Raw genomic sequence first — 230,686 nt, 5'->3', positions numbered from 1 at the left:
CATAGCAATATTTCAAACGCTGCTTAAAAAACTAGAGATTTAATTTACTTGTTTCAATACCCGTTTGCTTTGATAGCGCCTCTAATGTTTTTCCATGTGGGATAGGCTTTCGAGTAACAGGATCAACTTGCACAAAAACAATATCATCGGCTAAACATATAGTTTTTTTAGTCACTTTATTTCGAACGAGACAGGTTACTGTGATTGAGGTAGTACCCACTTTTTTGGTGGCTAAGCCAAACTCAACGACATCCCCTTGCAATGCCGCAGATTCAAAGCTAATTTCACCAATATGTTTGGTTACTAAACAGTTGGTTTCTAGCTGGCAAATAGCATATATAGCGGCTTCTTCATCGATCCATTCTAGCGCACGGCCACCAAATAAAGCGTTAGCATAGTTTAAGTCATTAGGCATGACCAAACGACGTGAGAGAAAGCGCATAAACCACCTTTTCCGTTATTTAAAAAAACAAGATTATAGCGCTTAACCTAACTTACCTCTATCAGGAAAACATCTTTTTAAAGCTGTCAGCCATATCGACAAGCTTTTCTTTCAAAGTACGCTTAATTTCAATATCTAAGCCACTAAAAATAGAAAAGCCTTCAATAATAACCGTTGGGACATCTTGACTGAGGGTGTTATTCGCCGATACAGAGTTATCTATACTACCAAAAATGCAAAATGCTTTTGAAACGACATTAACGTTTTCAGGCACATAAATCGAGTCGCCACTAAACAAGCTAAAGATTTTTATACGTACGGTTTTTTGACAAAATTGTGCATGGGTCAAGTCAACCGTTGTACCGCTAAAAATACTGATATAACGTAATTCTTTAGGGAGTTTTAAAGCGCCGCCGCGTGTACTACCACTAAAAATGTTGATCATATAATCTAGCTCTTCAGTATCACCTGGTACAAAGTTTGGTGCTAAATCTTGTTTTTTATTTTCAACAAACGCTTTATCAACGGTTAGTGGTAAATCTTCAATAAGTGATACCAGTGATTTATTACACTGTAATTCCATAGCTTCATCTAAACGTCGTTCAAAAGCTTGGTAAGATAATTCACCATGACTATAATTCATGATTAATTGATCAATAACTTCACTGCGCACCGTTTCTGTTGGTCTATCTTCTAAAATCACTGGCATTATTATTCCTTGTTTTACACTTTTGTTGTTTATTTAACCTGAGATTTGCATAAGTAATGTGTTTCTAGCGGTTATTTTTACTGTCTTCTTCGTTAAATTTACTTGCAATAGACCAGCTATTCACGCGCAAATTTGCCTTGAATACAGCAAAAATTCCTCTCTAGAAATGCTAAATAATCATAAGCATTTGATTTAATAAGCTTTGCACTATCTCTTATACAAACCTCAGGTTATTTATTTATAAAGACTTTAAAAGCAATTACTAGGCCAAAACAATTATCCCTAAAATACAATAAGTTAAAGAAGAAATAAAATATCAATTGTCATATCTAGACTAGCTATTGGCAAAAATTACTAACTGTTGGCTAATTTAGCCTTTATAGCTTACGTATTTTCACCGCAGGATTACCGGCATAAAAAGCATTGGCATCTAACGATTTTGTGACAACACTACCCGCGCCAACCACACAGTTATCAGCAATGGTTACGTCAGAAAGAACAATCACACCGCCACCAAGCCAAACATTATTGCCAATAACAATATCCTCGGCAAAGTTTTCTTTTGCTAATCGCTCTGCTCCTTCCATGGCATGAGAAACCGCGAACATTTGAACATTTGGCCCAATAAAACAATCACAACCAATAGTGACTTTGCGGTTGGCTTCTTTAGGCGCATCAATAATAGTACAGTTAGCATTGATAAAGGTTCTATCACCAATGCTTAGCGTATCGCCGTAATCTATATGAAAGCCATACTCAATAAAAACGTCTTCGCCACATCGGTGAAATAAGGCTTTTAAACGCTTCAAATTTCCTTTACTAGGGCTACGAGAAAATTGCCGGCACAACTCATGTACGGACTTTCGTTGGCTGTTTAATTCTGTTGTTACACTAGTAAAGGGCGTTTTCATAAACTGAAAGTAAAAGCCTACACCTAGTGTAGTACAGCTTTAATAGGCAGGTTGGCACATATTTCAGCTTCTGCAATTAGAATTTCTTCTAAACGCTCATCCACCTCTTTTTTGTCAAAATATTCGTAGGCAAGCTCAACAAATAAGTTTTTATGCTTTTCTTCAGATTTAGCAATCGCTACATATAACTCTTTATCTTTTCCTTCTGGTAGAGCTTTAGAGACTAACCAGAACTTTTCATAACCTCGGGCCTCAATAACAGCAGCCACTAACAATCTATCCATTAAAAATAAATTAGTGCCATTTCTAAACAGAGCACGAATTTGCGAAATGTATGGATCTTTCTTATCTTGGCCTAAAGTAACATTACGCGCCGTTAATAATTTTAAAACCTGCTTAAAGTGAATTAACTCTTCAATAGCTAAATCAGTCATAGCGCGTACTAATTTGGTTTTATCTGGATAATGAGACAGCATAGACATAGCCATACCTGAAGCTTTTTTTTCAGCGGCGGCATGATCTTGCAAAAATCGAGGAAAGTCAGCTAAAACAGCATCAGTCCATGCTTGGGTAGTTTTATATTTCAATTCAAACATAAGTGATAATTCTAAGAGTAAATAATGGGGTGGATTTTACAGATCAAGTAGTCATTAATAAAGTGTCTTATCAATTCGACCTTTATTGGTTGACTCTATTTTCAAGACATTATTGATCGCTTGCCAAGCTTTTACCTTGCCACCGATATTAATTTTTTCAAAGTCTACTTTCTTAGCTTGTGAAGCGTCTATTCCTAGAAACGTTAATAATTGTTGATAGCTTTCAGGTTGACTGACATCTATGGTTAATAAATCCTCTGGCCGTGTTTTAAAATAATCAATCACCCCTAGTTGATGACGCTGATAACAATTAAGCAAAAATTTATCTTGATCAATATTTTCGGGGGTTAACGGTGAAAACACCTCGTTATAGCAGCGCTTTAAGTGCGGGTTAAAACCACCATCATTGCGTTGTAAATTAACAATCATACGTTGCAATAACTGTTTGATAGAAGGTAACCAGCTCGTAGCATCTCGTGTCAAATATATAAATTTACTGTTGGGAAAATGTTTATCAAGTGCTTGGTAATCACAAAATATTGGCGTATCGGCTAATACTTCTGCGTCATTAAAGCAACGCTCTGTATAAGCATTATGTGCGGTTTTAAAGCCTAAACCGAGCATAGCTAAACAGACGCTGGTGGTGGCTGTTCGTGGTAAACCAATAATAAAAATCTTAGGTGTTGTCACTCTTTTCTCTAGAAAATACAATCAGTAAATGCATTGTAGCATTGACTCTGATCAATAAGTATTTTCATCGCTAAGTCATACTTATGGCTAATAGCTTATGTATCAATAAAGTGCTTTAATTTATATCAAAATATAATTGGCCTCATTGACATAGTATTGTTTCAACAAAAGGCAAATAGGAATTTTTATGTCTACACACTATGAAGAACGTGACAGTATCAATTGGGAAGATTACTTAAAATCGGGTAATCGAATCTTTATCGGCTCTGGTGCTGCAGTACCTAATGCATTAATCGATAATTTAATTGAAAATTCAAAACAGTTACATGATATTGAAGCGGTACATATTTTAACTATTTCAGATAATGTTTGGGCTAAGCCTGAACATAAAGATCTCTTTAAGGTTAATAGTTTATTTATCGGCGGGAAAAATATTCGCGAGGCCATTGCTGAAGGACGCGGAGACTACACCCCTTGTTTTATTTCTGACATTCCACGTCTTTTTAATGAAAATAGCTTACCTCTTGATGTGGCGCTGATCATGGTGAGCCCACCTGATGAATACGGCTACTGCTCTTTAGGGGTTAGTGTAGATATAGTTTCTTCGGCGGTAAAAGCAGCGAAGTATGTTATTGCCCAAATTAACCCCAAAATGCCACGTACCAATGGCCACAGTTTTGTCCATTTGAATCAAATTCATGCATGGATGAATAAAGAGCAGGATTTACCGCAAGTTATATCTCCTGAATTTGATAGACGTACCGAACAGATAGGCCAATATACTTCAATGTTGGTAGAAAATGGCTCTACGCTACAAATTGGTATAGGCAAAATTCCAGAAGCGGTTTTACGTTACCTAGCCAACCATAAAGACTTAGGCATTCATAGTGAAATGATTTCTGATGGTGTCATTGATTTGATGTTAAAAGGCGTTATCAATAATCGCAAAAAAACCTACCACAAAGGTAAAGCTGTCATTACTTATTGTATTGGCAGTCAAAAGGTTTATGACTTTGTTGACGGTAACCCTCATATTGAATTTTACCCCTCTGAGCATGTTAATTCGCCGGTAAAAATTGCCAAAAACGAAAAAATGGTGTCAATAAACAGTGCTATCGAAGTCGATTTAACTGGGCAAGTGGTTTCAGACTCTATCGGCTATCAATTTTATAGCGGTATTGGTGGACAAGTAGATTTTATTCGCGGCGCTTCATTAAGTAAGGGCGGCAAACCAATTATCGCACTTCCCTCCACGACTAAAGACGGAAAAATTTCTCGTATTGTGCCGCATATTACTGAAGGAGGCGGTGTAGTGACTTCCCGTGGTCATGTCGCTTACGTAGTCACAGAGTTTGGTATTGCTTCACTACAAGGAAAAAGTATTAGAGAGCGTGCCTTAGAGCTAATACGCATTGCACACCCTAAATTTAGAGAGCAATTACTCGCCGATGTTCGAAAACATTACTGGGTGCCTGAATATCAAGAAAGCTCCCCTAGTTCAGTCCCTGAATTAGGAGATGTTGAGCTCAAAAAATTCACCTTTGCAAATATTGATTACACTTTACGGCCACTATCCCCAGCTGATGAACGTAAACTACAAGAGTTCTTCTATTCTCATAATAAAGAAACTTTGATCATGCGCTATAACCACCATGTTACACAAATGACTCGTGAAAAATCATGTAATTTGGTGAGCGTCAATCAACACACAGATTTAGCACTATGTTTTACAAGAAAAGATTATTTAGGGGAAGCAATACAAGCAGTTGCACGTTACTATTACATTGAAAGTATCAATTCAGGTGAAGTTGCCTTTGTCATCAAAGAAAGTTTGCGAGGACGTGGTATGGCGAGCACCTTATTAGGTGAAATGATTGCCATTGCCAAAATCAGAAAGCTTGATAGTTTAGTGGCCTGCGTACGTAGAGATAACGCTTCTATGCTCAAAGTTTTTGAAAGAGCAGGTTTTATTCGTCAACCGAGTGAAGATTTTGATGAAATAAGCCTTAAGTTGCCCCTAATTTCAAATGATGAAATTTCAAATAACGAAATCGAGAATGATTAAAGTGAAAAGTGCCAAAAGTTGATCAGGGCATTAAAACCGTCGAGTGTTAACTGACATACAAAAGTATATACGAATAAACGACGAGCAAAATTAGAGAGAGTTATATGACTGTAGGAATAATAGGTCACTACAAGTGTGGTGAACATGATATGGGGGAACATCACCCAGAAAATGGCAAGCGATTAACCGCTATTTCGGATCAATTGATCCGCAGTGGTCTTGATTACGTTGTCAGACAATTTGATGCAAACCCAATAGATAAGTCATTAATTTCTTTGGCGCACGATCAAGACTATATCGACTTCGTTTTTAACAATGCCCCCACTGAAGATGATGAACAATTTTCTGTTGGTGAAGACGCGTTAATGAACTCAAAAACCTTAACCTCAATATTATTATCAGCAGGCGCTGCTATTGACGGTGTTGATTTAGTGATGGATAACATCCTAAGCAGCGCTTTTTGTGCTACCCGCCCTCCAGGGCATCATGCTGAGCATAATAAAGGCATGGGTTTTTGCTTTTTTAATAACGTTGCCATTGCAGCCGCTTATGCAAAACAAAAATACAAACTAAAACGCGTGGCTATTGTTGATTTTGATGTTCACCATGGCAATGGTACAGAAGATATTGTTAGAAACTTTTTTCCAAAAACAGACGACTCTGCCCATACTAGTTATTTATTTTGTTCAAGTTATCAATACCCTTTTTATCCTTTTGATATCCAAGAAAGTAATACTCCACCTGTTATTAATACGCCATTAGCAGCAACCACCAAAGGGGAAGACTTTCGTCAAGCCATTTCAGCGCACTGGCTCCCTGCCCTACAAGCATTTAAACCTGAGATGATTTTTATATCTGCTGGTTTTGATGCTCACATCGAAGATGACATGTCACATGTAAGTTTAACTGAAGCGGATTATCGCTGGGTAACTGAAGAGATAAAAGCTATCGCTGATGAATATTCACAAGGTCGAATCGTGTCAGTACTAGAAGGTGGTTATAATTTAAGTGCCTTAGGCCGAAGTGCTGTTGCGCACATTAACGGCCTAATAGGCAACTAAAAGAAAATAAAAGTAACAAAAATCTAGCTTGTTCTTTTCGCTAAATAGCCCTGATAGTCTGGTATTCTCGCTTGATACACGTCGTTTATATGACTTGAATCTAAAATAAAATCTGCAGTAGCAATATTAGTGGCAACCGGTATATTCCATACCGCCGCTAACCTTAAAAGCGCTTTAACATCTGGATCATGCGGTGCGGCATTCATGGGATCCCAAAAAAAGATAAGAATATCTATTTTTCCTTCCGCAATTTTCGCTCCCAATTGTTGGTCGCCGCCCATAGGTCCTGAAAATAAACTGTTTATTGGTAGTTTTAATTCTTTAGTTAATAAACTACCTGTTGTTCCCGTTGCATAGAGATGATGATGCTTTAATATATCAAACCTAACGCTAGCCCAATTTAATAGCTCACTTTTCATATGGTCATGTGCTACCAGTGCTATACGCTTATGTTGTGCTAACTCTCTAGTAGTGTAGTCCATAACAACTCCTTAACTTGTTTATTAACTTACCGCAATTAAGTTTACTGATATTAACATCGCAAAGCCAAAAGTAACGGTAAAAAGTGATAATAAAGTAGAAACAATAATAATTTTGGCTGCTAAGTCACTATTGCCTTTCATCGATTTAACCATAATAAAGCTTGCAGTAGCGGTTGGTGAAGCCGTTAAAAAAAATAATACCCCCGCCGCTATTGGATCTATAGGCCAAATTAAGATTAACAGTATCAAAATTAATGGACTTAAAATCACTTTCCATAAACTCGCCACCATGGCTGGCTTTATATTTTGTTGAATTTGTAAAAAATTAAGGGAGCCCCCAATAGCTATCAGTGCTAAAGGTAGAGTCATTTTTGCTAAGTAAAGATTAGTATCTATGATGATATCTGGAAGAGATAAACCTACAGCATTCACCAATAAACCAGAGCAGATACCTATGATTAAAGGATTTTTTATAATGTCAGCGACATTTTTTCTCAATGAAAAGCGCTGCTGATGTAAACTAGCATTTAAGGTATAAATTGAAAGTAAATTATAGACAATGATTATTATCGCCGTCGGCAAGGTTGCAATGGCAATTCCCTGATCACCATAAGCATTAGCACACAAAGCTAGACCAATAATAATTAAATTACCCCGAAAAGCCCCTTGGACGAAAACACCTTTATCTTCTTTTGACGCCAAGACACTACCGCTAGTGAAACTACTAAGAAAAAATACAATCAGGGTAGTAGCAAGTAAAACAGCAATATGGGTAAAATTAATCAATTGCTGAAAGTTATGAGTTGCTGTGCTGGTAAAAAGCATAACAGGCAAACCGATATTAAAAATTAATTTTGAAGAGGTTTGAATAAAGTTTTGGTTAATAAAATCTTTATGCTTAAGCCAAACGCCTAACATAATAATGATAAAGATAGGTGCTGTAATACTAAGAGCAACAGATAACAAAGGATAAAAATCTTGTAATAAAGGCATTTAATCGTATTCTATGAGATAAGTTTTCAAGGCGAGTATATCACCCTTTACATTACTTTTTACTGGCAACCATATATTTTAACCAACTGGCACAGCAAATAGAGTAATAAAGGCTAAGATTAAACTTAGTAACAATATCATGCTTTTTTGAACATTGGATTTTGCTACAGACACAGCAACGAAACATTGTAATAAATAATAAAAAGCAAATGAGCGAGAAGCTAAAGCTAATACTTCAAAGGTGTTAACGCTCCACGTTAATGCAATTGCGCCAACACCAACAATAAGATACCCCTTCTTTTCATTCAGTTTTTCTTTACTAACTTCGGATATATTCCCCGCTGCTGCCAACATGTCAGCAACGGCTGCTGAAAACTGACTTAGCGCGGCGGCTAGAATTAACGGGATAATTAACAATGCTGACACACTAGACACTAAGTCAATCAAACTATGGTCATTATATTGACCATTTAGTAAATGCACGGCCGGTAAAGTAAGCATCACAAAAAGTATATAAACAAAGCTAGAGATATATTGCGACCAACGTGACGTATTAACTCTCAATTCACTCGAGTAGGTATGACCTAAATAACGGCTTGTTTCAAAGCCTTGAACAACGATAAGGGTACCGGCAATAACGGTCAACACTTGCCAATGTGAGTATTCTAAACTAGCTGCAGGAATAAACGCTTGCCCAGATTGCCACCACTGAATATCAAAATTAGCAAAGGCGGCGCAAAGAAAAACAATAATAATCAAGGTTACGATCAACGCCCACTTTTCTAAAATTTCAAGTGGCTGTAAACCTTTGAACAAGCCTATAAACGTAATAACGACAATAATTACTGTCGTTAATATATTTTCATTTAAGGGTGTATCTAAGTCTAATCCGGTTAACACAAAGGCTGACAGAATATGTAAATATAAACAGACAGAAATAACGTAAGCAAGGATCAAGGCGAGATCTGATACTTTCTCAATAAAAAGCGTTGATGCTTTAGGCGTAGATTGTAAAGCCGCTTCAACATGCACAATATTAAAGCGAATCACCTCGCCAACCATAAAAGCAAGTAAGCATACGCCTATCATGGCAAATACCGCGTTAGCACCCACAGCGCCAGCGAGAATTGGTACAATAACTAAAAAGCCACTGCCAAATATAGAAGCTAATGGTGTGCTTATCGCATTAATAAATGGTTTCAACGCTATTCCTTTAGGTTAATCTGCCTGAACTATTAAAAACATCAAAACAGGCGATCCGTAAATCAACTACTTGTTTATAGAAAGATTAATTATTATCGCGATAATACACCATTAAGGCACCAGAGACCTGCCCTACCGTAACATCTTGAACGTATTGATAATTAACTTCTTCGAAGAATTTTCTAAATTTGCCTGACGTTGCATACACTGCAACCCCTTCACTTTCACCGTGCTCTTCCAAAACAGTATTAACTGCCGCCATTAAGTATTGTCCAAAGCCATGATGCTGATGCAAAGGGTGAATGGCAATAAATGAAAGCATATGAAATTTTTCTAGTGGTACCGCAGCAATCACTTTTTTCTCTTTTTCAATCATCTGTTTAGTACTGAAGTAGCCTGCACTTAGTAACATTTTTAAACGCCAATGCCAAAAGCGATCAGTAGTGACACTATCATCAGGACTATTTAAACAAGCCACCCCAACCATAGACTCACCTAAATATAGCCCGACCATAGGTTGTTTAGCTTGCCAGAAACTGGTTAATTCCTCTCTAATTGAAGCTCTTAATCTTTGCTCATATCCCTCTTTATCACTGTTAAAGATTTCAAGAAATACAGGATCATCATGATAAGCTTGAAACAGCAGTGAAGCTGCAAGTTTCAACTCTTCTGCACTAAGGTAAGTCGCCCTTATATCAAGGTTACTCTCAGTAATTACAGCATCAGACATATAGCTCTCCAAATTAATTTGAGGAATTTTAATAGTCAGTTACCTTAGCAGTTTTATAAAAACAAGGTCAAACAGAAATATTTATAATCGGTTATAGAGGGATCAAATTGAATTTAAGCCATAAAAAAAGGTTGTATAACTATTTGTTATACAACCTTATTACTAAATAAAACCAGTATTACTCGGCTACTCTCTTCTTATATTCACCACCATTACCTGTTTGTATTAATTCCCCGTTGATAAATTCTAAATAAGTACATTCATCTTTCGTGGTTAAGCCATCTTTATGCTTACGCTGAGTGCGGTAATACAAAACACGTACTGTTTTATCATCCACTGTATACACTTCAGAAAAGTCAGCAACACCCAATTTAGTTTGCATATCAGCGATACTTGCACTTAATTGAATATTATTTATTTTTTTACGATTTTTATAACTTCTGTCTTCATGTCCGTAACCGTGTTCAATACCATCATCATTAATCTTAATAACACAGCCTGATAGACTTAAAGCTAAAGGTGCAGCAACTAATAAAGCAAGTAGGGATTTTTTCATGTTCAACTCCATATGGGTAAATATTTAATAATTTATAGATAACGAAATAGTTAAACCTTAAGTAGCAAAAAACAAACCAGAAAAACAAAACATACTAAGTCATTGAATTTTTAGAATAAAAGAAAAACAATCCATTTTTCTAGAAGACATAATTAGTAATATAGACTAAAATGTAGTTAGTTCTGCAAGGAGTTAATCAAAATGACAATTAATGATGAAATAGTAATCTTAGCTAATAAATTAGCCAATCAAGGCACGAAGCCAACAGTTGCTTTGATCAAAGCCAAATTAAATAAAAGCGCATCGCTACCCACAATAATATCTACATTAAAGGGCTGGCAACATGATCCTGAATTTACTTCGTTACCTAAAGATAACAATGATTTAGAGCAAGAAAATATTGAGACATATTCAGAAGCAGAAACACTACGACTTTTACTGAATGAAGAATTATCTCAAATGAAAGAAGAAATCAGTGAGTTAAAACTATTAATACACAAACTGTTACAGCAACAAAATAAAAATTAAAAAATTATACTGTCGGTGATAATAGACTTATAAACTCTTCTATAGAGTCAGCAAGCTTTTTATGAGGGTTACAACCTACACGTTCAGCCCATACCGTGCCTGTATCATTCACCACAGAAATAATAGTGTCTTCTTCATCCGTAACAGCAAAAAAAATAGTTTCAGCTTGCTTTAAACGTTGCTTCATCAAAATATGACCAATAATGTTTTCTTGTAAACGCTGAAAATCATCACTATTCCAAGCAAATAATAAAGCTAAACCACCTTCACTACAGCTGGCATTAAGTTCGTCACTATAAAGGGTAGTAAAATATGTTTTAATATCTTGATGCAAATTCAAATCTAATGCCGACTCTACATTCTCAAAACTTAACGTTTGCTCTTTGATAATTACAGGTCGCCAAAAAACTAAGCCGTCATTATCTACTTTCGATTGCTCACAATCAGAAAGCCATTGTTCATCATACTCTATTTGAGGTAGCTGCCCATGAGTCTGTTGAAAGTCACTGATATACTGGTTAGCAAATTGTTGTAAGGTATTGCATAAATTATTATTCACGTTAAGAGTATTTGAGGATGTCATCTATTACTAAGATCCTTTAAAATAGCCGCGATAAAATTAACACAGCAAAAGAAAAGTTTATGGCAACTTACCAAAATGCAAAAGCACTATCGACACTTACCTTAGGTAAAACCACTGAATATTGCAGTGAATATAACCCAGAATTACTTCAAGGTGTACCAAGAAGCTTAAATAGAGATGATTTAGCACTAAGCAATGACAATTTACCTTTTATTGGAGAAGATGTTTGGTACGGTTATGAGCTGTCTTGGCTAAATAGTAAAGGCAAGCCTGTTGTTGCTGTAGCTGAATTTCGCTTTGACTGCACTAGCCCTAATATTGTTGAATCAAAATCATTCAAGCTTTATTTAAACAGCTTTAATCAAAGTAAGTTTGACAATGAACAACAAGTTCAAGCCATTCTAACAAAAGATCTCTCTGCCACAGCGGGTACAACAGCAAAGGTTGCGTTATTTAACGTTGAACAGTGCCCTGCTTTAGCCATCAAAAACACCGAGAGCTCAATAACATGCATTGATGATGAAGATATTAGTATTGATAACTACCAGTTTTCTAATCAGCTATTAGTGAATGCACAAATCAATACCCATGAAAGCCAAACCGTCGATGAAAAATTGGTTAGCCACTTATTAAAATCCAACTGTTTGATCACCAACCAACCCGATTGGGCAAGCGTATATATTAATTACAAAGGCTCTAAAATAGATCATAGTGTGCTGTTAGCGTATTTAATTTCATTTCGCCAACATAATGAATTTCATGAACAATGTGTTGAAAGAATCTTTTGTGATTTACAAAAATATTGTCAATTAGACGAGTTAACCGTTTTTGCTAGGTACACACGTCGTGGTGGTTTAGATATTAACCCTTTTAGAAGCACACATATCAGCAATGCGCCATTTGCTAGAACCTTAAGACAATAACTTACAAAAAAATAGCTTATTGAGTTGCCACTAATAAGCTATTTTTAATCATCAAATTTCCTAGTAAAGAATTTCCTAGAAAAGAATGTCTAAAAAAAGGAAGGACTGAGAAAATTAACGAGGAAAAGGAATACCTGTCCATTGTGTAAAAAATGCTTTTTGCTCTTCATTTGCATTTTTCATTGGCGTAATTTTCAAATTGTTTTTAGGCTTTTCTCCCAAGATAACCATACGAGTGACTAACTCGTCACGGCGGAAAAAAGTCACACTCATGCGATGCTTAGGTTTAAAGTTATTTAAACGCGTTGATAAATCTTTATCTTTCATTCTTAACCCATCAACAGCAACAATGACATCATCTACACTCATACCGGCTTTCCATGCTGGGCTGTTTTTTTCTACGGCGGTAATTTGTAAGCCGTTGGTTGCTACCTTAGTTTGAATACCTGACCAAGCTTTTTTCTTAAACGACTCTTCCTCGCCATATGACATAACCAATCCCGCTTTAGCCAGTAATTCCTCAAAGTCTGGCTTAGCATAACCATGTACATTATCTTGCCACCAATCAGTATAGTCCCTACCTGTAACCTTATGTAAAACCTTTAGTAAATCTTCTTCATCAAAGCTTTTAGGTATTTTATATTCTTGATACAAAACACTATGAACATCTCGGTAACTCTTCTCAAGTTCAGTGTTTTCAATAATAGAGAAGTCTAACAACCAAGATATTAAAAAACCTTCAGAATATATATTAACACTGTGGTTTTTATCATAATCACCACCTTCCCCAATCCATTTATCAAAACTACTTTCTGCGATGGTTTGGCTTTCTCTTCCAGGTTTATGCAAATAACCGGTAATACGTTTTGCTAGGTTTTCGAAGAACTCTTTACTCGACATCAATTCTCCTCGCAATAACAAGTGATTTTGCAAGTAACTAGTTGAGCCTTCACTTAACCATAAAAGCGTTGAGTAATTTTCATGTTGATAATCATAGGGAACTAACCCTTTCGGGCGATACTGTTTTACATTCCACGTATGAACAAATTCATGTGCGGCCGTAGAGATAAAGCGTAAATAATCTTTTCTCGCTGAAAAGTTGAAGCGGGACGTTTGAATAATAGTTGAATTTAAGTGTTCAGTTGCCCCTCTTTCACCATTTGTAGCGTGCACCATAAACACATAGCGCTTAAAAGGATAATCGTGCCAGATGTGCTTACTTTGCTGTACTAAAACCGTTAAATCCTTAACTATTTTCTCGCTATCATAATTACCTTTTCCCCAAATAACTAACTCATACGCTAAGCCATCAACCATAAATTGATAATGTTCATTAATACCTGTTTCGATTGGCGAGTCTACTAACACATCATAATCTTGCGCAATAAACTGATGGCTATTATCGCCAGCTTGTAATCCTGAGACACTACGCCACGTAGCCGGCACATTTAAATCAATAATATGTTTATGATCTCGAGTTAAGTCGCTATACATAACTACCGCCGATGCATCAATAAAAGCATGACTATCATCAATATGACGCGTACGTTTACCTAATTGATTAGCATAAACTTGATAACTAACAATTACTTTTTTATTTAGCGTATCTTTGACTTGCCAACTATCTTTATCTATTTTTTGCCAGTTTAACTTCTGACCTTGTCCGTCTGTTACTGAAAACTCTCTAATACCATTGGCAAGGTTTAAAATTTCATAACGTCCAGTTCGCCATGTTGGTAACTTAAAAACCGCCTGGTCACTAGCATAATTATCATTAACTATTGTTATGTGGGCATAGTGATGCTGTGGCTTTTCAATATCAATCGTCACAGATACCTTCGGTTGCCCTTTTGCAAATGCGTTAACAGATAAAATCGAGAGAATACTTAAGATAGGTAAAATAAAACGCGCTATTTTAGTCATTTTTAACTAAACTTCCTTAGATAAAGTAAATTACAGAAAAAATAATTAGTCTAGGTAATTAAATATAAGAATAGCTTTTTCAAACTATGCAAATTGTATACAGTTTACCCTGTGAAATGGATTCAAGTAAAATAATAGTAAAATAATTAAGGTATTTTACAAAACTGACTAACAATACCTTTGATTATGTTGTAAATTTACTCTAGAAGACTACTATCGTCATCGTATCTTCAGGCAAAGATAATTATTGGATAAGGACTTGCTTTTAATATGAATACTAAAACTGTTGCTGTGGATCAAATTAAAGCATTAAAGCTCAAGCTTAATGCAGCAATAGAGTCGAAAACATCTCTTGAAGAAGAATTGCATGCCCAGTCAACTTTGCTCATTCAGTTTATTAATAAACTATCCCATGTATCAAAAGGCTTAAACCTAGAACTCGATAACCGATTAGCTCAGTTAAGAGGCCTATTGGGTAACTCAGCGCCAATGTCTGATGTTGAAATAAAAATAACTGAAATAAACAAGTTATTACAACGTCATACCATAACCAATGAACAAAATATAACCAAGGTTCATCAACAGTTTAATAATTCAGGTATCAACTTACAAAAAGTAAATGGCTTACCTGATAATCTTCGCCGTCAATTACGTGCATTATTAAAAGATACAGAAACGACTAAAGATAGTCTTAATCAATACATCCCTTTATTTTCTCAGCTAATTGAGCTTTATGAACTTTCACTTAAATCAAAGGATGAGATCCCTAAAGGCGGTTTGTTAGGCGCAAATCAAGCGCCAAAAGTCACTGCTACTAATGATATAAGCGATAGTAAAGTCGCTGATGTTAATAGCGACTTGATTGAAAAAATTTCAGCCTGTTTAGGTCAGTTACAACTATCAACTCAACATACAAAAGAATTATTAGCGATTAATAAAAAACTTATTTGTGAAACTTCTAATGAAGATATTTTACATCGTTTCATTGAAATTTTTGATGTTATTGTTGCTGATTTAAAAAATGAGCGTGATAGTGCCAAAACGTTTTTAACGTCATTAAGTGACACACTAACTACCGTTCAAGACGCGGTTAAAAAGACGTTATTAACTTGCAAAAAATCACAAGTTGCAAACGACAAAATCAATACAAAATTACAAGGCCAATTGCTTGACATGACTGACTCAGTCAAAAAAGCGATGTCATTAGAGCAAGTTAAAGTAGATATCAATTCGAAACTGCAAACTATTGCTAACACCATAGAGCAAAAGTCTAAGTTTGAACAACAAAGTCAAAAAGCCCTTGCAAACCAACTTGACGATATGGCTAAAAAGGTTAAAAAACTCGAAATACAAAGTCAGGAGTTTGAAGAAAAACTCGCAGAACAACAACGTAAGAGTATGCAAGACGCATTAACTAAACTAAGTAACAGAGCAGCTTTCGATGATTACTTCACAAAAGCTATGGTGCGATTTCATCATCAACCTTTTGATTTTGCCTTGGTTGTAGCTGACATTGATAATTTTAAAGGTATTAATGATACCTATGGCCATACTGCTGGCGATAAAACTCTGCAAGTTATTGCCAATACCATTCAAAAGAATGTCGGTGACGATGTTTTTGTTGCCCGTTATGGCGGTGAAGAGTTTGTCCTTATTTACTCCAATATTAAAAAAGATGCGCTAATAAAAGAGTTAAATAAATTAAACAACAATATTGCTCGGTTACCGTTTAAATTTAAAGACAACAAAGTGAGTATTACTTTATCAATGGGAGTAACCCACATTAAAAATGATGACAATATTCATCTAGCTTTTGAGCGTTCTGATGAAGCAATGTACAAAGCCAAAGCACAAGGAAAAAATCAAGTAGTATACCTGCAATAAGTTCCCTTAATCACCAACCCATAAGGAAGTCGTTATGCATATTCAGCTTAATCCTGTTGGTTCTATGAATTTACTTTCACAAGCAGAAGTAGATCAACTTCAACAATCTTCCACCAGTGAGCTTTATAATTTATATCGTAATTGCTCATTGGCAGTGCTTAATGCTGGTAGCCATTCTGATGACGCAGAAGTCATTTATCAGCAACATAAAGATTTCAATATTCAAGTACTTCGTATAGAGCGAGGGGTGAAAATTGATCTTGAAAATCCCCCTGAACATGCCTTTGTTGACGGAAAAATCATTCGTGGTATTAGAGAGCATTTATCAGCTGTGCTCCGTGATATTTTATACATTAATAATCGTTACCAAAATAGACAGTGTGCACCCAACACATTAACCGATGCCACCTTTGATATTTTACGCAATGCAAATGTTATTTTGCCTGAAACTGAGCCAAGAATCGTGACTTGTTGGGGCGGTCATTCTATTAAACACAATGAATATAAATACACAAAAGAAGTAGGTTATGAGCTTGGCCTGCGTAGTTTCAATATATGTACAGGTTGTGGTCCTGGTGCAATGAAAGGCCCAATGAAAGGTGCAACTATAGGTCATGCTAAACAGCGCAATAAATCTGGTAGATATATAGGGCTAACAGAGCCCAGTATTATTGCCGCTGAGCCACCTAATGCTATTGTCAATGAATTAGTTATTATGCCTGATATAGAAAAACGCTTGGAGGCCTTTGTACGCATATCTCATGGCTTAATTATTTTTCCAGGTGGCGCAGGAACTGCTGAAGAGCTTCTGTATATTTTAGGTATTTTATTAAACGAAAATAACCAAACGCAAGTTTTACCCATAATTTTAACTGGACCAAGTAGTGCGAGTGAATATTTTTCAGAAATAGATGCATTTATTGGAGCAACTTTAGGCGAGAAGGCTCAACAATTATATAAAATAATTATTGATGATGCGGAGCAAGTAGCTCAAACAATGACAGAAGGTGTTGAGCAAGTTTTAGCGAATCGCAAAACAACGGGTGATGCTTTCCATTTTAATTGGTCATTAGAAATAACCGATGATTTTCAAACCCCTTTTGAGCCAACACATGAAAACATGTCTGCTTTAAGTATTAGTCATGAGCTTTCTACCGCTGAATTGGCGGCAAACTTGCGTCGAGTATTTTCAGGTATAGTTGCGGGTAATGTTAAATCAAATGGCATTAAAGCAATTAGAGAACATGGCCCATTCCAGATTTCAGGCGATCCTAGTATCATGAAATTGATGGATAGGTTACTCTCTTCTTTTGTCAGTCAACAAAGAATGAAATTACCGGGAAGTGAATACATTCCGTGTTATCAAGTCACGCAGGAGTAATCAGTGTCAGCTCATTTAGTTTTGATAGATGCTTTAAATCTAATCCGACGTATTTATGCTGTACAAGAGCGTCCTTTTATTCAAAGTAAAACTCAAATCGAAAATGGGCTCGCTGAAAAAACCCAAAAACAGGTACTGTTTAACACCCAAACTGCCTGCATAAAAGCACTAGAGAATATTTTAGCCATTCAGCAACCAACTCATGCCCTTGTGGTATTTGATAGTCAGTTACCCTGTTGGCGATACAAGCTATATCCTGACTATAAAAAAGGTCGCAAAAAAATGCCCGCACATTTAGCCAACGAACTTGAGAATATTCAAGATGCTTTTATGCAGCACGGTGTTGACTCGTTAGTCTCTGAAGAAGACGAAGCTGACGACTTAATTGCAACCTTGGCAACTAAAATGGCGCTTCACGGCCAACAAGTCACCATAGTATCAACTGATAAAGGCTTTCTTTCTTTACTCAGTAATAATATAGGCGTATATGATTATTTTAATCGCCGCTACTTAGATGAAGAACATGTCAAAAATAAATTTGATGTCAAACCATCACAACTAATCGATTTATGGACACTGACAGGTGATAGTACGAACAAAATACCCGGTGTTGCTGGCATAGGGCAAATAACTGCAGCCAACTTGCTAAACCAATATGGTTCGCTCAGTGCAATCGTTAATAATGAAGAGGTTAAACCCGCCATAAAAGAGAAACTGGCCGACAGTGAAGAGCAAATAACTCTCAGTAGAAAACTCCTCACCTTCAAGCAAAATATTCCTTTAGGCTTTAACTTAAAAGATATACGCTTAACCAAAGTAACTAGTGAAGATCCAAAGGGTGTTGTTGCTAATAATATTTAGCAAAAGCATGATGAATAACTAACAAAAACTTTAAACTATCTCAGTAACTGGTTATCATCTTTATTGCTTAATCAGTATTTAATCATAGAGACTATTAATGAACAAAAAAGTAATAACCCGCATTTTTCTCGCGCTAGCAGCTTATGGTATTTTTGTAATTTTGGTTGTACTTTTTTATGATGACAGCCCTGACAAAATGATGTGGGAAGATAGAGAAGCCTATAACCGTCAGTTTATTGCTAAATTAAAAATAGAAGAGTTTACTTTTGAACAAGCACTTGAACAATTAGGTAGCCCTGATATTACTGAAGCCAAAAAAGTGGCTAACGATAGTTTCCAAGTGATGTTCTACCGCACACAACACGTAAAATCTGACGGTATAACAACGCAAGATGAGTGCACTTTTCTACTTTTTGTTAATGGAATGCTAAAAGAAATTGGTTTAGGTGATAACTATCCATCAAACTGGAAAATCATCGAAGACTACCAAGCAAAACAAACTGTTACTTCATTATAAAACCCTTATAAATATAGACTAAAGTACCCTTGTTTACCTTCAAGATTACCTCTACTATGATGTAAATAGTTTATAAAATGAAACTAAGCTATAAAACTTTAATACTCGAATACATCAAGCGTACATGTTATAAATCATTACAGATCAGCTAAGCAGACCACTTAGCATAAACAGTGTTAATAATTTCTTAATTGCCTGCTACTCTTTTAACATGTCCAAGTAGAAATTTACTGATGAGAATTAACAGGTTTTACTGGTTATACAATATTACAAGGTGAAATAAATGACTCAACAAACCATAACAGTGATCCCAGGAGATGGCATTGGCCCAAGCATCATTGATGCAGCCATCCAGGTGCTAGATAAAGCGGGTTGTAATTTTAAATTTGAATATGCAGATGCAGGTTTAACGGCACTAGAAAACCACGGAGAGTTAGTGCCCCAAGAAACAATGGACCTGATCAAAAAAAATAAAATCACGTTAAAGGGCCCTCTAACCACACCAGTAGGTGAAGGCTTTACGTCTATTAACGTAACATTACGTAAGCAATTTAAACTCTACGCTAATTTACGCCCAGTTTTATCTTTTAAAGGCACCAAAGCCCGCTACGAAAATATAGATATTTTAACTGTCCGTGAAAATACCCAAGGCATGTACTCAGGCGCAGGCCAAGTCACTTCTGATGACGGTACACAAGCTGAAGCAATGAGTATTATTACCCGTGAAGGCGCTGAAAAAATATTAACATTTGCCTATGAAACTGCGCGTAAAGAAGGTAGAAAAAAAGTAACAGCCGTTCATAAAGCGAATATTTTAAAGTCTACTTCAGGTTTATTTTTAAAAGTGGCTCGTGAAGTAGCAGATCGCTATCCAGAAATTGAATCAACAGAAATGATTGTTGATAACTGCTGTATGCAACTTGTTATGAATCCTGAACAATTTGACGTGATTGTAACGACTAATCTATTCGGTGATATTTTATCAGATCTTTGTGCTGGTTTAGTTGGCGGATTAGGGATGGCTCCAGGTGCCAACATTGGTGAAGATTGTGCCATTTTTGAAGCAGTTCACGGTAGCGCACCCGATATTGCAGGTAAAAATCTAGCAAACCCAACTTCGGTGATTCTAGCTTCTTTGCAAATGCTTGAGTATTTAGAAATGAGCGATAAAGCGGAAAAAATTAGAAATGCACTCATTGATGTTATAGCTACTGGCGATCGCACTACACGTGACTTAGGCGGTACACATGGTACAACCGATTTCACTCAAGCCTTACTTGATAGGCTGTAAAAAAGCTATTTTGTAAAAACTTAAAAATGGCAAGTATCAGATGATTGGTTTACTTGCCATTTTTTGTATCTAAAATAGCTTCCTCTATATGAATTTATAGCAAGCTAGTTCAACTAAAATTAACGAAACTGCGCAATTTCTGCTGTTGTTAACTCTCGCCACTCTCCTGCGGGTAAATCAGCTAGCTTAATATCACCTATTTGCTCTCTATGTAAGGCTACAACTTTATTTCCAACGGCCGCAAACATTCGCTTAACTTGATGATACTTGCCTTCAGTAATGGTCAATAACACTTCCTTAACTTCATCTTCACTAACAGTATCAGTTATTACTAACTTTAACTCTGCTGGTCGCGTTAAAGACTTCTCCCCTTGTAGCTGTATACCTTCTTTAAACTGTGTAATTAACCTAGCGGAGTCATTAAAATTAATAGCATCTCTAAGCCAGACTCTATAAATTTTTTGGCACGCTTTTTTAGGTGAAATAACATTATGTGACCATCGTCCATCATCCGTTATCAATACTAAGCCCGTTGTGTCCGCATCAAGACGGCCTGCAATATGGAGATCAAAAGCTTTATCAACTTCGAGAAAATGCAAAACGGACGGATAAACCTCATCAACATTCGAGCAAATAGAATCCACCACCTTGTGTAGCATGTAATAACGAGATGTACGCGCAGTAAGTTTTTGTCCATCAACAGTAATGGCGTTATTTTCATGAACCTGCATGGCTGGGTTTTTAGCCACTTCGCCATTAACTCGAACTTCACCACTTTTCAGTAACTTTTTAGCTTCGTTGCGTGTAAGTTCAGTGCTTTTACAAATAAATTTATCTAAACGCATAATATGACAAGTGATAAAAAATAGATGGCGACATTATGCCTAAGCAAGCTAAACAATCAATGCTTTGACTAGATCTTTTAGGCAAAAAAAATCCTGCTTAATGGCAGGATTTTTATCAAACAATATCTAACAGTAAGTGCTTTTTAATTAAAGCGCCGATGTTATTATTTTGAAAAACGTTTACGACTAACTAAACCAAGTAAACCTAAACCGATTAACGCGATACTTGTAGGCTCTGGAATACTTGAAGCATCAAGGTTAGCAACAGTTAAAGCTAATGTTTGGTTCGCATCGTTTGTAAAACGAATAGCACTTGGTCCATCACAACAGTGTTCAGCCCAGTAAATATCAATCACTTTGTTATCACGTACTAGATCTAAAGAAACAGAAAGTACATCAGAGTGATTCCAGTTACCTGCCCACCATAAATCATCAGTACGGCTTGCTTGTAACACACCATCTAGATATACCGCAGCACCAAAACCAGCATCAAGACCTATATCAAACGTCCAGCTAGCATTGTTACGATCTAAGCTTAAATCAATTTGTAAATGGCTGAAGCTGTCATTACCAGGATTTACACCTGCAAACTCTGTAATTTCAGTTGAAGTAATAGAACCAAATGTTTGATCAGCCCATGATTGTGCGTAATCAGAATTATCAATACCATGTGCTGGTGCGTCATGGTCTAAATCGCGGTTTTCATAGGTCATCAATGTCGCATTTGCACTAGCGCAAATAAAAGTTAATGCAGCAAAGGCTAGTTTAATAGTTCTAGAGGTCATTCTTAAATCCTGTAGTTGTTAAAGATACATCTTACCAGTTAAAAGCACAAATCAAGCCAACATTATAAACAGTTGTTTTTGTTGATTTATTAGCAAATAATCCTCCCCTACTGTAAAGCTTTTTGACATTATGTACAAAAATCATTCAACTTCAGTCCAGAACCAATACCCTTGATCTAATAACTCCACCATTAAGGCAACAAAATCCTTATTATCACGCCAGGCTGCTAATTCATTAGGGCTAATAACAACATTATCACAAAGCAGTTTAATGGCAGGGGCGATAGCAGGATTAAAGCTTATTTGTTGACCATTTATATAACAGATCCCTTTTTCTATAGTATCTTCGAAGTAAAAGGCACGTAATCCACCTAATCGTTTGATGGCATGTATTGACAATAATTCTCTAACTTCTTCTTGCGCAAACGGCTCATCACTTGGCATTAAATCTAATTCATGCTTGGGACTGGTTAAAAAGCTGCCGATAAAGTCATTAAAAACAGTATCATCATCCAGCAAATTTTGTAATTGCTGCTTAATGCTAATGTAATCTGCATGAGATACTTCACCACTATTATTAATAACTTGCCTGTTTGGATCTTCAAGTAATTGCCCGCCGAGGTCATTATCAATAAGGTGATCGGCAAAACCACTTAACAGACTAATTGACGAGTTTGCACGAAAACCAATAGAGAAACTCATTGAAGGCTCTAATGCTACCCCTTCATGAGGATAGCCTGGGGGAATATATAAGATATCTCCCGGCTCTAACTCAACATCGATAATAGCGTCAAAAGGTGCTACATGTAATAAAGCTTCGTGGGCAATAACTTCGGTATGCTCGCCTCTGTTACCTACTCTCCAATGGCGTTTACCTGAGCCTTGGCAAATAAACACGTCGTAGTTATCGACATGTGGGCCAACTCCCCCACCAGCTGTAGCAAAACTTGCCATAAGATCATCTAAACGCCAGTGAGGTAAAAAACGAAAAGGCTCAATAAGCGCTGCCGCTTCTTCTGAAAAATTATCAAGTGCTTGAATAACTAACGACCAATCACGCTCGCCCAAATGTTCATAACTTTCAAATGGGCCAAATTCTGCGTGCCATTGCCCGTCTTTTTTGGAAACTAAGCGAGATTGCACCGTTTCTTCCATCGCAATGCCGGCAAACTCATCGATAGATATTGGGTCGACAAAGTTTTTAAAACCTTGACGAATAACAACAGGCTTTTTTTGCCAATAAGCCGCTAAAAACTCATTGGGGCTCATTTGGTTCAAATCTAAGGTATACATAATGTTCTCTATAGTATTTTACACAGTTTACGCGACTGACATGCCTGCTATTTTATGCCAAAAGCCATTACATTCTTTAACTTCATCTAATGCATATTGTTGCGGCGTAATTAACTGTTGTCTAAATTTATCTAATTGACTAAAAGCCTGCTCATTGTCACTACTAATTCGAGCAATATCGACCCCGATGTCACTTAGCTGGTTCACTTCATTAATTAGATTATACTGGTAAGCAGACATAGTTTGAATGCCATTAAGCACAAATACTTGCTCACCTTCTCGAGAATTCATTTTTCGTCCTTGCGGATACTTGATGCAGCAATACTGACAATGATCTTTTGGTCTATCTTCTGAGCGAGCAGAAAAGCAACGCGCCGAATAAGCTAACGGTAAGTAACCCCATGAAAATACTTCACATTCAAATTGATCACGAATATTTTCATCCTCAGCTTGCAACAAGATAGTCCTTAACCAATCCCCAGAAAGCTCAACAGGCATTAACCAGCGAATCATGCCTTGCTTTAATAATATTTTTAGCGTTGATAGGTTATAACAATTGATGGCTGGGCCTGCGACGAAAGGTAAGTTTAACTCATGCATAATTTGCACGGCACTTAAGTCATTTGCTTCAATTAAAAAATCACCGTTACCACATAACTTTTTTAACGTGACAATTTCAGCTGGTGATTCAAGTAATGTCATCGTTGAGATAACCACTTGTTTATTCGTGTTAGTTGCAATATCACGCCCTAATGCTAACCAATCTTTAGCTTTTAATTCTCGACGCTTTGAACAGACAGTTTCACCTAAGTAAATAATATCTGCGCTAGATTGCATTGCTTGTTGGTAAAATTGCTCAACTTGAGGTTTGGGCCAAAAGAATAAATTTGGGCCTAGAGAGAACTTCATATTTTTCCTACACCTTTCACACGTTAATTTTAATTTTTCGATAGATATTAAGTAATGAACATTACTGCCACTTACGATGATAAGCCCCGAGCGTGGTTTGAGCCCCTTCTGATAGATTCGCCAACGTTTGCATCCAAGCACCTTCTACCGTGAAATTTTCAGGATTTTGTTCGTAGCGATCGATTGCCATTCGCCACGTTTTTGCAACTTGCTCTACATAAGCTGGACTTCGTTGCCTACCTTCAATTTTGACTGAAACTATGCCCATCGCCATTAATTCGGGAATGAGCTCTAGCGTATTTAAACTGGTTGGCTCTTCTAATGCGTGATAAACATCACCATCAACGTCAAACCGGCCTTTACACAAAGTAGGATATCCTGCATTTTCATTTGCTTGGTATCGATCAATCAAAACATTATTCAACCTAGACTCTAATCCTCGCTCAGTTTCTTGCCAACGAACATACTTTGCTGGAGAGCAAGCACCAACTGTATTTGGCGACTCGCCTGTCATGTACGAGGATAAATAACAACGTCCTTCAGCCATAATACACAAGCTGCCAAAAGCAAAAACTTCTAAAGGTACAGGACTATTTTTCGCTAATTGACGCACTTGTTGCACCGATAATACCCGTGGTAAAACAACGCGCTGTACCGCAAAATTGTTTTTAAAAAATTTTATTGCTTCAAGATTTGTAGTCGAAGCTTGCACGGAAACATGACGTTCAACATCAGGATATTTAGTCGCAGCATATTCTAATACGCCTAAATCAGCGATAATTAGCGCATCTGTACCCATGGCAACAGCATTATCTACCGCTTTCTTCCACCGTTCTTCACCATTAGCGTGGGCAAAAGTGTTGATGGCCACATGGAGTTTTTTTCCTCGTTGATGCACATAATCTGCTGCTTTTGCTAATTTACCATCCTTAAAATTAAGACCAGCAAAATGGCGGGCATTGGTATCATCTTTTAATCCTACATAAACCGCATCAGCGCCATTATCTATCGCTGTTTTCAAAGCAGGTAAATTGCCTGCTGGGCACAATAACTCCACAAAAAATTCCTTATGAACAATGCAAGTACTACATGCTGGCTAGTCTATGGTTTTATGAGCTTTAGTTTATTGATATGAATTAAAGAAAACTTGATCTAGCCCAGCGAAGTTTCTCTACTGATTGTTACACTTTGTACTATGTTGAGCAGAAGAGTTAACCAAACCCGTGCTAAATTTACCTTCACTTCCTCAGACGGCTTTTAATGTTAAGCCATTACAAAAACTTCCTTTGTCATTACGGGCAAACTTGCTAGCAGCAATGCCAAAGATATTGAAACCCAGTTTAGGGTTGTTACCTTTTAGAGCCCAAAAAGCAGCGTTATTACCTACATTAAGCTCAGTTTTTGCTGAAGCACTCGCAGAGGGTGACTTTGAATTTTTAACAGGCAAGTGGTTAAAAATTGCCATTAACGATTTAGGGCTAACTTGGTGGTTAAGTGTAAATAACAACAAGCTAATTATGGCATCAAAAGAGGAGATGTTAGCTAGTCAGCACAGTGAAGATGTAAGCTTTAGTGCTAACGGAAATGACCTAATATTGATCGCTGGACGCAAGCAAGATCCAGACACCTTATTTTTTCAACGTCGTTTAAAAATTGAAGGAGATACAGAGCTCGGCTTAGAAGTAAAAAACTTAATTGATGCCATAGATATTGAGCAACTACCAAGTACCGTCCACCACTTAGTGGCATACTGCGCTGATTTTATGCAAACCACCCAAGAAGAATTGGCTCAGCAATAAGTTGTTATTTCACCCTTAGACAAGCTCCTTCGTGCTCAGGTTTACCCGTTCATCCTGAGCACGAAGGAGTCTAAAAATAAGCAAAACAAATTAGCTTTACAGGGTTAATGCATATGAACGTGCTTTTTCAAGATCTTCTGGTGTATCAACGCCTTCAACGGGTACATTGGATTGAGCAACAGCAACATGAATATGTTCGCCTTGATAAAGCACTCTTAATTGTTCCAGCGCTTCAATTTGCTCTAATTGGCTAGTTGGCCAGTTTACATAATCTTTAATAAAACCAGCACGATAAGCATAAATACCAACGTGTCTTAAATAAAACTCACCGATGGTGTCAATATTTTCTTTCCCTAGAAAGCGTTCTCTATCATAAGGAATAGTGGCACGGCTAAAGTAAAGTGCATAACCACTTTTGTCGGTAAGCACTTTAACAGCATTAGCATTAAAGGCTTCTTCAACTGAGTGAATATTGATTGCTAGCGTCGACATTCGAGCAATTTTATTAGTAGTGCTTTGATCTTGCGCTGCTAAATTTTTAGCTACTTGAGCGATATTTTCAGGAGGAATAAATGGCTCATCACCTTGAACATTAACGATTATTTCATCATCAGAAAATTGATACTGCTCCATTACTTCAGCTAAGCGCTCAGTACCTGATTGGTGATCACTACGTGTTTTACACACTTCACCGCCAAAACTTTTCACGACCTGCTCTACTTCATCATTATCGGTGGCAACAATAACTTTTCGTGCACCACTTAACGAGGCTTTTTCAACTACCCATTGGATCATGGGCTTGCCACCTATATCGGCTAAAACCTTTCCCGGCAACCGAGATGACTGAAAACGAGCAGGAATGACAACAATAAAAGCGTGATTATCTGCAGTGCTGGTCATCATTATTTACCCTGTAGCTCACTTGAAGGCTCTACTGGTTCTTCCATCGAGATCTGGCGCGCTTCACTTTCTAACAATACAGGGATATCTTGCTCAATGGCATAAGCTAATTTATCAAACTTACAAATAAGCTCTTGTGCAGCTTTGTCATAGTCAAGCTTGCCTTTACATACTGGGCAAGCCAAAATTTCCATTAATTTAGTATCAAAAGCCATGATTTTATTCTCTATTATATTATCTTCAGTAGTTAAATTGAGTTAAGTTAACTTAAGTTATTTTTTACTTGTGGCGGTTAATGATTGTAAACAAGTCAATAAATCTTGTTCATCTTGCTCAGAAAAAACAGCATCGACAGGTAAATACCACCAGTTATCTTGTGCGAACTCTTTACATTTTACCGCATCTTTCTCAGTCATTAATAGCGGTAATTCATTTTTAAATGACTTGAAGTCTTCTAACGAGTAGTCTTTATGATCAATAAAACCTTTATGCTCTGATAAGTGAAACCCCAAGTTTATGAGGGTATCGAAAAAGCGTTGAGGATCTCCAATACCCGCAGCTGCATCCACTGTATTATTCACGGCTAAAAAGTCACTTAATGATTGCTTTTCACCGCTTTTGATATGAACAAGCTCTTTAGCTTCAAGCATCATTTGCAATGCAGGTTTATCAATTGTTATTGACATTTTCTCAGGCTTTCCACCATTGTATATCAGCACATCACTTTGCTTTAAGCGCCAACGCCCTTCTCTTAATGGCCCTGCAGGTAATAGCCAGCCATTACCAAATAAGCGTTTACCATCAACAACAATAATTTCTTTATCACGCTTTAAACGGTAATGTTGCAGACCATCATCACTAATGATGATATCGCAACCTTGGGCTATTAATTGTTGCGCATTAGCGACACGATCTGAGCCTACCACAACAGGTACACCACAGCGCTCAGCAATTAAAATCGGCTCATCTCCAGCTTCTTTACTATTGCTATTTTCATCGAGTAAATAAGGGTAAGACGGCGCAATACCGCCGTAACCTCGAGAAATAACACCTGGGTTTAAACCTAATTTTTTTGCTTGTGTCACCAGATAAACAACGATAGGTGTTTTACCATTGCCACCAACACCAATATTACCCACAATCACTACGGGCTTAGTTAATTGAATAGACTTGAAAAGTCCCAAACGAAAGGCAAGCCTTCTCAACAGACTGAGTAGAAAAAACACCGCTGTTAGTGGCAATAATATGGGAACTAACCAATATTTAGCGCTGTGATTATCAAACCAAACCTTTTCAATTAAGCGCACATAAACTCCGCATAAGTCTTAGTGTTTATCAGCATATTATTACTACTGCTCAAATTGAAAACGATGAAGTTGTGCATAGGGGCCATTTTTTTCAAGTAAGGTTTTATGATCACCTTGTTCTATAATTTTTCCTTGCTCCATAACAATAATGTTATCGGCATTTTCGATAGTAGAAAGTCTATGAGCAATAACAATAGAGGTACGGTTTTTCTGTAACACTTGTAAAGCCTCTTGAATATGACGCTCAGACTCAGTATCTAACGCACTGGTTGCTTCATCTAAAATTAAAAAAGGCGCATCACATAATAATGCTCTAGCAATAGCCACTCGCTGTCTTTGCCCACCAGACAATAACGCGCCATTTTCACCAATATTGGTATCTAAGCCCTGCTCCATATGCTCTGCAAATTCCATCACATGCGCGCTTTTCGCCGCTGCAACGATATCGTCATAACTTGCCTGAGCATTACCATAGGCGATATTATTAGCTAATGTATCGTTGAAAAGTACCACTTGCTGAGAAACATAAGCAAACTGATGTCGTAAATCTTTTAAATGGTATTGTTCAATTTTGCTACCATCTATCAAAATCTCTCCTTGGCTGGCATCATAAAAGCGCAATAATAATGAGCTAACCGTTGATTTTCCGCTACCAGAGCGTCCTACTAATGCAACCGTTTCACCTGGCTTGATGGCAAAAGAAATATCCTCAAGAGACCATTTATTATCTTTACTATCGGCTTGATAATCATATGAGAAGTTAACGTCTCTAAAAACAACTTCTCCATTCGCCTTGCTAAGCTGTTTGCAGCCGGTATCTTTTTCAGTTTCCTGATCAAGTACAGAAAAAATACTCACACAAGCTGCCATGCCTTTTTGAAACTCACTATTGACATTCGTCAACATTTTCAACGGTCTTAACAGCATAGTCATATAGGTAATAACACTGACAAAACTACCCGCTGATATAGAGTCGCGCAAACTCTCTGTATTCACTGCGTAAAAAACAAAAGCTAAAGCAAACGATGCAATAATTTGAATAATGGGGACACTGCCTGACTTAGTTGCCACTAACTTCATTCGTTGTTGGCGATTATTGTTATTTATCTTTTCAAAACGCTGAAACTCTTTTTTCTGACCACCGAACGTAAGTACCACTTTATGACCATTAAAAGTTTGCTCAGCAGCAGTAGTCACCTCGCCCATTGCCCCTTGAATATTTTTACTGACTTTACGAAAGCGCTTTGAAACAACATTGACAATAATGCCAATAATAGGCGTGATAAGTAAAAAGATAACCGAAAGCTGCCAACTTATATAAAACATTAAGCCAATTAGCCCAAGTACAAAGGCACTTTGCTGCACTATCACTAAAATGGATTTACTTACTGAGTTAAGCACTTGTTCGGTATCATAAGTTAACTTTGAAATTAAAGTACCTGTCGATTCTTTATCATGAAAAGCAACCGGCATGGTCATAATATGCTCAAATAGGTGCTGTTTAAGATCAGTCACCACATGATTACCTACCCAAGCTAAACAGTAGTTGGCAACAAAATGAAAAATTCCTCTAAAGATAAAGGCAATCACAACAAACAAAGGTGCCCATTTCATAAATTCAGGATTTGCTCCTTCAAGGCCTTCATCAATTAATGGTTGTAACTTTGACAAAAAATAAACATCAATGGCGGCATAACCCAACATACCGACTATGGCGACAACAAAGCCTAATTTATAAGGCTTAGCGTAGTGAAGTAGTCGTCTAAAATTTTGCCATGTAGTGGCTGTGGGAGAGTTTGCCATGGGAGAAATAGTCTCACTGCATCTTTAAAATATGATAATAGTTTGATTTTAACGTGATTCTTTTCAACAACCAACTATTTCTATTGGCGAGTTTTATTTAGCAAACCAAAATGGCCAAAGATCATCTCGATAGGTTTGCCGATAAATTCCGTCATCTGAAAAATGCAAAATTACCTGTCCTGCATCTGCGGTATTAATTAATGAAGTATTCTGCTGCTGATAACGATTAACAATAGTTGAAACAGGCATATGCCAGCGATTTAAAAAACCTGCACTTATAATGGCTATTTTAGGATTTAACCGTTGAATAAATTGAACACTTGATGATGTTTTTGAGCCGTGGTGTGGCACGACAAGAACATTAGCCTTAAGCTGAGGATATTGCTGTAACAACTGCTTCTCAACTTTGGTTGAAATGTCACCTGTTAATAACACTTTATGTTTACCATCAGAAATTAGTAACACACAAGAGTCATCATTCTCCTTGCCTAAGGGTTTTTCAGGCCATAACATAGTTAACGTTAATCCATGCCATTGAATGACATCTCCTTGTTGGCATCGGGTGCTAGCACCCTGTTCGACTTGGTTATAAATTAACTCCTCAATGACCATCGATTGCGTTAGTGTAACTAGTCCACCTGCGTGATCATTATCACCATGACTAATAAATACTTTGTCTAATTGTTTAATGCCTGCATATTGCAAATAAGGCAATACCACCGCGTTAATCATATTAAAACCACTCGCATAAGATGCGCCTGTGTCATATAAAATGGCTTTAGTTTGTTTTTTTATTAATACCGACAGTCCTTGACCCACATCGAAAACAACTAACTGCCACTGTCGCGCTTTGTTATTATCTTGATTGTTTACTGACTTTGCTTTCACTAGGTTAGGAAAGTAAAGATGAGAAACAAATAAGCCAGCCATTAATACGCTCAAGCCATAAACTAATACGTTTTTACCTTTCAAGACTCCTATAAATTTAGGCTGACAAAAGAGTACACAAGCAATGAGTACAGTAAGTATCACCACTAGTTGCACCTCTACGCGCGCTAAAGGAATTAACGCCCACGATTGCTCAGCTAAAAAACCTAAATAAATCCAAATTACTTGCAATGTTATTAAACAAAGCGACATTAAGCATTGTGATAAAACATCAGATATCGGCATTAAAATTACCGACAATAAACACAAGGGAATAGTCAAAAAACTCATCCACGGCACAGCAATAATATTAGCCAGTAAAGCAACTGCAGACACTTGCTGAAAAAATACAGCACTCACTGGCAAAAGCATCAAAGTTAAACTGAGCTGAATAACAAGTAACCCTTTAATAAATCGCCAAAATTTATGCCCTGTTGAAATAACATGTTTAAAGCGCCATAAAGATATGAAAATCACAATCACTGCGTAAACTGATAACCAAAAACTTGCGGTAAATAAACTAAATGGTGTTGTTACTGTCAGTATAAATAAGGTAATTAGTAACCAGCGTTTTATCGATAATTTTATGCCTGATAAACGTACAGCCCAATATAGACATAGCATAACTAACGCTCGAACCGTAGGTAAGGAAAAGCCAGCTAAATAGCCATAAAGGAATGCGATAAGTAAACTACCAGCAATCGCTAGATAACGACTATTAAACCTCAATAAATTGTGGTTATTAGTGAGTAACGTCATTAAGAAACAACGAATAAAAAAAATGAACAGGAAATAACTTCCTGTTGCTACAAGCCCAATATGTAGACCAGAAATAGCAATAAGATGCCCTGTGCCAGTTGCTTGGAGTACTTGCCATAACATAGGGTTTAATTCATTACGTGAACCAAAACCTAATGCCAACAATAAAGGCGTTAATTCATGATCAGGCAATAGCGACTGATATGCCATCAAGCTTTGCTGTCTCAGTGTGCTTGTTGGCCTTAACACGGTATTATGTTTACCGTTAATCACATAACCTGTTGCGCTGATTTTTTTACTATTTAACCAACTTTGATAACTAAAACTGCCTAAGTTAGCCAAGCCATGGGCTGGTTTAAACTTAACTTTTAATTGGACAACTTGTCCTTGTAATAATGAGAGTTGAGCATTCTTCCAGCTCAAGCGAATTAATATAGGCTTAACTAACGCTTGGTTATCAATGTAGCTAACATTAAAATTAAAACGTAATGGCTGATTAGAACTTACACGCGTTGAATCTGTATCAACAATTTGCTTCTTTACTGAATATAAACTCATTACTTGACCTTGAAGTAAATGAGGTTTCTCAGCTAACTCAAATGGATCTAGCGAATTGCTTTGCCATACACTTTCAAAAGCTGAGGCATTAAACAATAACCAGCTTATGCCAAACAATACACCAGAGCATAATCGTGTAGGTTTTAACCATAAAAAAATAATTGCCAAGCTTAGAAGCAAAAATAGCGCAAAAAGATCTGGCACTACGGGCAAAAATAGTGACAATATAGCACCAAGAAAAAAACTCGCTAACCACCAATCCATAGTGATGTAATACTTCCTGTATTAAAGTTGGGTTTAAATTTGTTGGGTTAAGTAGTAATTGTAGACCTATATAAGTATTAGTATATGCCAAAAAAGATTATTAAGCGCTTCATGCCAGATCATGAAAGTATTAAAAAGAATAAACACTTAAAGATTTTTGGTGGCTTATTACATAACCCTCACCTGTGGCATATGAACCGTCATTCTGTTGCAAAAGCTTTTGCTGTTGGGTTATTTTTTGCTTTTATTCCAGTTCCTTTTCAAATGATTTTAGCTGCTGGCATCGCTATTTTAGTCCATGCAAATCTGCCATTATCAATCGCCTTAGTTTGGATTACTAACCCCTTAACTATGCCTGCGATATTCTATGCTTGTTATATTGTTGGAACATGGTTAGTGGGTGCACCAGCTCAGGAGTTTAACTTTGAAGCGAGTTGGCAGTGGGTAGTAGAGAGTTTGTCTACTATAGGGCCTGCATTTTTATTAGGCTGTGGTGTGCTAGCAGTCGTTTTTAGTATACTTGGCTACATTGGTATCCAAGCATTATGGCGTTACAGTGTTGCTAAAGCATGGCAATCACGTAAAGAACGCTAATAAAATGTTCTTCGAATACCAAAACAATTAGGTTAAAGACATCTTAACTCGATTTTGGTCTGTCGATAGAAAAGTGTTGATATGCTCTATCGGTCGCAATTCTACCGCGAGGTGTACGTTGTAAAAAGCCCTGCTGTATTAAAAACGGCTCTAAAACATCTTCAATAGTTTCACGCTCTTCACCAATAGCAGCCGCTACATTATCAAGCCCTACTGGCCCACCCATAAATTTATCAATAATAGCATGCAATAATTTTCTATCCATAATATCAAAGCCTTCATTATCAACTTCAAGCATGTCAAGAGCAGCTGCAGCGGTTTCTTGTTTAACGACGCCATGAGTTTTGATATCCGCATAATCGCGAACACGGCGCAGCAACCTATTTGCAATTCGAGGCGTGCCGCGAGAACGTCGAGCCACTTCAAACGCCCCTTTTTCATCAATGTTTAAATTTAAAAAGTGTGCCGAGCGTTTGATAATTGACGTTAAATCTTCAACATTATAAAACTCTAAACGCTGTACAATACCAAACCTGTCACGTAGTGGCGAGGTTAAGGCACCTGCTCGTGTCGTTGCGCCAATCAAGGTAAAAGGCGGTAAGTCTAATTTAATTGAGCGCGCTGCTGGCCCTTCACCGATCATAATATCTAATTGATAATCTTCCATAGCAGGATAAAGCACTTCTTCAACAACTGGGCTTAAGCGGTGAATTTCATCGATAAATAAAATATCATTTTCTTCTAAGTTGGTTAACAAAGCGGCTAAATCGCCTGCTTTTTCTAACACTGGCCCTGAGGTTGTTCGAATATTAACCCCCATTTCATTGGCGACAATGTTGGCTAATGTGGTTTTTCCTAATCCAGGAGGCCCAAAAACAAGCAGATGATCAAGTGGCTCAGCACGTTTTTTTGCTGCTGGAATAAAAATTTCCATCTGCGCTTTAACATGAGCTTGCCCGGTATAGTCAGCTAACATTTTAGGGCGGATAGCACGATCTACACCTTCATCTTCAATCGTTGCTACCGGCTCAATTAACCTATCTGCTTCAATCATTTTTATTCCTATATTTCAAAGCAAACGTGCTTTATCTTTGACTCATATTATTTTTTAACTGCCGTATTATACCAAGTTGATTAAGTTCTTTCCCACTCAGCGAGAATTAAAAGGCTTAGAGGCAAAGCATTGATTGAAGAGAATGGTTATTCCCTTGTCAAAATCAATAACGCAGCATGTAAGCCTTTTAAACCCGCCCTTTGGGAGCTTGCTCGATGCCCACTAACTTCGTGAAATTTATTTGATTTAGAATGACTAAACCTAAACAAATTTGCCTTGTTATTGAACATCGAGCATAGCTCTGAGTAGGGAAGAAATTTAATCAAATTGGTATTACAATGGCAAGCCTACCGTTTACAACATAGATTTAAGTGCTAAACGAATGATATCTTCACTAGACATGCCATCACTATAAACTAACTTAACAGCTTTATCCGCTTGTACTTGCTTATAGCCTAATGACACTAGTGCGTTGATAGCATCACCTTTATGATCATTAAAATTATTAACAAAGGTTTGTTCAGTATTTAATTGTAGCGGCATTGCATCTGTTGCTGGTGTACTAGTTATTTGCCAGTCTTTTAACCGATCGCGCATTTCAATTAACAAACGCTCTGCTGTTTTTTTACCAACCCCAGGGATTTTAACAATACCGGAAACATCATCATGTGCTACGCAACTGACAAATTGATCCGCAGACATAGCCGATAAAACCGCTAACGCTAACTTAGGCCCAACACCGTTAACTTTAATCAATAACCGAAATAACTTTCGTTCTGTAGTATTAGCAAAACCATAAAGTAGTTGTGCATCTTCGCGTACCACAAAGTGTGTGTATATAACCGCTTGCTCGTTCAGCTCAGGTAGTGCATAAATACTTGTCATAGGCATAGTAACTTCATAGCCAACACCAGCGCACTCAATCAGAATTTCAGGAGGGAATTTTTCAACTAAAGTGCCAGATAAACGACCAATCACAACTTATACCCAATAATAATTATTCATTGGCAAAATCATAACACTAGATATTTATACAGTAAATAGTTAAGGAGAATTTTTATCTTAACCGTCGACGTACGGTTTTATTAGCCTGACCTGAAAGTTTTTCAAGACTTTCATAACTATTGGCATGACATAAAGCCACAGCCAACGCATCAGCAGCATCTGCTTGCGGAGTGCCGGGTAATTTAAGAATAGTTTTAACCATGTGTTGGACTTGGGACTTGTCTGCGCCTCCAGTACCCACAACCGCTTGTTTAATTTGCCGAGCAGAATACTCAGCAATAAGTAAATCATTGTTCGTAGCTGCTACTATTGCAGCGCCACGAGCTTGCCCTAACTTAAGAGCTGAGTCAGGATTCTTTGCCATAAACACTTGCTCAATGGCAAACATATCGGGCTTAAACTGTAGAATAATTTCCGAAACACCCGCAAAAATAGTTTGTAAGCGCGAGCCAAGATCTTCACCTTGGCTAAGGGCTTTGATACAGCCACTACCTAGATAAGTAAAAACTCGACCTTGCTGTTGAATGACGCCGTAGCCAGTAAAGCGTGAGCCAGGGTCAATTCCTAAAATTATAGCCATATATAGTCGTCGGGAAGTTATACTACAAAATAGTAGTGAAATGAGAGTACCTCATGTGTACTCTCTTGTTCGCGCTCAAATTAGTCAATCAAAAATAATTAAGCGCAAACAAAGTTGCGCTTATCAGATTTACTCTGCACTCTCTTCTTTAGTGCTTTCATCTTTAACGTTTTCTTCTTTAGCAATCTCCACACCTAACTCAACAAGTTGATCTGGATTTGCATTACCCGGAGCATTGGTTAAGGGACATGCTGCCGTAGTTGTTTTAGGGAAAGCCATTACTTCACGAATTGAGCTTGCGCCTGTCATTAACATAACTAATCGGTCTAAACCAAACGCTAATCCAGCATGTGGTGGCGCACCATATTGAAGCGCTTCAAGTAAGAAGCCGAACTTCTCTTGTGCTTCTTCATCATCAATACCTAAAATTCTAAATGCTGCTGACTGCATTGCTTGATCATGAATACGCACAGAGCCGCCACCTAATTCACAACCATTTAAAACCATATCATAAGCATCTGATAATGCGCCAAGAGGATCAGCTTCAAGCTGTTCTGGCGTTAAATTAGTTGGAGCCGTGAATGGGTGATGCAATGCATGAAAACCGCCATCAATCTCTTCAAACATAGGGAAATCAACAACCCATAGCGGTTTCCAATCCCCTTCAAGTAAATCAAGATCTTCACCAATTTTTAAGCGTAAAGCACCTAATGCTTCAGTAACTACATTATAACTATCTGATCCGAAGAAAATGATATCACCAGTTTGCGCCTTAGTACGTTCAAGTAAAGCATCAACCGCTTGTTCATTTAAGAATTTCAAAATTGGCGATTGTAATCCTTCCATACCTTTGTCTAAGTCATTAACTTTTAACCAAGGCATACCTTTTGCGCCATAAATGCCCACAAATTTAGTTAAATCATCAATTTTCTTACGTGAAAATTGACTCGCACCTTGTGGCACACAAATAACAGATACCCGACCTTTTTCATCATTGGCTGGACCTGAAAAAACTTTAAACTCAACATCTTTTAAGATATCGGCCACATCAACAATTTCAAGCGGATTACGTAAATCAGGCTTATCAGAGCCAAAGCGCGCCATCGCTTCTGAATATGGCATGCGTGGGAATTCACCTAAATCGACATCGAGCATTTCTTTAAATAATTCACGGATCATGGTTTCAGTAACTTCCATCACCTGATCACTAGACATAAACGAGGTTTCAATATCTATTTGGGTAAATTCAGGTTGTCTATCAGCGCGTAGATCTTCATCACGGAAACATTTAACGATTTGGTAATAACGCTCCATACCCGACATCATTAAGAGTTGCTTAAACAATTGAGGTGATTGTGGTAAAGCAAAAAATTTACCTTTATGTGTACGGCTAGGTACTAAGTAATCACGAGCACCTTCTGGAGTTGCAGCAGTTAAGATTGGCGTTTCAATATCTAAGAAGCCTTGTGCTTCAAGAGAGCTTCGAACTTTAGAAGTAACTTTAGCGCGAAAACGCATACGCTCAGTCATTTCACTGCGACGTAAATCAAGGTAGCGATATTTAAGGCGTTGTTCTTCAGAGTTCACTTGATTTGAATCAAGCGGTAGTGGTGCCGATTTATTTAAAATTTTAAGTTCTAAGCCTAATACTTCAATCGCGCCAGTTTTCATGTCTTTGTTAACTTGACCTTCTGGGCGAGCACGTACTTTACCAGTTAGCTGAACACAAAATTCGTTTCTCAAGGTGTTTGCTATCGCAAGAACTTCTGGTAAGTCTGGATCATAAACAACCTGAACAAGACCTTCACGGTCACGAAGATCTAAAAAGATTACCGCACCTAAGTCACGACGACGATTAACCCAACCACAAAGAGTGACTTCTTGACCAATATGAGATTCATTAACCTCACCACAATAAAGACTACGCATAAATTCTGCCTTGATAATAAGATGACTGCTACTTGCTCGTGTTTATGGCAAGCTTTAAATGCCGCATATTATAAAGCAAAGTTTATTAAAGTCACCCTAGGGCACTTTAATAATTTCCATTAAATTGATAGTGGTTTTTACCTTTAGATTTCACTCGATACATTAAGGTATCCGCTGTCTTTAATAACTCTATTTCGGAGTACCCATCTTCAGGGTATAGTGCAATACCAATACTACAGCCAATTTGCACCGTTTGTGTAGATAATTCAAAAGGCGTTTTCAGCAAATCAAGTACCTTTTCTGCAACATAAGCGGCTTCATTAGCGGCGTGTAAGCCTGTTAATAATAAGACAAATTCATCACCGCCAAACCTTACTACCGTATCTGATTTTCGTACACATGACTCTAAACACCTAGCCACATGAATTAACAACTCATCCCCCACATCATGTCCAAAGGAGTCATTGATATCTTTAAAACCATCTAAATCAAGGAACAGCACTGCAATCATCAAGGATTGCCGTTGGTGAAATTCTATAGCGGTATTTAACCTATCTTTAAGTAGTACTCGATTAGCTAACCCCGTTAAGTCATCGTGAGTTGCCATATGCTTCATACTTTGCTCAAGCTCTTCTCGATACTTGATTTCTTTTTTTAGACGACGATTCCAAACAATAATAATGCTTAACACCACCAAAATTAAAATGAAAAACTGGGCTGCGACACGTAAAACAACCGTTTTATCAAGACCAGTATTAATATCTACGTTAAACCACTTATCATGAATATTAACTTTTTCTTCACGACTAATACTCAATAAGCCTTTATTTAGAATACTTTGCAACAGGCTATTATCTTTATTGACCCCAAAATGGCTTCGATCAGGTGGTATATCTTCAATAACAGATATCATCAAATTAACTAGGCTTTCTTGCTTTAATAATTGTGATGCTGAAGATATTGTTTCCAGTAAACCTTCTACTTTACCTTGCTGTAATGCATGCAGCCCTTCCTCTCTGCTGGCAAACGCTTTGATAGTTATTAAAGGATGTTTTTCCCTTAAATAATCAGCAATATAATAGCCATTCACAACCGCTAGTTGTTTACCATAAAAATTACTTAACTTGATTTGTCGCCCTATTGCCTGAGGATGCAAAATAGCCCACGGGGTTTGCCAATAACTTTTAGAAAATAAAAGTCGCTCACTTCTTTCAGGGGTTGGAGTAATACTGGAGATTAAGTCAAGCTCTCCAGCAAGCATACTTTGATAGAGCTCGAACCATGTATCATAGCGGGTAAAATCAAAACTAAGGCCGGTTCTTTCAGCGACTAAGCTCAGCATGTCTTTATCTATACCTGAAAATTCACCACTTTCATTAATAAACTGGATTGGACGTAGAGCATCTAACATGCCAACCTTTAAGGCTTTTTGTTGTTCAACAAATTGCTGTTCTTGCTCAGTCAAGGTGACTTTTTTAAGTAAGTTTTTATAATAATTACTGTCACTTACCAACCATCGCTCTTCAATGCTCAGTAATTCATTTAAGTTAATTTGCTGGAAGCCTTCATTAATAATATGAATTAAACGATCATTACCTTTTTTAACTAACGGAGACACTTTTGAGCTAAATACTGGAGAATCTAATTGGTAAAAAAATGATTGTAAATTAGCTTTTAACAACGCTAATTCCATAAAATCAATATGGGCAATAAATGCCGGTATTTCACCTAGTTCAGCCGCATTTAACAGCTCATTAGTCGTTAAGAATTCTTGTATGTCAATATTAGGATATTGTTTAATTAAAGCTTCTTTAAACGGTGTTTTATGCCATATCCCTACTTTTCCGCGACCATTCGCTCGGTTAAAATAATCTAAAGAGTCAACTTTAGAGATGTTTTTATTGATAAAGACTTTTGCTTTTGAACGATAGACAGGATCAGCTAACGAAAATTTATCACTATCTAACCAAGCTTCTGGATAGCCTAGTAAAATATCAATTTCATTTTTTTCTATCTGAGATAAAAATGGCTCAATTTGTCCCGCAATAAACGTTATTTTGGTGTCTGTTTGTTTTGCCCATAAACGCCACATATCAATAAGTAAACCTTGTGGTTTACCTGTTGGAGATAATGCTGAATAGGGTGAATAATTTATCGGAAAGGCAATACTTAAGCTGTCTTGCTTTTTATCCATCCCTAACCACTTAATTTCAATTTGAGATTTTTCTGCCGAGGTGATTTTTGACATTCCCTCATCAACAAACTTCAATAAAATTTCATTGTTTTGAGCAACAGCGACTCCAAAACCTCCTTTTTGATAACGTAAACGTTTATAAGGCGGATACATACTAATGAGTTGCTGATAAAACTTAAAATTGCTTGATAATTTCTCAAGACCGGTAAAAACAAGGACTTCTTTTTTAAGAGCCGCTTGATAAAGATCATGACGAGTGGGGTATATTTTGTGTTTAAGCTGCGGAAAATGTTTATGTAAAATATCTATATGAGCTGAGCCATTTACTACACCTATAGTATAAGGAGTTAACTCCTCAACAGAAGTAACCTCTGACAAATCTGCATGGACATAAAAATGCGTATAAAGCTGAAATAATGGCTTAGCATAAGCAAGAAAAGACTTTCTTTTTTCCGTAATAGATAAACCGGCATGAATATCAACTCGCCCCTGTTTTACCTGTTCAAGTGTCTCTGACCAAGGCAGTTTTATAAACTCTATGTCTACTTGTTGCTTTTGTGCCCATAATCGCCATAAATCAGGCATCACGCCTGCAGCTTGCCCTTGTTCATCGAGAAAATGATAAGGAAAGGAAGTTTCATTGATCGCTATTGTGAATTTTTGTTTTTTATTATTATTGTTTTGAGCGCTATTGTCCTGCTCCTGCGCAGATAACATAACACTAGTTAGCAAAACAACTAGATACATCAAAACATTCAAACTAACTTTAAAGATTTTTTTTAACAAACTTTTTCTCAAAATAGGGTTATTTATCTATATCAATATCAGTTAAAATAACGCATCACATTTAAATAGCAAATAGCCATGCACAACTCTGATACTGATTTAATCTATTCAAGCCCTAAAGCACAAGTAAAAGATTTTACTTTTGATGCTGAAGTTGTTGAAGTTTTCCCTGATATGATTTCACGCTCTGTGCCTGGTTATAATACTATTATTGACACAATTGGCCATCTTAGCCAAGGATTTGTAGAAAAAAACACCACCGTTTACGATTTAGGCTGCTCATTAGGTGCAGCTACTTTAGCCATGCGAAAGAGTATCAAAGCCACTGGCTGTAATATTATCGCCGTAGACAATTCAAGTGCCATGGTTGAGCGTTGTAAAATGCATATTAACGCCTTTAAAGGCGAAACCCCTGTTGAAGTCATGGAAGCTGATATTGAAGAGGTTCAAATAGAAAATGCCTCTATGGTTGTGCTTAACTTCACGCTACAGTTTATCGATAAAACCAAACGCCAAGCATTAATTAACAAAATTGCTCAGGGAATAAACCCAGGTGGTATTTTAGTTATCTCTGAAAAAATTTCTCATGCTGACAACACAGTGAATGAGCATCTAATTGACTTACATCATAATTTTAAACGTGCCAACGGGTATAGCGAGTTAGAAGTCGCTCAAAAACGTACCGCACTCGAAAATGTAATGCGTACCGATTCAACTGAGCAACACATACAACGTTTAACTCAAGCTGGCTTTAACCATATTTCCCCTTGGTTTCAATGCTTTAACTTTATTTCTTTTATAGCTATAAAATAAAACAGATCACACATGACAAACTTCAATAAATTTTATCAGCTCATTGCCACTAACCGTTTAAGTCATTGGTTAAATACCTTACCAGCGCAACTAGATCACTGGCAGAAAAACGACTTACATGGTGAATTTAAACATTGGCAGAAAACTTTAGCCGCTTTACCTTTGAGCAACAACAGCCAAGTAGACTTGAACAGCAGTGTTACCGTGGGTAGTCAAGGTGACTTGAATGAAGGGGAATACAAACGCTTAGAAAACTTATTGAAAAAGCTCAAACCATGGCGAAAAGGCCCATATCATATTCATGGATTGCATATAGACACAGAGTGGCGAAGTGATTTCAAGTGGGACCGATTGGCTAAGCACATAAGTGATTTATCCAATAAGTATGTTTTAGATATAGGCTGTGGTAGCGGTTATCACTTATGGCGAATGCGTGGAGCAGGAGCAAAGTGTGTTGTTGGTATCGACCCTACACAATTGTTTTTAATGCAGTTCAATGCAATACAGCACTTTATTCAAGATGATGCCGTCAACTTATTACCCCTTGGCGTTGAACAATTACCAGAATTAAATGCTTTCGACACCGTCTTTGCTATGGGGGTGTTATACCACAGGCGCTCCCCCATTGACTTTCTTTATCAACTCAAAGCACAGCTAGTTACAGGCGGTGAGTTAGTATTAGAAACCTTAATTGTTGATGGTGATGAAAATACCGTATTAGTACCAGGTGAGCGTTATGCAAAAATGCGTAATGTTTGGTTCTTACCTAGCGCAAAAGCAATGTGTGCATGGCTTGAAAGATGTGGTTTTAAAAATATTCGAGTTGTAAATACGGATATTACCGCCCTTGATGAGCAACGAAAAACCGATTGGATTGATACAGAATCACTATCAGACTTTTTAGATCCCAATGATAGTACTAGAACGATAGAAGGTTACCCTGCACCTCAACGAGCAATATTTATCGCAAATAAATAACAAAAAATAGTCTTTTTCACATGGCCATTCAGCTTTTAATGAATGATTTATATGCATTTTTTAATTAGCATGTTAATGTAATTTCATAAACGATAGTTTTGCGACATTATTTTTGCACAGGCTCAGGGAATTATGATAGAACTCTGGTTAGCACGACGACTTAATAAAGTATCTCAACGACAACAAGACCATCGCGATCCCTTTCAACGGGACAGGGCTAGAATATTACATTCTGCAGCTTTTAGACGTTTACAATCAAAAACACAGGTGATGGGTAGCGGCCAAAGTGACTTCTATCGAACCCGTTTAACCCATTCTCTTGAAGCCGCTCAGATAGGCTCAGGTATTACCGCTCAGCTACGTTGTAAATACCCTGAACTTTGCCAACAATTATTTCCTGTCACCGACAGTTTAATTGAAGCCATTTGCCTAGCGCACGATATAGGCCACCCTCCCTTCGGGCACGGTGGTGAAGTTGCGCTACATTATATGATGCATAAACACGGCGGCTTTGAAGGTAATGGGCAAACGTTTAGGATTGTTGCCCGTTTAGAGCCGTTTAGTGAGCACCACGGTATGAACTTAACCCGTAGAACCTTACTTGGCTTAATGAAATACCCACAAACCTTGGCAAACTTAGCACAAGAAACTAATACCAAGCCACTTACTAGTCACAGACAACTTAAAGCTCAGGATTGGCATCCACCTAAGGGGTTATATTGTGATGATCAAGATATTATCGACTGGGTACTGTCACCGCTATCAGCAGCTGATCGCGACTTATTTCAGCAGGTAAAGTCAGGCAATGACAAGCACTCTCACCACAAAACTCGCTTTAAATCACTAGACTGCTCTATCATGGAGTTAGCCGATGATATTGCTTACGGCATTCATGATCTAGAAGACGCTATAGTAACAGGTGTCGTTAATCAAAATGACTTTGAACAACATGTCATTGAAAAATTAAAACAGATTGATGACCCCTGGTTACAACAATATACACAAAGTTTAACCAGTAAATTATTTAGTGAGCATCATCACTTACAAAAAGACGCCATTGGCGGTTTAGTTAACTACTTAATAACCGCCATTGAATTAACTAATTTAAATGATAGCTATCACGATATTGATTTTTCTGAGCCCTTATTAAAATACAACGCGACTTTACCTAATACCCCCAAGCAGGTTTTGGCGATATTTAAAGGTTTTGTTTTTAAGTTTGTCATCAAACAAACCAATATTCAGCGTCTTGAATATCGAGGCCAACAAATTGTTATGGAATTATTTGAAGCGCTATCTTCGGATCCATTACGTTTATTACCAAGTAACAGTGCAAAACGTTGGCAACAAGCTAATGATAACGGTGACAATGCTAATAGAGTGATAGCGGATTATATTTCAGGTATGACTGATGGCTATGCAACCAAACTTTATCAAGCCTTGTTTGTCCCTAATTCAAATACAGGCTATCACTTGAGTTAATTCATCTTCAGTTAAAAAATAAATTCAATATTATTTACATTAACAATTGTAACGTCATAAAATTTCAGGATATTATGGCTACTGACCCGCCGTTCAACCAAAAAAAATACAAGGAATTTAAATGGCAAACAAATTTTCAACTCTAGCTATATGTTCACTCATTACCGCGAGCATCTCTTCAACTTCTGTTTTAGCAGAATCTATGGCTGCACAAATCAAAAAGCGTGCCGCTGAAATAGCTGAACTGAAAGCGATGTTAAACGATCCGGAGCAAAGTATTCGCCTTGCTGCACTTGATACCATGTTAAAATCGACTGACACAGCAATGAGAGAGCTTGCCTATAATGTCGGCTTAAATTCAGCCGATGATGCCGTACGCTCAATTACATTACGCAATAAATTTAATGAGCTTTCTACGTTAGCCATTAATACAAAATTACCTGAAAATGCTGATGAAAAAACTAAAGAGTATTTCACTAAATACGCTGAAGGTGGCACTTATATTTTAGCCCTTCAAAGCTATGACGAGACAAAAGGAACTTATACTTTTAAAGCTCCTAATGGTAGTAGTGGCAATAAACATATTGGCAGCATTTCAGGTCTTACTCTTAGCTTCAAAGGCTATAACTGTACCGGTACCTTAGTGTTAAATGAAGAATCAGAGTTTCAAGGTAAATTAAATTGTGAAGGTCGTGCATTCCCTGCAACGGCTACGGTTATTTAAATAGTTTTAAGTATTTAATAAATAACTATTTCAGATAAGCCTACTCCATCCACACTCCCCCAATTTGAGCGAATAATTAATTTTAACCGCTTCGCTTTAATTGGGGCCATATCCACCATAAACTCTGATTGCGTATTAATCCAAGTCCCCGAATAAACACTTGTCCAGCCCCTAGTCCCTTTAGCGCGTCTATTCGATAAAATTTCGATATCCTTGGGAAACTGTGTTTTGTCTGCCAAGACATTCGTTAATTTTAAACCATTAACTTTTTGTATTCCTCCGCTAAAGCCTAGTAGTAATTCAACAGCGCCACCTGAAGGCTTAACAATCCAGGAAGTTTCAAGACTTCCATCATAAAGATGACTCACTTTATAGTTTGGCGAGATGGCAGGGTGACTCCATTCGTTAATATTGTAGGCGATACTGGCTACATCACTAGCGGTTTTACTAGCTGCATTTTCAGCTACTTTAGGTTTTGGCGAGAAATTTGAAGCAAAAAATGGTCTAACGGTTTCAACAGCTCTGTCAATTCTTAATAACTTGGCTTCGCCACTGTCAGCATCAACAGATTGCAATATGCCAATAGGTGTACCGTTAGCAAAAGCAACACTACCACTTAAACCTTTATACAAAGGTAAATCATCTGAGCTAGGTTTTATCGTGATATACACTAAACCCACATCAATAGTCACAACCGGTGTTACTGATTTAGAGCCATCAGCATTAATCGATGAAACCACTAAATTTGAAGATTCTTTTAACAGTTCATCAATACTATTAAAAGCAGATAATTGCGTTTTACACTCTTTTGTCGCAGCCCCAGTAACTAAAGCTATCGCTAAATCATAACCAAAGGTTTGTATGCGCTCAGCTTCCCCTAATGTTCTTAATGAAGTACCAGAAATAACATTAGCAAAAAACTCATCACCTAAGACATGAGCAGGAGTCACTAAATAACATAAATTCAAACGTTTAACTAAAAAACCTTGCCCTACTTCGCCTGAGTTTACATGTACTTGTGTCAATGAGGCAGCAAAACTACTACTTGATAAAATTAACAATGCAGCTCCAAAGTATTGTTTAAAAATTGTGAAACTGTAATAACGGGCTATTATTCCCTTAAAGCTGAACATATTTGTTAGTCTTCCTCAGTGGTACTTTGACGAATAAAAAAACGACTGAATAAATCAAAAAACTCCATTAATAAAAATAAAGTCGCAAAAAGCGTAGTCAACGCTGCTATGATTGGGTCTTTAGTTAGCCTCGGCCATTTAGAGGGGGTAATTTGATAACCCGCACTACCTAACCTTGAAACCGATAACACTTTACCAGCGCCATGAAGGGTAAAGTCAAAGGAATCTTTATCAGAAATTCGTACAAAACCTTTCATCATCACTAGCTCTGATAATTTGTTATCCTTGAATAAGGATAACCTGTCCCCTGCATCTAATGTGTAATCACCTGAAACATATCTTTTGTCACTAAAAAGTTGCTGTTCAATAATACGCACTTCACCTGACAACAATATATTTTCGACTCCTTGGCCAACATCTTCACCTATGTGTATTTCGCCATCAAAAGGCAATAAAAATGCGTGAGAGATTGGCAGTTTAATTTCAACATAATCTGAAAGTGATATTTCACCTGATGGTGTCTCTATGTAACCTACTTTCGCTTCATTATTGGTTAGGGTGATTAACAACTGTTTATCTTGACCAGTAACACCAATCACTGAAATACGTGCAACAGTAGATTTAGTAGGAAAATAATAACTATCTTCGGGTAACTGCTTGGCACCGTTGTTGTCAAAAAAACTATTAATATAGCTGGCACCTGTTAAGTTCCATTGATTTAACGTGTCAGGTGAGAACTTAATCGTTAATACTTCTGTTTCACCGGTTAAGCTAAAGATGTTATCTCTATCTGATAAAATGACATAAGCAATACACACAGACATGACGGCGAGAAAAAGTATCTTACTTTTGGAAAGTTTTTTCTTTTTTAAAATAAAAAATGCTTTAACTGATTTAGAAAGTGACAAAGTTTACCTCATGATTTAGTAAATAAAATATTAAATTTTACTGGCGGTAACATTCGCCCTGACTTTCGCCTCAGCACTGAAACTTCATTTTTCCCTGCATGCAAAGTATCGAGGTTGACCTTACATACAGTATCGTATGCGGTTCTTTTTCCTTGCTCAATTCTGTTGCATTTTTTTGATGTTTTTCGACCATCTTCATTACGAGCATTAAAAAAGACATCACTCCTTCCTGAGCTAACTAGAATCATCACTTCATTTGTTAGCGCCTTACCACGCGATGAAACCAGAACATTTTTCAACTTTCGCTCAGAGCACTTACCTTCAAAGGCTAGAATAGCTAATTCTTCTGAAGAAAATTGATTGATAACATTATGATATTTGGTCGGATATTCAGGTGAAATATTACCTTCAGCGGTATTGGCTACAATTTTATATTGATTGACAGAACGATAAGTCCCGTCTTTAGACTGCACTTTAAAACAAATAGCATCGCTTTCTATGATGGGCAGGTTAATTGTAAAATCACTTCGATCATCACTATTGAGTAATAAGCCAGCTATCACCCTACCACTAACGGGAACATTCGAGTTATAACTCTCAGTAAATGGGCTATCATCTAACACTAATTGATTAACATTTTCAGCATGTGCATAAAGCGCTGTAATTAACAAAAAACAACTGCTAATTAACTTTTTCATCCAATTCCCTTTCCACTTTAACTAAGCCAATTTAATTTTATTATAATTATCAAATAATAGTAATAAAAACAATAATTAAATATTATTTTGGCTTATTCTCCTCATGCTAAGTTAATCAATTCAAAGAATTAAAAGTTACCGTATTGGTAGTGTTTTACACCCTAAAAAACCAACTTTACCACCAGCACTTTCAACCTAACAACAAACATAGCCAATTTAACCACCCGTATAGTCTAATTAACCAATACATAGCCAAACAAACCATAAACCCAGTGCAAACATTAGGTCATCACATTCAACCAAAAACAAAATAATAATTTAAATATCAAATAGTTAGAAATAAAAACAAAAATGGCACAGCACTTGTAATAGTCAAATCACAATAAAGAACACAACGATTAACACAAGCGAAACAATTATTGTTTTGTAAACTACAACATTTGGAGAATACCATGACTACAATTAAAACAACTCTTATCGCATTAGCCGCAGCCCTTCCAGTATTAGCTTTTAGCTTACCAAGTCAGGCTGAGTCAATGACATATACTGAAACAGCATTAGTTGATGTATGTAAAGCAGCTAAAAGTAATAAAGTACTTAAATTGAGAAAAGTGATTGAGTCTTACCACTTAAAGGATAAAACAGTAGCATTAAAAGTTATGTGTAATGGTGATGATATTATCACTTTTGCAGAAAAAAATGGTGCTATAAAAACTGCCAATCAATTACACAATAGCCTTGGTGAGGTTAGTATCACAGATGTAGCCGTTGTTGATAAAGTAGCCGTCAATTTTACTGAATAAAAATTATTTATTCAGATAAAGATGAAGCATTCATTGGGTAACCTCGATAAATGCTTCATCTAATTTATGACAGCATTAAGCTTTCAAAATACCTCTCCTTAAATTTATCCTGAAAAACACCACCACAGTCACAGTCACAGTCACAGTCACAGTCGTTAAAATAAAATTCATTTCGTGTAAAATGACTTAACCATTTAATTTATTTTTTGCAGCATTTAAGCTTGCTGAACACTTTCTAAACCATAAAATTATACAAACTAAATCAACTTTGAATATTCAATGATTAATCCCTATTAACAGCTATGAATTTAAAATTTATAGATAATTTAAACGGCGCTAATGATCTTTCATTGCCATTGGTTGGCTTAATCCAATATTATATCCTGTAAAATCACTTAACTAATATTCAATAAGGTTACATCACCTATTATGCTCGACATTTATGCAGGGAAAACCGCCTTAAAAGCCATTCAAGAACAGGGTTTTAAACAAGAGCTGTTCACCAACTTTTTAGGTGCTAGCGGCGGGCCAAAATGGTTTACTTTATTTGGCTTAGATAAATATCTTTTTGGTGATTTTTTTAAAGGTCGCTCTAGTGAGTTAAACATTATTGGCTCAAGTGCCGGTGCCTTTCGTGCCGCTTGCTTTGCACAAAATGATCCCGTTGCCGCTATTACACGTTTAGCAGATAAGTATGCGCGTATTACCTACAATGAGAAGCCTAAGGCTGAAGAAATATCGCAATCTGCAAGTGATATGCTGGTTCACCTTTTTGGCAAAAACGGTGTCAATGAGGTATTAAATAATACCGTTTTTAAAGCACATTTTATTGTGACTAAGTGCAAAGGCCTCACCTGTGTTGAAAATAAACTTGTTCAAGGTCTTGGGTTACTTACTAGCATATTACTTAATAAAGTCGATCGTAGGTTACTTAGCTTCCAATATGAGCGTTATCTTTATAGGCCGTCATCCAGTACGCTCAGCATAAACGACCCCTATCACTTCACTAGCCATTATATAGATTTTACCAAAGAGAATATTGAAGACTCTCTACTCGCTTCAGGTTCAATTCCTATGGTGATGTCAGGAATAACTAATATTGCTAATTCCCCTAAAGGTACATACCGTGACGGCGGAATTATTGATTACCACTTTGATTTTGCTTTAACAAATAAAGCCAACCCAAATAAGGCTCCGGCATTAACCCTATACCCTCATTTTAATGCTGAGCCCAAAGCTGGCTGGTTTGACAAAAACTCTTCTCGGCAAGTATTAGCAAAAAATTATGATAATACTGTGCTAATAGTACCCTCTGAAAAGTTTATAAACTCATTACCTTATAATAAGATCCCTGATCGTAATGACTTTAAAAACTTAAATGCTGATGAACGTTTAACATATTGGTTAACCGTGTTACGTGAAACCGACAGATTAGCCGATGAATTTAATGAATTTTTAATAAAGCAGGAGATAGAAAAGATCAAAGCCTTCATGCTTTAATACAGACTGGTATAAGAATTTGTTCAATTCAGCGCTGAAACAAGAAAGTTAAACAAGCTAAAAACAAAAAAGGAGCCTAAGGCTCCTTTTAAATATTCATTTTATTTCATTCATTAACTAAATGATTAACGACGTAGACCTAGCTTACCGATTAAAGCAGAGTAACGTTCAGTGTTCTTACCTTTTAAGTAGTCAAGTAACTTACGACGTTGAGCAACCATACGTAATAAACCACGACGTGAGTGGTGATCATGGATGTGTGCTTTGAAGTGACCTTGTAAGTGGTTGATTTGTGAAGTTAACAAAGCAACTTGTACTTCTGGTGAACCTGTGTCACCTTCTTTTTGAGCGTATTCAGCAACAATTGCTGCTTTTTCAGTAGCGTTTAAAGACATTATAAATCCTTAGTGTAAAATACTCTTATCAACATGATAAAGAGTTAAAATAACTACCTAAGCCAAACACTAATTCAGCCGAGGTAACGAAAGAGCGCGTATTCTATCAGCCCGCAGACAAAATGCAACTAAAATACCTTGAAAAGACTAAATAACAACAATACGTTTAGGGGCAACTTGACCATCATCATTGATCACGCCAACACCAATAAACTCAGCAGCTTTGTCAGTTTCATCTTCACCAATATATACTTGAACACTACCTTCGGCTGGTGCTCTATAGGCTTGCACCGGGTTTCCATGACGTAAATAGTTCGCTGACATATCGTCAATATACACAGCCGGCATACCATCCACAGCCGTTTGCATGGGTAATAACAAAGGATCTAAAACGGTTGAAGGAGTTACCTCTTCTGTTTTAGCTTTTTCTAAGAGTGCTTCAAGCTCATCTAGAGTAACCATTTTATCAACAGGATAATTACCTACCGCAGTTCGTCTAAGCATTGCAACATGAGCGCCACAACCCAGTAATTCCCCTAAGTCATCAATAATAGTTCGAATGTACGTACCTTTTGAAACATGAATATTGAGCTCTACTTCATCTTGTTCAAAGCGTAACAAGTCTAAAGAAAACACCGTGATTTCACGTGCTTCACGAGGAACTTCTATCCCTTCTCTAGCATACTTGTATAAAGGCTGACCTTGATACTTTAATGCCGAATACATAGAGGGAACTTGTTTGGTTGTACCTCGAAAGCTATCAAGTGCTGTGGCTAATTGCTCATCAGTAACTGATACTGGCTTTTCGCTAACAATTTCACCGTCGGCATCACTCGTAGTAGTACGAACGCCAAGCTTAGCAATCACTTGGTAGGTTTTATCAGTATCAAGTAAAAACTGAGAGAACTTAGTTCCTTCTCCTAAGCATATAGGTAACATGCCCGTAGCAAGTGGATCTAAAGCACCTGTATGCCCAGCCTTTTGAGCAAAGTAAATTCGCTTTACTGCTTGTAGTGCATGATTAGAGGACATGTCATAAGGTTTATCTAATAATAAAACGCCGTTAATTGCACGACCTTTCCTACGTTTAGCCATGACTTATTCACTCTTCTCGCTATCATTAACATCTGTCTCTGTTTGACTTGGCTTGTCACTAGCAACAGCTTGATCGACTAATGAGCTCATTCGAACCCCTTCAACCATAGATTTATCATACACAAAACGTAAATGCGGTATGATGCGAGCACGTAACTGTTTTCCTAATAAAGAGCGAATATAGCCTTCTGCTTCAGTTAATACTTCTAAAGACGCTTTTATTTCTTCTTCTTTATCACTAAAGAAAGTCACAAATACTTTTGCATAAGCTAAATCTCGTGTGACTTCTACCGCAGAAACTGTTGTCATACTTAAACGCGGATCTTTAATTTCACGCATTAAAATAACTGCGATTTCTTTTTGGATTTGCTGACCTACTCGGTCAGTACGGGCATATTCTCTAGCCATCGTATACTCCTGGAAAACTGTTTTTAAAAACAACAGCTTTCTTTAAAATTATTAATGAATAACGCAAAAGGGGCATAAGCCCCTTTTGTATTTAACTGTTAGCTCGAAGCTAGTCGATTCAAATACAAGTCGGATGCACAAAGTTGACGTTAGTCAATGAGTACATCCAACGCAGTAATTGAGTCTACTAGCAATGAGATGATAGTTATAATGAACGTTTAACTTCTACCGTCTCGAAGACTTCAATTTGGTCGCCAACACGAACATCATTATAGTTCTTAACACCGATACCACACTCAGTACCGTTTCGAACTTCTTGAACATCATCTTTAAAGCGACGTAGTGATTCTAATTCACCTTCGTAAATAACTACGTTATCACGTAGAACACGAATTGGCGCACTACGTTTAATAGTACCTTCAGTAACCATACAACCAGCAATAGCACCAATCTTAGGCGACTTAAATACATCACGAACTTCAGCAAGACCAATGATTTCTTGTTTGAATTCAGGTGCAAGCATACCGCTCATTGCTTGTTTAACTTCATCAATTAACGCATAGATAACGCTGTAATAACGTAAATCAATGCTTTCTGTTTCAATAACTTTACGAGCAGCAGCATCAGCACGAACATTGAAACCAACAACAATAGCATTTGAAGCAGCAGCTAATGTCGCATCTGTTTCAGTGATACCACCTACGCCAGAGCCAACAATTTTCACTTTAACTTCATCAGTTGATAGCTTCAATAATGAGTCAGAGATTGCTTCAAGTGAGCCTTGAACATCTGATTTAAGTACAACATTAACTTCGCTAACTTCACCTTCTGCCATGTTAGAGAACATGTTTTCAAGTTTAGATTTTTGCTGACGAGCAAGTTTCACATCACGGAACTTGCCTTGACGATATAAAGCAACTTCACGTGCTTTCTTCTCATCTTTAACAACAGTCGCTTCATCACCCGACTGTGGCACACCACTTAAGCCTAAAATTTCAACCGGAATTGATGGACCTGCAGATTGCACAGATTTGCCATTTTCATCACGCATCGCACGAACACGACCGTACTCTAAACCACAAAGTACTATATCACCTTGATTTAAGGTACCTTCTTGAACTAATACTGTTGCTACTGGACCACGACCTTTATCAAGTTTTGATTCAACCACAACACCACTTGCCATTTTATCTACAACCGCTGAAAGCTCTAATACTTCAGATTGTAATAAAATTGAATCAAGTAATTCATCAATACCTAAACCAGTTTTTGCTGATACATGACAGAACTGAACATCACCACCCCAGTCTTCTGGGATTACATCGTGTTGAGATAATTCTGTTTTAACACGATCTGGATCAGCCGTTTCTTTATCCATTTTGTTAACAGCGATAATAATAGGCGCATCTGATGCCTTAGCATGCTGAATAGCTTCTATTGTTTGCGGCATAACACCGTCATCAGCTGCAACAACAATAATAACGATATCTGTTGCTTTAGCACCACGTGAACGCATTGCAGTAAACGCTGCGTGACCTGGAGTATCTAAGAATGTGATCATTCCATGGCCAGTTTCTACGTGATATGCGCCAATATGCTGAGTAATACCACCGGCTTCGCCATCGGCCACTTTGGCTTCACGAATGTGATCAAGTAATGATGTTTTACCGTGGTCAACGTGACCCATGATAGTCACTACTGGTGCACGTGTAATAGCATCACCTGCATCACCGCGATCCGCTAATACAGCCTCTTCAAGCGCATTTTCTTTTACCAATACCACATTAAAGCCCATTTCTTCAGCAACTAAAGCTGCAGTTTCTTGGTCTATTACTTGGTTGATAGTTGCCATCGCACCCATTTTAAACATAGCTTTAACAACTTCAGCGCCTTTCTTAGCCATTTTATTCGCTAATTCAGCAACAGAGATGGTTTCACCAATACGAATATCTTGTACTTTAGTTTCGACAGGTTTAGTAAAACCATGCTTTAAACTTTGTGGAGCAGACAGGGTAGCTTTACGACCTTTACCTGGACGAGCACCTTTAGCCGCTTTATCTTGAGCACCTTTTTTCTTACGACGACGTCGACCAGCACCTTCTTCAGCTTCATCAACTTTATCTTCAGCTTCTTGAGCATATTTTGAAGAAGTTACATGTACTACTTCTTTCTCTTTTGCTTTACGCTCTTCTTCTTGTGCTTTCCAGCGTGCTTCATTTTCTTCAGCTAATTTTCTCGCTGCTTCAGCCGCTTCTTTCGCTTCAGCTTCAATTTTTGCTGCTGCTTCTTTCTCTTGTGCTATTCGAAGTTGTTTCGCTTCTTCAGTTTCTTCAATTTTAACAACTGGTGCTTTGTCAGCATTTTTAGCTTTTTCAGCAGCTGCCTGTTTCGCTTTTTCAGCTGCTTCTGCTTTTGCTGCAGCTTTACGCTCTGCTTCAGCTTCTGCTTTTGCTGCGGCTGCAGCACGTGCATTTTCAGCTTCTTTTGCTGCTAATTCAGCTTTAGCTTTTGCTTCAGCTTCTGCTTTTTCTTTTGCTTCAGCTTCTGCTTTGGCAGCGGCTTCAGCAATTTGTTTTTCTTCTAATTCACTACGCTTAACATAAGTACGCTTTTTACGTACTTCAACATTAACAGACTTAGCTTTTGCGCCATGGCCCATGGTTAAGGTTGATTTAGTTTTGCGGTTTAGCGTAAGTTTATTAGGTTTAGCCGCAGAGTCATCGCCATGCTGTTTTTTCAAATATCCCAATAAAGATTCTTTTTCGTCTTGCGAAATAGAATCTGTTGCCGATTTTTTCACGCCTGAATCAGCCAACTGGCTCACTAAACGCTCCACCGGTGTGCCAATTTCTTTGGCAAGTTCTGCTACAGTTATATCTGCCATTTACACTATTCTCCCGGTGTTAATTATTCTTCGTTGAACCAACATATGTTACGTGCAGCCATTATTAGCTCACCCGCTCTGGTTTCATCTAATTCTTCAATATCACTAATTTCATCAATGCCTTGTTCAGCTAAATCTTCTAGTGTACAAACACCACGACTTGCTAAAACAAAGGCTAAGTGACGCTCTAAACCGTCAAGCGCTAATAAATCCTCAGCTGGCTCTGCACCTTCTAAAGTTTCTTCACTTGCTAATGCTTGTGTGGTTAATGCTTCTTTAGCTCGGTCACGTAGTTCTTCAACAATCTCTTCGTTTAAGCCGTCTATTTCTAACATTTCAGCAACTGGGACATAGGCAATTTCTTCTAAAGAAGTAAAGCCTTCTTCAGCTAACAAGGTTGCAAAGTCTTCATCTAAATCTAACTTATCGATAAATAAGTTCAGAACTTTATCATTTTCAGCTTGATGCTTTTCTTTCATGTCAGCGACTGTCATTACGTTTAATTCCCAGCCAGTTAATTGGCTTGCTAAACGTATGTTTTGACCACTGCGACCAATAGCCATTGCTAAGTTACTTTCTTCAACCGCAATATCCATTGTGCCCTTGTCTTCATCAACAATGATTGAAGCAACTTCAGCAGGCGCCATAGCATTGATAACATATTGAGCTACATTGTCATCATATAACACGATATCTACACGTTCACCGCCTAATTCACCTGATACTGCTTGGACACGTGAACCACGCATACCTACGCAAGCACCAACTGGATCTATACGCTTATCATTACTTTTAACTGCAATTTTTGCACGAGAACCAGGATCTCGAGCAGCGCTCTTGATTTCTAGCATTTCTTCGCCAATCTCTGGCACTTCAACACGGAAAAGCTCAACTAACATTTCTGGTTTAGTACGACTAACAAATAATTGTGCGCCACGTGCTTCTGGTTTAATTTCATATAACAAACCACGCACTCTGTCACCTGGGCGGAAACTTTCACGTGGTAGCATGTCATCACGGTAAATAATCGCTTCAGCGTTGTTACCTAAATCTAAAATAACACTTTCGCGGCTGGCTTTTTTCACAACACCAGTAACAAGCTCACCGACTTGCTCTTGATATGCTTCAACAACTAACGCGCGCTCTGCTTCGCGAATTTTTTGTACTATAACTTGCTTGGCCGTTTGTGTAGTTACGCGATCAAATTTCACAGATTCAATTTGATCTTCAACATATTCACCCACTTGAATTTCTGGATTGTCATATTGTGCTGCGGCTAAACCAATTTCAGCATAAGGGTTTTCTATAGTTTCTTCAGTGTCCTCAACAACTAACCAGCGACGGAAAGTATCAAACTCACCTGAAATGCGATCAATGCATACTCGTACAGCAATATCACCTTCATACTTCTTTTTAGTTGCTGTTTCTAAAGCTGTTTCCATTGCTTCAAAAATGTTCTCTCTAGGTAATGCTTTTTCATTCGATACTGCATCAACAACCAGTAATATCTCTTTACTCATGTCTTTTTAGCCCTAATGTTTGGATAACTACATAACGAGTATGTAAAGTTACTTTTATTAAACTTAATTCGTTGTGTTCTACTTACAATGATTTTTAATTTTTTGTTAAAATTTTGCGACAAGGTTTGCTTTGTCGACGTTATTAATAACAAGCTCATAGTCAATGCCATCAACTTCAATAATTAATGTATCTTGCTCTATCGCTGTTAAGGTACCTTTAAATTTTCTACGGCCATTTAATGGCATTGATAATCTTACATTCACTGTTTCACCAATTACTTGCTGAAAATGTGATAATTCAAATAAAGGTCGATCTACACCCGGTGAAGATACTTCTAAATTGTATTCACTGCTGATTGGATCTTCTACATCCAAAATAGCACCTACTTGACGACTTACTTCTGCACAATCATCAACATTAATGCCATCCTCATGATCTATAAACAAACGTAAAATGGAATTATTTCCAGCGCTAATAAATTCAACACCTAATAATTCTTTACCTGTTTCTTCCACAGCTGGACGAAGCATATCAGTTAATTTTTGTTCAAATTTAGCCAATCGTTTTTCCTCTTAATTTAAAATGCAACACGATAGAGTTTGTGTAATTTATTCTGAAAACAAATTTCAGAAACAAAAAAAGGGCATAAAGCCCAGCGTTTTTTTGTTATGTTCATGTATTAAACTTACAGAAAGTTCTGAAGTCTAATAAACAAAAAAGCCCCATAGCGGGGCCTATATCACTGACCCCAATACCTTTAATTAAACTCTAAAAGTATTTATAGTAAGAATAATATTCAACTATCTAGACAGCTGGATATCTCAGTGACATCTTACTATGTTAGCTAAGGACCAAAAAGGTCCGTTAAAGCTGGGCGAATTATATAGCGACAAAGCAGCAAGCGCAAGTTTGTTCTAGAATAAATAATGAAATTTAATTACCAAATGGTGCAAAAAATTAACTTATGCTTTACAATTAGTTAGAATAGCTTAAACAATCGTGCTATAACGCTTATTCATATAACTAACGACTACTTCTAATTATTCAGTTTAGTTAATGTTAACAGCGAGATTTTTTGCGGAGTAATTTAACTTAATTATGTACACTTTTCCCCAACTTTTATTAAGAAATTCAGTGCTGGCGCTGATATTTATAATTACGCTCAGCCTATTTTCTATGTTACTTCTATCTTCACTTTTAGAAGATAAAAGTCTGCAACATAAGCAGGCCATTACTGCATTAACTCAAGAGCTAACCGTTACAAATGAGCAACAAGATGCAAACCTAGTGGCTAACATATTAAAAAAAGCCTCAGTTTATAATTCGTTAATTATTACTAACCAAGCAGGTAAAACGCTTAGTAATTATACAAATAACAATGCTGGTCTATCTGTTCCTTTTACATCACCTTCTCAGAAACAAACTAGCCTCAGTTCGCTAAATCTACAGGTCAGCTACCAACTTAACTTTGCTGGCGAATCCTCATTGTTATTAACCATTATTTTCATTGCCATCCTTTTAGTTTTTGCCTTAGTCTTTTTTGCAGCGGCTATGAGTACCAAGCGACACAAAGCTGTGTTTAATGTCATAAGCCAACAAATAAAGCAAGATTTAGCATTAGTTAATCATACAAATCTTCCCAAAAATGAAGAGCTTGAAAACGATAGCGATATTTTAGAAATTCCTGAATTGAAAAAAGGGATTGCTGATATTAAACAATTAATGACGCAACAGTTAGAAGGTGCTATTCACCTTGAAAAAGAAGCCTATATTGATCATTTAACCCAGTTAGATAATCGTGGTCGTTTTGTGCAGTTTTATGAGAATCAAATAGTACAAGATAGCCCAATAAAATTTGGTGTATTAATTATTACTCGTTGCTCTGAATTACAAACGATTAACCAAATTCACGGCTATAAAGAAGGCGACAACTACATTTCGAAAGTTGCAGACATCATCAGTAAATCTATTAGCACTTATGTTGACGCACGCGTATTTAGATTAAATAGCTCAGACTTTGCTTGCATAATACCCAATGTAAAATTAGCTGAAGCTGAGAAATTTGCTAAAGAGTTGACTTCACAGTTTAATGAGTTTCAGCAAGCGTCTGATTTAGACTCTGTAGCTTACTCTGGCCTAGTCCCCTTTGATAAATCAAATCCACTAGGTGAGTTACTTGCATTAGCAGATACAGGGGTGAGTGTTGCTCAAACGCAAAATACTAATTCATGGTACTCACAAAAAGACACCGATATATTACAAAAAAATAGCGCGGGTTATGGTAACCAAAATTGGCGTCAAGAAATAGATAGCGTGCTTGAAAATCAGCGTGTCACTCTACTTCTACAACCTATTCACCCAAGTGGTAGAAATAGCAAAGTGTATGGTGAAGTATTAGCCCGTTTTCTTAACTCAAATGATGAAATGTTACCAACGGCTTCGTTTATCGCTATGGCTGAAAAGTTAGATAAAATTATTGCTGTTGATAAACTAATTATTGAAACCACGATAAAAGAAATCATTAATAAGAACATGTTAGATCAGAGCTTTGGTATTAATATTAGTGCTCGTAGTATTAGTGATGAACATTTTATGATTTGGTTAGAGCGTAAACTTTTACGTGAGCCTCAAGTAGCACCACGCTTAATTTTTGAAATAACTGAATATGGCTTACAACAAAATATCAAAACCAGTAAACGACTTATTGATATGCTACACCGTGTTGGTTCTCGTGTTACGGTAGAGCGCTTTGGTGTTGGTTTAACCTCATTTAAGTTTTTCAGAGATTTAACTCCTGACTATATCAAAATGGATAGCTCATATACGCGAGATATTGATGATGATAAAAACAATCAATACTTCTTACGCTTAATGGTTGATTTAGCACATAGGCTTAGCATCAATGTGTTAGCAGAAAGTGTTGAAACTCAAGAAGAAAAACACACACTTGAAAAGTTGTTTATTGATGGTTGCCAAGGGTTTTATATCGGAAAACCAATTTCATTCTAATTAAACTTTTTTACTGTATTTTTACTAAAAACCAAGCCTATTTTAATTGCTTGGTTTTTTTTCATCTTAATTTATCCCAAAAACTAATACCCCTACTATTACTAGTATTGTTATATGTAATAAAAAAAAGGATAATACCAACAAGTTCACAATAAATAACATCCTGACTTGCAACGCAAATGACCGATTACATTCTGCTGCTTATTGGCACAGTGCTAGTAAATAACTTTGTCTTAGTACAATTCCTTGGCTTATGTCCATTTATGGGAGTTTCTTCTCGTACTGAAACAGCTATAGGAATGTCATTTGCAACCACGTTTGTCATGACGCTGGCATCCCTGCTAAGTTATTTAGTCACAAACTATATTTTAGCGCCGCTAAACCTTGAATATTTAACAACCATGAGTTTTATTCTGGTAATCGCGGTCGTTGTGCAATTTACAGAAATGGTGGTGCACAAAACCAGTAGCAACCTCTATCGCTTACTCGGCATATTTTTACCTCTCATCACTACCAATTGTGCTGTATTAGGCGTAGCACTACTTAATTTAAGATTACAGCACAACTTTTTTGAATCTATTATTTATGGTTTTGGTGCAGCCGCTGGCTTTTCATTAGTGTTAGTAATGTTTTCTGCTATGCGAGAAAAGCTTGCCAATGCCGATGTTCCGACTCCATTTAAGGGTGCCGCAATAGCAATGATTACCGCGGGTTTAATGTCATTAGCCTTTATGGGCTTTACTGGCTTAATTAAGCTTTAGGTATAACTAACTCTATGATAAATATTTTAATTGCCATCCTTGTTCTAGGTATTATCGCCGCTATTTTCGGCGCCTTGTTAGGTTATGCTTCAGTAAAGTTTCATGTTGATGGTGATCCTATTGTTGAGCAACTTGATGCTTTACTTCCTCAAACTCAGTGTGGTCAATGTGGTTACCCAGGGTGTAAACCCTATGCTGAAGCCGTTGCTAATGGTGAAGCCATCAATAAATGTGCTCCTGGTGGTGAAGATACCATAAAGAAAATTGCTGATTTAATGGGCGTTGAAGTACAACCATTAGATGAAAGTCATGAACATGATGCACAACCCACGGTTGCTTACATCATTGAAGAAGACTGCATTGGCTGTACTAAATGTATTCAAGCCTGTCCTGTAGATGCCATATTAGGCGCAGCAAAACAAATGCACACTGTCATTGTAGATGAATGTACAGGATGTGATTTATGTGTTGCTCCTTGCCCCGTAGACTGCATTGAAATGCGCCCTATTCCTGAAACCATTCAAAATTGGCAGTGGGATTTAAACAAAATTGCTGTTAAGCAGCTAGATTAGAGGGCCCGATGGAATCTATTATTGAACGCTTAACACAAGGCAAAGTCTGGGATTTTCATGGCGGAATACATCCGCCTGAGCAAAAAGCCATCACCAATGATAAACCAATTAGACAACTGCCTATACCAAAGCAGCTCATTCTCCCGTTACAACAGCATATTGGCCGTCAAGGTGATTTACTGGTAAAGGTTGGTGATAAAGTCCTAAAAGGCCAAGCATTAACACAAAGTTCAAATCCTATGGCTGTGCCAGTACATGCACCAACCAGTGGGGTTATCACCGCCATTAAAAAATCTGTTATTGCTCACCCCTCAGGGATGAGTGATTTATGTTTATTCATGGATACTGATGGCGAAGATACATGGCGCCCACGGGAAATTTGTCAAGACTTCACTCAACTTAGCCAACAACAAATTATCAGTAAAGTTGCTAATGCTGGAATCTCTGGTATGGGCGGCGCGGGCTTCCCTACTCATATAAAAATTAACACAAAACCTGATATAAACTTCTTAATCATCAATGCTGCTGAATGTGAACCTTATATAACGTCTGATGATTTATTAATGCGTGAACACAGTACAGCTATTGTTGATGGTATAAAGATACTTGATCATGTACTTAACCCAGCATTTATACTAATTGGTATTGAAGATAATAAACCTGAAGCTATCAAAGCACTTCAACAAGCAACAGCTGAAATTGAAAAAGTTAAAGTTTGTATTATCCCAACCAAATACCCAAGTGGCGGTGAAAAACAATTAATAAAACTGTTAACGGGTAAAGAAGTCAACAGTGGTAGCTTACCTATCAGTGCCGGCATTGTCGTTCAAAATGTTGCGACTTGTTTTGCAATAAGTGACGCTGTAATTAACGACACTCCCTTAATTCGTCGTGTGGTAACACTTACCGGCCAAGCTTTAGCAAAACCGCAAAACGTTTGGGCATTATTAGGCACTCCTGTTAGTTACTTATTAGAGCAAACTGGCTTTAGTTATGATAGCAATGCTCCTTTTGAGCATGACACGAAATTAACTACCCCACCGGTGATCATGGGTGGGCCTATGATGGGCTTTAGTATTTTAAACGAACAAGTTCCCATTGTTAAAACAAGCAACTGTATTTTAGCGCCTAGCATAAAAGAAATGCCAAGCGCTTTTGACAACAACAGTAATGAAGTTGAATGTATTCGCTGTGGTCAATGTGCTGATGTATGCCCAAGTCAATTACTGCCGCAAGAATTACAATGGAGTGCAAAAGCAAAAGATCATCAACAGTTAATGACACTTAATTTATTTGACTGCATCGACTGTGGCGCTTGTGCGTATGTTTGTCCAAGTCAAATCCCATTAGTGCAATATTATCGAGTTGCGAAAGCTGAAATTCGCCAGCAACAGCAAGCAGATATCAAAGCAGAAAAAGCTAAAGAGCGCTTTGAAGCTAGAAAACTACGTTTAGAACGTGAAAAGATAGCGCGTGAAGAAAAGCACAGAAAAGCTGCAGCTGCACGTAAAGCAGCCATGAATAAAAAAACTCCCGAAGCCGGTGCAGCAAAATCTGCTGTGGCTGCCGCTTTAGCACGTGTAAAAGCCAAAAAAGCAGCAAAAAATGCCAACGATGAATCCACATCCATTAATCAAGTAGACGCAACCGCAAGTGCTCAAGATACCGGTACGGATGAAAATAGTGAAAAGTCACAAGTAAAAGCGGCTATTGCCAGAGCAAAAGCAAAACGATTAGCTAAAAATAAAAATACAGCACCTAAAGCAGAACAAAGCAAAGAGATGAGTGCAGACGCAACTGACGAAACGAAGCAAACCACATTAACTCAAGAAAGCGCACCTGATAAAGCGGAAGCACCTCAACTAGCTAAAATTGAAAGCACAGCTGCTGGTGAGAAAAAAGCCAAAATAGCGGCGGCCATCGCCAAGGCTAAAGAAAAAGCACAAGCAAAAAAACAGCAGTCTCAAAAAAAGGCTGATACTGCAGATACAAGTGAAAAAACAACTACAGCGAAATCAGATGAGAAAAAAGCCAAAATAGCTGCAGCAGTTGCCAAAGCTAAGGCCAAGGCAGAAGCCAAAGCGAATGCTAAATTAGCCGAGCAATCGTTAGCTAACACCTCACAGGCATCAACCAAAAACAACAATGAAGAAATAAACTAGTATGGCATTTTGGATAGCAAGTTCACCACATAACCATAACCAAGCAGAAACCTCTGCTTTGATGCGCTTGGTTATTTATGCCCTGATACCTGGAATTTACGCGCAATGGTACTTCTTTGGTTGGGGTAACCTCATTCATATTACATTGGCTATTTTTACGGCTTTAATCAGTGAGTTTTTTGTTTTATCACTGCGCAGTAAACACACCAATAAAACCGAAAAATACCAAGGTTTAAGTAAACAAATTTTTGATGGTAGCGCCATATTAACCGCTGTACTTATTGGTATAAGTTTACCTGCTACTGCCCCTTGGTGGATTACCGTCATTGGTTGTATTTTTGCTATCGTTGTTGTGAAACAGTTATACGGTGGTTTAGGGCAAAACCCCTTTAATCCAGCAATGGCTGCCTATGTTATGCTGCTGATTTCATTTCCAGTACAAATGACTTCATGGCAACCTCCACAAACGCTAATGCCTGTAGAATTAAGTTTCATTAATACCTTCAACACTATATTTACAGGCTTTACTAGCGAAGGTTATTCCGTTGAGCAACTAAGAACAAATATTGACGGATTTACCATGGCAACGCCTTTAGATACATTAAAAACCGATGCCAGTTTAGGTCTAACTGTCTATGAATCTATGGAAAAACAAGTCTTTGGAACGCACTTCTCTCTTGGTTGGGAATGGCTAAACGCTGCGTTTTTATTAGGCGGATTATTCTTAATTACCAAAAAAGCTATAGCATGGCAAACCCCTGTCAGCTTTTTATTTAGCTTATTTATTTGTACCTTGATAGCGTATAGCATTAGCCCTGATAACAGTGCCTCTACGATGTTTCACTGGTTAAGTGGCGGCTGTATGCTTGGCGCATTCTTTATCCTAACCGACCCAGTTACCGGCGCAACAAGTGCCAAAGGTAGAATAGTTATTGGCGCATTAGCCGGTTTATTGGTTTTTGTGATCAGAGACTTTGGAGGTTATCCCGATGGAATAGCCTTTGCTGTGTTACTTTGTAATATGGCAGCTCCTTTAGTCGATCAATACACTCGCCCTCGCACCTACGGTCATCAAGCTCAAATACGTAAGCAAGGAGAAGGTAAATAATGACTGATAAAAACCTTCAAAAGCCGATTGCCAATAACGCTGAAAAGCAAAACTCGTCAGCCTTTCGCTTGCCTATACAAAAAAATAGTCAAATATTAGCGCTCTTTGCTATCGCATGCACTGCCATAGTTGGTTTAGTCAATGAGCTCACCAAAGATAAAATTCAAGAGCAAGCACAACTGCACTTACTGGCAAAGCTCGATAGTATTATAGCGCCAGATCGTTTTGATAATAAAATCACTAAAGACTGCATCAACTTTAGTTTTCCAAATACAGTTAATGGTGCAAATCCACCTCTAGAAACTGCGTATATCGCCCGTAAGTCAGGTACTCCTGTTGCGATAGCTATGACCAATACAGCACCCGATGGCTATAATGGTGATATTGATCTTATTATTGCTGTGAATATGGATAATACCGTAAGTGGCGTTCGCGTAGTAAACCATAAAGAAACACCTGGGTTGGGCGATAAAATAGAAATTCAAAAAAGCGATTGGATAACCAAGTTTTCTGGTAAAGAAGTGTTATCAGATACGGATAGCCGCTGGGCAGTAACTAAAGATAATGGCATGTTCGATCAATTTACGGGAGCAACTATCACCCCGAGAGCTATTGTAAAAACCGTCAAGCAAACCGTATTGTATTTTAAAGAACATAAGCAAACTTTATTAACATTACCCAATGCTTGTGAAATAGACAGCGAACAAAATACAGTAAATAGTGAGGTAGCTAATGAGCAATAAGGATGAGCAAATCACTACAACAGAAACAGACGTTGCTGAAATTGAAAATACCGATATAGAAACAGCTGAGACAGACACCGCCGAAATTGAAGCTGAAAAGTTAGCGCAAGCTCAAAAAAAAGCCGAACTAAAAAAAGAATATAAAGAATTGGCCATACAAGGCTTATGGAAAAATAACCCCGGAATTGTACAACTTTTAGGTCTATGTCCTTTGCTGGCAGTAACTGCCACAATAACGAATGCGTTAGGCTTAGCTTTAGCAACTCTTTTAGTGTTAGTTTGCTCGAATATAACAGTGTCAGCAATCAGACAATGGGTGCCAAAAGAAGTCCGTATTCCAATATTTGTCTTAATTATCGCCGCTTTTGTGACTTGTGTGCAGCTCATTATGAATGCATATACTTTTGGTATATATCAATCCCTTGGTATATTTTTACCACTCATTGTGACGAACTGCGCAATTATTGCTAGAGCTGAGGCTTATGCGTCTAAAAACCCAATAAAACAAGCAGGGTTTGATGGCTTAATGATGGGGCTTGGCTTTGCATTAGTGCTTATTTTATTAGGCGCCGTACGAGAAATATTAGGACAAGGAACCTTATTCGATGGCGCTCATTTATTACTTGGCAGCTGGGCAAGTGTGCTTCGTATTGAAGTCTATCAATTAGATAGTCAATTTTTATTAGCGATTTTACCCCCCGGCGCTTTTATCGCCATGGGATTTATTATCGCCCTTAAAAATGCCATAGACATTCAAATTCAACAACGACAACCCAAAGAGAATGAACAGCAAACTATTGAGCGGGTACGAGTAAATTTTGATTCTTAACCGTTAATATTTAATAATCAAATCACTTGTAGTAAGGCCCTCTATCAATACCAAAACAGTGAACTAGAGTAATGAATAAAAATACCCGAATAGAAATGCTAACTCGGTTACGCGACGACAATCCATCACCAACAACTGAGTTAAATTTCACAACCCCATTTGAACTACTTATAGCGGTATTATTATCAGCTCAAGCAACTGATGTCGGTGTTAATAAAGCTACAGCAAAACTATACCCTGTTGCGAATACTCCACAAGCTATCCTCGACTTAGGCTTAGAAGGTTTGATCTCCTATGTGAAAACCATAGGTTTATTCAATACTAAAGCCAAAAACACACTCAAAACTTGTCAGATGTTAGTTGATTTACATGGCGGCGAAGTACCAGCCGATAGAGCTGCATTAGAAGCATTACCCGGTGTAGGAAGAAAAACAGCAAACGTGGTGCTTAATACCGCTTTTGGCTTATTAAAAGACAATGAAGGTAAATACTTTTTAGCCGTAGACACGCATATTCAGCGTCTTGCTAACCGAACTGGCTACGCAAAAGGTAAAACTGTTGAGCAAACCGAGCAAGCCATCATCAAAAACACACCTAGAAAAAGTGAGTTTATGTACGACTTACACCACTGGTTTATTCTTCATGGCAGATACACTTGTACCGCACGTAAACCAAAATGCGGCTCTTGTATCATTGAGGATTTGTGTGATTTTAAAGAGAAAACAGAATAAAACTATTTTAACAAGCATATCGTTAATTACCCTTTGGAGGGCATATGATTTCACATAATACTACTTTTAAAAAGCTACTGAGCATTGTCCTACTTCCTGCAATTACTGTGTTATTTCATAAAGGTTTGGTCGCTAACCCCGTTCAAACAACACAAATAGATTCAAGCTCAACCGCACCTATATTAGAAGTTCATAAAAGCCCAACTTGCGGCTGTTGTAAAAAATGGATAGCGCACATCAATGATCATGGCTTTCAATCGAAAGTGCATACTAGCGAGAATTTTGCGGTGATAAAAAAAGACAAAGGCATTCAACCTAAATACCGCTCTTGTCATACAGCAGTTTCTAAAGAAGGTTTTATTTTTGAAGGACATGTACCAGCTAAATTCATCCATAAATTTTTAAAAGAACAACATAGTGACAATGTTTTAGGTTTATCTGTGCCTGCCATGCCTGTGGGTACACCCGGTATGGAAGTTGGTGATAGGTTTCAGCCATATAAGGTTTTATTATTAAAGCATGATGGAGATTATGAAATATATGCCACCATTAGCACTTACCAAGAACAGTTTTAATCAACCCCTTTAAGGAATAACCATGAAGTTTTTACACACTATGGTGCGTGTTCATGACGTTGAAGCATCACTTGATTTTTATATCAATCAATTAGGCCTAATTGAAACAAGGCGTCACGATGTCCCAGCGGGTAAATTTACACTCATATTTTTAGCCACTGGCGAAGGTGAACCTGAAATTGAGTTAACTCATAACTGGGGCTCAGAAGATATTTACGATGGTGGTCGCAATTTTGGCCATTTAGCCTTTGAAGTGGATGATATCTATGAAATTTGTCAACACATGCAAGACAATGGTGTTGTAATTAATAGACCACCACGTTGTGGCAGAATGGCGTTTGTTAAATCACCTGATAATATTTCAATCGAGTTATTGCAAAAAGGTGAGCCTTTACCGCCAAAAGAGCCATGGCTAAGTATGGAAAATAGCGGTACTTGGTAGGCTTGCTAAGTCAAAATTGTTAGCACAATAGTTTAGCGGTTAACCTGAATTATTGTGCTAAAGCGTCCTTTAGAGCCGCTAAACAAAGGGCAACATTTTCATTGCGAGCCGCATAGCCCATTAAACCAATCCGCCAAGCTGAGCCTGCAAACTGCCCTAATCCGGCACCAATTTCTAAATTATATTCTTGCAATAAAAATTGACGCACTTGCGCATCATTAATACCTTGTGGAATATGAACGGCATTAAGCTGAGGTAAACGCTCTTCTTTTGGCACAATAAAGTCTATATTTAATTCTGATAAACCTGCAGCCAGTTTATTATGCTGCTCACGATGTCGAGCCCAACTCTGCTCTAAACCTTCATTTTTCAACATCAATAACGACTCATGTAGCGCATATAAAGAATTCACAGGTGCGGTATGGTGATAGGTTCGCTTACCTTGCCCTGACCAATACTCCATAACAAGTGATTGATCTAAAAACCAACTTTGTACTGCAGTTTCTCTTTGTTTGATCACTTGTGCCGCTTGCTCACTAAAACTCACTGGTGATAAGCCTGGAACACAAGATAAACACTTTTGACTACCAGAATAAATAGCATCTATGCCCCATTCATCAACCTTTAATTCAACACCACCCAATGAGGTAACTGCATCAACAATGGTCAAGCAGTTAAAACGACGAGCAATTTCACATAAGGTTTCGGCGTCAGACAACGCCCCTGTCGATGTTTCAGCATGCACAAAAGCAACAAACTTAGCTTGAGGTGTTTGTTTTAACGTATCTTCTAGCGCTTGAGGATCGACAGCTCTCCCCCACTCACCATCAACAATAACTGCCTTAGCACCAATACGTTGAACATTTTCAATCATTCGTGCGCCAAATACACCATTACGGCACACTATCACAGTATCTTCTGGTGTGATCAAGTTTACAAAACACGCTTCCATCCCAGCTGAACCAGGTGCAGAAATAGCTAAAGTATAGGTATTTTGAGTTTGAAAAGCGTATTGAAGCAACACTTTAACTTCATCCATCATACCAATAAACGTAGGATCAAGATGGCCTACTGTTGGCCTAGCTAAGGCTGATAACACTCTAGGGCTAACATCAGAAGGACCCGGTCCCATTAACGTTCGTTGTGGTGGTATAAAAGATTGAATTGTCATAATAGACTCTCAAGTAGAAGCGTATACATTATAAGCAGCATATCACCTGTTGTTATATTAACTTAATTAATAGTTTTTATCCTAGCTATTCATATTGAAAATACAGTACTTAAACTAGCAGTTACTGTTATTATGCAGGAATAACCTTACCCATAATGGCACAGATGTATGGCCCTGAAAGCAACCATTTATAAAGCAAATATCGAGTTAGCAGACATGGATCGTAATTATTACGACTCTTTGCAACTCACCTTAGCGCAACACCCTTCAGAAACGCCGCAAAGGTTAATGCTTCGTATAATATCCTTTGTATTAAATGCCCATCAAGATTTACAATTTGGCAAAGGCATTAGTGACGAAGATGAAGCTGCCCTATGGCAAATTAATTACAGTGATGAAATTGCCCTTTGGATTGAGCTAGGACAAATCGATGAAAAGCGCATAAAAAAAGCCTGCAACAAAGCTCAAAAAGTGAAATTATATTGTTATGGTGCAAGTGTAGAGACTTGGTGGCAACAAAATAAATCAAGCTTAGCTAAATATGACAAATTAATTGTTGAGCAGTTTGATACCGAAACAACCGACTCATTAGTTAAACTTCTTAATAAAACCATGACATTTCAATGCAGTATTCAAGATGGTCAGTTATGGTTAAACTGTGATGAAGAAACAATATTAATCGAAACTAAAAAGTTATCCCCTGTCAATTAGGAACAATGAAGTATGTTTAAAAGCAAAATACTAATAACTCTTATTTCCACAACCCTTTTGTCCACCACTATTCTAGCGCATTCTATTTCTTCAGCCATAACCCTCGAGCAAGTAACTAAAGATGTTAGCTATTTAGCCAGTGATAAGCTTCAAGGGCGAGATAATTTTTCCAATGGCATACATTTAGCTGCTGACTATATTGCAAATCGATTTAACGAAATAGGCCTAATACCACTTACAGGAAATAAAGACTTTTTCCAAACCTATAAGGTTAAAAGAATTATCCCTGAAAACCTTAGCCTACGAATTAATGGTAAAAACATCGCAACAGAGAATTTAACCTTTGCCAGCACCATAGATAAATTCACTTGGGATTTTGATAAACACAAAAGCAATACAGCGTCATTTACGGTTACTCAAATAAGTAAAAATGATGATATGCGCAGCCTATTAAGAAAACTGAATGCTCAAGGAGGCCAGCATTTAGTATTGCTTGATCCTAGTCACCAGCCTTTATTTTCTCGCTATCAAAACTACTTTTCTAAAGGAGTTACTAAGCTTTTAGATGAAAATACCCAGCAAGGCGGTGCAATTGTTATTGCCTTAACAAATATCAATAAAAATCAGCTCAACAGCGTAACAGTTAAAGCTTCAAGCACCACTAACACCAATAAGCTCACTAATATTGTTGCTATGTTGCCAGGAAGAAATAAAGCTGATGAAGTTATCCTATACAGCGCACATTATGATCATCTAGGGATAAATAAACAAAAAGGCAAGCCTGATAGCATATACAATGGCGCTGATGATAATGCTTCAGGAACAACAGCAATCATCAATTTAGCGCAGCACTTTAGTCTTAAAAATAACAATAAAAGAAGTTTAGTGTTTGCTGCCTTTAGCGCTGAAGAAATTGGCGGTTTTGGCTCTAAATATTTTTCAAAACAAGTAGATGCCAACACAATAACAGCCATGATTAACATAGAAATGATAGGTAAGCCGGCAAAATTTGGCGAGGGTACTGTATGGATGACAGGCATGGAGCGTTCAAATTTGGGTGAACAATTAAACTCCTCATTAACTAATACAGGGATGAGAATATATAAAGATCCTTACCCTGAGCAAAATCTATTCTACCGCTCAGACAATGCCACATTAGCTCGACTTGGCGTACCTGCACACAGCTTCAGTAGCAGCCAATTAGATAAAGATCAGCATTACCATCAAGTCAGTGATGATATCAATTCATTAAACTTATCGTCATTGCATCAAGTGATCAATACACTGGCAATAGCAACACAACCTTTAGTTGAAGGTGCAATCACCCCTTCACGGATTGACACAAATTTAGTCAACAAAAAAGGGCTTATTTATTAATTTTCTTAAATTTTCTTGAGTATTAAGACGAATTACAGGTTATCCAAGATAATTTAACTTTAGCGGTTAACGAACGAAGTTTATAATGCTAAGGTTTTCCCTGTATTTGATCCCTGAAAACAAAAACATAACGAAGAGAGCAGAAAAATGAAATTACACTTAACAAAAATAATCACTGCATGTGCACTTATTTTAACTACCAACTTAGCAGCAGCTGACGTAGCTAAATCAGAAAAACATGCAAAAAAAGCCAATAAAATACGTCACTCAGTTTTCACTTTATTAGGTGCTAACATGGGCACTTTAGGCGGAATGGCTAAAGGAAAAATTCCTCTAGATGCAAAAGTTGTTGAAAGAAATGCAACACGCATTAACCAGTTGTCTTACATGATTGATGACTACACAAAAACAGATACGCGTGGCTTTAAGGTGAAAACTGAAGCATTACCCGAAGTTTGGACTAAGCGCGCAGCTTATGAGAAAAGAATTGATGATTTAACATCTGCCTCAGCAAAATTAATCGCAGCCTCTAAATCCGGTGATGAATCTGCAATTAAAGCCGCCATTGGTGGTGTAGGTAAAACATGTGGCGGTTGTCACGATAATTTCAAAAAAGATTAATGCTAAATATAGGTCTGAATAGACTTTTCTCTATTCAGACCTTTTCTAGTACTTTGCTAGTCTTATCTATACTAACCTTTCCTTTACTTAATCTTTCTTTTATTTAACCTTACTAGAGCTTACTTAGCCTCATAAAACTTAAACGGCTAGTAATAAAACTCTTCCTCAACGGGTATATTCAGTACCAGTAACCAATAAAGAAATACGACAACAACGGCAATAATCACTACTGCAAGGAACAATTTAGACGACTTAATTCCCCCTTCACTCTGATTACTGTTTTTAAAACCCGTAAACATGGGTTTAATTAAATTGACTTCCTTAGCAACTAAATAATAAAAAACAGCGCCAATATGCAGTGCAGATACCACTAAAATAATATCGAAAACATTTCGGTGTATCGTCGTCATTGTTTTTTGAATGGCACTACTGACACTTGCATAATAGGGGCCTGTAGTAAAAACATCATCATTCATAAATAAACCACTAATTGCTTGCAACAGCAACAGAGTTAACATAAAAACCACCATCAAAGCACCTAATGGGTTGTGCCCAAGGGTATGGTAACTTTTCTCTTTTTTAAAGTTTTGAAGGTAATCAACAATTGCTGATTTTGACGGCAAAAACTGTGAAAACTTAGCGTACCGAGTACCCAATACTCCCCAGATTACTCGAAAAATAATAAGACCTAAAATAAAATAGCCAATTTGTAAGTGGGTGTTAATTAGGCCTCTTTCACCCTCTGACGTATACCAAGCAGCGATTAGTGAAACGACTAACAACCAGTGAAACAGTCTCACTGGAAGATCCCAAATTAATAATTTATTTTTCATGACAAAACTCAACGAAAAGGATAACGATAAAATAATACTTTATAGAAGAAACTATTATGCGGCAATGACTTCAAGTGGACATCGCATTTGAAATTCAATTTTATTTTTACTTTCTATTTGAAATCCATGACGTAAATAAAGGCCTCTAGCAGGATTTTTCAGCAGAACATTGAGGGTAATAGGTAATTGCAGCTGCAATGCCTTTTTCTTGATAACAGATAACACCTTACTACCAATTCCCTGACCTTGATAGTCAGGTAAAATTTGTAATTGCCTAATATGAAGGCTTTTCGTAGTGCCATTTAGAGCAACTATGCCAAACTTAATAACACCAATAGGCTTTCTGTCACGTAAAATAATCTGTGACTCGTAGTAGTGTTCTTTGATTCGTTCAAGATGCTGTTGATCGGTTAATTTTATTTTCGCTTTTGCTAAATGCGAAGTCATCGTTAACTTGCGCAATTTTAATAAAAAAGCCAAATCATCATCTTTTACATTTCTAAAGCCAATAGTAAATTTCACAACTCGTTTACATCATAAATAAAAACAAAAACATCATAGCAACTTTTAACTCAAATTGAATCTATCAGATACAAGAAATAGATTTATAAAAATTATCCTAAAGAAAAATATAATAATTGTACACTTCATCAATTCGCTAACTCTATCGCCAGCAACTGACTTTGATAGCGATACCAAAAACATCATAAAATTCTGTTTGCATAAGTTGGTATTAGGAAAAAGACTAACTAATAAAAAAAAACTCTCATTAATACTCATAAAGCAAAAGTAGTAAAATACCCCTAGGTAATAAAACACTCACAACCCAATAAATTAAAGAACACGCCTAATAATAAACTTATTCACAAAACTCTTAACAATAAACAATATTCACTCTTATAAAAAATTTACATCTCGTTTATTGCTCAAAATATTTGCCAAAGTAAAAACCCAATGATAATGTTAGCGCTAACAAAGACAAAATAAAAAGCATCATTATGTATTTAGGAATTGATTTAGGCACCTCAGGTGTCAAAGTAATAATACTCAATGAAGAAGATGAATTAATCGCACAAGCATCGTCATCACTTGAAGTCAGTCGCCCTGCTCCACTTTGGTCAGAGCAAGATCCCAATGATTGGTGGCAAGCAACAAATGCCGCCATCAGTGAATTAAAAGAAAAACACTCTGATGCTATGGCCGAGGTAGCTGCAATAGGCTTATCTGGTCAAATGCATGGAGCAACTTTACTTGATGAAGCACAGCAAGTTATTCGCCCAGCTATTTTATGGAATGACGGTAGAAGTGAAGCGCAATGTAAAGCAATTGAAGCAGCTGAACCTGATACACGTAATATAACCGGTAATATCGCCATGCCTGGTTTTACCGCGCCTAAACTAGTGTGGCTAAAAGATAATGAACCAGAAAACTTTAATAAAATAGCAAAAGTATTACTACCGAAAGATTACCTGCGCTTTTTAATGACTGGTGATTTTGCCTCTGACATGTCAGACAGTGCCGGCACTTTATGGCTTGATGTTGAAAAAAGGCAATGGTCACAAAAAATGCTCCAAGCCACTGGTTTGACAGAGCAACACATGCCTCGATTATATGAAGGTACAGAAATCACCGGTTACTTAAACGAAGATATTGCCAAACAATGGGGTATGAGCAAAGTGCCTGTTATTGCTGGTGGCGGCGATAATGCAGCAGGCGCAGCGGGTATTGGTGTTATCAACCCCAATGAAGGCTTTTTGTCACTAGGTACTTCAGGGGTGTATTTTGTTGCTAATGAATCGTACAACCCAAACCCAGATAGCGCTGTACATACGTTTTGTCATTGCATTCCAAATACTTGGCATCAAATGGCGGTTATTTTAAGCGCGGCAAGTTGCCTAACTTGGGTAACAAAGCTAACAGGTTTTGAAGATGAAAAAAGTTTATTAGATGAGGTAGAGAAACTCGATTTTTCTTCGCCTTCACCTGTCAACTTTTTACCCTATTTATCGGGCGAGCGTACTCCACATAACAACCCAAATGCTCAAGGTGTCTTTTTTGGCCTTGGCCTTAATACCAGTGCAGCTGAACTTGGACGTGCGGTATTAGAAGGCATTGCTTTTGCCTTTGCCGATGGTCAGCAAGCACTTATTGCCGCCGGCACAAAAATAGATCAACTTTCAGTCATTGGCGGTGGCTCTCGTAGCAAACTATGGGGACGCATTCTCGCTAGCGTACTGAATAAGCCGCTTACTTACCGTAAAGGTGGCGAAGTAGGTCCTTCGTACGGGGCTGCTCGCTTAGCCAAAATAGCAATACAAGGCATAAGTGCCAGTGATGTCTGTGTTGCTAGTGAAGTAGACCATATTATCGAGCCAGATGAACAAATGACTGACTATTATTTAATTCAGCATAAAAAGTATCAACAGCTTTATCAAAATTTAAAAACACATTTTTAATTTAAACCATTTACAAGTTACTAACCCCTGTTATTTAGGAGTATCACATGAGTGAACAATTTTTCGAAAACGTTAATAAAATTCAATTTGAAGGTGAGAAAAGCACTAACCCACTAGCTTTTCGTTACTACGATGAAAACCAAGTTGTATTAGGTAAAACAATGAAAGAGCACCTTCGCTTTGCCGCGTGTTACTGGCATAACTTTTGTTGGGCTGGATCTGATATTTTTGGTGCTGGTACCTTTGAACGTCCTTGGATACAACCTACAGGCGATCAACTTGTCTTAGCTGAGCAAAAAGCGAAAGTTGCTTTTGAATTCTTCGAAAAACTAGGTGTTCCTTATTTCTGTTTCCATGATGCCGATATCGCCCCTGAAGGAAATTCATTAAAAGAATTCCATTCAAATGTTAACCACATTGCTGACATTTTCGAAAAAGAAATGAGCCGTACTGGTGTTCAATTACTTTGGGGTACAGCTAACTTATTCTCAAATGCACGTTTTTGTGCGGGTGGCTCTACTAACCCAGATCCACAGTTATTTGCTTACGCTGCAGCACAAGTAAAACATGCAATGGACGTTACTCACCGTTTAGGTGGCGAGAACTACGTACTTTGGGGTGGTCGTGAAGGTTATGATTCATTATTAAATACTGACCTTAAACAAGAAGGTGAGCAATATGCACGCTTCTTGAAAATGGTTATTGAACATAAACATAAAATTGGTTTTAAAGGTACTTTATTAATTGAACCTAAGCCACAAGAGCCTACTAAACATCAATACGATTACGATACGGCAACTGTTGCTGGTTTCTTACACAAGCACGGTATTCAAGATGAAGTAAAAGTTAATATTGAAGCAAACCATGCAACATTAGCTGGACATAGCTTCCATCATGAAATTGCAACGGCTTGTGCTGAAGGCATTATGGGCAGTGTAGATGCTAACCGTGGTGATATGCAAAACGGCTGGGATACAGACCAATTCCCCAATGATGTCGCTGAATGTTCATTAGTGATGTATGAAATCCTTAAAGCGGGTGGATTAACCACAGGTGGATTCAACTTTGATACTAAATTACGTCGTCAATCTTGCGATCGTGAAGACTTATTTATTGGTCATATCGGTGGTATGGATACTGTGGCTAAATCGTTACTCAATGCGGCTAAATTAATTAAAGATGCGCCATTATCTGATTTCGTTGCTAACCGTTATGCAGGTTGGAAACTAGAATTAGGTCAAAGCATCCTCTCTGGTGATCATAGTTTAGAAAGCTTATCTAAATTGGTATTAGAAAATGATATCAACCCAAGCCAAGTATCTGGCCGTCAAGAATTGCTAGAAAACATTGTTAACCGTTACGTCTAAGCCACTTAGTTAATTAAACAAAGAGGTATACCAAGGATTTCAACTGATGCAATCCTTGGTATAAATAACCATGAACTTATTAGAACAACTTAAACAAGTTACTCAAGTCGTTGCCGATAGTGGCGATGTTGACTCAATAAAAGCATTAAACCCTGTTGATGCGACAACCAACCCTTCGCTGATATTACAAGCGGCAAAATTACCCCAATACAAACATCTTATTGATGATGCTATCGCAAAAAGTAAAACCGAAGGTAAAGCGGATATTGACGATGTATGTGATCAACTTATTGTAAATTTTGGCTGTGAAATTTTAAAACATGTTCCAGGACGTATTTCATCAGAAGTTGACGCACGTTTATCTTTTGATACGCAAGCAAGTATCGAAAAAGGCCGCAAGCTAATAGCACTTTATGAAAAAGCAGGTATAGACAAATCACGTGTACTCATTAAGCTTGCCTCAACATGGCAAGGCATTAAAGCTGCTGAACAATTAGAAAAAGAAGGTATAGCGTGCAACTTAACGCTGCTATTTAGTATGGCGCAAGCTGTTGCTTGTGCCGAGGCTAATGTAACGCTTATTTCTCCTTTTGTTGGCCGCATCTTAGACTGGTACAAAGCAAAAGAAGGAAAAGACTTTATTGGTGCTGATGATCCTGGTGTTCAGTCAGTCACTCGTATCTATCAATATTATAAAAGCTACGACTACAACACAGTGGTGATGGGTGCTAGCTTTAGAAACACCAGTGAAATTATTGAACTCGCAGGCTGTGATTTATTAACTATTTCGCCAGCATTACTTAATGAATTACAAAATTCTGAAGGTGATTTAATAACTAAACTTGACGCTAAATCCGTAACAGTTAAATCAAGAGAGAATTTAGTTCCTCTTAATGAAAACTCTTTTGCATGGCAACATAATGAAGATGCTATGGCTGTTGAAAAGCTGTCTGAAGGCATTCGTAATTTCGCCAAAGACCAAAACACATTAGAAGCAATGGTTTCAGCACTGCTTTAAATACTGTTTCAATGACTATCACTTTCAAGTAAAGATGGCGTAATCCAATAGCTATTTCTCTCTGAAATAGCTTGGTTTACGTCAACAAACCACTTAACTCAATTTCAAATTAAGGAATATATCATGACGTCGTCAAGACAGCAGCTAGCTAATGCAATTCGCTTATTTAAATAAGGTGAAGTTAAACAAGCGAGTAAATTAAACAGAGTAAACTGTAGTAGAGCCCCTTTCGATGATTTCAAAATCAAGCACATTTCTGAACTCTCGGTTATTCGATTTTGATAAATCAGAAAATTTACCTGAGGCGATAATATCTATCGCTAGCTCAGCCATTTCTTGAATTGGTTGCCTTACCGTAGTTAAATTTGGTGAAACAGAAACCGCTACATGCCCGTCATCAAAGCCAGTTACCGATAATTCTTCTGGTACCATAATTCTGTATAGGTGCGCTGCGGAAATAACGGCAGCAGCCATTTCATCGTTAGCAGCAACAATAGCAGTAGGTCTATTCTCTAGAGATAATATTTTCTTAGCCGCGTCATAACCTGAAGCGTAAGTAAATAATCCTTGTTCAATATATTCAGGTGGCACATTTATTTGATGTGAACGCAAAGCATCTAAATAGCCTTGATAGCGTAAGCGGCTCACACCTTGATTAGTATTACCAATAATATGCCCTATTTTAGTATGGCCTTGCTGAATAAGTCGCTCGGTGATCTCAAAACTGGCTTGATAATCATCCATGCAAATGTACGGAGATAAACTCAGTTGTGTATCAGGCGCAATGCGTACAAAAGTAACATTAGCCTCTTGGAGAGTCGCCAATAGTTTTGGCTCATTACAAATAGGCGGTAATAAAATCACACCATCTACACGTGTTACATCGATAAGATCTTTTACAGAGGCAATTGATTTTTCAATATCATCATCAATTTCATCAACCACTAAATGATGCCCTGTTGAGCGACAACTTTTTAAGCCACGTAGTAAAAATTTACTGACATAAGAAGTGTCTGTATCAACATATAACAAACCGATAAAAAAAGACTTATTACTGGCTAACCTTCGTGCTGCAACATTAGGGCGATAATTTAATTCTTTTACCGCTCGCATTACAATTTGGCGTTTTTCATCACTGACCTTAGCGTCTTGGTTAAGTACGCGAGATACTGTCATACTCGATACGCCAGCCTTCTTAGCGACATCCTGTATCCTTGCTCTTTTTGCTGTTGCCATATTACCTTATCTTTAACCTGTAATTGCTTATATATTAATTGGTATAATAATTATCACTCTACCAAATAATGTTAGCGATATCATTATATTTTCTATACCATGGCTGCTTGATAACAAAGACAAAGATAAAGACAAGTTAAATCTAGTATTCATTAAGCATTGACTGCAGACACATAACATAATGAATAGCTTTGTCTTTAAATGATAAAAAATAATAAATAAAGGTGTATCAATGCATACCATGAAGTGTACCGCAATATTTACCGCTATTGCGCTTGGCATACCCCCAACGGCAAATGCAGCCAATGAAAACTCAATAACATTAGAAAGAATTAGTGTGTACGGACAATTTAATCCTATTGATAAAAACAAAATGACTAGCTCAGTTTTTATTATGAACAAGTCAGATATTACACCGATTGTTGGTACTACAGCGCTCGAGGTTTTAGCACAAGTTCCCGGTATCAGTATTAAAAAATCAGGTAACGTTCAAGACATTTTTTTACGTGGTGCTGAGTCAAATTTTGTCATTATTCAAATTGATGGTGTACAAGTGAACAACCCGCTAGACAGTCGTGGTGGCGGCTTTGATTTAGCCTCTATAGCTAAAGACAACATTTCCCGTGTTGAAGTTATCAAAGGGGCACAATCCTCTATTTATGGCTCTGATGCTATTGCGGGTGTCATTAACTTTATTACGGTAGATAACCAATTAAATGGTATCAAAATGTCTGCTGCCTACTTAGATAAAGGGCAAAAGTCAGCCACCATAAAAGCAGGCTATGAGTCTTTTGGTATTGCATTAAGTGGTTTAAACACCGATGAACAAACCAATGGTGATAGCCAGCAATTAGCTGAAATTTCACTCAATGCTAATCACCAATTTACTGAGCATAGTTCAACACAAATCAATTGGCGTTATTCTGATTACCAACAGCAGGCTTTTCCTGATCAAAGCGGCGGAAATGTTCATGCGCAAGATCCAACCAAAGAACAAAAAGAGGGGCAAGTTTCAAGTGGTAGTATTCGACATCAGCACACTATCACAGATGCCTATCATATGGCGTTGCAGTTAGCGCACTACCAAGCAAAAGATACCGTCAACTCACCCGGCATAGCTCCTTATTTTCTCGCTCCTCCAGCGTTGACTGATAATGATTATGCCATGACAACATTGCGTTGGTTAAATGCTTTTTCTGCTGGTATTTTTTCAGCTACCGCAGGCTTTGATTATAAATATGAAAATGGCGACACTTCTGGGTATTTAGTGATGTTCGGTCAAGAAATACCAACCAACTACCAATTCTCTCGAAATAATGTCGCTGGCTTTATCGATGCAAATATTGATTTTTCTAACACCCAAATATTTTTAGGTGCGCGTAGTGATAAGCCTGAAAATAGAGACAATGAAACTACGTGGAAGTTAGGGTTAAATTACGCATTTAATGATAATTTAAGGCTTTTTACTAATATTGGCGAAGCATTCAAATTACCGAGTTTATATGCTTTAGGCAACAATATGATAGGTAATCCAGACTTACTGCCTGAAACAGCAAATAGTGTTGATTTAGGAGTAGAATGGCAAGATGAGTCAAACAACATCAGTTTGTCTTTTTTTGATTACCAGTATAAAAACCTTATTGATTTTGATGGTGAAACTTTCTCTTTAGTGAATCGCTCTTCCATTAAAACTCAAGGTATTGAATTAGTTTTATCTACGACATTGACCACGGATTTACAATTTAAAGCCAACGTCACCTATGCTGATATAACGTCAGGTGAAGGAGAGCTTTTAACCGGAAGGCCTGAATGGCAAGGTGGTATCAGTTTAAATTGGCAAATTCTGAATAATGTCTCAAGCTATATTGCTGCCAATTATGTTGGAGAATCAACCGCTACAAGCATGTATACCGGTGATTTTAGTATTGAAGAGCTTGCTGCCTATAATAAAATTGATATCAGTGCGAATTGGCGTTTAACCCAAACATTCGATATCGACTTTTATCTCACCAATGCGCTAGATAAAACCTATTATTATGCGGTCGGTTTTACCGGACCAGAAAGAGGCTTAGGAATAAAAGTGAACTTTAACATTTAACACTCAATGTTTAATATTTAAGTAGCTTTCGATAAGCTGTTTGAATTTAATAAAACAGTAATACCAAGTAAAAGAAGTATTTGACTTGGTATTAATTTCGACTGTTTACTTTTTATTCGCACCGCTATTTACAAGCGTATATGCTGCTCAAATAAAGGTAAGTGCTCATCCTTTCTATGGCTAACCAGTAATAAAGTACTGTGTTTTTGCTGTACGAGTATTTCTAAAAAGTTAAGCACTCTATGACGGTTAATTTCATCAAGCCCTTGTGTTGGCTCGTCTAAAATCAATAGGTACGGAGATTTCACTAGCGCTCTGGCTATTAAGGCTAAACGTTGCTCGCCGAAACTAAGTTCATTAAATGAGGTATGTTGATATTTTAATAAACCAACAAGGCTTAACCATTGACGTGCAATGTCAACTTGATAGTTCTCGGGTTGTTGATATAAACCTATTGAGTCAAAAAAACCTGACACAACCACAGTTAACAGTTCACCATTAACGCGATATTGGCGGTGCAACTCAGCGCTTACAATGCCCATTTGTTGCTTTAACTGCCAAATACTTTCACCTGAGCCTCGTTTAAATCCTAACACTTCAATATCATTACTATAACATTGAGTACAATCACCGGTTATAAGCTGCATTAAGGTTGATTTACCACTGCCATTTTCACCCGTAATTAGAGTGTGTTGCAGAGGTTTTATTGCTACATTCAAGTTTTCAAAAACGTTTTGACCACTATAGTGTACAGTGCTGTTATTTAATTTCACTAAATAGGGCTGCTGATAGTCATGAAGTTTATTAATTGTTTTGGGCCACTGAAAATCTTCAAACTTGGCTGTCAGTAATGCGTCAAGCTGACGTTTAGTTTCGTCATTATCAAAATCGCCAATAACCTCTAACTGGCCCCGTTCAATAAATGCAACTTTTTGACACCAACTGGGAATATCTTGACGGTTACTTAAGATCAATAATACCTTAATGTTTTGTTGCGGTAATAATGACAACACTGCCGACAGTGCATGACAAGACTTCTCATCTAAACTGTCAAAAGGATTATCACAAACCAATAACTCAACTCCCGTGAGAATGGCCTGTAAAATAAGTAACTTACGGCCCTCACCAGTACTTAATTGTCTGTAGCCACTGTCTAATTTATCCGCCAAACCAAAGGTTTTAATTAAAGGATCTGTTAATTTATCTTCAGGCAGAAATGCTTTTGCTTGAGTACCTATATCTTGAGCATCTAAATAATCACTCGCATCTAACTTTAACTCTTGCTCATAAATAGCTTGCTGGGTTTCAAAAGATACCATGGCTACTTTATTAGGGTTGGGCAATAACAACTTGTCAGCCGAGCATGAGGATAAATCCCCGGTGAACAATTGATCCAAATACTGCTTACCTGAGCCATTTCTGCCCAGCACACACCAAGTTTCATTATCAGCAATACACCAGTGCTTAATCGTCAATTTAGCGTGTATTAAATTATTAATTTCTATCATGTTTGCTATTTTAGTTATAGGTGAAATCAGGGGTAAATCATCAAAAAATATTAGAGTTTTTTACTAAAAATAATGACCTAACTTTTCATACCCTTGTTTAATATGCTCAATTAATAGTTTCACCTTATGAGGTAAATGTTTGGTATAAGGATATACCGCATATACGCCTAAAGAGCGAGCCTGATAATCAGGCAATAGCTCAATCAAATTTCCTTTTTGAATATCTTCATAAACACTACATTTGGGAATATACGCAATACCATACCCTCCAAGCGCGGCTTTACGCAATGCTTGTGAGTTATTCGTGGCAAAACTACCAGATATTTTAACACTTTGCGCTGTGCTACCTTGGCCAAAGCGCCACTCATAGCCACCTTGCCTTTGATAAGTGTAAGCTAAACAGTTATGTTGCGTTAACTCTTCTGGGGTTTGAGGTTGACCGTGTAAAGCTAAGTATGTTGGCGAGCAGCATATTACCCAATGAGATACGATTAATTGCTGTGCAATTAAGCTAGAGTCCTCTAAAACACCAGTTCTGATCGCAAGATCAATACCTTCACTAACAAGATCAACAAACTCATTTTCTAAATGCACTTCTACTGAGATCTCAGGATGTTGCTGAGTAAATTCAGCAATACTTTCAGCCAGAAATAACTCGCCAGAAATAGTCGGAACAGTCATGCGAATATGACCGGTCATATTCTCAACAAACCCTGAAACTGACTCAACCGCTTCGGAAGTGATTTGATTAACCATTTTGGCATGTTGCAATAACTTATTACCCGCCTCGGTCAATGTTAGGCTTCGCGTGGTTCTATACAATAATTGCACGCCAAGCTCTTTTTCTAAACGCGCTATGTGCTTACTCACCACGGAATTAGTCATATTATTCGCTTCAGCTACTTTACTGAAACTCCCTAAACTTACGACTTGTGAGAATAAAATTAAATCATTTGCCAGCATGATTAACCAATTTTTAGAAACAATGTTTTTCATTATCTCTATTTATCATAAAAACATAAAGGATAAAATAACGTTACTTAGCAAAAACAATATAAAAATCTCTTTTTCAAAACAAAAGGATAAAAAGCATGATCATCTCATCACCATCAGATTACCGAAATTCAGCAAAATCAAAGTTGCCACCTTTTCTATTTCACTATATTGATGGTGGCTCGTATGGTGAACATACACTGAGAAAAAACACCGAAGATTTAGCCGAGCTAGCCCTAAAACAACGCGTTTTAAATAATATGTCAGAGCTTAACCTAGACACTGAAATCTTTGGTGAAAAAATGGCAATGCCTATCGCGCTTGCACCAGTTGGCCTTACTGGCATGTATGCACGTCGTGGCGAAGTACAAGCGGCTAAAGCTGCCGATAACAAAAACTTACCTTTTATCATGTCAACTGTATCTGTTTGTCCTATTGAAGAGGTGGTTCCAGCAATTGAGCGACCAATGTGGTTCCAACTGTATGTACTTAAAGATCGCGGTTTTATGAAAAATGTTCTCGAGCGTGCAAAGGCGGCTGGAGTTACTACCTTAGTCTTTACTGTTGATATGCCAGTGCCGGGCGCTAGATACCGAGATATGCACTCAGGCATGAGTGGTTCAAATGCAGCAATACGTAGAGTTTTTCAAGCAATGCGCCATCCTGATTGGGCATTTAATGTCGGTATTTTTGGAAAGCCTCATGATTTAGGGAATATTTCAACGTATCGAGGTGAACCAACAAAATTAGAAGATTACATCGGTTGGTTGGGCGAAAACTTCGATCCATCTATTTGTTGGAAAGATCTTGAATGGGTAAGAGAGTTCTGGGATGGACCCATGGTTATCAAAGGTATCCTTGATGAGCAAGACGCTAAAGATGCAGTAAGTTTCGGTGCTGATGGTATTGTGGTATCTAATCACGGCGGTCGTCAGCTTGACGGCGTTTTATCTTCGGTAAAAGCTTTACCGAGAATTGCAGATGTTGTTAAAGGTGATTTAAAAATATTTGTTGATTCAGGCATACGCTCAGGTTTGGATGTGGTCAGAATGCTTGCCTTAGGTGCTGATTGTACTTTATTAGGTCGCTCTTATATTTATGCGCTCGCTTCACAAGGCCAAAAAGGAGTTGAAAGCCTGCTTGATTTATATGAAAAAGAAATGCGCGTCGCTATGACCCTAACAGGTGCTAAGTGTATTGACGATTTATCACCGGAATCGTTAGTTAAATTATAGAGATTAATTGCCCTAACTTTTGTGCTTATCACAACGCTTTAAGTTATGAAATTTTAACTAATTTCAAAATGGTTTTAGGGCTTGGGAAGCTACTTAAACAACGTAGCTAACCCAGCCCTACTCTTAAGAGTCATATAAATAAGTTTGTTTGAGCCATCATAATACAACCAATAAACTTATTGCGTTCATTGGTAATAAGTGATTTAAAGCCAATAGGCTGCCTTCAAGATGAGATAGTGTATTCTTAAATACAATACAACCGACACACATTTAATACCATACAGATAAACAGGGAAAGCACATTTAAATCTACTTACGAATAACTACTCACTAAAACCTAGCCGCTAACTGTTAGTGAGAGAAGCTATATACTCTGTAAATTTTATTCGGTTAATTAACTTCCCTAACAATATCAACTTAGTACTATTTTACAAATTACTTTCGTCATTAAGCACAATTATATAGAGAGAAAATTACCTTAAACAAAGATTAAGCTGTACATACTCAGGTGAACATCTGTAAAATTGAGTATAAAAAGCTCTTATTGATATTTATATGCCAAACTATTTATTATCAAGGAATCTGATGTGAGTAATAAAACCTACCTTTTTAAACAATCCATTAATCGAATGCTGCAATTAATTCTTGACCTACCAAAAGGTGAGAATGTCATGGCTAACGATATTGAACTTACTAAGCTTTTGAATATTAGTAGAACGACTGTACGCTCTTGTGTAGAACATATCATTGAGCAGGGTATTGTAAAAAGAGATGGGGCGCATAAAGTTGTATTACGGCAACCTGAACCAGTTGATTTCTTTGATATAAAAGATAAAAATTCAACTAAAGATCTTCAAATAGAAAAATATTTTCTTAACCTAATTAATACTGGGAAACTTTTACCGGGTGATAGATTTTCCGAGCTCAGTTTAGCCAAAAATTCAGGTTGTACCACAATTACGGTTAGAGAGTTTTTAATTAAATTTTCAAATAATGGCCTAATAGAAAAAATACCTCGTGGCCGTTGGAAAATGGTGAAATTTGATGAAGAGTTTGCCCGTGAGTTAGTCGCATTTCGTGAAATGGTTGAAATGCGAGCCATTACTGAATTACTTAAATTTCCTAAAGATCATGAAGTATGGCAAGAATTACAAGAGCTTTTAATTAAACACCAGGAAGTTAGTTCAGATATGGAAAACAGGTATTTAGAGTTTCCAGATCTCGATAGAGCTTTACACTTTATTATTTTAAAAAGTGCCAAGAATCGATTCACCCAACAATTTTTTGATATTGTATCTTTTGTTTGTCACTACCATTACCAATGGGATAAAAAAGGTGAACTTGAGCGTTTCACAGTTGCAATTAATGAGCACATCGACTTATTAACCAACCTTATTACGCATAATAATGCCGGTGCAATTCTGAGTTTAGAAAAGCATTTACAGACCGCTGAAACAACATTATTACGTTGTGCTCATAGTTTAGAGGAGTAGAACACTTAATCTACTTACAAGGATAGGTAGCTATTTAACTTTCCTCCATAACAGCCAAAAAAGTAAGCCAGTAGTGCAGTATCAAATACATTACTGGCTTTATAGATTTTTAGTGTTAAAAATGCTTATTTTTTATCTCGACCAACAGTTTGTTGCTGTACGCCTAAGCCAGAAATACCTAAACGCATAACATCACCTTCTTTAAGGTATTTAGGTGGATTAAAACCTAACCCAACGCCTGGAGGAGTACCTGTGCTGATGATATCACCAGGTTGTAAGCTCATAAATTGACTAATATATGAAACTAAGAAAGGTACTTTATAAACCATGGTACGGGTATTTCCATCTTGTACACGTTCACCATTTAATTCTAACCAAATATCTAGCTGGTTAGAGTCAGTTACTTCATCAACCGTTACTAAATAAGGACCAATTGGACCAAAGGTGTCACAACCTTTACCTTTACACCATTGACCTTCTTTTTCAATTTGAAATTCACGCTCTGATAAATCATTAACCACACAATAACCTGCAACATAATCTAGAGCATCTTCTTCAGAAACGTATTTGGCTTCTTTACCAATAACAACACCCAATTCTACTTCCCAGTCAGATTTTTCTGATTGAGGTGGCATAAGTACATCATCATTTGGTCCCACAATCGATGAAGTAGCTTTCATGAACAAAACTGGCTCAGAAGGCACATCCATACCCGACTCTGCCGCATGATCTGCGTAATTCAAGCCAACACAAATAAACTTACCAACTTTTGAAACCACAGGGCCAACACGTACATCATTAGTCACAGCGGGTAAAGTACTTAAATCTAATGAAGCAATTTTTTGTACTAAATTTTCAGCAAAGAAGTTTCCATCAATATCATCAAAATGAGCAGATAAATCTCTGATTACACCTTCACTGTCTAAAATGGCAGGTTTCTCTAAACCCAATTCGCCAACACGCATTAATTTCATTTTAATATCCTATTTACAACATAAAGCTTTAACTAAGGTTAAAGCGTAAAAATTTTGTCCATCAACATCCATTTTTCGTCACCTTTAGCCCAAGGTAATTTTTGTTGGAATGTCCACATTAAGTTTTCCCACTCAACAACTTTATGATTACTTAAATCAGATGCTTGCTTTGCTTCAAAGGAAAACCCTTCCCCCACTTCCATGATCATAAATAATCGGTTTCCTACCAAAAAGATCTCTAAGTTTTCAATACCAACGTCTTTAATACTATCAATTACTTCAGGCCATACATTGTCACTTTGGTGATATTTTATGTAGGCTTCAATTTGCATTGGGTCATCTTTTAAATCCAATGCGAAACAATGTCTAATTGTCACAATACAACTCTCTTATTTCGGTAAAAGCTTTTGTGAACGCTTACCATAAATAGCAATCACAACAAAACAAATTAACGGTAATACAAACGATGCTTTAGTTGCAGAAAAGCCATCAAATACCATATTCATATCAATAATACTGGCTTGAGCCATTGGTAAGAATGTACCACCAACAATAGCCATGATTAGTCCAGCTGCGCCAAGTTTTGCATCATCTCCTGTTCCTGTTAACGCAATACCATAAATAGTTGGGAACATTAATGACATACAAGCTGAAATACCCACTAAAGCGTAAACCCCTGCAACACCTGTTAAGAAAATAGTGGCTAAAGTAAACAACATACCACCTGCAGCAAGTACCATTAGCAATTTGCCTGGGTTGATATATTTCAATAAGAAAGTACAAATAAAGCGGCTCAAACAGAAAATAATCATGGCGTAGATATTCATCATTTGAGACTTGGCTTCTGCCGCTTGCTCACTCATACCTAATTGAACAAAAACCTCAGTGCCGTAATGAATAATAAAGGTCCAACACATGATTTGTGCACCTACATAAAACATCTGCGCAACGACACCTTCACGGTAATTTTGATTGGCAAACAAACGCTTAAAAGTACCGCCAATATCAAGTGACTCTGACTTTTCTTCAGTACGTGGCATTTTCTTCACTGCAATCACTAAAAGCATGATAAATACGACAATACCAATAGCTAAATAAGGGTTGCGAATTACTTCTAAATCATTCGCAGTTATTGAGGCTAACTGCTCTAACGCTGTGTTTGAACCATCTTCTGCTAATGCTATACGTTCAGCTTCTGTCGCAGGGTTTAGTTTTTGAATGATAAATTGTGTGGCAACAAACATCCCCAAAAGAGAGCCCACGGGATTAAATGCTTGTGCTAAGTTTAGTCGCTGCGTGGCTGTTGATGCTGGCCCCATAGAAAGTACATAAGGGTTGGCACTCGTTTCAAGAAATGAAAGCCCGCAGGTCATGACAAAAAAGGCCAATAAAAATGGCATAAAGGCTTGTGCATCAGCCGCAGGAATAAAGAGTAATGCACCTAAAGCGTAAAAGCCTAAGCCCATCAACAAACCCGCTTTATAAGAGAATTTTTTAATAAAGATAGCTGCAGGAATGGCCATTGCTCCATAACCACCATAAAAAGCGACTTGTACCAAAGTCCCTTCAGATGTGCTCATTTGTAAGACTTTTGAAAAAGCTTTCACTAACGGATTAGTAATATCATTAGCAAATCCCCATAACGGAAAACACAAGGTTACTAAGATAAAAGAAATAAGATACTTTTTAGGAATTAACTCTTCAGAAGAGCTAGCCCTATTTTCTCCAATCAATTCTTCATTGTCATTGGTTGTAGCTAATGGGGTATTCATAAGTAAGCCTTTATAATTATAGTTATGTTAATAAAAAATTAATTGTTTAGCGTGACAAAGCCACCATCTATTGGAACATTAGTCCCTGTAATAAATGCTGCATCATCCGAACATAAATAAGCAATTAATCCCGCAATTTCTTCCACTTTACCCATACGACCTATCGGTTGGCTTTTTGATAATTTATCAAACATTTCATCACGATTATCTGGGTAATTTTTATCTAAAAAGTTATCGACAAAGGGCGTGTGAACTCTACCAGGTGCAATACAATTACATCGAATACCATCATTGATATAATCTCTAGCAACTGAGTAAGTCATAGTCAGTACCGCGCCTTTACTCATGGAATAAGCAAATCGATCAGAAATTCCAACCGAGGAGGCAATAGAGGCTAAATTAAGTATCACACCCTGTTGCCTCTCTTTCATGGAAGGCACAATGGCTTTCATCAGGTTATAACAACCTTTGACATTCACTTGATAGACTCTATCTAAGTCATCTTCTGAGGTGTTCTCGATATCGCCAATATGAGCAATACCTGCATTGTTCACTAAAATATCAATGTTTCTTTCTTGTAATATCGACGCAACAACTTCGTTAACTTGTTGTTGTTCGCCAACATTACATTCATATATAGAAGCTTCTGAGCCAGCAGACTCAATTAATTGTTTGGTCGCTTTGGCACCTGACATATCAAGATCTAAAATAACCACATGAGCGCCTTCACTGGCAAACCTTAATGCTGCTGTTTGCCCTATGCCACTACCACCACCGGTAATAACAACCACTTTTTTGTCAAATTTTTGCTTCATTTCTTTACCTTAAACGTGTTCTGATTAACTGTGCTAAACCCAATGAATCATCTGCCAATTAAATTCCCTGATTTATATCCGATAAAAGTTTTTAGCGGTTCCATACCAAATACTTTCTTGCGCTTGTTTTGATAATCTATTAATAAAGTTTGCAGACATATCAAACCAAGTTGAGTAATCGCTTGTTAGATTCACCACAGGCCAATCACTCCCCCACATAAGCCTTTGTGCACCAAAACATGCAAGTAGGTGGCTCATATAAGGTTCAATATCTTCATAAGAGGCTGTTTCTCCTGCCTCAGTAACCAAGCCAGATAATTTACAAAACACTTGCGTATTGTTAGCTAACTGAGCCATATCTTTTGCCCAATCGCTATTGACTGAGTTAGCAATATCAACCCCTAACGCTTTACCTATTTGTGGCTTAGCTCCGTGATCAATCACGACCCGTAACTTAGGATGTCGCTTTAATAATATTTGTAAATTGGTTAAATGTTGAGGTAATACCAAGGCATCAAAAGTCAGTGAGTGCGTTTCTAAGAACTCAAAAACTTTAGTCAACTGAGGGTTAAGCATCCAGTCAACATCATCAATATCCTGAATCATGGGTCTGATCCCTTTAAAATAAGGGTTTTCCATGAACCAAGTTATTTGTTTTAAAACCTCTGGATGCTCCATATCAACCCAGCCGACAACACCTGCAATAAAGTGTTTAGCATTAGCTTGAGAAAACATGAATTCAGTCTCAGCTAAGGTGTCGGCTGCTTGTACTAAAATGGTTTTTTCAACATTAGCAAACGATAATTCAGCTTTAATATCATCAGGAAGAAAATCGCGATATAAAACGCCTAAATCTTCAGTCAACCATGAATAGTCACCACGCGATAACAGCCAAAAGTGTTGATGAGAGTCTATACGCTTCATAATTACCCTTGAGTACCTGTAGGCACGGGAACATCTGGGTATAGAATGCCCGCATTTTGCAAGGCTTCCCAAAACTCGCTTGGTATTGCCAATTGCATTTGCTCAACGGTAGTTTCAACACGATTCGCTGAGCTTAAGCCAGGGATAACGCTGACGACTGCAGGATGAGCTAAAGGGAATTGCAATGCGGCAGCAGCTAGCGGTACATTAAACTCTTGGCAAATGTCCTCTATCCGTGCAACCGTGTTAATAATGTCTTTTGAAGCAGGCTCATAATTGTAATGCGGTACGACACCTTCTCGGCGAACTCCTGTCGCTAAAATGCCAGAGTTATAAGGCCCTCCTAGAACAATAGAGCTATTTTCTTTAATACATCGAGGTAAAAAAGTCTTATGCGCTCTTTGTTCTAATAAAGTATACCTTCCTGCTAATAAAAAGCAGTCAAAATAGCCATAATCCATCGCTTGTTCGCACACTTCATACTCATTAACACCAAGCCCTATAGCAGAAACCAACCCTTGCGAACGTAACTCATCCATGGCTTTGTAGCCTCCTTCCATGGCAATTTTAAATAATGCATCATGATTCTCACCATGGGTTACACGCCCAATATCATGCATATAAAGAATATCAATTTTAGATAAACCTAAACGTTGAAGGCTGTGCTCAAATGAGCGCATTATACCGTCATAAGAATAGTCATATTTAGGCTCAAAGGGCATGGGGGAGCAAAAGCCATATTTATCTTCAGCTTTAGCACAAGGCGCTAAAATTCGGCCAACTTTTGTCGATAACACGTAGTCTTTACTATCATAATCACGTAAAGCATCACCAACACGGCGCTCACTTAAGCCAAAACCGTAAAAAGGCGCCGTATCAAATTGGTTAAGCCCTAAGGCCATCGCTCTATGAATACTTTCATAAGCATCTTCATCTGTCATAGGTCGATAAAGGTTACCAAACGTGGCCGCGCCAAAACCCAATTCTGTCACTTGAAGCGTAGTGTTACCTATCTGTCTTTTTTTAATCATTATCTCTACTCAACTATCTAACCGTCGGTAAACAAGAAGGTCCTATACCTTCAAACTTCTTATATGTTAAAACAAACTCTTGATGTCCCAACGCTTCTGATTTAGATTTTTTCCCTTGAGCTACTTGAGTTACAAGTTCATAGATTTCATCGCCAACTTGTTTAACATTAGAATCTCCAGTTATGACTTTACCTGCATTTATATCCATATCATCAGCCATATTTTCGTAGGTTTCTGGATTTGCGCATACTTTAATAACTGGTGAAATAGCAGAGCCAACAACAGAGCCTCGACCCGTAGTAAACAAAATAATATGCGAACCTGAAGCGACCATCTCAACAATTTCAGCACTATCTACAATATTCGGAAAACCAAATAAAGGCTCACCATCAGGAACCACATCCATCAAATATAACCCTCCTTGACGCGGTATATCCCCGGGTTTTATCAAACCATGAATTTGAGAGCTACCTGACTTAGCATAAGCTCCCATTGACTTTTCTTCTTGAGTAGTGAGCCCTCCTTCAGCATTACCGGGCGCAAAACTACCGTAGCCCATTTGGGTATAATAATGTTCGGCTTTTTCAACCGATTTCATTATTTCCTCTCCTAATTCAGGTGTTATGGCACGCTCAGCCATAATTTGTTCACAACCAATCAATTCACCAGTTTCTTCAAAAATACAAATAGCATCTTGTTCAACAAGTTTATCAAAACAATGGCCTACCGCTGGGTTAGCACCTATTCCACTAGTACCATCTGAACCACCACAAATTGTGCCGACAACTAACTCATTCATATCCATTGATACTACTTCTGTCTGTAATGCCGTCACTAATAATTCACCAACGCTTTTTAAACCTGCTTCAATCGTTTTTTTAGTGCCGCCTGACTTTTGAATAACTAATGTTTCAACATCTCTACCGCTCGCTTTAACCGTTCGTTGCAGTTGCTCACGATTAAAACCTTCGCAGCCTAATGAAACAATCAGAACACCTGCTACATTAGGATGAGTACAAAGGCCTTCCATTATTTTTAAAGAGTACTCATTAGGATAACAACCCGGAAAACCAATAAGTTGCACATTGTCGCTATAGCTTTCGTTTACTATTGATCTTGCAACATGGTGAGCACATTCAACCAGATACGTTACTAAGACTACATTTCGTATACCTTTACGGCCATCCGCTCTTAAATAACCTTTCATTATTCTTCTCCAACTCTACTTTGGCGAGTATGGCTAGCAATATAGTCGCTTTTCATATTATGCATATGTACATGCTCTCCTAGGGCGATTAAAGTGGTTGCAGAACCAATTGGTGCGGCATACTTAATAATTTTTTCGCCTGGCAAGATCTTTTTTGTCGCTAATTTATGGCCAACATCAATATCGACGTCAACGATGACAACTTGTCCTTCTAGGCACACTTCCATTCCCTTAAGCACTTTTTCACAACAGACATAAACATTATCTGCGGGGTTCAAAAGTACAAATCGTTTATCCAACATTTATGCATCCTCATATATCAAAGATATAAAGTGATCTTATGATATTTAAAAACAATAATTTCATTCTAACTATAATGACTTATTCAGGTCAAGAAATTACTGTATTTTTACAGATAATTAAACACGCTTGTATTTTTAGAAACTAGAAAACACAAGTAAAACAAATAAAAGACACCAACACCAATGCGCAATAATAGGTAATAAAACACTTGCAATGTATTCTAAATGATGTGTGTAAAAATGAAGTTTGAACAACCTATGCTTAAAAATTTTCCTTTAAACGTTAATGATACTAGTGTTGATAATGTAGTTAATAACCTACATTCATGATTACTAACGACCATATTAAAAGGTAAATTTACAGGGATGGCTCTAGGGTATTTAGCTGGAGTATTGTTTGACAGTGGTGAGATGTTGTTTATTTAGGTACTAAAATAAGTCAAATAGCGACATATAAAGTAACTTTTCAATAGTTGATACTTTAAACGGCGAACACTTGGTTAATGTAAAATCAGCAATAATAGCCAACAGGGAAATAGAAAAAAAAGTTAATAAATAGATAAATTGCTTGCGGGAGGGTTGACTTATAAGAAGTGAACCAAAGAGCTTGACAATCATAGAATTGGTTGCGGGAGCTGGATTTGAACCAACGACCTTCGGGTTATGAGCCCGACGAGCTACCAAGCTGCTCCATCCCGCGTCCGAATGAACTCTTTAAGATTTTAAAGAGAAAGCTAATAACTGTTTTAATTCTTGTCATTAAAGAATTGCTTGTAGGAGCACTGACTTATGAAGTGCGAACCAACGACCTTTACAACATTCGAATTGGTTGCGGGAGCTGGATTTGAACCAACGACCTTCGGGTTATGAGCCCGACGAGCTACCAAGCTGCTCCATCCCGCGTCCGAATGAACTTCTACTGAAGTTAAGCTACAACAGATATTATTGTTGTAATTGTCCTCAGAAATCTATTCCCTGAAAACGATGCGTATAGTAAGGATAGCACCGCGATAAAGCAAGTGCTTTTTTAAAATAAATCACTTTTCGCTCAATTGTTCTTCATCACGCTTCAAATATGAACAATTTTAAGAAAAAGTCGTCAAATGAAAGCATTGACAATCAGAAAAATTTGTTTGCATAATGAGTTTTATGAAAGCACTTCTACCTTTAAACATTGCCCTAAGTACTAAGTGGTATAATCAAGACTTCCGCTTAGCGTTTGCTCGTTTTTGTTACTAAGCCCCCTCTTTATTTTTCGTACACGCTGATTTTTGTTCGATGCAATGAGCATAAAATTTCAGCACTATTTCCCAGAAAAAATAATGAGAATTGAAATGAAAACCATCATAGAGCCGTTTCGTATAAAATCGGTAGAGCCACTAAAAATGACCACGGTCAGTGAGCGTGAAGCCTTATTGAAAAAAGCCAATTATAATTTATTCGCACTAAAATCTGATGACGTATTAATTGACCTATTAACTGACTCAGGTACTTCGGCCATGAGTACTAAACAATGGGCAGGTATACAAATGGGTGATGAGAGCTATGCTGGCTCTCCGTCTTTTTATCGATTCGAACAAGCATTGAAAACACTTGCTCCATTTAAACATGTTATTCCTACTCATCAAGGGCGTGCAGCTGAAAAAATCCTATTTTCTATATTGGCAGAGGGAAAAAAATACAGCCCACAAATCATTCCCAATAACACTCATTTTGATACAACTCGAGCAAATATTGAATCAACAGGCAGCCAAGCTTTAGATTTGGTGAAGCAACAAGGGCTAGATCCTCAACTAGATCATCCTTTTAAAGGTGATATGGATTTAATCCGCTTGCGAGCATTGTTAGAAACTCAAGGAGAGCATGTTCCTATTGTTATGTTAACCATCACCAATAACTCAGGTGGCGGTCAACCAGTATCAATGGAAAATATTCGTCAAACCAAAGCATTATGTGATGAATTTAATAAACCTTTATTTCTCGATGCTTGTCGTTTTGCTGAAAATGCTTACTTTATCAAACAAAGAGAAGCAGGTTACCAAGATAAAACGCCCAAAGAGATCGTACAAGAAATTTTTAGTTATGCTGATGGCATGACAATGAGTGCGAAAAAAGATGCCTTAGTTAATATGGGCGGTTGGTTAGCACTGAATGACGACAAGTTAGCCATGAAAGCACGCAATGTACTGATTTTAACCGAAGGCTTTCCAACCTATGGCGGTTTATCTGGCCGTGATTTAGAAGCTATGGCAGTTGGGCTTGAAGAAGTTGTTGAAGAAGACTATTTAAACTATCGCATAAGTTCGACGGCATATTTTGGTAATGCACTGGATAAACTTGGAATTCCTATAGTTAAGCCAGTGGGTGGCCATGCAGTCTATATTGATGCTCGTGCCATGTTGCCACATATTTCGCCGAATGATTACCCAGGGCAAGCATTAGCGATAGAGCTTTACCGTATAGGGGGCATTAGGGGCTGTGAAATTGGCACAGTGATGTTTGGTCAACAAACTGATGGCAGTGAACAGCTAGCCGCTATGGACTTAGTCCGTTTAGCAATTCCAAGGCGTGTATATACACAATCTCATATTGATTATTGTATTGAATGTTTAACTGAAGTACATGCACATAAAGACAAATTACGCGGTGTAAATATTAGCTGGGAACCGCCAATGCTGAGACATTTCACCTGCCACTTCACACCACAATAAAAAATTCACCTGAAGTAAAAAGCCCTGAATAGAGTATATTCAGGGCTTTTGTTTTTTATCGCCGTAGACTATTAGAGTTATCACCTTAGTCTATGCTTTTATTATCTTCATTATCTTCAACAACAGTTACCGTTTTCTGCACTAGCTTAACGCGTCCAGCATCCACGAGCGCTTGTCTTAGCACATACTCGATTTGAGCATTCACGCTACGCAATTCATCATCTGACCAACGTTGCATTGCAGCTAACACATCAGGGCTAATTCGCAGTGGAAAACTTTTTTTAGCTGCCATGGTTTGTCCTAATCTGCATAATTAATAAAGACTACCCGCATTCACAACAGGCTGAGTATTTTGATCGCCACATAACACTACCAATAAATTACTCACCATTGCAGCCTTACGCTCTTCATCTAATTCAACTATATCTTTCTCAGACAATTGAGATAAAGCCATCTCTACCATACCAACAGCACCATCGACAATTTTACTACGTGCCGCAATAATTGCTGATGCTTGTTGTCTTTGTAGCATAGCATTAGCAATTTCAGGCGCATAAGCTAGATGACTGATCCGTGCCTCATGTACTTTCACCCCTGCTTTTCCTAATCTTTCTTGAATCTCAATTTTAAGTGCTTCTGATACTTCTTGAGGGTGGCTTCTAAGTGCAACGCCATCTCCCTCATGTTGATCATAAGGATAACTAATAGCCATATTACGTAATGCAGACTCACTTTGAATATTCACAAAGCTCACATAATCATCAACTTCAAAAACAGCTTCTGCAGTATCTTCAACTGACCAAACTACCACTGTAGCTATTTCAATTGGGTTACCATGATTATCGTTAACTTTCATCTGATTCGATTCAAAGTTACGAATTCTTAATGAGATAGTTCTTTTAGAAAAAAATGGAACTGTCCAACGCAAACCATTGTCCTTCACTGTGCCCACATAACTACCAAAGAAAGTCATTACTTTGCCTTGATTCGGTTGCACCATGAAAAAACCAGGCAAAATAAAAATGATGCTAACTAAAGGCACAAAAAACCAAAAATTTGGCTGTGATGCAACAATTTGACTAATAATGAAGTTTATCAATACGCCAATTAAAGCCACTAAGACTATTAACATTGCGTAACCATTAATTGAAAACCCTTTTTTTTCTTGCATGGGAACTCCTTTTTAATATTTTATTTTAACTCTCTAATAGTGATATCAGAAACAAAAAATGATATCAAAGTGATATCATTTAAATATACCTGCATTTTGCCACTTGTCAAATTTTTAATTCAATAACTTTAAAGCACAAAAAAACCTCAATGTTGATTAACATTGAGGTTTCTTAATTTTTGTATTTTAACGATAACTCAGTCTTGACTATCGCATCAGGCTATTAAATATGATCAACAGCCATAATTTCATATTCAACTAAACCACCTGGCGTAGAAATTTCAATTTCACTATCCACTTCTTTACCAATAAGACCACGAGCTATAGGTGAGTTTATCGAAATACGATTTTGTTTAATGTCTGCTTCATCATCGCCAACAATCTGGTACTTAACTTCCACTTCAGTTTCAATATTAAGCAGGGTTACAGTAACACCAAAAATAACTTTACCTGTGTTAGGAATTTTTGAAACATCAATAATTTGAGCATTACCCAACTTACCTTCAATGTCTTGAATTCTCCCTTCACAGAATCCTTGTTGTTCACGTGCTGCATGATATTCAGCATTTTCTTTTAAATCGCCATGCTCTCTTGCTTCAGCGATAGCCTCAACAATTTCTGGACGCTTAACAGTTTTTAAATGATTTAATTCATCACGCAAAACATCTGCGCCATGAACTGTCATTGGATATTGACTCATAATTTTTATCTTTTAAGTTAACGTGGTTAAAAACCCAACTGAAGTTCATAAGTTACAGCTAGGCATTATTCATACGTTATTAATTTAGCAAAAGCGAGACTAACATCCCGCATAACATTTTTATTTGCAACCCTTTAGTTGCAGCCTTTACTTGCAGCGAAGGTGTAACTCTTGAATTGAAGTTACTGTATTTCTATCATCGGCAGCATGTGCTTGACAGGCCGCAAATGCAGCATTCAACGTTGTTGTATAAGCTACTTTATAGCGTAATGCCCCGCCACGTAAAGCTTTTGAATCTTCAATCGCTTTTCGACCTTCGGTGGTATTAATGATGTAACTATATTCACTATTTTTAATTCTATCAAGAATATGTGGACGACCTTCATGTACCTTATTAACTAAACGTACAGGAATATTAGCTTCACCTAAGATGATCGCTGTACCGTGCGTAGCATCAAGATCATAGCCTAGCTCAACCATACGTTTTGCTAGTTCAACTACACGTACTTTATCTGAATTACGAACAGAAATTAATGCACGACCAGATTTTGGCACTGAAACACCTGCACCTAAATTTGCCTTGGCATAAGCTTCTTCAAATGTGTCACCTACTCCCATAACCTCACCAGTAGAGCGCATTTCAGGCCCTACTAAAGGATCGCTACCATGGAACTTGTTAAAAGGAATAACCACTTCTTTCACTGAGAAAAACGGTGGTATCACCTCAGTAGTAATACCTTGGTCTGCTAATGAACGTCCTGACATTACACGCGCGCCTACTTTTGCTAAAGGTACTGACGTTGCTTTAGATACAAAAGGTACTGTACGCGCTGCACGAGGGTTAACTTCAATTAAATAAACTTTACCGTCTTTCACGGCCATTTGCGTATTCATTAAGCCAACAACACCAAGCTCGAAAGCTAAATCAGAAACTTGCTTACGCATTACATCTTGAATTTCTTGACTTAAGCTATAAGCAGGAAGAGAACAAGCACTATCACCTGAATGAACACCTGCTTGTTCGATATGCTGCATAATACCGCCAACAACAACCGTTTCCCCATCACAAACTACATCAATGTCTACTTCAATAGCATCATCAAGGAAGTGATCTAATAATACAGGAGAGTCGTTTGAAACACTTACCGCTTCATTCATATATCGACGTAAATCAGCTTCGTCATAAACAATTTCCATTGCACGACCACCCAATACATATGAAGGTCGAACAACTAACGGGAAGCCAATTTCTTTTGATTTAGCTACCGCTTCATCAAGTGAAGTTACTGTCGCATTTTCAGGTTGTAATAAACCTAAACGGTCAACGGCTTGTTGGAAACGCTCACGGTCTTCTGCACGGTCAATAGCATCGGGAGAAGTACCAATAATTGGCACACCTGCAGCTTCTAATGCTCGAGCTAATTTAAGTGGTGTTTGGCCACCGTATTGCACAATAACGCCTTTCGGCTTTTCAATACGGACAATCTCTAAAACGTCTTCAAAGGTAATTGACTCAAAGTATAAACGATCTGAGGTGTCATAATCGGTTGACACTGTTTCAGGGTTACAGTTAACCATGATAGTTTCATAACCGTCTTCACGTAGGGCTAACGCGGCATGTACACAACAATAATCAAACTCAATACCCTGACCGATTCGGTTTGGCCCACCACCTAGAATCATAATAGAATCTTTGTTAGTCGGTGCAGCTTCACACTCTTCATCATAGGTTGAATACATATAAGCTGTATCAGAGCTAAATTCTGCCGCACAAGTATCAACACGTTTGTATACAGGGTAAATGTCTGCATTGTGGCGCTTCTTACGTATTTCAGCTTCACTTACACCAATAACATCAGCAAGGCGAGCATCAGAAAAACCTTTACGTTTAAGCTTACGTAAATAATCAGGTGTTAATACTTTTAAACCACCTTCATGAACTTTGGCCTCTTCTAATACAATATCTTCAATTTGCACTAGGAACCAACGGTCAATTTTAGTTAAACGGAAAACATCATCAACCGTTAAGCCTAAACGGAATGCATCAGCAACATACCAAATACGATCGGCACCCGCTTCTTGTAATTCATGCATTATCTCAGTTTTCGCGCCAGGCTGAGTCACATCAACTTTAGGATCAAAACCATTTGCGCCTACTTCTAAACCGCGTAACGCTTTTTGCATTGATTCTTGTTGGTTACGACCAATCGCCATAACTTCACCCACAGACTTCATCTGCGTAGTTAATCTGTCTTCAGAGCCAGCAAACTTTTCAAAGTTAAAGCGAGGAATTTTAGTGACAACATAATCAATAGTCGGTTCGAATGATGCAGGTGTTTTACCACCAGTAATATCATTTGATAGCTCATCAAGGGTATAACCCACAGCTAATTTAGCCGCTATTTTAGCAATTGGGAAACCTGTTGCTTTTGAGGCAAGTGCTGATGAACGAGAAACACGTGGATTCATTTCAATGATAACCATGCGTCCTGTATTTGGACAAACACCAAACTGTACATTTGAACCACCTGTTTCAACACCAATTTCACGTAATACCGCTAATGAAGCGTTACGCATGATTTGGTATTCTTTATCTGTTAAGGTTTGCGCTGGAGCAACTGTGATTGAATCACCCGTATGAATCCCCATAGGATCGAAGTTTTCGATTGAACAGATAATGATACAGTTGTCGTTTTTATCACGAACAACTTCCATCTCGTACTCTTTCCAACCAATTAATGACTCATCAATTAATAATTCAGAGGTTGGTGATAAATCTAATCCGCGAGTACAGATAGTTTCAAATTCTTCTTGGTTATAGGCGATACCACCACCCGTACCACCCATGGTGAATGATGGTCTAATGATACACGGAAAACCAATACGTGTAGCTGTTTCACGGGCTTCTTCAATGGTGTGAACAATTTCTGCACGTGGACACTCTAGACCAATATTTTTCATCGCTTGGTCAAAACGCTCACGGTTTTCAGCTTTATCTATAGCATCAGCCGTTGCGCCAATCATCTCAACGCCAAATTCTTCTAATACGCCTTTAGCTTCTAATTCAAGTGCGCAGTTAAGTGCAGTTTGACCACCCATAGTAGGTAATACAGCACAAGGGCGCTCTTTTTCAATAATTTTACGTACTACTTCCCAGTGAATTGGCTCAATGTAAGTTGCATCGGCCATATCTGGATCTGTCATTATGGTTGCAGGGTTAGAGTTAACTAATATAACTCGATAACCTTCTTCACGTAATGCTTTACAAGCTTGCGCACCTGAGTAATCAAACTCACACGCTTGACCAATTACGATTGGTCCTGCACCTAAGATCAAGATACTTTTTAAATCAGTTCTTTTTGCCATGTCTTTATTCTCTCTTACTTTCTCTCGTCTGGGCGTAGGATTAAACTTGCGTTGCTTTGTATTCGTTAATCAATTCAATAAAGTGATCGAATAACGGTGCAGCATCATGTGGACCAGGGCTTGCTTCTGGGTGACCTTGGAAGCTAAACGCTGGCTTATCAGTACGATGAATCCCTTGTAGTGAGCCATCAAACAAAGATTTATGAGTCGCTCTAAGGTTTTCAGGTAAGTTGGTTTCATCAACAGCAAAGCCATGATTTTGTGAAGTAATCATCACTACATCACGATCAAGATCTTTAACAGGGTGATTGGCGCCATGATGACCAAACTTCATTTTGATAGTTTTTGCGCCACTGGCTAAACCGAGTAGTTGATGACCTAAACAAATACCAAAAATAGGAATATCAGTTGTTAAAAATTCTTGAATAGCTTTAATCGCATAATCACATGGCTCTGGGTCTCCTGGGCCATTTGATAAGAAAATGCCATCAGGATTCATAGCTAAAACATCGCTCGCGGGGGTTTGTGCAGGTACCACTGTAAGTTTACAACCACGATCAACTAACATACGTAAAATATTACTTTTGGCACCAAAATCATAAGCAACTACGTGAAAATCAAAGTTTTCAGGCTGAGAAAAACCTTCTCCCATAGCACTACCTAGTGCCCAACTTCCCGAAGTCCATGCGTATTGTTCTTTAGTTGAGACAACCTTGGCTAAGTCCATACCTTTAAGGCCTGGAAATGCTTTAGCTTGTTCCAAACCTTTATCTATTGCTGCTTGTAGAGTTTCATCACTACTATCTTCTACCGTTAAAATACAGCCGTCTTGCGCGCCTTTTTCACGTAAAACTCTGGTAAGCTTACGTGTATCTATATCTGCTATACCTAAAATATTATTTGCTTTTAAGTACTCGCTTAAAGATTGTTCATTTCTAAAGTTACTTGCTAGTAATGGTAAATCTCGAATTACTAGCCCTTTGGCAACAATAGCATCAGATTCTTTATCTTCACAGTTAGTACCTGTATTACCAATATGTGGGTAAGTTAAGGTGATAATTTGCTCTGCATATGAAGGATCGGTGAGAATTTCTTGATAACCTGTCATCGAAGTATTAAATACAACTTCACCAACAGCCGTTCCCTGTGCACCAATCGCGGTGCCCTTAAATACGGTACCGTCTTGTAGTACCAAAATAGCAGATATAGCCAATGTAACCTCCAAAAAGAAGAAAGAAACGCAAAATTTTTTTTGTAAAACCGCAACAAAATTTGCACATAAAAAATGCCAAAAATTAGCTTTTCGCGAAATTTTTGACAAAATCCACTTATTTTACGCTTGCCTGCCTCTTTCGTCTAGTAAAATTTATAAAAACCTGTCTTTTTATGCGATTTAATTAGTTTTAACTGCCAAACGCTCAAAAGCAGTAGTTATCTAAAATATTTTAATCTTTTAAACCAAGCACATCTTGCATGTCATAAAAGCCATTATCAGCATTACTCAACCAAAAAGCTGCGCGCATAGCACCTAATGCAAAAGTCATTCTAGAACTTGCTTTGTGAGTAATTTCTATACGCTCACCTAAATCAGCAAAGAAAGCCGTGTGCTCACCGACAATATCACCTGCCCTAACAGTGGCAAAACCTATGGTTTCTTTACTTCGTTCATCCGTGATGCCTTCTCGACCATAAACTGCACATTTATTTAGATCACGACCTAGCGTGTCAGCAATGACTTGCCCCATTTTTACAGCTGTACCTGAAGGTGCATCTTTTTTAAATCGGTGATGTGCTTCAAAAATCTCTATATCAGTATAGTCACCAATTGCTTTAGCGGTAACTTCTAAGAGCTTAAACATTAAATTAACGCCAACACTTGTATTAGGTGCTAGTACTACAGGTATATTTTCACCTGATTTTTCAATCAATTTAACTTGCTCATCATTAAAACCAGTTGTACCTATGACTAAAGCTTTTTTATGCTGCTGACACCAGTTTATATTTTCAAGGGTAGTCTCTATTGAAGTAAAATCAATAAAGACATCAGCTGCTGTAAGCGACGATAACTGAGTTACTGCACTTAAGCCAATAGCACCAATACCGGCAAGTTCACCTAAATCAAAACCTGAAAATGATGAGCCTTCACGAACACTACCACCAATAAGCTCAATACTTTCATGTTCATGTGCGGCTTGGATAAGATTGCGGCCCATACGACCACTACAACCTAAGATGGCTACTTTTACTTTCATTTTTTAATCTCTTTTATAACGTTGAAAACTGTCATTCACTTTAAATTGAAAACGGCACCGATAATACTATTGAATTAGATAACTCATGTGAAATTACATTGATAATTTTCAATGATTGTATTTCATCAGCCGCTTGTACTATATGATAATAAGCGCAAAAATCAGCAAAAACATTACCCTGCTGGTCAATAAACTCCCAGTCTACGCAGGCCAGAAAAAGCTTGTCATGGATCGCGGTATAACTTGCTTTTCGCGCAAGAATAGTTGTGGTATTTGCTTGCTTAAGCTGAGTAAAAATATCTATAAACGCTTGACGACACTCTTGTGTTGTAGTGATCAGCAGCACTTTATCTGGCGTGTTCAAAGTACAAGGCAATTGATAACAGCTAATAACCTCATCAACATTGTATGTTTGAAATGCATTAAGGTAATTGTTAAATAATTCTGTAATTGCTGACGTTATCACTTGTTTTCCTGCAAATACTAATCGTGCTATTTTCTACTTAAAAAAAAGCCCTCTAATTGAGGGCTTTTAAAAATATCTACTTAGCTAACAATGCTAAGTAACTCTACATCAAATACTAAGGTAGCGTATGGAGGAATAGCACCTTGTGAGCCTTGCTCACCGTATGCTAAGTTGTAAGGGATAGTTAATTTCCACTTACTGCCTTCAGTCATCAATTGTAATGCTTCAGTCCAACCTGCAATTACACCACCTACAGGGAATTCTGCCGGTTGACCACGCTCAACAGAGCTATCAAATACATCACCATTAGCGAAAGTACCGTGATAGTGAACACGAACTGTGCTAGCAGCAGTTGGCTTTTCACCGTCGCCTGTAGCAATCACTTCATATTGTAAACCTGATTCAGTTACAGTTACTTCATCACGCTTAGCATTTTCAGCTAAAAAGGCTTCGCCTTCAGCCGCTTTTTCTTTTGCGATAGCAAGTTCTTGCTCTTGTAATTTTTTAGATACTACAGAGAAAGCCGCATTTAAATCTTCATCTGACACTTGGCTAGCTGCATTGTCTAATGCATCAGCAATACCTGCTTGAACCGCAGTGATATCAAACTCTTTAAATGGGTTGTTACGTAATTGATCACCTAATTGACGACCTACACCGTAACTTACACGTTGCTCTATTGTTTCAAACTTGTTCTCAGACATATCTATCACTTATATATGGGGGTTAAAAAATTTGCGCAATTCTAGCATAAGTGAATAGCAATATCACCCTGTATTTAGCCATCTAAACATCTACACCATTAATCTGTTATTTCCCTTTATAATGCGGTAGGCTATTTGGAAATATTTACGTCTACTCACTGACTCATAAGTGACAGGAACAATCTAAATGACCAACACTGTTGTGGCTCAACCAATAAAACAAAAAAACTCACTACTAGCCCTACTCCCTTTTGCTGTTTTTCTTGGATTATTTTTAGGTACAGGAATCATTCTTACCTTGCAAGGCACTGATTTTGCTTTTTATCAGTTACCTGCCAGTATCGCGATAATTCCAGCAATTTTTATTGCTATCTATATAGGAAAAGTAATTAATAAAGAGTCGATTAATATTCAAATAGGTCAGTTTATTGCGGGTGCCGGTCACACTAATATCATCACCATGTGCATTATTTACTTACTTGCAGGTGCATTTGCCACGGTTGCAAAAGCCAGTGGTAGTGTTGATGCAAGTGTCCAATTAGGGCTCTCTATTTTTCCTAGTTACTTTTTATTACCTGGCTTATTTTTAGTCGCTGCTTTTTTATCTACCGCCATGGGAACCTCTATGGGCACCATTGCGGCAATTGCACCTATTGCTTTAGGCTTTATTGAATCAGCTAATCTTGATGCTGCACTTGTCGCTGGTTGCATCATTTCTGGTGCTATTTTTGGCGATAATTTATCCATTATCTCTGACACGACCATAGCTTCAACCCGCAGTCAAGGGGCTCATATGCGGGATAAGTTTAAAGTAAACTTCAAATTTGCTGTGCCCGCCGCCATTATTTGCCTGATAATTTTTGCTTTCTTAGGGCAAAGTATCAACTATGACACAAGCAGTGACTTAGCTATTGTTGGCTTAATTCCTTATGTTGTTATTCTTATACTAGCTTTATCTGGTGTGAATGTATTTGTTGTACTTGTTATCGGGATCATATTATCGGCTGTGATTGGCATGCTAAATAATGGCTATCAATTATCAGCATGGATCAGCGATATCAACTCAGGATTTGCCAGCATGCAAGATATTTTCATTTTAGCCATGTTTATAGGCGGCTTAAGTGAGCTTATTCGACATCAAGGTGGCTTAGCAGCATTAACAAAAGCCATTGCATCTCTTGCCAATAAAGTTAGCCCAAACAATAAAAAGCGTGCTGCAGGATTTGGCATCGCAGGTCTTACTTTTTGCTGTAATTTTTTCACAGCGAATAATACCGTATCTATTATTGTTACCGGCGAAACAGCTAAAGAATTAGCTGATAATGGTGAGTTAACGCCAGCGCAATCAGCTAGCTTATTAGATATTTTCGCGTGTATTAACCAAGGGCTACTTCCTTATGGCGCACAAGCACTACTGTTAGGGGCAACCTTAGGGATATCTCCCCTCAATATAGTGACACACGCTTTTTACCCTATCGTTTTATTTTTTGTGTCAGGCTATGCGTTTTGGCGCATGACTAAGGCTTAACACTCACATCAATTAAAGTAGATGCATCTTTTTTTACACCATGAACATCACTAGGTTCAAAGCCTAGTGTGACGTGGAAGTCTTTATTATTCAGTAGGAAACGTTGACGAATAAGTTGAGCATCGTTACTTTGCGCGACAACAAAATAACAACTTTTTCCGGCAGCTTCAGCTTTTCCTAATCCTAATAACTTAACTTGTAATTGAGAAGAAAAATTCACGTTAACAGTTGAGCTTAATAGTTGTTCTACTAATTGCTTATCAACATGCTGGTATTCAATAGGATTGATTAATGTCATGTGAAAAGTTTGATGATCACGTGCAGCTTGATTGGCACGAAAGTCGTCGAACTTATCCTTTAACACCGTTTTTAATTGCGCTAAATAAGGAGAAATTTCGGCTCTACTGACATAAGCTCCAAGGTATTCTTGCCCTTGGCTGTCAGAAAGCTTTCTTACCTGCAGACGCAAATTCTTTATTTGATGTGGGTTTTGCTCTGGTTGATTTAACATTTTCAATGCCCTAGCTTGCTGTTCGGTTATCAATGGCTTTGCTTGCTCTTGTTGTGCAAAACCTGATAAAGGTATAACAAAAAAAGTCAGTAGAGAAAGCATGAGCAATTTAATAACTCCCCTTTCACTACGTTTGTTATTCAAAAACACTTTAGACACCTGAGCCATGTTTTTTTTACCTCTTCATAATACCGACTAATAAACAGAACAACTTAATAGTTTAATCTATTTAGCTATTATCATATTTTGCTAATAACGCCACTAAATCATCTTCAGTTAATACTTCTACCCCGAGATCTTGTGCTTTAGTGAGTTTAGAGCCTGCTTTTTCACCAGCAACCAAAAAGTGTGTTTTCGCTGAAACACTACCTGACACTTTTGCTCCTAATGCCTGTAAAGCCGTTTTTGCTTCACTTCGTCCCATTTGGCTTAACGTGCCAGTCAAAACAAAGGTTTGCTCAGCTAAAGGCAGTTCATCAGCAGATTTAACCACAACATCAGGCCAAGTCATTAACGCCTCTAAAGCACTAACCACTTCCAAGTTATGTGACTCTTTAAAAAAGCTAACAATATTTTTTGCTACTATTTCGCCAACATCGTCAACCGCTTGTAACGCTTCAAAACTCGCTGATTTAATCGCAGACAAAGTACAAAAGTAATTTGCTAAATTAGCTGCTGTTGCCTCACCAACTTCTCGAATACCTAAGCTATAAATAAACTTAGCTAAGGTAGTTGATTTAGCCTTTTCAATGGCATCAATTAAGTTTTTAGCCGATTTTGCTCCCATGCGTTCCATGGTGCTTACTTCTATTTCAGTTAACTTAAATAGATCAGCAGGTGTGGTAATTAAATTCTCATCAACCAGTTGCTCAACTAATTTATCGCCTAAGCCATCAACATCATGTGCTTTTCGAGAAGCAAAATGTTTAATTGCTTCTTTACGCTGTGCTTGGCAAAACAAACCAGCTGTACACCTAAGTACTGCTTCACCTTCAGGCTTTTCTACCTCTGAATCACAAACAGGACATGCATGCGGAAAAACAACGTCGGTGACATCATCAGCACGTTTTTCAAGCACTACTGATACAATTTGAGGAATAACATCACCAGCACGACGAATAACAACAGTATCACCCACTTTTAAGCCTAAACGTTCTATTTCATCTTGATTGTGTAAAGTGGCATTAGATACCGTTACACCACCGACAAATACTGGTTTTAATCGCGCAACTGGCGTAATAGCCCCTGTTCTGCCCACTTGAAATTCAACGTCTTCTACTAAGGTTAACTCTTCTTGTGCAGGAAACTTATACGCCATAGCCCAGCGAGGAGCACGAGCAACAAAACCAAGCTTTTCTTGCAATGAAATGTCATCAACTTTTAGTACTGTTCCGTCAATTTCATAACTCAATGCGTCACGTTTATTTAAAATATCTTGATAGAAATCTTCAACTTGCTCTTGGCTTTCTAACAGCTTAACTTCAGGGCACATTGGCAAACCTAATGCCTTTACTTGGCACAAGCGCTGAAAATGAGATTGAGATAAAAACGGCGTTGCACCTTCTGAGAGTTCCCCAACAAAACCTAAGCCATAGGCATAGAATGCTAAATTACGTTTTGCAGTAATTTTAGAATCTAACTGACGCAAACTTCCCGCGGCAGCGTTACGTGGGTTAGCAAAAACTTTCTCGCCTTTCTTTTTTGCATTTTCATTTAACTGCTCAAAACTCGCTTTGGGCATAAATACTTCGCCACGCACTTCCAAAACCTCTGGAAAATCAATACCGCTTTCACCGATAAGTTTTAGGGGAATAGACCTAATGGTACGAATATTTTCAGTAATGTTTTCACCTGTCGCCCCATCTCCTCGTGTGGCTGCTTGCACTAAAATACCATGTTCATACCGCAAACTAACGGCTAAACCATCGAGTTTAGGCTCAGCACAAATAGTGATAGATTCAGTACTGCCAATCTTGTCTTGAATACGTTTAACGAACGCTTGCCATTCATCACTCGAAAAAACATTATCAAGTGACAGCATAGGTACTTGATGTGTAACTTGAGTAAAGCTTTTAAGCGCCTGCCCACCTACTTTTTGGCTTGGTGAATCAATGGTTTTTAATTCAGGATGAGCGTCTTCAAGGGCAAGTAACTCTTGCATTAATCTATCATATTCCGCATCAGGAACACTTGGTTCATCTAACACGTAATATTGATGATTATATTGGTTAATTAAATGATGAAGCTGAGAAACACGCTCAGCGTTGCTTGATTTAATAGTAGACATGGGTAGTTAACTCTAAAAGACTGAAGTAGCCTGATGAAGCCACCGCAAGGTGCGATGGCACAAATAAAGAAGGTTTATGATTCAACACTGGCCAAACGGTACTGTCTGTCAAATTCACGGATTTTACTCACGTAATGCTGCTCAGCCTGCTTGGTTAAAATATTACGTTTATCATCAAGCACTTGCGCATTAAACTCTGTCGCTAATTGCTTGGCTGCTGCAAGCATTTGCTCAAACGCGGCAAAAGGGTCTACCGCATTAGGTAAAGCCATAAACAAGCTCACTCCTTGTGTAACAAACGTTTCCATCGCGTCTAAATCAAAAGAGCCTGGGTTTAACATATTAGCTAAACTGAAACTGACACCACCGTTACCAGCACTGTCTTGATGGCGATGGAATATGTCCATTTCTCCATACTTCATACCCAACGTTAATAAACTAGGCAACAATGCCGCACCTGACATCACTTGGTTAGTTGGCATAACAACGCTCAAAACAATAATTTGCGGCTCAATTTCTGGTTGCTTATCTTTTGTTGGTGCAGCAGTAGACTCTTCTTTTGTGGCGATTTCATCATCAAGTGCAATACCGTCACCAAAATTAATTTCCATTTGATTACGTTTTATTTCTGCCTGCGCAGCTTTAGCTTTACTGGTTTTTTTTCTTACCGGTGCCTTTTTTGCAATTTTGCTTTCGGGCTTAGCCTGAGTTACAGGTTGCTGATAAATTGGCTCGAGAGTAATTTCTTCTGGGGCTGGCTCTGGCTCTGTAGGTGTTTGCTCAGCGCTTGTCGGCTCAACAATTTCTTTTGGTGCTTGTTCAATGATTTCATGATCTAACACTTGCTCTTGCGTGCTTAAATCGGGATAAGAATCATGTTCTTGACCTGACTCTAAATGACTAATTTCATCTAAGCTGATATCTTGGGCAAAATCTTGTTCGCTTTTAACTGCTGGCTCATTTTCTTGTTTGAGCACTTTTACTTGTCCAACACCATCTTGATCAAAACCTTTACCATCAAAGTCTCGACTCATTGGCTTTACCGGTTCTTTACTGGTTTTTAATTTATATGGGTTTTTCTGTTTTCTTATCGTCCATAAACCATGAATAAAAATAGCGGCAATGACTACACCACTGATAATAATTAATGCGTTTCTGAAGTTATCTTCCATTTGTTATGCCTGTACCGTTCAAGATTTTTATTATTTTTTAAGCTGATTTTGATACGCTTTTGCTATTAAGTAAGCTTCTTATAGCTGCTTGAGCGATTATCAGCCTTGAAAAAATTATAACAAAATTAACTTTAACAGAAACAGTGGTATTTTGTAACAAGTTAGTGCTGTAATTGTATTAACGCTGAGTTTATAATGACCTTATTAATATCAATAACTTAGTGCTAATAAATGACTAATTCTTCGAAAAAAAATTTATTCCCATCAAACAGACCTATGGCACACAGTGGCGCAGGCTATTTATTCAAAGGATTTGAGTTAATTCAACTCAAAGGCATACGCCGATTTGTGTTCATTCCTTTATTAATAAATTTACTCCTGTTTAGCACTGCCTTTTATTTTATGTTCATTGAGCTTGAGCATTATATGGCAAAGTTCATGAATTGGTTGCCTGATTGGTTAGACTGGTTAAGTAATATTTTATGGCCGCTTGCTGTCATCACTATTTTAGTCATTTTTTCTTTTATCTTTGGCACTGCAGCCAACTGGCTAGCAGCACCATTTAACGGTTTATTATCTGAAAAAATTGAAAGCATTTTGCTAGGACAATCTATCAAAGGCGGCAGTATGCTTGATGTTGTTAAGGATATCCCAAGAACGCTTGGTAGAGAGTGGCGAAAACTCTGTTATTACTTACCTAGAGCTATTGGCTTTTTTATTATTTTATGGATTCTGCCTGTGATTGGGCAAGTTATTTGGTTTTTATTTGTCGCTTGGATGATGGCGGTACAATATAAAGATTATCCTTTTGATAATCATAAAATTCCTTTTCATATCATGAAACAAGCGCTAAAACAAAAACAAGGATTAAGCTATAGTTTTGGCATTACAGTCGCGTTATTTGCCATGATACCTATTATTAACTTAGTTATTATGCCGGTGGCTATTTGCGGTGCAACAGCACTTTGGGTTGATCATTATCGCGATGAATTACTTTCAAATTGATTGAATGTCGCACTATGATAAAAATTCGTATATATTTACAGTAGTTAAGAAAAATAACAGGAATTATTCAAATGACGACAACATGTAAAAAGAAATACTCATTATTCGCTGGTACTGTTTTATTGACCTTAAATTCAATAGCGATCGCAGCCGATGATGCTCAAGCTGTTTCAATTCCTGTAATGGATAATGCACAAGTATTTGCAAATTTTGCCGATGAGATGCCTGCGGTTTTAAACTATTTTACCTCAGCTTCTGAAGAGCAAGTTATTGAGTTTTATCAACAACATTTTGGTGACGCTATCTCTCAAGAGCGAAAGCGAGGACGCTTAACACTAAGATATCAGCAAGAGCTTCAACTGATGCGTGTGGTTATTTCTCAGCAAAACAATAAGCGTCAAGTGGATGTTATCGTAGAAAACTCGCAGGAGTAACCTATGAAAGCTAGCACTGCTTTACCACTTTTAGTGACATTTTTTTTAATGAGCTCTGCGGTGTTTGCCCACTCTGAATCTAAAAAACAAGTTGAATTAGATAAAGCCTGTGAGGCTGCTCGACAAGTAAAGTTAAAGCCCATAAAAAAAGAAATTTACCAAGAGTGCATAACCAAGTTTAAGAAAAGTAAAGCCGTGTGCCAGCAAGATGCGCAAGCTTATAATGGCAACAGAATTAATGGCGCACCTATGTTTTATGAGCTTCCTGCTTGTGTAGAAGCCTTTGAGTATCGAAAAAAATCAAGCAATCGTTAATGATTTATCATTGCTCTAAACACTATTTATTGTCACAGTTTGAAAATTAACTTCTAAGTTAGTTACACTAAAAGTCTAGCGTAGACATGATCCATTGCGCATTTTCACTAATAAACTTTTTATCCGCTTCGGTGACATTAGCCATTGCTGACGTTATTACCTTTATCCCTTTATTTAGTTCTGCTAATTTCGCTTCCATTTCAGCCACCATTTCATCTGACATGTTATTCGCCTTCATCTGCTCTATATTACTTTTAAGCATTTCAGACATAGCTTTAGGATCAAAACTCTGAGGCATTTTTTCCACTTGATACGCCATTACTCCCCCGATAATTCTCATAGAGACATTGTAATATTCTTCAATAGTATTAAATTCAGAGGCTGATAATATTGACTTTACTTTAGGGTAAGCTTTTGAGTTTTTAATCAATTCAATAATTTTGTCTGGTTGTTGATAATCGATCTCTTCAAATGACTTAGCCAATTCAGGGTAAGTTACATCTAAAGTTTCCATTTGCTCTGATACTTGTGAAAAAGACGTAATGAGCTTTTTCGTTAATACCTGCTCAGCTTGACTGCTAAAAGCTATAGTGAATAAAACGCTGGCGAATAAAAAAGTTAACCTTTTCATATGTATCCTTTTATATATTTTAAGAGCTTAATCTTTTGCTTAAATGAATATCGCTAACTTAGCTTATGTCGCACAACTTAGCTTAGCTGCATCTAAGGTAAACTTACTTTAGCATATGCCGTTAACTGTGAAAAAACTACCAAAAGTATCAAAGGAAACAACACAACAAACAGGTAATTAGCATAAAGTAAAGGCAAGACCACCGCGATGACAATAGCTAAAGCACTTAGAAATAAAAACTTTTTATAGCGTTTTGCCAAGCTAAATGCAGCAACAAAATTACCTACAATGCCTTTGTCCTCCAGTCTTGAAATTAAGCAAGGTAAAACACCAATCACTAGTGACAACAAAGCAAAACACCAAGCAAGTAGCAAATTAAACCAAAAAAACTCTACTGACAAATCTGCACGGTTTTCTACTTTAATGTTAAACGCTTTCGCCAAAAATGAATTTTGATCGACATATAAACTGTATAGAGCTATAGCATCTGTCATCCAAATTAAAAAGCATAAAAATTGTACAACAACTACCAATGCTACATTCCCTAAAAATGATGACAATTTAATTGTGGCATCCTGCTTATTAAGCGCAAATATCGGGTGTAAAACCAAACTCACTAGGGGAATGAATAAAATAAAACCAGCACAAAAGGAAATATACATAGCATCTAGATCATAGCTATGTAAATAAAACCTGATCACTTCTGCTAGGGAAAAAATAACGAGAGTGGCCACCAACAATAAGGCATAACTGATAATTTTTATGGGTGTAAGTGCAAAATTAGTCAACATAAAAAGCCTATTTTTTGAGTAATAGCTTCACGGTAACTGAAAAAAGTAAGTTCAATATTGATGTACAATAACTAACGATAAAATATTTAATTCAATTGAAAATAATATAGCTGATTGCAGTTTGGTTTAGCTAAAAGCAACGAGGACTTTAGCCAAGAAGCAAGGTAAAATAGCCGCAGAGTAACTTTACATTGATAACACTATTGGAGCTATTATGAACATTGTTTGCTCAAATTGTTTTACCACTAATCGCATCCCTAAAGAAAAAGATCATAGCAAAGCAAAATGTGGAAAATGCCAACAAGCAATATACTCTTCTACCCCTATTTCACTGGGGAATAATAACTTTTATCCTTTTATAGAGCGAAACACCTTACCTGTTATTGTCGATTTTTGGGCAGCATGGTGTGGTCCTTGTCAGAGTATGGCGCCTATATTTAATAAGGTTGCACAATCATCACCATCATTACTCTTCGCAAAGCTTGATACTGAAAAAGTACAACAAATAGCCGCAAGTGCTGGTATACGAAGCTTACCAACACTAGTGTTTTTTCATCAAGGTAAAGAAGTCGACAGAGTGTCTGGCGCACTTAACGAAGGGCAAATGAAGCAATGGATCATGGCTTGTTTACAAAAGTTATCCTAATACTCTTTTAATTCCCGCTGAATGAACAAAAATTTAATCAGATAAGTATTAGCCATAAAAAAACGAGAGCGGCTAGGCTCTCGTTTTAGTTAAAAATAAGCATTAGTTAACTACTAAGGCTCAAATGATTAACTTGCTTAAAACTCATTATTAAAGCGTTTTGAATAAATGCTAGCATTAAAAGCTTTTGCCGCTTCAATCATTTCTGGATAAGGAATGTCTGTTGTACTAACAAAGCCAACATTATACGGTTCGCCATCATAGGTTCTGCCCGTTAGTGGTGAATCTATATATTGAAACCAGTGTGCCCCTACCATGTTTTTGTGTTTAGCAACACTTCTCATATAAGCTTGGTACATTGCAGCACGATCAGCTTGCCCATCAGCTTGTACTAACCCCGGATGAAAAAGCCCCGTTTCTTTAGTCGCACCAATATGAAATTCACCAATAACCGTAGGTAAATCAATCTCATTTAAAAACGACCATTCTTTTTCTTGCACGCCTTCTTCATAAATATTAAAGCTTAATACATCAGAGTATTTTACTGACGCTTTAATGGTTTCTTTTGGCATACCAAAGTTAGCCATACGAGCCCCCATATATAAATGATTAGGCAGTACTGCGGCTAACGTATCGTGTACTACTTTAAAATACTCTTCCGATAGCATTTCCAGCATAGATGAAATATCTGCAACTAATTCATCAGAATAACTCGTCAACTTAACGCCATCAGATAACTGCTGCCATGAAGTATATGCTGTTTGCCACGCTTGGTTGAGTTGCTCAATTTTGCCATATTTATTTTTAAGGAGCTCAGTGAATGCTTTTTTCGCTGGGCTATCAGCATCGCTACGCGTTAAGGTAGATAAAATCACGCCGTATCTTTCTTCAATAGTACCGTCAGGGAATCCCCAACTTTTTTCATTATCAACGAAAACACCGACACACCAAGGAGAGCTTTGTATTTCTTGTGCAATAACATCAATAGTAATTTTTGCACGCTCTACAAAAGCAGGATCAAAAGGATCAGGCAATGGTGACCAAACATCATGCTCAGATGATAAAGTTTTGTAATCACCTATAATCCAACCGTTAGCAAAATAAGGTACACGTTCATTCGGGTAGAAAGCTGGATCAACCCAGTTACCAAAAGAAGTAAAACCCCAGTTTTCCATACGAGATAAAGTGACGTCATGCCATTTTTTAATATAGGATTTATCACCCGTATCACCATAGCGTCGCTGTAAATTTGCGCGATAAAAACTAAACGTTTCACCTGACTTTATCGGGCCTTTGTGTACAGAACGTCTATAACTATAGTGCTCAGCTAGCGGTTCATCGTAATTGGGTAACCAAGTAAATAAGTTATTTCTTAGCTGTGAAGAAACATAACGTGTTTTCATCACTTCATCAGACACTTTTACAATACCGATAGAATCTTCAGGAGTAACTTCATTCGGATCAACGTATCGAACGCTATCGTCTTTAAAATCTATCCCTGTTGTGGTTGTGGTATTCGCCATACGCACATTAGCCACACCATGAGAGAAGAACAAATAACCTTCTGGGTCTACTAACCACCACTGGTCATCAACTTTTTGAGTTCTAAAGTATCCAGTTCCCTCATATCTTGGGCCACTTTTCCAGCCACCAAATCGAGAACGATCTTTCATTCGCCCTTCTTCAGCTAATTGTGCTAACTCTTTGTCAGCAGCATCTTGCAACTCGGCTAAAGAGTTTATTTTAATTGGAAAGTCGACTTTAGCATTTTGACCAAACTCATCAACTACTGCTTCTAGGTATTCAGTGTTATAAGCAGGATTTTTCCTTAGCCTAACATTATCAATTACCACAGATTTAGCGGTTAAATTACCACGAGTTAAAAACGATACTTCAGTAACTTGACTTAAATCCAGCTGCTTCTTGCCGTAACGCCAATAAAACATTTCATCTTGAGTTTTCCATGGTACTGGGCTTTCACGAATACCGGGGTCAGTTTCAGTAAATTGACCTTTTAAAATAACAAAATAAGTGCCTGATTCACCGGGGGCTAAATTCACGGAATAATTTGCTGCAGAGGTTCGAGTGCCTGCAGCATTCCCAGCAGGTAATTCACTACTTGGTACATCAGAAATTGAAATATAAAGTTGAACAGATTCACTACCAGGATTTTTAGCATCAATGGCCAAGTGCACTTCATCAAAACGATCAAAGTTCCAAGCAGTTTCAGGCTGAAGAACAACTGCAGAACGGTACACTTCAGGAGAGAAGTTAATGATTAAATCGCTTTTATTGCTTGTTTTTTCTTGAATAAACTCTGCCCCACTTGCCACTATATTTAGCTTAGGAGATGTTTGTTCAAAGTCAGCTAATACTATTAAGGTATCATCAGCCTTGACACTATTTGAACTATTGTTTGTCTCTTTTTTCGAGCAACCAGCAAGCGATAAACCCAATATACACAAGGGTAGCAAAAGCTGATACGCCGGTTTTTTATAATTTAGCATGCCTATTTCCTATTAAGTTTCAAGTTGATGAATAAACGCCTAACTCAAAACTATTCAAGTAAGCATAAATTACATACTAGTTAAAACTTAACACACAGAATTATTGTTAACAATAATCATTTTACAAAAATTTATGTATTAGTAATTTTAACTTTAGTTCTCCTTATGAGCATTTAACGAACCTATCAAAGTTAAGCGCTATTTTCTTGGTTGGCAAAAGGTAATTTACAGTGATAACCTACAAGAAAAATATAGGGAAATAACATGCCAACTATCAAAATGTTAGCCAGCTTTTTATGTGGCGCTATTATCGGATACATCGCCAACAATCAGGTACCTCCTGTTAACCAGCAAGAAATCCCACAACAGGCAAGTAAGCAAGAAGCCTATCAACAAAAACAGCCAGTACAAGCAACACAAACAAAGCAAGCAACAACAAATATTGAACGCCAAACCAATTCACAAACCTCAATTGCATCGGCAAAAATTGAATCTAACAGAAGCAACCACAAGGCTAGTACACCAGAGCAACTATCCGCCCTCACCAATCAAATCGAACAACTGAGTAGCCAATATCAAACACTGGAAAAAAAATACCAAAAAAACTATAGAAGACTGAAAGAAGTCACTCATGAAATGGAAGCTTTAGATACAAGCGACATAACTGACGAGCAAATGATGGCGCTCGTAAACGACGATTTCTCCGAGTTTAGGCGCGGCTATAGAGGTGCAACCCGTGATAAAATTTTTGAATTTCATCAGCAAGAAGAAGATTTAGATTGGGGTTATGAGATGCAAACCTATATTTCTGACTTTATTCTTACCCATTACAATACCAACGGTATCAAATTCCACAGCGTAATTTGTAAAACTAATCATTGTGAACTTTTAGTTGAAGAAACTGAGCAAGATTCATGGCGGACTATAGCCGATGAAATGAGGCAGCAAGCTTGGTGGCAGTTTAGTAGTACTAATTCATCGAGCCGCTCCAGTGATACTGATAGCCACCTTATCTATATTTTTATGGCAAAGTAAACGCGCAAGACATTATTGTAATAAGTGACAAGTTAACTGGTTAAGCTAGTGCTAAATACTATACTTTAACTGGGTCAAATTTAACGTGGAGGTTATTATGACTATTTCTACTCGGCTTGATTCGTACTTAACTGAACACAAAATTCCTTATCAAGTCATTGAGCATGACCACAGTTTAAGCTCAGTTGGCACAGCTTTTATGGCAAAAGTTCCATTAGATCATCTAGCAAAGGCAGTGATTTTAAAAGATCACGAAGATAGACGATTAATGGCAGTTTTACCCGCTAAAAATAAAATCAGCCTTTCAGCTATAAATGACAAATTAATGGGCAGTTATAGCTTAGCGAAAGAGCAAGACATCTATAACATGTTTAACGATTGCGAACATGGCGCCATCCCACCTGTAGGCGACGCGTTTAACATGCATATGATTTGTGATGAGGTATTAGATAATTTAGATCATGTTTATATTGAAGCAGGTGATCATCGCCAGTTATTACGTATTAGCCACGATGATTTTGAAGCAATGACAAGCAATAGTAAGCACCTAAGGTTTAGCAGTGAAATTATTCACTAATTACACCTATCTAGCATTACTTAGGATTGATAATACTAGAAGGTCTGATATAAGTATCATTGTGTAACAGACCTTCTAATACTATTAGAGTAAGGCTAGCGTTTCCAAAAGACATTCACCATTGCACCTAAAATAATCAACGCTCCGCCCATTAAAGTCGTCATTAAGGTTATTTCATCAAATAACAACCAACCTAACAGTAAAGAAAATATCACCTGTACATAAGAATATGCTGTTGCCTTACTAGCATCAGCACATTGTAATGCTTTGGTTAACCCTATCTGCCCTACTTGGGTAAATATCCCCACTAAAACGAGTAAACCTAAGGCTGGCAAGCTTGGCACCACAAAATCACTACCTAAAAAGACCAGCGCGATAGGTAGAGATACAAAAGGAAAATAAAAGACTATAACCGAGCTATCTTCAGTTTTGGTTAATTGCTTAACTATTATATAAGCTACTGCACTGCCAAAAGCTCCTAACACGCCAGCGCCTATACTCAGCCATGAATACGCCTCTGCGCTTCCTTGTAAATTCGGGGCAACCATAACTAATAACCCAAGCAAACTAAGAACAATACAAGTGATTGTTGATCGTTGAATAACTTCTTTTAAAAAGAATAATGCTAACAACGCCGTAAAAACTGGATGTAAATATTGAAGAATGGTCGCTTCTGCTAAAGGTAAGCGGGTAATGGCATAATAAACAAAAAATAATGCGACTGCGCCAACAACACCCCGAGCAATAAGCAGGGGTTTATTATGACCCCAAGGCGATATGTTTTTTCGCCTTATATCCACATAGCTAATAAAAGCAGAGATTATGGCTCTCGCTGCAACGATTTCAAGCACAGGTATACCATAGGTACTCACCGATTTAACGCAAGCAGCCATTAATGCAAAACCTAACGCAGAAATAATCATATACCCAGCACTGCTGGGTATGGTGTTTTTAAACCAAGAAAACATGGGGAACTATGCCATATAAGAATATGACGTGTATTCTAACGAGAAAAGCTAGAAATGATAGCCAAGGATTGATATTTATTGAACATCAATCCTAAACTGTGCTGTATCGACTGTTTTCGCAGGAAATTATTTGTATTTAACTTAAGACGAAACAGTGAATAGCGCTACAGTGAATAGTAGTGATCATTCAAATCCATTGCTTTTCGTTCACGCTGCTTTTCTTTGAATGCTTCAATTTCACGCCAGCTACGCTTTTTTTTCTTAGCGAGCTTTTTCTTTTCTACTTGCTGCTCGAACTCTTCATCGCCAAACTCTTCATCAAACCAGTCATTGTCTTGCATAATTTTTACTCTTGCTGTGAATTAACTCATCACAATGTAAATAATTTTTATGACATTTTTTTTACTGCTAGATGACAATACAATGAATTTGACTAAGATCTAACATAGTTACTAAACAAGTAGTTTTTCACGCATTAATAATAAAAGGGCTAATAAAATCAGCAACAAACTTGATGGCTCCGGAACTTGAATAGAATCATCTGGAGTTTGTGGAACGTCAGAATGATCATCGACAGGAATTTCATGAACAAACGCAAACTCACCTTGCGCAAAGCTTGTCCTTAGTTGTGAAATTTGAGAGTCATCAATTGTACACTCATAACCACAAGCCGTGTAATCCATAAAATTATTCGTTGCACCCATACCAAAATCAAAATAATGATCAAGACCTAAGTTATGGCCAATTTCATGGATAAAGGTCACCATGTTATCAACATAGTCTGAGATTAAGTTAACCAAAATACCTGAACTTCCTAACCATCCCAAACCTAAATAAGGATCATCAAGCGAATACTCAAAAAATGCAGGAACAGTAGTAAAGTTATAATGCTCATCCCCTAAACCTGCAACTATAGGATATAGTTCAAAACGTTGACTCTGGTCTTCTCCACCAGCCGTATCATAATTTAAAACATTAACCTCACTAAAGTTAATATCTAACCCCACCGAACTAAAGAAATCATCGGCATAAGCTTCTAAATCACCATTCTCTACCATGCTAACATCGGAGCATTCAACACCATCAAAACATACTTGATAAGGGTTAACAGTAAGTTCATGTGTAATTAACGAAGCATGTGCGGTATTAAATAGCGCGACTATAAGTATAGAACTCAATAGTTTGAGTATATTTTTCATATAAAATCCCTTTTATTGTTAGATTAAAGTGCTGTGGTAAATCAAAAATGCCACATCACGCTATGTGCGTGTGCTGATCATTTTTTAGCCTACAGGAGAACTATAGCATCAACAAGTATATATGCTTGTTTTTAACAATAAATGTTTGGAGTCTGTTGTTTTAATTGGCGTCGCGGTGGCAACTGCACCCAAAGGGACACTGCCTCCGGCGTCCCTTTGGAACCCCACGGAGTCGAAACTTAGTAGAATAATAGCTTGGTGTTTGGTTATCGGTTTGGCATCGCGGTGGCGACGGCACCCAAAGGGACGCTGCCTTCGGCGTCCCTCTGGACACCCACGAAGCCCCAACTCAGTTAAGACATGAACAACCATTTTGAGTTTACAGTCAATTCCTGCCGATATTCGTCCATGAAAAGCGGCAGTCTTCGCCATCCATGGCTCAGCTTGACTGACACTTTTCAAAATGGCGATTCATTCACTTCGAAGGGACTTGGAGTGTTTGGTGCTACTAGGAAAATTAAATAAGCCCCATATTTTTCTGAACATTCAAAAATGCAAAACCAGTTTTATTAGCCCCCAACCTCTCAACACGCGCCAAGTCTGCTTGAATCAAATGCCGGAGTGAAAGGCAATATTCACGTATTGCCATCAGGATGATGGCAAAGGCAAAGTAGCACATGGATGTGCGTTCTTTGCCTTTACGTCGAAAATATTGCCTTGAAAGTAGGATCACACTTGATTAGCAGCGTCGAGGGATTCCAAAGGGGGTTCGGCGTTAAGCCCCCTTTGGGTGTCGTCGGCACACCGACAAAAATCAACAAATAAATCCGCCCAACTCTACTTATTAATCCGCAAAAGCTTCCTGAATCAATTTATTATGTTTACAATAACAGTAGTTTAAGGAGTATAGTACTTTGAAAAGAACAACTTATATTATCGGAGCAGGTGCAAGCTATGAACTTGGACTTCCTACAGGAGAAGAGCTGAAAAGCATAATTGCCAATTTATTGAATATTAATTTTGATTTCAGTTCTCAAACTAGCGGAGATTACCAAATTGTAGATGCTTTAAGAAAGTATAGTAGCGAACGACTTCAAGATTTAAACTTATATCGGAATGAATGTATTCACATCAGTAAAAATATGCCGTTGTCTATCTCAATAGATAACTTTATAGATACTCAAAAAGGAAACGAAAAATTAGAGCTGTGTGGAAAAATGGGGATTGTACAATCTATTATCCAAGCAGAAAAAAGCAGTTTACTCTACCAAGACAAAAACCAAGAAATTAACTTCAATGATTTAAATAAAACCTGGTATTTATCTTTTTTCAAAACTATTACTGAAAACTGTATAATTGAAGATCTTCCTAATAGACTTAAATTAATAACTTTAATTATTTTTAATTATGATAGATGTTTAGAGCACTTCTTAATTAACGCATTAATACAATATTATCGTATTGATGATAGTGCAGCTATTTCCTTAGTTTCTAATTTTAAAATAATTCACCCATATGGAACCATAGGCCTATTACCTTGGCAAGCTTCTAACTAACATAATTATGTAGAATTTGGTCAGAACGTTAAAACAAATTATTTAATTGAAAACGCTCAAAATATTAAAACATTTACTGAAGGAGTAGAGAGTAATAGAGTTAAAGAGTTACATGACATTATGAGTAAAAGTAAGCGTATAATATTTCTTGGATTTGCTTATCATAAATTAAATATGAAATTATTAGGTAAAGGTGGATTTGTTACTTCATACAACTCAGAAGATGTTGAATGTTTTGGCACTTCATTTGGTATGTCTAAAAATGATAAAGAATTAGTAGTAAACTCCATTCAAGCTTTATTCGATGATAACATTAAAACTAATATTGAAAATCTTACTTGCTACGACTCTTTTAATGAATATTCGAGAAGTTTAGGCTATTAAAACAAAAAACCCGCTAAATAGCAGGTTTTTTAATAAGAATTTACAAGCTGTAAGCTACTCGCCTACCAACCTGTTTTCTCTTTAAGTGCTACACCGATATCCGCTAAAGAACGAACCGTTTTAACACCAGCCGCTTCTAAAGCAGCAAATTTCTCATCAGCAGTACCTTTACCACCAGCGATAATCGCGCCAGCGTGACCCATACGCTTACCAGCAGGTGCAGTAACACCAGCAATGTAAGATACTACAGGCTTAGTAACGTTCGCTTTGATGTACTCAGCAGCTTCTTCTTCTGCAGTACCACCAATTTCACCAATCATTACGATTGCTTCAGTTTGGTCATCTTTTTCGAACATTTCTAGTACGTCAATGAAGTTAGTACCTGGGATAGGGTCACCACCAATACCTACACAAGTAGATTGGCCGAAACCAGCATCAGTAGTTTGTTTAACTGCTTCGTACGTTAATGTACCAGAGCGAGAAACGATACCTACTTTACCTGGCTTGTGAATGTGACCTGGCATGATACCAATCTTAGTTTCGCCTGGAGTGATAACACCTGGACAGTTAGGACCGATCATGCGAACGCCAGATTCATTAAGCTTAACTTTTACGTCAACCATATCTAAAGTTGGAATACCTTCGGTAATAGTAACGATAATTTCGATACCAGCATCGATAGCTTCTAAGATAGCATCTTTACAGAAAGGTGCTGGAACGTAGATAACTGTTGCAGTTGCACCAGTTGCTTCTACTGCTTCACGTACTGTGTTGAATACTGGTAAACCAAGGTGCGTTTGACCGCCTTTACCTGGGCTTACACCACCAACCATTTGTGTACCGTAATCGATAGCTTGCTCTGAGTGGAAAGTACCTTGACCACCAGTGAAACCTTGACAGATAACTTTAGTATCTTTGTTAATTAATACAGACATTATTTGCCCTCCGCAGCTGCAACAACTTTGTTTGCTGCATCTGTTAATGATTCAGCAGCAATAACGTTTACGTCAGAGCTTGCTAATACTTCACGACCCGCTTCAGCGTTAGTACCTTCAAGACGAACAACTACTGGTACTTCAACGCCTACTTCTTTAACAGCTGCGATGATACCTTCAGCGATCATGTCACAACGTACGATACCACCAAAGATGTTTACTAATACGGCTTTAACATTGTCATCAGAAAGAATGATTTTGAATGCTTCAGCAACACGTTCTTTAGTAGCACCACCACCAACATCTAGGAAGTTAGCTGGCTTACCGCCGTGTAAGTTAACGATATCCATAGTACCCATTGCTAGGCCTGCACCGTTAACCATACAACCAACGTTTCCGTCTAGCGCTACGTAGTTTAATTCCCACTGTGCTGCATGTGCTTCACGCTCATCTTCTTGAGATGGATCGTGCATTTCACGGATTTTTGGTTGACGGTATAAAGCGTTACCATCGATACCAATTTTACCGTCTAAACAGTGAAGGTTACCTTCGTCAGTGATTACTAACGGGTTGATTTCTAATAAAGCAAAGTCATGATCGTTGAACATGTTAGCTAGACCCATAAAGATCTTAACAAATTGCTTCATTTGCGTTGGGTTTAAACCTAACTTGAAACCTAACTCACGACCTTGGTAAGCTTGAGGGCCTACTAGTGGATCGATTTCAGCTTTGTGAATTAACTCAGGCGTTTCTTCAGCAACAGTTTCAATTTCAACACCACCTTCGGTAGATGCCATGAAAACAACTTTTTGTGAAGCACGGTCAACAACAGCGCCAAGGTATAACTCGTTAGCAATGTCAGTACAGCTTTCTACTAAAATTTTAGAAACTGGTTGTCCGTTCTCATCTGTTTGATAAGTTACTAAGTTCTTACCTAACCAGTTTTGAGCGAAGTCTTTAATTTCTTCTTTAGATTTAACTAGCTTAACACCGCCAGCTTTACCACGGCCACCCGCGTGTACTTGAGTTTTAACAACCCACATATCGCCGCCAATTTTGTCAGCAGCTTCTGCAGCTTCTTGAGGGGTATCGCAAGCGAAACCTTCAGAAACTGGTAAACCATATTCAGCGAATAATTGTTTCGCTTGATACTCATGCAAATTCATGGTGTTTTATCCATTTATTTATGAATGATGATGTGAGCCCGTTTTATATATTTTTACTGTATAAAACAGACTCAAATCGGTGAAATTTCCTGATTATAGATTCTGGCTAATAGCTAAACATCTAAAAGCAGACGAGTTGGATCTTCTAGTAATTCTTTAATTGTTACTAAGAAACCAACAGATTCTTTACCATCGATTAAACGATGATCATAAGAGAGTGCTAAATACATCATTGGCAAAATTTCTACTTTGCCATCAACAGCCATAGGTCTGTCTTGTATTTTATGCATACCTAAAATACCTGCTTGAGGTAAGTTTAGAATTGGCGTTGATAGTAATGAACCAAATACACCACCGTTGGTAATTGTAAAGTTACCGCCAGTCATGTCAGCCATTGCTAACTTACCATCACGACCTTTAATTGCTAGGTCACGAATTCCATTTTCAATACCTGCCATGCTAAGTTGGTCTGCATCACGTAATACTGGTGTAACTAAACCACGTGGTGTAGATACCGCAATAGAGATATCAAAGAAGTTGTGATAAACAATATCGTCACCGTCAATTGAAGCATTTACTGCTGGATAGCGTTTAAGTGCTTCAGTAACTGCTTTTACGTAGAAAGACATAAAACCTAGACGTGTGTCATGTGTTTTTTCAAAAATGTCTTTATATTGCTTACGTAAATCCATGATTGGCTTCATGTTAACTTCGTTAAATGTAGTTAACATAGCTGTAGAGTTTTTCGCTTCTAATAAACGTGTCGCAATCGTTTTACGTAAACGTGTCATAGGTACGCGTTTTTGACTACGCTCACCTAAATCTTGTGCTTCAGCTACAGCAGCTGGAGCTGCCGGTGCAGGTGCCGCTTTTGCAAGTGCTGCTGCTTCTACGTCTTCTTTAGAAATGCGACCACCTTTACCTGAGCCTGTTACGTCACTAGCAGATAAACCTTTTTCTGTCATCAAACGACGTACTGACGGGCTTGCTAATTCATCAGCACTAACCGCTTCATATTTAGAAGCTGCAGGTGCAGAAGTCGCTGTAGCGCCAGCGGCTAATTCACCAATTTTTTGCTGACCTAAAACAGTGTCGCCTTCAGCGTGAAGTATTTTACCGATTACACCGTTGTCTTGAGCAACAACTTCTAGAACTACTTTATCTGTTTCAATATCAACTAAGTTTTGATCAGCAGTTACAGTATCACCTTCAGCAACATGCCATGTAGCAACAGTTGCATCAGCAACTGACTCAGGTAAAACAGGAACTAGAATATCAATGATTTTAGCATCGCTACCTGCTGTTACAGCAGTTACTTCAGCTGGTTCTTCAGCAGTTGTTGCAGCTGCAGAGCCTTCAGTGAAAATACCAATCACTTGATCGCCTAAAACAGTAGCACCTTCTGCTTGACTGATTTCAGCTAATACGCCATCAGCAGTAGCAGGTACTTCTAAAACTACTTTATCTGTTTCAATATCTACTAATACTTGATCGCGGCTAAACTTTTCACCTACTTGAACATGCCATGTAGCGACAGTTGCATCGGCAACTGATTCTGGTAATACCGGAACTTTGATTTCGGTTGTCATTTATTTATTCCTTACAAACTTTCTTTGTACACTAAAGAGTTAATCTAATCTTATCTAACATCAGCGCTTGAGTTCCAAGCGCTTATTTTCTTTAATGTTAGTCCAATGTTAACGCTTGAGTGACAAGCGCTTGTTGTTCTTTCACATGCATAGACATATAACCACACGCTGGTGCTGCAGAAGCATTACGGCCTGCATATGTCAAATACGTACCTTCAGGGATAGCTGCTCTAAAATGATGCTGAGAACAATACCAAGCACCTTGGTTTTGCGGCTCTTCCTGACACCAAACAAATTGCTTCACGTGTTGATAATCTTTTATCGCTTCTTGAAGCTCTTGTTCAGGGAATGGATATAATTGCTCAATACGAATAATGGCAATGTTATCCTGTTCATTTTTACGACGCTGCTCAAGTAATTCGTAGTACACTTTACCACTACAGAAAACTACTCGCTCAATAGCTTTTGGATCTAAATCATCTACTTCACCAATCACATTTTTAAACTCACCTGTTGCTAACTCTTCCATAGAAGATACTGCTAGCGGATGACGTAATAGTGATTTAGGTGACATAACTACTAGTGGACGACGCATTGGACGTACAACTTGACGACGTAGCATATTAAATACTTGTGCAGGTGTAGAAGGTACACACACTTGCATATTGTGATCAGCACAAAGTTGCAAGAAGCGCTCTAAACGTGCAGAAGAATGTTCTGGTCCTTGACCTTCATAACCGTGAGGTAGCAACATAGTTAAACCACATAAACGGCCCCACTTCTGCTCACCTGAGCTAATAAACTGATCAAAAACTACTTGTGCACAGTTAGCAAAATCACCAAATTGTGCTTCCCAAATTGTTAAACCGGCAGGCTCTGCTGTGGTATAACCATATTCAAACGCTAGTACAGAAACTTCTGATAACACAGAGTCATGTACATCAAAAGGTCCCTGTCCTTCACGAATGTTTTGTAGTGGTAAGTAGGTTGTCGCATCTTCTTGGTTATGTAATACGGCATGACGATGGAAGAAAGTACCACGACCAGCATCTTGACCTGTTATACGAACACGCTCACCAGCATCAACAATCGAAGCATACGCAATGTTCTCTGCCATACCCCAATCAAGTAATTTTTCGCCTGTGGCCATCTTCATGCGATCATCGTAGATCTTTTTAACACGAGAATGCACAGGATGACTTTCTGGGATAGTTGATAACTTAACCGCTAATTCTTTTAATTTATCAACGCTAATTTCTTTATTGTATTCATCATCCCAATCATGACCAAGATATGGTGTCCAATCAACAGAGTGCTCTGTCATTGGGCGCCACTGTTCAACAGTACATTGGCCTTCATCAAGTAATTTACGGTAATACGCTGTTAACTCATCAATTTTCGCTTTAGCTAAGCTACCTTCGTTAATCAATTTATCAGCATATAATTGACGTGGAGTGGCATGCTTTTTAACCGTTTTATACATTAATGGTTGTGTTGCACTTGGCTCATCAGCTTCATTATGCCCATGACGGCGATAACAAACCAAGTCAATAACTACATCACGTTTAAACTCATTGCGATAATCAAGCGCGATTTGTGTTGCTAAAATTACAGCTTCTGGATCATCACCATTAACGTGTAAAATAGGTGCCTGAACCATTTTTGCAATTTCAGTACAATACTCACCACTTCGTGTATCGTTTGGATTTGACGTGGTAAAACCAACTTGGTTATTTACCACAATACGTACAGTTCCGCCTACTTTAAAAGCGCGTGCTTGCGACATATTAAAGGTTTCTTGTACAACACCTTGACCAGCAATCGCTGAGTCACCGTGAATGGTAATAGGTAATACTAAATCACCTTGATCACAATCACGTCTGTCTAAACGCGCGCGTACTGAACCAATAACAACAGGGTTAACAATCTCAAGATGTGATGGGTTAAACGCTAAGGCTAAATGTACATTACCACCAGGGGTAACAAAATCAGATGAATAACCTTGATGGTACTTAACATCACCTGAGCCTAATGCTTCATCATGTTTACCGCCAAATTCATCGAATAATTTTGATGGATTTTTGCCCATCACATTCACGAGCACATTTAAGCGACCACGGTGAGCCATCCCCATAACAACTTCTTTACTGCCAGCAGCACCAGCTCGGGTAATAAGCTCTTTAAGCATTGGTATAAGTGCATCACCGCCTTCTAATGAGAAACGTTTTGCACCTGGGAATTTAGCACCAAGATACTTTTCTAAACCATCAGCGGCGATTAAGCCTTTTAGGATTTCAGTTTTTTCATCAACATTTAAGGTTAATTGTGACTGAATAGACTCAATTCGATTCTGCAACCAACGTTTTTCATCAGTTGACGTGATGTGCATATATTCAGCACCTAAAGAACTACAATAAGTCTTTCGTAGCGCTTTATATAAGTCACCTAACTTCATTGAATCTTGACCAACAGCTAATGAGCCGACATTAAACTCTTTGTCGAAGTCATTTTCTGATAGATCATGATGGGATAGTTGTAAATCACGAACTTTATCACGCTGCCATAATCCTAAAGGATCTAAATTAGCATTTTGATGACCACGTACCCTAAAAGCATTGATAAGTTGTAAAACTTTAACTTGTTTGGCGTCACCGCCTGAGGTAACAACTTGTTTTTTCTGTTGTTTAGCTAAAACTTTAAACTCGTCTCGAATAGCGCTGTGGCGATATTCCACATCACTACCTTCCACTTTAGGAAGCTCTGAAAAGATTTCACGCCATTCTGCAGACACAGAGGCTGAGTTATCTAGGTATGATTCGTACAGTTCTTCAATATAAACGATGTTACCACCGTTTAAATGGGAAGACTCTAACCAAGCCTTCATTACACCTTCTGGCATTGCCTTTTTCCTTTGCTGAGGTAAAGCAACTAAAATAAATAACCACAATACAAATAATAGCGGTTACGGTTAAATTATATTTACTGCGTATTAATTAAAGGAAACACGCAAAACTTTTGGTTATACCTAAACAAAAGGTTAGATATAACCGTTCTATTTCAGATTAAACTGCTCGGCTTAATAGCATAGATTTGATATGGCCTATGGCTTTAGTTGGGTTTAATCCTTTTGGACAAACATCAACACAGTTCATAATGCCATGACAACGAAATACGCTGTATGCATCTTGTAAACCATCCAAACGCTCTTCAGTTGCAGTATCACGACTATCTATTAAGAAACGATAAGCATGTAATAAACCTGCTGGACCAATAAACTTGTCTGGATTCCACCAGAAAGATGGGCAAGATGTTGAACAACAAGCACATAAGATACATTCATAAAGACCATCTAATTTGTCGCGGTCTTCAATAGATTGTAAATTTTCACGCGCTGGTTGTTGTGCATCGTTAATCAAGTATGGCTTAATTTTTTCATATTGCTCATAAAACTGACTCATATCAATGATTAAGTCACGAACAACTGGTAACCCAGGTAAAGGACGTAAAACAATTTTACTGGCCTTTAATTCTGATAACGGCGTAATACACGCTAAACCGTTTTTACCATTCATATTTAAACCATCACTGCCACAAACACCTTCACGACAAGAGCGGCGGAAAGATAAACTTGAATCTTGCTCTTTTAATAAGATAAGCGCATCAAGTACCATTAAATCAGAGCCATCAGGAATCTCTAATTCATAATCTTTCATATAAGGCTTAGCGTCTACATCAGGATTATAACGGTAAATCGAAAATAACTGTTTCATACCAATTACTCCTTAGTAAACACGTGCTTTCGGTGGGAAAGCATCACGGTGAACAGGTTTCATATTAACATCTCGCTTACTCATTTCTTCGCTTTCAGGCGTATAGATTGAGTGGCATAACCAGTTTTCATCATCACGTTCAGTGAAATCTTGTCTTGCGTGAGCACCACGAGATTCTGTACGGAAGTTTGCCGCTTTTGCTGAACAGAATGCTGTTTCCATTAAGTTATCTAATTCTAAACATTCAATACGCTGAGTATTAAATTCAGATGACTTATCGTCTAACTTAGCAACTTTAAGACGTTCGCGAATTTCTGTTAATTCTTTCATGCCTTGTGCCATAGCTTCACCTTCACGGAATACCGAGAAGTTTAACTGCATACACTGTTGTAAGTCTTTGCGGATTTGAACTGGATCTTCACCTGTTGTTGAAGATTCCCAACGATTTGTACGAGCAAGTGCGGCTTCTAAATCTGACTCTGAAGCATCTTTACCGTTTTGTGTTTCGTTTAAGTAGGTACCTAAGAAGTTACCTGCAGCACGACCAAATACCACTAAATCAAGTAGAGAGTTACCACCTAAACGGTTTGCACCATGTACAGATACACAAGCAATTTCACCTACCGCAAATAAACCGTCAACAATAGATTCTGTGCCATCAGCTGCAACATTAATTGCTTGACCATTAACGTTACAAGGTACACCACCCATTTGATAATGACAGGTAGGAATAACAGGAATCGGCGCATCTGCTGGATCAATATGAGCAAATGTTTTAGATAAATCACAAACACCCGGTAAACGTTTGTATAAGGTTTCACGACCTAAGTGATCTAGTTTTAATTGAATATGTGGACCGTATTGAGGATGGTCTAAACCACGGCCTTCACGAATCTCAGTCATCATTGAACGAGCTACAACATCACGGCCGGCTAAATCTTTAGCATTCGGCGCGTAACGTTCCATGAAGCGTTCACCATCTTTGTTAAGAAGGTAACCACCTTCTCCACGACAACCTTCAGTTACCAATACACCTGCACCTGCAATACCTGTTGGGTGGAATTGCCACATTTCCATATCTTGCATTTGAATGCCAGCACGAAGTGACATACCAACACCATCACCCGTATTGATATGAGCATTAGTTGTTGAAGCAAAAATACGGCCAGCACCACCAGTAGCAAGTACAGTAGCACGTGCTTTAAAGTAGACAATTTCGCCTGTTTCAATGCAAATTGCTGTTGTACCCACAACGGCACCGTCACTGTTTTTAACTAAATCTAATGCATACCACTCAGAGTATACGTTAGTTTTGTTTTTAACATTTTGTTGGTACAAACAATGTAGCAGTGCATGACCAGTACGGTCAGCAGCAGCGGCAGTACGTGCAGCTTGCTCGCCACCAAAGTTTTTAGATTGACCGCCAAAAGGACGTTGATAAACACGGCCATCTTCAAAACGAGAAAAAGGTAAACCCATTTTCTCTAATTCAATAACAGACTCAGGACCTGTTTTACACATATACTCGATAGCGTCTTGGTCACCGATATAATCAGAGCCTTTAACTGTATCATACATATGTTGTTCCCAATGATCTTCATGTGCATTACCTAAAGCAACGGTAATACCACCTTGAGCAGATACTGTATGAGAACGAGTTGGAAATACTTTTGAAATCAAAGCACAAGATTTACCTGACTCTGAAATCGCTAATGCAGCACGCATGCCCGCGCCGCCTGCGCCAATAACTATGGCGTCAAATTCACGAATTGGAACGCTCACTTACACACCCCACACAATTGAGAAGCCAAACACTACGTAGGCTAATAACAAAACTGAAAAGAAAAACTGCAATGCACCACGTAAAAATGCTGGTTTGATGTAATCTGACAACACTTGCCAAACACCAATTTTAGCGTGCACAAGTAACGCTAACAGCGCTAACATTGTGGCAACCTTTACGCTCATACAAGCAAAGAACCCTTGCCAAACATCATAAGTAACACTAGGTGTTACTACAAAAAAACCAGCAAGTAGTAAGGTGTAAAGTACTAGAATAACGGCACTAGCTCTTAAAAGAATAAAATCATGTACGCCATTACGGCCTACTGATGCGACGACGCCTACCATAACCAAACTCCTATAACAGCAGATATAGCCAACCAAAGTACAATAACTAATTTGGCGCTAGCATTACCTGAAGATAATTCTTCAAAATGACCTAAATCCATAAACAAGTGACGAACACCTGCTAGTACATGGTAAGTCAGTGCTGATAAACAGCCGAAGATAATAAATTTAAAGAAAAAGCCATCAAGACATTCTTGAATTTTGGCAAATCCTTCAGCAGAAGAAAGAGAGGTTGAAAGGGTCAATAATAGGATGCCTATAGCAAATACCATAATGACACCAGAAATACGGTGTAAGATTGAAGCATTAGCTGCGGGGTGCATCTTTATCGTAGATAAATCTATATTTACAGGACGTTGTTTTTTCACAATTGTTGCCTAAAGAGCTTGAAAGCCTTCAACTTTTATTATTGTTACTCATGAACTACTTTTTAGATTTTAGTACTTATCTTCATTTACAAAATACAAAAAATACTAAAAGAGATTACTAAAAAAGTAATTCCCGAAATGAACGGTAACTGCTTAATATAAAAATAACGCATTAATCATACTTAACAGTTAAGCCAGCCCGCGTAATAATAACGAACTTGCCTTAAGTTAGCTAAGTAATTCTATTAATACTTTCGTATAAGAAATAATATTTCTACATTGAAATGATTTCTTATTCAGCAAGAGAATTTTTACTTTTTCTCTTGTTAAAAATACGATGTAAAAAAAAGCAATCACAGAACGGCTTGATTATATAGCTGATAATGAATAAATTCAATTTTCGAAACAGGCAATTATCACACCACCGACCAATGATGATTACTTTTTAGTCAACTTTTGTGATGGTCGTCAAACTTTAGACTAATGGCTATTACATTTTTTTCTTGAATTGGGGTAGAATGTTGCCAGTTTGATTTACCCAAGCAACGTAATAAAACAAACTAAATTTTCATTTTTTCGTTTTAGTACTAAAATACATCTATTCAGAAATAGTACTAATTACGAAAGTCAGATTGTCAAAATACATTGCAAATTATAATTGATAGGGGATAAAAAATATGGCTGAATCTAAAGCCTCACTAAGTATTGACGGTAAAGAAATTACCGAACTGCCTATTCTAAAAGGCTCTGCAGGTACTGACGTAATTGATATCAGAACCTTAGGTGGCCACGGCTACTTCACTTACGACCCTGGTTTTTTAGCAACGGCTTCATGTGAGTCATCAATCACATTCATTGACGGCGGAAAAGGTGTTTTACAACATCGTGGCTACCCAATTGACAGCCTAGCAAAAGAAGCTGACTACCTTGAAGTTTGTTATATTTTACTTAACGGTGACGCACCAACTCAAGCCGAATATGAAGATTTTAAAAGCATCATCACTAACCATACTATGGTGCATGAGAAGCTAGTACATTTCTTCCACGGTTTCTTACCTGACGCTCATCCTATGGCAATGATTTGTGGTGTTGTAGGCGCATTATCTTCTTTCTACCACAGTGACTTAGACATAAATGATGCAGCTCAAAGAAAGCGTAGTGCTCACCGCCTAATTGCTAAAATGCCAACCATTTCAGCCATGGCTTATAAGTATAGTATAGGGCAACCATTTGTTTACCCACGTAATGACTTAACTTACGCTGAAAACTTCCTACACATGATGTTTTCAGTACCTGCTGAAGAGTATAAAGTAAGTCCTATTGTTGCTAACGCAATGGATAGAATCTTTACTCTTCATGCGGATCACGAGCAAAATGCATCTACCTCTACAGTACGTCTAGCTGGCTCTTCTGGTGCTAACCCTTATGCTTGTATCGCTGCTGGCGTTGCTTCTTTATGGGGACCTGCTCATGGCGGCGCTAATGAAGCTTGTCTAACTATGCTTGAAGAAATTGGTAGCTTAGACCGTGTTGATGAGTTTGTTGCTAAAGCTAAAGATAAGAATGATCCATTCCGCTTAATGGGCTTTGGTCACCGTGTTTATAAGAACTTTGACCCACGTGCTACCGTAATGCGTGAAACATGTCATGAGGTTCTAAATGAGCTAGGTATCAATGATCCTCTACTTGATGTAGCTATGGCATTAGAAAAAGTAGCTTTAGAAGACCCTTACTTTATCGAGAAGAAGCTATATCCAAACGTAGATTTCTACTCAGGTATTATCCTTAAAGCCATTGGTATTCCTACTAGCATGTTCACGGTAATTTTTGCTATGTCTAGAACCGTTGGTTGGATTGCGCATTGGGATGAAATGTTATCTCAACCAGGTCAAAAAATTGGTCGTCCTCGTCAGAAGTACACGGGTGAAATCAACCGAGAATTTGTATCTTTATCGAAAAGGTAACATACATAACTAGTCAAATTAACCTCAAAAAAGGTAGCGAAAGCTACCTTTTTTTATGGTTAAAATTCATAATTATTCATATTTTTTGATTAATAACTATTTTCTATATGTTGTTTTTTTATGCAAAAAAAGGTGAAAAAACACCTAAAAACACTATACTTTTTATTTATTAGAGTAATAACTAACATTCACAAAAAAAATAATGAAAACCTATTATTTTTGTCATAAAACGGTTTTTTAGCTAAATTTTTGCCGATAATCTTTGGGTGTTAATCCGGTAAAGCGTTTAAAAAGTTGCCTAAAACTACTAATATCTTCGTAACCTACTGACCAAATAATTTGGTTTATACCTTCAGTGGTTTTTTCAAGTTTATCTTTAACTCGCTCGACACGGATCCTTTGTAGATAATTGATAGGATTTTCATTGGTTGCTTGTTTGAATCGACGCTTAAAAGTTCTTGAGCCCAGCCCTACTTTTTCTGCTAGTTCATCCATTGAAATGTCTGTTTTATAGTGAGTCTCTAACCAGTCTTGTGCAGTTAAAATAGCTTGGTCTTGATGCTTTTTTTGGGCTTTAAATGATAAATAAGGTGACTGCTTCTGTCTGACAGGATCAAAGACAAGTAATTTCGCACAATCTGACACAATATCCTTACCACTAAATCTATCAACAATGTGCAAAGCAAGATCAATATAGGACATAGAGCCACCTGAGCAAATAATATCGCCATTATCAATAATTAATTGATCACAATCGAGTCGTATATACGGAAAAACTCGTCGAAATAATTCAGCACTTCGCCAATGTGTTGTAGCCGTTTTCCCGACTAACAATCCTGACGAAGCTAACAAAAATGCGCCGGTACAAAAGCTCGAAATAAGAGTACCTTGTGCTTTGCAGTATGTTAACCACTGCCTGATACTGTCTTTATTGGCTATTTCAATATCATCACCACAGCAATCAACAACCACTTCAACAGAAGCTGACAAGACAATAATATCAGGCGCACTTTCAAGACTTAGTTGCTCGGTAGGCTTTATTTCAATGCCGTTATAACCATAAACGCTTTTATTATCGATAGTCACTATTTGGCAATCAAAGTTGTCAACATTGCCATCGCCATAACGACGGCTTATACAATAGTTTGCTGTAGAGAACACATCTAATGCGCCATATACAGCAGAAACCATACAATGCTCAGTGGCTAAAACTAAAACCTTCATTTATACCCCACATTCCTCGCAAAAAAAATGGCACTTATGCCATTAACTATGTCAAATATGCCACCATACAAAATAATGTTCAAGCATTAGTATTTTTCCATAAGGTAGCTATTTAACCTGAGGTTTGTATAAGAAATTGTGCAACGCCTATTAAATCAAACACTTAGGGTAGTTTGATATTTCTAGCGAGGAATTTTTGCTGTATTCAAGGCAAACTTGCGGGTCAATAGCTGGTTTATTGCAAGTAAATTTAACGAAGAAGACAGTAAAAAATAACCGCTTGAAACGCTTTGCTTATGTAAATCTCAGGTTATTTAATTTCGACATAAGGAAATTCTCATGATAAACATTATTAATTTATGCCTAATCATACATAGGGTCACTTTAGTTACATTACTGATATTAATAGCATTAGTTCCATTGATAACCAGTATTGATGAAATAATGGCATTTGTTATTTTACCTAGCCTTTTGATAGTGCTATTTACGCTAAGTATCATTATTGAACAAAAACTCTTGCGACTCGCTTCAGCAGAAGCTACCAATAAAAAGCCTAAACTTTGTTTATTGAAAAGGTGTTATCACAAAAATTGCTTAAGTTAGTTTTCAACATGTAGGCTATCTCGGTATAATACGGCCTGTTTCTTTTTACCGATAAAGCCTTCAATTACATGTCTGATTATTCTTTAAGATTTGCAGGTATCGCTCGCCTGTATGGCCAACAAGGCGCAAAGCTCCTTCAACATGCACACTTCTGTGTTGTTGGCATTGGTGGTGTTGGCTCTTGGGTAGCGGAATCCCTTGCTCGTAATGGTATTGGTCAAATCACTTTAATTGATCTGGATGATATATGTATTAGTAATATCAATCGTCAAATTCACGCCTTAACCAGTACCATTGGTGAGAGTAAAGTAGACGTAATGGCTGGTCGCATCAAAGAAATTAACCCCGATTGCCAAGTGAATATTATTGAAGACTTTGTCACAGTCGAGAATTTAGCCGAGTTAATGTCGGCTCAACATTTGCCAAGTAGATATGATTTTGTGATTGACGCCATTGATGCAGTTGATATCAAAACTCGTTTAATCGCATATTGTAAGCGCAATAAAATGCCTATTATTACTATTGGTGGTGCGGGTGGCCAAGTCGATCCAAGCCAAATAGCTATTACAGATTTAAGTAAAACTTATCAAGATCCCCTTTTGGCAAAAGTGAAAAATCAGTTGCGACGTGAATTCAATTTTCCTCGAGCAGATGTAGCAAAAGCTAGTAAAAGGAAGTTTTCAATCGATGCGGTATTTTCTACCGAGCAACTTCGCTACCCTGATACAACAGGCGACGTTTGTTTAGCTAAACCTGACGCTAATCAATCAGGTGCTGCGACAACTCGACTAGACTGTAGTGGTGGCTTTGGTGCCACTACTCATGTTACCGCTACTTTTGCGTTCTTTGCTGTAGCAAGAGCAATTGATAAGTTGCTTAAAAAAAAGTTTTCAAGTTAAACTAGCGATTATTCATTATCACACTGACTGGCAATACGGTTAATTTTTTCAACAATAGCTAAAATACCGTTTCCTCGAGAAGGGCTTAGTTGTTCCATTAAACCCAGTGTTGCAAAGTAGTCCTTAATATCGAACGCCAAAACTTGCTCGGCCGTTTTACCATTAAATGCCGCAAGTACAATCACCAATAAACCGCGAATAATCTTGGCGTCACTGTCTGCTTGAAAATGCAAAATGCCCTGCTTATCTTTGCTTGCTTTTAACCAAGCTAAACTTTCACAGCCATGAATTAAAGATTGCTCATTTCGATGCTTCTTATCGAGGCGTTGTAATTTTTTACTCAATAACATGATTTCGCGATGGCGATTATGCCAACCGCCAACGTTGGCAAACAGATTAATAACATCATCACTGTTATATTCACGATTAGGTGATGTTGATTGTTCAACAATACTTTGATCACTGATTATTGGATTTACATTTGAGCCTGACAATATGTTTTCTAAGCAAGTAATGAAATAATCTATCTCCTCTATCGTATTATAAGGCGCTAAAGAAATTCGTAAGCACCCAGTTATTGATAAATATTCCATTAATGGCATTGCGCAGTGGTGGCCACTACGAATAGCAATACCATAACTATCAAGTGCACTAGCTATGTCATGATTATGGTGACCATCAATCGTCACTGAAAACACAGGAATATCAGGTATTCCTGAAACAATAAAATTCACCTGAGGTATTTTAGTTAATGCTTGGTAACAGTGCTGAATTAATAAGGTTTCATAACTATTAACGTCTTGATGCTGAAATTTATTTATGAAATCTATCGCCTGTGAATAGGCAATAACACCAGCAATATTAGATGTACCTGGCTCAAACTTAAAGGGTATTTCATTAAACGTAGTTGCTTGCTCAAAACTCACTGTTTTAATCATTTCTCCGCCTGCTTGATATGGCGGCATACTTTCGAGCAAATGCCGCTTGCCATACAGTACCCCTACTCCCGTTGGGCCATACATTTTATGTGCAGAAAATAAATAAAAATCACAATCAAGGGCCTGTACATCGACAGGAAAATGAGCAATTGCCTGTGCGCCATCAATAACTGTTACCGCCCCTTTTTCTTTGGCTTTATTAATCACAGTTTCAATCGGATTTAGTTTGCCAATAACATTAGAAACATGTCCACAACAGACAATTTTTGTTTTCGAACTCAAAAGCTTGTCATAAGCGATAAGATCAATCCGCCCATCTTTTGCAAGAGGTAATACTCTAATCACGGCTCCTGTTTTCTCTGTGACCAATTGCCAAGGAACAATATTGGCATGGTGTTCACTTACCGCAATAATTATTTCATCACCGACTTTAAGTCGTTGAGTGCCCAGTGTATTTGCAATCAAATTGATACTTTCTGTCGCACCTTTTGTCCAGATAACTTCTTTTATTGATTGGGCATTGATAAAGTTTTTTACTTTCTGCCTTGCTTGTTCAAAAGCCGTCGTTGCCTTAGCACTGAGCATATGCGAAGCTCTATGCACATTGGCATTATATGATTGATAAAACGTTTGATAGCAATCAATTACACTTTGCGGTTTTTGTGTTGTCGCTGCATTATCAAAATATACTAACTTGTTAGTTGCTACTTGATCAGCTTCCTCTTCAGCAGCAGTATCACTTCTAAGCCTCTCATTAGAAAGTAATGGAAACTGTTGTCGAAAGTCTTGAATATTAAAACTCGTCATAAATAAGTTTGCTAAATTTTGTCACATCATAAAGTTGACATAATTATACCTTATATTAGGCACTTAGTATTAGCGGCAAAAATAAAACCACCTCAATGCACTTTAATTAAGATTTTTCACTGATTTTGCGTTAGTATTAACATAATGTTAACGCGTTCAAAGGAGGAACAGTATGACATTGTATTCTTGGTTCACAGAAGAAAAAAATAAAGGGAATAAAAACAAACACTTTATTGGTAGCAAGTCTAAAGAAGTTATAACAGGCAATACTATGTGGCCGGTAGCAACCGTTACTCAAGGACAACAAATAATACCGCCATTGAAAAAGAAACCAATATCAACGTTAGGTGAAAAGGCTTTTTTAGTACCTTCAAGGAAAGTACCATCAAAGGAAGCACCGTTATCTACATTGTTAACAGTGAAAGGTACTAAAAGCTCTCTGTAAACAAGCTGACATTATTGCAAGGTTCCTAGAAGTTGCCTTGTAATACTTTTTTTCTCCTCTGTGGTGAATCTTCCCACACTGCTGCCCTTTCAAGCCAATATCTTGCTTGCTCTATATTACCCTGCTGAAAATACGCTAAAGCAATATTATAATGAAAACTTGGCATAACATACTTAAACCCACTCCTTTGTATAAATGACAAATACTCTTGAGGAAATTTAAGTGAGAAATATTGCATTTTGGTTGCTCTGCTCAATGGCATGTAAGCAGTAAATTTCCCCTGTCCTACTATGTTCTCATCTATATTTTTATTTTTAATGGCTGCGTTTTCACAAGTTTTCCCTGAAAATACGCCAACCTCATGAGCATATCGTTTCGGGGTGCCTAATAACCATTGCTGAGGTGAAGGGATGCTCAGAGGTTTAATTGGTTGCAAAACAGGTGTACTTGCTTTAATAAAATCACGCCAAGCAAGCTGAGATAACACCTTTTCTCTAACCTCTGTTCTATCTCCTTGATATTGAGTAGCCAAAACCGCAATATTTTCTGAAAACACTTGCTGTTGTTCCTGCTGACAGGCTTTATGATCTTTTGCTAATGGATATTCATCAACAAAACCTAACAAGTGACTGATTTCATGTACAAAGATATCAAAATCATCAAAAGCATCTATATACATCGCCCCAAAATGCACATTAGCACCGCCTTCAGGTAGCAACAAACCAACAAAGCGCGTATCAACACTCTCTGCTATGCCTTGCCATTTAGACTCATTACATACAATGGGCTGAGTTGAATTTGCTGTACAAGCTAACGTATCACTTGCGATATAACGTACAGGTGCAAAACAAACATACTGGTTTAACGGGTGCTGCTCAAAAGCGTTTATTAAGCTTTCTAAATGCTGCAAATGCGCAAAGTTACTGGCAAAAAATTGAATGCTGTTCGAACAAGAGGTCGCTTTTTCTAACCTTAAATTCGTCGCAGTCACTTGATATTTTTCAATCTTATTTAATATGGCTTGCCCCTGCTCATACTTTTGAAAGGCTCTGCCATGTTGCGCTAAACTTTGTTCAATAGCATCCATATCCCCTTCATTAATCATAATATGCAACTGAAGTACACTCGCTGAAATTAAACTTGTTTCATCTATATCTTTTGGTAGTTGAGACAACAGAGCTTTTGCATATTGTAGATTTTTGTTATCAAAGTAATGTTGCGCTAAAGCAATATATGCCGGAGGAAATTCCAATCGAATAGCTTGATTGAATTGAATAAGTGCTTGTGGGCTTAACTGCTGAGATTGATAAAAAATCGCTAATTCATAAGCCGCTCGTCCTTGAGTTTTTGATAATTTATGGGCTAACTCAAGCCAAGTACTACTATGCTTATCTGATGCTTGCCAAGCATATTGCAAAGCGGCTGAGTTATTTTGTTTTAGCGAGAAAGTTAATTGACGTTGAGAGAATGTTTGATTGTTTATTTGAGCGGTTAAGTAGGCAGACAAAGAAAATGAGCTTGCTGGCAATGTTATTAATAAACAAGCTAATAATCCCCTCATTAGCCAAAGGTAGTTTACTGACATTGCCATTTGAGCACTGTTAGCTCGGGTTGTTAGGTGTTACAACAGAGACTTTCTTTACACGCATTAAGTCTAATTCTAACTGTGAATACCTATGTTCAACAAACTCATAAACATTAGTACTAATAGACAGTTTAAAGAAGTTCATTGCTGCACCTTTATACCCTAGCATTTGATTATATTTCCCTAAATAAAAATACGCCTCACATAACCTATCGGTTAGGGCTTTATTAGAATGAACACCTCGAGCTAGGCCTTGTATAAATTCATCTTGGTTGATATTACCTAAATACAAGTGAATAACTTGTTTAGCCCAATTATCATCAGCAATTAAAGCTGCATTTTCGGCAAGGTTTTGTTTGGCCAACGCTGGGTTGGTTTCATATTGAGCCATGTAAAGCCATAACAAACGGTAAGGATCATCACTTCTCTTTTGCGAAAACACTTCAAAATCTTGTGCGGCTAATTCAGGTCTATCGCCATAATACAAAGCAATGCCACGATTTAAGTAGACATACTCATGATTTGGCTCTAAATCTAATACCGAATCAAACTTTTCATACGCTTGTGAGAACTCACGAATTTGAGTGAAATAAATCCCTAAAAAGTTATACGCATCAGCAAGCTTATTATCTAACTGCAATGCTTGAGTAAAGTCTATTCTTGCTAAAGTACGCAAACCGACACTGTCGTATAAGACGCCACGATCAAATAAAATTTTAGCATTTTGCTCTTCTGTTAACTTAGCTCGAGTAAGGAAATCAGAATAACGCGCAATAGCAATTTCACTTTTAAAGTTGATGGCGGCAGGCTCAGCAATAATTAATTGTTCTAAACCTGTAGAAAAATGATTATTTTTAGACGTGCTGGCGCAACCTTGAGCGAGTAGTAAGCCACAGATAAAAAAGAGTAGTGTTATATTTTTAAAAATAGGATTCACTAAATTGCCTTGCTATTGAATAATAAAGGGAGATACACAAGATTCGATTGTACTTTAATTTAGCACTAATGACATAACAAAAAGGAGCCAAACGGCTCCTTTTTCAATGATTAGTATAACAAAGTACTTTTAAAGCAGTTTTATTCTGCAGCTGACTCTTCTTGAGACGCTTCTGCTGGTTTTTCAATTGCTTCTTTAATACTTAAACGTACACGGCCTTGACGGTCAACTTCAAGTACTTTCACTTTCACTTCTTGTCCTTCAGATAACACGTCACTTACATTGTTAACACGTTCTTCTGAAATTTGTGAAATATGAACTAAACCATCTTTACCAGGTAATACGTTAACAAATGCACCGAAATCAACGATACGAACAACCTTACCTGTGTACAGTGTGCCTACTTCAATTTCAGCCGTAAGTGCTTTAATGCGGTTAATGGCATCTTCTGCTTGCTCACCTGATGTTGCAGCAATTTTAACTGTACCATCGTCATCAATTTCAATTGTAGTGCCTGTTTCTTCAGTCAACTGACGAATTGTTGCGCCACCTTTACCGATGATGTCACGAATCTTATCTTGGTTAACTTTCATGGTATGAATACGTGGAGCAAATTCAGAAATTTCTTCTCTGTGACCCGCAATCGCTTCATCCATTACAGATAAAATGTGTGTACGAGCAGCTTTTGCTTGGTTTAAAGCAATTTGCATGATTTCTTGTGTGATACCTTCAATTTTGATATCCATTTGAAGTGCAGTAATACCTTCTGTAGTACCCGCAACTTTAAAGTCCATATCACCTAAGTGATCTTCATCACCTAAAATATCTGAAAGAACAACGAAATCATCACCTTCTTTAACTAAGCCCATTGCTATACCAGCAACAGAAGCTTTAATTGGAACACCAGCATCCATTAATGCTAATGACGTACCACAAACAGAAGCCATTGAAGATGAACCATTTGATTCAGTAATTTCAGATACAACACGTACAGCGTATGGGAATTCTTCAATAGTTGGCATTACCGCTAACATACCACGTTTTGCTAAACGACCATGACCGATTTCACGACGCTTAGGTGAGCCTACAAAACCAGTTTCACCAACACAGTATGGAGGGAAATTATAATGAAGCATAAATGCATCAGTTTTCTCACCCATTAAGGTATCAAGACGTTGAGCGTCACGTTGAGTACCTAAAGTCGCCGTTACTAATGCTTGCGTTTCACCACGGGTAAATACCGCAGAGCCGTGAGTACGTGGTAACACGCCAGTCATCACGTCCAAACCACGAATTGACTCAGGATCACGACCATCAATACGTGGTGAACCTTGAGTAATACGACCACGAACAACAGTTTTCTCTAAATCATGGAATAAGTCTTTCGCTTCTTGAACATTCAGCTCTTCATCAGCAGCTAATAACTGTTCAACAACATCGTTGCGAATTTCTGCAATCTTTTCATAACGAACTGCTTTTTCAGTAATTTGATAAGCTTCATTTACTTGCGCTTCAGATAATTCAGCAATTTTAGCTACTAGCTCTGCATTTTTCTCAGGAGCAGTCCAGTCCCAAACTGGCGTGTTCACTTCTGCTTTAAATTCATTAATAGCAGTAATCGCTGTTTGCATTTGCTCATGACCATAAACAACAGCACCAAGCATAACTTCTTCAGATAAAACATCTGCTTCAGATTCAACCATTAATACCGCAGAATCTGTACCTGAAACCACTAAATCTAACTGACTTGTTGGTAATTCAGATTGAAGCGGGTTAAGAATGTATTGACCATCAGTGTAACCAACACGAGCAGCACCAACTGGGCCACTAAAAGGAACACCTGCGATTGCTAATGCCGCAGAAGTACCAATAAGTGAAATAATATCGGGTGCAATTTCAGGGTTTACTGAAACAACAGTGATGATAACTTGAACTTCGTTAGTGAACCCTTCAGGGAATAATGGACGAATTGGACGGTCAATTAAACGTGCAATTAATGTTTCTTCTTCTGAAGGACGGCCTTCACGCTTGAAGAAGCTACCTGGAATTTTACCTGCAGCGTAAGTACGCTCTTGATAGTTAACCGTTAATGGGAAGAAGTCTTGACCTTCTTTCGCATCTTTTTTCGCTACAACTGAAACTAATACACAAGTATCGTCCATGCTTGCCATTACAGCAGCAGATGCTTGACGAGCAATAGCACCCGTTTCAAGCGTTACGGTATGTTGACCGAATTGAAATTTTTTAGTGATTGGATTTAACATTTAATATGTTTCCTTAATTCTTTACATACATATGTAATTTATTGATATACCTAATCAATCTGTACAATTATTTATTCACTCAAACACAACATAACGGTGTAAGTAGAACAAAAAATTATACAGTTTGATTGATTATTTTTTACTTAAATTCGCCTTCAATTTTCACCAAATTAAAGAACAAAAAATTTAAGCACCGACATTATACTGACCTGAGCGCCATTTGCTAGCAAGAATGGCTACTTAACGCTCATTGACTACAAAAAAGATCAAATCAATAGAAAGAAAAGAAGAAACAGCAGAGTATTTTAAGCAAAAAGTGCAAGTTTGATGGAAAAAAACTGCAATATTTAAAGCTTTTACTGTAAGTTATTTAGAAAAGGTGCCCCTTTAACTAGATGCTTAGGTATTAGGTATTAGGTATTAGGTATTAGGTATTTGCATTTTTCTGATACAAGGCGCATTGCGCACCTGCGGGATCTTTTATCACGACATATTTATCATTTCCCATGGACTTAATAGCTGTAACAAGCTCACCACCTTCTGCTTGTACCCTTGTAACCGCATGCTCAATATCGGCGACCAAAAAATAGGGTAACCAAACTGCAGGCATATCAGCATTAGCACCTTTTGCATGACAAACACCGGTAGCAAAACTGTCCGTTACACTTGCCTCTGTGGTTTGACTCGAAGCCTCAACCTTTGAACTCATCGCAAAATCAACATAGGCATCATCACCGTCAATCATCTTAACGGGTTCACTTTGCCAACCAAGCACTTTTTGATAAAAATCTTGTACTTGCTCCGCATGTTGAACAGATAGGTCCATCCATGCCATATCACCTATTTTTTCACCATACATAAGTAGTTCCTCGTATAAAAACTCATTTAACTCAGTTTAGGATTTTTTGGATAAAAACGCTCAGGTAATGCATTAATATGTTCAAAAAAACGCGTATCTTTATAGGGTAGTTTCATAAAGCCTGAAATACCTAAACCATTAATGGTAGGCAGTAAAGCAAGTAATTCATCCAGGCACTGACGAAACTCTGCTTTTTTATCATGATTTAACAACATCAAGTAACTGTGTATTTTCAAATGCTTAGGCAGTACTTCAAAAATAATACAACCAGTATGATGAATAAGATTTAAACGGGACAAGACTGCCATCATTTCATCAGGCAAATACAAATATTCATCGGGATCTTTACCGTCTTCAAAGTATGAATGCAACCGGGTGATATCATCAATATCAGCAACATCACTGACTTCAAACGCTATCTTTTGTTCTGCATGAGCAACAAAAGGATTAGATTCATCTTCACGTTCCACATGTAAAGTATTACGCGCATTAAATAAACAACTTTTGAAAACACCAATGCGAAAAATACCTTGAGCTAAGTGGATCATATTATTTACCGCACTTTCAAATGACGCTTTCAGCTCAGGGTTAAATAAGGTTAAATTTGAATCAATATATACGCCCTCTTTCGCCCAACGAATAGCTAAACCACCCACCACGGGAAAGTTACCTAAACGCCCTAATGCGGCAATAAAAGCCTTCTCATTATCTCCCATGCCCATTAAGTAGTTCTTATAATATTTTTCTAGTTGTACATCATCAATATCACTTAGCTTATCCTCGTCTGACTCTTCACGTAAAAAGGACTTTCTCGATCCATATACAACAGTTTCTATCGCCTCCCTATTATTTTCTGGTAGTGCTTTTACCCACACAGGAATAAGTGGCTCAGCTTTATAAAGCGTCGCAGTTTCTGACAACACAAGTTGTTTTAAATAAGACAAGTTGTTAAAAAAATAATCCCCCGCTTGACGACGTTTTTTGTCATCATCACTTAACATCGCACTCAGCACATTGGCTAACATTTTCGGTAGACCTAAAGCACTTGGCGGAATAATTTTACTGCCATATCGACATGATTGCCCAGAAGCGATAGCGTATAAAGTTGCCGCTAACCCTTGCTCGTCAAATCGAGGCGAAGAGAGCCCGCCATTAATTTGTTCAGGGCCGATAAAGTAAACATCACCTAATCTAGCATTAGTGTGTTGTAAATCACTACTCATCAAGTCCATGACATTATTACTGGTGCTTTGCCCATCAACATCAAGTTGAGCCACTACAGATGAGCCCCAATCAATCAGTTGTACCAAGCCTGTTTCTTCATCAAAAACTACATTTGATGGTTTAATATCACCATGAACATAAGGCTTTGCTTGCGGATGAGCGTTTGTGCCTCGAAGGTAAAGTAAAATGTCAGCTAACTGAATGGCAATACTCACGACTAACTCTGGTGGTAAAGGCCCTTGTTGATGTGACAACTGTTCTAGATCAATTCCTGGAGCCCTAGTCATTTGTAAAATAGATTGTCGCTTTATTTTTTTATACTCAATAACGCTGGGAATTTGAGGGTGATTTAACTGTTGTTGAATATCAGCTTCTTCACTCAATCTGTCTTGAACATGTTGGGGTAAATTCAAACGAGAAAATTTAAATACTACATCTTTATTTACACTATTTTTAGCCGAAAATACAAAGCCATAAGCGCCCTTTCCTAACAAGGCAATTTCTTGATAACCCAATTCCTTCAACTGCTGCTGACATAAATCAACCCACTGCTTTAGTTTGGTCGCATCTTTATGGTTAAGCAGATAAATAGATTGCTCTTCTGCTATATAGAAATGTTGAAGCTGTTTTTCTTGGCTAGTTGCTGGCAAACGGTTACTCGCTTTTCCGTAAAATAAAATCGCTATTTGAAACAAAATAGGTTTAACTAATAGTACCTTTTATTTTTATAAAAAGAACAATTTGGAGATAAAATGATAAAAAAAATATCCATCATACTAGCCTGTATTCTTGCCCTTCCCTTCATCATCGCATTATTTGTTAAAAGTGATTATGAAGTGGAAAGAAGCGTAACGATAAACCAACCAAACCCTATAGTCTTTAACTATATTAAACTGCTAAAGAATCAAAACGATTTCAGTAAATGGGCACAGTTAGATCCCACAATGGAAAAATCTTTTCGCGGTATTGATGGCACAGTAGGCTTTGTTTCTGCTTGGGATAGTGACCATGAAGAAGTAGGTAAAGGCGAACAAGAAATCATCAGTATAATACCTGATAAACGCATTGATTATGAATTACGTTTTTTGGCGCCATTTGAGTCAACTTCACCAGCCTATATGACAACCAACGCCGTAGGTAGTGATAAAACAATGGTTGCATGGGGTTTTAAAGGCAATATGGATTATCCAATGAACTTAATGTTTTTATTTATGGATTTTGAGAAAATCATTGGCGATGACTTACAAACAGGGCTCGATAATTTAAAAGTTATTCTTGAGAAAGAATAACAGATCTACAACAAATGGCGGTTTAAACTATTAGCTCAAGAAATTAATAGCTCAATAGCTCAAACCGCAAACCTATTTATTCATATTAACTAGCTAAAATTAACTAGCTCATATGCACTAGCATATTACTAGGCTTTTCTAAGAATGATTTCCATAAATTACAAAATCTTGCAATAGTACCACCATCAATCACACGATGATCTCCTGACCAGCTTACTTGCATAATACTACGTGCTTCTACATCACCTTGCTCATTAAACCTTGGTAAGGTTTGTAACTTACCTAACGCAACTATGGCAGTTTCAGGTTTATTTATAATAGGTGTTGCCACTGTGCCGCCAATAGCACCAATATTAGAAATAGTGATAGTACCACCAGTTAAATCACTGCTTGGCACACGACCGCTTCGCGCATCGTTTGTTAAGCGGGTAATATCAACTGCTAAGTCTAAAATTGATTTATTTTGAACATGCTTAACATTGGGTACTAAAAGCCCTACTTTTGAATCTACCGCCATACCGATATTATGATCATTAAAATAGGTGAGCTCAGTACAATCATCATTCACTTGGCTATTAATCACAGGAAACTCTTTCAGGGCTAGTGAAATAGCTTTCATGAAAAATGGCATCATAGTCAGCTTAATATCTTGCTTTGCATAGGTTTCTTTTAATGACAAACGCAATTTAATGAGCTCTGTCATGTCAATTTCTTCACAATAAGTAAAATGAGGAATAGTGCTTACAGACTCTGTCATGGCTTTTGCCATCGCTGCTTTTACACCACGAATAGGCTCAACATGGTTTGCTTCTGTTTGAACACTCATGACTGTATTTGAACCTTGCTCATAGGCAAGTACGTCATCTTTATAAACGCGTCCTTTTTTACCCGAGCCAGTCACCTCGCTAATATTAACATTAAGCTCTCGAGCAACACGACGCACCGCAGGGCTAGCAATAGCCTTTCCTTGTGTGACAGTTTGCTCTACGGTTATATTTGCAACATTTTCATCCGCTTTCACATTTTGTGTCGTTGGTGATTCATCTATTTTTTTAACGCCATTAACCGCTGGAGAGTTTGAAGTACTATCAGCTTCAGCCGACATAGCAAAAAGCGGCGCATGCACTTTAGCAATTTCACCTTGCTTGTAATAAAGCTTTTCTATCACACCTGAATGCATCGCAGGTATTTGTACTAAAGCTTTATCTGTCATGACATCAGCAACAGGCTGATCTTCAACAATACGCTCGCCTTCTTTAACTAGCCATTCAACTAGTTCACATTCAACAATACCTTCACCAATATCAGGTAAAATAAAATCTATACTCATGTTTTTTCCTACATTACTTTTAGAACGCTATTTCTTCAGTTAATAATGAACACTGTGCTTAATGGCTTCGTAAATTTTTAAATGATCCGCAACATATTCTTTTTCAAGCGCTAAAGGATAAGGTGTATCTAAACCACAAACACGCGCTATGGGAGATTCTAGATGCAAGAAGCATTCTTGCTGAATTGTGGCGCTAATTTCACTAGCAAATCCCGCAGTTAAAGGCGCTTCTTGACTGACTAATAACCGGCCTGTTTTTGTGACGGAATTAGCAATGGTTTCTACATCCCAAGGTAAAATACTACGTAAATCAATGACCTCACAAGAAATGCCATCATTAGCCGCTAAATCTGCGGCTTTTTGTAGGATTTCCATCTGGGCGCCCCAAGCAAGCAAAGTAATATCTGTGCCAGTTTGCAACACTTCTGCTTTTCCTAGAGGTAACTGATAATCTTCCTCTGGCACTTCACCAACAGAGGCTCTATATAAGCGTTTAGGCTCAAAAAATATCACTGGATTATCATCACGAATTGACGCTAACAATAGTCCTTTTGCTTGATAAGGGTTACGTGGGACAACAACTTTTAATCCGGGCGTATGAGCAAAATAAGCTTCAGGAGATTGGCTATGATATAACCCACCGGCAATACCGCCACCATAAGGTGAACGAATGGTTAATTTACCCACATTAAACTCATTACCACTACGATAACGGAACTTAGCGGCTTCATTAACGATTTGATCAAATGCAGGAAAGATATAATCGGCAAATTGAATTTCCGCTATGGGTCTAGAGCCTTGTGAGGCTAAGCCATTCGCAAAGCCAATAATACCTTGTTCAACCAAGGGCGTATTAAAACAGCGCATTTTACCGTATTTATCTTGTAAGCCTGAGGTTGCACGAAAAACGCCGCCAAAATGTCCAACATCTTCGCCAAAACATAAGGTACTTTCATCTTCAGCCATCGCAATATCTAGTGCGTTATTAATGGCCTGTAACATATTCATTTGTGCCATGATTAAAATTTCCCCGCGGTAAATGGGTAAGCTTCAGGATATTTTTTTATGTGAGCCTTTACTTGTTCTAATTGCGCTTGCAATTGATTCGTTGGCACATCGTAAACATCAGTTATCAGGGTATTGATATGAGGTTTATTCAATTTCTCTGAAGCTTTTACGGCTGCTAGCACTTCCTCTCGTAAATTTTCAAATAACGCCTTGTCTTGCTCTTCATCCCACCACTTTTGATGCAAAATCCAGTTTTTCATCCGTAAAATGGGATCATTTTCTTGCCACTTAGCTTCCTCTTCACGTGTACGATAGCCCGAAGGATCATCAGAGGTGGAGTGTGCCCCTAAACGATATGTCATGGCTTCAATTAATACTGGCGCATTTTCTTTTAATGCGTAAGCGCGTGCGGTTTGAGTTGCTCTGATTACCGCTAAAATATCATTGCCATCAACTCGTAAAGTTTTAATGTCATAGCCAACACCCCGAGAAGCAATGCCATTTCCTCTGAACTGCTCTTCAGCAGGCGTTGATATGGCATAACCATTATTACGACAGAAAAATATAACTGGTGCTGCATGCACTGCTGCCATATTCAAGCCTGCATGAAAATCACCTTCTGAGGCAGCACCTTCACCGAAGAAACAAAGAGTTACAGCCTCTACCCCTTGTAGTTTTTGTCCGTAGGCATAGCCCGTTGCTTGTGGAATTTGTGTGCCTAACGGCGATGAGACCGTCATATAGTTCAAAGCATTTGAACCATAATGAATCGGCATTTGACGACCTTTACCTAAATCTTTTTCGTTGGAAAACATTTGGTTCATAAAGTTCTCAAGGCTAAAACCTCGATACATGAGAGCACCTTGTTCACGATATTGGCTCATGATCATATCTTGCGGTTCGAGCCCTGCAGCAGCACCGACACTAGCAGCTTCTTCACCTAATGCGGCGACATAAAAACTTAAACGACCTTGCCGTTGCGATGCCACCATACGCTCATCAAGTACACGATGAAAAGCCAGGGTTTTATAAACTTTTAAAGTTTGTGCCTCATCCATGTCTGGCAAATTACTCTCTGGGTAAATAGTACCGTCTTGCTTTAATATTTTTAGCTCTGGAATTTCAACGCTGGTGCCATCGATAAAAGTAGGTTTGTGCACTACCGGACCATCATCATAAAGTTCACTAGTCATAATATTCTCTTATTAAATTACGCCTTTTCCATGCTACTAACATAGGTAAAACGCAAAGTGGATACATGTAACTAAAGCCATTTTCTTGTAATAGAAGTATAGCCAACAATGTATAATTATCGCGCCAAACCTTACCTTTACGTAAACTGATAGACAAGATTATTACGTAATGATGTCGGTGAGTTTTTATAGAAAGTGAGCAAAAAAGTTTACACTTAGCGATGAGTGTCAAGCTTGAATAGCAGGGAATGCTGCAAATATAATGATAAAAACTAAAGGTGTTATTTTCATGTAACACCCTAGCTTTAGAGATATTAGTTGGTCAATAAATAAGGCTTAGAAGAGTTAGCAAAGGTATCTTTCATTTTTTCGCCAGTATACGCTGACCACCAGCAATATTGCTCTGGGATCCACCGCTTTTCTAATTGTTTTACTACTTATTTAAAACGACCATAGATATAATCAATCGTTGATGAATTATAGTTAAAAATAGAAAGGTTAATCCCAAAAGAAAAAGGTAACTTTATCTTTAAGAACAACCTTTCTATTCATATTAATGTTTAGAATTTACAAAGGATTAATGACTACAGGAACAACCGTTAACAAGGCTCTTTGACCAATAGCAACCTCGGCATTGGGAAAAATAATAGCTTCCCCTTGCTTTTGAGTTTTGACTTCTTTGCTACCATCGGTAGCTATTACAGTACCGACAGGGAAGTCAGTAAAGTTTTCAACATCATCGGCAAAGTGAAGAGAAAAGTTTTGATGATTGCGTACAATGATTTGATCTATCTCGAAAAAATTAAAATCAGTTTCTGTATAAGTAGGCAAATTAAGCGTTGGCTCAGAGATTAAAGCCGTTAGCGAGGCTTTCACCGCAGAAAAGTTACCCATGTCATTTTCACCAAACGGCTTGACCTTACCTAACTCAACAGTAAAAGCATGGGCGTTAAATTGCTTTGATGAAAAATAACTAAAGGTTGTGGTTGGCGAGTTAGAAAACAAAATAGTATTTATGCCGCACGCTAACATAAATTGTAATTCTGATTTCACCCAAGGTTTTTCGTGTCTAAAAGGATATACAGCAAATTTATCATTTTTTGAACCACGTATAGCAGTATGTAAATCATAATGAAAACGTTCCCGCTTACCTAATAAAGAGCCGTTTTCAAAAAAATCTCTAACGGTATCTTCTAACAAAAGCGCCCTATGACGTTCTCGATTTATTAAACCTGCTCCCTGCCCTTGATCTTGCGAATGACCACCAGAAAACAAACGGTTTAAGTTTTCTTCCACAAAGCGTTTGCCAATATTTATAGCAGCAGGGTTACCAAATAAAAATAACACCCTGTGCTCAAGATGCAGTTTTCCCAAAATAACCAGCTTGATTAAATCTCTGCAGATTTCAATCGGCGCCGTTTCATTTCCGTGGATAGCACTTGATAACACCACATCTTTCGTAGCACTACTATTATGAGGTTCAAGAGTGATAATACCAGTATCAAGTACTGACACCTTAGTTTTCGCTGAGCTACTCAAGCAAGTGACATCAAAGCTTACCGCAGGCATAGAAAACTCATGGCTACGCGTTAAACTTAAAAAGTCACCATTTTCCAATAACGCTTTTTTTAATTGCTCTGGGGTCAATTGCTCTTGAGGGTAGCCCATTTTGCTATAACCTTTGTTATTTTATTTAAGCATTGTTTGAATGCAAAACATTTGGTTTTATAAACCTGCTGCAGTAAATGCAGCACTAACGATATCTTGTGCTTCACTAATTATCGTTTGCAAATGTTGCTCATCAATAAAGCTTTCTGCATATATTTTGTAAATTTCCTCTGTGCCAGAAGGGCGCGCCGCGAACCAGCCATTATCTGTTGTTACTTTAATCCCACCAATAGCAGCATTGTTACCCGGTGCATGTGAAAGAATTTGCGTGATTTTTTCACCGGCTAAGGTATCTGCGACAACATCGTCAGCTGATAAGGCTGTTAATACTTTCTTCTGCTCAAATGAAGCAACAGCTTCAACTCGCCCATAACAAGGTTGCCCTAGCTCATCTGCCAGCGCTAAATAATGTTGATGTGGATCTTTACCGGTAACAGCAAGAATTTCTGCGGCTAATAACGCCATAATAAAGCCATCTTTATCCGTCGTCCATGTGCTGCCATCTCGTGCAATAAATGCTGCGCCTGCACTTTCTTCTCCGCCAAACGCATAGCTAGAGTCATTAAGACCATCAACAAACCATTTAAAACCAACAGGTACTTCAGATAAAGGACGATCAATTTTGTTAGCAACACGATCAATCAAGGAACTTGATACTAAGGTTTTGCCAATTTTACAGCTTTGTGGCCAATCCCTATGAGTCATTAAATAGTTAATTGCCACAGCTAAATAATGATTTGGATTCATTAATCCGCCAGATTTAGTGACTATACCGTGGCGATCAAAATCTGGATCATTACCCACGCTAATATCAAAGTCATCTTTCATGGCAATAAGGCCTGCCATTGCGTATGGAGATGAACAATCCATACGAATTTTGCCGTCTTTATCCAGTGGCATAAAAGCAAAACTAGCATCAACCACAGGATTAACCACTTGTATATTAATACCATACTTTTCAGCGATTACTGGCCAGTACGCTATACCAGAGCCACCGAGAGGATCAACACCTATAGTGACTCCTGCTTTAGCAATAGCTTGCATATCAATCACTTTTTCAAGTTGGTTAACATAAAGCTCAATAAAGTCTTGCTTCGTTAATAATGCAGAAGTTAACGCTTGGTTATATGCTATTTGCTTAACATCAACCAAATTAGCTTCAATAAGGGTATTTGCCCGTTGTTCTATTTGTTTTGTGATATCACCTTCAGCTGGACCACCATGAGGAGGGTTATATTTAATACCTCCATCCGTTGGGGGGTTGTGTGAAGGTGTGATAATAAGCCCATCAGCAAGTTCTTGTTTATCTGAATTATTATGATCGATAATTAAACGGGAGATAACCGGTGTTGGAGTAAATCCTCCACCCGAGAGTGCATCATGTTGAATAACCACATTAACACCATTAGCAATAAGCACAGAAATCGCACTCGCGAATGCTGGCTCAGATAAAGCATGAGTATCTTTACCTAAAAAAAGTGGTCCTGTGATATTTTGTGATGCTCTATATTCCGCTACTGCTTGGCATATCGCTATAATATGGTGTTCGTTAAAACTGGTTTTTGCCGCAGTACCTCGATGGCCAGAGGTACCAAAGCTTACTTGCTGCGCAGTAATAGCAACATCAGGCGATTTTAAAAAATAATCACTAACTAATTGGCCAATATTAATTCTATCTTCTGGTCTTACCGGCTTACCGGCATGTGGGTGCACTGACATTATCTTTCCTTGTTTTTCAAGTTGTTCGCATCGTCGCTAAAAGGCATTAGGTCGAGGGTTATAATAAATCTCGAATTTCTTCTACTTCTGACACTTCATAGCCTAATGACATAGCGGCCTTGGTAAGCATCATCTTTTTACGGGTAGTGTTTGAGTTAGTCATTACCCAAAACGGGCTATCTGGAATTTGTTTAGGTTTAGTACTGCTACCGCTTGCGGCTAACTCAGCTTCGCTATGAGCAAAATACAAACGATCACGACCACAAATTTCAGTCACTACTTTAAAGGTATCAGGGTTTGCACGGTATAAAGCTGCTAAAATCAATAAGAATCGACCTACCGCACCACGTTGCATGGCTAACTCTTCTTTATTGATAAAATTAAAAACACTTTCTCGGCTTGTGATTTTATCGGTCATTTCATCTTGACTTAATGGTTGATTATCAACCTCAGCTGCTGCGCTATTTGGTATTGGTGCTGCTTCTCTTATACTTGCAACAGGAGTACTTTGCGTATTCTCTGCATTACCTTTCGCTTCTAGCGATAATAAACGGCGTAATATACTTGAAGCACTTTCACCAATAGCTTGAGTATTTGAGACTATGTATTGATATAGCTCTTCATCTATTTCGATATTTTTCATTAAAAACCCTACTGCTAATGAGAAAAAAGTCATTGCGCAAGATTATACCCAAACTACCTTATATTTCATGGTAAAATTGCCATAAGTTTAATTTTTTTAATTATATGATGACAAATAACAACACGACTCCACTACTGAACTACCAACAATCTGGCAAAGGTGAACATATCATCTTGATTCATGGCTTATTCGGCAGCTTAGAAAACTTAAATATGGTTGCCAAAGCTTTAGCCGAAAATTTCTGCGTTACTAGTATTGACGTGAGAAATCATGGCAACTCATTTCACCAAGCTGGCATGGATTACACTGATTTAGCGCAAGACGTTATAGATTTATTAACCTCTCTATCCATAGAGTCTTTCCATTTGTTAGGCCACTCAATGGGAGGAAAAATAGCCATGCAAATAGCACTTTCTCATCCACAGAAAGTGAAAAAATTAATGGTTGCTGATATTGCCCCAGTTCAATACCCTGCTCACCATTTATCAATTATTGCCGGTTTACAAGCCATAGATTTCACCAAGGTAGAAAAACGCAAAGATGCCGATCTACAGCTTGCCCAATATGTTGACGACGTTGGTGTAAGGCAATTTTTACTACGTAATATCAGTATGAATGATAAAGGTGAATTCACTTTTAAATGCCACCTCAATAATATAGAACAAGGTTACCAGCAAATTATGCAAGGGTTAGATACTGATTCCCAGCCATTTTCTGGTGAAACCTTATTTATTAAAGGTGGCCAATCTAATTATATTTTACCTGAGCATCAAGGAGCTATCACTAGCTTGTTCCCCTCAGCTAAAGCGAAAATAATTCAAGGTGCTGGCCATTGGCTACATGCAGAAAAAACAACCGCATTCAATAAAATTGTCGCTGACTTTTTAGCCCGTTAGCAGGCAAGTAGCGTACTTTTGATATAGCTCAAAAAGCATAAGAGATAAAACAGCGATAATTTTTATCTTGAAGTGCTAGAAAATAATGAGTTTGCATCGACACTATGCTATAGTGCCGCCAATTTTTTTAGGCTTATAAATTAACTTGCATGCTAGCTGAACATTTAGAGCTGATAGAAGCTATCGGTCTTAATTTATTTTTTCTCTTTATTTTTGGTTTTATTGGTTTATCCATTCATGATGTGATGAATAAAAATGATGTTCCAAAGATGGGCAAACTAGTTGTTTATTTTGTGCTTTTTTTAGGCTGCGCCGGTTTTATTGCTAAAGGTATTATTCAATTCGTCTGGGAAAGTCAGGGGGTTGGCTAATGGCAAAGGAACTCTCTGATTTAACGACAATCGACTTATTTCAAGATGAAAAGCGTCCTGGTCGCCCAAAAACGAGTCCACACACTCGTGATGTACAAATACGTATAAATAAGCGAAACCAAGTTAAAAGAGATAAAAACAAAGGCTTAAAACGCGTCGAATTTAAAATACACCAAAGCCTATTCGAGCAATTAGAACAATTGGCTAAAAGTAAACAGCTTAGCCGAAGCGAATTAATAGAGCTGCTTTTGACTCAGTCATTAGCAAATGAACAAAATTAAACAAATTAAATTGAAGTTAAAGGTAAATTCCCATGGCAATCGTAGGTTTATTTTTTGGTAGTGATACCGGTAATACTGAAGCTGTAAGTAAAATGATCCAGAAAAAACTGGGTAAGAAAATGATCGATGTTAAAGATATCGCAAAAAGCACTAAAGAAGAGATCGCTGAGTTTGATCTGCTTATTTTAGGCATTCCTACTTGGTACTACGGTGAGAACCAATGTGATTGGGATGACTTTTTACCTGAATTAGAAGAAATTGATTTTACCGATAAATTAGTCGCTATTTTTGGTTTAGGTGACCAAGAAGATTATGCTGAATATTTTTGTGATGCTATGGAGCCACTGCGCGATATTGTTGAAAGTAAAGGTGGCATAGTAGTAGGCAACTGGTCTACTGAAGGTTATGAATTTGAAGCCTCTAAAGCGCTTATTGATGAGAATACCTTTATTGGCTTATGTATTGATGAAGACAGACAACCTGAATTAACTGATCAGCGAGTTACTGAGTGGGTTAACCAACTGAATGATGAAATGTGTTTGGCTGAGCTATCTTAATTTCAGCCAATCTTAAATTTATCTAGTTACTATCTAATTAGTAATACAATAAAAGCTCATTAAATGAGCTTTTATGCTTTTTATGGCAAAAAAAACATAAATATTGAAACTAAACCTTTAATCACATGCCTTAAGATCCTATACTTTTGTTTTTATCGTAATTACTTTATTTAGAGAATTGACCTACATGGCAGATCAAAACGAAGAATTAAAAAGAGCCGGATTAAAAATCACCCTGCCACGCATTAAAATCTTAACTATTTTACAGCAACCTAACAATCAACACATCAGTGCTGAAGATGTCTATAAATTATTATTAGAGCAACAAGAAGAAATTGGTTTAGCAACGGTTTATCGAGTATTAAATCAATTTGATGATGCGGGAATAGTCACTAGACATCATTTTGAAGGTGGTAAATCAGTTTTTGAATTAGCACATAAAAAACATCACGATCACTTAGTGTGTTTAAAATGCGGTAAAGTCGTTGAGTTTGAAGATGACGTGATTGAACAACGACAATCAGATATTGCCAAATCTCACAACATTCATTTAACCAACCATAGTTTGTACTTGTATGGTGAATGTGAAGATAGCAACGCATGTGAAGAATATCGAAAGGCTAATTTATAAAAAATTAGCTATGCACCTAAAATAAGGCTGTTGACCAAAGAGGTTAATAGCCTTTTTTATTTAGTCACGTAACTTAATGACATAATTGAGTAACATAACTATGAATTTAGAGCTAAAAGTCATCCCGCCAGTTCAACTTATCATTTCAGCACTTATGATGTTTGCAATAAGAAGTCATTTTCCTGAGTACCAACTTAGCTTGCCACTACATCTCACTATTACGATTTTTTTATTAATATTAGCTTGTATTATAGGTATTTTAGCCTTATACGATTTTCATAAACATCAAACCACCTTTCACCCACATACTCCAGAAAAAACCAGTACAGTCGTCAATACAGGCGTTTATGCTTATTCAAGAAATCCTATGTATTTAGCGATGGTGATAGCGCTAATAGCTTTGGTAGTGTATTTACAAAACCTAACGACTTTAGTGGTTATCCCAATGTTTATTTTTTATATCACGCGTTTTCAAATCATCCCAGAAGAACGCATGCTCAAAAAAATGTTTTCTGATGAATATCAGGCCTATTGCCAAAAAGTTAGACGTTGGATTTAAGGTTCAAAATGTCTTAAGTATTTTCATGAACTTTGGCTATTTGTTTTTTACATCGAATTACTATCGCTATTTTTTCGTCTTCTGGCTTATTGATCCAACCCGTAATTTCCTCAGAAGTTCTAAAGCAGCCTTGACATATATCTTCACTGTCTAAAACACATTGACCTATACAAGGCGTAATTACATTACGACTATTTCCAATAAACATATCACTAAACTCTACAAAAATTTTAAATACAATTAAGTACTAAATTAAGTACTATTAAACACAGAGCGACAATCCACCGACTAACGCTTACATATTATTTTGATGGGTTAAAGTGCCCACAGTCACTACATTTAAGGCCATGTTTATAAAAAAATAACGGAAACTCTGCAAGTAAGAATACTAAAAATGCTGGCACTTTTCCCTTAGTAAAAGGTGTCAGGTTTTCACCAGCACATTTTGAACACTTTTCATCTACGATTTGGCATTCATTTTCAACTTCCGATGAGAAGTTTCCTTGTAAAATTGCTATTGCTTCCTGTTCATGCTCTTTTGATATCAGCAGGCGTACGCCACCCATAGCATCAGAATACAACCACTGCATATTAATAGTATGCTCATCGGTTAAAAAAGCTGGAATACCAGCACTTTCTAGTGATGCCTTGGCAATATTAGCGTCTAATGGAAATGAATATCTAGCAATCACAATCAAATGACTCATATCTCTCCAGTAAATTTACTTTCAATAACTGTTTTACAGGTTAGTTTTTCATACAACCTCAATTTTAACTGTATTTGAGTAAATGTTATATAGTGCAATTAATCACTTCTAATATACCGATTAACGCTTATCGCTAGACAAACAACCAAGGCAATGATAAAAACCTGCATATAATAAATATCTTCAGGCAGGAACATGACTAGCCAAAATACAAATATCACTCAGACTTCTTTACTCAGCAAACTCACTTCTTTCAGTTTAGTCACACAAATTATAATAGCTATTATTTTAGGGGTCATACTTGCCGTCGCAAGCCCTGAAATAGCAAAATCATTTTCAATGCTTGGCAGCTTGTTTGTCAGTGCACTAAAAGCTGTTGCACCTATATTAGTGTTAGTGCTTGTCGCATCAAGTATAGCTAATCAAAAAATGGATAGTGATGCCGAACTAAAACCTATCATTGGCTTATATTTAATTGGTACGCTCAGTGCAGCCTTTGTTGCTGTCATATTAAGCTTTTTATTCCCTACAAGCTTAACGTTAGATCTTGCTAGCGCTAGTGCTAATCCGCCACAAGGTTTAGGTGAAGTATTATCAACTCTAGCTTTTAAAGTTGTTGAAAACCCTATCAGTGCCATTGCTAATGGTAATTTTATCGCGGTACTTGCTTGGGGATTAGGTTTAGGCTTTTCATTAAAGCATGCTAATAGTCAAACAAAAACAACGCTTCATGATTTCAGTGACGCCATTGCTAGCATTGTAAAAATCGTTATTCGTTTTGCTCCAATAGGTATTTTTGGTTTAGTAGCAAATACAATTGCAACAACAGGTTTTAGCGCTTTAGCACAATATAGCCATTTAGTAGCGGTGTTATTAGCAGCTATGTTGATTATAGCTTTAATAATTAACCCTATTATTGTCTTCTTGGTCATGAAGAAAAACCCTTACCCTTTAGTTTTTACTTGCCTTAGAGAGTCAGGTATTACTGCATTTTTCACACGCAGCTCTGCGGCGAATATACCCGTAAATATGGAGCTTTGTCGTAAGCTTGAATTACACGAGGATACTTATTCTGTCTCTGTACCTCTTGGTGCTACGATTAATATGGCTGGTGCAGCCATAACTATAACCGTATTAACGCTTGCTGCAGCTCACAGTTTAAATATTGATGTCGATTTTGGCACTGCAATACTCTTATCTATCGTTGCTTCAATTTCAGCTTGTGGTGCTTCGGGGGTTGCTGGTGGTTCATTATTACTTATTCCTCTTGCTTGTAGCTTATTTGGTATTAGTAATGATGTTGCCATGCAAGTGGTTGCTATTGGTTTTATTATTGGCGTGATTCAAGATTCCGCTGAAACAGCGTTAAATAGTTCTACTGACGTTGTATTTTCTGCTGCAGCTTCACACCATATCACTAAGAATTTATAAGTATTTCAACTTACTTGTAGGAGCCTCTATGCTCCTACAAGTGGACTAGCTATTACTGTTTTAGTAGTAATGAAAGGTATAAACAATCTTCTGAGCTAGTTTGAACGGTATAATCCTGACAAACAAAGTGCCCAATTGCAGCTATAAATTTATCATTACAATATAAAAATGGGATACGCTTTCTCTGCCATGAGGGAATATTTAGCTCCTGTAAAACTTTCTTTAAATGACGAGAGTGTTGCCTAAATTCTGGCAAACATTTTGGGTTATCATGGCTAAACTTTAAGGTAAGACGTTCACAGTCTTTAGGTAAAGCAATAATCTGCCCTTGTTGATTCACATCAGCCACTGTCGATTTCATCAAGCTATAGTGCAATATTCCGATATCATCAGGTAACGAGGCAACACAGTTTTCTTTTTGTAAATCAAGGTCAAGTTGCCAATGACTGACGTCATTATAGTCAGGCGTTAAATACATTGAGTTTTTAAAGCGTCGAAAATAGTGCTGGCCCACTTTAATACTCGGATTTTTATCTTCTTTAGCCGTAAGTTGACTCTGCAATTGTACTAATTGCTCCGTACTTGGCATTAGATAATCTTGTTGAGCTAAAAAGTAACGAATCAAGTTATTAAATCGAGCGGGAGATAATGAGGTTAACTGTATAACGGATAAGCTATTATTCTCGAGTAAACAAACTTGAAGATCTTGTGCGGCTAGTTCATCTAACAGTAATTGCCCTTGTTGACAATGTTCACTACTACGATTAATTGTATCTGCGATACTAGGCCAACGCTTTGATAATAACGGCATGATATCGTTACGGATAAAATTTCGGTCAAATTGACTATCAGCATTCGACTCATCGTCAACCCAAGTTAATTGCTGCTCATTAGCGTAATCAAGAATTTGTTTACGGCTAATGTTTAGCAAAGGGCGAACAATAAAATCTTTTCCAAGCTTAACTTCACTGGTCATTGCTGATAGGCCTTTTATACCAGAGCCCCGTTTTAAGGCGAGCAAAAAAGTCTCGGCTTGGTCATCACTATGGTGACCGGTGAGTATTAAAGATGGCGTGATTGATAGACTCTGTAGAGCTTGGTATCTAGCATCTCTAGCTATTGCTTCTAATGACTGTTGAGCTTTGTGCTCAATCGTAACTTGCCTACAAGTGAAAGTTAGTTTTAATCGAAGGCATTCTTGCTGTGCAAAGTCTTGCCATTGCTGAGCATTATCACTAAGACCATGATTTACATGACAAACTGTGAGGCTGTTTGAGAAAAGTGATTGTTGCTTGAGTGATGCTAAAGCATGAAGTAATACTTGTGAGTCGACACCACCACTATAAGCAACGACCACAGGCATATCTGGGTGTTTACTTATGGCAATGAGAAGTGCCTGCTCAATTTTATTCATAATAAAACTAGTGGTAGTTGAAGCTACAAACTAGGCAGCTTCAACCTTATCCGTTTTACCTTACGGTTTAACAATAACCAAAAGACATTAAGCGATCATAACGTTTTTCAATTAATTGCTCTTTATCAAGTGATGATAGCTCGCTTAGATCTTTTTTAATTGCTTGCTTTAAGATTGCAGCCATTTGATCCATATCGCGGTGGGCACCACCTAGTGGCTCTTCAACAACGCTATCAATTAGCTCTAATTCTTTGATACGTTTTGCGGTAATTCCCATAGCTTCTGCAGCTGTTGATGCCTTTTCTGCTGTTTTCCACAAAATAGAAGCACAACCTTCTGGCGAGATTACAGAGTACGTTGAGTATTGCAACATGTTAACTCTATCACCAACTCCAATAGCAAGCGCGCCACCAGAGCCACCTTCACCAATTACAGTACAAACAATAGGTACCGTTAATCGCGCCATCACTTTTAAGTTTTTCGCGATAGCTTCACTTTGACCACGCTCTTCAGCGCCAATACCTGGGTAAGCGCCTGGAGTGTCGATGAAAGTAATGATTGGCATATTAAAACGCTCAGCCATTTCCATTAAACGTAATGCTTTACGGTAACCTTCAGGGCGAGGCATACCAAAGTTACGTTTAACTTTTTCTGCTGTAGAGCGACCTTTTTGGTGACCAATAACAACGACAGGTTGACCGTCTAATCGAGCTGTACCACCGACAAGAGCATTGTCGTCTGCATAAGCTCTATCACCCGCTAGTTCATCAAACTCCGTAAAAATACGAGGTAGGTAATCTAATGTGTAAGGACGTTGAGGGTGGCGAGCAACACGTGCTGTTTGCCACGGGTCTAAATTAGCAAAAATCTTTTTGGTTTGATCTTTATTTTTTTCACGAAGCTGGGTAATTTGCTCTTCTAAATCAAGATCTAATTCTTGCCCAGTATTAACAAGTTTAAGCTCTTCAATTTTAGCATCAAGCTCAGCAATAGGTTGTTCAAAGTCTAAAAAGTTTAATGACATAGTGTTCTCTGTATCTAATAACTCTGTGTTTAGGATTCTTTGTTAAGAGAATCTAATTTCAAATTTACTTAAACTGTAAGGTGACGCTTTCTTCACCTAATAATTCTTTTAAATCATATAATAACACATCTGTAGGCGAAACTCGCCATTGTACACCAAGTTCTAGCATTCCACGTGCTTCTTCACGCTGATAAAAAACTCTAACTGGGCAAGTACCTTCTTTATGTGGTGTTATTATTTGGCTAAATTGTGCCATAAAATCAGGACCAATTTGTGTTCTATTTACTTTCACATCCAGCGAAGTAACATTGTTTTCTCTAGCGTCAGCAATGGTCATGATATCTCGGGCGGTCATTGTATTACCTCCGGAGTAATCATCAAAGCTGACCTGTCCACTACAAACCAAAATTGCATCGGTGACAAGTAATTCAGCAAAGGTATCGTAGTCATCAGGGAATAAACGTACATCCATCCGAGCGCTTTTATCATCAAGGGTTACTAACGCCCAACGACGGCCTCGTTTATTCACCATAACGCGAACACCCAAGACTAGGCCTACAGCTATCGCTTGTTTATCACGACCTGTCGGCTGCATACCCACTAATCGGCTTGTTGCATACTTTTTAATTTCAGATAAATAACGATTAATTGGGTGGCCAGTTAAATAAAGGCCTAATGTTTCTTTCTCACCATCTAGCCAAACATCTTCAGGCCATTTTTTTACTTCTTTAAATGCTTGGCGAGAATCCGTTTGCTCATCGTTTATTAAACCAAATAAATCATTTTGCCCTAACGCCTCAGCTTTGGCATGTTGCTCAGCCGCTTTAATAGCTTCAGGCAAGGTTTCAAATAAAGCAGCGCGATGAGGTAGCTCTTTTCCATCTTCCGTCAGTTTATAAGTTGGTCCTAACGCATCCATAGCGCCTGACTTAACTAACTTTTCGAGAACACGTTTATTAGTTTTCTTTAAATCTAAACGAGCACAAAAATCAAATAAATCAATAAAAGGTCCACCTGATTGTCGAGCAGCAATAATGGCTTCAATTGGCCCTTCACCTACCCCTTTTACGGCACCAATACCATAAACAATCTGATCTTTCTCGTTAACCGTAAACTTATATTGGCCAACATTAACATCCGGCGGCAGTAGATCAATGCCCATATTGCTACACTCATCAACTAAGGTAACAATCTTTTCCGTATTGTCCATATCCGCTGACATAACCGCAGCCATAAAAGGTGCAGGAAAATGGGCTTTCATCCATAAAGTTTGATAAGAAACTAACGCATAAGCAGCCGAATGAGATTTGTTAAAACCATAACCGGCAAACTTCTCGACCAAATCGAATATCTTCATGGCGAGTTCGCCATCAACACCTCGATCAACAGCCCCTTGTTCAAAACCTGCACGTTGTTTTGCCATCTCTTCAGGTTTTTTCTTACCCATAGCCCGACGAAGCATATCGGCGCCACCTAATGAGTAGCCAGCTAAAACCTGTGCAATTTGCATTACCTGCTCTTGGTATAAAATAATACCGTAAGTTGGCTCTAACACCGGTTTTAAATCTTCATGTTGCCAAGTTTCATCTGGATAACTTATTGCTTCTCGACCATGCTTACGCTCAATAAAGTTATCAACCATGCCTGATTGAAGAGGACCAGGACGAAATAGTGCCACGAGTGCGATAATATCTTCAAAACAATCTGGTTTTAGCTTGTCTATTAACGACTTCATACCGCTAGATTCAAGCTGGAATACTGCAGTTGTTTGCGAAGCAAGCAGCAACTTAAAGCTGGCTTTATCCTCTAAGTCAATGGCAGCTATATCAATGGGTTCTTTACCGGCTTTTAATAATTTTTCATCGGCCATTTCAATGGCCCATTGCAAAATAGTAAGAGTACGTAAGCCCAAGAAGTCAAACTTAACCAAGCCTGCATCTTCAACATCATTTTTATCAAATTGTGTAACAGGGTTATTACCTTCATCGTCACAATATAATGGTGCAAAATCAGTAATGGTGGTTGGGGAAATAACAACACCACCAGCATGTTTACCCGCATTTCGAGTTGTGCCTTCTAGGATACGACACATATCAATAAGATCTTTTACTTCTGAATCTTGCGCATAGGCTTCGGGTAATTTAGGCTCTTCTTCAAATGCTTTTGCTAATGTCATACCCGGTGTAGGGGGAATAAGCTTTGAGATTCTATCAACAAAACCATAAGGGTGACCTAATACTCGGCCAACATCACGAATAACAGCCTTAGCCGCCATAGTACCAAAAGTGATAATTTGTGATACAGCATCTCGACCATAAAGCTCTGCGACATGGTCAATAACTTCATCACGTCTATCCATACAAAAATCGATATCAAAATCCGGCATTGAAACACGTTCAGGATTTAAGAAACGCTCAAAGAGTAAATCGAATTCAAGTGGATCTAAGTCAGTAATATCGAGTGCATAAGCTACTAATGAACCTGCACCTGAACCCCGTCCTGGGCCTACAGGAATATTGTTATCTTTACTCCATTGAATAAATTCCATTACGATCAAGAAGTAACCCGGAAAACCCATGTTGTTAACAACTTCAAGCTCAACTTTTAAGCGTTCATCGTAAGGTTTTCTAATTTCCGCAAAGTCATCAGCTTCGGTATCAAATAATTGTTTTAAGCGCTTTTCTAAGCCTTCTTCTGACACTTTAATAAAGTAATCATTAATTTCCAAACCATCTGTCGGGAAGTCTGGTAAAACATATTCACCTAGTGTGACGGTAACGTTACAGCGCTTGGCAATTTCTACCGAGTTCGCTAATGCTTCAGGTATATCGCTAAATAGCTCACACATCTCATCTTCTGAGCGCAAATATTGTTCTGTGCTATAGCGTTTAGGTCTACGTTTATCATCTAAGGTGAAACCGTCATGGATAGCCACTCGAATTTCATGAGCATCAAAATCATCAGGTGAAAGGAACATCACCTCGTTTGTTGCCACTACAGGTAAATCACATTTACTCGCTAACTCAACTGCCAGATGAAGGTAGTTTTCTTCATCATTTCTTCCTGTTCGAATGAGTTCTAAAAAGAAGCAGTCATTAAAGTGGTGTTTATAAAAACTCACCATGTCAGTAACCAGTGCCTGATTACCTTTGAGTAATGCCTTGCCTATATCGCCTTCTCGACCACCCGAAAGCAATATCAATCCTTCTTTATATTCAACCAGCCAAGCTTTATCGATAACGGCTCTATTTTGCAAATGACCACGCATATAGGCTTTAGAAATAAGCTCGGTCAGGTTTTTATAGCCAATATTATTGGTTGCTAGCACTACTAAACGCGATAACTCATCACCTAACTCCTCACTTTGTACCCAGAAGTCACAACCTATAATCGGTTTAATACCTGCACCGTGAGCAGCATGGTAATATTTTACTAGGCCACAAAGGTTAGTTTGATCGGTGAGCGCTAAAGCTGGCATTCTTAAATCAGCCGCTTTAGCAACAATAGGTTTTACTTTATTCAAGCCATCACACATAGAGTAATCACTATGAATACGAAGGTGAATAAATTTAGGTGGCTGTGATACTGGCTGCATTGCTTCAGTCATGGCGATTACCTTGTGCTAAAACCTGAGCCACGGGTTTAAAACTTTGTCGGTAACAATCAAGCACGCCGTGTTCAATTATTTTTTCTAAATGAAGTTTAGTTGGGTAGCCTTTATGTTTTGCAAAACCATATTCTGGGTGTAAAACATCTAAAGCGATCATTTCTTCATCTCTAGCTACTTTGGCAATAATAGACGCAGCACTGATTTCAGCAACGCGTGCATCACCTTTTACAACAGCTTCACTGGGAATATTACCTTCATCACAGGCAAATGTTGGCGTACGATTACCATCAACGAGCACGTAGTCAGGAATAACATCTAATCCTTGAACTGCACGCTGCATGGCTAACATGGTTGCGTGAAGAATATTTAACGTATCTATTTCTTCAGGACTAGCACGGCCAATTGACCAAGATGTTGCTTTTTGTTTAATTTCTTCACTTAATACTGCTCGCTTCTTTTCTGATAATTTTTTAGAATCCATAAGCCCTTCAATAGGGTTATCAGGGTCTAAAACAACGGCAGCAGTGACAACATCACCAACAAGTGGGCCACGACCAACTTCATCAACACCTGCAATACAGTATGCAACTGGGTATTCAAATGCTGGTAAGATCTTTTTAGCGTTTGTCATAGTTAAGCGTTATGAGTGAAATGAGTTGGTAATAAAGCCAGTACTGCTTTTGCAGATTGTGCACTAGCGTCACACTTTAGCTGCTGATGAATACTTTCATAAGCCTCGTTTAGTTGACTTTGATCTTGGTAAAGTCGCTCTTTCACTAGAGGAACAATATTTTCAGGACAAACAGCATCTTGCAAGAGTTCAGGTACTAACTCTCTATCCATAAGCAAGTTAGGCAGAGAAAACCATTTCAACTTAACTAAACCTTTAGCTAATAAGTAGGTAAATGGGCTGAATTTATAACAAATCACCATAGGTCTTTTAATCAATGCTGCTTCTAAAGTTACTGTGCCTGAGGCAGTTAACAAGCAATCACTTGCAGCCATCACCGTTTGTGTTTGCTCTATAATAAGCTCAATGTTTAGATCCGGGGCCAATTCTGCTTTTAGAGCAGTAAATTGATCAGCACGTTTTTGACTGATCATAGGAGCAACCAAAATTAATTGTTCATCTTCTTGCTGTAATTCTCTGGCACTTTTAAAAAACGGCGCTAATAAACGCGAAAGCTCACCGCCACGACTACCTGGCATTAACGCTAATACTTTTGCTGCTGAAGGTAGCTTAAGTTTTGCTCTGGCTTGTGATTTATCACTTTGCATGGGAATATCATCAGCCAATGGGTGGCCAACAAAAGTGCAAGGGACCTGATGCTTATCATAAAAAGCTTTTTCAAAAGGCAAAAGAGATAGCACCATATTAGTCGCTTTCGCTATTTTAAATATACGCTTTTCACGCCAAGCCCAAACCGAAGGGCTGACATAGTGAACCGTTTTAATATTATATTTTTTTAAACGTAGCTCTAAACCAATATTAAAATCTGGCGCATCAATACCTATAAAAACATCGGGTTTATTTTCAGCAAAATAATCAACAAGTGACTTTCTGACATGAAGTAAGCGTCTAAGGCGCCCTAGTACTTCAACAAGCCCCATAACGGCCAGCTCTTCCATTGCAAATAAACTTTCAAAGCCAAGTTTTTGCATTTTAGCGCCACCAATGCCAATAAACTTAGCATTAGGGTATGTTTTTTGAAGTGCTGAGATTAAACCTGCACCTAAGGTATCACCTGAGTGTTCACCAACGACAATGGCGAATACTGGCTGTGTAGACTGTGATGGTAATGACGGTTTAGCTTCCATTAAAGTTAACGAATAATACCGCGAGTTGAATTTTTAACAGAATCAGTGAATACCTTTAGCTCTTTTGAAGAATCACCTTGAGCTTCAATAGCAGATAATGCTTCTTCAACAGAAAGTTTTTTACGATAAACGTTTTTATAAGCACGCTTAATTGCCATGATATTTTCACTGGCAAAGCCACGTCGCTTCAAACCTTCACTGTTTAAACCAAAAGGTTTCGCTGGATGTCCCGATGCCATCACGTATGCAGGAACATCTTTAAGCACTAGGGCGTTGGCTGCGATAAAACAATGTGAGCCAATATGACAAAATTGGTGAACACCTGACATGCCGCCAATGATGACATGATCTCCAACATGAACATGGCCGGCTATCGATGCATTGTTCGCCATAATACAGTGATTGCCTACCATACAATCATGCGCAACATGGGTATAAGCCATAAATAAATTATTGCTACCAATTTGAGTCAGACTATTATCCTGAATGGTTCCTCGATGAATAGTGCAACACTCCCTAAAAGTATTGTTATCACCAATAACCAACTCAGTAGCTTCGCCAGCATATTTTAAATCTTGGCAGTCTTCACCTATGCTGGCAAATTGAAAAATTCTATTTCCTCGACCTATTTTTGTAGGGCCATTAATAACAACATGTGAGCTAATCTCACAGTCATCACCGATGACTACATCGCTAGATACATAAGTCCATGGCCCGATAGTAACATTGTTACCTATAACAGCACCGGGCTCTATAATCGCTTGAGGATGAATCATACATTTACCTTGTTAAGTTTTAGGCAAAAGCCCTACATTGCTCGGCGGGCACACATTAAATCGGCTGAACAAACAACCTTGCCATCAACTTTTGCTTCACCATAGAACTTCCACATACCGCGGCGCTCTTTAATAAATTCAACATGAAGGTGCATTGTGTCACCCGGTAAAACAGGTTGCTTAAAGCGTGCTTTATCAATAGAGGCAAATAAATACATTTCTTTTTCATCACGGCCTTCAGTGCTTTTAAAACCCAAAATACCTGTTGCTTGCGCTAATGCTTCTAATATTAAAACCCCTGGAAAAATAGCCACCTCTGGGAAATGACCTGTAAAAATAGGCTCATTGATAGTAACATTTTTTATGGCATGTAAGGTTTTACCAGGCTCATGGTCAACAACTTTGTCAACAAGTAACATAGGATATCGGTGAGGAATAAGATCTTTAATTTCATTCAAAGAAATTGGTTTTTTAATAGTGTCCAAATGATTTTTCCTTTCATTGGCTGTACTTCTATATGTATAGAAAAGTACTAGAGATTTGCGTTATTATATTTTTATTATTATTTTAACGAATAAGCAAGAATACAGCTACTTATTTTCAAGAAGTTTTTCGAGCTCTTTCACTCGCTTAGCAAGGCTATCAAGTCGTTTGACTCTCGCATTGGTTTTATGCCATTTACTATTAGTCTCAACTGGCATACCAGATGAGTATACGCCAGGCTGAGTAATATTTTTAGTCACCATTGACATACCGGTAAATACACAGTTATCAGCAACGGTAATGTGCCCATTAATACCAACAAGCCCTGCAATAGTACAATTTTTACCAATAATTGTACTACCTGCTATAACACTACAAGCAGCCATTGCTGTATTTTCACCAACAATAACATTGTGTGCTATTTGAATTTGATTATCGAGGATCACGCCATCTTTAATAATGGTATCTTCTAAGGCACCTCTATCAATAGTAGTACTAGCTCCTATCTCAACTTGGTCACCAATAATAACACTACCTAGTTGAGGTATTTTATGCCATTTATACTGTTCATTGACAGGTGCATAGCCAAAACCATCTGAACCAATGACCGTATTAGCTTGGATCAAGCAGCGCTGACCTATCCTCACTTCATGATAAATACTGATATTACTCCACAGTTGAGTATCACTACCAATACTTACATTTTTACCTATAAAGCAACCAGCACCAATACTGACGTTATCAGCCAGCTTCACACCCGATTCAATAACAGTATTTGCACCAATACTTACATTATTACTCAGTGAGGCATCGGGATGAATAACAGCACTCGGGTGAATCCCCTCTGCTACGTTAGGTGTTGTATCAAGTAGGTTAGCGAGTAAGGCATACCCCATATACGGGTTATCCATTACTAAAGCAGAAGTTTGGCAATCTGCCAGTGCTTCAGGGGATATAATAACCGCACTGGCTTGTGTATTAGCTAATTGACTCGCATATTTACTATTAGCCAAAAAGGCCACTTGCCCTGATTTCGCGTTAGCAAGTGTTGCTAAACTGGTAATTTCAGTATTTTCTGAACTAGCTGAATTATTATCAACAACTAGTTCAGCACCTATTTTTTGTGCAAGCTCAGCTAAAGTAAAACAAGACATTGCTATCAATTACTTAAGCTTACTAACTTGCTCAACAACTTTTGAAGTGATGTTGTGTTCAGGCTTTGAGAAAATTACCGCTTGCTTTGAAAGTACAAGATCATAATCATCTTTAGCAGCAATATTATCAACAGCTTGTGTAACTAAAGCAAAAAGTTTGTTGGTTTCTTCATTTTTGCGTTGTGCAATTTTTTGTTGAAACTCTTTAACTTTTATTTGGTAATCTTGGTATAACTTAGCAATTTTACCTTGTAATTCTTGCTTCTGTTTATCGTTCATAACAGAGCCATTACGCTTTAAGTTTTCATCTTCAAACGTTAAATCTTTTTGTAATTGCTCAATAACAGCTTTTTCATCTTTAAACTCAGCTTCTAAACTTTGCATTAATGCTGCTGATTGAGGAATTTGATTGATTGCTTCTTGCACATTCACTACGGCAATTTTTTGCTCAAAAGCCATTGCACTGCTTGCTAATAATAATGATGATGCTGCAGCAGTTAATGCCATAGATTTAATAAGTTTTTTCAATTTTAGTTCCTCTTCGTTCTATTAATTCGTTTATCCTACCAAAAAACTAGTAAGCTATTAAGTTAAAAAGTGCTACCAATATTAAAGCTGAAGAAAGCCGTGTCGTCGTCTTCTTCTTCTTTAATGGTTTTAGCAAAGTTAAATATCATTGGTCCCATTGGTGATAACCATTGTATTGACATACCACCAGAGGCACGATAACGCCCTATATCAGAATAATCATCTAATTTGGCTAGTTCTTCAGGTGCTAAATCTTGATAATCAGCAATATTAAATTCTGTATCCCAAACATTACCCACATCAACAAAGAAGCTAGTTCTAACGCTGTTGCTATAACTCTCATCTAAAAATGGCGTAGGTACTATCAGTTCAACACCACCGACAGCAATAGCATTACCACCAACTGATCGTGGAGATACTTGAATATAATCGTGATCTGGTCCTAAACAACATGCAATTCCACCTGTTGGGTTAGGCGTACCACCAATTTCTGTTGGGTAACGATACACGGCGCGAGGACCAACGGTGTTATTTTCAAAACCACGTAAGGTATCAGAGCCACCTGCACGGAAATTTTCCCAAAATGGCAATAACTGATCATGCCCATTCACTTGACCGTAACCATTACCATAACCCATTTGTAATCGAGTTAATACTGTCCAGCGCTGATTCCTCGTTAATGGGAAGTAAAACTTAGTATCTAAGTTAATTTTGAAGTATTGCACATCAGATGTATTTGGCGTCGTCATTTTAAAGGTTAAACTTTGTTGAGAGCCTGCTGACGGGAAAGTACCACGGTTTAACGTTGAACGTGAAAGACTCGCGCTCACATCATAGTTTTTAAACGCTAATGGCGCATCAGGGTTATTAGGATCAGAGTGTAAATCATAAAAAGTTTGAATTTGCTCATAAGTTTCTAATGAGGTGATTTCATTATTTTTAAAGCCTACACCAAAACCAACGCGTACATATTCATTGATAGGAAAGCCCCAGTTAAGGCCTACACCATACGTTTTGTTGTTATACTCAACTAAGTTAGCACTACCTGCATCAAATGCTTGATAAAATATTTGTCCGCCAAGGGATACAGCATCAACCGTGAAGTAAGGGTCGGTATATGAAATACTCGCACTTTTTGAGTAAGTATTGGTATTAAGATTAAGGCCTAAACGATTACCTGTACCTAAAAAGTTATTTTGTTGTATACCGGCATTTAAACTTAATTTAGTAGAATCACCGTAACCAACACCTGCAGTAAATGAACCAGAAGCTTGTTCTTTGACGGTGAAGTCCACATCAACTAAGTCTTCCTCACCCGCAATTTGATTAGTTTCAAACTCAACGGTTTCCATGTAAGGCAAACGAGATAAACGCGCCTTTGAGTGTTCAACTAGGCTATTTGATAACCAAGCGCCTTCCATTTGTCTAAGCTCGCGGCGTAATACACGATCAGCCGTAACGCTATTACCGCTAAAGTTTACTTTATTTACATAAATACGCTTACCTGGATCAATCGAGATAGAAAGCTTAACCGTATTATCTTCATCATTGATATCAGGGATAGTGGTCACTTTCGGGTAAGCATAACCAAAACGACCTAGAAATTTACTGATAACTTCTTCGGTATAAGTAACCTCTGCACCATTATATAAATTTTCAGCTCTTAACGGGTTAATCGCGCGAATAGTCTTTTCAAAACCCGCCATATCGCCAATAAAGTCGACTTCAGAAATAGTATAAGTTTCACCTTCAGTGACATTTAAGGCTATATAAACAGATTGCTTATCTGGCGTCATTGATACTTGTGTGGAATCAACCTTAAAACGTAAATAACCACGATCTAAATAATAGCTGTTGATTGTTTCCATATCGCCTTGAAGTGTTTGCTTCTGATACCTATCAGAAGCCATAAAATCCCACCATGGCGAGTCATAAGTTAATTCAATTTTTTCAAGCACTTGAGCATCAGTGAAAACTTCATTACCAACAAGGTTAATTTGTTTAATTTCAGCTGCATCACCTTCAGTAAAAACAAACTCAAGGTTTACCCTGTTGCGTGGCAAGTGAGTAATTTTAGTAGTGACATTGGCATTATATTTACCGACACTATGGTAAAAATCTTCCAAACCCATTTCTATATTTGCAATAACAGTACGATCAAGCGTTTCACCAACACGAATATTACTACCATCTAAACTTTCTGTGAGTTGTTCATCTTTTAAATCACTATTACCATCAAAAGTGATTTCACTAATAGTTTCGCGTTCTCGAACACGGTAAATAACGCGGTTACCATCACGATAAACACGAATATCATTAAAGTGTCCTGATTTATATAAGGCTTTTATTGATTGTGAAATTCTAAATTGATTTAACTGGTCGCCGACATTAAATGGAATATGTGTTAATGCCGCACCTAAAGCAACTCGCTGTAAACCCTTTACTTCGATATCTTCAACCTGAAACTCTTCAGCTGCTTGTGCTGTTGTACCTAAAGCACCTAAAAATAAGGCAAAGGCTAATTTTTTAATTATCATAAATATTTACTTTGTTACTTCTTTATTACTATAAATTTTAATGTGCAATCTGTATTGCTATCGGGGCATTCCAGTGCCCGCCATCAAGTGCTGGTTTACTTGTTTAAAAAGAAAAAGGTTAATCACCCACTTTTATCCTAATACCCGACTAAAATCATTAAACAGTGCGATACTCATTAATACTAATAACGCTAATGCCCCAAACTTAAAACCGGCTTTCCTGTTAAAAGCTCTATAAGATAATAGAGTAAGTGCCCGTCATCAAGTACTGGTTCACTTGGTTAAAACGTAAAAGGTTAATTACTCTCTTTTATCCTAATACCCGACTAAAATCATTAAACAGTGCAATACTCATTAACGCTAATAACGCTAATGCTCCAAACTTAAAACCAGCCTCTTGAATATTTTCTGGAACGGGCTTTCCAGTTAAAAGCTCTATAAGATAATAGAGTAAGTGCCCGTCATCAAGTACTGGTTCACTTGGTTAAAACATAAAAGGTTAATTACTCTCTTTTATCCTAATACCCGACTAAAATCATTAAACAGTGCAATACTCATTAACGCTAATAACGCTAATGCTCCAAACTTAAAACCAGCCTCTTGAATATTTTCTGGAACGGGCTTTCCAGTTAAAAGCTCTATAAGATAATAGAGTAAGTGCCCGCCATCAAGTACTGGCAACGGTAAAAGGTTAATTATTCCTAAATTAATACTAATCAGGGCTAAAAAGCCTAAAAAGTATACAAAACCATAGCCCGCACTATCACCCGCTCCTTGAGCTATTGCAATAGGACCACTTAAGTTTTTAACTGAGACATCACCCGTTATTAGTTTACCGATCATATCAAAGCTCAAAGTAACTAAATTCCATGTACGAATGATACTTTCTTCTAAGGCTGAAAATAGCCCATAAGATAATTCTATTTGATAATCACTTGGCCACTCATCTGCTTTAGGTGTTACACCTAGGTAACCAACAAGCGTACCATTACGATCAACACCTTTTGGCGTGACATAAAGTGTTTTAGTATTGCCTGCGCGCTCAATAGTTAATGTGACTTCCCTATCTGGGTAGTTTTTGATCTCCTTGGAGAAGTCTAACCAGCCTGGTGCAAGTTCTTTTTCATTTATTGCAATCAACGTATCCCCTACTTGCAAGCCTGCATTTTCTGCAGGACTATCTGGCGATACTTGTGCTATTTCATTATGTACTTGAGGACGAAATGGCGTAATCCCTAAACTCGTTAACGCTGAAGTTTTCTCTGGTGAAAATTGCCATGCTGTTGTATCTAATAGATGAGTAGAAATAAACTGACTATCATTAGTTTTAGTCTTAAAAACAATTTCATCGCTGCCAATTTCCCCAACTAAGGCTAAATTAACATCTTGCCAATCACGGACTCTATTTCCTGCAATTTCAATAATTTCAACGTTACTTGGTATTTTTGCTTGTGCGGCAATAGAGTCTGCGGTTATAACACCAATAACAGGCTTAATACTCGGCACACCAATTAAAAACATAAGGTAGAAAGCAAAAATCGCAAAAATAAAATTAGCAAAAGGTCCTGCGGCAACTACCGCGATACGTTGATACACAGATTTACTATTAAACGTTTTATCTTTATCTTGCTCTGCAACATCATCAACACGTTCATCAAGCATTTTTACGTAGCCGCCTAAAGGGATCATAGCGACAACATACTCAGTACCATCAGCAGCCGTTTTTCTCCATAAAGGCTTACCGAAGCCTACTGAAAAACGCTCTACTTTTATGCCATTTTTTCTTGCAACCCAAAAGTGACCGTATTCATGAACAGTTACTAATATACCCAACGCAATAACAAATGAAGCTATATTTCTTACAAACTCAAACAACGCAAAATCAAACATAACTACTCTTGTTCCTCAGTATCAACTATGCCATTTTCGTTAGTGAAGTTAGCTACTATTGAGCGTGAAAACTCACGGGCACGATTATCTAAGGAAATAACCTCATTAATATTACTTACCTGTTCTGAGACAAATTTTTTCACAGAAGTTTCATTTATTTTATAAATATCGGTAAATTTAATGCGTTTGTCTAAAAATGCAGCAACAGCAATTTCATTTGCAGCATTAAGCGCTGTACACGCTCCCTGCCCCATTTTACAAGCATCAATCGCCAGCTTTAAATTCGGGTACTTTTTAAAATCAACAGCTTGGAAATCAAAAGATGCCGTTGTAAAAAAGTCTAAAGGAGCAACTCCTGACTTTATGCGCTCTGGATAAGCTAATGCATGTGCAATAGGTGTGCGCATATCAGGATTGCCCATTTGTGCGATGACTGAGCCATCTTGATATTGCACCATTGAGTGAATTGTACTTTGCGGATGTAAGATTACTTGAATGTCATCAGCTTCAACATTAAACAACCACTTAGCTTCTATAAACTCAAGCCCCTTATTCATCATGGTTGCTGAATCAACTGAAATTTTTCTGCCCATTGACCAGTTAGGGTGAGCACATGCTTGCTCTGGTGTTACTTCTTCAAGTTTATCTTGCTGCCAACTGATAAGTGGGCCACCTGAGCCTGTTAATAGTATTTTACTAATACCATTATCAGCAAGCTGACATTCACCGACACGTTGTTGCTCTTGCCAAGGCAAGCTTTGAAAAATAGCATTATGCTCACTGTCTATAGGCAACAATTGTGCTTTAGACTTTTTCATTGCATCAATGAAGATTTTCCCCGAAGTTACTAAGGCTTCTTTATTAGCCAGTAATACACGCTTTCCAGCCTCTACGGCTGCTAGGGTTGGCATTAAACCCGCCGCTCCAACAATCGCAGCCATAACAGTATCAACACGAGGAGATTTAGCTAACTCAGCTAACGCCTCAGTACCTGAGTTAACAACAATATCATCAAGGTTAGCGCGTGCTAATTGTGTTTTTAACTCTTGAGCGTGAGTAGACGAAACAAGTACAACCGCTTGCGGTTTAAACTCAATACATTGCTGAAGTATTTTATCTACACTAGCATGAGCAGCTAAACTGATAACATCATATTTTTCGGGGTGTAAACGCACAACATCAAGGGTATTCTCACCAATAGATCCTGTTGAGCCTAAAATACATAATTGTCGCTTAGCAACATTGGATGAGACATTATTTTTTAACACTGTGTCTACCAACCAAATAAAACATAGCAAAGCGCAAATATAGGTGCTGTTGCCGTTAAGCTATCAATTCTATCAAGTATACCGCCATGCCCAGGTAAAATAGAGCCGCTATCTTTTACACCTGCTTGGCGCTTAAACATACTTTCGTTTAAGTCACCCAACACAGAAACTGTGGTAATTAATACGGTCACCAGTAATACAATAACTATTTGCGAGCTACTCCAGTTAAGTTGATAAGCTGCAAGGAGAATTAACAAACAAGCGCAAACAACGCCACCAAGAAAGCCTTCAATGGTTTTCCCTGGGCTGACATTCGGCATAAGCTTATGCTTACCCAATGACTTACCAACAAAATACGCCCCTATATCGGCACTCCAAACCATTAAAAATAAAAACATGAGTAATTGTGCACCGTGATAGGCATCTTCACCGTAGTTATTACTACGTATTACCACAAATGCCAGCCACGTAGGCACTAATGTTAACCAACCGAATATGCCTCGAATAGAGCGATGACTTGACCAGAAGGTGCTATATCGAGGGTAGGCAAACATTAATATGGCTGAAATAATCCACCAAATAACAGACAATATAAGTAAGTAAATTGCATAAGGTTGTAATTGTGTCGCTGAGAGCCAGATACTATCGAGAGGTAACATCAACCACACCAGTGTGATTAAAACACTTGTGACAATAACAAATACGCTGCGTCTAGTACTCGTTTCAAATCCCATTAAGGGACCCCATTCCCATGCACCAATAGCAACTATTGCCATTAGCAAGACAGCAAAATAGTTTAAGGGCAAATAAAAAATTGCTGAGATTGCTGCGGGCGCTAAGATTACTGCGGTAATAATTCGTTGTTTTAGCAAACTGTTTCCTTTATTTAATGGTAAATAATAAACTGCAAATTTACGTTCTAGTTAATTGTTATTGCTCGCTTATTAAGCTCACCTTATTATTATATTTATAATTTAAGTGTTAATAGACTACTGTTTAGTCACTTGTTCACCTGTTTTACCAAAGCGCCTTTCTCGTTGATCAAAGGTAGTTATAGCTTGCTCAAACTCAAGCTCATTAAAATCTGGCCATAACACTTCAGTAAAATAAAACTCAGCATATGCTGCTTGCCATAATAAAAAGTTACTGATACGGAAATCACCACCAGTTCGGATCAATAAATCTAATGGCGGTAAATTGGCCAAACATGTGTGCTCATGTAAAGCATCTTCATTGATATCATCAGCCGATATTTGATCATTTTTCAGTTGTAAGGCAAGGTTTTTAGCTGCATTGGCAATATCCCAACGTCCACCATAGTTTGCCGCAACAGATAATACTAAACCGTCATTATTCGCGGTTAACTGCTCTGATTTACGTATATTTTTCTGTAACTTTTCAGAAAAACGACTTAAATCGCCAATCACTTGAAAACGGATATTATTTTTATGTAAACGCTTTACTTCTTTTGTAAGCACATACATAAACAAATCCATCAATACGCTAACTTCTTTTTCAGGACGTTGCCAGTTTTCACTACTAAAAGCAAATAGTGTTAATGCTTCAACTCCCGCTTTACGTGCCCCCCTAACGACAGCACGTACTGACTCAACACCCGCTTTATGGCCAGTCACTCGCGTTTTACCTTGTGCCTGCGCCCAACGACCATTACCATCCATGATAACAGCAATATGCTTAGGAATATTTAAATGCTCACCGTCAGGTGTTGTGCTAGTGGTCACTAAATTGCCTTTTTCTCTCAAATTTTTCTCAAATCTATGAATACAAAAACGCCAGCAGATTTAAAACCTAAACTGGCGCTTAAACGGAAATAATTAAATTTCCATTAACTCTGCTTCTTTTTTCACTAATAACTCATCAACTTGTTTTACATAAGTATCAGTGATTTTTTGAATCTCATCTTCCGCTTGATGCTGTTCATCTTCGCTAATTTCTTTCTCTTTTTGCAGAGTTTTTATGTCTGAGTTAGCATCACGACGAATATTTCGAATAGCAATTTTACCGCCTTCAGCTTCACCACGAACTACTTTAACAAGGTCTTTACGACGCTCTTCTGTTAATGGTGGTAATGGAATGCGAATTAATGTGCCATTAGACTGTGGGTTTAAACCTAAGTCTGATTTCATGATGGCTTTTTCTACCGCAGCGATCATCCCTTTATCAAACACAGTAATAGACAAATTACGGGCATCAGGAACAGAGATATTACCCACTTGGTTGAGTGGTGTTTCCATGCCGTAGTAGTCAACATTAATGTTGTCTAATAAAGAGGCATGAGCACGCCCTGTTCTAACTTTATTTAGATTACCTTTTAAAGACTCAATGCTTTTAGCCATACGCTCTTGCGCATCTTGTTTAATTTCATTTATCACGTTGATATATCCTAAAAATAATTAATTAAATTTAAAAACTTCAATTTATTTTGTTATCACTGTACCTTCAGGCTCACCCATAATGACAGACTTAAGCGCGCCAGGTTTATTCATATTAAACACTCGAATCGGCATATTATGATCACGCGCTAATGTAAATGCTGCTAAATCCATTACCTTTAATTCTTTATCTAATACTTCGTCAAACGTTAATTCATTATAAAGTTCAGCATCTGGGTTTTTCATTGGATCTTCAGAGAAGATACCGTCAACTTTGGTCGCTTTTAAAACGGCATCTGCTTCAATCTCAATACCGCGTAAACATGCAGCAGAGTCTGTGGTGAAAAAAGGGTTTCCTGTGCCAGCTGAAAAAATAACAACACGGCCTGACTTTAGCAAACTAATTGCATTTGACCAATTGTAGCGCTCACATACACCTGCTAAATCGATTGCAGACATTAAACGAGTATTTACAAAAGCTCTGTGTAGTGCGTCACGCATCGCTAAGCCATTCATTACGGTAGCAAGCATGCCCATTTGGTCGCCAACAACACGGTTCATGCCAGCTTCTGCAAGACCTGCTCCACGAAACAGATTACCGCCGCCAATCACAAGGCCCACTTGAATATCCATTTCAACAAGTTCTTTGATTTCTTGCGCCATGCGATCAAGTATTTTGGGGTCAATGCCAAAGCCTTCCTCTCCCATGAGAGCCTCACCACTTAATTTAAGAAGAATGCGACGATATGTTGGTTTTGGACTGATACTCATAGACGGAAATTCCTATTTTGGCTCGCTAAAAAAAGATTAGGGTCAAAATGACCGCGGATATTTTAGTACGTTTAACCCAGTCACGAAAGTGTTAACTGAAAAAACTCGACTTTATTATCAAATTTATGGTGTACACCTTAAAAAATGCATAAAAAAACGCCTACCGAGGTAGACGTTTTTGTGTAATTCAATCTAATTGAGCAAATAACAAGGCGTTCAAATCTTTTTTCTTGGATGCATTTGAAAATATGTTCCTAAGTAAAAAACAAACGTAACGATGTTAGTTGTTCAAATAAGAAGAATTAAGCTTTAGCAGCAGCAATTTGTGCTTCAACTTCTGCAGCAAAATCTTCTTCTTTCTTCTCGATGCCTTCGCCTACTTCTAAGCGAACAAATGAAGAAATAGTGATGCCTTTTTCTTTTAATACTTCACCAACAGACTTTTTAGGTTCCATGATAAAAGCTTGACCTGTTAAAGATACTTCGCCTGTGAATTTCTTCATACGGCCAGTAACCATTTTCTCAGCGATTTCTTCAGGCTTACCTTCATTCATTGCCATTTCAATTTGAATGCGCTTTTCATTAGCTACAACATCAGCTGGTACGTCATCTGGCGTTAAGTAATCAGGCTTACTTGCAGCAACGTGCATTGCAATGTGCTTAAGTGATTCAACATCACCTTCACCAGCAACAACAACACCGATAGTAGCGCCGTGCTTGTATGAAGCTAAAGTAGTACCTTCAACATAAGCTACACGACGAACATTGATGTTTTCACCAATTTTAGTCACAAGTGCAATACGCTCTTCTTCAAACTTAGCTTGTAAGTCTTCGATAGAAAGCTGTTCAGCAGCTGCAGCGTCAGCAACTTTGTTAGCAAATGCTAAGAAGTTATCATCTTTTGCAACGAAGTCAGTTTGACAGTTAACTTCTACTAAAGCGCCATCTTTAATGATGATTTGACCTTCAGCAGCGATGTTACCTGCTTTTTTAGCAGCTTTAGCTTGACCGTTCTTACGCATATTTTCAATCGCAAGATCCATATCACCGTCAGCTTCTTGTAACGCTTTTTTACAATCCATCATGCCCGCAGCTGTGCGTTCACGAAGTTCTTTAACCATTGCAGCAGTAATTGCCATGAGTTAATTCCTCAGTTTTCAGTTATCCCCACTCTACAATTAATAAGTATCATATAAAGTGGGAATAAATAGTAAATTAGGTGTCATAAAAGTAATAACACACGATTATTACTTTTATGAGTCAACGAAATGTTTTGCTCAATTATTTTCTCTAAAGAAAATTACTCAGCTTCAACAAAACCGTCTTTTTCAGCTTGAACAACGATGTTTTGCTCACGACCAGAAATAACAGCATTTGCAACTGCGTCACAGTATAAAGTGATCGCACGGATTGCATCATCGTTACCAGGAACGATGTAATCAATGTTATCTGGGTTAGAGTTAGTATCAACAACAGAAATTACTGGGATACCAAGGTTGTTTGCTTCTTTAATAGCAATGTGTTCGTGATCGGCATCGATGATAAAGATAGCATCAGGTAAACCACCCATGTTCTTAATACCACCTAAGCTTTTATCTAGCTTTTCCATTTCACGAGTACGCATTAATGCTTCTTTCTTAGTTAAAGCTTCGAAAGTACCATCTGTGCTTTGTACTTCAAGATCTTTTAAACGTCTGATTGATTGACGAACTGTTTTCCAGTTAGTCAACATACCACCTAACCAACGGTGGTTTACGAAGAATTGATCAGATTTAAGTGCAGCTTCTTTGATAGCATCACTTGCAGCACGCTTAGTACCAACAAATAAAACTTTACCTTTCTTAGAAGAAACATTGTTAATGAAAGCTAATGCTTCATTAAACATAGGAACTGTTTGTTCAAGGTTGATGATATGAACTTTATCACGAGCACCGAAAATGAATGGCTTCATTTTTGGATTCCAGTAACGAGTTTTGTGACCGAAATGAACACCTGCTTTAAGCATATCGCGCATTGAAACGTTTGACATTGTATTTTCCTTTATGGGGTTAAGCGTTCATACACCCAATATGCACGACCCTTATTGCTCATATAACCACATGGTTACTTAGCTGGGCACCCCGGCATACCTTATATAGATGTATGTGAGTTTATAATATAACTAGCTTTGCTTATGCATAAACTAATCGATTTAATGGTTGCTAAAACCAAGGCGCTTTATGGCATCTTAAAAACCATAAATAGCCACTAAAATTTTAGCGCGCACTTTATACCATAAAAAGATAATTTTAACCAGACAAATAATTCACTGGGATAATTTCTTTTATCACGGTAAAATCCCTCACAATCAAAAGTAAACCAACTTATACTTAACAATTTTAGGTAAATAATGACTACACCATTATCATCAGTTCAGCTATTTTTTCTTTATGATAGCCACTGTCCATGGAGTTTTGCTGCAACGCCATTAATCAAAGAAATTAATCAAGCTTACCCTGAAATAGAGCTGCATTTATGGCATACCGCATTTTTTTCATCATTAAATGAAGCAGATACCCATATCAGTAAGCAAGAAATCATCGAAGTTGAGCAACTGGCTGATATCAAGTTTTCGCCTCAATATATTCAAACACTCGAGCAAAACCGAGATTCAACATTAGCGGCAAATTTGATGACTTGGGCGCATTTAAAAACGCCTTATTTAGCTTTACCATTATTAAGTGCCCTACAAGAAGCTCACTTTGTTCACGGTAATGCTTTATCTACCCAAGCTGACTTAGCAGATATCATCAATAAATTAAAACTGTCACCTCCAGCCAAAGCATGCAAAACTGACAAACTAACCAAAGACACACAAGAATTAGTGCAGGAAGTGTTTGCACTACAAGACATCATTGCAACTCAAGCAATTCCTGCATTATTACTCGCCATTGATGATGAACTTATTTTACTTAATCATAATTTTTATTTAACTCAACCTGAAGCGATTGTTGAAGCAGTAAAAATTGAATTAACAAAACATAACTTATAAAGAGAACGTTATGGCCATACCAATTAAAAGCCAAGAAGAAATAGAAAAAATGCGTGTTGCTGGCAGGCTTGCCAGTGAAGTACTTGAAATGATCGAGCCGCATGTTAAAGCTGGCATCACTACTGATGAACTAAATACCCTATGTGCTGATTATACCGAAAAAGTTCAAGAAGCAATTTCAGCACCACTTAATTATCATAATTTCCCTAAGTCTATCTGTACTTCAGTAAACCATGTCGTTTGTCACGGTATACCTGATGATACCGTGTTAAAAGATGGAGATATTATCAATATTGATATTACGGTAATCAAAGATGGTTATCATGGTGATACAAGTAAAATGTTTCATATAGGTGAAGTTTCACCAGAAGACATCCGACTATGTCGTTTAGCGCAAGAGTCTTTATACGTTGGCTTGAAAAAAGTAAAACCTGGTGCTGATTTTGGTGACATAGGTACTGCCATTCAAAAATTCATTAAGAGTAAAGGTCGTTACTCAATCGTAAGAGATTACTGTGGCCATGGTATTGGTAAAGAGTTTCATGAATCACCACAAATTGTTCATTACAAAAACAAAGCTGGCGAAAAAATGCAAGAAGGCATGTGTTTTACTATTGAGCCAATGATCAACTTAGGTAAAGCGACAACCATATTAGATCAAGACGATAAGTGGACTGTTTACACTAGCGATGGTAAAAACTCTGCCCAATGGGAACATACTATTGTGGTTACCAAAACTGGCTGTGAAATACTTACACTTCGAAAAGAAGAAACGATTAGTAGAATACTGCATAACTAGTGTTTCTTAGCTAAACTTTTCATCACAAAATGATTACAGCTAACCTACAACTCATAACTAGAGTGTAGGTACAATAATAATGAGAAATAGGTAAACCATTGACTACTACAAATATAGCAAATCATACTATTCCAGCTTATTTTACTGATTCTTTAGCTATATCAGCTGAAACTTTATCAAGTAAAGAAATATGCCAATTATCTCTCAAGTTTAATGATTGGTTAAAGGCAGCATTTGCAGAAAATAATGTCGAGAATCTGTTAATTGCTCGCGCGGATTTTGTCGATGCCATACTGACTAAGCTATGGAGTCAACACCACCTAGACGAATTTCAAATCAGTTTACTTGCTGTAGGTGGCTATGGTCGTGGTGAATTACACCCCTATTCAGATGTTGATATTTTGTTATTAACCCAAACCGATATTGATGAAGAGTTAGCTGAAAGAATATCAACTTTTGTCACACAACTTTGGGATATAAAACTCGATGTTGGTCATAGTGTTCGCAGTATAAGAGAGTGCTTAAAGCAAGCTGTTGATGATGTCACTGTTGCTACAAACCTGATGGAAATGCGACAGATCACAGGCAACGAAACCTTAACTCAGCAATTAATGCCTTTATTAAACGAAGATGTTTTTTGGACATCAGAGAAGTTTTTTATTGCTAAATACAATGAACAAAAAAAGCGTCATCAACAATACCATGGCGCGGCATATACCCTTGAGCCTAATCTAAAAGCTAGCCCTGGAGGTTTGCGTGATATTCAAACGATTGCTTGGGTGGCAAAACGCCACTTTTTAGCTGACTCTTTAGAGGAGTTGGTTGAACATCAATACCTATTCCCTAATGAATTAGCTGAGCTGATAGAATCTCAAGACTACCTATGGCGTATGCGCTTTGCACTGCACTTCGTTGCTAAGCGTAGTGAAAACCGTTTGTTGTTTGATTACCAAACGGATGTTGCCAAAATGATGGGCTTTGGTGATGAAGGTAAAGCTCCTGTTGAGCGTATGATGAAACGTTTCTTTCGTATCATTGCCCGTGTCAGCGAATTAAATACCATTTTATTACAACGCTTTAAACAAGAAATCATTCAAGATCCTGAGCAGTATAAGAGTAAAACCATCAATCAAGATTTTGAAGTAGTCAATAAGCTGATTAACACAACTGACGATAGAATTTTTCTTCGCTCGTCAAAAATGTTAGAAATGTTTTTAATTATTGCTCAAGAGCCAGAAATAAAAGGTATTCATTCTCATACTTTACGCTTAATGCGTAACGCCCGTCGCCGATTGATATCTGGTTTACTTGATTATGCAGAGTGTCGACAAATTTTCATGCAAATTATCAGGCACCCTCGCGGTTTAGGGTTAGCTTTTAATTTAATGCACAGACACGGTATTATTGGCTCATACCTGCCGTCATGGCGAAACATTGTTGGTCAAATGCAGTTTGATTTATTTCACGCTTATTCGGTCGACGAGCATAGCTTTCGTGTTGTAAAAAATCTCTATCAATTTAGCCAAAAAGAGCACAATCATAAATTCCCTTTATGTAGCAAAATAGTACAAAAAATTCGTAAGCCTGAGGTGCTCTATTTAGCCGGTATATTTCATGATATAGCTAAAGGCAGAGGTGGTGACCATGCAGAGCTTGGCGCCATTGATGCCTATGAGTTTTGTCAGTCACACCAAATGAATAAACATGATAGTAAAATGGTGTCATGGTTAGTTAAAACACATTTATTAATGTCGGTAACAGCTCAGCGAAGAGATATTAATGATGAAAATGTTATTAGAGCCTTTGGTGAGGTTGTGCGTGATGAAGCCCACCTAGACTACTTATACTGTTTAACGGTTGCCGACATGCGAGCTACCAATGAAAGTTTATGGAATAGTTGGAAAAGTAATTTATTACAAGATTTATACTTTAATACCCTTAGAGCATTTCGTCGTGGTTTATCGAAACCTGTGGAAACACGTTCTCAAATTAGGGAAAACCAGCAGCAAGCCTTAGCTAGACTAGATAACTCAGAGATTAATGAACACCAGCTTACGTCTTTGTGGAAAGAGTTTAGAGTGGATTACTTCCTACGTTATTCACCTGAGCAAATTGCCCGACATTGTCAACGTATTATTGGTCACGATAGAAACGAGCCACTGGTTATTATCAGTCCTAAGCCATATCGAGGCGGTACCGAAGTTTTCGTTTTTACCAAAGAAAAAGCCAATACGTTTGCCAGTACCGTTGAATTACTCAGCATTAAAAAGCTTTCAATTCATGACGCTAAAATTATCACCACTAAAACAGGTTATACCGTCAACACATTCATTGTTTTAGACTCACGCGGCAAGGCGATAAAAGAAAGTTATCACACCGAAGAAATTGCCAATGCGTTAACCCATAAATTAAAGCAAGATAATTATTGTGATGTGCCACTTCAACCTGCACGCAGAGAAGTTAAACAATTCACATTCCCAATTCAGGTTAGCTTTATTAAGATCAGTGCCAAAAGTAAAACCATGATTGAAATAATCGCACTTGATAGACCGGGATTATTAGGGAATATCGCGCAAGTATTCCAGCAATTACAAATTAATATCCATTCAGCAAAAATCACTACTTTTGGTGAAAAAGCGGATGACGTTTTCACCATTTCAACCAGTGATAATCAGGCGCTTAATGAAGAAGAAAAACAACGACTGGCTGAAAAATTAACCCAAGAAATAGATTAACTTTTATTTTATACATATAGGAAATCACAATGACCGACTTAAAGGCATTATCAACGACAATTGAACAAGCATTTGAAGATAGAGCGAACATCAGCCCATCAACCGTGTCAGCGGAAATCAAAACAGCTATTTTAGATGCACTTGCTGCCTTAAATGATGGTTCAGCGCGTGTAGCAGAAAAAATTGATGGTCAATGGCATGTTCATCAATGGTTGAAAAAAGCAGTATTATTATCATTTCGCATTTGGGACAACCAAGTGATTGATGGTGCTGAAAGTACTTTCTTTGATAAAGTTCCGATGAAATACGATGGTTATACTCAAGCTATGTTTGAGGCTGATGGCGTTCGTGTTGTACCGGGTGCTTCTGTTCGTACAGGTAGCTTTATAGGTAAAAATGTTGTGGTCATGCCAAGCTTTGTCAATATTGGCGCTTTTGTCGATGAAGGTTGTATGGTTGATGGCTGGGCTACGGTTGGCTCATGTGCACAAATTGGTAAAAATGTACACTTATCTGGCGGTGTTGGTATTGGTGGTGTTTTAGAGCCATTACAAGCTGGCCCTACAATTATCGAAGATGATTGTTTTATTGGTGCACGTTCTGAAATTGTCGAAGGTGTTGTGGTCGAAGAAGGCTCAGTTATTTCTATGGGTGTTTATATCGGTCAAAGTACCCGTATTTATGATCGTGAAACGGGTGAAACACACTACGGTAGAGTACCTGCTGGCTCTGTTGTTGTACCGGGCAACTTGCCATCTAAATGTGGAAAATACAGTTTATATGCTGCGATTATTGTTAAAAAAGTCGATGCTAAAACACGTGCAAAAACAGGTATTAATGAGTTATTACGTTTAGCTGAATAATCATTTAAACGACTCAAGAAAAAAGCGGTAAGTTTATATAAACTTACCGCTTTTTAATTTAAGTTGCCGTAGCATTAACTGCAATGATGACAGTTAAGCTTTTTACTTATGCTTTTAATTTATCATCAAGCTCTTCAATTTTAGCTTTCCAAATTGCAGGGCCTGCAACATGAGCAGACTCACCTGAGCTATCAACAGCAACCGTTACAGGCATATCTTCTACTTCAAACTCATAAATAGCTTCCATACCTAACTCTTCAAACGCTACCACACGGGCTTTTTTAATTGCTTTAGAAACAAGGTAAGCTGCTCCACCAACAGCCATTAAGTATACCGACTTATGCTCTTTAATATTTTCAACTGTAGCAGCGCCACGCTCTGACTTACCAATAGAGCCTAACAAGCCAGTTTTTGATAACATCATTTCTGAGAATTTATCCATACGCGTTGCAGTGGTAGGGCCTGCTGGGCCTACCGCTTCATCACCAACAGCATCTACCGGCCCTACGTAATAAATAAATTTATCGGTAAAATCAACTGGCAGCTCTTCACCCGCATTTAACATATCTTGTATACGTTTATGCGCTGCATCACGGCCTGTTAAAATAGTACCGCTAAGTAATACTGTTTCGCCTGTTTTCCATTCGGCAACATCCGCTTTAGTTAAACCGTCAACATTAACGCGGCGAACATTCTCACCTACTTCCCAAGTAATATCTGGCCACTCTTCTAACTTAGGTGGTGTTAAATCTGCTGGCCCTGAGCCATCAAGATGAAAGTGTACATGGCGAGTAGCAGCACAGTTAGGGATCATAACAACTGGCTTAGAAGCCGCGTGTGTAGGTACAGTGTTAATTTTTACATCAACAACAGTCGTTAAACCACCAAGCCCTTGCGCGCCAATACCTAATTTATTCACACGTTCAAAAATTTCTAAACGTAACTCTTCCTCAGCATTTTCAGGGCCTCTATCCATTAATTCTTGAATATCTACTGGCTCCATCAAGCTTTCTTTAGCTAATACACCAGCTTTTTCAGCGGTACCGCCTATGCCTATGCCTAACATGCCTGGTGGACACCAACCTGCCCCCATAGATGGTAATGTTTTCACAACCCAGTCAGCTACTGAGTCAGATGGATTTAACATCACCATTTTGGTTTTGTTTTCACTACCACCGCCTTTAGCGGCAATCATCACTTCAATTTCATCCCCAGCAACCATATCAATATGTACAACGGATGGCGTATTATCCTTAGTGTTTTTACGTGTACCAGCAGGATCTGCAACAATAGACGCGCGTAAAGGGTTTTCAGGGTTCATATAGGCACGACGTGTACCTTCATCAACCATTTCTTGTACTGTCATGTCTGTTTTGTCCCACTTAACCGCCATACCTACTTTCACAAAGCAGGTAACAATGCCGGTATCTTGACATATTGGGCGTTTGCCTGTGGCTGACATACGTGAATTAATTAGAATTTGAGCAATGGCATCTTTAGCCGCTGTACTTTGCTCTTTGTGATAAGCTTTTTCCAATGCTTGAATAAAATCTAACGGGTGATAATAAGAAATATATTGTAGTGCATCTTCAATGCTATCTATTAAGTCTTGTTGCTTGATAATTTTATCGGACATGTTGCTCTCAGCTTTCGTTCAAAGTGGAATCACCCAATGAACATAAAATACCAACATCAGCACAACTGAAAGCTGCATTTTATATCCACTTGGGTATATAATCTCTCCTAATATAATAACCTGCTATTGAAATAGCTGCTAGTAGCCAATAGTCGAAATATCTGAGAAACAACACCTTGTCTTCACCTTTTCCACTTACTTTATCCATCAAGCCATTAATTTTGACAAAAGAAGTCACACCCGAAGGATTATTTACGCCTTTATCAGGTGAACCCTGGTCAATATGGTTAGATTCAGGGCACAGTAATCATATCGATGCTTGTTTTGATATTTTAGTGTGGCAACCAGAAGTCACACTATGTACTTATGGTGAAAAAACCAACGTTCATACGCGTCACTCAAATGAATCTTATCTCAGTGAAACAGACCCATTATTGTTACTTGAAGAAATTCAACATAAAACGTTAAATCAGCATTCCCCCTCACAAGAAGGACTCCCTTTTTTAGGTGGGGCATTAGGCTATTTTGCTTACGATCTTGGACGACGTTTTGAAACGCTGCCAACACAGGCAGAGCATGATATTAAAATGCCTGATATGTCTGTAGGTATTTATAGCCAAGCCATTATTTTTGATCATAAAAAGCAGCAATATTTTTTAGTGTGTCCCGAAGCAAAGCGCTCAGCCATTGAAAGCTACCTGCACGCACTAATCAGTGATACGACACTGACGAAGCATCACACAATAGACTTTGCTTTAACCACACCTTGGCAAAGTAATATGGATAAAAACAGCTACCAACAAAAGTTTGATCAGGTACAAGAGTTTTTGCTAAATGGAGACTGTTATCAAATCAATTTAGCTCAACGATTTTCAGCTCATTATCAAGGGGATGAATTTCAAGCTTATTGCACACTTCGTAAAGAAAATAATGCTCCTTTTTCAGCTTTTATGCGTTTTGAACACTCAGCCGTGTTAAGTGTTTCTCCTGAACGATTTTTACAATGCCAACAAGGTAAAGTTCAAAGTAAGCCAATTAAAGGCACTATGCCTAGAAGCGAAGATGAAAGCCAAGATAAACAAAATGCTGTTATCCTTAAAAACTCAAGCAAAGATCGCGCAGAAAACGTCATGATCGTTGATTTACTTCGCAATGATATTTCCAAAGTGTGTATACCAAATTCTGTCGATGTACCTGAGTTATTTGATATAGAAAGCTTCCCTGCCGTGCACCATTTAGTCAGTACGGTTGAAGGACAATTATCAGAGAGTAAAACCCCTCATGATTTACTCCGAGCGGCTTTCCCTGGCGGCTCAATAACCGGAGCACCTAAAATTCGTGCTATGGAGATCATTGAACAACTTGAACCTCACAGGCGAAGTGTTTATTGTGGCAGTATTGGTTATATTTCAAGTTGTAGCACTATGGACACAAGTATTACCATCCGCACGCTAATAGCTGAGCAATCAACGAGTTCACCACAAGTTAATAAACTATTTTGTTGGGCTGGAGGTGGTTTGGTTGCCGACTCAACAGCGCATAATGAATACCAAGAAACACTTGATAAAGTGAAACGTATTTTACCGGTATTAAGTAATTTCACTAAATATAAAAGTGAGTGATACATGAATAAAAATGACTTTTTACATCGGTTTCATTTACAGCGATTGCCGCAATCAAGTCATAACTATCAACATCACTCAACCCTTAAATCCGCCGCGGTGCTTATTGGCCTTATTGACAATCCAACAAGTAATTCAGGCTTACAAGTATTATTAACAAAACGTTCCAGCCATTTAAAACATCACCCTTCACAAATCAGTTTTCCAGGTGGAAAAGTAGAGCCTAACGACACTAATATGATTGACACTGCGCTAAGGGAAACCTATGAAGAAATAGGTGTAGCCCCAAGTACTGTTTCAGTCATAGGGCAACTTCCTCTTTATCAAGTGATAAGTGGCTATCAAATAACCCCTATCGTTGCACTTATTGACCCTCAGCAAGACTATCAATTAGATGACAATGAAGTGGCTGAAATATTTCACGTGCCATTACAGCACTTTTTACAAACAAAAAATCATCACTGCATTACCGCGCTTCGTCATGGCCGGGAACATAACATCCATTTCTTCCCTTATAAGCACTACAATATATGGGGTGCAACTGCCGCTATTCTCAAAGATTTAGTTGAGCAGATAAAATAAGCTGTACCGAAATCTAGCCACTTTTATTACCGGTTTCAAAGATTTTGTTCTAATATTTGTTTTCAATAATGATAACTTTTAGCTATCATTACCATATTAACGACAATACAAGTCGCAAATAGCGAAACATTATTCGGAAATAAACATGATAAGTGTATTTGATATGTTTTCAGTGGGTATTGGTCCATCTAGCTCTCATACAGTAGGCCCAATGAAAGCAGCAAAATTATTTATAGATGAACTACAAAAACAATCCCAACTGCTTAATGTCGATCGCGTTAAATGTGAACTATTTGGCTCGTTAGGACAAACAGGTATAGGCCATGGCACTGGTAAAGCTATCATTTTGGGCTTATCTGGTGAAGTGCCAGAAACTATTGAAGTTGACTCAATTGACTCTATTTTATCCAATGTTGTTCAAAGTGAAAAAGTCATATTGGCTGGCAAGCATAGTGTTAGTTTTCCTAAAGATGACGCGATAATTTATCATCGCCGTAAAACATTACCTGCGCACGCTAATGCAATGACACTCTATGCCTACCAAGCAAACACACTTATTTTGGCGCAAACTTATTACTCTATCGGTGGTGGCTTTATTGTTGAAGATTGTGACTTTGAAAAAGAAAAGGATAAAGCCTTATCATTACACGCTAATATAGATAAACCCCATAAATTTGCTAATGCTGCAGAGCTATTGGAACTGACCAAAGCCAGTGGTTTAAGTATTAGCACTATCATGATGAATAATGAAAAGTGCCTTAATGATGAAGCAAGTATTCGTGCTCAACTTATTAATATATGGCAAGTAATGCGCAGTAGTGTCGAACGAGGCATGAAAACTGAAGGGATTCTTCCTGGCGGTTTAAAAGTAAATCGCCGTGCCCCTGCCCTACATCGTTCATTAAAAGTTGAGAAATCAAACGATCCCTTAACCGCAATGGACTGGGTAAATCTTTTTGCTCTAGCAGTAAATGAAGAAAACGCTGCTGGTAGTAGAGTGGTTACCGCACCAACCAATGGCGCAGCAGGTATAATTCCGGCAGTGTTATGTTATTACGACAAATTTGTTCAACCCGTCACCGATGATGATTGCATCCGTTACTTACTCACCGCTGCAGCGATCGGTATTTTATATAAAACAAATGCGTCAATTTCAGGAGCAGAAGTGGGTTGTCAAGGAGAAGTCGGTGTTGCCTGCTCAATGGCTGCAGCTGCATTAACTGAGATTATGGGCGGCACTCCAACTCAAGTAGAAAATGCTGCTGAAATAGGTATGGAGCACAATTTAGGTCTCACTTGTGATCCTGTTGGCGGCTTAGTACAAGTACCATGTATAGAGCGAAATGCGATGGGTGCAGTGAAAGCAATTAATGCCTCAAGGCTAGCATTACGTGGTACTGGTACCCAAAAAGTAAGCTTAGATAAAGTCATTAAAACTATGTGGGATACTGGGAATGACATGAAAAGTAAGTACAAAGAAACATCACGGGGCGGTTTAGCTGTGAACATTATTGAGTGTTAATTTGACTAATTAAATCAAAGCCTATAATGCGATAGTTTTTGAAGTTTTAACTTCGAGGAATAGGCGTGAATGGTTAATGGTTAAAACAAAAACTAGGCTTAAGTAGCAAGTTTCACTGCTTGCTACTTAATATCTTGCTTAATACGTTGGCAGTTTAACGTCTTTTAATAACTCATCTACCTCAGTATTGTTTTTCATCATCATGGCACGAGTAACAATATCTTTAGTTAAATGCGGTGCAAAGCGTTCAATAAAGTCAAACATATAGCCTCGTAAAAAGCTGCCGCGTCTAAAGCCAATTTTAGTCGTACTCGCCTTAAATAAATGGCTAGCATCAAGAGTCACAAGATCACTATCAATTTTAGGATCGATTGCCATTGATGCAATCACACCAATGCCTACCCCTAAACGTACATAGGTTTTAATAACATCAGCATCTGTTGCTGTAAACGCAATTTTTGGCTCTGCTCCAGCTTTTTCAAACGCAGCATCAAGCTCTGAACGACCGGTAAAACCAAACACATAAGTCACGAGTGAATACTTAGCAATGTCTGCAATAGTTAAATCTTGCTTCTTGGCTAACGGGTGATCTTTACGAACTATAATGCTTCTATTCCAGTGGTAACAAGGCAGCATGACTAAATCGTTGTACAAGTGCAAAGATTCAGTGGCTATTGCAAAGTCAGCCTCACCTTTAGCAGCAGAGTCACTGATTTGAGCAGGTGTACCTTGAGACATTTGTAACGATACTTTAGAGTATTTCTTAATGAAGCCTTGAATAACTTCAGGTAAAGCATAGCGTGCTTGAGTGTGTGTTGTTGCTATACGTAAGCGGCCTTCATCAGGTTGAGTATGTTCACGAGCAACGGCTTTTATCCCTTCCACTTTAGATAATATTTGCTGTGCAATATTAATAACTTCTTGTCCAGCAGAAGTCACATGAGTTAAATGCTTACCGCTGCGACCAAATATTTGAATACCTAACTCATCTTCTAGCATGCGTACTTGCTTTGAAATACCAGGCTGTGAGGTAAAGAGTGCTTCTGCTGTTGCAGAAACATTAAGGTTGTTGTTTAGCACTTCAACGATATAACGTAATTGTTGCAATTTCATAAATAAACTTCAGCTGCTCAAAATATCTCTTATAGCAAAATGATATACTTAATCGGAAATTTATTCCATATTAAATTACGATTTTTGTAAATTTAATTCACCATTTTGCCAAAAAAGCCCCTAAGACCTTTTTGAACTAGCTTATTATTCATACTAAAAAGACAAATTCCCTTTAAATTTCCTTGTGCTATAAAAATAAAATCAGTGTTAATTGTAAGTTATCCCTTGCTAAACATTACATTTTTTGTAGACTGATATTACCTAGGTAAAGAATCCAAGTGACAAATTGTTCACATATACACTATAAGAGCTTTATTATGATCGCTATAATCGTAGGCCTAATTATCGCCTTAATCATTTTTGTTGTTATTGTTAGCGCAATTCAACAACATAAAGAAAAGCAAGAAGCAGAAAGACGCACTAAAACAGCCAAACAGAAAGCTATCATAGATGAAAATGAAGAGCTTATTCTTAATTTATCAAACCTCCCTTCTAGCCCTAACCTAGTTAAAATATTAAATGTCAGAAGCTTAAATGCAGCCAAAGCAATACAAGAACTAACACCTAATTTAAAAGGTATTAAAAATAGAATACAAGAGCTTAAGTCTAGACTTGAAGCCGCAGAAGATTTAGCAGCAAGTCAGCCCAATGATGACTCTTTCCAACTACCAGATAACGAGCAGCAACTTCTCACTATTTTGCAATGTATCAAGAAAGTACGCGCGACTTTAAAGTCAGAGCAAACCAAAGGTAACCTTGATGCACAAACTTTTACTAAAGAAGATCAACGTTTAGATGCTATGCAATTAAAAATCAATATTGAAAGTTTGGTGAAGCGTGGGTCACAAGCTCAAAATAAAGAAATGCTTGGCTCTGCTCGACAATATTTAGAAAAAGCATTGCAAACACTAGCGAACCACCCATTAAAAACCGATTATGTTGCCGCTAAGCAAGCTGAAATTACAGCGCAATTACAAGAAATAACCGATGCGTTGAAAAACACAAACGCGCAAGATGCAGCTAAAAAAGCAAAAAGTGAAGAAGATGAGCTGGATCTGTTATTTCAACCTAAAAAGAAATGGTAACTCCAAAAATTGCACATTGTTAAGCCAGCTTTTGCTGGCTTTTTTAATGTTAAAAAGTATATTGATAACGATTAAACATGTTAAACAAAACTAATACTATTACACTGCCATCATTCCTTCGTAAAGCGATGAAAGCCTACGCTCTAAAAGCATTGATAAGGCAGCAAGGTTGCGAGTTACAGCGAATAGGCCGTTCCAGAAATTGGCAACTAAAAGCCAATTTTGAGCAAATACAAACTATTATAGAGTTGATTGAACAAGCTGATGAGCCTAGCTGGCTTTGGCTATCAACGCTGCTTAGAAAAGAATATCAACACTTAAGTCATGATGAATTACTCAATGTCGCTAAAATGCTTGATGGCGTTACAGTAAGCGCTTTAATTGCTAGAACTGATTGCACCATAACTCAAGCAAGACAAGTTATTGATGAATTAGAAGGTTTAGACTAGTACTTTTATCGCTAGACTCATCACGGATTATTGAATACAACAAAGCCTACATTTTAATTTAGGCTATTGAGTCAGCTTGGAGCTGTTTTGTTGCAATTACAAAGCGGCTTTTTATTTTTAGAAGACTTTTTCTCTAGTTTTCAATGGCTATTGAGCCACAAGAAAGTGTTCGAATAACATTAAAAATGTACAATTAGTTCTATTATTCAGTTAGTTATTAAGAGGTTTGAAGCGTTTAGGTGGGTTTTACTGTAATTTTCCGGCCTTCATGTCTCTAAAAAGGAAAAAGCACTAACCATTATGATCAGTACTTTCGATTCTAGTTGTACTTTTGTTTTGTACTAAGATTTTTTCTTAAATCTGCGAGAAGCTAAACCCATTAAGCCTAAAGCAAAAACTGCTAAAGTAGAAGGCTCAGGAACATCTACAGTTTCAAAGTCAACTACAAACCTTAGCATTGCTTCGTCAGATGAGCGTGTTGGAAAAGTTGAAGAGCCAGTCCAAGTCCACTGATGGTCTCCTCCTGTACGATATACATTTAGTCCTAGCCAGTTTTCACCCGATGAAAGAGCTGAATTTAAAATTGATGTTATATCAAAAGATTGAACTCCAGTAGTACCATTTGTAGCAAAGGCTAGACTTCCGTAATCGACACCAGTAAAACCTTGAAGGTGACTTAATAAACCATTCGAATCGTAACCATCTATGTTAAAGTTAGATGAGCCACTTACTGCATCAAGCATTTGGAAACTTAAAAACGCGGAATTTATATTTGCTCCTGACAAACTAGATATATCTATTTGTATATTATTTTGAGCTTGAGTTCGTTCACTTTCTAATCTAAATAGGTGAGCAAAACTTGTTGCGTACATACCAACAAAGCCTGTACCGCTAAACGTTTGTGAAGTATTGCCATCTGAATATGATGTAAATCCAGCTAAGTCTTTCAATTCATATGTAATCAATCCAGCATTAGCAATTCCACTAACAGCCAAAGCAAAGCTAGCCACTAAGCCTTTTAAAAATTTATTTTTCATTTGAGTTTTCCTTTTAATCCTTTTCCATCGAGGTTGAAAGATATTTAATAAAGCTAAAATAAATACTTATTGGGTGATATGCAGGTAGTGCGCCAATTAGTTAACTCATAAAAAAACAATAGGTTAGTGGGTTTGTAATATTTAAGACTTGAACCTTTGTAAAATAACTTGACACTAAAATCTGTTATTCATAAAGCTTGGCTTGTGTTCAGTCTTGTTGCGATACACTTCATCAATACGTACTTTATCTAGGCTAAATGACCGCAAATATTCTGCGGTATAAAGTTTTCTGGTTAAGCCTAATCTCATAGCTGGTGTAGAAGGTTTAGACTAGTAGGCAAAGCGCTGAACTAATCACTGCATATTGCAAACAAAAAAGCCTGCATCATGCAGGCTTTTAATTACTGATTACTTAACTACTGACTTTAATGCTGTTTATTGCTTAGCAGTTGCTTTTTTAGCAGGCTTTTTCTTCGCTACTTTCTTTTTCGGTTTAGGAATATCCTCTACCCAAGCACCGTCAATATACTTAGCCGTCCAACCTGTTGCCTTGCCATCAACTTCACTCATGACATATTGCTCTTTAGTTTTTCGGCTATAACGAACAATAGCTAAATTACCTTTATTATCTTGCTCTGGTGCATCAGCCAGATAATAAAACTTAGCAGATATTCTATCTCTAAAGCGCTTAAGCTCTGCCACTTTTGGCGCGCGCGTTTCACGTGAACGTGGAAAAGTACTAGCAGCTAAGAAGATACCTGCGGCACCATCACGCAACACAAAGTGCGCTTCTGACTTTTCACAAGCAAGTTCAGGCAACTGAACAGGATCTTCTTTTGGCGGCGCTGCTTCCCCATTGGCAAGCAATTTACGTGTGTTCTTACATTCTTCATTGGTACAATCAAAATACTTACCAAAACGTCCAGATTTCAGCTCCATATCTGATTGACAACGATCACACTCTAAAACGGGACCATCATAACCTTTAATTTTGAACGTACCTTGCTCAACTTCTATGCCGTCACACTCAGGGTTATTACCACAGACATGTAACTTGCGAGTTTCATCAATAAGGTAGCTGTCCATCGCTGTATTACATTTTTGACAACGATGCATAGCGCGTAATGCTTCAGTTTCTTGATCTTCAGCTAAAACACTGACAGCCTCTTCACCCGGCGTTAAATTCATTGTCGTGGTGCAACGCTCTTTTGGCGGTAAAGCATAACCAGAGCAACCTAAAAACACACCTGTAGAGGCAGTTCTAATCCCCATTTTACGGTTACATGTTGGGCAATCAATGTCTGTTAACACTGGCGAGTTATTGCGCATACCGCCATCGTCAACATCTTTATTTGCAAGGGTAAGTTTTTTGCTGAAATTTTTATAAAACTCATCTAAAACCGCTTTCCAATCAAGTTCTCCAACGGCAATCGCATCAAGCTCTTGTTCCATATTAGCGGTGAAGTCATAGCTCATAAGTTTTTCAAAACTCATCGACAAACTATCGGTTACTATTTCACCCATTTTTTCAGCATAAAAGCGTTTTTTATCTAAGCGAACATAACCTCTGTCTTGAATGGTTGAAATAATAGACGCATAAGTAGATGGGCGGCCAATAGAGCGCTTTTCAAGTTCTTTCACTAACGATGCTTCACCATAGCGTGCTGGTGGCTTAGTAAAGTGTTGACTTGCTTCTAAATCATCTAAGGTGAGTGACTCACCAACAGTTAAATCAGGTAAATGTTTGTCATCACCTTTAGCAAGCTGTGGATGAACACGTGCCCAACCATCAAATTGCATTACTCGACCTTTCGCTTTTAAATCGAAACTAGCAGCACTGATAGTTAACGTGCTTACGGTGTAACGTGCAGCCGTCATTTGACAAGCCACAAATTGTCGCCAAATTAAGTCATATAGTTTTTTAGCATCAGCATCGATACCTTCCATTAATGCCGATTGAAGATTGACATTGGATGGACGAATTGCCTCATGCGCCTCTTGAGCCCCTTCTTTTGAACCATACACTTTAGGCTTTTCAGGTAAGTAATTATCACCAAAGTTTTTGCTGATATAACCACGGCACATGTCAACGGCATCTTTACTCAAATTAGTTGAATCGGTTCGCATATAAGTAATATGACCCGCTTCATATAAACGTTGCGCTAAGCCCATGGTACGTTTAACACCATAACCTAATTTAGTGCTAGCAGCTTGTTGCAGTGTAGAAGTAATAAAAGGAGCTGAAGGCGTACTTTTAGAAGGCCTATCTTCACGCTTACTGACCGTGTATTGTGCAGGTTTTAATATAGATAATGCTTTGTCGGCATCAGTTTTATTAGTCGGCTTAAACGCTTTACCATTTTCATGAGTTACATCAAGGGTTAAAGCTTCATTTTTACTAGAATGAGTTTGTGCAGCTATTTCCCAAAACTCTTTAGGGTCAAATGCTTTAATCTCCCGCTCTTTTTCTACAACGAGTTTTACGGCGACAGATTGTACTCGACCTGCCGATAAACCACGGGCCACTTTCTTCCAAAGTAATGGACTCACCATAAAGCCGACAACGCGATCTAAAAATCGACGTGCTTGTTGAGCATTTACACCCGGCATACTTAATTCACCCGGCGTAGAGAAAGCTTGCTGAATTGAACTTTCAGTTATTTCATTAAAAACAACGCGGCGAAACTTGTCATCATCACCACCAATAATTTCTTTTAAGTGCCATGCAATCGCTTCTCCCTCACGATCCAAATCGGTTGCGAGATAGACAGTGTCAGCTTTGTCTGCAAGTTTTTTTAATTCACTAACAACCTTTTCTTTTCCTGGCAAAATTTGGTAGTTAGCTGCCCAGTTTTTATCTGGATCAATACCCATACGATTAACAAGCGCTTGTTTATCTCGTTTTGCTTTATATTTAGCTTTTGCTTCAGGCGTCATTTTACGTACTTCAGCAGGAGACTTTGCTGCTACTTTTTTGCCTGTACTACCGTGAGGTAGATCTCGAACATGACCGACGCTTGACTTAACTACGAAGTCTTTCCCTAAATATTTATTGATTGTTTTCGCTTTGGCTGGCGACTCGACAATAACCAATGATTTTGCCATAAAAATTTGTAATCCTACTAATTCGATCGTGCTTTAATAGACAAAAGTAAATTATTTTTTTGTCTTTTTATTCACGCATTACTTAACGTTAAAAAGTGCGAGCATGCCCTTTAATACTATTTAAATAACGCTAAAAATTAATTTCATTGTAAAAATATGATTGCATACCTATTTATACATATATCTATAAATATACAAATTGACAAGTATTTATTTTTTGAGTCAGCTGAGGCGCCTATGACTCGTTGCAGCTTTTGACTATAATGCCTACATATAAAATTTATTTAAAATACTTAACTCTATTTTCTGCGCAATCATAATCGACTTTGTCAAAAAAAATAAGAGTAAAAAGATAAAAAAATTCAATTGTGCTTCACTTTAGCTGTGTATAGGAAATGAAAATGTCTCAATTAACGCCTCAATTTAAAGAAAAACTAACACAATGTTTATGCCCCCCTGGCAATGGTGTATTTACGGTAAATACAGCTAAAGAGCGAAAGGAGCAACTACATCAAACAATTTTTGGTCAGGCTACCGATGTAGACAAACTATGGCAAAACACTTTAAATGAGCTATCAGAAGCGTCTAATGCGGTAATATTAGGTGTAGCTTCCGATTGTGGCGGTGGTATTTTGCGAGGCGCTAATTGGGGGCCATTATTTCTTCGCTCTACATTACTTAATAACTACCCTGACCTCTGTGCTTTTGATTTAGGTGATATTCGTGTTATCCCACATTTACTGTCAGACAAATACTTAAATGAGGCGACGATTGCAAATTGTCGAAAAGCTCTTTATCAAGATAGCACGAGCAACTACTGTGTCAGCCCATTAAGTATTACTGAAGATGTGCTGCATGACTTTTATGCCCAGTTTCCTACTAAAGGTATTTTTGGTATAGGTGGCGATCATAGTGTGAGCTATCCGTTGACTAAAGCCTATCTTCAAGCAAAAAAACAACAAGGAAAACGTGTTGCCTTGATTCACTTTGATGCTCATACCGACTTACTTGTTGAGCGCTTAGGCATTGATTTATGTTTTGGCTCTTGGTGCACTCATATCCTTGAAGATTTACCCGCACCGGAGCATTTAATACAAATAGGCATTCGCTCAAGTGGTAAGCCGAAAACTCATTGGGAGAGTACCTTTGGTGTACAGCAACATTGGGCACATGAAGTCAAAGCATTAGGTGTTGAAAAAGTTATCGACAATATTTTAGCTCAATTAGCTGACCTTAACGTTGATGAACTTTATGTAAGCTTTGATATTGACGCCATTGATGAAAGTTACGCCAGCGCCACGGGTACACCAGAGCCCGATGGGTTAATGCCACATGAATCAGTACAAATATTGCAGGCGATAGCTGAAAAATATGCCATTACAGGAGCCGATATGATGGAAATTGCACCCTTTACTGATAGTACTGGGAAAGGTGAATCAAGTTGTGAAACTACCCTGAAAGTGGCCAGTGAAATTTCTGCATTATTAATTAAAGAAATTAATAAGTAAGGCTAATTTAAATAGATCAAAAATGCCGACTTACTTATAAAAGTATGTCGGCATTTTAAACAACGAATCGCTTAATAATTCAAAATACTTCTGAATTAATAAGCGATTAAACTACTGAATAATAATACTCACCGGCGTGAATGTTGTAGCAACTTGCCCTTCTTCTGTTTCAATCGTCACACTAAGCACACCTGATGTTGGCTCTTTAGCGCCTTTGATACCAATAGAGAAAGTCAAACCACCATTATGATTATCATTAGGCCATACGTAAGTACTTGGCGTTGCTCCGCCACCAACAGATGGAGAGAAAGTAATTACTGTGCCAGCAGGCATAGGCTGGTTATGTAAATCAGCAATCGTTAAAGTAACAAAACCTGTATTTTCACCAGCGATATAAACCGCCGAATCATTTGGGTCAAAATCTGGGTTTGCCACTTCTGGCGTATTTGTATCATTATCATCATCATAGGTAGGACTTACCGCATCGTCAGTGCTGTTAACTACCATTAATGGGTTACTACCTGACATAACTAATACTAGTTGAGCTCTAACATTTAACGACTTATCGTCTGAACAACCATCATGAGCTGGAATTGAACAAAGTACACCATTGTATTTACCATCATTTGCGGTAAAAGCACCATCATTATTAAAGTCAACAAACTCTTCTAATGCGCCGCTATCAGTATCATTAGGATCAACTGGTGCTAATGCATTTTCAGTTGCATCAGGGTTATAAAAACCATCTTCATTATGGTCAACAAAAGCTTCTTTTAAATCATAAGGATTACCACTGACATCGGTTCCAGCAAAAGCAGTTACTTCTGTAGCGTCAAAACGACCATTACCATTTAAATCAGGGAAAGACTCTTCACCAATGGCGGTTGCTAGAATAGTTGCTCGGCCACCATATTTTTGCCCTAAAGTATTAAACTGCTCTGGCGGGTGGATAATATCTGGCATATTTGTGAAGAAATTATTGTCATCTCCCGTGTTATGCATTAATACATGGCCTTCCGGTCTTGGGAATTGACTTGTCCAAGTGACAGTACAAGCGCCATCAGTTGTCACACATGATGGCTGAATAGAGCCACCTTCAGTAGTAAAACTAACAGCAGTGCCATCAGGAACAGGGTTATTAAAGGCGTCAGCTAAACGGGCTGTGACTTCAACAGTAGTACCGTCTCTATCCCAACCTTCTGGATTTAAAATCGTTGCTGATAAGCTGAAACTATCTTGATCCGGAATACCGGTAGAAACTACGAGTACACTCGACTGAGAAGAAATGGCAGGATCACTACCATCGATCGTTGCTTGTACACGAACACTGGTTGCAACAGTACCTGAATTAATAACAGTTTGTACAATACCTTCGTTGTTTGTCGTAGCACTATCAGGAATTAATTGAATACCACCCACATCAGTATTTAATGAAAAATTAACCACTTGGTTATTTACAGGATTTGAGTTGGTATCTAATACTCTGAACTTAACAATTGAGCTCTCTGAGCCACCTAAGCTACCTGTACCTAAAATTGAAATATTTTCCGGCACTGATGAAACAAACTCGATACTACCAACATCAGCGGGTAACACATTAACAGAAGTCGTCGCTGATAAATTAATGCCACCTGCGTTAGCAGTAACATTGATAGGATCATCTCCTACACAACCTTTAGCTAAGTATGTACTTGTGGCAATACCATTTGAGGTGGTAATTGGAGAGCTTAACTCAGCACTCGGCGTTGATAAACTTGAACAGCTTGATGAAAAATTAACATCAACAGGCTCAGTAAATAGTGCCCCTTGATCATCAATAATATTGACAGTTACTACTGTGGTACCACCAGCAGATATTTGCGCTAAGCTAATCTCTGCTTCACCTTCAACAAACGGGTCACCACTACCCATGGTAACGGTAGATGAGCCAACGACTAATAGTACTTGACCAGACTCACCACTATCAATTGAAGCAGTAATGGAGCCAGCACCTAAACTGCCGCCAGCTAAAATATCAACACTGGCTTGATTATTAGCGTCAGTAATTGCAGTGGGGATAGGAATTTCACCGACTGTGGTTTCAAAATTAACAATAATTGGTGTGCTAATTCCATCAACTTCAGCAATGACCTTACCTGGTTTTGAAGAAGTAATTGTATCGGTAGGATTACCATCAGAATCGACTAAACTTACGGTGATATTAATATCACCAACGACACCAATATCATCACCTTGCGTAGTAAAGCCTATTTTTGCTTCTTCGCCAGATGATACAGAAGCGGTTATTTCACCTGCGCCTCTTATATTGCCTGCGGTTAATGTAATCTCAGCGATACCTGCATCATTGGTTAACGCCGTGCCTGAAGTTGGAGAGAATGCCCCCATATCTGAAGAGAAAGTAACGACAGTGCTTGTAACTGCTGAACCGTCTTGAGTTAACGTTGCAGTGACAGTTACGGGCTCCTGCCCTGTTACATTCTGATTAGATAACGATAATGAAATAACAACTGGGTTTTCTTCAGTGTCACCTCCACCGCCACCATCATCATCTCTAGAAAGGCTTCCATCACCGCCACCACACGCTACTAAGGTGGTTAACACCATTAATAACATGGTAAATCTTAAGCGTCGAAGTAACTCCATAAGGTATCCCTATTATCTTTTATTAATCTTCTTTAAACATATTAACTGATAAATAGCAAAAAAGTACAACTTAAATGAAAAAAACCTTATTCATTTAAGTTGTTTAGAAAAATTTAACCTTAATGAAATCGTATTATTAAGCAAAACTGTTTTTAAATCTTAATTTTATTGGTAATCTAGTTTACAAAGTCACATCAAACAACACTACATACCTTATGTCTGAAACAACTTCTCTGCCTCCTGCAAAAAAATATAGCCTCACCAGCCGAATAGTTATCGGTATGATCTGCGGCATATTGTTAGGCTCATTTTTACAATGGTTAATGCCTAACGGTAAAGACTTTGTGATTAACTTATTTTTATTTGAACTATCACTACAAAATTTTCTAGTGGATGGCGTACTAGAAATCATTGGCCAAATATTTATGGCTAGTTTGCGTATGTTGGTTGTGCCCTTAGTGTTTGTTTCTTTAGTCTGCGGGGTTTGCTCGCTACAAGATACCACTAAGCTTGGTCGTATAGGTGGTAAAGCCATAGGTCTATATTTAGTTACCACAGCGATTGCTATTACTATTGCCATTTTAGTTGCTTTACTTGTTGGCCCTGGTGAAGGCGTTGGTATGACAGCAAATACAAGCTTCACATCAAGAGAAGCACCTTCTCTTGCTCAAGTTATTATTCAAATGTTCCCAACAAATCCATTTGAAGCTTTTGCTCAAGGTAAAATGCTTCAAATAATTGTCTTTGCTTTACTTTTTGGTATTGCCATTGCGCTATCAGGTAAAGCGGGCGAAAGAGTTGCATCAGTATTTGATGATTTAAGTGAAGTTATCATGCGTCTAGTAACCATTTTAATGAACCTAGCACCGTATGGCGTTTTTGCCTTGCTTGCGACATTGTTTACGACAGTTTCGCTGGAAACCTTCGGCAATTTAGTGGTTTACTTCTTCGTGGTATTAATTGTGTTATTTAGTCATGCTTTAATCACATACCCGTTAATATTAAAAATATTTACTGGCTTAAGCCCTATTAGGTTTTTGAAAAAAATGCGTGATGCGGCTATTTTTGCTTTCTCAACGGCCAGTTCAAATGCAACTATTCCCGTGACCTTGGAAACAGCCACTAAAAAAATGGGAGTAAAAAACTCCATTGCCTCCTTTACTGTTCCTTTAGGAGCCACCATCAATATGGACGGTACAGCAATCATGCAAGGGGTTGCCACAGTATTTATTGCACAAGTATTTAGTCAAGATTTAACGCTAACAGACTATGTTACTGTAGTGCTCACTGCCACATTAGCCTCAATAGGCACAGCAGGTGTTCCCGGTGTAGGGCTTATTATGCTTGCTATGGTATTAGATCAAGTGGGTTTACCGGTTGAAGGGATAGCTCTCATTATCGGCGTAGATAGATTGTTGGATATGACACGTACCGCAGTCAATGTTACGGGTGATAGTATGGTCAGTGTGATTGTTGCAAAGAGTGAAAATCAATTTGATGAAGCAATGTTTTTAGATGAAAATGCTGGTAATAAAATAGAAGAAATAGATTTCCATCATTTAAAAGATCAAACCTAGAGTCACTTACTATGGCACTTTGAACTGTCTTAAATTCTCAACACAAAAAAGCGCTCATTCTGAGCGCTTTTTTGTAATAGTTCCACTGAGCTTAACTTACATTGGTTAAACTACATTTAAATAATTTTAGCTTGGGAAAATACGGTTTCTTTGTACTAGTTTTCCCAACACACTTTCTGCAGATAATGAAGCTGCTTTAGCAAACTTTTCAGCTAAACCTTTCTTCACTTCATATTTAATCGCTAAAACTTTATGAGTTTTACTAGCCTTTTGTAAGTAATCATCACTGGTTTGAATTGTATCAATTAAGCCAAGCTCTAATGCCTTAGTACCAAACCAATGCTCACCTGTCGCGACTTTATCTAAATCTAAGCTAGGTCTATGCTCACTCACAAAATCTTTAAATAGCACGTGGGTTTCTTCTAATTCTTCAATAAACTTTTCTTTACCTTTTTTGGTATTTTCACCAAACATGGTCACTGTGCGTTTAAATTCACCGGCGGTAAATTGCTCAAAATCAATGTCATTTTTCTTAAGCAGCTTATTAAAATTAGGTAACTGTGCGATAACACCAATAGATCCAAGAATAGCGAAAGGCGCGGCAATAATATTATTAGCAACACATGCCATCATATAACCGCCAGAAGCGGCCACTTTATCAACAGAAACAGTTAATGGTATTTCATGTTGACGAATTCTATCTAATTGTGATGAAGCTAAACCATAGCCATGTACCATGCCGCCGCCACTTTCTAAACGGACAAAAACTTCATCTTCTTTTGTTGCCACTGATAAAATAGCAGACACTTCTTCACGTAAAGAGCTAACTTCTTTAGCATCAATACTGCCTTTAAAGTCAATGACAAAAACTTTAGATTTGCTCTCTGATTCAGCTTCATTCTCAGTTTTTGCTTTCTTCTTGTCTTCCTTCGCCTGCTCTTTGGCGAGTTTTTTATCTGCTTTTTCTTTTTGCTTTAATTCTTCCTTATTAAGCAAAGCATGAACAACTTCTTGTTCAACGTCTTCAAACTGCTCAGACAGGTTGGTAATTTCCAATTCACCTTTTTTATGCTTTTGTTTGATAGCTGACGCAGCTGCTACTGCTACAATAGCAATAACTGCAATAACAAAGGTTACTGTTTTTGCTAAAAACAAACCATATTCGTATAAAAATTCCAAATGATACTCCTGATCACCAAATCCGTAAAAATAACTGTTCGTGATTCTACTTTATTTCTGCATAAAAAAAAGACCCTTAGTTAAAAACTAAAGGCCTTATTTTCAGGGTTTTGATACTTGATTACTGAACTAGATCAGGATTTGTCACAACAATAGACTGACCATTAGTTAAGAAGAAGGTCGCAACCTGCCCTTGCATTTCAGCTGTTGCTTCCGCTGTATTATCAGGTGATTCAGGCTTAGCACTTGGATCTAAAATAGAACCATGATGACCATATAAGAACCTTACCGCACCAGAGCCAGATGATGTGCTAGAAACCCCAGGTAACCCTAGTAATGAAATAGCGCCTTCCGTACCACCAAGTGGTGAGGTAGAAACCGTATTTGGAATCACTTGATCGCTTAGGTTGCTACCGCCATCACCCACTACTTCAATTAAGTGTGTTGGTGTATTAGTCGCCGCCATCATAGCTGCGTAGTTAACAGGATCACCGGCATCAGTGACTGTTTGTGCTGCAAATACAAATTGCGCAAATGTTGCATTTAATTCAGCCTGCTGTTCAGGTGATAATAATGCATAGAAGTCATAATAATAACCCACTAACTCTTCCGTTGATGGTTCGCCAACAGGGTGTACTTGCGCCACATAATTTTGGAAGTCTTCAGAAGCGGCATAAGTTAAACTAGATTTAACAACACCACCAAAAGCACCTGATTCCAGTAAGAAGTTCGCTGGCATAAGTCCCGGCATTGCTTGTGAGTTTGTATTTACAGCAAACAATGGATCCACTTGCGGGTCAAGTGAAGTATTGGTTAATGCAATAAAGTTTATACCAGTAATTGAGCCTAAAGAGTGACCTAAGAAATGTACTTGAGAAGAATCAACTTTTATTGGATTACCTTCGGCGTGAAAACCACCTAAGAAATTCAGCCCTAAACGTAAGCCGACTAAATCAGAGGTAGATTGGCGTAAATTATCACGGGTTGTTAATAAACTCGCTAAATTCATGTAATGGGTAGCTGAAACGGTTGTCGCGTTAATGTCATCAACGCCATTACCTGTTAAGTCAAAACCACGACTACCACCGGGTAATAAGCCACCAAATACATCTGGATCACCATGTAGTGGATGATTAATTGCAACAGTAGCAAAACCAAAGGTAGATAATAGACCTGTAATGGCTAACATATCTTCTTTCTTCGACGTTATACCGTGCTGAAGAATTACTACAGGCCAACCCGTACCAGGCTCAGCTAAATCAGCAGGGAGGTTAAATGCAGGACGAACAGCATTCGCTACCGCAACATCTGGCGTTGTCATTTGTACAACAACATCCATCATAGTATTTGTTTTAGGTATTGGGCTGTATTGAGTTAAATTACGTTCCGCATCAAACTCTTCAAAACCTGGTACAGAGCTTAAATCACGTAAACCAGGAGCTGGTAATCCAGCCGCTTCGGCCACTGCCATACACGTACCATCTGACTCTGATACTGGGCCTTCAGGAATGGTACCACCACTCGCTGCATAGACAGCTAATGTTAAGCCAGAATCACATAATCCTTTCCACCAATCATTTACCGGTGCCATTGGGTTTTCTGCTGATGGCAAACCTAAATAATAAGGCAGTGAAATACTCCCTTGTAAAAAGTTTGCTGTAGAGTATAGAGGCACTAACTCAGCCGGAATTTTACCCGCTAAAATATCGGCTACCGACATGCCAGTATCTTGTACGCCAATAGCTGGCATGCCACCTAAAGCAGCTTCTAACATTGCAGGAACATTATTAGCCATTAACGCTTTAGTGGTTGTTAACACATCAACCGTTGATTGCGTGGTTAATGACATTGTATAAATAAGTGTCTCTTTATCAACACCCACTTCAACAATCGCGTTTTCGTAACCATTTACAATGGCTTGTAAGCCTAATTGCGCTTCAGTAGCTAACGGGTGAGTATTAATATCTTGGCGAACAGACTCATACGTAGACGAGCCAGCAATCGCTTTACCGGTATTATCTTTCAGGTTATTAGTTAGCGCGAGAATATACGTGGTTTTACCTTTTAGCGGCTTAAGCGGTACAACAGCGATGCTATTACCTGATGCTTGCGCTATAAAATCAGCTCCAAAAGTTAATTCACTGGCAACAACACAGTCATCAGCAAGTGTTTTTGGCTCACATTCAAATACTTTAACAGAAGCTGGACTAAAGACAGATGTTTCATCAAGTGCTCTATCTTCAGGAAAATCAATAGCCAGTACAAACGGATTAGTTGTTGACCAACCATCAAGTGCACTCATGGCAACTGTTGGATCAGAAAAGTCGGTGGCGTCATCTACAGGTAAGTTTAATGTGCCGTCAGTTGTACCGCTATAAAGTAAATCATTAGGTACTGACAAAACACCATTAGCTGGGTCAAACACAATACGTGCTGAAGCAAGAACGGGAGTACCGTTTTCAGCCACTTCTTTTTTTACATCTTCAATGGTTTCGCTGCCACAACCACTTAAACCTAGTGCAGCGATTACAGCAAGACTTAACACTAATTTTTTCATTTTATCTCCCCAAAGCCGAATATTTTTATCTTTATTATTCTTTAATATTTTATGTTTCAATAACTTGTTTAAAAAATTTACACTAAAAGACATAGCTTTCGAGTGCTTTTTATAAATTTTAGCAAAGAATTGTTCGCTAAGTTTAACTAGTTAGACCAGTTAAACTTAACGCAAGAAATCACAATGTGCCAGTTGTTTTTGCACTTTAATCAAAATTTTTTACTGTTTTTCAGAAAAACTTTTTAAATATTAAAAGTAACCATTGCTTTGAAGAAAATAAAAATAAGGATAAAGACAAGTTTTACTCGTTATTAAAAAGCGGCAATAGTAGAATAACGGATATCAATTTCATCAGAAAAAATAACAATGTTTGATTACGCGATTAAAGAAAATTCCCTCGAAAATAAAACTATTTTAGTAACCGGCGCCGGTGACGGCATAGGCAAAGCCGCTGCGATAATGTATGCAAAACTTGGCGCGACCGTTATTTTATTAGGAAAAACGGTGAGTAAACTTGAAAGTGTTTATGATGAAATAGTTGCCCTAAACTTAGCTGAGCCAGCAATAATTCCGCTTGATTTAAAAGGCGCTACAAAACAAAACTATATAGACATGTCAGCGACCATAGCCAGCCAATTTGGCAAGCTAGATGGCGCGCTACTCAATGCCTCAATGTTAGGTGAATTAACGCCATTTACCCAAATGCACGAACAAATATTTACCGATGTTATGCAGGTTAATGTTACTGCCCAATGCCTTTTAGCTCAGGCATTAATCCCAACATTACAATTAGCAGAGCATGCTTCCTTAATCTTTACCTCTTCAGGTGTTGGTAACCAAGGTCGTGCCTATTGGGGAGCCTATAGTATTTCTAAATTTGCGACTGAAGGCATGATGCAAGTTATTGCCGATGAATATGAGAAGAGCAACCTGCGCACAAACGCTATTAACCCTGGAGCAACAAATACCAATATGCGCTCTACTGCCTATCCTGCTGAAGATAAAGCCACACTAGCAACACCTAATGACATTATGCCGCTATATGTATACTTAATGTCAGATGACAGCATAGACGTAAATGGGCAAACAATAAAAGCTCAATAGCCTATTGAGCTATTAGAATAAAAAAGGCTGTAATAGTATCTATTACAGCCTTTTTTATATATTAGAATTGTGTTTTATCTAGCTATCTTACTACCTAAGCTCTCTTCTGAGTATTTTCCCAACGTTAGTTTTTGGCAATTCATCTCTAAATTCAACGATCTTTGGCACTTTATAATTGGTTAAGTTTTCACGGCAATGACTGATCAACGTAGCTTCATCAACGCCATCACCTTTAGTAACGATAAATAATTTCACCATTTCGCCACTTGCCTCATGTGCTACACCTACAGCAGCCGCTTCTAGGACTCCCTCGTGCATCATAGCAACTTCTTCAATTTCATTAGGGAAAACGTTAAAGCCAGAGACAATGATCATATCTTTTTTGCGATCTACAATTTTAAAATAGCCTTCATCATCCACACTAGCCACATCACCTGTAGCTAACCAGCCATCTTTAATGATCTCAGTAGTGGCATCAGGGCGATTATAATAACCTTTCATCACTTGCGGGCCCTTAACCCACATTTCACCCGCTTCTCCAATCGCTGCTTCACTGCCATCATCAAGCATTATTTTTATATCGGTAGAGGGTGCTGGAACACCAATAGTGCCGTTATAACTCTCTTGATTATATGGACTCAGTGACACCATTGGGCAGCACTCTGTTAAACCATACCCCTCAAGTAACCTAATACCTGTCACTTGCTGCCAGCGTTCAGCTACAGGTCGCTGCACCGCCATACCGCCACCAAGCGCCATTTTAAGTGTTGAAAAGTCTAAATTATCAAAGCCTGGAGTATTTAATAGGGCATTAAATAAGGTATTCACACCAGTAATCGCGGTAAATGGATATTTAGCTAATTCTTTTACAAATGCAGGCATGTCACGTGGATTAGTAATCAGTAAGTTTGTCCCACCTAGGGTCAAAAAAGTTAAGCAGTTAGCCGTTAACGCAAAAATATGATAAAGCGGTAACGCTGTTACAATAGTTTCAGCACCTTCAGTCAATAACGGTTTTATTGCCGCTTTGGCTTGCTCTAAATTAGCTACCATATTTCTATGGGTTAACATTGCGCCTTTTGATAAGCCAGTTGTACCACCTGTGTATTGTAAAAAAGCTAAATCGTCTCCTGATATCTCTACTGGTGTAAAAGTTAATCGGCTCCCTTTGGCAAGGGCAGTATTAAAACGAATTGCATCTGGCAAATTAAATGCTGGCACCATTTTTTTCACATATTTAACGACGACATTAACCACTTTACCTTTCACTAAGCCAAGTCGATCACCCAAAGAGGTCATGATCACATGCTCAATAGGAGTTTTATCTACGATAGTTTCTAATGTTTGTGCAAAGTTTTCGATGATTAAAATTGCTTTAGCGCCTGAGTCTTTAAGTTGGTGCTCTAACTCACGTGCGGTATATAATGGATTAACATTAACAATCGTTAGGCCAGCCAGTAAACCACCAAATAAAGCAATTGGGTACTGAAGTGTGTTCGGAACCATAATGGCGAACTTATCACCTTTTTGTAAACCTAAATCTTGTTGTAGATAAGCAGCAAATGCGGTTGCTTGCTCTGCTAATTCTTCATAAGTGATTTGTACACCCATATTTATAAAAGCAGCTCGGTCACTGTACTGTTTTGTGTACTTGTTAAACATAGCCACGAGTGAAGGATACTTATCAGGATTTATCTCAAATGGCACACCAGGCGGGTAACTTTTTTCTAACCAGATTTTTTCCACAACAGTTCCTCAAAATAGTTATTTTGTCGCTAGCTTTATTGTAGCGTACAGTTTCAATTTTTATTTATTACTTCTTATTTATTGAAGTTTTCACAGCTGGGTACTGTTTTATCAAATTTATACCGATTCTGCTAGCAAAATTTAAACGCTTGTTTGAATTTTAAAACAAACACCATCATTTAGCTAAAAAATGTTCAATCAATTGTCCTGTTTTTTCCGGCTGTTCCATATGAACATGGTGGCCTCCACATAACTTATAACAACTAAAGTCTGAAAACAAAGGTCCAAATAAGTCTATACCAGAACTTACCATATCCATCCCCTGACTTCCGTAAATAAGTTGTACAGGGCATTTAATATCGCGTATAAACTGCTGAGCTTGCTTTAACGTTAGGCGGTAAGGAGAGGTATTTCGAAGACGCATGTCACTTCGCCAGCTAATCCCTTGCGATGTTTTTACCGCACCTCTTTCTACCAATAATTTAACGAGATCATAATTGAGATCTGAAACACTCAAACGAGCTTTTATGGCTGATTCTAGACTAGAATGGAACTTTTTAGGTTTTTTATTGTGTTGTTGAGCACGATTTTTATATCGGCTAAGCATACCATCACGTAACTGCTGCGTAGTTTGTTCAGCTTTAGCACTAATAAAGCCGATGGAGTCAATCAAAGTAAGTGATTTTACTTTTTCAGGAAAAGCCGCAGCGAAAGCACTTGCCACCATAGCTCCCATAGAGTGAGCGACAATATCCACTTGCTGCCATTGATTTAACTCAAACAGCTGTAACAGATCATATACCCAGTCAATAAAGTGGTAATGAGCATCAAGGCTTTTATGACTTGAATGACCATGTCCAGGCCAGTCGATGGCAATAATATGTTTATCAGGTAAGGTATCAGATAAAAAAGGGAAAAGCGGCTGAAAGCTTGCCGCATTATCAAGCCAGCCATGCAAGCACAAGACAATATTATCTTTATTGTTATTACATGCCCCTGTTGCTATTCCTTGTATAGACATAGTTTCAAAGGAGTAGCTGACTTCTTCAATGTTATTTAACAAGGTTAGTCCCTATTTAGTTTTTATAGTCTACTTAGCTTTTCGAGCGGCTCTGTACAATGAGTACAAAGCCAATAATGCTAATGAAAACCAAATACCTACCCAGATAATTTCAGGAATAAAGGTCATTGACGCTAACGCAGCGCCATCACCTAAATTTCGTCCATCAAGTAAATATGAAGGGCTAGATAAACTATTCAATAAAATTAACAAGCCGAATAATTGCATTAAGGTTTGCAAATAATGGATTTTTCCAACTTTTATAGCCAACAAGAAGATTGCTGCCAATATCGCTAAAATAAACCAGGTAAGCAGATCTCTACCCCATAAAAGGATAGAGCTGGTCAATAAAATAAAAATGAATACAGAAAAAATTTGTGCTGCACGTTGATGGGCACTGGCTAATTTATAAATACCCCAACCCCAAAGTGTTGCTCCTGCATAACCAGCAAAACTTATAACAAAAGCAATGCCTCCTTGAGTTGTACATAAACCGGCACCGTTAGGGAAAAGCTGAATACGGATTACGCTCCCGCCAGTTAAAATAGCTGCAATACCATGACTGACTTCATGAAAGTAACTTTCTAGCCAATTAAATGGAATTGACACTAAAGGTAACTGCTTAATGACAACAGCAACAAGTAGTATGATAAAAAATTGATACTTTTGCCAAAATCTTGATGAGTTTTGGCTAGACGAATAAGAAGAAGGCATGAAAACTCTATGTTATTTAGTGAAAAAGTTTATTTTGCTGACTAAGCAAATAAGTCAACGCCAAACAACTGTTGTACTGATTCACGTTGGGCAAGATTATCAATAGCTTGATAGCTAGCAACAGCCGTTTCATTTTTTGCTAAAGGCTGATCATGACTAGCAGAAGAGTATTGTTGGTTATTAGACTGAGCTTTTTGGTTTTCTTCAAAAAAAGCTATCGCTTGTTCATCAAGCACAATGTTTGATTGCGGCTGTTGCTCTGAAGAACGCTTTTGCTCAAGTTCAGGATCGACTCGTCGTACTGAATCCTTAGTGTCAGCATTCAGCCTTTGATTTTCGTTTGGTTTTGAAACAGCGCCAAACGGTGAGGTTTGCCCTATTGAGCTCGATATCTGCATAATGTAAATTTAACAAACACTTGTCTGAGTAGTCAAGTATACCCTATAAGCCTTTGTCTATTAGCCAATGCCTATTAACCACTGGCTATTAACCACAGGTATTAGCGACCCGGTAATTTTTTCCAAGAAACCGTGTCACGTACATAAACCGGTTGTGCATGTTCGGCCTCGACACCTTCTCCGCGAAGAAGAGACTTCTCTCCTATCACTAACATTGCCTCAGCGCTTGGAAACAAAATATCAGGTGTATCTTGATTGCTTTTAAGGACTGATAAGACTTCACTATACGCATCCCAGCCTGTACCTACACCATATACAGGTTCTGTAACTATTGTCGATAACCTTTCCTGAACTAATTCTGGCGGGGTAACGGACTCAGCAAGCTCATCCGATAGCAACTGAGCTGTCATAATATTTTCTTCATTGAGTACAAAATACCCGTTATACACTTCGTTCATTCTGGCATCAATAGCAGAAATAACCTGAGTTTTCTGGTGCTTTATATAAGCTAACTGCGCCATAGCCTGCAAGCTTGAAACACCTACTACTGGTAAATCAGCGGCAAACGCTAATCCCTGAGCAACACCAACACCGATACGAACGCCAGTAAAACTGCCAGGGCCTTGACCAAAGATCAAACCATCACATTGTGATAATTTTATGTCGGCCTCTTTCAATAACTCATCAACCATAGGTAATAGTTGTAGGCTATGAGATTGTGGACAAATATCATAACGACTAATCATGGTGTCGTTAATTTTCAATGCTACTGAACAGGCTTCTGTTGAAGCATCAATGGCCAAATAATTCACTATTAATTCCTTAGATTAAACAATACTTATAACCAATATTTTTTAACTAATATTTTCAAGAAAAATTGTTGCTTTTGAGAGATCTCTACTGCGTTTCATATCCGGCAAACTTTTTAAAAAGGTTTGCCCATAAGGACGATTCACTAAACGGTTATCACAAATCACCATAACTCCACGATCACTCACATCGCGTATCAAGCGCCCTACTCCCTGTTTAAGCGCAATAACGGCTTGAGGCAGTTGTATTTGCGCAAAAGCATCGCCTCCTTGTCGTCTGACATCTTCACAACGTGCTTGCAATAAAGGATCATCAGGTGAGGCGAAAGGTAACTTGTCAATGATAACACAAGTTAACTTATCACCTCTAACATCGATACCTTCCCAAAAACTCGCCGTAGCAAGCAATACTGCCTCTTGAGAGTTTACAAAATTTTCTAATAAAACGCGTTTACCCATTTGTCCTTGCACTAACAAAGGGTTGTCAATTTCATCAGCAAGTATTTCTGCAACTTGATGCATAACTCGGTAGCTAGTAAACAACATAAAGCAAGCGCCATTACTTGCCTTAATTAATGGTATAGCTAATTTTGCTAACTGCTCAGCTCTGTTTTTATCATTTGCTTCAGGTAAATAACGAGGCACAATGAGTTGTGATTGCTGTTGATAATCAAACGGACTTTCCAACATTAAATGATTCGCACCTGTTAACCCTAAGTGCGAAGTAAAGTGCTCAAAACTATTATCTACGGCTAAGGTTGCTGAAGTAAAAATCCAGCCAGCACCAGACTCTTTCACATAAGTGCTAAACTTATCTGCAACACTTAATGGCGTCAGATGTAAAACGACATGACGTGGCGTAGTTTCATACCAAAAACTTATACCGTTGACATCAACGTTTGCCATAACATCATATTGACCCAGTAATTTAACGGCTCTGTCATAACAATTATCAATGGCTTCATTACGTGAAATACACAGCTTAATGACTTGAAACAAAAAATCTAAATCAACCTTTAAGCTTTGAAATTTCCGCAAGAACTGTTGCTGTTGATATTTCTCCCGCCAGTTCCCTCGCTCGGGATCATGTTTGAAAAGCAATCTAAATTCTTGACACGTTTTTTGCAGTTTTTCAGCCGCTAAACCTAACTGTTTTACGTCAGTTAATTTACTGCGAAATATTTGTAAGACATCCGTGCATAAATCAACCAATTGACGAGTAGAGAATGCTTCACCAAAGTAATCACTGGCAATATCCCCTATTTGATGAGCTTCATCGAATATCATCACTTGTGCTTTAGGGATTAACTCACCAAAGCCTGTATCTTTTAACGCCATATCAGCAAAAAATAAATGATGGTTCACCACAATCAAATCAGCATCGATTGCTTTTTGTCTAGCTTTAACAAGATAACACTGCTCGTATTCAGGACAGTCTTTTGCTAAACAATTATCTAAAGTACTGGTAACAAAAGGGAAAACAGCGGAATCTTCAGTGACATCAACTAATTCTCCAATATCACCACTTTGGGTACTGTTTGCCCATGTCTTTACTTTCACAAGATCATTTAAGGTGTTGGCATCTAACTGACCACGTGTTTCTTGATATTGTGCCAATCGATAACGACACAAATAATTAGCCCGCCCTTTTAACAAGGCAACCTGAACATTACGTGACAAAGCTTTTTTTACCAGAGGAATATCTTTATGGAAGAGTTGCTCTTGCAGGTTTTTTGTCCCCGTAGAAACAATGATTTTAGTATTAAGCTCATCACCACTGGATGCAGTATTAACACTAAGAAAAGCCGGTATTAAATAAGCAAAAGTTTTGCCCGTTCCTGTGCCAGCTTCAACAACAAGTGAAGATTGCTTTTCAATAGCGTTGGCAACTTCTAACGCCATATCTGTTTGTGCTTGGCGTGGCGAAAAGCCATCAATAGCATTAGCTAACGCGCCATTAGATGAAAAAGCTTGAGCTACGGTAGTCATTCAGTGGCAATAAATAATTTAGTGAAAAGTGAGAAGAGCTGCAGATTATACTGTTTTATAAATAAACTTAAAGGTTAAATGAAAATGGCATTGTTTCTTTAAAACTGGACGTTAGTACTTATCAACATTACACTTAAAATGATTAAAGCTAATATAGAATATTAAAACCCTAATTTTTATTAGGGGCTATAATGAAATTATATTAATTGAATTACACAATAACTTTTTCACAACATACTTTACTGCTGTACTTAATTGACTTACCAAAATATTTAGTAAAAGAATGGGGTTTGAATGGATTTACATATTAAACTAACAGCTTTACTCACGAATCCGGGAATAAGTACCCAAGACAAATTAAAAGAAATATGTGTCATCACTTCTCAAGCTATAAAAGGTGCCGACAGAGTTAGTTTATGGACTTTTTCTAATGATTTTAAAAGTATAACTTCATTAATCTGCTATGACGCAGCTAGTCATGAATTTACATCAGGTATGACGCTCACTGCGTCAGATTTCGCTGATTACTTTAAAGGTATTTTAGATCATGAAGTAATCAATGCTCCAGAAGCCAGAGCGCATGAATTAACAAAATGTTTTAATGATTTATACTTTGTGCCACTGAATATACATTCATTACTTGATTTTATTTTGCATCAAGATTTTCTTCCTGCGGGTATTATCTGTTGTGAAAGTGTCGATAAAGTAACTTATTGGTCTGATGAAAATATCGAAACATTAAGACGTATAGCCAATGCAAGTTCAATGCACTTTAAAATCTAATGAACCTAAGCCTCAATGGTTAAGTTCATTCTATTAATAATGTGAATTAAATACTTAGATAGAATAAGCAATGGCAGTTTCTACAGTTCATACGTAAAGATCTAAATGCTTCACACCTTCGTCTGACACTGTTATCCCTTCACCCTTTTTGTCAGTATCATGCAATGTATTATCAGCAGAATTAGCAGCTTGTTGGTCCCGGGTCTTATCCTGCTCACCTTGGGAATTATCGTTGAAATAGTATTCATGGTTTTCAAGGTGATCCAAATCTTCCTTTAATTTACCTGTACCCGCTTCTTTTAATAAAGCTTTAACTTTTAAGCTGGCGGGCTTAATAGGTACAGGGACAACACGTGTTAACACCGTAGTAAATATATCCATGACATTTCAACTTAAAGGTAATTCTCAATCATAATAACTCATAGTATTAACTATTTATCGGTTATTAAGACGAAAGCTTTAATGAGAGCAAATTCTCTTCATTACATAGCGAATAAAATAGCGAATAAAAGAGTAATAACTCTAGGTTCGCACTATATAACAAATAAACATAAAAATTGCTTATTTATTCCTTGCAGCTAAATAGCTTTAGCAGTAGTCTAGCCACATAGAAATTTTACACTTACTTAATGAGTTTAACACATTATGACTTTTAACCTGAACAGCCGACATCATCACCATCATATTAATTAGCCCGTTCAGGTCTCTACCTAATATAGTGTAGAGCAAACCATGAAGGGCTTTAGGCTTTTCGTGGTGTTAAACTAAAGAAACGTATTTATAAACCCCCGAAAGAGCCATAAATCTTTCGGGGGTTTTTCGCATTTTATGCCCCTGAAAATTGTATATACATATTTAGAGCATTAACAATTTTATAAATTAGGATTCAATACAATGACAACATCAGAGCCCCGTTTACGCATAGCGATGCAAAAATCAGGACGCCTTAGTGAAGACACACAAAAACTACTAAAAGGCTGCGGATTAAAACTTAACGTGAGCGATCGTCGTTTACTAGCCCATGTAAAAAACATGCCAATTGATATCATGCGAGTACGCAGCAGCGATATACCAGGGCTTGTTATGGATGGCGTTTGTGACTTAGGTATTGTGGGTGATAACACCCTTGAAGAAGAAGAGCTATCACGCGCACTTATTGGCAGTAAAAACAGTTATATTAAAACCACAGCATTAAATTTTGGTGGCTGTCGTTTTTCAATTGCTATGCCTGAAGAATTCAACTATACAGGTTTACAATGTTTAGATGGTTTACGCTTTGCGACGACTTACCCACAGTTATTGAATCGTTTCGCTAAAGAAAATGGCATCAGTGTTGAGTTTTGTCTATTAAAAGGCTCTGTTGAAGTAGCGCCAAGAGTGGGTTTAGCCGACGGTATTTGTGATTTAGTATCCACGGGTGCAACACTTGAAGCGAATGGTTTAAAAGAAGTGGCTGAAGTATTTCGCTCAAAAGCATCATTAATTCAACGCTCAGAACCTCTAGGTAATGAAAAGCAAGCAATTTTAGATACTTTACTCCCTCGTATTAACGGTGTAATGAAAGCCAAAGAAAGTAAGTACATTATGCTTCACGCTCCAAAAGAAAAAGTCACCGAAGTAAGCGCCTTAATGCCAGGTAAAGAAACACCAACTATTTTACCGCTTGCAGGTAGAGATGACTTAGTTGCAGTACATGTAGTGGCTACTGAAACTTTCTTCTGGGAAACCATGGAAAAATTAAAAGAGTTAGGTTGTGACTCTATCCTAGTCATGCCGATAGAAAAAATGATGGGCTAAATTCATTAACTTAATTGGCTAGTTGGTCAAATCAACCCTAGAACCACTAGTTGCAAGTTAACACAAATGAATGAATATAATGCAGTAAAGAATTAGAGAATATTATGAATACTCAAATCATCAATTGGCAAATGATATCTAACCAACAAAAGTGTGATGCACTTGCCCGCCCAGCAATTGCAGACAACGCCTTACTTTCAACTCAAGTGGCTAACATCTTGACTCAGGTTCATAAACAAGGCGACAAAGCGCTGTTTTCACTTACTGAGCAGTTTGATGGTATTGCATTACCAAGCTTATCGGTAACGCCTGAGCAAGTTGAGCAAGCCACCCAAGCTTTAAGTGAAAAACGTTTAAAAGCTATTGAAACAGCTTATGCACAAATCAAACGCTTTCACAGTGCACAAACCGCTAAAGATATTTCAGTAGAAACTTGCCCTGGTGTCGTTTGTACACTTAAAACAGAAGCCATAGAAAGTGTTGGTTTATATATTCCAGCGGGTAGCGCACCATTACCATCAACAGTATTGATGTTAGGCGTACCAGCTCAACTTGCTGGTTGTAAACGTGTTGTATTAGTCTGTCCTCCTGATAAAAATGGTCAATTAGCGAATGAAATATTAGCCGCCGCTAAACTGTGTGGTATTACTGAAATATATTCCATTGGTGGCGCACAGGCGATAGCTGCACTTGCTTATGGCACAGAAAGTATTCCGCCCGTAAATAAAGTTTTCGGTCCAGGAAACCGCTACGTTACTGAAGCAAAAAAACAGCTTTCTCAACAAGTAGCCGGTTTTGCGATTGATATGCCAGCAGGGCCTTCAGAAGTATTAGTGATTGCTGATAAACAAGCTAACGCTGCTTTCATTGCTGCAGATTTACTCTCACAAGCAGAGCACGGCGCAGATAGCCAAGTTATTTTATTAACTGACAGCGAAAACTTAATCAACGAAGTCGCAAATGAGTTAACCCAGCAAGTTGCCTTATTATCAAGACAAGCGATCGCAAAACAAGCATTAAAACAATCTCGACTGATTTTAACTGAAAATATGGCACAAGCCATCGAAGTATCCAATCGCTACGGTCCTGAGCACTTAATTGTACAAACACAGAACCCACAAAGCCTATTATCTGAATTACGTAATGCCGGCTCTATTTTTGTGGGTCCTTACACACCCGAATCAGCAGGTGATTACGCAAGCGGCACTAATCATGTTTTACCCACTTACGGCTACTCTAAAGTTATCTCTAGTTTGTCATTAGCCGATTTTTCTCGCCGCTATACCGTGCAAGAAATCAGCAAAGCAGGTTTAACCAACCTTGCTGAATGTATTATTGAGTTAACAGATGCAGAAGGTCTAGATGCTCACCAAAGAGCGGTTACCATTCGTTTAGAAGACGCTGAACTGGAAAATAACTAATGTCTGACTTAATCAACAAACTTGCTCGTGAAGAGCTGATTGAAATGATTCCTTATCAATCAGCACGTAGGTTGTTTGCCAGTGGTAGTTCAGAGCAAGCCAATAGAAAGGTTTGGCTAAATGCCAATGAAGCACCAGGAAATGGCGAGTACACAGTTACAAGTGCCAACATTAATCGCTACCCAGATTTTCAGCCTGACGATTTATTAAATGCTTACAGCCAATATTGCAATCTTGAACGCTCACAAGTATTAGCAACCCGAGGAGCGGATGAAGGGATAGAACTAATTATTCGCAGTTTTTGTCGCGCTTACCGAGACAATATTTTAATCTGCCCACCAACTTATGGCATGTACGCCATTAGTGCTGAAAATCATGGTGCAGGTATCGTGAAAGTACCACTCATCAATAACGAATTAAACTTAGATGAGTTAGCTAAACAAGTAGGTAATGCTAACGTTGTCTTTTTATGCTCACCGGGTAACCCAACAGGTAATTTATTACCTAAAGCACAAATCATTCAAGCTATTGAGTTATTTAAAGATAGCGCCGTTGTTGTCGTTGATGAAGCCTATATTGAATTTAGCCCAGAAGAGACAAGTACCCCACTCTTAACTGAATATGACAATGTAATTGTACTTAGAACCCTTTCAAAAGCATTCGCGTTAGCAGGCTTAAGGTGTGGTTTTACATTAGCAAGCGAAGCAATTATTACATTGTTGAGTAAAGTCATCGCGCCGTATCCAATATCAGCACCTGTTGCAGATATCGCCAGTAAAGCACTGACAACCGATCTCACCTTGATGACAGATCGCGTTCAAGTATGCAATCAAATTAAGGCCGATTTATCAGCATGGCTCATCAACCAACCATGGTGTGCAGAGGTTTTTGACAGTCATGCCAATTTTGTCCTATTTCGCTGCATTAATGACAGTGAAAAAACACGTATATTTGAATCATTAGTCAGCAAGAACATATTAATTCGCGATCAATCTAAGCAAATGCAGTTAGAAAACTGTCTTCGCATTAGCATAGGCAGTGAACAAGAAATAACACAACTGAAAGAAGTTTTATCATGAGCAATAAACAGCAGAAAATATTATTTATCGACCGTGACGGTACCTTAGTTGAAGAGCCAGCTATTGATAAACAGCTTGATACCTTAGAAAAATTAGTATTTGAGCCAAACGTAATCCCTGAATTGTTAAAGTTACAAGCGAAGGGCTTTGTTTTAGTAATGGTATCTAATCAAGATGGCTTAGGTACTTCAAGCTTCCCACAGAGTGATTTTGACTTACCTCATGATAAAATGATGTCCATTTTCTCTTCACAAGGCGTTGTATTTCAAGATGTTTTACTTTGCCCTCACTTTGATGAAGACAACTGTAGCTGTCGTAAGCCAAAGTTAGGCATGGTCAGTGATTACCTGCAACAAGGCCGAATTGATTTCACCAGCTCATATGTAATTGGTGATAGAGAAACCGACCTTGGCTTAGCCGCCAACATGGGTATTGTCGGGATAAAATATGATCGCGAACAAAATAATTGGCCACAAATCAGTGAACAAATTATAGACTCATTAGAAAAGCCTCGTATTGCAAGCGTTACCCGAACAACTAAAGAAACAGATATAACCATTACCGTGAATTTAGATAAAAAAGGCGGCAGTCAAATTGACACTGGCTTAGGATTTTTTGATCACATGTTAGATCAAATCGCAACACATGGTGGCTTCCGCTTAGACTGCAACGTAAGTGGTGACTATCACATTGATGAGCATCACAGTGTTGAAGATACCGCACTTGCGTTAGGTCAAGCACTAAACCAAGCGTTGGGTAATAAACGTGGTATTGGCCGTTTTGGTTTTGTTTTACCCATGGATGAATGTCGCGCTGAGTGTGCGATTGATTTATCCGGACGACCTTGGCTAGAATTTGATGCCGAATTTACCAGTGAAAATGTCGGCACTATGTCAACGCAAATGGTATCGCACTTTTTCCGCTCTTTAGCAGACTCAATGCTAATCACTTTGCACCTATCTACAAGCAAAGGTAACTGTCATCACCAAGTTGAGAGCCTATTTAAAGTATTTGGACGTGCACTTGGTCAAGCAATTAAAGTGGAAGGTGATGAAATGCCTAGCTCAAAAGGAACACTTTAATGACAGAGTCAAGCAATGTTATTGTCGATACCGGCTGTGCAAATTTATCTTCGGTAAAGTTTGCTATTGAACGCCTTGGCTTCAATGCCGTGATTACTGATGATATTGAACAAATTAAAGCCGCTGACAAAGTGATTTTCCCCGGTGTTGGCAGTGCTAAACATGCCATGGCAAATATCAACGAAAAACAACTTGTTTCAACCTTACAGAACTTAAAACAACCCGTGTTAGGCTTTTGTTTAGGCATGCAGCTGATGACTAAGTCTTCGACAGAAGGTCTAGTGAAAGATAAGGATAGTGAAGAAAATACTATCAAGTGCTTAGGTATGATCCCAACTAATGTTGAACCATTAAAGGCACATAATAAAAGATTGCCACATATGGGATGGAATACCCTGACCAGTGTGAGCGACCATCCTGTACTTAAAGGTATTAACGTTGATGACTACTTCTATTTTGTGCATAGCTATGCTGCCCCCATTAGCCAGTATACCCTAGCCAGTTGCGAATACGGTAGTGAGTTTTCTGCCATCATTGGCAAAGACAACTTTATAGGTTGCCAATTCCATCCCGAACGCTCTGGCGCCTTAGGCAGTAAAATTATTCAAAACTTTTTGACGCTTGACTCTACACAATTAAAATCGGAATAAACAACATTATGATGATCCCAGCAATTGACCTTATTAACGGCGAAGTAGTCCGTTTATTTCAAGGCGATTACAATCAAAAAACCAATTACCAATACACAGTTAAAGAGCGTCAACAGGCTTATGCTGCTGCGGGTGCGACAGTAATGCACTTTGTCGACTTAGATGGTGCCAAAGACAGCAGTAAACGTCAGTTATCTACGCTTAAAACCGTTGTCAACCATGAGACCATGATCACCCAAGTAGGCGGTGGTATTCGCTGTGAAGAAGACGTTCAACAATTACTCGATTTAGGCGCCACCCGCGTTGTGATTGGCTCACTTGCTATTAAACAGCCTGAATTAGTGCTTGAATGGCTCGCAACCTACGGTGGTGAAAAAATTGTCTTAGCCCTAGATATTAAAATTGACGAGCAAGGCAACAAAACTTTACCGACACACGGCTGGATAGAAGACAGCGGCGTAAACTTAGAAGATCTTCTTGATGCTTATATTGATGCAGGTATAAAGCACATATTGTGTACAGACATCTCTAAAGACGGGACTTTAAGCGGTTCCAATGTAGATTTATATATTGAGCTATGCAAAAAGTATCCTAGCATTGAATGGCAAGCTTCTGGTGGCATTGGCTCATTAGACGACATTAAAGCCTTAATCGGTACCGGCGTAAGCGGTGTTATTTTAGGGCGCTCGCTATTAGAAGGTAAATTTACCCTTGAGGAGGCTATCGCATGTTGGCCCGCAGAATAATACCTTGCTTAGATGTACGTGACGGTAAAGTCGTTAAAGGCGTGCAATTTAGAAACCATGAAATTATTGGTGATATTGTTCCCCTTGCTCAAAAATACGCCGAAGCAGGTGCCGATGAATTAGTATTTTATGATATTACTGCTAGCTCAGATGGCCGTGTTGTTGATAAAAGTTGGGTAAGTCGTATCGCGCAAGTTATTGATATTCCTTTCTGTGTCGCTGGCGGCATTAAAAGCGAAGCTGATGCGAAAGAAATATTAATGATGGGAGCAGATAAAATTTCCATCAACTCACCAGCCCTTCGTGATCCGTCACTTATTTCACGCCTTGCAGATCATTTTGGTCAGCAATGTGTTGTTGTTGGTATTGATAGCTTTTATGACAAAGAGACGGGCAGCTACCAAGTGTACCAGTTTACTGGTGATGAAACCCGCACCCAAAAAACCACTTGGACGACGTTTGACTGGATTAAAAAAGTAGTTAGTCTTGGTGCTGGCGAAATAGTCTTAAACTGTATGAACCAAGATGGTGTTCGCCAAGGTTATGATATTGAACAATTACAGCAAGCACGTGATGTTTGCAATGTGCCTTTAATTGCTTCTGGCGGTGCAGGTGCTATCGAGCACTTTAGCGATGTATATCAGCAGGCCGATGTAGATGGCGCACTAGCGGCTTCTGTATTCCATAAAGGCATAATCCCTATTAGTGAACTAAAAACCTATTTAAAAGCACAAAACATTGAGGTAAGACCATGTTAGTAACGACTGAAAATATCAACGAATTATCATGGCAGAAAATGGACAACCTTATCCCTGCTATTATTCAGCATGCAGCAACAGGCGCTGTTTTAATGCAAGGCTATATGAGTAAAGACTCATTAACAGCAACACTTGAATCAGGCAAAGCCACCTTTTACAGTCGCTCAAAGCAAGCTTTATGGGTTAAAGGTGAAACCTCAGGTAACTTTTTAAATGTGCAAGAAGTACTGACAGACTGTGACCAAGACAGTTTACTCATTGCTTGTACGCCAATAGGACCAAGCTGTCACTTAGGTACAGAATCATGTTTTCCTGAGCAAAAACTCACACAGCAAAACTTTTTAAGCCAACTTGAACAAGTGATTGCTAGCCGTAAAGGTGACGATGCTAAAGAGAGTTACACTGCACACTTATTCTCTCGAGGCACAACTAAAATAGCGCAAAAAGTGGGCGAAGAAGGGGTTGAAGTAGCCTTAGCTGCCGTTGCTGAAACCAAAGAAGATTTATTGGGTGAATGCGCAGACTTGTTTTATCACACCTTGGTATTGCTTGCTGATCAAAAGATTGATTTAGCTGAAGTTATGGCAGTATTACAAGCCCGTCATAACAAGTAGTCATCAATTGTACTTTGATAAAAGTATATAACCTTGTTATAACATAACTAACAGTATTTTTTTGAGATAAAGTTTTGAAAATACTTAACGCTTTTATATGCTTTCTGGCTTTTATATTAATATTTTTTGTTAATACAGTCTCTTACGCCCGCTCAAATACTATTTTAATTTATATTCGAGATGATGTTTTTGAAGATTATCAAAATTTTGTAGGTGAAAAAGACGTTCTCACCATTAATAAATTCTCAGGTAAAGCCGTCAGACGCGATGTGGTTGATATGATCATAGCTCAACAAGCATTGCGACTAGGCGGGTTTAAGTACGAGTTTTCTTATGCGCCGGGTAAAGTTAATTTTAGAAACACTAAAATGCTGCAAGATGGTGATTTGCTTATCAGTTTTGATTCATACTGGAGCCGTGATGCTGAAGCCTTAGCAGACAAACTATACATTTCAGAGCCAGTTATCAGAAAAGGTGAGTATGTTGCTGGCATATACACCAGCCCTAACAATCAAAAAGTACTCAATATAAAAACATTAGAGGATTTACAAGAATTTACTTCAGTTTCTACTCCTAAATGGCGAACTGATTGGCACACATTACAATCATTACCCTTAAAGAATTTAATTGCAGAAGACTCATGGCTTTCAATGGCGCGCATGGTCAGTATTCAATGGGTAGACTTTATGTTAATGCCATTTAACTCCACGCCTGATCAAAGCTTTACGATAGAGAAAATACATTTAATGCCAGTAAAAAATATCGCTATTGTACTACAAGATTCTCGTCACTTTGTTATCAGTAAAGAGCACCCTCAAGGTAATGAAGCCTTTACTGCAATAAACAAAGGGTTGAAAATACTCCGTGATCGAAAAGCGATTACCAAGGCATATACCGAGGCTGGCTTTTTTGTCGATAGGAAGATGTACAAAATTCTAAACCCATAACTATTGGCTAACTCACGCAGATCAATTACCTTGCAACAATAATGGAGAATTTTAATGAGCGAGAGCACGCCGCAAAATACACAATGGAAGATTAAGCATTTTAGTGAATTATCACTTAATGAATTATATGAATTACTTAAATTAAGAATCGATGTCTTTGTTGTTGAACAAACTTGTTACTACCCTGACTTGGATGGCGAAGAGAACCAGCTGGACAGGCACCCTGAAACCATACATTTACTCGGTTATCAACATGGAAAATTAGTGGCTTATTTACGTATACTCGCTAAAGGACAAAGCTATGAAAATTACATCAGCATTGGCAGAGTCGCTATTGCACAGCACGCTAGAGGAACAGGCTTAGGTCACGAATTAATGATAAAAGCTAGCCAGTTATGTCAGCAATATTTTCCTGAGCAAGCTATCAAAATATCCGCACAAGAGCATTTACATGGCTTTTATCAACAGCATGGCTTTATTCAGGTATCTGACATGTATCTGGAGGATAATATTCCTCATATTGCCATGGTTAATGAAGCGCCTGTTAAACGCTTATAAAAGTACTAATATTGGCAATTGATAAAACCAGCAAAACAAAAAAGGTTAAACTCATTCCCATCACTCGCGCAGAAGAAATACCAATAGATTTGCTTAATCCGATAGCATGCAAAACTCTTCCTAACAATAATGTGCCACCAAAAACATGGATCCAGACACTATTAGCATTATTTAACTCATAGCAAGCTAATAAGATAAGTGCTAAAGGAATATATTCTGCAAAGTTGCCATGTACTCTGATCGCTTTAGTTAACAGTTTTTCGCCCCCATCACCAACTCCTACTCGAAGTTTTCTTCTTAGCGCTATCACTTTAAAAGATAAAGAAAGATACACTAATGCGAGTAAACTGGCATAAAAGGCGGTAATTGTTAAAGTCATTGTTAAGGCTCCTTGCTGTAACTTGCCTGTCAGCCTAAAACAAAAAACTCGCCGAAGCGAGTTTTATTTAATTTTCTATAAACAAGAGCTGGTTAAGCTAATTGTTCACTTAATAAGGCATTAACCGCTTCAACAGCTTGAGTACCATCAACGGTTAAATACTGGCAATTACCTGATTGTGCTTCATTTTGATAGAAGTCAACTAAAGGTTTTGTTTGCTCATGATAAATCGCTAAACGCTTACGAACTGTCGCTTCTTCATCATCAGGACGAATCGATAAATCTTCACCAGTAACATCATCTTTACCTTCAACCTTCGGCGGATTGTACACTAAATGGTAGACTCGACCTGATCCTGAATGCACTCTTCGTCCTGCCATACGCTCAACAATCACTTCATCTGGCACATCAAATTCAAGTACATGATCAACATTAATACCATTTTCCTTCATCGCATCGGCTTGAGGGATAGTACGAGGGAAACCATCAAGTAAGAAGCCTGCTTTACAGTCATCTTGTGCCACACGTTCTTTTACTAGGCTAATAATGAGCTCATCTGATACTAATTGGCCAGCATCCATAACCGCTTTTGCTTGCTTACCTAGCTCTGTGCCTGCTTTTATTGCAGCACGTAACATGTCACCCGTTGAGATCTGCGGGATACCAAATTTAGCCATTAAAAACTGTGCTTGTGTGCCTTTGCCCGCACCAGGAGCACCAAGAAGTACAATACGCATATAAATTAACCTTTTAAAATGGTTTTTAAAATAAAAATAATTACATTAAAGTGAGGTTAATTTCATCAAAATAAAGGCTTTGATCACACTAATGTAATAATTCTTTTGTAACATATTCGTTGCGGCAGACACTATACAAGCATGCTAATAAGCAAACAAGCATAGCATACAAAAAAGGAGCATTCATTTATAGTGAATAGCTCCTTTTTCCGACTAAAGTCTATTATAAAACGGCAGTTTTACTTCGTTAGACTTAACATTAGTTTATTTAAGCGAGAAACAAAGCTTGCAGGATCTTTCAAACTACCACGCTCAGCTAACATGGCTTGCTCAAACAACACTTCAACCCACTGGGTAAATTTGTCATCGTCTTGCTCATCAGCAACATGTTTAACTAAGTCATGTTCACCGTTGATTTCAAAAATAGGCAAGGTGTCAGGCACTTCTTGCCCAACCGATGCCATTAATTTTGCCATTTGACTACTCATGTCATTCTCATCAGCCACAATACACGCTGGTGAATCCGTTAAACGCTGTGATAATTTAACATCTTTCACTTTGTCTTTAAGTGCTTCTTTGATGCGGCCAACAACTGAATCAAACTCTTTTTCTAACTTCTCTTGAGCTTCTTTAGTTTCAGCGTCATCCATATCACCTAAATCTAAACCGCCACGAGTTACTGATTGTAACTGTTTACCGTCAAATTCATTTAAGTGGCTCACTAACCATTCATCGATTCTGTCAGACATTAGTAATACTTCAATGCCTTTTTTGCGGAAAACTTCAAGATGAGGGCTGTTTTTAGCGGCTTCAAAACTATCAGCAACAACATAATAAATTTTATCTTGACCTTCTTTCATACGTTCAATGTACGAAGCAAGAGAAACACTTTGAATTGCATTATCGTCATTGGTTGAAGCAAAACGTAATAAACCAGCAATTTGCTCTTTATTCGCTACATCTTCAGCCGGGCCTTCTTTTAACACTTGACCAAACTCATCCCAGAAACCTTGGTATTTTTCAGCATCTTTTTTACCAAGTTTTTCTAACATTTTTAACACACGCTTAGTACAGCCTTTACGGATGGCTTGTGTTACTTTGTTATCTTGTAAAATTTCACGAGAAACGTTTAATGGTAAGTCATTTGAGTCAAGTAAGCCTTTTACGAAACGTAAGTAAGTAGGCATGAACTGCTCTGCGTCATCCATGATAAATACACGCTGCACATAAAGTTTTAAGCCATGTTGTTTTTCACGATTGTACATATCAAACGGTGCTTTGCTAGGTACATATAACAGTGAGGTATATTCAGTTTTACCTTCAACTTTGTTGTGCTCCCATAATAATGGGTCACCAAAGTCATGGGATACATGCTTATAAAATTCTTTATATTCATCTTCAGACACATCCGCTTTTTCACGTGTCCATAACGCGGTAGCTTTATTGATTGCTTCCCATTTAGCAGGTTCAGCATCACGTGCTTCAATAGCAGGAGAAGTAACGTTACCTTCTTCGTCCTTCACTTCAGCAACCGCTTCAACCGCAGGTACTTCAGGTGTTAACATTTCTACTGAAACAGAGATGTGATCTGAGTATTTAGTCACGATAGACTTTAAACGCCAGTCATCAGCAAACTCACTTTCATCTTCTTTTAAGTGAAGAATAATATCGGTACCACGAGCAGGCTTTTCAATTTTAGCGGTTGTAAAGTCACCTTCACCAGCACTCACCCATTCAACACCTTCGCTCGCAGCATCACCAGCACGACGAGTACGAACCGTTACTTTATCAGCTACAATAAATGCCGAATAAAAACCAACACCAAACTGACCAATTAACTGCGAGTCAGCGGCTTGATCGCCAGAAAGTTGTGAGAAAAATTCAGCAGTACCTGACTTAGCAATAGTACCTAGATGTTGAATAACATCATCATGGTTCATACCGATGCCGTTATCTGAAATAGTCACCGTATTGTTGTCTTTATCGCAACTAACACGAACACGTAACTCACCGTCACCTTCAAATAAGTCAGCATTAGATAAAGCTTTAAAGCGCAATTTATCAGAGGCATCAGCCGCATTCGATACTAACTCACGTAAGAAAATTTCTTTATTTGAATAAAGACTGTGGATCATTAATTGTAAAAGTTGTTTAACTTCAGTTTGAAAACCATGAACTTCTGGTTGGCTTGCTTCAGACATCTGAAAGCTCTCCTGTCTAAATATAAATAGATGAAAATAATTCGTTAAAAATAACGTTAGAAACGATGTGGGGGTTAGGGGGAATAATTCAAGGGAAGAAACAATAAAAGTATCGAGTTTATTCTTTATCAAGCGAAAAAGAATAATAACAGCGAAGCTAAACCTCACCAGTATGCATCATTTAACTACTTAACTGTTGGCTTACTAAGATACCTTTTTACAACTGATAATTTTTTCGACCAGACAGTGCATGAGATAAGGTATTACCATCTACGTATTCAAGTTCCCCACCTACAGGCACACCATGAGCTATACGTGAAATACTGACATCATACTGCTGTGCTAATTCGGCAATATAATGTGCGGTCGCCTCACCTTCAACAGTAGGGTTTGTGGCCAAAATCACTTCTAAAAATTGACCGCTGGCAAACTGCTTTGCCAAAATATCTAAGCCTAATTCATCGGGGCCAATACCATCAATTGGCGATAAATGCCCCATCAGTACAAAATATTTCCCCGTAAACTCGCCGGTTTGCTCAATGGCTATTACATCTCCTGGGCTTTCAACCACACACAGTGTTGTGGCAATTTTTCTTTTTGGACTTTGACAGATTTCACACAAGGCTTCTTCAGTAAAATTACGGCATGATTGGCAATGTCCAATATCAGCCATTGCTGACGCTAACGTTGTGGCTAATTTAGCACCACCTCGACGGTTACGCTCCAGCAAGTGAAATGCCATACGTTGAGCTGATTTTGCTCCTACGCCAGGTAAACATTTTAATGAGTCGATAAGCTCTTGTACTAATGGGCTAAATTTCATAGTAAATAATAATGTTCGATTAAACTGAAATGTTCATATGGAAATAATGCCACTAGTTTATAGAAAACAGCCTAAACAATCATTAGTTGCCGAAAAAGAAAATAAAAAGCCCAACATATTGTCAGGCTTTGTAAGGTGAGATAAACGATAAATTATTGTCCGAGAAGCTCGCGCTTTAATTCATCTTTATTAATTAAGTTTTTATCACTTTGAACTAAAGGTAATGAACGTTTGTATAGTACGCGGCTTGGGATCATATACGAAGCTAAATGCTTTTTCAGTTCAAACAAAATTTCATGCTCAGTAATTTCATTGACCGACGAATAAACCATGACAATTTCTTCTTCAATAATGTCATTCTCTAAGCCGAATACCGCACACTGCTCTATTTGTGGAATGTTTTTAGCGACAACAGATTCAACTTCAAACGGCGACACCCTAAAGCCTCGGGTTTTGATCATATCATCTTGTCTTGAGACAAAGTAAAGGTAACCTTCTTCATCTTTATATACGTAATCTCCGGTTGCAACAACCACTTCATCAGTTAATTGCCCTTCTAAATTGATGACATCTTTTAGAATTTGAACTGATTTAAAACGTTGGGCATTTTGCTCAGGGGCATTCCAAAAACCACGATAAA

General features: G+C 37.9%; 207 protein-coding genes, 2 tRNA genes and 2 pseudogenes (1 of these 211 only partly in view). 80 read left to right on the top strand and 131 right to left on the bottom strand.

The features are described 5' to 3' along the window. Positions 1 to 31 precede the first annotated feature (31 nt). The 5 genes from AC27GZ_RS07775 to AC27GZ_RS07755 form a co-directional block, all read right to left on the bottom strand. Positions 32 to 442: an acyl-CoA thioesterase gene (locus AC27GZ_RS07775; protein ID WP_487094336.1), complete on the bottom strand. Its 411-nt coding sequence runs from the start codon at positions 440 to 442 to the stop codon at positions 32 to 34. A 61-nt stretch (positions 443 to 503) separates the two neighbouring features. Further along, complete coding sequence (locus AC27GZ_RS07770) at positions 504 to 1,151, bottom strand: DUF1707 and DUF2154 domain-containing protein (protein ID WP_487094335.1); 648 nt, start codon at positions 1,149 to 1,151, stop codon at positions 504 to 506. A gap of 377 nt (positions 1,152 to 1,528) precedes the next feature. Next, positions 1,529 to 2,062, bottom strand: a complete 534-nt coding sequence (locus AC27GZ_RS07765; RefSeq protein ID WP_487094333.1) for a sugar O-acetyltransferase — start codon at positions 2,060 to 2,062, stop codon at positions 1,529 to 1,531. A 23-nt stretch (positions 2,063 to 2,085) separates the two neighbouring features. Next, a complete protein-coding gene (locus tag AC27GZ_RS07760) occupies positions 2,086 to 2,658 on the bottom strand; it encodes a tRNA-(ms[2]io[6]A)-hydroxylase (RefSeq protein WP_487094332.1) in 573 nt (190 codons plus the stop codon). Positions 2,659 to 2,712: 54 nt separating this feature from the next. Further along, positions 2,713 to 3,348, bottom strand: a complete 636-nt coding sequence (locus AC27GZ_RS07755; protein WP_487094331.1) for a sulfotransferase family protein — start codon at positions 3,346 to 3,348, stop codon at positions 2,713 to 2,715. A 187-nt stretch (positions 3,349 to 3,535) separates the two neighbouring features. Between AC27GZ_RS07755 and AC27GZ_RS07750 the strand changes: the two genes are divergently transcribed. Continuing rightward, entirely contained in the window at positions 3,536 to 5,413 is a 1,878-nt protein-coding gene (locus AC27GZ_RS07750; protein ID WP_487094330.1) for a GNAT family N-acetyltransferase, read from the top strand. 104 nt (positions 5,414 to 5,517) lie between these two features. Then, positions 5,518 to 6,474, top strand: coding sequence for a histone deacetylase family protein (locus tag AC27GZ_RS07745; protein WP_487094329.1), 957 nt, complete (start codon positions 5,518 to 5,520; stop codon positions 6,472 to 6,474). A 23-nt stretch (positions 6,475 to 6,497) separates the two neighbouring features. Here the strand turns inward: AC27GZ_RS07745 and AC27GZ_RS07740 are convergent, their stop codons facing one another. The 5 genes from AC27GZ_RS07740 to AC27GZ_RS07720 all read right to left on the bottom strand — a co-directional run bounded on the left by AC27GZ_RS07740 (position 6,498) and on the right by AC27GZ_RS07720 (position 10,438). Then, positions 6,498 to 6,956 (bottom strand): methylglyoxal synthase, encoded by a 459-nt coding sequence (locus tag AC27GZ_RS07740; RefSeq protein WP_487094328.1) that lies wholly within the window; start codon positions 6,954 to 6,956, stop codon positions 6,498 to 6,500. Positions 6,957 to 6,977: 21 nt separating this feature from the next. Further along, positions 6,978 to 7,949, bottom strand: coding sequence for an AEC family transporter (locus AC27GZ_RS07735; protein WP_487094327.1), 972 nt, complete (start codon positions 7,947 to 7,949; stop codon positions 6,978 to 6,980). Between the two features lie 78 nt (positions 7,950 to 8,027). Next, on the bottom strand, positions 8,028 to 9,152 hold the full coding sequence (locus tag AC27GZ_RS07730; protein ID WP_487094326.1) for a hypothetical protein: 1,125 nt from the start codon (positions 9,150 to 9,152) through the stop codon (positions 8,028 to 8,030). 85 nt (positions 9,153 to 9,237) lie between these two features. Then, positions 9,238 to 9,882 (bottom strand): GNAT family N-acetyltransferase, encoded by a 645-nt coding sequence (locus tag AC27GZ_RS07725; protein WP_487094325.1) that lies wholly within the window; start codon positions 9,880 to 9,882, stop codon positions 9,238 to 9,240. 178 nt (positions 9,883 to 10,060) lie between these two features. Continuing rightward, entirely contained in the window at positions 10,061 to 10,438 is a 378-nt protein-coding gene (locus tag AC27GZ_RS07720; RefSeq protein WP_487094324.1) for a DUF3192 domain-containing protein, read from the bottom strand. 201 nt (positions 10,439 to 10,639) lie between these two features. Here AC27GZ_RS07720 and AC27GZ_RS07715 point away from each other — a divergent pair, with 201 nt between their 5' ends. Next, on the top strand, positions 10,640 to 10,966 hold the full coding sequence (locus AC27GZ_RS07715) for a hypothetical protein (RefSeq protein WP_487094323.1): 327 nt from the start codon (positions 10,640 to 10,642) through the stop codon (positions 10,964 to 10,966). Positions 10,967 to 10,970: 4 nt separating this feature from the next. On the opposite strand, the gene syd is transcribed toward AC27GZ_RS07715, so the two are convergent. Beyond that, entirely contained in the window at positions 10,971 to 11,549 is a 579-nt protein-coding gene (syd, locus tag AC27GZ_RS07710) for a SecY-interacting protein (protein ID WP_487094322.1), read from the bottom strand. 59 nt (positions 11,550 to 11,608) lie between these two features. Here syd and queF point away from each other — a divergent pair, with 59 nt between their 5' ends. Continuing rightward, a complete protein-coding gene (queF, locus tag AC27GZ_RS07705) occupies positions 11,609 to 12,472 on the top strand; it encodes an NADPH-dependent 7-cyano-7-deazaguanine reductase QueF (RefSeq protein WP_487094321.1) in 864 nt (287 codons plus the stop codon). Positions 12,473 to 12,586: 114 nt separating this feature from the next. Here the strand turns inward: queF and AC27GZ_RS07700 are convergent, their stop codons facing one another. Further along, complete coding sequence (locus tag AC27GZ_RS07700) at positions 12,587 to 14,395, bottom strand: M61 family metallopeptidase (protein ID WP_487094320.1); 1,809 nt, start codon at positions 14,393 to 14,395, stop codon at positions 12,587 to 12,589. Between the two features lie 270 nt (positions 14,396 to 14,665). Here AC27GZ_RS07700 and AC27GZ_RS07695 point away from each other — a divergent pair, with 270 nt between their 5' ends. The 5 genes from AC27GZ_RS07695 to AC27GZ_RS07675 all read left to right on the top strand — a co-directional run bounded on the left by AC27GZ_RS07695 (position 14,666) and on the right by AC27GZ_RS07675 (position 20,329). Next, positions 14,666 to 16,279, top strand: a complete 1,614-nt coding sequence (locus AC27GZ_RS07695) for a GGDEF domain-containing protein (protein WP_487094319.1) — start codon at positions 14,666 to 14,668, stop codon at positions 16,277 to 16,279. Positions 16,280 to 16,313: 34 nt separating this feature from the next. Beyond that, entirely contained in the window at positions 16,314 to 17,660 is a 1,347-nt protein-coding gene (gene ppnN, locus AC27GZ_RS07690) for a nucleotide 5'-monophosphate nucleosidase PpnN (protein ID WP_487094318.1), read from the top strand. Positions 17,661 to 17,663: 3 nt separating this feature from the next. Continuing rightward, positions 17,664 to 18,521 carry a flap endonuclease Xni gene (gene xni, locus AC27GZ_RS07685; protein WP_487094317.1) on the top strand — a complete coding sequence of 286 codons (858 nt, stop codon included), beginning with the start codon at positions 17,664 to 17,666 and terminating at the stop codon, positions 18,519 to 18,521. A 97-nt stretch (positions 18,522 to 18,618) separates the two neighbouring features. Next, the gene (locus AC27GZ_RS07680) at positions 18,619 to 19,038 is read left to right on the top strand and encodes a DUF3192 domain-containing protein (RefSeq protein ID WP_487094316.1); all 420 of its coding nucleotides are present in this window, start codon (positions 18,619 to 18,621) and stop codon (positions 19,036 to 19,038) included. A 283-nt stretch (positions 19,039 to 19,321) separates the two neighbouring features. Continuing rightward, positions 19,322 to 20,329, top strand: a complete 1,008-nt coding sequence (locus AC27GZ_RS07675; RefSeq protein WP_487094315.1) for an isocitrate dehydrogenase — start codon at positions 19,322 to 19,324, stop codon at positions 20,327 to 20,329. Between the two features lie 119 nt (positions 20,330 to 20,448). Here AC27GZ_RS07675 and AC27GZ_RS07670 read toward each other — a convergent pair whose 3' ends face one another. The 5 genes from AC27GZ_RS07670 to ubiU all read right to left on the bottom strand — a co-directional run bounded on the left by AC27GZ_RS07670 (position 20,449) and on the right by ubiU (position 25,218). Further along, positions 20,449 to 21,174, bottom strand: a complete 726-nt coding sequence (locus tag AC27GZ_RS07670) for a pseudouridine synthase (RefSeq protein WP_487094314.1) — start codon at positions 21,172 to 21,174, stop codon at positions 20,449 to 20,451. A gap of 164 nt (positions 21,175 to 21,338) precedes the next feature. Beyond that, complete coding sequence (locus AC27GZ_RS07665; RefSeq protein ID WP_487094313.1) at positions 21,339 to 21,959, bottom strand: CCXG family PEP-CTERM protein; 621 nt, start codon at positions 21,957 to 21,959, stop codon at positions 21,339 to 21,341. Positions 21,960 to 22,100: 141 nt separating this feature from the next. Then, positions 22,101 to 23,252, bottom strand: coding sequence for a ribosomal protein uL16 3-hydroxylase (locus AC27GZ_RS07660; protein ID WP_487094312.1), 1,152 nt, complete (start codon positions 23,250 to 23,252; stop codon positions 22,101 to 22,103). Positions 23,253 to 23,279: 27 nt separating this feature from the next. Continuing rightward, positions 23,280 to 24,161, bottom strand: a complete 882-nt coding sequence (locus AC27GZ_RS07655; protein ID WP_487094311.1) for a U32 family peptidase — start codon at positions 24,159 to 24,161, stop codon at positions 23,280 to 23,282. A gap of 61 nt (positions 24,162 to 24,222) precedes the next feature. Next, positions 24,223 to 25,218, bottom strand: a complete 996-nt coding sequence (gene ubiU / locus AC27GZ_RS07650; RefSeq protein ID WP_487094310.1) for a ubiquinone anaerobic biosynthesis protein UbiU — start codon at positions 25,216 to 25,218, stop codon at positions 24,223 to 24,225. A gap of 166 nt (positions 25,219 to 25,384) precedes the next feature. Here ubiU and ubiT point away from each other — a divergent pair, with 166 nt between their 5' ends. Then, the gene (gene ubiT, locus AC27GZ_RS07645) at positions 25,385 to 25,960 is read left to right on the top strand and encodes a ubiquinone anaerobic biosynthesis accessory factor UbiT (protein ID WP_487094309.1); all 576 of its coding nucleotides are present in this window, start codon (positions 25,385 to 25,387) and stop codon (positions 25,958 to 25,960) included. A gap of 96 nt (positions 25,961 to 26,056) precedes the next feature. Here ubiT and kdsB read toward each other — a convergent pair whose 3' ends face one another. The 5 genes from kdsB to AC27GZ_RS07620 all read right to left on the bottom strand — a co-directional run bounded on the left by kdsB (position 26,057) and on the right by AC27GZ_RS07620 (position 32,478). Then, complete coding sequence (gene kdsB / locus AC27GZ_RS07640) at positions 26,057 to 26,860, bottom strand: 3-deoxy-manno-octulosonate cytidylyltransferase (RefSeq protein WP_487094542.1); 804 nt, start codon at positions 26,858 to 26,860, stop codon at positions 26,057 to 26,059. A gap of 2 nt (positions 26,861 to 26,862) precedes the next feature. After that, on the bottom strand, positions 26,863 to 27,075 hold the full coding sequence (locus tag AC27GZ_RS07635; protein ID WP_487094308.1) for a Trm112 family protein: 213 nt from the start codon (positions 27,073 to 27,075) through the stop codon (positions 26,863 to 26,865). Positions 27,076 to 27,132: 57 nt separating this feature from the next. Continuing rightward, positions 27,133 to 28,167 (bottom strand): tetraacyldisaccharide 4'-kinase, encoded by a 1,035-nt coding sequence (gene lpxK, locus AC27GZ_RS07630; protein ID WP_487094307.1) that lies wholly within the window; start codon positions 28,165 to 28,167, stop codon positions 27,133 to 27,135. 42 nt (positions 28,168 to 28,209) lie between these two features. Beyond that, positions 28,210 to 29,970: a lipid A export permease/ATP-binding protein MsbA gene (gene msbA, locus AC27GZ_RS07625; protein WP_487094306.1), complete on the bottom strand. Its 1,761-nt coding sequence runs from the start codon at positions 29,968 to 29,970 to the stop codon at positions 28,210 to 28,212. A gap of 93 nt (positions 29,971 to 30,063) precedes the next feature. Then, positions 30,064 to 32,478 (bottom strand): DNA internalization-related competence protein ComEC/Rec2, encoded by a 2,415-nt coding sequence (locus tag AC27GZ_RS07620; RefSeq protein WP_487094305.1) that lies wholly within the window; start codon positions 32,476 to 32,478, stop codon positions 30,064 to 30,066. An 84-nt stretch (positions 32,479 to 32,562) separates the two neighbouring features. Here AC27GZ_RS07620 and AC27GZ_RS07615 point away from each other — a divergent pair, with 84 nt between their 5' ends. Next, on the top strand, positions 32,563 to 33,072 hold the full coding sequence (locus tag AC27GZ_RS07615; protein ID WP_487094304.1) for a DUF2062 domain-containing protein: 510 nt from the start codon (positions 32,563 to 32,565) through the stop codon (positions 33,070 to 33,072). Between the two features lie 43 nt (positions 33,073 to 33,115). On the opposite strand, the gene ruvB is transcribed toward AC27GZ_RS07615, so the two are convergent. From ruvB to AC27GZ_RS07590, 5 genes are all read right to left on the bottom strand, one after another. Beyond that, positions 33,116 to 34,126, bottom strand: coding sequence for a Holliday junction branch migration DNA helicase RuvB (gene ruvB, locus AC27GZ_RS07610; RefSeq protein WP_487094303.1), 1,011 nt, complete (start codon positions 34,124 to 34,126; stop codon positions 33,116 to 33,118). Between the two features lie 354 nt (positions 34,127 to 34,480). Then, positions 34,481 to 35,104 carry a Holliday junction branch migration protein RuvA gene (gene ruvA / locus AC27GZ_RS07605; protein WP_487094302.1) on the bottom strand — a complete coding sequence of 208 codons (624 nt, stop codon included), beginning with the start codon at positions 35,102 to 35,104 and terminating at the stop codon, positions 34,481 to 34,483. 79 nt (positions 35,105 to 35,183) lie between these two features. Beyond that, positions 35,184 to 35,711: a crossover junction endodeoxyribonuclease RuvC gene (ruvC, locus tag AC27GZ_RS07600; protein ID WP_487094301.1), complete on the bottom strand. Its 528-nt coding sequence runs from the start codon at positions 35,709 to 35,711 to the stop codon at positions 35,184 to 35,186. Positions 35,712 to 35,840: 129 nt separating this feature from the next. Next, positions 35,841 to 37,640: an aspartate--tRNA ligase gene (gene aspS, locus AC27GZ_RS07595; protein WP_487094300.1), complete on the bottom strand. Its 1,800-nt coding sequence runs from the start codon at positions 37,638 to 37,640 to the stop codon at positions 35,841 to 35,843. A 106-nt stretch (positions 37,641 to 37,746) separates the two neighbouring features. Then, complete coding sequence (locus AC27GZ_RS07590; protein WP_487094299.1) at positions 37,747 to 40,551, bottom strand: transporter substrate-binding domain-containing protein; 2,805 nt, start codon at positions 40,549 to 40,551, stop codon at positions 37,747 to 37,749. A 147-nt stretch (positions 40,552 to 40,698) separates the two neighbouring features. Between AC27GZ_RS07590 and cmoA the strand changes: the two genes are divergently transcribed. The 4 genes from cmoA (at position 40,699) to AC27GZ_RS07570 (ending at position 44,617) form a co-directional block, all read left to right on the top strand. Then, on the top strand, positions 40,699 to 41,433 hold the full coding sequence (cmoA, locus tag AC27GZ_RS07585) for a carboxy-S-adenosyl-L-methionine synthase CmoA (protein ID WP_487094298.1): 735 nt from the start codon (positions 40,699 to 40,701) through the stop codon (positions 41,431 to 41,433). Between the two features lie 12 nt (positions 41,434 to 41,445). Next, positions 41,446 to 42,411, top strand: coding sequence for a tRNA 5-methoxyuridine(34)/uridine 5-oxyacetic acid(34) synthase CmoB (cmoB, locus tag AC27GZ_RS07580; protein WP_487094297.1), 966 nt, complete (start codon positions 41,446 to 41,448; stop codon positions 42,409 to 42,411). A 129-nt stretch (positions 42,412 to 42,540) separates the two neighbouring features. After that, positions 42,541 to 43,893 carry an anti-phage deoxyguanosine triphosphatase gene (locus AC27GZ_RS07575; RefSeq protein WP_487094541.1) on the top strand — a complete coding sequence of 451 codons (1,353 nt, stop codon included), beginning with the start codon at positions 42,541 to 42,543 and terminating at the stop codon, positions 43,891 to 43,893. A gap of 121 nt (positions 43,894 to 44,014) precedes the next feature. Beyond that, a complete protein-coding gene (locus AC27GZ_RS07570) occupies positions 44,015 to 44,617 on the top strand; it encodes a hypothetical protein (protein WP_487094296.1) in 603 nt (200 codons plus the stop codon). A gap of 14 nt (positions 44,618 to 44,631) precedes the next feature. Here the strand turns inward: AC27GZ_RS07570 and AC27GZ_RS07565 are convergent, their stop codons facing one another. The 3 genes from AC27GZ_RS07565 to AC27GZ_RS07555 form a co-directional block, all read right to left on the bottom strand. After that, positions 44,632 to 45,678 carry a hypothetical protein gene (locus AC27GZ_RS07565; RefSeq protein WP_487094295.1) on the bottom strand — a complete coding sequence of 349 codons (1,047 nt, stop codon included), beginning with the start codon at positions 45,676 to 45,678 and terminating at the stop codon, positions 44,632 to 44,634. A 77-nt stretch (positions 45,679 to 45,755) separates the two neighbouring features. Further along, positions 45,756 to 46,658, bottom strand: coding sequence for a hypothetical protein (locus AC27GZ_RS07560; protein ID WP_487094294.1), 903 nt, complete (start codon positions 46,656 to 46,658; stop codon positions 45,756 to 45,758). Positions 46,659 to 46,666: 8 nt separating this feature from the next. Continuing rightward, a complete protein-coding gene (locus tag AC27GZ_RS07555) occupies positions 46,667 to 47,356 on the bottom strand; it encodes a hypothetical protein (RefSeq protein WP_487094293.1) in 690 nt (229 codons plus the stop codon). A 452-nt stretch (positions 47,357 to 47,808) separates the two neighbouring features. On the opposite strand from AC27GZ_RS07555, the gene AC27GZ_RS07550 reads away from it, so the two are divergent. Together AC27GZ_RS07550 and AC27GZ_RS07545 are read left to right on the top strand one after the other, a co-directional pair. Beyond that, positions 47,809 to 48,159, top strand: coding sequence for a DUF3718 domain-containing protein (locus tag AC27GZ_RS07550; RefSeq protein WP_487094292.1), 351 nt, complete (start codon positions 47,809 to 47,811; stop codon positions 48,157 to 48,159). A gap of 429 nt (positions 48,160 to 48,588) precedes the next feature. Further along, positions 48,589 to 49,659, top strand: a complete 1,071-nt coding sequence (locus tag AC27GZ_RS07545) for a patatin-like phospholipase family protein (protein ID WP_487094291.1) — start codon at positions 48,589 to 48,591, stop codon at positions 49,657 to 49,659. A gap of 125 nt (positions 49,660 to 49,784) precedes the next feature. Here AC27GZ_RS07545 and rpsO read toward each other — a convergent pair whose 3' ends face one another. The 6 genes from rpsO to rimP form a co-directional block, all read right to left on the bottom strand. Beyond that, positions 49,785 to 50,054 (bottom strand): 30S ribosomal protein S15, encoded by a 270-nt coding sequence (gene rpsO, locus AC27GZ_RS07540; RefSeq protein WP_487094290.1) that lies wholly within the window; start codon positions 50,052 to 50,054, stop codon positions 49,785 to 49,787. 147 nt (positions 50,055 to 50,201) lie between these two features. Next, positions 50,202 to 51,149, bottom strand: a complete 948-nt coding sequence (gene truB, locus AC27GZ_RS07535) for a tRNA pseudouridine(55) synthase TruB (protein ID WP_487094289.1) — start codon at positions 51,147 to 51,149, stop codon at positions 50,202 to 50,204. 3 nt (positions 51,150 to 51,152) lie between these two features. Then, positions 51,153 to 51,557, bottom strand: a complete 405-nt coding sequence (rbfA, locus tag AC27GZ_RS07530; RefSeq protein WP_487094288.1) for a 30S ribosome-binding factor RbfA — start codon at positions 51,555 to 51,557, stop codon at positions 51,153 to 51,155. Between the two features lie 205 nt (positions 51,558 to 51,762). Further along, on the bottom strand, positions 51,763 to 54,441 hold the full coding sequence (gene infB / locus AC27GZ_RS07525; RefSeq protein ID WP_487094287.1) for a translation initiation factor IF-2: 2,679 nt from the start codon (positions 54,439 to 54,441) through the stop codon (positions 51,763 to 51,765). A 23-nt stretch (positions 54,442 to 54,464) separates the two neighbouring features. Beyond that, complete coding sequence (nusA, locus tag AC27GZ_RS07520; RefSeq protein WP_487094286.1) at positions 54,465 to 55,961, bottom strand: transcription termination factor NusA; 1,497 nt, start codon at positions 55,959 to 55,961, stop codon at positions 54,465 to 54,467. Between the two features lie 105 nt (positions 55,962 to 56,066). Beyond that, positions 56,067 to 56,522, bottom strand: coding sequence for a ribosome maturation factor RimP (rimP, locus tag AC27GZ_RS07515; protein WP_487094285.1), 456 nt, complete (start codon positions 56,520 to 56,522; stop codon positions 56,067 to 56,069). Between the two features lie 616 nt (positions 56,523 to 57,138). Here rimP and AC27GZ_RS07510 point away from each other — a divergent pair. From AC27GZ_RS07510 to AC27GZ_RS07465, 10 genes are all read left to right on the top strand, one after another. After that, positions 57,139 to 58,971 carry an EAL domain-containing protein gene (locus AC27GZ_RS07510; RefSeq protein WP_487094284.1) on the top strand — a complete coding sequence of 611 codons (1,833 nt, stop codon included), beginning with the start codon at positions 57,139 to 57,141 and terminating at the stop codon, positions 58,969 to 58,971. Positions 58,972 to 59,150: 179 nt separating this feature from the next. Beyond that, entirely contained in the window at positions 59,151 to 59,732 is a 582-nt protein-coding gene (gene rsxA / locus AC27GZ_RS07505; protein ID WP_487094283.1) for an electron transport complex subunit RsxA, read from the top strand. 17 nt (positions 59,733 to 59,749) lie between these two features. After that, positions 59,750 to 60,304 (top strand): electron transport complex subunit RsxB, encoded by a 555-nt coding sequence (gene rsxB / locus AC27GZ_RS07500; RefSeq protein WP_487094540.1) that lies wholly within the window; start codon positions 59,750 to 59,752, stop codon positions 60,302 to 60,304. Between the two features lie 8 nt (positions 60,305 to 60,312). After that, positions 60,313 to 62,466 carry an electron transport complex subunit RsxC gene (rsxC, locus tag AC27GZ_RS07495; RefSeq protein WP_487094282.1) on the top strand — a complete coding sequence of 718 codons (2,154 nt, stop codon included), beginning with the start codon at positions 60,313 to 60,315 and terminating at the stop codon, positions 62,464 to 62,466. A gap of 1 nt (position 62,467) precedes the next feature. After that, complete coding sequence (gene rsxD / locus AC27GZ_RS07490; RefSeq protein WP_487094281.1) at positions 62,468 to 63,574, top strand: electron transport complex subunit RsxD; 1,107 nt, start codon at positions 62,468 to 62,470, stop codon at positions 63,572 to 63,574. Beyond that, positions 63,574 to 64,317: an electron transport complex subunit RsxG gene (rsxG, locus tag AC27GZ_RS07485; RefSeq protein WP_487094280.1), complete on the top strand. Its 744-nt coding sequence runs from the start codon at positions 63,574 to 63,576 to the stop codon at positions 64,315 to 64,317. The genes rsxD and rsxG overlap by 1 nt, the downstream gene beginning before the upstream one ends. Then, complete coding sequence (locus tag AC27GZ_RS07480; protein ID WP_487094279.1) at positions 64,307 to 65,146, top strand: electron transport complex subunit E; 840 nt, start codon at positions 64,307 to 64,309, stop codon at positions 65,144 to 65,146. Before rsxG ends, AC27GZ_RS07480 begins: the two co-directional genes overlap by 11 nt. 71 nt (positions 65,147 to 65,217) lie before the next feature. Next, the gene (gene nth / locus AC27GZ_RS07475) at positions 65,218 to 65,877 is read left to right on the top strand and encodes an endonuclease III (protein ID WP_487094278.1); all 660 of its coding nucleotides are present in this window, start codon (positions 65,218 to 65,220) and stop codon (positions 65,875 to 65,877) included. A gap of 44 nt (positions 65,878 to 65,921) precedes the next feature. Then, positions 65,922 to 66,452: a DUF411 domain-containing protein gene (locus AC27GZ_RS07470; RefSeq protein WP_487094277.1), complete on the top strand. Its 531-nt coding sequence runs from the start codon at positions 65,922 to 65,924 to the stop codon at positions 66,450 to 66,452. A gap of 22 nt (positions 66,453 to 66,474) precedes the next feature. Continuing rightward, entirely contained in the window at positions 66,475 to 66,894 is a 420-nt protein-coding gene (locus AC27GZ_RS07465; protein ID WP_487094276.1) for a VOC family protein, read from the top strand. A gap of 49 nt (positions 66,895 to 66,943) precedes the next feature. Here the strand turns inward: AC27GZ_RS07465 and AC27GZ_RS07460 are convergent, their stop codons facing one another. Further along, positions 66,944 to 68,065: a pyridoxal-phosphate-dependent aminotransferase family protein gene (locus AC27GZ_RS07460; RefSeq protein WP_487094275.1), complete on the bottom strand. Its 1,122-nt coding sequence runs from the start codon at positions 68,063 to 68,065 to the stop codon at positions 66,944 to 66,946. Positions 68,066 to 68,233: 168 nt separating this feature from the next. On the opposite strand from AC27GZ_RS07460, the gene AC27GZ_RS07455 reads away from it, so the two are divergent. The 3 genes from AC27GZ_RS07455 to AC27GZ_RS07445 all read left to right on the top strand — a co-directional run bounded on the left by AC27GZ_RS07455 (position 68,234) and on the right by AC27GZ_RS07445 (position 70,774). Continuing rightward, entirely contained in the window at positions 68,234 to 68,776 is a 543-nt protein-coding gene (locus tag AC27GZ_RS07455; protein ID WP_487094274.1) for a YaeQ family protein, read from the top strand. A gap of 12 nt (positions 68,777 to 68,788) precedes the next feature. Next, on the top strand, positions 68,789 to 70,153 hold the full coding sequence (locus tag AC27GZ_RS07450) for a M28 family peptidase (RefSeq protein WP_487094273.1): 1,365 nt from the start codon (positions 68,789 to 68,791) through the stop codon (positions 70,151 to 70,153). A 147-nt stretch (positions 70,154 to 70,300) separates the two neighbouring features. After that, entirely contained in the window at positions 70,301 to 70,774 is a 474-nt protein-coding gene (locus AC27GZ_RS07445; protein WP_487094272.1) for a c-type cytochrome, read from the top strand. Positions 70,775 to 70,920: 146 nt separating this feature from the next. Here AC27GZ_RS07445 and AC27GZ_RS07440 read toward each other — a convergent pair whose 3' ends face one another. Next, on the bottom strand, positions 70,921 to 71,607 hold the full coding sequence (locus AC27GZ_RS07440; RefSeq protein WP_487094271.1) for a cytochrome b/b6 domain-containing protein: 687 nt from the start codon (positions 71,605 to 71,607) through the stop codon (positions 70,921 to 70,923). Positions 71,608 to 71,661: 54 nt separating this feature from the next. Then, positions 71,662 to 72,129: a GNAT family N-acetyltransferase gene (locus tag AC27GZ_RS07435; protein WP_487094270.1), complete on the bottom strand. Its 468-nt coding sequence runs from the start codon at positions 72,127 to 72,129 to the stop codon at positions 71,662 to 71,664. 476 nt (positions 72,130 to 72,605) lie between these two features. Between AC27GZ_RS07435 and xylB the strand changes: the two genes are divergently transcribed. The 3 genes from xylB to tal all read left to right on the top strand — a co-directional run bounded on the left by xylB (position 72,606) and on the right by tal (position 76,448). After that, on the top strand, positions 72,606 to 74,063 hold the full coding sequence (gene xylB / locus AC27GZ_RS07430) for a xylulokinase (RefSeq protein ID WP_487094269.1): 1,458 nt from the start codon (positions 72,606 to 72,608) through the stop codon (positions 74,061 to 74,063). A gap of 47 nt (positions 74,064 to 74,110) precedes the next feature. After that, entirely contained in the window at positions 74,111 to 75,430 is a 1,320-nt protein-coding gene (gene xylA, locus AC27GZ_RS07425; protein WP_487094268.1) for a xylose isomerase, read from the top strand. A 70-nt stretch (positions 75,431 to 75,500) separates the two neighbouring features. After that, on the top strand, positions 75,501 to 76,448 hold the full coding sequence (tal, locus tag AC27GZ_RS07420; RefSeq protein WP_487094267.1) for a transaldolase: 948 nt from the start codon (positions 75,501 to 75,503) through the stop codon (positions 76,446 to 76,448). A 198-nt stretch (positions 76,449 to 76,646) separates the two neighbouring features. Here the strand turns inward: tal and AC27GZ_RS07415 are convergent, their stop codons facing one another. Beyond that, positions 76,647 to 77,684, bottom strand: coding sequence for a LacI family DNA-binding transcriptional regulator (locus AC27GZ_RS07415; protein WP_487094266.1), 1,038 nt, complete (start codon positions 77,682 to 77,684; stop codon positions 76,647 to 76,649). Positions 77,685 to 77,916: 232 nt separating this feature from the next. Between AC27GZ_RS07415 and AC27GZ_RS07410 the strand changes: the two genes are divergently transcribed. Continuing rightward, positions 77,917 to 79,782 (top strand): TonB-dependent receptor plug domain-containing protein, encoded by a 1,866-nt coding sequence (locus tag AC27GZ_RS07410; RefSeq protein ID WP_487094265.1) that lies wholly within the window; start codon positions 77,917 to 77,919, stop codon positions 79,780 to 79,782. A gap of 128 nt (positions 79,783 to 79,910) precedes the next feature. Here AC27GZ_RS07410 and AC27GZ_RS07405 read toward each other — a convergent pair whose 3' ends face one another. Together AC27GZ_RS07405 and AC27GZ_RS07400 are read right to left on the bottom strand one after the other, a co-directional pair. Then, positions 79,911 to 81,290: an ATP-binding cassette domain-containing protein gene (locus AC27GZ_RS07405; protein ID WP_487094264.1), complete on the bottom strand. Its 1,380-nt coding sequence runs from the start codon at positions 81,288 to 81,290 to the stop codon at positions 79,911 to 79,913. Between the two features lie 63 nt (positions 81,291 to 81,353). Beyond that, a complete protein-coding gene (locus AC27GZ_RS07400) occupies positions 81,354 to 82,286 on the bottom strand; it encodes a LysR family transcriptional regulator (protein ID WP_487094263.1) in 933 nt (310 codons plus the stop codon). Between the two features lie 95 nt (positions 82,287 to 82,381). Between AC27GZ_RS07400 and lldD the strand changes: the two genes are divergently transcribed. After that, positions 82,382 to 83,518, top strand: coding sequence for an FMN-dependent L-lactate dehydrogenase LldD (gene lldD / locus AC27GZ_RS07395; protein ID WP_487094262.1), 1,137 nt, complete (start codon positions 82,382 to 82,384; stop codon positions 83,516 to 83,518). Positions 83,519 to 84,105: 587 nt separating this feature from the next. Further along, positions 84,106 to 85,011, top strand: a complete 906-nt coding sequence (locus tag AC27GZ_RS07390) for a GntR family transcriptional regulator (RefSeq protein WP_487094261.1) — start codon at positions 84,106 to 84,108, stop codon at positions 85,009 to 85,011. 125 nt (positions 85,012 to 85,136) lie between these two features. On the opposite strand, the gene AC27GZ_RS07385 is transcribed toward AC27GZ_RS07390, so the two are convergent. From AC27GZ_RS07385 to AC27GZ_RS07340, 10 genes are all read right to left on the bottom strand, one after another. Then, positions 85,137 to 85,985, bottom strand: a complete 849-nt coding sequence (locus AC27GZ_RS07385; protein ID WP_487094260.1) for a fumarylacetoacetate hydrolase family protein — start codon at positions 85,983 to 85,985, stop codon at positions 85,137 to 85,139. A 38-nt stretch (positions 85,986 to 86,023) separates the two neighbouring features. Beyond that, positions 86,024 to 86,362: an L-rhamnose mutarotase gene (locus AC27GZ_RS07380; protein ID WP_487094259.1), complete on the bottom strand. Its 339-nt coding sequence runs from the start codon at positions 86,360 to 86,362 to the stop codon at positions 86,024 to 86,026. Positions 86,363 to 86,374: 12 nt separating this feature from the next. Beyond that, entirely contained in the window at positions 86,375 to 87,757 is a 1,383-nt protein-coding gene (gene fucP / locus AC27GZ_RS07375; protein WP_487094258.1) for an L-fucose:H+ symporter permease, read from the bottom strand. Between the two features lie 38 nt (positions 87,758 to 87,795). Then, positions 87,796 to 88,572: an SDR family NAD(P)-dependent oxidoreductase gene (locus AC27GZ_RS07370; protein ID WP_487094257.1), complete on the bottom strand. Its 777-nt coding sequence runs from the start codon at positions 88,570 to 88,572 to the stop codon at positions 87,796 to 87,798. 72 nt (positions 88,573 to 88,644) lie between these two features. Then, positions 88,645 to 89,496, bottom strand: coding sequence for an amidohydrolase family protein (locus AC27GZ_RS07365; protein ID WP_487094256.1), 852 nt, complete (start codon positions 89,494 to 89,496; stop codon positions 88,645 to 88,647). 2 nt (positions 89,497 to 89,498) lie between these two features. Further along, positions 89,499 to 90,527 (bottom strand): aldo/keto reductase, encoded by a 1,029-nt coding sequence (locus AC27GZ_RS07360; RefSeq protein ID WP_487094255.1) that lies wholly within the window; start codon positions 90,525 to 90,527, stop codon positions 89,499 to 89,501. Between the two features lie 13 nt (positions 90,528 to 90,540). Next, positions 90,541 to 91,734, bottom strand: coding sequence for a UxaA family hydrolase (locus tag AC27GZ_RS07355; RefSeq protein ID WP_487094254.1), 1,194 nt, complete (start codon positions 91,732 to 91,734; stop codon positions 90,541 to 90,543). Further along, positions 91,734 to 92,036: a UxaA family hydrolase gene (locus tag AC27GZ_RS07350; RefSeq protein ID WP_487094253.1), complete on the bottom strand. Its 303-nt coding sequence runs from the start codon at positions 92,034 to 92,036 to the stop codon at positions 91,734 to 91,736. The genes AC27GZ_RS07355 and AC27GZ_RS07350 overlap by 1 nt, the downstream gene beginning before the upstream one ends. A 623-nt stretch (positions 92,037 to 92,659) precedes the next feature. Beyond that, positions 92,660 to 92,736 (bottom strand) — tRNA-Met (locus AC27GZ_RS07345). Positions 92,737 to 92,862: 126 nt separating this feature from the next. Continuing rightward, positions 92,863 to 92,939 (bottom strand) — tRNA-Met (locus tag AC27GZ_RS07340). Between the two features lie 431 nt (positions 92,940 to 93,370). On the opposite strand from AC27GZ_RS07340, the gene AC27GZ_RS07335 reads away from it, so the two are divergent. Beyond that, positions 93,371 to 94,747, top strand: a complete 1,377-nt coding sequence (locus AC27GZ_RS07335) for a tryptophanase (protein WP_487094252.1) — start codon at positions 93,371 to 93,373, stop codon at positions 94,745 to 94,747. An 85-nt stretch (positions 94,748 to 94,832) separates the two neighbouring features. Here the strand turns inward: AC27GZ_RS07335 and AC27GZ_RS07330 are convergent, their stop codons facing one another. From AC27GZ_RS07330 to bamJ, 8 genes are all read right to left on the bottom strand, one after another. Continuing rightward, positions 94,833 to 95,039 carry a type II toxin-antitoxin system antitoxin gene (locus AC27GZ_RS07330; protein ID WP_487094251.1) on the bottom strand — a complete coding sequence of 69 codons (207 nt, stop codon included), beginning with the start codon at positions 95,037 to 95,039 and terminating at the stop codon, positions 94,833 to 94,835. 21 nt (positions 95,040 to 95,060) lie between these two features. Next, the gene (locus tag AC27GZ_RS07325) at positions 95,061 to 95,918 is read right to left on the bottom strand and encodes an SPFH domain-containing protein (protein WP_487094250.1); all 858 of its coding nucleotides are present in this window, start codon (positions 95,916 to 95,918) and stop codon (positions 95,061 to 95,063) included. A 223-nt stretch (positions 95,919 to 96,141) separates the two neighbouring features. Then, positions 96,142 to 96,618, bottom strand: coding sequence for a transcription elongation factor GreA (gene greA / locus AC27GZ_RS07320; RefSeq protein WP_487094249.1), 477 nt, complete (start codon positions 96,616 to 96,618; stop codon positions 96,142 to 96,144). 147 nt (positions 96,619 to 96,765) lie between these two features. Next, entirely contained in the window at positions 96,766 to 99,984 is a 3,219-nt protein-coding gene (gene carB / locus AC27GZ_RS07315) for a carbamoyl-phosphate synthase large subunit (RefSeq protein ID WP_487094248.1), read from the bottom strand. 40 nt (positions 99,985 to 100,024) lie between these two features. Further along, positions 100,025 to 101,197 (bottom strand): glutamine-hydrolyzing carbamoyl-phosphate synthase small subunit, encoded by a 1,173-nt coding sequence (gene carA / locus AC27GZ_RS07310; protein ID WP_487094247.1) that lies wholly within the window; start codon positions 101,195 to 101,197, stop codon positions 100,025 to 100,027. Between the two features lie 232 nt (positions 101,198 to 101,429). Next, positions 101,430 to 102,236: a 4-hydroxy-tetrahydrodipicolinate reductase gene (dapB, locus tag AC27GZ_RS07305; RefSeq protein ID WP_487094246.1), complete on the bottom strand. Its 807-nt coding sequence runs from the start codon at positions 102,234 to 102,236 to the stop codon at positions 101,430 to 101,432. Between the two features lie 40 nt (positions 102,237 to 102,276). Further along, positions 102,277 to 102,702, bottom strand: a complete 426-nt coding sequence (locus AC27GZ_RS07300; RefSeq protein ID WP_487094245.1) for a hypothetical protein — start codon at positions 102,700 to 102,702, stop codon at positions 102,277 to 102,279. A gap of 80 nt (positions 102,703 to 102,782) precedes the next feature. Next, on the bottom strand, positions 102,783 to 103,406 hold the full coding sequence (gene bamJ / locus AC27GZ_RS07295; protein WP_487094244.1) for a BamJ family beta-barrel-assembly machinery protein: 624 nt from the start codon (positions 103,404 to 103,406) through the stop codon (positions 102,783 to 102,785). 187 nt (positions 103,407 to 103,593) lie between these two features. On the opposite strand from bamJ, the gene AC27GZ_RS07290 reads away from it, so the two are divergent. After that, the gene (locus AC27GZ_RS07290) at positions 103,594 to 104,934 is read left to right on the top strand and encodes a Na+/H+ antiporter NhaC family protein (protein WP_487094243.1); all 1,341 of its coding nucleotides are present in this window, start codon (positions 103,594 to 103,596) and stop codon (positions 104,932 to 104,934) included. On the opposite strand, the gene AC27GZ_RS07285 is transcribed toward AC27GZ_RS07290, so the two are convergent. The 3 genes from AC27GZ_RS07285 to zipA all read right to left on the bottom strand — a co-directional run bounded on the left by AC27GZ_RS07285 (position 104,924) and on the right by zipA (position 108,904). Beyond that, positions 104,924 to 105,613, bottom strand: coding sequence for a hypothetical protein (locus AC27GZ_RS07285; RefSeq protein ID WP_487094242.1), 690 nt, complete (start codon positions 105,611 to 105,613; stop codon positions 104,924 to 104,926). The genes AC27GZ_RS07290 and AC27GZ_RS07285 overlap by 11 nt on opposite strands. Positions 105,614 to 105,674: 61 nt before the next feature. Continuing rightward, positions 105,675 to 107,723, bottom strand: a complete 2,049-nt coding sequence (ligA, locus tag AC27GZ_RS07280) for an NAD-dependent DNA ligase LigA (protein WP_487094539.1) — start codon at positions 107,721 to 107,723, stop codon at positions 105,675 to 105,677. Between the two features lie 83 nt (positions 107,724 to 107,806). Beyond that, entirely contained in the window at positions 107,807 to 108,904 is a 1,098-nt protein-coding gene (gene zipA, locus AC27GZ_RS07275) for a cell division protein ZipA (RefSeq protein ID WP_487094241.1), read from the bottom strand. Between the two features lie 231 nt (positions 108,905 to 109,135). On the opposite strand from zipA, the gene cysZ reads away from it, so the two are divergent. From cysZ to AC27GZ_RS07260, 3 genes are all read left to right on the top strand, one after another. After that, on the top strand, positions 109,136 to 109,909 hold the full coding sequence (gene cysZ / locus AC27GZ_RS07270) for a sulfate transporter CysZ (protein ID WP_487094240.1): 774 nt from the start codon (positions 109,136 to 109,138) through the stop codon (positions 109,907 to 109,909). A 71-nt stretch (positions 109,910 to 109,980) separates the two neighbouring features. Then, positions 109,981 to 110,343, top strand: coding sequence for a hypothetical protein (locus AC27GZ_RS07265; RefSeq protein WP_487094239.1), 363 nt, complete (start codon positions 109,981 to 109,983; stop codon positions 110,341 to 110,343). Between the two features lie 3 nt (positions 110,344 to 110,346). Next, a complete protein-coding gene (locus tag AC27GZ_RS07260) occupies positions 110,347 to 110,658 on the top strand; it encodes a hypothetical protein (RefSeq protein WP_487094238.1) in 312 nt (103 codons plus the stop codon). Between the two features lie 67 nt (positions 110,659 to 110,725). On the opposite strand, the gene AC27GZ_RS07255 is transcribed toward AC27GZ_RS07260, so the two are convergent. Together AC27GZ_RS07255 and AC27GZ_RS07250 are read right to left on the bottom strand one after the other, a co-directional pair. Beyond that, the gene (locus AC27GZ_RS07255) at positions 110,726 to 111,289 is read right to left on the bottom strand and encodes a hypothetical protein (protein ID WP_487094237.1); all 564 of its coding nucleotides are present in this window, start codon (positions 111,287 to 111,289) and stop codon (positions 110,726 to 110,728) included. Positions 111,290 to 111,381: 92 nt separating this feature from the next. Beyond that, positions 111,382 to 112,080, bottom strand: coding sequence for a hypothetical protein (locus AC27GZ_RS07250; RefSeq protein ID WP_487094236.1), 699 nt, complete (start codon positions 112,078 to 112,080; stop codon positions 111,382 to 111,384). Positions 112,081 to 112,294: 214 nt separating this feature from the next. On the opposite strand from AC27GZ_RS07250, the gene trxC reads away from it, so the two are divergent. Next, positions 112,295 to 112,726 (top strand): thioredoxin TrxC, encoded by a 432-nt coding sequence (gene trxC, locus AC27GZ_RS07245; protein WP_487094234.1) that lies wholly within the window; start codon positions 112,295 to 112,297, stop codon positions 112,724 to 112,726. A 137-nt stretch (positions 112,727 to 112,863) separates the two neighbouring features. Here trxC and AC27GZ_RS07240 read toward each other — a convergent pair whose 3' ends face one another. Beyond that, positions 112,864 to 115,233: an agarase gene (locus AC27GZ_RS07240; protein WP_487094233.1), complete on the bottom strand. Its 2,370-nt coding sequence runs from the start codon at positions 115,231 to 115,233 to the stop codon at positions 112,864 to 112,866. A 264-nt stretch (positions 115,234 to 115,497) separates the two neighbouring features. Here AC27GZ_RS07240 and AC27GZ_RS07235 point away from each other — a divergent pair, with 264 nt between their 5' ends. Next, positions 115,498 to 116,268 (top strand): hypothetical protein, encoded by a 771-nt coding sequence (locus AC27GZ_RS07235; RefSeq protein WP_487094232.1) that lies wholly within the window; start codon positions 115,498 to 115,500, stop codon positions 116,266 to 116,268. Positions 116,269 to 116,365: 97 nt separating this feature from the next. Next, on the top strand, positions 116,366 to 116,845 hold the full coding sequence (locus AC27GZ_RS07230; protein WP_487094231.1) for an aminoacyl-tRNA deacylase: 480 nt from the start codon (positions 116,366 to 116,368) through the stop codon (positions 116,843 to 116,845). 95 nt (positions 116,846 to 116,940) lie between these two features. On the opposite strand, the gene AC27GZ_RS07225 is transcribed toward AC27GZ_RS07230, so the two are convergent. The 3 genes from AC27GZ_RS07225 to AC27GZ_RS07215 all read right to left on the bottom strand — a co-directional run bounded on the left by AC27GZ_RS07225 (position 116,941) and on the right by AC27GZ_RS07215 (position 119,012). Continuing rightward, positions 116,941 to 117,813, bottom strand: a complete 873-nt coding sequence (locus tag AC27GZ_RS07225; RefSeq protein ID WP_487094230.1) for a DMT family transporter — start codon at positions 117,811 to 117,813, stop codon at positions 116,941 to 116,943. A 164-nt stretch (positions 117,814 to 117,977) separates the two neighbouring features. After that, positions 117,978 to 118,154 (bottom strand): DUF3545 family protein, encoded by a 177-nt coding sequence (locus AC27GZ_RS07220; protein ID WP_487094229.1) that lies wholly within the window; start codon positions 118,152 to 118,154, stop codon positions 117,978 to 117,980. Positions 118,155 to 118,265: 111 nt separating this feature from the next. Further along, positions 118,266 to 119,012 carry a PEP-CTERM sorting domain-containing protein gene (locus tag AC27GZ_RS07215; RefSeq protein WP_487094228.1) on the bottom strand — a complete coding sequence of 249 codons (747 nt, stop codon included), beginning with the start codon at positions 119,010 to 119,012 and terminating at the stop codon, positions 118,266 to 118,268. Positions 119,013 to 119,926: 914 nt separating this feature from the next. Here AC27GZ_RS07215 and AC27GZ_RS07210 point away from each other — a divergent pair. Together AC27GZ_RS07210 and AC27GZ_RS07205 are read left to right on the top strand one after the other, a co-directional pair. After that, a complete protein-coding gene (locus AC27GZ_RS07210; protein WP_487094227.1) occupies positions 119,927 to 120,568 on the top strand; it encodes a hypothetical protein in 642 nt (213 codons plus the stop codon). Positions 120,569 to 120,688: 120 nt separating this feature from the next. Further along, complete coding sequence (locus AC27GZ_RS07205) at positions 120,689 to 120,952, top strand: hypothetical protein (protein WP_487094226.1); 264 nt, start codon at positions 120,689 to 120,691, stop codon at positions 120,950 to 120,952. A 62-nt stretch (positions 120,953 to 121,014) separates the two neighbouring features. On the opposite strand, the gene sucD is transcribed toward AC27GZ_RS07205, so the two are convergent. The 8 genes from sucD to sdhC all read right to left on the bottom strand — a co-directional run bounded on the left by sucD (position 121,015) and on the right by sdhC (position 130,910). Next, the gene (gene sucD, locus AC27GZ_RS07200; protein WP_487094225.1) at positions 121,015 to 121,887 is read right to left on the bottom strand and encodes a succinate--CoA ligase subunit alpha; all 873 of its coding nucleotides are present in this window, start codon (positions 121,885 to 121,887) and stop codon (positions 121,015 to 121,017) included. Further along, positions 121,887 to 123,053 carry an ADP-forming succinate--CoA ligase subunit beta gene (gene sucC, locus AC27GZ_RS07195; RefSeq protein ID WP_487094224.1) on the bottom strand — a complete coding sequence of 389 codons (1,167 nt, stop codon included), beginning with the start codon at positions 123,051 to 123,053 and terminating at the stop codon, positions 121,887 to 121,889. Before sucC ends, sucD begins: the two co-directional genes overlap by 1 nt. Positions 123,054 to 123,166: 113 nt before the next feature. Further along, a complete protein-coding gene (odhB, locus tag AC27GZ_RS07190; protein WP_487094223.1) occupies positions 123,167 to 124,642 on the bottom strand; it encodes a 2-oxoglutarate dehydrogenase complex dihydrolipoyllysine-residue succinyltransferase in 1,476 nt (491 codons plus the stop codon). Positions 124,643 to 124,739: 97 nt separating this feature from the next. After that, on the bottom strand, positions 124,740 to 127,541 hold the full coding sequence (sucA, locus tag AC27GZ_RS07185) for a 2-oxoglutarate dehydrogenase E1 component (protein ID WP_487094222.1): 2,802 nt from the start codon (positions 127,539 to 127,541) through the stop codon (positions 124,740 to 124,742). A gap of 163 nt (positions 127,542 to 127,704) precedes the next feature. Further along, the gene (locus tag AC27GZ_RS07180; protein WP_487094221.1) at positions 127,705 to 128,412 is read right to left on the bottom strand and encodes a succinate dehydrogenase iron-sulfur subunit; all 708 of its coding nucleotides are present in this window, start codon (positions 128,410 to 128,412) and stop codon (positions 127,705 to 127,707) included. 12 nt (positions 128,413 to 128,424) lie between these two features. Continuing rightward, positions 128,425 to 130,194: a succinate dehydrogenase flavoprotein subunit gene (gene sdhA / locus AC27GZ_RS07175; RefSeq protein ID WP_487094220.1), complete on the bottom strand. Its 1,770-nt coding sequence runs from the start codon at positions 130,192 to 130,194 to the stop codon at positions 128,425 to 128,427. Next, a complete protein-coding gene (gene sdhD / locus AC27GZ_RS07170; protein ID WP_487094219.1) occupies positions 130,195 to 130,542 on the bottom strand; it encodes a succinate dehydrogenase, hydrophobic membrane anchor protein in 348 nt (115 codons plus the stop codon). Continuing rightward, positions 130,536 to 130,910, bottom strand: coding sequence for a succinate dehydrogenase, cytochrome b556 subunit (sdhC, locus tag AC27GZ_RS07165; RefSeq protein ID WP_487094218.1), 375 nt, complete (start codon positions 130,908 to 130,910; stop codon positions 130,536 to 130,538). Before sdhC ends, sdhD begins: the two co-directional genes overlap by 7 nt. 677 nt (positions 130,911 to 131,587) lie before the next feature. Between sdhC and AC27GZ_RS07160 the strand changes: the two genes are divergently transcribed. Further along, positions 131,588 to 132,874: a citrate synthase gene (locus AC27GZ_RS07160; RefSeq protein WP_487094217.1), complete on the top strand. Its 1,287-nt coding sequence runs from the start codon at positions 131,588 to 131,590 to the stop codon at positions 132,872 to 132,874. 237 nt (positions 132,875 to 133,111) lie between these two features. On the opposite strand, the gene AC27GZ_RS07155 is transcribed toward AC27GZ_RS07160, so the two are convergent. Next, positions 133,112 to 134,098: a GlxA family transcriptional regulator gene (locus AC27GZ_RS07155; protein ID WP_487094216.1), complete on the bottom strand. Its 987-nt coding sequence runs from the start codon at positions 134,096 to 134,098 to the stop codon at positions 133,112 to 133,114. 671 nt (positions 134,099 to 134,769) lie between these two features. On the opposite strand from AC27GZ_RS07155, the gene tcdA reads away from it, so the two are divergent. Next, positions 134,770 to 135,600: a tRNA cyclic N6-threonylcarbamoyladenosine(37) synthase TcdA gene (gene tcdA / locus AC27GZ_RS07150; protein ID WP_487094215.1), complete on the top strand. Its 831-nt coding sequence runs from the start codon at positions 134,770 to 134,772 to the stop codon at positions 135,598 to 135,600. An 8-nt stretch (positions 135,601 to 135,608) separates the two neighbouring features. Here the strand turns inward: tcdA and AC27GZ_RS07145 are convergent, their stop codons facing one another. Further along, the gene (locus AC27GZ_RS07145; RefSeq protein WP_487094214.1) at positions 135,609 to 137,345 is read right to left on the bottom strand and encodes a SufS family cysteine desulfurase; all 1,737 of its coding nucleotides are present in this window, start codon (positions 137,343 to 137,345) and stop codon (positions 135,609 to 135,611) included. 172 nt (positions 137,346 to 137,517) lie between these two features. On the opposite strand from AC27GZ_RS07145, the gene AC27GZ_RS07140 reads away from it, so the two are divergent. Then, the gene (locus AC27GZ_RS07140) at positions 137,518 to 137,790 is read left to right on the top strand and encodes a hypothetical protein (protein ID WP_487094213.1); all 273 of its coding nucleotides are present in this window, start codon (positions 137,518 to 137,520) and stop codon (positions 137,788 to 137,790) included. A gap of 25 nt (positions 137,791 to 137,815) precedes the next feature. Here AC27GZ_RS07140 and AC27GZ_RS07135 read toward each other — a convergent pair whose 3' ends face one another. The 5 genes from AC27GZ_RS07135 to AC27GZ_RS07115 all read right to left on the bottom strand — a co-directional run bounded on the left by AC27GZ_RS07135 (position 137,816) and on the right by AC27GZ_RS07115 (position 145,345). Further along, the gene (locus AC27GZ_RS07135; protein WP_487094212.1) at positions 137,816 to 139,381 is read right to left on the bottom strand and encodes a tetratricopeptide repeat protein; all 1,566 of its coding nucleotides are present in this window, start codon (positions 139,379 to 139,381) and stop codon (positions 137,816 to 137,818) included. A 10-nt stretch (positions 139,382 to 139,391) separates the two neighbouring features. Further along, on the bottom strand, positions 139,392 to 140,312 hold the full coding sequence (nlpI, locus tag AC27GZ_RS07130; RefSeq protein ID WP_487094211.1) for a lipoprotein NlpI: 921 nt from the start codon (positions 140,310 to 140,312) through the stop codon (positions 139,392 to 139,394). Positions 140,313 to 140,452: 140 nt separating this feature from the next. Further along, positions 140,453 to 142,576, bottom strand: a complete 2,124-nt coding sequence (gene pnp, locus AC27GZ_RS07125; RefSeq protein ID WP_487094210.1) for a polyribonucleotide nucleotidyltransferase — start codon at positions 142,574 to 142,576, stop codon at positions 140,453 to 140,455. 427 nt (positions 142,577 to 143,003) lie between these two features. Then, the gene (locus tag AC27GZ_RS07120) at positions 143,004 to 143,435 is read right to left on the bottom strand and encodes a VOC family protein (RefSeq protein WP_487094209.1); all 432 of its coding nucleotides are present in this window, start codon (positions 143,433 to 143,435) and stop codon (positions 143,004 to 143,006) included. A 26-nt stretch (positions 143,436 to 143,461) separates the two neighbouring features. After that, positions 143,462 to 145,345, bottom strand: a complete 1,884-nt coding sequence (locus tag AC27GZ_RS07115) for a protein kinase domain-containing protein (RefSeq protein ID WP_487094538.1) — start codon at positions 145,343 to 145,345, stop codon at positions 143,462 to 143,464. Positions 145,346 to 145,411: 66 nt separating this feature from the next. On the opposite strand from AC27GZ_RS07115, the gene AC27GZ_RS07110 reads away from it, so the two are divergent. Then, the gene (locus AC27GZ_RS07110) at positions 145,412 to 145,948 is read left to right on the top strand and encodes an SRPBCC family protein (protein WP_487094208.1); all 537 of its coding nucleotides are present in this window, start codon (positions 145,412 to 145,414) and stop codon (positions 145,946 to 145,948) included. A 103-nt stretch (positions 145,949 to 146,051) separates the two neighbouring features. Here AC27GZ_RS07110 and AC27GZ_RS07105 read toward each other — a convergent pair whose 3' ends face one another. From AC27GZ_RS07105 to seqA, 6 genes are all read right to left on the bottom strand, one after another. Next, positions 146,052 to 147,278, bottom strand: a complete 1,227-nt coding sequence (locus AC27GZ_RS07105; RefSeq protein ID WP_487094207.1) for a dihydrolipoyllysine-residue acetyltransferase — start codon at positions 147,276 to 147,278, stop codon at positions 146,052 to 146,054. A gap of 39 nt (positions 147,279 to 147,317) precedes the next feature. Further along, the gene (locus tag AC27GZ_RS07100) at positions 147,318 to 148,295 is read right to left on the bottom strand and encodes an alpha-ketoacid dehydrogenase subunit beta (RefSeq protein ID WP_487094206.1); all 978 of its coding nucleotides are present in this window, start codon (positions 148,293 to 148,295) and stop codon (positions 147,318 to 147,320) included. Positions 148,296 to 148,297: 2 nt separating this feature from the next. After that, positions 148,298 to 149,479 (bottom strand): thiamine pyrophosphate-dependent dehydrogenase E1 component subunit alpha, encoded by a 1,182-nt coding sequence (locus AC27GZ_RS07095; RefSeq protein ID WP_487094205.1) that lies wholly within the window; start codon positions 149,477 to 149,479, stop codon positions 148,298 to 148,300. 567 nt (positions 149,480 to 150,046) lie between these two features. Further along, on the bottom strand, positions 150,047 to 151,147 hold the full coding sequence (astE, locus tag AC27GZ_RS07090) for a succinylglutamate desuccinylase (RefSeq protein WP_487094204.1): 1,101 nt from the start codon (positions 151,145 to 151,147) through the stop codon (positions 150,047 to 150,049). A gap of 57 nt (positions 151,148 to 151,204) precedes the next feature. Then, positions 151,205 to 152,866 carry a phosphoglucomutase (alpha-D-glucose-1,6-bisphosphate-dependent) gene (gene pgm / locus AC27GZ_RS07085; protein WP_487094203.1) on the bottom strand — a complete coding sequence of 554 codons (1,662 nt, stop codon included), beginning with the start codon at positions 152,864 to 152,866 and terminating at the stop codon, positions 151,205 to 151,207. Positions 152,867 to 152,924: 58 nt separating this feature from the next. Further along, positions 152,925 to 153,509 carry a replication initiation negative regulator SeqA gene (gene seqA / locus AC27GZ_RS07080; protein ID WP_487094202.1) on the bottom strand — a complete coding sequence of 195 codons (585 nt, stop codon included), beginning with the start codon at positions 153,507 to 153,509 and terminating at the stop codon, positions 152,925 to 152,927. A 104-nt stretch (positions 153,510 to 153,613) separates the two neighbouring features. On the opposite strand from seqA, the gene AC27GZ_RS07075 reads away from it, so the two are divergent. From AC27GZ_RS07075 to AC27GZ_RS07050, 6 genes are all read left to right on the top strand, one after another. Then, a complete protein-coding gene (locus AC27GZ_RS07075) occupies positions 153,614 to 154,405 on the top strand; it encodes an alpha/beta fold hydrolase (RefSeq protein WP_487094201.1) in 792 nt (263 codons plus the stop codon). Between the two features lie 149 nt (positions 154,406 to 154,554). Further along, on the top strand, positions 154,555 to 154,776 hold the full coding sequence (locus tag AC27GZ_RS07070) for a DUF2788 domain-containing protein (protein ID WP_487055805.1): 222 nt from the start codon (positions 154,555 to 154,557) through the stop codon (positions 154,774 to 154,776). Continuing rightward, the gene (gene ybfE / locus AC27GZ_RS07065; protein WP_487094200.1) at positions 154,776 to 155,057 is read left to right on the top strand and encodes a LexA regulated protein; all 282 of its coding nucleotides are present in this window, start codon (positions 154,776 to 154,778) and stop codon (positions 155,055 to 155,057) included. Before AC27GZ_RS07070 ends, ybfE begins: the two co-directional genes overlap by 1 nt. Before the next feature lie 32 nt (positions 155,058 to 155,089). Continuing rightward, complete coding sequence (fldA, locus tag AC27GZ_RS07060) at positions 155,090 to 155,614, top strand: flavodoxin FldA (RefSeq protein ID WP_487094199.1); 525 nt, start codon at positions 155,090 to 155,092, stop codon at positions 155,612 to 155,614. Between the two features lie 187 nt (positions 155,615 to 155,801). Next, the gene (fur, locus tag AC27GZ_RS07055; protein ID WP_487094198.1) at positions 155,802 to 156,245 is read left to right on the top strand and encodes a ferric iron uptake transcriptional regulator; all 444 of its coding nucleotides are present in this window, start codon (positions 155,802 to 155,804) and stop codon (positions 156,243 to 156,245) included. Positions 156,246 to 156,345: 100 nt separating this feature from the next. After that, positions 156,346 to 156,804 carry a methyltransferase family protein gene (locus AC27GZ_RS07050; RefSeq protein ID WP_487094197.1) on the top strand — a complete coding sequence of 153 codons (459 nt, stop codon included), beginning with the start codon at positions 156,346 to 156,348 and terminating at the stop codon, positions 156,802 to 156,804. A gap of 13 nt (positions 156,805 to 156,817) precedes the next feature. On the opposite strand, the gene AC27GZ_RS07045 is transcribed toward AC27GZ_RS07050, so the two are convergent. Together AC27GZ_RS07045 and AC27GZ_RS07040 are read right to left on the bottom strand one after the other, a co-directional pair. Next, positions 156,818 to 157,012 (bottom strand): DUF1289 domain-containing protein, encoded by a 195-nt coding sequence (locus tag AC27GZ_RS07045; RefSeq protein ID WP_487094196.1) that lies wholly within the window; start codon positions 157,010 to 157,012, stop codon positions 156,818 to 156,820. 94 nt (positions 157,013 to 157,106) lie between these two features. Next, entirely contained in the window at positions 157,107 to 157,511 is a 405-nt protein-coding gene (locus tag AC27GZ_RS07040) for a putative signal transducing protein (RefSeq protein WP_487094195.1), read from the bottom strand. 195 nt (positions 157,512 to 157,706) lie between these two features. On the opposite strand from AC27GZ_RS07040, the gene sstT reads away from it, so the two are divergent. Continuing rightward, positions 157,707 to 158,942: a serine/threonine transporter SstT gene (sstT, locus tag AC27GZ_RS07035; protein ID WP_487094194.1), complete on the top strand. Its 1,236-nt coding sequence runs from the start codon at positions 157,707 to 157,709 to the stop codon at positions 158,940 to 158,942. Between the two features lie 52 nt (positions 158,943 to 158,994). Here the strand turns inward: sstT and tilS are convergent, their stop codons facing one another. The 20 genes and pseudogenes from tilS to rpsB all read right to left on the bottom strand — a co-directional run bounded on the left by tilS (position 158,995) and on the right by rpsB (position 180,637). Continuing rightward, positions 158,995 to 160,356 carry a tRNA lysidine(34) synthetase TilS gene (gene tilS, locus AC27GZ_RS07030; RefSeq protein ID WP_487094193.1) on the bottom strand — a complete coding sequence of 454 codons (1,362 nt, stop codon included), beginning with the start codon at positions 160,354 to 160,356 and terminating at the stop codon, positions 158,995 to 158,997. A 67-nt stretch (positions 160,357 to 160,423) separates the two neighbouring features. Then, a complete protein-coding gene (gene accA, locus AC27GZ_RS07025; RefSeq protein ID WP_487094192.1) occupies positions 160,424 to 161,380 on the bottom strand; it encodes an acetyl-CoA carboxylase carboxyl transferase subunit alpha in 957 nt (318 codons plus the stop codon). 64 nt (positions 161,381 to 161,444) lie between these two features. Then, positions 161,445 to 164,987 (bottom strand): DNA polymerase III subunit alpha, encoded by a 3,543-nt coding sequence (dnaE, locus tag AC27GZ_RS07020; protein WP_487094191.1) that lies wholly within the window; start codon positions 164,985 to 164,987, stop codon positions 161,445 to 161,447. Beyond that, positions 164,980 to 165,621 (bottom strand): ribonuclease HII, encoded by a 642-nt coding sequence (rnhB, locus tag AC27GZ_RS07015; RefSeq protein WP_487094190.1) that lies wholly within the window; start codon positions 165,619 to 165,621, stop codon positions 164,980 to 164,982. The genes dnaE and rnhB overlap by 8 nt, the downstream gene beginning before the upstream one ends. A 2-nt stretch (positions 165,622 to 165,623) precedes the next feature. Next, complete coding sequence (gene lpxB, locus AC27GZ_RS07010) at positions 165,624 to 166,808, bottom strand: lipid-A-disaccharide synthase (protein WP_487094189.1); 1,185 nt, start codon at positions 166,806 to 166,808, stop codon at positions 165,624 to 165,626. A 5-nt stretch (positions 166,809 to 166,813) separates the two neighbouring features. After that, positions 166,814 to 167,584: an acyl-ACP--UDP-N-acetylglucosamine O-acyltransferase gene (lpxA, locus tag AC27GZ_RS07005; protein ID WP_487094188.1), complete on the bottom strand. Its 771-nt coding sequence runs from the start codon at positions 167,582 to 167,584 to the stop codon at positions 166,814 to 166,816. A gap of 32 nt (positions 167,585 to 167,616) precedes the next feature. Then, positions 167,617 to 168,069 carry a 3-hydroxyacyl-ACP dehydratase FabZ gene (gene fabZ, locus AC27GZ_RS07000; protein WP_487094187.1) on the bottom strand — a complete coding sequence of 151 codons (453 nt, stop codon included), beginning with the start codon at positions 168,067 to 168,069 and terminating at the stop codon, positions 167,617 to 167,619. Positions 168,070 to 168,174: 105 nt separating this feature from the next. After that, positions 168,175 to 169,221: a UDP-3-O-(3-hydroxymyristoyl)glucosamine N-acyltransferase gene (lpxD, locus tag AC27GZ_RS06995; RefSeq protein WP_487094186.1), complete on the bottom strand. Its 1,047-nt coding sequence runs from the start codon at positions 169,219 to 169,221 to the stop codon at positions 168,175 to 168,177. 9 nt (positions 169,222 to 169,230) lie between these two features. Further along, the gene (locus AC27GZ_RS06990; RefSeq protein ID WP_487094185.1) at positions 169,231 to 169,749 is read right to left on the bottom strand and encodes an OmpH/Skp family outer membrane protein; all 519 of its coding nucleotides are present in this window, start codon (positions 169,747 to 169,749) and stop codon (positions 169,231 to 169,233) included. A gap of 62 nt (positions 169,750 to 169,811) precedes the next feature. Then, on the bottom strand, positions 169,812 to 172,286 hold the full coding sequence (gene bamA, locus AC27GZ_RS06985; RefSeq protein WP_487094184.1) for an outer membrane protein assembly factor BamA: 2,475 nt from the start codon (positions 172,284 to 172,286) through the stop codon (positions 169,812 to 169,814). 132 nt (positions 172,287 to 172,418) lie between these two features. After that, positions 172,419 to 172,558: pseudogene (locus AC27GZ_RS06980) on the bottom strand (zinc metallopeptidase RseP); the annotation flags it as partial. 38 nt (positions 172,559 to 172,596) lie between these two features. Next, a pseudogene (locus tag AC27GZ_RS06975) lies at positions 172,597 to 172,761 on the bottom strand (zinc metallopeptidase RseP); the annotation flags it as partial. A gap of 38 nt (positions 172,762 to 172,799) precedes the next feature. After that, positions 172,800 to 174,161, bottom strand: coding sequence for a sigma E protease regulator RseP (gene rseP / locus AC27GZ_RS06970; RefSeq protein WP_487094537.1), 1,362 nt, complete (start codon positions 174,159 to 174,161; stop codon positions 172,800 to 172,802). 17 nt (positions 174,162 to 174,178) lie between these two features. Then, the gene (ispC, locus tag AC27GZ_RS06965) at positions 174,179 to 175,444 is read right to left on the bottom strand and encodes a 1-deoxy-D-xylulose-5-phosphate reductoisomerase (protein WP_487094183.1); all 1,266 of its coding nucleotides are present in this window, start codon (positions 175,442 to 175,444) and stop codon (positions 174,179 to 174,181) included. Positions 175,445 to 175,449: 5 nt separating this feature from the next. Beyond that, the gene (locus AC27GZ_RS06960; RefSeq protein ID WP_487094182.1) at positions 175,450 to 176,316 is read right to left on the bottom strand and encodes a phosphatidate cytidylyltransferase; all 867 of its coding nucleotides are present in this window, start codon (positions 176,314 to 176,316) and stop codon (positions 175,450 to 175,452) included. A gap of 117 nt (positions 176,317 to 176,433) precedes the next feature. Further along, a complete protein-coding gene (uppS, locus tag AC27GZ_RS06955; RefSeq protein WP_487094536.1) occupies positions 176,434 to 177,123 on the bottom strand; it encodes a polyprenyl diphosphate synthase in 690 nt (229 codons plus the stop codon). 156 nt (positions 177,124 to 177,279) lie between these two features. Further along, the gene (gene frr / locus AC27GZ_RS06950) at positions 177,280 to 177,837 is read right to left on the bottom strand and encodes a ribosome recycling factor (RefSeq protein WP_487094181.1); all 558 of its coding nucleotides are present in this window, start codon (positions 177,835 to 177,837) and stop codon (positions 177,280 to 177,282) included. Positions 177,838 to 177,882: 45 nt separating this feature from the next. Beyond that, positions 177,883 to 178,608, bottom strand: coding sequence for a UMP kinase (pyrH, locus tag AC27GZ_RS06945; protein ID WP_487094180.1), 726 nt, complete (start codon positions 178,606 to 178,608; stop codon positions 177,883 to 177,885). Positions 178,609 to 178,910: 302 nt separating this feature from the next. Continuing rightward, positions 178,911 to 179,747 (bottom strand): translation elongation factor Ts, encoded by an 837-nt coding sequence (gene tsf, locus AC27GZ_RS06940; RefSeq protein ID WP_487094179.1) that lies wholly within the window; start codon positions 179,745 to 179,747, stop codon positions 178,911 to 178,913. A gap of 161 nt (positions 179,748 to 179,908) precedes the next feature. Then, a complete protein-coding gene (gene rpsB / locus AC27GZ_RS06935) occupies positions 179,909 to 180,637 on the bottom strand; it encodes a 30S ribosomal protein S2 (RefSeq protein ID WP_487094178.1) in 729 nt (242 codons plus the stop codon). Between the two features lie 360 nt (positions 180,638 to 180,997). Here rpsB and AC27GZ_RS06930 point away from each other — a divergent pair, with 360 nt between their 5' ends. The 4 genes from AC27GZ_RS06930 to dapD all read left to right on the top strand — a co-directional run bounded on the left by AC27GZ_RS06930 (position 180,998) and on the right by dapD (position 186,036). Beyond that, positions 180,998 to 181,639, top strand: coding sequence for a DsbA family protein (locus AC27GZ_RS06930; RefSeq protein WP_487094176.1), 642 nt, complete (start codon positions 180,998 to 181,000; stop codon positions 181,637 to 181,639). 10 nt (positions 181,640 to 181,649) lie between these two features. Next, positions 181,650 to 182,438, top strand: coding sequence for a type I methionyl aminopeptidase (gene map, locus AC27GZ_RS06925; protein ID WP_487094175.1), 789 nt, complete (start codon positions 181,650 to 181,652; stop codon positions 182,436 to 182,438). Between the two features lie 98 nt (positions 182,439 to 182,536). Next, positions 182,537 to 185,173: a [protein-PII] uridylyltransferase gene (gene glnD, locus AC27GZ_RS06920; RefSeq protein ID WP_487094174.1), complete on the top strand. Its 2,637-nt coding sequence runs from the start codon at positions 182,537 to 182,539 to the stop codon at positions 185,171 to 185,173. Between the two features lie 29 nt (positions 185,174 to 185,202). Then, a complete protein-coding gene (dapD, locus tag AC27GZ_RS06915) occupies positions 185,203 to 186,036 on the top strand; it encodes a 2,3,4,5-tetrahydropyridine-2,6-dicarboxylate N-succinyltransferase (protein ID WP_487094173.1) in 834 nt (277 codons plus the stop codon). Between the two features lie 106 nt (positions 186,037 to 186,142). On the opposite strand, the gene AC27GZ_RS06910 is transcribed toward dapD, so the two are convergent. Continuing rightward, entirely contained in the window at positions 186,143 to 187,672 is a 1,530-nt protein-coding gene (locus AC27GZ_RS06910) for a fumarate hydratase (protein WP_487094172.1), read from the bottom strand. Between the two features lie 176 nt (positions 187,673 to 187,848). On the opposite strand from AC27GZ_RS06910, the gene pabB reads away from it, so the two are divergent. The 3 genes from pabB to AC27GZ_RS06895 all read left to right on the top strand — a co-directional run bounded on the left by pabB (position 187,849) and on the right by AC27GZ_RS06895 (position 191,398). After that, on the top strand, positions 187,849 to 189,294 hold the full coding sequence (pabB, locus tag AC27GZ_RS06905) for an aminodeoxychorismate synthase component I (RefSeq protein WP_487094171.1): 1,446 nt from the start codon (positions 187,849 to 187,851) through the stop codon (positions 189,292 to 189,294). A gap of 3 nt (positions 189,295 to 189,297) precedes the next feature. Then, positions 189,298 to 189,876, top strand: coding sequence for a CoA pyrophosphatase (locus AC27GZ_RS06900; protein WP_487094170.1), 579 nt, complete (start codon positions 189,298 to 189,300; stop codon positions 189,874 to 189,876). A gap of 145 nt (positions 189,877 to 190,021) precedes the next feature. Beyond that, positions 190,022 to 191,398: an L-serine ammonia-lyase gene (locus tag AC27GZ_RS06895; RefSeq protein ID WP_487094169.1), complete on the top strand. Its 1,377-nt coding sequence runs from the start codon at positions 190,022 to 190,024 to the stop codon at positions 191,396 to 191,398. Between the two features lie 138 nt (positions 191,399 to 191,536). Here AC27GZ_RS06895 and cysB read toward each other — a convergent pair whose 3' ends face one another. Next, positions 191,537 to 192,511 carry an HTH-type transcriptional regulator CysB gene (gene cysB, locus AC27GZ_RS06890; protein ID WP_487094168.1) on the bottom strand — a complete coding sequence of 325 codons (975 nt, stop codon included), beginning with the start codon at positions 192,509 to 192,511 and terminating at the stop codon, positions 191,537 to 191,539. Between the two features lie 317 nt (positions 192,512 to 192,828). Here cysB and AC27GZ_RS06885 point away from each other — a divergent pair, with 317 nt between their 5' ends. Together AC27GZ_RS06885 and AC27GZ_RS06880 are read left to right on the top strand one after the other, a co-directional pair. After that, complete coding sequence (locus AC27GZ_RS06885; RefSeq protein WP_487094167.1) at positions 192,829 to 193,596, top strand: hypothetical protein; 768 nt, start codon at positions 192,829 to 192,831, stop codon at positions 193,594 to 193,596. Positions 193,597 to 193,673: 77 nt separating this feature from the next. Continuing rightward, a complete protein-coding gene (locus tag AC27GZ_RS06880; protein ID WP_487094166.1) occupies positions 193,674 to 194,045 on the top strand; it encodes a ribosome recycling factor family protein in 372 nt (123 codons plus the stop codon). A 341-nt stretch (positions 194,046 to 194,386) separates the two neighbouring features. Here AC27GZ_RS06880 and AC27GZ_RS06875 read toward each other — a convergent pair whose 3' ends face one another. Both AC27GZ_RS06875 and topA read right to left on the bottom strand, forming a co-directional pair. Beyond that, positions 194,387 to 195,082, bottom strand: coding sequence for a PEP-CTERM sorting domain-containing protein (locus tag AC27GZ_RS06875; RefSeq protein ID WP_487094165.1), 696 nt, complete (start codon positions 195,080 to 195,082; stop codon positions 194,387 to 194,389). A gap of 435 nt (positions 195,083 to 195,517) precedes the next feature. Continuing rightward, positions 195,518 to 198,187, bottom strand: a complete 2,670-nt coding sequence (topA, locus tag AC27GZ_RS06870) for a type I DNA topoisomerase (protein WP_487094164.1) — start codon at positions 198,185 to 198,187, stop codon at positions 195,518 to 195,520. A 401-nt stretch (positions 198,188 to 198,588) separates the two neighbouring features. Between topA and AC27GZ_RS06865 the strand changes: the two genes are divergently transcribed. Further along, the gene (locus AC27GZ_RS06865) at positions 198,589 to 199,695 is read left to right on the top strand and encodes an arginase family protein (protein WP_487094163.1); all 1,107 of its coding nucleotides are present in this window, start codon (positions 198,589 to 198,591) and stop codon (positions 199,693 to 199,695) included. Between the two features lie 111 nt (positions 199,696 to 199,806). On the opposite strand, the gene AC27GZ_RS06860 is transcribed toward AC27GZ_RS06865, so the two are convergent. Beyond that, positions 199,807 to 202,338: a hypothetical protein gene (locus AC27GZ_RS06860; RefSeq protein WP_487094162.1), complete on the bottom strand. Its 2,532-nt coding sequence runs from the start codon at positions 202,336 to 202,338 to the stop codon at positions 199,807 to 199,809. A gap of 215 nt (positions 202,339 to 202,553) precedes the next feature. Between AC27GZ_RS06860 and AC27GZ_RS06855 the strand changes: the two genes are divergently transcribed. Further along, positions 202,554 to 203,915, top strand: coding sequence for a dicarboxylate/amino acid:cation symporter (locus AC27GZ_RS06855; RefSeq protein WP_487094161.1), 1,362 nt, complete (start codon positions 202,554 to 202,556; stop codon positions 203,913 to 203,915). 126 nt (positions 203,916 to 204,041) lie between these two features. Here AC27GZ_RS06855 and sohB read toward each other — a convergent pair whose 3' ends face one another. Together sohB and AC27GZ_RS06845 are read right to left on the bottom strand one after the other, a co-directional pair. Beyond that, complete coding sequence (sohB, locus tag AC27GZ_RS06850) at positions 204,042 to 205,094, bottom strand: protease SohB (protein WP_487094160.1); 1,053 nt, start codon at positions 205,092 to 205,094, stop codon at positions 204,042 to 204,044. A 121-nt stretch (positions 205,095 to 205,215) separates the two neighbouring features. Beyond that, a complete protein-coding gene (locus AC27GZ_RS06845) occupies positions 205,216 to 207,651 on the bottom strand; it encodes a VolA/Pla-1 family phospholipase (protein ID WP_487094159.1) in 2,436 nt (811 codons plus the stop codon). Between the two features lie 366 nt (positions 207,652 to 208,017). Between AC27GZ_RS06845 and AC27GZ_RS06840 the strand changes: the two genes are divergently transcribed. Then, positions 208,018 to 208,755 (top strand): YciK family oxidoreductase, encoded by a 738-nt coding sequence (locus AC27GZ_RS06840; RefSeq protein WP_487094158.1) that lies wholly within the window; start codon positions 208,018 to 208,020, stop codon positions 208,753 to 208,755. A 90-nt stretch (positions 208,756 to 208,845) separates the two neighbouring features. On the opposite strand, the gene fadD is transcribed toward AC27GZ_RS06840, so the two are convergent. The 6 genes from fadD to yoaA form a co-directional block, all read right to left on the bottom strand. After that, a complete protein-coding gene (gene fadD / locus AC27GZ_RS06835; protein WP_487094156.1) occupies positions 208,846 to 210,501 on the bottom strand; it encodes a long-chain-fatty-acid--CoA ligase FadD in 1,656 nt (551 codons plus the stop codon). Between the two features lie 175 nt (positions 210,502 to 210,676). Continuing rightward, entirely contained in the window at positions 210,677 to 211,564 is an 888-nt protein-coding gene (locus AC27GZ_RS06830) for an alpha/beta fold hydrolase (RefSeq protein WP_487094155.1), read from the bottom strand. A gap of 27 nt (positions 211,565 to 211,591) precedes the next feature. Beyond that, positions 211,592 to 212,275, bottom strand: coding sequence for a M50 family metallopeptidase (locus AC27GZ_RS06825; RefSeq protein WP_487094154.1), 684 nt, complete (start codon positions 212,273 to 212,275; stop codon positions 211,592 to 211,594). Between the two features lie 41 nt (positions 212,276 to 212,316). After that, on the bottom strand, positions 212,317 to 212,673 hold the full coding sequence (locus AC27GZ_RS06820; protein WP_487094153.1) for a hypothetical protein: 357 nt from the start codon (positions 212,671 to 212,673) through the stop codon (positions 212,317 to 212,319). Positions 212,674 to 212,774: 101 nt separating this feature from the next. Further along, positions 212,775 to 213,485: a tRNA (adenosine(37)-N6)-threonylcarbamoyltransferase complex dimerization subunit type 1 TsaB gene (gene tsaB, locus AC27GZ_RS06815; RefSeq protein ID WP_487094152.1), complete on the bottom strand. Its 711-nt coding sequence runs from the start codon at positions 213,483 to 213,485 to the stop codon at positions 212,775 to 212,777. A 42-nt stretch (positions 213,486 to 213,527) separates the two neighbouring features. Then, complete coding sequence (yoaA, locus tag AC27GZ_RS06810) at positions 213,528 to 215,471, bottom strand: DNA repair helicase YoaA (RefSeq protein WP_487094151.1); 1,944 nt, start codon at positions 215,469 to 215,471, stop codon at positions 213,528 to 213,530. A 294-nt stretch (positions 215,472 to 215,765) separates the two neighbouring features. Between yoaA and AC27GZ_RS06805 the strand changes: the two genes are divergently transcribed. After that, on the top strand, positions 215,766 to 216,254 hold the full coding sequence (locus tag AC27GZ_RS06805) for a histidine kinase (RefSeq protein ID WP_487094150.1): 489 nt from the start codon (positions 215,766 to 215,768) through the stop codon (positions 216,252 to 216,254). 87 nt (positions 216,255 to 216,341) lie between these two features. On the opposite strand, the gene AC27GZ_RS06800 is transcribed toward AC27GZ_RS06805, so the two are convergent. Continuing rightward, positions 216,342 to 216,635 carry a hypothetical protein gene (locus AC27GZ_RS06800; protein WP_487094149.1) on the bottom strand — a complete coding sequence of 98 codons (294 nt, stop codon included), beginning with the start codon at positions 216,633 to 216,635 and terminating at the stop codon, positions 216,342 to 216,344. 513 nt (positions 216,636 to 217,148) lie between these two features. Here AC27GZ_RS06800 and hisG point away from each other — a divergent pair. From hisG to AC27GZ_RS06750, 10 genes are all read left to right on the top strand, one after another. Then, positions 217,149 to 218,051, top strand: coding sequence for an ATP phosphoribosyltransferase (hisG, locus tag AC27GZ_RS06795; protein ID WP_487094148.1), 903 nt, complete (start codon positions 217,149 to 217,151; stop codon positions 218,049 to 218,051). Between the two features lie 104 nt (positions 218,052 to 218,155). Next, the gene (hisD, locus tag AC27GZ_RS06790; RefSeq protein ID WP_487094146.1) at positions 218,156 to 219,472 is read left to right on the top strand and encodes a histidinol dehydrogenase; all 1,317 of its coding nucleotides are present in this window, start codon (positions 218,156 to 218,158) and stop codon (positions 219,470 to 219,472) included. Then, positions 219,472 to 220,551 carry a histidinol-phosphate transaminase gene (gene hisC, locus AC27GZ_RS06785; RefSeq protein WP_487094145.1) on the top strand — a complete coding sequence of 360 codons (1,080 nt, stop codon included), beginning with the start codon at positions 219,472 to 219,474 and terminating at the stop codon, positions 220,549 to 220,551. Before hisD ends, hisC begins: the two co-directional genes overlap by 1 nt. After that, positions 220,548 to 221,633: a bifunctional histidinol-phosphatase/imidazoleglycerol-phosphate dehydratase HisB gene (gene hisB / locus AC27GZ_RS06780; RefSeq protein ID WP_487094144.1), complete on the top strand. Its 1,086-nt coding sequence runs from the start codon at positions 220,548 to 220,550 to the stop codon at positions 221,631 to 221,633. The genes hisC and hisB overlap by 4 nt, the downstream gene beginning before the upstream one ends. After that, positions 221,633 to 222,283: an imidazole glycerol phosphate synthase subunit HisH gene (hisH, locus tag AC27GZ_RS06775; RefSeq protein WP_487094143.1), complete on the top strand. Its 651-nt coding sequence runs from the start codon at positions 221,633 to 221,635 to the stop codon at positions 222,281 to 222,283. Before hisB ends, hisH begins: the two co-directional genes overlap by 1 nt. A gap of 8 nt (positions 222,284 to 222,291) precedes the next feature. Beyond that, positions 222,292 to 223,029, top strand: coding sequence for a 1-(5-phosphoribosyl)-5-[(5-phosphoribosylamino)methylideneamino]imidazole-4-carboxamide isomerase (gene hisA, locus AC27GZ_RS06770; protein ID WP_487094142.1), 738 nt, complete (start codon positions 222,292 to 222,294; stop codon positions 223,027 to 223,029). Further along, positions 223,011 to 223,787 carry an imidazole glycerol phosphate synthase subunit HisF gene (gene hisF / locus AC27GZ_RS06765; RefSeq protein WP_487094141.1) on the top strand — a complete coding sequence of 259 codons (777 nt, stop codon included), beginning with the start codon at positions 223,011 to 223,013 and terminating at the stop codon, positions 223,785 to 223,787. Before hisA ends, hisF begins: the two co-directional genes overlap by 19 nt. Next, positions 223,781 to 224,401, top strand: coding sequence for a bifunctional phosphoribosyl-AMP cyclohydrolase/phosphoribosyl-ATP diphosphatase HisIE (gene hisIE / locus AC27GZ_RS06760; RefSeq protein ID WP_487094140.1), 621 nt, complete (start codon positions 223,781 to 223,783; stop codon positions 224,399 to 224,401). The genes hisF and hisIE overlap by 7 nt, the downstream gene beginning before the upstream one ends. Before the next feature lie 74 nt (positions 224,402 to 224,475). Continuing rightward, positions 224,476 to 225,348 carry a hypothetical protein gene (locus AC27GZ_RS06755; protein WP_487094139.1) on the top strand — a complete coding sequence of 291 codons (873 nt, stop codon included), beginning with the start codon at positions 224,476 to 224,478 and terminating at the stop codon, positions 225,346 to 225,348. A 54-nt stretch (positions 225,349 to 225,402) separates the two neighbouring features. Next, on the top strand, positions 225,403 to 225,906 hold the full coding sequence (locus AC27GZ_RS06750; RefSeq protein WP_487094138.1) for a GNAT family N-acetyltransferase: 504 nt from the start codon (positions 225,403 to 225,405) through the stop codon (positions 225,904 to 225,906). Here the strand turns inward: AC27GZ_RS06750 and AC27GZ_RS06745 are convergent. The 5 genes from AC27GZ_RS06745 to AC27GZ_RS06725 form a co-directional block, all read right to left on the bottom strand. After that, positions 225,893 to 226,285 (bottom strand): MAPEG family protein, encoded by a 393-nt coding sequence (locus AC27GZ_RS06745; protein WP_487094137.1) that lies wholly within the window; start codon positions 226,283 to 226,285, stop codon positions 225,893 to 225,895. The two genes, AC27GZ_RS06750 and AC27GZ_RS06745, sit on opposite strands and share 14 nt — an antisense overlap. Positions 226,286 to 226,377: 92 nt before the next feature. Next, a complete protein-coding gene (adk, locus tag AC27GZ_RS06740) occupies positions 226,378 to 227,022 on the bottom strand; it encodes an adenylate kinase (protein ID WP_487094136.1) in 645 nt (214 codons plus the stop codon). 239 nt (positions 227,023 to 227,261) lie between these two features. Beyond that, on the bottom strand, positions 227,262 to 229,223 hold the full coding sequence (gene htpG, locus AC27GZ_RS06735; RefSeq protein WP_487094135.1) for a molecular chaperone HtpG: 1,962 nt from the start codon (positions 229,221 to 229,223) through the stop codon (positions 227,262 to 227,264). Positions 229,224 to 229,440: 217 nt separating this feature from the next. Continuing rightward, positions 229,441 to 230,046, bottom strand: coding sequence for a recombination mediator RecR (recR, locus tag AC27GZ_RS06730; protein WP_487094134.1), 606 nt, complete (start codon positions 230,044 to 230,046; stop codon positions 229,441 to 229,443). Between the two features lie 152 nt (positions 230,047 to 230,198). Continuing rightward, positions 230,199 to 230,686, bottom strand: partial view of an AMP-binding protein gene (locus AC27GZ_RS06725; RefSeq protein ID WP_487094133.1) — the 3' end only. The gene runs 1,081 nt beyond the window's last position; the window shows 488 of its 1,569 coding nt (coding positions 1,082-1,569); its start codon lies off the right edge, out of view; it ends in the stop codon at positions 230,199 to 230,201.

The sequence above is a fragment of the Colwellia sp. SU-HH00943 genome, assembly GCF_057546125.1.
The sequence above is the reverse complement of the archived record's forward strand: the minus strand, read 5'-3'. Positions and strand labels throughout refer to the sequence as shown.

Bases quoted from the DNA above. Each gene is read 5' to 3' on its own strand.
- AC27GZ_RS07775 (WP_487094336.1), bottom strand. From the start codon at position 442: ATGCGCTTTCTCTCACGTCGTTTGGTCATGCCTAATGACTTAAACTAT.
- AC27GZ_RS07770 (WP_487094335.1), bottom strand. From the start codon at position 1,151: ATGCCAGTGATTTTAGAAGATAGACCAACAGAAACGGTGCGCAGTGAA.
- AC27GZ_RS07765 (WP_487094333.1), bottom strand. From the start codon at position 2,062: ATGAAAACGCCCTTTACTAGTGTAACAACAGAATTAAACAGCCAACGA.
- AC27GZ_RS07760 (WP_487094332.1), bottom strand. From the start codon at position 2,658: ATGTTTGAATTGAAATATAAAACTACCCAAGCATGGACTGATGCTGTT.
- AC27GZ_RS07750 (WP_487094330.1), top strand. From the start codon at position 3,536: ATGTCTACACACTATGAAGAACGTGACAGTATCAATTGGGAAGATTAC.
- AC27GZ_RS07745 (WP_487094329.1), top strand. From the start codon at position 5,518: ATGACTGTAGGAATAATAGGTCACTACAAGTGTGGTGAACATGATATG.
- AC27GZ_RS07740 (WP_487094328.1), bottom strand. From the start codon at position 6,956: ATGGACTACACTACTAGAGAGTTAGCACAACATAAGCGTATAGCACTG.
- AC27GZ_RS07735 (WP_487094327.1), bottom strand. From the start codon at position 7,949: ATGCCTTTATTACAAGATTTTTATCCTTTGTTATCTGTTGCTCTTAGT.
- AC27GZ_RS07725 (WP_487094325.1), bottom strand. From the start codon at position 9,882: ATGTCTGATGCTGTAATTACTGAGAGTAACCTTGATATAAGGGCGACT.
- AC27GZ_RS07720 (WP_487094324.1), bottom strand. From the start codon at position 10,438: ATGAAAAAATCCCTACTTGCTTTATTAGTTGCTGCACCTTTAGCTTTA.
- AC27GZ_RS07715 (WP_487094323.1), top strand. From the start codon at position 10,640: ATGACAATTAATGATGAAATAGTAATCTTAGCTAATAAATTAGCCAAT.
- syd (WP_487094322.1), bottom strand. From the start codon at position 11,549: ATGACATCCTCAAATACTCTTAACGTGAATAATAATTTATGCAATACC.
- queF (WP_487094321.1), top strand. From the start codon at position 11,609: ATGGCAACTTACCAAAATGCAAAAGCACTATCGACACTTACCTTAGGT.
- AC27GZ_RS07700 (WP_487094320.1), bottom strand. From the start codon at position 14,395: ATGACTAAAATAGCGCGTTTTATTTTACCTATCTTAAGTATTCTCTCG.
- AC27GZ_RS07695 (WP_487094319.1), top strand. From the start codon at position 14,666: ATGAATACTAAAACTGTTGCTGTGGATCAAATTAAAGCATTAAAGCTC.
- ppnN (WP_487094318.1), top strand. From the start codon at position 16,314: ATGCATATTCAGCTTAATCCTGTTGGTTCTATGAATTTACTTTCACAA.
- AC27GZ_RS07680 (WP_487094316.1), top strand. From the start codon at position 18,619: ATGAACAAAAAAGTAATAACCCGCATTTTTCTCGCGCTAGCAGCTTAT.
- AC27GZ_RS07675 (WP_487094315.1), top strand. From the start codon at position 19,322: ATGACTCAACAAACCATAACAGTGATCCCAGGAGATGGCATTGGCCCA.
- AC27GZ_RS07670 (WP_487094314.1), bottom strand. From the start codon at position 21,174: ATGCGTTTAGATAAATTTATTTGTAAAAGCACTGAACTTACACGCAAC.
- AC27GZ_RS07665 (WP_487094313.1), bottom strand. From the start codon at position 21,959: ATGACCTCTAGAACTATTAAACTAGCCTTTGCTGCATTAACTTTTATT.
- AC27GZ_RS07660 (WP_487094312.1), bottom strand. From the start codon at position 23,252: ATGTATACCTTAGATTTGAACCAAATGAGCCCCAATGAGTTTTTAGCG.
- AC27GZ_RS07655 (WP_487094311.1), bottom strand. From the start codon at position 24,161: ATGAAGTTCTCTCTAGGCCCAAATTTATTCTTTTGGCCCAAACCTCAA.
- kdsB (WP_487094542.1), bottom strand. From the start codon at position 26,860: ATGACCAGCACTGCAGATAATCACGCTTTTATTGTTGTCATTCCTGCT.
- AC27GZ_RS07635 (WP_487094308.1), bottom strand. From the start codon at position 27,075: ATGGCTTTTGATACTAAATTAATGGAAATTTTGGCTTGCCCAGTATGT.
- msbA (WP_487094306.1), bottom strand. From the start codon at position 29,970: ATGGCAAACTCTCCCACAGCCACTACATGGCAAAATTTTAGACGACTA.
- AC27GZ_RS07620 (WP_487094305.1), bottom strand. From the start codon at position 32,478: ATGGATTGGTGGTTAGCGAGTTTTTTTCTTGGTGCTATATTGTCACTA.
- AC27GZ_RS07615 (WP_487094304.1), top strand. From the start codon at position 32,563: ATGCCAAAAAAGATTATTAAGCGCTTCATGCCAGATCATGAAAGTATT.
- ruvB (WP_487094303.1), bottom strand. From the start codon at position 34,126: ATGATTGAAGCAGATAGGTTAATTGAGCCGGTAGCAACGATTGAAGAT.
- ruvC (WP_487094301.1), bottom strand. From the start codon at position 35,711: ATGGCTATAATTTTAGGAATTGACCCTGGCTCACGCTTTACTGGCTAC.
- aspS (WP_487094300.1), bottom strand. From the start codon at position 37,640: ATGCGTAGTCTTTATTGTGGTGAGGTTAATGAATCTCATATTGGTCAA.
- AC27GZ_RS07590 (WP_487094299.1), bottom strand. From the start codon at position 40,551: ATGTTATCTGCGCAGGAGCAGGACAATAGCGCTCAAAACAATAATAAT.
- cmoA (WP_487094298.1), top strand. From the start codon at position 40,699: ATGCACAACTCTGATACTGATTTAATCTATTCAAGCCCTAAAGCACAA.
- cmoB (WP_487094297.1), top strand. From the start codon at position 41,446: ATGACAAACTTCAATAAATTTTATCAGCTCATTGCCACTAACCGTTTA.
- AC27GZ_RS07570 (WP_487094296.1), top strand. From the start codon at position 44,015: ATGGCAAACAAATTTTCAACTCTAGCTATATGTTCACTCATTACCGCG.
- AC27GZ_RS07555 (WP_487094293.1), bottom strand. From the start codon at position 47,356: ATGAAAAAGTTAATTAGCAGTTGTTTTTTGTTAATTACAGCGCTTTAT.
- AC27GZ_RS07550 (WP_487094292.1), top strand. From the start codon at position 47,809: ATGACTACAATTAAAACAACTCTTATCGCATTAGCCGCAGCCCTTCCA.
- AC27GZ_RS07545 (WP_487094291.1), top strand. From the start codon at position 48,589: ATGCTCGACATTTATGCAGGGAAAACCGCCTTAAAAGCCATTCAAGAA.
- rpsO (WP_487094290.1), bottom strand. From the start codon at position 50,054: ATGTCTTTAAACGCTACTGAAAAAGCAGCAATTGTTGCTGAATACGCT.
- truB (WP_487094289.1), bottom strand. From the start codon at position 51,149: ATGGCTAAACGTAGGAAAGGTCGTGCAATTAACGGCGTTTTATTATTA.
- rbfA (WP_487094288.1), bottom strand. From the start codon at position 51,557: ATGGCTAGAGAATATGCCCGTACTGACCGAGTAGGTCAGCAAATCCAA.
- infB (WP_487094287.1), bottom strand. From the start codon at position 54,441: ATGGCAGATATAACTGTAGCAGAACTTGCCAAAGAAATTGGCACACCG.
- nusA (WP_487094286.1), bottom strand. From the start codon at position 55,961: ATGAGTAAAGAGATATTACTGGTTGTTGATGCAGTATCGAATGAAAAA.
- AC27GZ_RS07510 (WP_487094284.1), top strand. From the start codon at position 57,139: ATGTTACTTCTATCTTCACTTTTAGAAGATAAAAGTCTGCAACATAAG.
- rsxA (WP_487094283.1), top strand. From the start codon at position 59,151: ATGACCGATTACATTCTGCTGCTTATTGGCACAGTGCTAGTAAATAAC.
- rsxC (WP_487094282.1), top strand. From the start codon at position 60,313: ATGGAATCTATTATTGAACGCTTAACACAAGGCAAAGTCTGGGATTTT.
- rsxD (WP_487094281.1), top strand. From the start codon at position 62,468: ATGGCATTTTGGATAGCAAGTTCACCACATAACCATAACCAAGCAGAA.
- rsxG (WP_487094280.1), top strand. From the start codon at position 63,574: ATGACTGATAAAAACCTTCAAAAGCCGATTGCCAATAACGCTGAAAAG.
- AC27GZ_RS07480 (WP_487094279.1), top strand. From the start codon at position 64,307: ATGAGCAATAAGGATGAGCAAATCACTACAACAGAAACAGACGTTGCT.
- nth (WP_487094278.1), top strand. From the start codon at position 65,218: ATGAATAAAAATACCCGAATAGAAATGCTAACTCGGTTACGCGACGAC.
- AC27GZ_RS07470 (WP_487094277.1), top strand. From the start codon at position 65,922: ATGATTTCACATAATACTACTTTTAAAAAGCTACTGAGCATTGTCCTA.
- AC27GZ_RS07465 (WP_487094276.1), top strand. From the start codon at position 66,475: ATGAAGTTTTTACACACTATGGTGCGTGTTCATGACGTTGAAGCATCA.
- AC27GZ_RS07460 (WP_487094275.1), bottom strand. From the start codon at position 68,065: ATGACAATTCAATCTTTTATACCACCACAACGAACGTTAATGGGACCG.
- AC27GZ_RS07455 (WP_487094274.1), top strand. From the start codon at position 68,234: ATGGCCCTGAAAGCAACCATTTATAAAGCAAATATCGAGTTAGCAGAC.
- AC27GZ_RS07450 (WP_487094273.1), top strand. From the start codon at position 68,789: ATGTTTAAAAGCAAAATACTAATAACTCTTATTTCCACAACCCTTTTG.
- AC27GZ_RS07445 (WP_487094272.1), top strand. From the start codon at position 70,301: ATGAAATTACACTTAACAAAAATAATCACTGCATGTGCACTTATTTTA.
- AC27GZ_RS07440 (WP_487094271.1), bottom strand. From the start codon at position 71,607: ATGAAAAATAAATTATTAATTTGGGATCTTCCAGTGAGACTGTTTCAC.
- xylB (WP_487094269.1), top strand. From the start codon at position 72,606: ATGTATTTAGGAATTGATTTAGGCACCTCAGGTGTCAAAGTAATAATA.
- xylA (WP_487094268.1), top strand. From the start codon at position 74,111: ATGAGTGAACAATTTTTCGAAAACGTTAATAAAATTCAATTTGAAGGT.
- tal (WP_487094267.1), top strand. From the start codon at position 75,501: ATGAACTTATTAGAACAACTTAAACAAGTTACTCAAGTCGTTGCCGAT.
- AC27GZ_RS07415 (WP_487094266.1), bottom strand. From the start codon at position 77,684: ATGGCAACAGCAAAAAGAGCAAGGATACAGGATGTCGCTAAGAAGGCT.
- AC27GZ_RS07410 (WP_487094265.1), top strand. From the start codon at position 77,917: ATGCATACCATGAAGTGTACCGCAATATTTACCGCTATTGCGCTTGGC.
- AC27GZ_RS07405 (WP_487094264.1), bottom strand. From the start codon at position 81,290: ATGATAGAAATTAATAATTTAATACACGCTAAATTGACGATTAAGCAC.
- AC27GZ_RS07400 (WP_487094263.1), bottom strand. From the start codon at position 82,286: ATGAAAAACATTGTTTCTAAAAATTGGTTAATCATGCTGGCAAATGAT.
- lldD (WP_487094262.1), top strand. From the start codon at position 82,382: ATGATCATCTCATCACCATCAGATTACCGAAATTCAGCAAAATCAAAG.
- AC27GZ_RS07385 (WP_487094260.1), bottom strand. From the start codon at position 85,985: ATGAAATTAATGCGTGTTGGCGAATTGGGTTTAGAGAAACCTGCCATT.
- fucP (WP_487094258.1), bottom strand. From the start codon at position 87,757: ATGAATACCCCATTAGCTACAACCAATGACAATGAAGAATTGATTGGA.
- AC27GZ_RS07370 (WP_487094257.1), bottom strand. From the start codon at position 88,572: ATGAAGCAAAAATTTGACAAAAAAGTGGTTGTTATTACCGGTGGTGGT.
- AC27GZ_RS07365 (WP_487094256.1), bottom strand. From the start codon at position 89,496: ATGAAGCGTATAGACTCTCATCAACACTTTTGGCTGTTATCGCGTGGT.
- AC27GZ_RS07360 (WP_487094255.1), bottom strand. From the start codon at position 90,527: ATGATTAAAAAAAGACAGATAGGTAACACTACGCTTCAAGTGACAGAA.
- AC27GZ_RS07355 (WP_487094254.1), bottom strand. From the start codon at position 91,734: ATGAAAGGTTATTTAAGAGCGGATGGCCGTAAAGGTATACGAAATGTA.
- AC27GZ_RS07350 (WP_487094253.1), bottom strand. From the start codon at position 92,036: ATGTTGGATAAACGATTTGTACTTTTGAACCCCGCAGATAATGTTTAT.
- AC27GZ_RS07335 (WP_487094252.1), top strand. From the start codon at position 93,371: ATGAAAACCATCATAGAGCCGTTTCGTATAAAATCGGTAGAGCCACTA.
- AC27GZ_RS07330 (WP_487094251.1), bottom strand. From the start codon at position 95,039: ATGGCAGCTAAAAAAAGTTTTCCACTGCGAATTAGCCCTGATGTGTTA.
- AC27GZ_RS07325 (WP_487094250.1), bottom strand. From the start codon at position 95,918: ATGCAAGAAAAAAAAGGGTTTTCAATTAATGGTTACGCAATGTTAATA.
- greA (WP_487094249.1), bottom strand. From the start codon at position 96,618: ATGAGTCAATATCCAATGACAGTTCATGGCGCAGATGTTTTGCGTGAT.
- carB (WP_487094248.1), bottom strand. From the start codon at position 99,984: ATGGCAAAAAGAACTGATTTAAAAAGTATCTTGATCTTAGGTGCAGGA.
- dapB (WP_487094246.1), bottom strand. From the start codon at position 102,236: ATGAAAGTAAAAGTAGCCATCTTAGGTTGTAGTGGTCGTATGGGCCGC.
- bamJ (WP_487094244.1), bottom strand. From the start codon at position 103,406: ATGTCTGAGAACAAGTTTGAAACAATAGAGCAACGTGTAAGTTACGGT.
- AC27GZ_RS07290 (WP_487094243.1), top strand. From the start codon at position 103,594: ATGACCAACACTGTTGTGGCTCAACCAATAAAACAAAAAAACTCACTA.
- AC27GZ_RS07285 (WP_487094242.1), bottom strand. From the start codon at position 105,613: ATGGCTCAGGTGTCTAAAGTGTTTTTGAATAACAAACGTAGTGAAAGG.
- zipA (WP_487094241.1), bottom strand. From the start codon at position 108,904: ATGGAAGATAACTTCAGAAACGCATTAATTATTATCAGTGGTGTAGTC.
- cysZ (WP_487094240.1), top strand. From the start codon at position 109,136: ATGACTAATTCTTCGAAAAAAAATTTATTCCCATCAAACAGACCTATG.
- AC27GZ_RS07265 (WP_487094239.1), top strand. From the start codon at position 109,981: ATGACGACAACATGTAAAAAGAAATACTCATTATTCGCTGGTACTGTT.
- AC27GZ_RS07260 (WP_487094238.1), top strand. From the start codon at position 110,347: ATGAAAGCTAGCACTGCTTTACCACTTTTAGTGACATTTTTTTTAATG.
- AC27GZ_RS07255 (WP_487094237.1), bottom strand. From the start codon at position 111,289: ATGAAAAGGTTAACTTTTTTATTCGCCAGCGTTTTATTCACTATAGCT.
- AC27GZ_RS07250 (WP_487094236.1), bottom strand. From the start codon at position 112,080: ATGTTGACTAATTTTGCACTTACACCCATAAAAATTATCAGTTATGCC.
- trxC (WP_487094234.1), top strand. From the start codon at position 112,295: ATGAACATTGTTTGCTCAAATTGTTTTACCACTAATCGCATCCCTAAA.
- AC27GZ_RS07240 (WP_487094233.1), bottom strand. From the start codon at position 115,233: ATGCTAAATTATAAAAAACCGGCGTATCAGCTTTTGCTACCCTTGTGT.
- AC27GZ_RS07235 (WP_487094232.1), top strand. From the start codon at position 115,498: ATGCCAACTATCAAAATGTTAGCCAGCTTTTTATGTGGCGCTATTATC.
- AC27GZ_RS07230 (WP_487094231.1), top strand. From the start codon at position 116,366: ATGACTATTTCTACTCGGCTTGATTCGTACTTAACTGAACACAAAATT.
- AC27GZ_RS07225 (WP_487094230.1), bottom strand. From the start codon at position 117,813: ATGTTTTCTTGGTTTAAAAACACCATACCCAGCAGTGCTGGGTATATG.
- AC27GZ_RS07220 (WP_487094229.1), bottom strand. From the start codon at position 118,154: ATGCAAGACAATGACTGGTTTGATGAAGAGTTTGGCGATGAAGAGTTC.
- AC27GZ_RS07215 (WP_487094228.1), bottom strand. From the start codon at position 119,012: ATGAAAAATATACTCAAACTATTGAGTTCTATACTTATAGTCGCGCTA.
- AC27GZ_RS07205 (WP_487094226.1), top strand. From the start codon at position 120,689: ATGAGTAAAAGTAAGCGTATAATATTTCTTGGATTTGCTTATCATAAA.
- sucD (WP_487094225.1), bottom strand. From the start codon at position 121,887: ATGTCTGTATTAATTAACAAAGATACTAAAGTTATCTGTCAAGGTTTC.
- sucC (WP_487094224.1), bottom strand. From the start codon at position 123,053: ATGAATTTGCATGAGTATCAAGCGAAACAATTATTCGCTGAATATGGT.
- odhB (WP_487094223.1), bottom strand. From the start codon at position 124,642: ATGACAACCGAAATCAAAGTTCCGGTATTACCAGAATCAGTTGCCGAT.
- sucA (WP_487094222.1), bottom strand. From the start codon at position 127,541: ATGCCAGAAGGTGTAATGAAGGCTTGGTTAGAGTCTTCCCATTTAAAC.
- AC27GZ_RS07180 (WP_487094221.1), bottom strand. From the start codon at position 128,412: ATGAAACAGTTATTTTCGATTTACCGTTATAATCCTGATGTAGACGCT.
- sdhD (WP_487094219.1), bottom strand. From the start codon at position 130,542: ATGGTAGGCGTCGTCGCATCAGTAGGCCGTAATGGCGTACATGATTTT.
- AC27GZ_RS07160 (WP_487094217.1), top strand. From the start codon at position 131,588: ATGGCTGAATCTAAAGCCTCACTAAGTATTGACGGTAAAGAAATTACC.
- AC27GZ_RS07155 (WP_487094216.1), bottom strand. From the start codon at position 134,098: ATGAAGGTTTTAGTTTTAGCCACTGAGCATTGTATGGTTTCTGCTGTA.
- tcdA (WP_487094215.1), top strand. From the start codon at position 134,770: ATGTCTGATTATTCTTTAAGATTTGCAGGTATCGCTCGCCTGTATGGC.
- AC27GZ_RS07145 (WP_487094214.1), bottom strand. From the start codon at position 137,345: ATGACGAGTTTTAATATTCAAGACTTTCGACAACAGTTTCCATTACTT.
- AC27GZ_RS07140 (WP_487094213.1), top strand. From the start codon at position 137,518: ATGACATTGTATTCTTGGTTCACAGAAGAAAAAAATAAAGGGAATAAA.
- AC27GZ_RS07135 (WP_487094212.1), bottom strand. From the start codon at position 139,381: ATGGCAATGTCAGTAAACTACCTTTGGCTAATGAGGGGATTATTAGCT.
- pnp (WP_487094210.1), bottom strand. From the start codon at position 142,576: ATGTTAAATCCAATCACTAAAAAATTTCAATTCGGTCAACATACCGTA.
- AC27GZ_RS07120 (WP_487094209.1), bottom strand. From the start codon at position 143,435: ATGTATGGTGAAAAAATAGGTGATATGGCATGGATGGACCTATCTGTT.
- AC27GZ_RS07110 (WP_487094208.1), top strand. From the start codon at position 145,412: ATGATAAAAAAAATATCCATCATACTAGCCTGTATTCTTGCCCTTCCC.
- AC27GZ_RS07105 (WP_487094207.1), bottom strand. From the start codon at position 147,278: ATGAGTATAGATTTTATTTTACCTGATATTGGTGAAGGTATTGTTGAA.
- AC27GZ_RS07100 (WP_487094206.1), bottom strand. From the start codon at position 148,295: ATGGCACAAATGAATATGTTACAGGCCATTAATAACGCACTAGATATT.
- AC27GZ_RS07095 (WP_487094205.1), bottom strand. From the start codon at position 149,479: ATGACTAGTGAACTTTATGATGATGGTCCGGTAGTGCACAAACCTACT.
- astE (WP_487094204.1), bottom strand. From the start codon at position 151,147: ATGGGCTACCCTCAAGAGCAATTGACCCCAGAGCAATTAAAAAAAGCG.
- pgm (WP_487094203.1), bottom strand. From the start codon at position 152,866: ATGTCAGTGCACCCACATGCCGGTAAGCCGGTAAGACCAGAAGATAGA.
- seqA (WP_487094202.1), bottom strand. From the start codon at position 153,509: ATGAAAAATATCGAAATAGATGAAGAGCTATATCAATACATAGTCTCA.
- AC27GZ_RS07075 (WP_487094201.1), top strand. From the start codon at position 153,614: ATGATGACAAATAACAACACGACTCCACTACTGAACTACCAACAATCT.
- AC27GZ_RS07070 (WP_487055805.1), top strand. From the start codon at position 154,555: ATGCTAGCTGAACATTTAGAGCTGATAGAAGCTATCGGTCTTAATTTA.
- ybfE (WP_487094200.1), top strand. From the start codon at position 154,776: ATGGCAAAGGAACTCTCTGATTTAACGACAATCGACTTATTTCAAGAT.
- fldA (WP_487094199.1), top strand. From the start codon at position 155,090: ATGGCAATCGTAGGTTTATTTTTTGGTAGTGATACCGGTAATACTGAA.
- fur (WP_487094198.1), top strand. From the start codon at position 155,802: ATGGCAGATCAAAACGAAGAATTAAAAAGAGCCGGATTAAAAATCACC.
- AC27GZ_RS07050 (WP_487094197.1), top strand. From the start codon at position 156,346: ATGAATTTAGAGCTAAAAGTCATCCCGCCAGTTCAACTTATCATTTCA.
- AC27GZ_RS07045 (WP_487094196.1), bottom strand. From the start codon at position 157,012: ATGTTTATTGGAAATAGTCGTAATGTAATTACGCCTTGTATAGGTCAA.
- AC27GZ_RS07040 (WP_487094195.1), bottom strand. From the start codon at position 157,511: ATGAGTCATTTGATTGTGATTGCTAGATATTCATTTCCATTAGACGCT.
- sstT (WP_487094194.1), top strand. From the start codon at position 157,707: ATGACTAGCCAAAATACAAATATCACTCAGACTTCTTTACTCAGCAAA.
- tilS (WP_487094193.1), bottom strand. From the start codon at position 160,356: ATGAATAAAATTGAGCAGGCACTTCTCATTGCCATAAGTAAACACCCA.
- accA (WP_487094192.1), bottom strand. From the start codon at position 161,380: ATGTCATTAAACTTTTTAGACTTTGAACAACCTATTGCTGAGCTTGAT.
- dnaE (WP_487094191.1), bottom strand. From the start codon at position 164,987: ATGACTGAAGCAATGCAGCCAGTATCACAGCCACCTAAATTTATTCAC.
- rnhB (WP_487094190.1), bottom strand. From the start codon at position 165,621: ATGACAAACGCTAAAAAGATCTTACCAGCATTTGAATACCCAGTTGCA.
- lpxB (WP_487094189.1), bottom strand. From the start codon at position 166,808: ATGGAAGCTAAACCGTCATTACCATCACAGTCTACACAGCCAGTATTC.
- lpxA (WP_487094188.1), bottom strand. From the start codon at position 167,584: ATGATTCATCCTCAAGCGATTATAGAGCCCGGTGCTGTTATAGGTAAC.
- lpxD (WP_487094186.1), bottom strand. From the start codon at position 169,221: ATGTCTTGTTTTACTTTAGCTGAGCTTGCACAAAAAATAGGTGCTGAA.
- bamA (WP_487094184.1), bottom strand. From the start codon at position 172,286: ATGATAATTAAAAAATTAGCCTTTGCCTTATTTTTAGGTGCTTTAGGT.
- uppS (WP_487094536.1), bottom strand. From the start codon at position 177,123: ATGGATGGTAATGGTCGTTGGGCGCAGGCACAAGGTAAAACGCGAGTG.
- pyrH (WP_487094180.1), bottom strand. From the start codon at position 178,608: ATGAGTATCAGTCCAAAACCAACATATCGTCGCATTCTTCTTAAATTA.
- tsf (WP_487094179.1), bottom strand. From the start codon at position 179,747: ATGGCAATTACTGCTGCAATGGTTAAAGAACTTCGTGAACGCACAGCT.
- rpsB (WP_487094178.1), bottom strand. From the start codon at position 180,637: ATGTCAAACGTTTCAATGCGCGATATGCTTAAAGCAGGTGTTCATTTC.
- AC27GZ_RS06930 (WP_487094176.1), top strand. From the start codon at position 180,998: ATGACTACACCATTATCATCAGTTCAGCTATTTTTTCTTTATGATAGC.
- map (WP_487094175.1), top strand. From the start codon at position 181,650: ATGGCCATACCAATTAAAAGCCAAGAAGAAATAGAAAAAATGCGTGTT.
- dapD (WP_487094173.1), top strand. From the start codon at position 185,203: ATGACCGACTTAAAGGCATTATCAACGACAATTGAACAAGCATTTGAA.
- AC27GZ_RS06910 (WP_487094172.1), bottom strand. From the start codon at position 187,672: ATGTCCGATAAAATTATCAAGCAACAAGACTTAATAGATAGCATTGAA.
- AC27GZ_RS06900 (WP_487094170.1), top strand. From the start codon at position 189,298: ATGAATAAAAATGACTTTTTACATCGGTTTCATTTACAGCGATTGCCG.
- AC27GZ_RS06895 (WP_487094169.1), top strand. From the start codon at position 190,022: ATGATAAGTGTATTTGATATGTTTTCAGTGGGTATTGGTCCATCTAGC.
- cysB (WP_487094168.1), bottom strand. From the start codon at position 192,511: ATGAAATTGCAACAATTACGTTATATCGTTGAAGTGCTAAACAACAAC.
- AC27GZ_RS06885 (WP_487094167.1), top strand. From the start codon at position 192,829: ATGATCGCTATAATCGTAGGCCTAATTATCGCCTTAATCATTTTTGTT.
- AC27GZ_RS06880 (WP_487094166.1), top strand. From the start codon at position 193,674: ATGTTAAACAAAACTAATACTATTACACTGCCATCATTCCTTCGTAAA.
- AC27GZ_RS06875 (WP_487094165.1), bottom strand. From the start codon at position 195,082: ATGAAAAATAAATTTTTAAAAGGCTTAGTGGCTAGCTTTGCTTTGGCT.
- topA (WP_487094164.1), bottom strand. From the start codon at position 198,187: ATGGCAAAATCATTGGTTATTGTCGAGTCGCCAGCCAAAGCGAAAACA.
- AC27GZ_RS06865 (WP_487094163.1), top strand. From the start codon at position 198,589: ATGTCTCAATTAACGCCTCAATTTAAAGAAAAACTAACACAATGTTTA.
- AC27GZ_RS06860 (WP_487094162.1), bottom strand. From the start codon at position 202,338: ATGGAGTTACTTCGACGCTTAAGATTTACCATGTTATTAATGGTGTTA.
- AC27GZ_RS06855 (WP_487094161.1), top strand. From the start codon at position 202,554: ATGTCTGAAACAACTTCTCTGCCTCCTGCAAAAAAATATAGCCTCACC.
- AC27GZ_RS06845 (WP_487094159.1), bottom strand. From the start codon at position 207,651: ATGAAAAAATTAGTGTTAAGTCTTGCTGTAATCGCTGCACTAGGTTTA.
- AC27GZ_RS06840 (WP_487094158.1), top strand. From the start codon at position 208,018: ATGTTTGATTACGCGATTAAAGAAAATTCCCTCGAAAATAAAACTATT.
- AC27GZ_RS06825 (WP_487094154.1), bottom strand. From the start codon at position 212,275: ATGCCTTCTTCTTATTCGTCTAGCCAAAACTCATCAAGATTTTGGCAA.
- AC27GZ_RS06820 (WP_487094153.1), bottom strand. From the start codon at position 212,673: ATGCAGATATCGAGCTCAATAGGGCAAACCTCACCGTTTGGCGCTGTT.
- yoaA (WP_487094151.1), bottom strand. From the start codon at position 215,471: ATGACTACCGTAGCTCAAGCTTTTTCATCTAATGGCGCGTTAGCTAAT.
- AC27GZ_RS06805 (WP_487094150.1), top strand. From the start codon at position 215,766: ATGGATTTACATATTAAACTAACAGCTTTACTCACGAATCCGGGAATA.
- AC27GZ_RS06800 (WP_487094149.1), bottom strand. From the start codon at position 216,635: ATGGATATATTTACTACGGTGTTAACACGTGTTGTCCCTGTACCTATT.
- hisG (WP_487094148.1), top strand. From the start codon at position 217,149: ATGACAACATCAGAGCCCCGTTTACGCATAGCGATGCAAAAATCAGGA.
- hisD (WP_487094146.1), top strand. From the start codon at position 218,156: ATGAATACTCAAATCATCAATTGGCAAATGATATCTAACCAACAAAAG.
- hisC (WP_487094145.1), top strand. From the start codon at position 219,472: ATGTCTGACTTAATCAACAAACTTGCTCGTGAAGAGCTGATTGAAATG.
- hisB (WP_487094144.1), top strand. From the start codon at position 220,548: ATGAGCAATAAACAGCAGAAAATATTATTTATCGACCGTGACGGTACC.
- hisH (WP_487094143.1), top strand. From the start codon at position 221,633: ATGACAGAGTCAAGCAATGTTATTGTCGATACCGGCTGTGCAAATTTA.
- hisA (WP_487094142.1), top strand. From the start codon at position 222,292: ATGATGATCCCAGCAATTGACCTTATTAACGGCGAAGTAGTCCGTTTA.
- hisF (WP_487094141.1), top strand. From the start codon at position 223,011: ATGTTGGCCCGCAGAATAATACCTTGCTTAGATGTACGTGACGGTAAA.
- hisIE (WP_487094140.1), top strand. From the start codon at position 223,781: ATGTTAGTAACGACTGAAAATATCAACGAATTATCATGGCAGAAAATG.
- AC27GZ_RS06750 (WP_487094138.1), top strand. From the start codon at position 225,403: ATGAGCGAGAGCACGCCGCAAAATACACAATGGAAGATTAAGCATTTT.
- AC27GZ_RS06745 (WP_487094137.1), bottom strand. From the start codon at position 226,285: ATGACTTTAACAATTACCGCCTTTTATGCCAGTTTACTCGCATTAGTG.
- adk (WP_487094136.1), bottom strand. From the start codon at position 227,022: ATGCGTATTGTACTTCTTGGTGCTCCTGGTGCGGGCAAAGGCACACAA.
- htpG (WP_487094135.1), bottom strand. From the start codon at position 229,223: ATGTCTGAAGCAAGCCAACCAGAAGTTCATGGTTTTCAAACTGAAGTT.
- recR (WP_487094134.1), bottom strand. From the start codon at position 230,046: ATGAAATTTAGCCCATTAGTACAAGAGCTTATCGACTCATTAAAATGT.